Below are 226181 nucleotides of genomic sequence, written 5' to 3'. Positions count from 1 at the left end.
AAGCCCCTCGTCGTCACCTCGGGCACCCTGGTCATGCCCGCCGGCCGGGAGAGCACCGAGCAGGACGAGCCCGACGCCACCGGGATCGCCGCCTTCCGCCTCGCTGGGGAGCGCGCCTGCCTGGACTTCGCCACCCGCGAAGTACGCGCCGCCGTGGTGCGCCTGGCTCCCACCGTTCACGGTCCCGAAGATCATGGTTTCATCCCCATGCTCATCGCCACCGCGCGGAAGACCGGCGTATCCGCCTACGTGGGAGACGGCACCAACCGGTGGCCCGCAGTGCACCGGCTCGACGCGGCGGTCCTGTTCCGCCTGGCGGTGGAGCAGGCGCCCGCGGGCAGCGTGCTGCACGGGGTGGCCGAAAGCGGCGTCACCTTGCGGAGCATCGCCGAGATGATCGCCCGGGGCCTGGGGGTGCCTGCGGTCTCGCTGACACCCGCCGAGGCCGCCACGCACTTCGTCAGCCCGTTCATGGCCGTCGCGTACGGGTTCGACGGGCCTGTCTCCAGTTTCCGCACGCAGGAGCTGCTCGGCTGGTCACCCGTACACCCGACCCTGCTCGAAGACCTGGAGCACGGCGACTACCTGAGGTCCCCGCAACACTGAGGAAATCGCTGCGGCACTGCACCCGCTGGAACGGCGCCCGCGCGGTGTCATGGTCGCGCCACGGAACGGGCCGGCAGGCCAGGGCGTCGAGCCGGGCCTCGCGGCGGGGCCCGTGGACGATCCGGTCCAGGCAGTCGCGGAACAGGTCCTCGACGGTGCGGCCGTCCTGGAAGTACTCGGTCACGCCGGCCATCACCGTGGGGTACGCCGCGGCGTAGGCGGCCATGTCGAAGCCGTCCGGGGCGTCCGCGCCGGGGCGGCCCGCCTGTTCCTCCAGTAGGTACCCGCCTGTTCCTCCAGCACGTAGCCGACGGTGAAGCGCAGCACCGTCAACACGATCAGGCGGGCCCGCCACCGGGGGATGTCCCGCCCGGCCGGCGTGCTGCTCACCAGCTCGGACAGCGCGGCCATCTTGAGGGACGTCTGGGAGGCCGCGATGATCCGGGCTCCGTCGGGGTGGGCCGGCAGAGCCTGGCGCAGCCGTCTTCCCGCGGCGGGAGGCGCGGAAGCCACATCGGCGGGGACGAAGCCCGGCCAAGGCAGGACGCACAGCTGACCAGCGAGCCCCAGGCGATCGGCAGGTCCCCGTGCCCGGCCTGGATCAATGAACTCCGCATCCGCCGCCGTCAACGTGAAGAACCGGATCGACTCCTCACGGCTGATCTCCGGGAACGACCGCAGCCGCGCGAGCTCCTCATCGGTGAACACTCGGGTTGTCAACGCGCCTCACCCGCCCCAGGTCAGCCCCCGAACCAACGCAGCCCGAATCCGGCTGCAGATTTGGATGTTCGGCGGATGCCACGGCCACCCCATGTGTGGTGGCCAGGCGGCCTCCCGTGACGCGGAGAAGATCGAGCTTTCCGTCCTCGGCGCTTCCGGCCGCTGCCGTGTAGGTGACCATGCGCAGGTCGGCGCCGGGAACGATGAGGACGTCGCAGTCGAGCAGGATGTCGCCGACCTGAGGGTGTCGGATGGTCTTCGCGTCGGTCGTATGAGGGGCGCCGGTCGTCTGCGCAGCCCAGTGATGAGCGAAGGCGCCGGAGGTCTCGCGGAGTTCTCGTACGAGACGATCGAGCCGGGCGTCGCCGGGATAGCGGGAGACGGCGTCCTTGAGGTCGGCGACGATCGAGGCCGCGAAGGCGTCCGGCCCGCGTTCCGACCGGACGGGAAGCATCAAGGCGCTCGCGGCGCCGTTGCCGAAGAGCGCACGGGCAAGGTTGCGCTCGGCGGCCGGGAGGGCGGCGGGGTCGCCGTGCAGGGCGCTCCACATGGTGTTCCACCACACCAGGGTCCAGTCCGCGGCGAACACGCCGATCGGGACATCGCCAAGGCGCGAGACGAGCCGTTGGATGCCCGGCGGCACGTGGGTGTCGACGGTTCCGTCCTGCGGCGGCAGCAGTCCGGCGCTGCGGTAGAGCTGGTCGCGCTCGGCGCGGGCGAGCTGAAGGGCGCGCGAGAGCGCCGACCACCTGGGCCGACGGGTTCTTGGCGCGGGCCTGTTCCAGGCGCAGAACGTAGTCGACCGACAGCCCCGCCAGCTGGGCCAGTTCCTCGCGGCGCAGCCCCGGCGCGCGACGGCCGCCCGTCGCCGTGAAGCCGGCGTCAGCCGGGGAGAGGCGGTCACGCCAGGCGCGCAAGAGCGCGCCGAAATGCGAGCGGGAGGCAGCCATGGGCCCATTCTCGCCGCACGGCGACGAACGAGCCTGGGTACTGCCGGTCCTAGTGACGGCCGGTGCACTGGCTGACGGCGACACTTGGGACGAACGTGGACCTGTGCCCGAGGCGGGCGCCACCGGTGCGACAGCGAAGGAACCTGGCATGCAGCACACCATTGTGATGACGGGCGCGAGTCGCGGCATCGGCCGCGTCGCCGCCCGGCACATCCTGCGCCGGTCACCGAAGGCACATCTCCTCGTCGTCGCCCGCCCGTCCTCCGGCGCGCGGCTCGCCGCGGAGCTCTCCTCGGGCGGGCACCCGGTCTCGCACGTCCAGGCGGACCTCGGCTCGCTGGACAGCGTCCGCGCGGCCGCCATCGAGATCCGCGACCGGCTCGACCGCGGTGACCTGCCACCACTGCGCGGCTTCGTGGGGAACGCCGGCATTCAGCACGTCAACGCGCTGACCGAGGGTCCGGAGGGGCTGGAGTCGACCTTCACGGTCAACGTGCTCGCCAACCATCTGTTCATACGCCTGCTCCAGGACCGTTTCGCTGCCCCCGCCCGGATCGTGATCACGTCGAGTGACACCCACTTCGGCGACCTCAGGCACAACCTGGGCATGGTGCCGGGGCCGGTCTGGAGGTCCCCGGACGTTCTGGCCCGTACGGGCGCGTTCGCCAAGCCGCACACCGCGGCCGGCGGGCGCACCGCGTACTCGACGAGCAAGCTGGCCGCGATCTACCTGGTGCACGAGTACCCGCGCCGCCTGCCGTCCGGGATCGACGTCGTGGCCCACAACCCGGGGTTCGTGCCCGGCACCGGCCTGGCCCGCAACGCCGATCCTCTCTCCCGGTTCGCGATGCGGCGCATCATGCCCCTGATGATCCTCACCCCCCTTCGCCACGAGCCCCGACGCCGCCGGCCGCCACCTCGCTGACGTCGTCCTCGGCACGCTACGGGCGCCGACCGGTTCCTACGTCGACCGCAACCGCGTGGTCCGACCGGTTGCCGGGCGCTGGCGGGCAGGCCCGCAAGCGCGAGAGCCAGGCTGGCGGCCGCGATCAGCAGGCGGGTGAGGCGATCGCGCGGACGCGGGGATCGCGCGGCTGGGGACAAGTGCATGGCTCCTCCTTCACGCGCCATCCCGTCCCGGCTTGGTTGCCGAGAGCATGCAGGATGCCGCCGCGGACAAAGGCGAAGGTCACGTCCGTCCGGCGCAGGCGTACGCGGGAGGACCGGGCAACCAGATGGTGCGTGAAAGCGCCCGCCGCACGATGAGGGCATGCCCGCCTTGGGTGGCAGGCGTGATTGGGGTGGGCTTCGGCTGATGTCACCGTCTGGGCTGTCGGCTCGCCCGCCAGCGATGATGCGCCCGAGTCAGGGGCGCGGCAAGGGGGCGGAGGTGGCCTGATGTGGCCAGCGCGATCCGGCTCAGGCGCCCGGGGCGCCGGCACCCCGTGATGCCGGTACTTCGCACCGCCGGGGCAGGCTGTTGGCCGTATCCGGATGGGGCTGGGGCATTGTCACTCCTCATCGCCGGCCCCGTCCGCGTTGTTGGTTCCGCCCCTGTCGCCGTCAACGGCTGTGCAGGCGGACGGACCGCCGGACGAGACCCCGGCTGAAGCTCCGCCACCACCGCGCCGGAAATGCGGCATTCGGCCATAAACTTCCACTCGGCATCCCCGTATGGGACAATAGGGCAGGTCAGGCTGCTTCATCCTTCCCCCTCGAGCAGAACGGTGGAGAGGGACGGCTATGGAGATCAAGCCGAAGGCGGTCGCCATCCCCAAGGAGACCGACCACCTGGAGCAGGGCAGGTACGGCCCTATCTATCCGCGGACCCCGGCGTGTTACGGGTTCACCATCATCGCTGACATCAAGCCTGGCCGGGCGGAGACGATCCGTGACCACGGCCACGTGCTGGCCAGGGCGCTGGAGGATGACCCGCACCTGCTCGCGCCGTTGAAACTGCATTATCTGCGCTGGGTGCTCTTCGATGACGACACCCGCTTCATGTACCAGGGGATCTTCGACACCGACTTCGACAAGTACACCGAGGACGCCGTCGCGCTGTTCAGCAAGGTGGGGGTGAGCACGGTCTTCGAGAACCTCGTGGGGTTCCCCGAGGACTGGAAGAGCAACCCCGAGGCGTTCGTCAGGTACGTGCGCGAGCACCAGTGCCCGAGCTTCATCGAGTACGGCGAGTACCCCTACGTCAGCGCCGACGAGATCAAGAAGGCCCTGCGGGTCAAGAGCGCCCTGTCGGAGATGCTCGACCAGTTGCAGTGACATCGACCAGCGCCTTGCGGAGTTCGACATGAGCCAGTCCATGACCGCGCGAACCTACAACCAGAACCATGTGCCGCGACCGTACACCCCTGGCCGGCGCCGGTTGAGCATCTACGTCGCATGGAGCTATCCCGCCGAGGCCGGCGCGGACGTGACCCGGCTGGACGACCGGTTCTCCACGATGACCGAAGTGCGGCGCGTGCAGTGGCCCGCGTATGAGGATCCGCAGTGGTCGGATCCGCTGCGCTTCCAGCAGGGCATCGCGGGCGGGCTGGAGCTGTTCTTCTGGGGCTGGCTGCCCTTCCAGCAGTTCGTCGAGGACAGGACCGGATTCCAGGTCCCCGTGTACCAGCGCGTCGATCAGGCGGGCTTCCACACCCCGCTGGACGAGCGGGTGCTGGCCGACACCGACACCCTGTTCGTGTGGGGGCTGGACCACATGATCACCGGGCAGGACGCCACGCCCGCGGAGGTCGAGGCGCTGCGTGACTGGCTCACCCGTGAAGGGACCTGCCTGGCCCTGGGGCCGCATCATGACGTCGGCGCGTCGGGCGACATGGCGGTCCGCGACATGGAGTATCACCATCACGGCGACGAGCTGGTGCCCCGCCGGCAACGCTTCGGCAGGTACACCCGATCGCTGATAGAAGGGCTCGGGATACCGGTCGAGAACCGTTACGGCCTGCGTCCCGCCGTGACGGGCGCGGGCAAGAGCGCCCCGCTGTCGATCGCCGGGGACCTGGACACCAAGGGGTGGCTGAGAGGGGTGTCCAGCTTCAACTTCCACATGCACCTGCCCCACTACGCCGTGACCACCGACGACCCGGACGTCATCCATGTGCTGGGCAGGCAGCCGATCGACATGTCCAGGCCGCCGCACCCGTTCACCGAGGCGGGCAACACCGAGTTCAACATGTTCCTGTGGATGCCGCCCGCCGGCGATCGGGCGGGGGACGTCATCTTCGCCGACACCACGATCTTCAGCTCGCTGTTCGGGGTCGACGAGAGCCTGCGCACCTTCTGGAACAACCTCCTGTCGGCGAAGTAGTGCAACGGGAAGGCGGATTCCGGTGAGCGAGCGCACCCACGCCCAGGTCGAGCTCGACCTCGACGACATCCAGCGCGGGGTTCTCAGCCCCAGGCCGACGCCGTACGCGGCGACCTACATCCTGTTCCGCATCGACGACCGCGACCACGGGCGGGAGCTGATGCGGCGCGTGAGCGCCGTGGTGACCTCGGCCGCCGACGCGGTCAGTCCGCTGGGCGAGACCTGGGTCAGCGTCGCGCTCACCTACCACGGTCTCAGGGCGCTCGGCCTTCGGCAGGAGTGGCTGGACACCTTCGCCTGGGAGTTCCGGCAGGGCATGGCGGCACGGGCCGGCGCGCTGGGCGATGTCGGCGAGAGCAGTCCCGAGAACTGGGAGTCCCCGCTCGGCACGTCTGACGTCCACGTGGTCCTGGTGGCGCTCGCACCCGACAGCGCGCAGCTGGAGGCCGCCGTCGATCGCGCCCGAACCGCCTACGACGCGCTTCCCGGTGTGACGGCGATCTGGCGGCAGAACTGCCACGCGCTGCCCACCGAGACCGAACCCTTCGGCTACCGCGACGGCATCAGCCACCCCGCCATCGAGGGCAGCGGCACGGCCGGGTCCAACACGCTGGAGACGCCGCTCAAGGCCGGCGAGTTCGTGCTCGGCCACCCCGACGAGCTCGGCGGCATCCAGACCACTCAGCCCGAGGTGCTGGGACGCAACGGCAGCTACGTGGCCTTCCGCAAGCTCCACCAGCGCGTCGGCGCCTTCCGGCGCTACCTCAGGGACAACGCCACCGGCCCCGAGGACGAGGAACTGCTGGCAGCGAAGATCATGGGCCGCTGGCGCAGCGGCGCGCCCCTGGCCCTCAGCCCGGCGCACGACGATCCCCGCCTCGACGCCGACCCGTACCGCAACAGCTTCCTCTACCAGCAGGACGACCCGGCGGGACTCATCACTCCCCGCGGCAGCCACATCCGCCGCGGCAACCCCCGGGACGCGGAGGTGGCCGGGGTGCCCAGGCTGCACCGGATGATCAGGCGAGGCACCGTGTACGGCCCGCCGCTGCCCGAGGGCGTGCTGGAGGACGACGGTGCTGACCGGGGGTTGATGTTCGCCTTCGTCGGGGCCCATCTGGGGCGGCAGTTCGAGTTCGTCCAGTCCGAATGGATGAACGACGGCGTCTTCTTCGGCGCGGGGGACGCGAAGGACCCCGTCGTCGGCTCCGCCGACGGCTCCGGGGATTTCACCATCCCCCAGCGTCCCGTACGGCGGCGCCTGTGCTCGCTGCCGCGTTTCGTCGTCACGCGCGGTGGCGAATACTGCTTCATGCCCGGATTGACCGCGCTGCGCTGGCTCGGCGACCTCTCAGACTGACCGGACCGACGCCAGGAGCCGACATGAACGCGCTGCACCTGCTGTTCAACGCCATCACGATCGTCTTCATCGCGGCCACCATGTTCGCCGCCGGACTCGGGACGACGCTGCCGGCCCTGCGCGCCGTCCTGACGAACGTCGTGCTGCTCGTGCTCGTGCTCCTGACCAACCTGGTGGTCGTCCCGCTCCTCGGCTGGGGCGTAGCCGCGCTGTTCGGCCTGCCGGCGGCGGCCTCCGTCGCGCTGCTCCTGATCGCGTCCTCACCCGGCGGGCCGTTCGGCGCGAAACTCGGCATGGTGCAAAACGGCGACGTGGTCGCGGGCGCGGCCATGCAGGTGCTGCTGGCCGCCATCGGCAGCATCACCTTCGGGCCGACCGCGAACGTCCTGCTCAAGGCGGCGGCTGCGGGCGGCGGAGTCGCGCTCGACGTCCCGACGTTGATGCTGACCGTGGCGGTGCTCCAGCTCGTGCCGTTCGCCGTCGGGCTGATCGTCCGCCACTACGCGCCGTCCACAGCGCTGTCCTGGCATCCGGTGGCCGCCGGGACGTCGAACGTGACCTTCCTCATCGTGCTGGTGGGCATGCTCGCCGGCAACTGGCGCGATGTCGTCGCGCTGATCGGCTCACTGAGCCTGCTGGCCGGCTTCGTCTTCTCCGCCGTCGCCTTCGCGCTGGGCGCGGCCCTCGCCACCGGCGCACGGGCACACCGCACCACCATGGGCTCGGTCGCGGCGGTGCGCAACGCGGGACCGGCACTCGCCGCCGCGGGTCTCGCCTTCGGCAACGAGCCGGCCATCCTCGGAGCGCTGGCCGCCGTACTGCTGAGCGGCCTGGCCGCAGCCGTACCCATCGCGGCGGTCCTGAGCCGGCGCCGCGCCGCGCACCTGCGTGAAGACGTGTAGCCAGGCAGAACCGTGAGGAGGCCGTACGTGTTCATTGAGCCGACGGTCCGTGACGCGTATCGGAGGAACCCGGTCAGGGGTGGGTGCGGGGCCGCCGCAGCACTGTGGCCACCAGGAGTGCGCCCGCCGCTGCCAGTGCCGCGCAGACGACGGCCGCGATACGGGTCTCGTGTGCGAAGGCGGCGAAGGCGCTGTCGCGCACGGCCGCCGCGATCGAGAGCGGGAGATCCGCAGCGAGGGCGACGGCTCCGCCCAGGGTGGCAGCTGCCGCCTCCAGTTGTTGCGGGTCGAGTGAGCCGGGGGCGGTCGCCGTGATGTCGGCCCGGTAGAGGGCGGCGCCGATGCTGCCGAGGATCGCGATGCCGAGGGCCCCGCCGAACTCGGCGGAGGTTTCGGCCATCGCCGAGGCGGCTCCGGCCCGTTCGGGCGGAGCGGCGGAGACGATCACCTCGGTGACGAGGGCGGAGACGGCGGCGATGCCGATCGAGACGATCCCCATGCCTGTGACGATGTGCAGGGAGCCGCTGTGTGCGCCGGTGAAGGCGAGCTGGATGAACCCTGCGACGGCGATGGTCAGTCCGGCGGTGATCACCCGGTCTTTTCCGAGGCGTGGAGCGGCCATGGTGGCAAGTGCGATGCCGACCGGCATGACGAGGAAGGTGGGCAGTGTCCACAGGGCTGCCGTGAACGGCTCCATGCCGAGGACCAGTTGCAGGAACTGCCAGCTGAACAGGGAGAAGCCGACCATGCCGAAGGTGGCGAGTGCGTCGATGCCGAGAGCCACGCTGAAGCGGCGCTCGCGGAAGAGCCCCAGGTCGAGCATCGGGTGGGGACTCCGGCGCTGGTGGCGCATGAAGACGTAACCGAAGGCGAGCCCGGCGGCCAGGGACAGCAGTGCCGGAGCGCCGAAGCCGTGTTCCGCACCCGACTTGATGCCGTAGATCACGCCCAGGACCGCAAGGAGGGAGAGGATGGCGCCGGCGAGGTCGAAGCGGCCGGGAGCGGGGACGCGGAACTCGGGCAGCAGAAGCGGGCCGAGGGCGAGCAGCAGTGCCATCACGGGGGTGTTCACCAGGAATACCGAGCCCCACCAGAAGTGCTCCAGGAGAAGGCCGCCGATGATCGGGCCGAGTACCGCGCCGCCGGCGAAGCCGGCCGTCCACACGCCGACGGCGGTGGTGCGCTGCTCCTCATCGTTGAACATGGCGCGGATCAGGGAGAGGGTGGACGGGGCCAGCGTGGCACCCGCGACGCCGAGCAGCATCCGGGCGACGATGAGCGTCTGCGGGGTGGTGGAGAACGCGGCGAGGGCGGAGGCGAGACCGAATGCCACTGCTCCGCCGAGCAGGACGCGGCGGCGGCCGAAGCGGTCACCGAGGGTGCCCATGGTGATCAGCAGGCCGGCCAGCATGAAGCCGTAGCCGTCCATGATCCAGAGCAGTTCGGAGCTGCTCGGCCGGAGGTCGGCGGTCAGGGTCGGAAGCGTGGTGAACATGATGGACATGTCCATCGACACGAGCACGCAGGGCAGGACGAGGACGGCCAGGCCCGCCCACTGTCTGCGTCCGGCCCGCGCGGGCACGCGGTCCCTCACTGTCCCGTTCATCAGTTCTGCCTCGTTCTCTCTGCTCATGGATCTGTGCGTCGGCCGTGATTCACCGCACGCGAAGGGCTCACTCCCAACCAGTGAGTACAGCATACGCATGAGTGTGGAAAATCAAAAACGGCTTTAAAGTGCCGAGACAGGAACTATGAATCCCGTTGCGCTAGAATTTCGTCACGGTCCGACGGTGTGACGAAAAGGGAGGTCGGGATGGCGGCGGAAGGAGGCGGCGGCAGCGGCACCGAGGGCGGTGCGCGGTGCGCTTGCTGCGGCACGTCGTTCGAACACGCGGGGCGGGGACGTCCGCGCCAGTACTGCTCACGTGCCTGCCAGGCCCGCGCGTACCGGGCCCGCCGCGCGGGACACGATGAACCGGACGGGCCGGACGCTGGCCCGCCCCCTCATACCGAGTCCCCCCTCTCCGTGGACCGGATCGTGAGCGCCGGGATCGAGATCGCGGACACCGAGGGGCTGGACGCGCTGTCAATGCGCCGGGTGGCAGAGGCTCTGGGGGCAGCGACCATGTCCCTCTACCGGCACGTCCCGTCCAAGGACGAACTGCTCGCACGCATGGTGGAGGCCGCACAGAACGAGGCGCCTCCGCCGCAGACCCCGGCGGACGGCTGGCGGGAAGGGCTGAGGCGGGCAGCCCGGCGCGACTGGGAGCTCTACCTCCGCCACCCCTGGATCCTGCCGCAGGTCATGATCTCCACCCATGGGCGGCTCGGTCGGGCAGTGGCCGCCGAAAGCGAGAGCGCGCTCGCCTCCTTCGACGGACTCGGCCTGGAACCGGCGGAAGCTTTCCGCCACATGTTCACCTTCGCCTCCTACGTACAGGGTGTGGCACTCACTCTGGTCGCGGGTAAAGCCCCCACCGGGCCCGCCACATCCCTTGGCCCTCCGGACGACTTCTCCGACTTCCCCCGCCTCGCCCGGGCCATGGCCGCAGGTACCCAGCCCTGGGATCTGGAGGCCCAGTTCACCGCGGGCCTGGAAACCGTCCTGGACGGCATTGCCGCCGCCCTGGCGCGCAGAGGCGGGCACGGCGATTCCTGACCGGCTTCTGCCATGACGCCGAGCGGGCCGGCGCCGGTCACCGGCTCAGCGTTTAACCGCCGTACTGGTGTTCCACATGGCCAGAGTCACGAGAACCGCGTCACGCTCTTCCCGGCACCACAGCCGGACCATGGTCGATCTCAGCGCCAACGGCTGTACCGGTGTTCCCCAAAGCCGACCATCTTGCCGTACGCGCTTCCGTCTCCTGAGAGACCGGAGCTCGCGTACTTGGCGTGCGAGTAGGAGCGGTACGGCGAACCGGGGTTACTGTCACATCTGTTGACGGGGGCCAGACCAAGTACGAGAGAAAGGGGCAGTGCCCCCTCCCACCTCGGAGAAGTTGCTGATCAGTGAGTACGGCGACGCGGTGCCAGGGCCTCGGTGACCTTGGCGATGGCTTCAGCGCCGGGTTTGACGTAGCGCATGGCGGTGCGGGGGTTCTTGTGCCGGGTCTTGCCCATGATGAGCTGCAGCGGGATCTCGGCGTCGCCGAGGTGGGTGGCCGCGGAGTGGCGCAGTTGGTGCAGGTCGAGGCCGGCGTACTTCTCTAGCAGGACGCGGGCGCGGTCGTAGCCGAGGCGGGCGCGGCCGGTGTGCGGGCAGATGTCGGCGGCTTCAGGGCGGCGGGCCGGGACGGGGCGACGTTCGGACAGGAACAGCGGGCCGTGGGTGCGAGTGCTGCCGTCCGGGAGCCGGAGCAGGCGGGGCAGCAGGTGGGCGGTGCCGCGCTCCCAGTACACCCACTCGATCGCGCCGCCCTTGGACCGGACCGGCGCCCGCCGATGCTCCAGGTCGAGGTCCTCGACGTTCAGCGCCAGGATCTCCGCCGCTCTGGCAGCTGTTTCGTAGAGCATGCGCCACAGCGTTCGCTCCCGAAGCGGGATGTCCCGGCGGGACAGCAGCCGGTGGATGGTGGTCTTGGCGACGGCGCGGGTCTCATCCGCGGTTTCCTTGCGGCGTTCGGCGTCGGCCGGCACTGACGGGGCGGCCCAGTGCTTCTTGGCCTGACACCAGGTCAGCCAGGAGGTGACGGCGGCGCGGTTGCGGTTCCAGGTCGCCGGCGCGCGTCCGCCCCACAGCTCGACGAGCGCCTGGCCGACTTCGGCGTCGGTGACGTCGGCGAGCGGCCGGTCGCGGCCGAGCAGGGCGATGGTGCGGTCGAGCTGTGATCGCTTATGTACGTGATAATAGACAAGCATCACGTACATGAGCGATCTGGACTGGATAGCGACGTTCGGTGTGCCCGTGCTGCTGGCTACGTTCCTGCTCTGGCTGTGCCGGCTCGTTTGCTGTCTCGGATGACCGGGGCGCTTTCGATGTGCCGAACTCCCGGCAGGCTGCCGATGCCGCCCTCGAGGTAGCCGTAGAGCGCATCGGCGTCGCGGCAGGCGACGAACATCAGCAGGTTGGTCGGGCCGGTGGTGGCGGCGGCAAAAGCGACCTCAGGATGCGCGGCCACCGCCTGGGCCGTGCGGCGCAGGGCGGAGGGCTCGACGGTCAGCCAGAGGATCGCGACCATCTCGAAGCCCAGGAGCAGAGGGTCGATGTCCACGTCGAAGAACAGCACGCCGCAGTCGCGCAGGTGGCCCAGCCTGCGCTGGGCTGTTGCCGGAGACCATCCGGTGGCACGGGCGAGCTCCGGATATCCGGCGCGACCGTCCCGAGCCAGGACCCCCAGCAGATGCTCATCGCCTTCGTCCAAGACGACCCGCTCCTGCTGAGCCCCTGGTGCGTGCTGCGGGGCGAGCGTGGCGATCTGCTCGCACGTGAGCGAGTCGGCTCTGCCGTGCCAGCCGGTGGGGCCGCCAGCGAAGACCCGCAGCAGGCAGTGCGCCGTCACCCCGACCACCCGCGGTGTGCGGGGCAACTGGCCCAGCAGCAGCGCATCGCGCTCACGGAAGCTGCGTACCCGCACCACGCAGACGATCTGGGTGCCGCCGGAGGTGAGGCTGACCCATGAGGTGTCCGCTCGGCGGGCCAGCGCCTCGGCGATGGGGACGGCCGCGTCAGGTACGACCTGGATTCGGACGAACCACTCCGCCCAGCCCAGCCGTCGCGCCTGGACCTGACCGATCACCTTCAGCAGCCCTGCGGAGCGGAGCCGGTGGTAGCGGCGTGCCACTGTCTGGTCGGACACCTTCAGCACCGACGCGATACGGCTGAAGGGGGCGCGGCCGTCCACGTGCAGGGCGTGGACGATGGCGCGATCGAGCTTGTCCAGGACAGGGGCGATCACCGTGGTCAGGTCAGCGTGATGTGCTCGACGTGAGGGAAGGCGGGCCAGCCGGGCGAGCCGTCGTGGACGAAAGCCGTCCAGGCGTCTTGCACGTGCGCCACGAGCTGCTCAAGCTGCGCAGGTTCGGCGCCGGCCAGCATCGGGGAGGCATGCCAGGCGGGCAGATTGCCGAAGACGAACGGCAGTTCGATGCAGTGGCAGGCACCGAACGGGCTGCCTGGCGGTGACCAGTCGAACTGGTAGAGGTGGGCCGAGCGGGCTCGCCCGGCCAGGCGCAGGCTGCCGTCGCGGAACAGCCGCGCGGTGAGCTCGGCCTCAGCTTGAGGGAAGAAGGCCCGAGCCTCGTCCTGGGTGGTGCCGATCAGCATGGGCACCCCCTCCTGGGGACCGGCGAGCAGGTCGGCCGGCACGCCGTCGGCGGCGATCAGTTGGAAGGGCGGCGTCACCCCCGTGGGCTGCGCGATGCGGCGGGCGATCTGCTCCTGGCCGGCGAGCAGGTCGGCGAGCGGTAGGGTGCGCAGCCGTTCGGCGTCACCCGGGCGCAGATTGAGGACGTCCAGGAAAATCTGCCCGATCTTGGCGGCCTCGCCGATGCTGTACGGCCGTACGCCGGCCGGTGTGCTTTGCAGGATGACTTGCCGGAACAGGTCACGGCCCGCGGAATGACCGGGCAGGGCCAGCGCGGACAGCGCTCCGGCGGACTGGCCGGCCAGCGTGATGCGAGCCGGGTCACCGCCGAACGCCGAAATGTTCTCCCTCACCCAGCGCAGGGCGGCGATCTGGTCGAGCAGCCCGAGGTTGGCCGGGGCGAACTGCGGCGTCAGGTACAGGTAGCCCAGGACTCCCAGCCGGTAGGTGACGGTGACGACCACCATCCGGCCGCGTTCGGCCAGCAGCGCGCCGTCGTACCAGGCTTGGGCGCCGGAACCGGTCAGGAAGCCGCCACCGTGCAGCCACACCAGGACCGGCAACCCTCTGCCGCCCGGTGCCCACGCATTGAGTGACAGGCAGTCCTCACCCTGGCGAAGATCGCTGCCGGGGCCGAGGGCGCCTTCGAGCCGGGACGTGCGCGGCTGCGGGGCCGCCAGGCCCGGTTGGACGGCATCCAGCACGCCGTTCCACCGCGTCGGCCGCGGCGCGGCGAACCGCTCGGCGCGAGCATAGGGAATGCCGAGGAAAGCGGTGACCGCGCCGCCCGCGGGGACGCCGCGCAGCGTCCCGGCGGGTGCGTGGATCAGGTCACTCACCGGTCACATCTCCAGGAAGGCAAGCGCGGCGCCGCGGGCCTGGGCGGCACCGACGAAGAACCCGCCGGGCATGTCCCTTGTGGTGAACCCGTTGCCCTCCACCAGGTCGCGGGCCGCCCGCACGTCACGTACCGACACGGCTTGCCCGGCCATGTACGGCAATGCGGGCACCGGCTCGCCGGGCATCATCGCGCGGAAGGCGGACACCGCGACGACCTCCACCCGGCCCAGCGGCAGCGGCAGCACGTGCACTGGTCCCTCGGTCACCGGTTCGGTGTCCAGGATGAGGGCGTAGCGGGCGACGGTGGACTCCAGGTCGGCCTCGTCCACCACGAGCAGCACGCTGTACAGGCCGGTGGCGCCGTTAGCGTGCTCCAGGTAGCGCGGCTGGTGGATCAGTTCAGGGGTCAGGTGGTACGCGGCGTGGATCAGCCCTTCGGGTGTGAGCGCCCGGTCGAGGTGGACCGCCTGAAAGCGGGCGCTCTCCACACCGTCAGGGGTGTCCACATCCCGCTGCAGCGGCAGCACACCGGAGGAGGACAAGCCGACCGCTCGCAGGCGCTTTTCGGCGGTTTCGATGTCCGTGCAGCCGAAGGAGTACCCGTGCAGGCCCTCGTACTGGGCGATGAGCGGGCGGATGTTCCAGGGGTCGACCGAGCCGTCCCCGTACAGGCCGAGCAATTCCAGGTAGGTCCGGCCGAACAGGGCGCACCGGTTGCCGGCACCCATCGGCCTTCGCTCGCCGCCGGGGCGGTCGGAGCCCATGTGCAGGGACAGCGGGCTGAGCGTGAAGCCCAGCGCCTCGTAGGCCGCCGCGGTGGCGTCCATGTCGGTGGTGTAGAGGACGGAGTGGTCGATCCGGTCGATGTCACGAGCAATCATGGGCGACAGGCTGCCGCCCGGCGGCCACCGACTCCAGCCAACGGGGTGGGATCGACGTCTTTCGACATTCAAGGTCCTATCGTGATGGAATCCCACGCGCCAGCGCCAACCGCCGCTTCACGGGAGCAGCCTCGGATTCAGCGACATCACTGCGGACGATCAGCAATCCGCCCAGTGGCATTTGAGTGTGGCCGACTCGGCCGGCACCTGTGGGACCGGTGAGCTGGCCGGGCGATCAGGCGGCCAGGTCGACGTTTGTGAAGTCGACCTCCTTCAGCAGTGGGTCGAACGGGTCGGGTCGGCGGTGCAGGTCATCGGTGGCGTAGGCGCCGAAGCGGCTGATGTGGGAGCGCAGGTAAGGCGCGATCTGGCCGAGCTGGTCGGCGGTGATCTGCCGGCCTTCGGCGACCAGCTGCCGGACGATGTCGGAGATGTCCAGGGCGTTGTGGAAGACGACCAGGTTGGCCAGCAGGGTGTTGAATTTGATCAGTTTCTCCTGCTCTTCGGGGTCGTTGTCGGCCAGCACCCCGCCGAAGCCGAGCCACTTGGAGAAGCCGTTGTAGGACTCGACCTTGTTGGTCGCCGCGGTGACCCGCGCCCGTAGCACCGGGTCGGCCAGATACCGCAGCAGGGCGACGGTGCGTACGCTGCGGCCGACCTCGCGGAACGCCTTGTAGATGCGGTTCTTGCGGGAGTTGGACCGCAGCCGCCGCATCAGCGTGGCCGAGCTGAGGCGGCCCTCGCTGATGGAGATCGCCACCTGCATCAGGTCGATCCAGTGCTTGTCGATCAGCTTCCAGTCGATGACGTTGCGGCCGCTCTCGCCGAACAGCTGGTCGATGTGCGGGTAGGCGATCTCCTCCGAGGCGCGGAAGAAGATCAGGTCCTTGAAGTTGCGGATGCGCGGCATCAGGTCGAACCCGAACAACGTCGCCAGGGCGAAGACCGGGAAGTTCTGGCCCTGGGTGTCGGCGTGCACCGTGGAGGGCTGGATGTCGGAGTCATTCGCCAGCAGCCCCTCGATCAGGTGCACCGCCTCCCACACCCCGCACGGGATGAACCGGGAGAACAGCGCCACGTAGGTGTCGGAGATGTAGTGGTAGGCGATGCCGCCGAATCCTCCGTACCGGATGCTGGTCTCGGCCAGGAGATTATCGATGTAGGTGTCCACCTGGGTGCCGTCGGCGGCTACCGTCCTGCCGTCCCCCCAGGCCTTGACCACGTCCAGTTCGGCGAAGGCGTTGACCACATCGGCGATCGCGGCGTTCAGCTTCTTCAGGGTGATGTGCCGGTTGCGGACCATGGACAGCTCGCGGGCGGTGACGCCGGCGATGTGCTTGGCCGCCTCGTAGGGGCCGATGTTGATGCCGCCGGTGAACACCGCCAGCGAGTACCGCCCCAGCTTGTCCTTGATCTTGGGGTCGGAGCCGGAGGCCGGGCCGAAGTGACGATGCCAGGTGAGCCAGTGGGCGGTGCGCGCGACGATCGACAGCAGTGAGCGTTCGGGCATGCGCCGCTCGATCTCGGCCGCCAGCCGTTCGGCCTCGGCATCGCTGCCCTTGCCGCGGCGGCGCTTGAGGGTGGGCACCCCGCCTTCGTCGATGACCAGGTCGGCGTTGTCGAGGTAGCCGGCGTCCAGCTGCGCGGCCGCGCTCAGGTGGGCGTCCTTGAGGCGGGCGACGAAGCCGGCGGGGGTGTCGGGCAGCCCGACCTTCTCGCAGAACGCCGCCAGCTTCGGCTGGCACTCCTCCCAGGGCAGCAGATGGGCGCCCCAGTCGGCGTACTCGTTCGAGCCGAGCACGGCCACGTCCCCGGTGCGCAGTTCCTCGGCCAGGTAGCAGAACACCATCGCCTCGAAGTGCCGCCGCGCCACCATGCCGGGCCGCCTGCGGTCGGTCACTGCGCGCCGCCAGTTACCCGAGGCGAACGCGATACCCGACTCCGGCTCATCCTCCTGCACCGGTGGCGGCAGCGAGATGAAGTCGCGCTGCTTGGGTGAGTGCTCGCGGGCGTGCGCCAGCGCAGCCAGCACCGAATCGTCGCTGGAGGTGGCCTTCAGCCGCAGCTTGCCCGCCAGCTCGAACAGCGCCCGGCCGGTCCTTCTTGAAGAACCGGTACACCAGCAGCTCGTGCGCGTCGCCGTGGAAGGCGGCGACCTCCTCGATGTCCGCCAACTGGGCGGCGAACCCACCAGCCTGCTCCACTGCCGTCCGCGCTGCCTGCACGCTGTGGGTCTGGACCACGAGCGCCGACAGCATCTCGCCGAGCGCCTGGACCTGCCCAGCGTTACCGGCGCACGAGGTCACCGCCTCGACGGCCCGCGCCACCGCCTCGCGTCCGGCGGCCGAGGTCTCGCTGCCGGGGTCGAGACGTTCCAGCACCTGACGGTAGGTGCCGATCAGCCGCTCGCTGGTCGCGCGCTGCCGGGCGCGGATCTCCTCCAGCTCCGCCTTGGCCCGTTTGACATGGGAGGCCATCCGCTTGCACAACATCTCGGCCAGGTCGTCGCGGGCCCGCATCCGAGCGGTGTGCGTCAGGCACGCCAGCAACGCCACCTGCTTGACCGGGTCGTAGCGCGACAAGGTGTCGGCGTCCTGCGCGTCGGCCTCACCCGCGAAGTCGGCGATCTTCGACGGCGCGATGCCCTCCAGCCAGGCGTCGGTGTCGCCGAGCGCGTCCACCTGATCCAGCCATCTCACCTGGTCACGAAATCGTGACCAGGTGGCCCGCTGGGCGGGCTTCTTGAGCCGGTTGAACGTCGATTTGCCGTCCGGCCCGACGACGAGCAGACCCTCCATCCGGGCCCGGCCGGCCTCGCCCATCCGCCGCAGGATCGTGGCGAAGAACGTCGCGTTCACCTCAGCGCGGATGCTGGTGGCCAGGTCCTCCAGCGTCGTGTACCCGAGCAGCTCCAGCCGGAGCCGGAGCAACTCCTCGATCGCCACGTTGATCAGGTCGCCGGATTGTTCTTGGCCTGCGCCGCCTTCCGGATCGCCACCGCGGCGATCGCCCGCGCCCGGCCCGCGTCGTACTTCACGCCCTGACGCTGGCGCACCAGCTTGCGATGCGCCTTCGCACTACGAGAGGAGCCGTGATCCGGCCAGACGTCCTCGGCCAACTCCAGACAGCGCCGAACGTGGTCGATCACCACCTCGGGGATCTCGTCCATGGACGGGAAACGCGCCATCTTCTGGAAGCACTTCAGGGCGTGGCAAGGGATCGCCGATGTGCGAGGAGGCCATCCATGGCGGTACCGGCGTTGACTCCTGAGCAGCGGGCCGTGGCCATGGTCAAGGCCGCCGAGGCGCGCAAGGCTCGCAGTGAGCTCTTGGCGGGGATCCGAGCCGGGACCGTCACGGTGGCCGAGGTGTTCGCTCGGGCGGAGGAGACTCTCGTCAAGAAGACGAGGGTCGTTCAGGTGCTGCGAGCGATGCCTGGTTATGGTCCGGCGCAGGTCGCCGCGTTGATGGCGATCTGCGGGGTCGAGGTGAAGTGCGGGGTCGGCGGCCTGGAGCAGGCACAGCGCGAGCGGCTGCTCACCGCGTTTGCGCGGTAGTTGCGGAGCCTGTGCCCGGGTCGTCCTGATGAGTGGTCTGCAGGACCTGGTCCTGCAGACGCTGTCGGAGCTCGGCTTGCTCAGGCGTGAGCGGATCGTCTGGGCGTTGGATGCGGGCTCGGCGGGGGCGGGGGAGGTCGGCGGCGCCGTGGAGGTCGGCGAAGTCGGCGTGCGCCTGGGCGACGGCCTCGGGGTAGGTCTCCTGCTTGGCGTGCTCGGCGAGCGCGCGGTAGATGCTCGCGACGCTGGGGGGCCGGCCCTTGCGTTTGCCGGTTGCGATGATCAGGTCGGGTTGGATCTGCTCGACCGACTCACCGTTCGCGCGGCGGCGGAGCACGGTGTGCAGCATGTCGTCGGTGATGAAGGGCGGGCGGCCGCCGTGTTTGCCCTTGCGGGCCGCCGCGTCGAGTCCTTCGAGAGTCGACTCGCGGATGTTCTCCCGCTCGGTCTCGGCTATCGCGGCGAAGAACGCGAACAGCAGGCGGCCGGGACCGCTGGGGTCGTACATCCCGGGCAGGGGCCCGGCGAGCATCTCCAGGACCAGGCCGTGGGCGGTGAGGTGGTCGGCCAGGGCGGTGAGTTCGGCGGCGTCGCGGCCCAGGCGCTTCATCTCATACACGGTGAAGATGACCCGGCAGTGCGGGGCGTGAGCCTTGATCTGGCGGGCCAGCGCGAGCGCGGCCTCGAACTGGGGCCGGACGCGTACTCGGGGTGCCGGGGCGCCACGGCTGGCCGGGCCGGCGGTCGGCGGGGGTGGGCACGCGCAGGAGCTTGGCGAACCGGGGCACCTGGGTGTAGCGGCCGGTGTGGTAGGTGCCGGCGACCGCGCCGGAGCGCGCGCGGCATGGCGAGCCGGGTTCGGCCGTGCAACGTGGGCAGGCGTGGCGCTCGACAGCGTCGGCATCGCGGCCGTCGTCGCTCGGGGATGCCTCTTGAGGGACCGTCGTGCCTTCGGATGCTGTCACAAACGATTCTCAGAAGTAGCCCGATCCCGTCTTTGAGTGAGAACGGGTCCTGCGAACCAAAACGAGGCTTCGGGGCCGGAGCGAAGATCGACTCGCGTGGACCAAGACAGTCCGAGGAGATCCTCGATTCCCTCGCTCAATATTGCCGACGAATTTCAGGCGGATGACACTAGCCCCAGCTCAGGGCGGTATCCGACGGTAATCCCGCCAGTGCGGGACCCCGGAGGACCTCGCGGGCGCCGCCGTCGTCCTGGCCTCGGCGGAGTCGGTCTGGGTGACGGGCGGTGACCTGGTCGTGGACGGTGGCGACGCGGTGGTGTGAGAGCATCCGCACCGGCAGGCCGCGCTATCCGGTGGGCGGGTTCCCGGTTACCTGGCGGGCGGTGACCAGGCCTGATTCGTAGGCCGCGATGACCGCCTGGGCGCGGTCGCGCACGGAGAGCTTGTCGAAGATGCTGGTGATGTAGTTCTTGACGGTAGAGAGGCTGAGGCCGAGGGCGCGGGAGATCTCGGTGTTGTCGAGGCCCGTGGCCATCAGCCGCCATACCTCGACCTCGCGGGGTGTGAGTTCGTCCAGGCCCGTGGGTGTCGGCCGGGTGCCGTGAGGCGCCCGTACGTAGGTGGAGATCAGCCGGGTGAGCAGGCGTGGCGCGACGGCGGCGTCGCCGGCGTGGACGGTGCGGATCGCCGCGCTCAGGTCCTCAGGTGAGCTGTCCTTGGGCAGGAACCCGTAGGCTCCGGCGCGCAGGGCGCCCACGAGGTACTCGTCCATGTCGAAGGTGCTGAGGGCCAGGACCCGGCTGCCGGGCACGGTGGAGGCGAGTTCCCTGGTCGCGCCGACCCCGTCGAGGACGGGCATCCTGATGTCCATCACCACGACGTCGGGGCGTAGTTGGCGGGCAAGGGTGACGGCCTGCGCGCCATTCTCGGCCTCTCCCACGACCTCGAAGGACGGGTCGGGGGAAAGGATCAGCGACAGGCCGCGCCGTACCAGCGACTGATCGTCCACGATCAGCACCCTGATCGGCGACGCGGTCATCGATGGGCCCCTTCGTGCTGGACGGCCTCGTCCGTGGTCAGCGGCAGGTCGGCGACCACGGCGAACCCGCCGTCGGCCTGGGGGCCCGCGGTGAGGGTGCCGCCGTGCAGGGCGACGCGTTCGCGCATGCCGATCAGGCCGTATCCGCCCGCGCGCGCCCCCTCCTGCGGCGAGCCGTCCCCACCGTCGTCGCGCACTTCGACGACGACTCGATCCTGACGGTAGGTCAGCTCCACGGACGCGTGGGCGGCCCCCGCGTGCTTGCGGGTGTTGGTGAGGGCCTCCTGAGTGATCCTGAACACCGTGAGAGCGACGGTCGGCGGCAACGGTCGCCGCTGCCCTTGGACGCTGAACTCGGTCGGCACTCCGGCGGAGCGGGATTCGGCCACCAGACGGTCGAGGTCGTCGATGCCGGGCTGGGGCCGGGACGGCGCGACCGCGGGTTCGTCGCCGTCCCGCAGTACGTCCAGGAGCTGGCGCATCTCGCGCAACGCGAGCCGCCCGGAGGACTCCAGGGTGACCAGGGCTTCCTTGACCACCTCCGGTTCCGCGAGGTTGGCCCGCGCGCCGCCGGCCATCAGCTGCATGGTGGTGATGTGGTGAGCCACGATGTCGTGCAACTCCCGTGCGATGCGGCGGCGTTCGTCGGCCACCGCACGGTCGGCGAGGAGCCTGCGGTTGGCGTCCACCTCCCGCTGCCAGCGGTTCATCGCCATGGCGGCGCCGACGACGATCAGGGTGGTGAGCGGCGGGGTGATCGCGTCCTGCCAAGGCGGAATGCGGCCGTCGCTCTGGCTCAGCAGCGTCACCGCCACCGTGACGACGGCCGCGAGCGCCGTCACGCGGCCGGGGCAGGCCCTGGCCGCCGAGTACAGGGCGACCACCAGAACGGCGCCGAAGTGCCGGGGCAGCGGCACGGTCAGGGTGGCCGTCGCGTCGAGTGCCAGGACGGCGGCGAGCACCGCCACCGGGTGGCGGCGCCGGGCCAGCAGCGGCAGTGCCGTCACCGCGACGAAGAGGAACCCGGTCACGCTCACGGTGTGCGGGCCGTCGGAGGCGTTGAAGAACACGTAACTGAGCAGGTTCATCACGCAGGCGCCGCCGGTCACGAGGGCGTCGTTACGGCTCCACGGCAGCTCCCGGGCATCGCCGGACCCGACGTACCGGCTCCTGGACATGTCTGACTTCCCCCTGTATCAGGCCTCTTGGCCCCCGGACCAGGGTTGCACAGCGGTCGCGATGCTCTCACCACGCGGACCTGGACCAGGACCACGGTCCTGCTCGCGGCCTTGGGGAGGGCCCCAGGGCCCCGGTCAGGATCATCCGCTGCCAGGAGGTTTGCCGCTCTTCTGACTGATGGTCTGGATACCGGCCGGGAACCCCCGGCACCAGGTGCATCTGCCAGGAGGCAAGAATGAGTGTTGGCCGGCGTCGATTTTCTGCGGTCATGGTGACAGCGGCCGTGGCCGTGTCGGCCGGTGTGCTGGTGATGAGCCCGGCGCACGCGTCTTCCCCCGGTTACGACCGGGCGGCCCTGCAAGCGGACCTGGACGCGATCCGCGACGCCGGCACGCTGGGCGTGCAGGCTCGGGTGCGCTCGCCCCGCGCCGATCTGGCCGCGTCCAGCGGTACGGCGGTGCTGGGCCGTCAGGTGCCGGTCCCGAGCGCCGGGCATTTCCGGATGGGCAGCAACACCAAGACCTTTGTCGCCGCCGTGATTCTGCAGCTTGAGGCGGAGGGGCGGCTCTCCGTCGGCGACAGCGTCGAGCGGTGGCTTCCCGGGCTGGTGCGTGGCAACGGCAACGACGGACGCGCGATCACCGTCAGGCACCTGCTCCAGCACACCAGCGGCCTGCACGACTCCGTGGGCGACATCGAGAAGAAGATGCACACGGAGCGCGGTTACCGCACCTACCGATTCCTGCGCATGAGTCCGCGGCGGCTGGTGACGCTCAGCGTCGGCCATCGACCGCTGTTCGCGCCCGGCTCCCGCTGGAGCTATTCCAACATCAACTACACCTTGGCCGGGATGATCATCGAGAAGGCCGCCGGCAACTCCTGGCGCGAGGAGGTGACACGCCGGATCATCAAGCCGCTGAAGCTGCGGAACACGACCCTGCCCGGCGACTCCCCGCTCCTGCCCGAGCCGCACGCGCAGTCCTACACCGAGGACGCCGGAACCGCGCGCCCGTTCCGCTCCACCCTGCTCAGCCTTGGCTGGGCCGGCCCGGCGGGCGAGGCCGTCACCACCACAGAAGACCTGGCCAGGTTCTGGCGTGCGCTGCTGGGCGGGCAGGTGCTGTCACAGCAACAGCTGAAGAAGATGATGACCACGGTCCCCGTCGGCGTGCCCGGCAGGGAGTTCGGTCTGGGTATGGCCAAGCAGCGACTGAGCTGCGGAGTCACGGCCTGGTCGCACCCCGGCGGCACCCCGGGTTTCATCACCGACAACGCCGTCACCCAGGACGGTCGAACCAGCGTGATCGTCTCCCGGACCACCTACCCCGGCACGCGAGAGCAGGGCCAGGCCACCGCCCGCCTGATCGACAACGCACTCTGCGCCGCCACAGTCCGCCGGAGCACGTCGTGATCCGCGCCCTGACCGGATACTCCACCAGACACCCATGGAAGGTCATCGCCCTCTGGGCGGTGCTGGGCGTCGCGTTGAGCGCCCTGACCCCGACCCTGTTCGACCGGGTCACCCAGAACCAGACCGGGGACTTCCTGCCCCGCAGCTACGACTCGGCCGCCGCCCTGAACATCGCCCAGGAGCGGTTCGGGGTGAATCCCGACGCGACCACGGTGACGGTGCTGGTCGCCCGCTCCGACGGCAAGGCCCTCAGCGCCGCCGACCAGGAGCGGATCGAGGCCGAGGCGGCGAAGCTGGCCAAGCGCCGGGTGGTCATGCCAAGGGAGGACGACGGTCCGCAGCATTACCTGGTCCCCGACCGCTCCCAGACCCCCACGGTCGCCCCGGCGATGACGGCGCCCGACCGGAGTTTCGAGCTGCTCTCCGTCGAGCTGATCGGCAATCGTGCGGACAAGGGCGTCCAGGGTGTCTACCGGACCTTCAGGGACGCCGCCCGGACGCAGTTCTCAGAAGCGGGCATGCGTACCGGTTTCACCGGACCTCTCGCCGACGCAGTCGACACCGTCGATTCCCGCAAGACCGCCACGACGGTCGGGGGCGGGCTCATCATGGGGCTCATCATCCTCCTCAATGTGCTGGTGTTCCGTAGCGTCCTGGCGGCCCTGCTGCCGCTGCTCGCGGTCGCCCTGATCGGCTTCGTGGCCGCGGGCGCCGTCGCGGGCGCCGCGATGATCACCGGGCTCAAGCTCGACGCGAGCACCCCCGGACTGATCAACGTGGTCCTGTTCGGCATCGGCATCGACTACCTGTTGTTCCTGCTGTTCCGCTTCCGCGAGGCACTGCGGGCAAGGCCCGAGCAGTCAGCGCGCGAGGTGGCCGGGCAGGTCTCCGGCCGGGTGGGCACCGCGATCACCTCGGCGGCGCTGACCATCGTGGCCGCCTTCGCCACGCTGGGACTGGCGACCTTCGGGCAGTTCCGTTCGATGGGCCCGGCGATCGCCGTCGCGATCCTGGTGATGCTGCTCGGCAGCCTCACCCTGCTGCCGGCGCTGCTCGCGGCCACCGGCCGCAAGATGTTCTGGCCCTCCCGCACGGCCTTGCACCGCGGGACGCGCGAGGGCCGTGCCGCCCGCCTTGGTGAGCTGGTCACGCGACGCCCGCTGATGATGCTGACCGCCTCTGTCGCCCTGCTCGCCGCCCTGGCCACCGGGCTGATCGGCATCCGCATGGACTACGGCCAGGGCAGCCCCGGCACCCGGACCCCCGCCGCGGCCACCGCGGCCGAGATCTCCCGTACGCTGCCGGCCGGCGTGTCGGACCCGACGAGCGTCTTCGTTACCTCCAAGAACGGCGGCGCCCTCACCGCAGACCGGCTGGACGGTCTGTTGCGAGCGCTTACCCAGGTCAAGGGTGTGGGCCAGGTCGCGAAGACCGTCCTGAACAAGGACCACCGCGCCGCCAGGATCGACCTCTATCCGACCGCGGACCCGCAGAGCCGGCAGGCCCGCGACCTGGCCTCCGGACCGATCAGGGCCGCGGTCGCCCAGCACACGCCCGCCGGGACGACGGCACACGTGGGCGGGACCCCGGCGATCATCGCCGACATCTCGACGGCCGTCGAGCACGACCTCACGATCGTGTTCCCGGTCGCGGCCGCGCTGATCGCGCTGATCCTCCTGCTGCTCCTGCGCAGCCTGCTCGCGCCGGTGATCCTGATGCTCTCCGTCGGGCTCGGCTTCGCCGCCACCCTCGGCGCCGCCACCCTGTTGTTCCAGCACATCCTCGGCAAGCCGGGCGTCAGCTTCACCCTCCCGCTCGTGTTGTTCCTGTTCGTCGTCGCCCTGGGCACCGACTACAACATTCTGATCACCGACCGGATCCGGGAGGAGATGCGGCGACCAGGTCCGGCCCGCGCCGCCGTGGCCCGTGCCGTACGGAACACGACACCGGCCATCACGACGGCCAGCGTGGTGCTAGCCGCTTCTTTCGCCAGCCTCGCCACATCCTCGGGCAACGAACAGATCGCCTTCGCGATGACGCTGGGCATCATGGTTTCCGCGCTTGTGGTGTCGCTGGTGCTGGTCCCCGCACTCGCCGCACTGCTCGGTCGGGCCGTCTGGTGGCCGGTCCGCCCTCGACCTACCACGAACCCGCAGGACCGTGCGCCCGAACCCGCCCTGGCACCCGACCGGGCCCCAGCCTCTTGGGGCTCGCCATAGCCGCCGCCCCTGACGGCATGGAAGGGTACGGCCGGAGTACGCCGCGTGGTGCAGGTATCTCGCCTGGTGTCAGCAGCCGTGTCGTCGTGCTCGGAGGTGATGCGGGCAGGGGTCTCCCGCCGAGACTGTTCCGACCCGGGGGAAAGCGCTTACGGTACAAACGGTTCCGGTGCAGGTTCACCCCCGATTACCGCTGACCGGGGGTGCGCAGCGGCCGGAAGTTGCCCTCGCGCACAGCCTCGGGCAGGGAGAAGTTGTAGCGACCCAGAAAGTTGAGCCACTCATAGCCGAGCGGGGACAGGCGGGCGATGTCGGCAGTGGCGATCTTCTTGCCCTCAGCCCGGATCTGCTCCAGCGCCCGGGCCGTGTAGACCGTGTTCCACAAAATGCAGACATTGGCCATCAACCCCAAAGCTCCTAGTTGATCTTCCTGCCCTTCCTTGTACCTCTGCCGCAGCTCGCCTTTCTGCCCGTGGAGGATCTTGCGGGCCAGGGTGTGGCGGGCTTCTTGCCGGTTCAGCTGGGTGTTGATCCGCCGGCGCAGCAGTTCGTCGTTGAAGTAGGAGGCCAGGTAGACCGAGCGATCCAGCTTGCCCAGCTCCATCAGAGCGCGGCCGATCGGGGTGGGGGTGCCGCCGCCGGTCAGGTAGCGAAACAGCTGGGCCGGGCGGACCGCACCGGTGTGCAGGGAGCCGGCCACGCGCAGCAGGTCGTCCCAGTGATCGTTGATGAGGCCGACGTTCACCCGGGTCTTGATCATGGCGTTGAGACGACCGTAGAAAGCGGCCGCATCGGCCCGGTACAAGGCGGCGCTGCCGACATCGGCCAGGCGCGGGGAGAACTGCCAGCCCAGCAGCCGGAAGACGCCGAAGGCCAGCTCGGAAGCGCCGGCGGTGTCGGAGACGATCTCGGTGGGCCGCAGCGAGGTCTCCTGTTCCAGCAGACCCTCCAGGATGTAGTACCAGTCCTTGGGGGTACCGGGGATGACGATGCCGTGAAAGCCGGTGAACTGATCAGACGTGGAGTTGTAGAAGGTGACGCCGCGCGCGCCCTTGCCCTTGCCGAAGTACTTGGTGTTCGGTCCGGCGTTGATGGTCTTGACCGGGACGACGAAGCGCGGCCCATCAGCTGAGGTCGGCTCGCCGCCGCCCCAGGTCTGCACGATCTCCTGCTGAGCGTGGTAGTCGACCAGGGTGGCGTTGGCGGCCGTCAGCGTGGCGGCGCGGATGTAGTTCTGCTCGGCCCAAAACAGCCGGTCCACGGCGAGCGCGGGTTCATGCTCACTGGCCATGGGCCGCATCCCGACGTTCATGGCCTGGGCGACCAAGACGGCGGCGATCGACTTGATCATGTCCTCTCGTCTGGACGGCATCTCGCCGGACACGTGGGCGAAGGCGTCCAGGCAGCCGGTCCACGAGTGCACTTCCAGCAGCACTTCGGGCAGGTCGACGATGGGCATGCGGGCCTCGACGTCGGCGCGCAGCGCGGTCAGTGTGGCGGGTTCGTCCAGCGCCTCCGGGCCGGTCAGGACCAGGTGGTCCTTGCCCTCGGGGGACTTCTCGATGCGCAGCCACTCGTTGCGGACACCCTCTTCACCCGACAGGCCCGCGGCCAGCTGCTGTAGGCGAAATCCAGGGTGCGCGCCCACCGCTGCGTGTCGGCGCCCGGCTCGGCCGACAGGCCCACGTCGCGGCACACCTTGGCGCGGGCCCGCTCCCACACCGATCGGGCCAGCAGGATCTCCGGGGTAGTCGCCCATCCCGAGACTTGCTCGGGTGTGAGAGTACGGGTGCGAGATCCGCTGGTGTGCGCAGTGCTGTTGCGCCTCCGGACGGCGAAAGTCATTCGCTCGTGCGGCTGGTGCTGCCAGTCGCCCGTTTCGTAGGGGGCGCTCGGCAGGATCGCCGTACGCCGCCGTGCTGGAGGAACTGGAGCTCCCGCAGAGGCGACCGGGGGAGGAGCTGTCCGTGTTGATGTGTCTTCCATGTCCATGGATGAGAAGGCTGCTGCTGATCCTCACGTCGTGGCGTCAGGGCGCGGTTCCGCGGGTGTGGTGGACAGCAGGGGTGTGACGGTGGGGACGCGGAGGCGTTCGACGGCGTCGCGGGCCTCTTCGTCGGGGCGCACGTCGTAGCGGAGGGTGGTGCTGGGGCTGGCGTGGCCGGCCAGGCGGGCGGTCATGATCGCGTCGGCCTGTGGCAGGAGGTTGGAGATGAAGGTGCGGCGCAGGTCGTGTGGCCGTACCGGCGTGGTGGCGGCCTGTTCGGTGCGTTTGGCGAGGATGTCGCGTACCGCTTGGGGGTTCATCTGCCAGGGGCGGCCGTCGGGGGCGGTGCGTACCGTCCCACCGCGGGTGAGACGAGGAAACAGCGGGCCGCGGTGGGTGCCGCGGGAGGCGAGCCATGCCTCCAGGCGGCGGGCGGCGAAGGAGTTGACGGGGATGCGGCGCTGTTTGTCGCCCTTGCCGATGACGGTGAGCATGCGGCGGGCCCGATCGTAGTCGGCGTACTGGAGGGAGACCAGTTCGGCGCGGCGCAGGCCGCAGGCGTCCAGGACGGCGATGATGGCCGCGTCACGGAGCCCCGCGCTGGTGATGGCGCCGGCGGAGGAGCGGTCGGCGTCGCAGGCGGCGATGAGGGCGCCGATGACGGTGTCGGGCAGGTGCTGACCGGCCGGCTCCCGATGGCCGGTGAACGGGGCCAGGGCGACGGCGCGCTGATGGTCGTCAGTGCTGAGCAGGCCCAGTTTCCAGGCTTCCTTGAGGACGCCGCGTAGGGCGGCCAAGTGCTTGTTCCGATAGGCGGGTGACCAGTCCATCTCATCGATCTGCTCGCGGATCCAGGCGGTGTGTTCGTAGCGCAGGTGGTGCCAGGGCTGACCTTGGCCGGTCACCGCGGGGTTGTCGAGATGGTCGCCGGTGAGCATACGAGCTATGTGGTCCAGGCAGATCCGCATCACGCGCCGGGAGTCGGCACTGCCCAGGCGCCCCAGATAGAGCAGGTACGGGTCCCGTGCGGGGGCGGCCGGCACCAGCCCGGCGGCAGGGGGAGGGAACGCGGCGGCGGGGAGCGGGCGGGAAGCCGTCCTGGAGGCCATCTCGGGTTCGGTCACGCGCCTCACTCTAGCAGAGATGATCTTTGAGAACTTCACTTCTCAGTGATCATAATTGAATCGCAGAGGCGTAATGCTGAATCCGGATTGATAGAGCATATGCTGATGCTAAATTGATGGCGTGACGGAGATCAGCGTAGATCCGGGCGAGCCGCCCACCCGCGGCCAGGACCACTCCCATCCGGCGGCGCCGGCCCAGGAGCCAGCGCCCCAGGAGCCAGCGCCTCAGGAGCCGGGTGTCGATGAGCGCGTGCGAGGCGGGCGTGGCCACACTCGCGACTGTCTGGCGCTGGCCACCGACGATGTGCTGCGACAGTGTGCCCGGCCGGGCTGCGGGCGGGCCAAGCCTGAGCGGGAGCCCGGCAAGGGCGGTCGCCCCAGCAAGTACTGCTGCAAGCTGTGCGGCAACGAGGCCAGCCGCGCCGCCGACAGTGCCCCTGCCGCGCTGGCCACGCACACGGCGGTCAGCCTCTTCGCGTCTGAGGCCGACCAGATCCGCCTCGCTCTGCACCAGCGCGACGCCCAGCTGGCCGCCGAGCTGGAGGACCTGCGTCGGCTGGACCAGCGCCTGGGGCAGGTGGGGGAGGCCATCGCCACCCAGCTGGCCCAGGCCGAGACGCGCGTGCAGCAGGCCGAAGCCGACGCCGAGCAGGCCCGCACCTCGATGCGCGCCGCTCAGGCCGACCGCCAGACGGCCGAACAGGAACGCGATGCGGCCCTGCACGCGCAGCAGGAAGCCATCGACGCTCAGCGCGTGGCCGAGGAGCATCGCGACCGCATCCACAGCGAAGCCCGCGCCAACGCCGAGCGCCTGGGCATCCAGATCGGTCAGCTCGCCACCCAGCTGCACGACGAGCAGAGCCTGACCTCGCGCCAAGCCGAGCAACTGCGCGCCCTGGAGGCGGATCTCGCCCGCGTCACCGACCTGGCCGAACAACGCAGCGCCGCCCTGACCGAGCGCGACGGTCAACTGCATCAGGCCCGTGCCGACCTGCACCGCCTGAACGAACAGCTGGAACAGACCGGGGAACACCTGGCCACCGCCCGGCAACAGTTCGATCAGGCCACGATGGCCGCCGAACAGGCCCGCGCCGAGACCCGCGCCGTACGGGAGGACCTGGACAGCCAACAGCGCCGCTTCGAGGACGAACGCGAACGGCTGCAGGCTCAACGTGACCAGGCGCGGCTGGAGCAGGCCATCGCCGGAACCCGGCTGGAGATGGCCGAACGCGAGCTGCAGACGCTGCGCCACCAGCTCGCCGCCGCCCAGGCGGCCACGGGCATGGTGGTGCCGTCACTGACCGATGTCAACGGCCGGCCCGGCGTATGGCTGCCCGAGGGCGCCTTCGACGCCGTCACACTTGGGGAAGGCGTGGTAACGCTGCACCGCGGCGACGAGGCCATCGCACTCGGTGAGGCCGCTCAGTCGCCGGCGCAGGCGCGCGCCCTGAGCGCCGCCCTGCAGGCCGTTACCGCTCCGCCCCCTGGCTGAGGGCGTGACCCTGGCAACGCACGATCACCAAGGCGCAGCTCCAATACCCGAGCGGAGGCGAGGCAGGCCGCGGAGACTTAGAGGGGGGCCGGGGCTCTCGGCGGGTGGAGGGTGGGCGCTGTCAGGAGGCGTCGACGAGGTCTGCGTGTTGGAGCCGATCGAGGGCGATGCCGACGTCGGCTTGCCGGAAGAGGCGGTGCCGCCGGGCAAGCGCGCCGACGCGCTGGACTGCAGCCCCGATCACCGCACCCGTTATCATCGCGAGCGCGTCGCGGCCCGCCACAGCGGGCAGGTGCGCCTGGAGCAGGCCCAGGCGGTGCTCGGTCCGCTGGCCGACCAGATCGCCGCTGTGGCGGCCGGGCTGCGCGCCGACCTGGAGCAAGCCGTCGCCGACACGCTCGCGCAGGCCCAGGCCGCCCGCGCAGGCGCGCCGCGAGAAGAACGAGGCCAGCACCCGTGCCGAGCTGGCCGACCGCCGGGCCCATGCCGCCCGGGAGAACCGGGAGGCTGCTGAGCGGGAGCAGCGCCACGCTCAGCGGGAGGCAGCAGCAAGGTCGACGCGGCCAAGGAGGATGCTCGCGACTCCTGGGCTCAGGTAGCCAAGCACGAGCGCGCCCGCGGCGCGGCCGAGCAAGCCCGCGACGACGCCCTGCGCGAGCGGGAGCAGGCCCATGCCGAGCAGCAAAAGGACGGCCGCCCTGCTGGAGGAGGCCCGGCGCGAGCTCGATCGGCTGCGCGCCTCGCCGGACGAACACGCCCGGCACGCCGAAACCCTGCGGGCTGCGGCCGCCGACCTCGCCCGCGAGCGCGCCCTGGCCGCCGGCCTGCTCGCCCTCTCCTCACGTACATGACATGGAAGAACGCTCGATGGACGCGAGTAGCGAGACTCCACCCGGTGGTCCGGACAGGGTCTGGGCCGCGATGGGAGAGCTGGCCGCCGCGATCTTTGCGGCTGTGCGCAGTGGGGCCTCGCCCGCCGCGCCGTCGGCGTGGCCATCACCAACGCAGTGCCACGGCCGGCCACCATACCCAAGCCGCCCACTGTCGCTTCCGCCGCCCGCATCGCCGCGCCGTATGCCCTACTCGATCTCCGCCCGAGCCGGAACCAGCGGACGGGTGTGACGAGGTATTGAACGGCCACCGCCGAAATCCGCTGTTGTTGGGCTGTCGGAACGCGCTGCGGCGTCGGCGCCGCGCTGGTGAGAGGCCTGTTGCTGTCCGCTAGTTGGTGCCGTCGTTGATGTGATGGTCAGTTCTCTTGAGGTAGAGGATGAGGCCGTAGTCGTAGCCGAGCCACTGGGACGAGTCGCCGTCGAGGGCTATGAATGACACGCTCGGGCCCTGGAAGCCGTTGACGGTGACGTGAACGCGTTCGACGTGCCAGGGGTCTTCGTACTCGCTCACGCGGACGTTCATGCGGACGTAGACGTTGTGGATGTTGTCGAGGACGTCGCCGATGCTGAGTTGGGGGTCGGTGGGGTCGTTGTACTTGGCGTCGCTGGTGTTGCCGCCGATGCCGAATATGAAGTGGTCGTCGTCGCCGGGCTCCAGCCAGTGGTCGTTGTCGAAGCTGAGCCGGAACTCGCGTCCGGCGATGCCGAGGTAGACGTCGGCGTCGGTGCCGCCGCCGTTGGTGTCGTCATCGTCGCCGGTGAAGATGTGGGCGTCGATGCTGCGGATGAGGTCGCTGTTGGAGAAGAGCGCCATTAAGGATTCCTTATTAATTATTTGATTAACTACATAGAGTTATTCTCATAATCAAGACATGGCACACCCTGAATGTTTGCGCGATGAGTAAACACCTGCCAAAACGGCCCTCACAGACGGTCCGGAGCACGCCGGAAACACACCGCCCGGTGGGGGATGCCTGGCCTCAGCGCTTGCCCCGTCGAGCGGCGAGGTCGTGCTCCGGCGGTGATGCGGCGGAGGTTTCCTCGCCGAGGCGGACGTAGGGGGCGAGGCTGGCTTGGCCTCGAGTTCGCGGCGGCCAGATGGGGCAGCGCATAACGCCGGAGCTGATGCCGGGGCCAGCCGTCGGGCGCGAGCCGAGTTCGGCGGCGGCGCGCCGTCGCCCACGCCATCGAGGCGCGTGTGCTCATCACCGCCCCGGCCCGGCAACGACTACGCGGTTACAACAGCATCGGCGCGGCCATCCTGCCTGGCTTGCTCCGCCGTCGGTGCGCACCGCGCCGACGGCACCATGTCGGCTTATCAGCCTTCGCCTGCTGCGATCTTGGCTGCGTGTCGTCCACCCGCCCGGGGAGGACATGGCAGTGGCGTCCGTCCTTGACGCTGCGGATCTGGCCGGATGACATCAGAAACATGGCCTTGGTCAACCCGGCCCGGACCATTCAGTGAGCCTGGTCGTGCTGGGCCCAAGCAGCCCCAGCGCGACCTGCTGAGTGAAGGGGACCAGTCGCAGCCCTGTAGCTTGTCTCACTCCTCCCATCACATCTGGGAGAGCATGGTCTGACGGCATGGGCAAAGTCGCGCGGAACTCTGCACCGGCAAGGCGCGCTTCGCCGTGATGGCAGGCGCTGCTGTGTTTGTCATGGTCGATCGGGTCTGAGGTTTCTGCGTGCGTGTTGGAGGCCCTGGGCGGCTCCAGGGACAATTGATAACATTAGGGAGCGTACTGACTGCGTTCGGTGACAGAACGGGGGGTTGATGGGTGTCGGTCAGAAGCTCCGATTCGGGTTGCTCGTAGCCGCCGCCGTCAGCCCCACCTGGTACCTCGATACCAACGCTGAATCAGGATCCGGGGCAGCAGACTCGACCGGGGTATTCTTCGACGACTTCTCCTACTCCGGCGCATTGGATCCGCTGCTCGCCATGCATGGCTGGACCGTCCGCTCCGGCCTGGGCGGACCCGGCGTGCCAGGTGTGAGCTGGTCGCCGTCGGCCGTCAGCTTCCCCGACGGGCTGCTGACGCTCGACTCTGTCACGGATGGGACCGCCTCCGGTACCGTGCAGGCTGCCCTTTTCACCACGCGTCAACGCTTTCGCGAGGGCACGTACGCCTCCAGAGTCCGCTTTGGCGACACCCCCTTAAGCGGCCTTGACGGCGCGCACGTGGTCCAGACTTTCTTCACCATCACCCCGCTCCGAAAGGACAACGACCTCGACTACAGCGAACTGGACTTCGAGTACTTGCCGAACGGGGGATGGGGCGCGCCGGACACGAGACTGTACGCCACGAGTTGGGAGACCTACCAGGCCGAACCCTGGCATGCGGTTAGAACCCTCACCACAGAACGGGCCAGCTTCGCCGGTTGGCACGACTTGGTCATTCACGTCTCCGATGGACGCATGACGTACTACGTAGATGGCCGCCTCTTCGCCGATCACGGTGGCATCTACTATCCGGAGCAGCTCATGCGCATCCAGTTCAACCAGTGGTTCGCGGATCTGGAAGGCGGATCGAGCCCGCGAACCTACCGGGAGCAGGTGGACTGGATCTATCACAGCAAGGGCGAGACGGTCACCCCCACCGACGTACGCCACAGGGTTGCTGGCCTTCGTGCCGCGGGGATCGATTACCGCGACACCATTCCCCCTCCGTCCAAGTCGGCAGCTCCGGTACCGACAGGCCCGCGCTGAGCGCCACACGCTAGCCGTGGGCCACTGCGCGCAAGTGGGATCAAAGCCCGCAGTCAGAAGGCACCGACATACATCACGACCTGGTCAGATGTTGACGGAAACGGGGCACTTCCTCTCCAGTGCGTTTGTTGACGGTCGCACGCCCGAATGAGGATGCTCGACACTGCGACCAGGCAACTTCTTCCTCGCGGCAACACGGGGTCCCCCTCAAGCCAAGCTGGCGTGTGATGCCCGTCATCACTGGAGCGCTGTGGTGCCAGACACCGGTCGGTAACTGACCGTCGCAGTCACCGACAGCATCCTGATCGACAAGCTCGGCAGTCGAGGTCTCTCGGCGTTGAGACGATTCCAAGCCGTGTCATGCGGCGACGACAGGAGGCGATGATGCCGACCCCGTCCTATCCAGGTGTTTATCTGCAAGAGACACCCAGCGGAGTCCGGCCTCTCGAGGTTGCCGGCACCTCGACCGCGGCCTTCGTTGGACTGGCCGAGATGGGCCCAGCCGAAGCTACCCGCGTCACCAGCTGGATGGAGTTCCAACGCCGCTACGGAACCTTCATCACCGGCGGATTTCTGGCACACAGCGTGCTCCAGTATTTCAACAACGGTGGCCGCCAGTGCTACATCGTGCGCGTCGTCCCCGACGACGCCGTCGCAGCCAGCGTCACCTTGCGCAACAGGGTCGCTTCCCAACCCCGCCAGGACGCCGAAGCTCAGGACCAGTCCGCCGACCAGCAGGAGACGTCACCTGCGCAGAAGAGCACGTCCTCCGTCCAGGAGGCCGCCGGTAAGTCGGGTGTGCGGTTCTGGGGCAAGAGCAAGGGCATCTGGGGCAACTCGCTGCTCCTGCAGATCCAGGACGGCACCCTGGACCCGGGCAACGAATTCAAGCTGACCGTCCGCCGCCAGGTCGACCCCGCCCTGATCCTCGAGGATGTCAGCGACCTGGCGCCGTTGGAGACGTTCGACAACCTCAGCGTCGACCCCGAGGCCCCCAACTACGTGACCACTGTGCTGGACAGGAACTCGGCACTCATCCGCGCCAAAGTTCTGGCGGGGGAATTGGACGTGCAACGGGGGACGCACTACGGCGGCGGCAAACCGACGCTCCCGCTGAAGGCGAACCTCAACTTCGAGATCGACATCGACAATGACGGTTTCCAACTGGTGCAGCTTCCCGAGGAGGTCGCCGACCTCACCGACGTGACCACGGTGGCCGAGAAAATCCAGCAGGCCGTGAGCTTCCTGCACCGCACCAGGCGAAAGAACAGTACGCCGATCGAGGCCTTTGCCGATTTCGAGTGCAAGGTCGGTGAGGACGGAGAACTCGTCCTCCTGTCGGGTACCACCTCGGCGACCTCGTCGGTACGTGTTCAGCCCGCCAAGGAGTCGTCGGCTACCACCGCTCTCCAACTCGGCCCAGGTAACAAGGGCAGGTCCGAGAGCGGCATTTCGGTACGCCGACCGGTCACAGTGGCCGCGGCACAGGTGGGCGACGCTGCGAAGGACGACACGGTTCTCGAGGCAACGCCGGGCACCGACGGTACGAAGCCCACCGAGCAGAGTTTCATCACCGCGTTCGGTCAGCTCGACTCTGTCACGGATTTCAGCCTGCTCGCCGTGCCGGGTGAGGGCAGTACCACGATGGTCAGTGGAGGAATGGGCTACTGCGCCAACCGGCCGCTGCAGGACGTCTTCTTCCTGGGCGAGACCGACCGGGAGACACTTGACGCGGAAAAGGCCGCTGACTTCCGCAACAACCTGACCGTCGCCAATTCCTATGGAGCGCTGTATTTCCCGTGGGTCAAGGCGCTGGACCCTACCGGAAAATCACGAGAGCCGATCCTGCTGCCGCCCAGCGGTTACATCGCGGGACTCTATGCCCGCGTCGACGCCGCGCGAGGGGTCTGGCGGGCCCCCGCCGGGACCGACGCCGGACTCAACGGGGTCGTCGGCTTGGGCGTCGAGATCAACGATGTCAAGCACGGCACCCTGAACCCCATCGGAGTGAACGTCATCCGCCGATTCCCCGGCACCGGCGTGGTCGCCTTCGGCGCACGTACGGTCACCACGGACTCCTCCTGGCGTTACGTGCCGGTGCGGCGCACCGCGATCATGCTGCGGGTCAGTATCTACAACGGGATCCAATGGGCAGTGTTCGAGCCCAACGACGAGCCGTTGTGGTCGCAACTCCGGCTCAGCATCGGCTCCTTCATGACCACTCTCTTCCGGCAGGGCGCCTTTCAGGGCGCCACCCTCTCCGAGGGCTTCTTCGTCAAGTGTGACGGGGAGACGACCACCCAGGCGGACATCGACGCGGGCGTGGTCAACGTGCTGGTCGGTTTCGCGCCGCTGAAGCCGGCGGAATTCGTCATCGTGAAGATCAGTCAGAAGGCGGGAATGGCGTCGGGATAAGCTCCGGCTCCGGTAGAAGGTGGGCACATGGCTAGGTTTACCGTCAACTCCACGCGGTTCGATCCTTATCTTGGTTACAAATTCAAAATCAAGTGGGACGGCCAGTACGTGGCCGCGCTCAACAAATGCAGCGCCCTGAAACGCACGACAGAGGTCACCACGTGGCACGAGGCGGGCGACGCCAGCGGCCCGCGGCAGATCCCGGGCAAATCCAAGTACGACGCGATCACCCTGGAATCAGGGGTCACGCACGACACGGCCTTCGAGGACTGGGCGAACAAGGTCAACAACTTTCAGGGTGATCCAGCGATGTCGCTGGCGACCTTCCGCAAGGACATCACCATCGAGATCTACAACCACCAGGGGGCGAAGGTCCTCGCCTACAACGTGTTCCGCTGCTGGGTCTCTGAATACCAGGCACTGCCGCAACTGGACGCGAGCACCAGCGCCGTAATGATCTCCACCATCAAGCTGGAGAACGAAGGCTGGGTGCGAGACACCGCCGTGGCCGAGCCCAAGGAGACCTGACGTGGACCTCCTTCCGGGAGGCTACTGGGACACCGGCGGACGGTTGCACCGCGACTTCGAGTTGACGGCGCTGACCGGGCATGAGGAGGAACTGCTCTCCGGGCCGGGGCAGAGCGCCAGGCTGGTGACCGAGGTGCTCAGCCGTTGCGTGCGGCGGCTGGGCGGCCTCGGTCCGGTGACACCGGCGATCGCCCGGGGACTGCTGGTGGCCGACCGGCACTACCTGCTGCTCCAGCTGCGCCGGCGGACCTTCGGCGACCTGGTCAGAGCGGACCTCGTCTGCCCGTGGCCGGACTGCGGTCAGCGGGTGTCCCTCACGTTCTCCCTGGACCAGGTGCCGGTGGAGGAAGCTCGGGAGCAAGCCGCGACATTCACCATGTGGCTCGGCGAGACGGAGGTGACGTTCCGGCTGCCGAACGGCGGGGACCAGGAGGAACTGGCGGAGCTGCTGGCGCACGACGAGGCGGAGGCGACGACCCTGCTCCTCACACGCTGCCTGCTGCGGCTGGGCACGGATGGCCCCCCCGACCGGGCGCGGGTCTCGGCGCTCCCCGCGGCGGACCGGGCCGCGATCGAGGCATGGATGGCCGAACTGGCGCCCCGGGTGGAGCAGACCATGCAGGCCGAGTGCGCAGAGTGCCGGCGGACCTTTCTCGCGCCGTTCGACATCCAGCGCTTCTTCCTCGGCGACCTGCGCATCGAGGGCGAGCAGCTCTATCACGAGGTGCACTACCTCGCCTACCACTACCACTGGAGCGAGCGGGAGATCATGGAGATGACGCGTGAGCGGAGGCGCACCTACATCGACGTGCTCTCCGAGACGATCGAGGTGCTGAACTGTGGCACCTGAGAAATACCTCCGGGACACGTTGGCCGGCGGGGCACGCCGTTTCCCGCATCGCGCCGCCGTCCGCCTGCTGCTCGGTCAGCCTGAGCACGCCGGGCTACGGGTCACCTTCGCACCCGCCACTCCCGGCCTCGTCTTCAACTACCTGCGACCGCTACCAGGACGCCCTCTGGCCGCGGCTCCACAGAGGTCCCCTCTCCCCTTGTCCTTCGGCATCGCGGGACGATCCACGCCATCCGTGCAAGCCGCCCTTCGCCGTCCTGTGCCATCTGACATGAGGGCGATCGAGCCTCACCCCTCTGAGCGCGCGACCACCGGCGAGGCGCCGCTGCCGAAACTCGCCCATGAGCATGTCGGCAGCTCTGCGGAACGACCCACGCCCGTGTCCGTCCCGGCGCTCTCCGCCGAACCACACCCGGCCGTTCCTGCTCCGGAACTCCGGCCATCCAGCACCCCCATTACGCGGGAAGGCCGGACAATCGGATCGCCCGATCCCTCCCCACCGGCGGAGCGGCCTGTGAACGCTCCGGCGACGGTTTCGGCCCCCGGCCTTACGGACGCCTCGACTCCAGAAGCCCAGAACGAACCGGTTCTCGGTGTCACGCTGGCTGGGCCGGTGAGCCATGCCGTGCTGGAGGCCTATGGAACTCGTGCGAGGACTCCACCGGAGCTGACCGCGGACGCCGCCGGCGATCGTGCGGGATCGTCTGCCCCCTTGTCGGGGCAGCGGGTGGCCGGCCCTGCCGGGTCGGTGCTGGAGTTCACCTCACCGCACGCGGTCATGCCCGGTGGGTCCGTCCTCATGCAGGACGGGCGGAGGGAGGCGAGCCGATCGGCTGAGCCGGCGTCAGCAGCCGGGCGGTTTTCCCATGGCCAGCCGGCCGGGCCTGCGGATGTCGTGCCGGACCGTTTCGGAGCCGGTATGGCGGTGCCGTCGGCGGTGGTCGCCGATGCGGCGGGCGATCGTGCGGGATCGTCTGCTCTTCTGTCGGGCCGGCGGGTGACCGCTCCCGGTGGGGTGGTGGCGGAGGTTCCCCCGTCGCACGCGGCCACCGCCGGTGGGCCTGTTCTGATGCGTGCGGGACGGGGGGAAGAGGACCGATCGGGTGAGCCGGTGTCACCGGCCGGGCCGGTGGGCGTGGGCGGTGTCGTGGACGGGCGGGTTTCTCATCGCATGCCGGGCGGGTCCGCTGGTGATGCAGTGCCGGAGCGTCCGGGCGCGGGTGGGGAGGTGCCGTCGGCGGTGGTCGCCGATGCGGCGGGCGATCGTGCGGGATCGTCTGCTCTTCTGTCGGGCCGGCGGGTGACCGCTCCCGGTGGGGTGGTGGCGGAGGTTCCCCCGTCGCACGCGGCCACCGCCGGTGGGCCTGTTCTGATGCGTGCGGGACGGGGGGAAGAGGACCGATCGGGTGAGCCGGTGTCACCGGCCGGGCCGGTGGGGGTGGGCGGTGTCGTGGACGGGCGGGTTTCTCATCGCGTGCCGGGCGGGTCCGCTGGTGATGCAGTGCCGGAGCGTCCGGGCGCGGGTGGGGAGGTGCCGTCGGCGGTGGTCGCCGATGCGGCGGGCGATTGCCCGGGATCGTCTGCTGTTTCGTCGGGCCAGCGGGTGGCTGGTGCCACTGAGGTGGTGCCGGAGGTTCCCCCTTCGCACGTGGTCGTTCCCGGTGGGCCTGTCCTGAGGCGTGCCGGCGGGAGGGCGGCGAGCCGTTCGGAGGAGTTGGTGAGGCTACCCGATGTCGTGGACTCGCGGGTTTCCCATCGCATGCCGGGCGGGTCAGCTGGTGATGCAGTGCCGGAGCGTCCGGGAGCCGGTGTCGGGGTGCCATCCGCGCTGGTCGCCGGAGCGGCTGCCGGGGTGGTGCCGGAGGGCGTCTCACCACGTACGACCATCCTCGACCCGGCATCGGCTGAGTCTGCCGCAGCGGGGCGGACCGTCCTGGTGATCCCCGGCCGTCGCCTGCCGACGCGCTCTGACGAGACCAACGTCAGCCCCAAGCCGGCATCCGAGGAACGGACCGCAGTCACCGGCAGGGTCCCGCGGGAAGGCGCCAAGGCGTCCGTCACAGCGACGAGGGAGGCGCCGCCCGACCCGCTGAACAGGGCCGTACCTGCCACCGCAGGGCGGGCCGCGCCGGCGGTCTCCCTGACCGAGCGGGCGTCCATGCCGGCCACCACCATGTCCGTCCCGACCTACACACCCCCTCCCATGCCGCAGCAACGCGCGGACGCCGGACCGGTCGCCCCACCTCGTACGGTCCCCGACCGGCCAGCTGAGCCTGCGTCCACAGGGGGCACGATCGCGTTCTGGGAGCGGAGGTACGTGGGCCGACTTCGCATGGGGATCCTCCGGTGAGCGACTCCACGGCCATCGGCATGGTCAGTGCCTCCCTCCGCAAGCTGCTGCTTGAGGAGTTCCGGCTCTGTCCGGCCCCCAAGGTCACCATCCTCGCCCCGGACGAGCAGGGCCCCGACCGGCGCCTGAACCTGTTCCTGTACAAGCTCGTCGAGAACCCGTTCCTCAAGAACCAGGACTGGACCGCGCACGAAGGCGGGATCGTACCGCCGCCACTGTCCCTGAGCCTGTTCTACATGCTGACCGCCTACGCTCCCAATGACGATCAGTTGGGCAACGTCACCGCGCAGCAGTTGCTCGGCGAAGCCATGCGCATCTTCTCCCAGCACGCGGCGATTCCCGCCCGTTATCTGGAATCCGGCCTGCATGCCGCCCGCGAGCGCCTGAACATCGTCAGCGACGACTCCGGCCTGGAGGAGCTGACCAACTTGTGGAGCGCCTTCTCCCAGCCGTTCCGCCTGTCTGTGCCATATCGGGTCTCCACCCTGCAGATCGATCAATCGCCGGGTGACCCGCACCCGGTGCCCAAGCGGGTCCGCCGGATCGGGGTCCCTGAACCCAGGGTCTCGTTCAAGCCGCCTGTGGTCACGGAGATGACCGGGAGCGGCACGGAGTTGTCCTTCGCGGGCACCCACCTGACCGGGTGGCAGGTCAGCATCTGGCTCGGGGGGATCCCCTTGGTCGCGGGACGACCGCTGACCGGCGACACCTTTACAAGCCCGCTGCCGCCAGGTCTCGCTCCCGGCCTGTATGAGGTCCGCGTCGAGATCTCCGGCATGTTCCGCCGCACGTTCCTGTACGAGGCGGCACCATGACACGCCCGTACGCCGACAACTTCGAGCACCTGGCCGACGAACTCGACCACCTGGACCAGCTCATCCGCGTCCGGCTCGAGGCCGGGCGCCCGGGGCTGGACGACGCCGCCCGCCGGGAGGCCGATGCGCTGCTGGGCCAGCCGAAGGGAGAGGGAACGGATGGGGACGGGCCGCTGGACGGGCGGATAGTGGCCAGGGTGGAACGCAGCCTCGCTGACGGAGTGTGGCTGGCGCTGCCCGCCCTGAGCAGTCTGTTCGGGCTGTCGGCCCTGGAGACGCGGGCCGTGGTGATCTGCCTGGCCCCCGAGCTGCGCCGCAAGTACGACCGCCTGTACGCCTTCCTGCAGGACGACGTCACCCGCCGGCGGCCCAGCGTGGACCTGATCCTGCATCTGCTGTGCCCGTCCGAACACCGCAGGTGGGCCGCCCGAAGCTGCTTCTCGGAGAATGCGCCGCTGCTGCGGACCGGCATCCTGCAACCGGTGGCAGACCCCGCCAGCCCGTCGGGATCCTCGGGGCTGGCCCAGTTCATGAAGGTCGACCCCAGGATCTGCCACTTCCTCATGGGCCTGAACGAGCTCGACGCCGCCCTGGTGGGCAGGCTGCGGCAGCACGACGGACAGGACGCCGGCCACGAGCTCGCGGACGGCGTCCTGCGTCTGATCGAGCACCACTGGTCGGGTGAGGGCCGCCCCATCGTCTTCTACCTGCACAGCCCGGCGGGATCGGGCAAACTCGACCTGGCCGCCCAGGTGTGCCGCCATCTGGAGATCCCGCTGCTCAGCGCGGACGCCGGTGCGCTGGACACGGCCGCACTGCTACGGACCTGCCTGCGCGAGGGGGTGCTGCATCAGGCGGGCATCCACCTCCCGGCCGCCGACACGCTGCCGCCCGCTCTCCTCGGAGCTCTGAAGGCGGCCGTGGCCGACTTCGGCCGGCTGACCTTCCTGGCAGGCGAACATCCATGGGACGGCGGGGACTTTCCCGGCGCGCTGTTCCACTCGATCGCCATGCCGGCGCCCGACCCACGACGAGCCGTGGCCGCCTGGCGGGAACGCCTGACGGGGCACACCGAGGACGCACAGGAGTGGGCCGAGCAACTGGTCTCCAGATTCCGGCTGCCGCCGGGACGGATCGGCGCCGCGCTCGCCCTGGCCGACAACCAGCGGCTCATGGAGCCGACCGCGAGGCCGCTGGCCCTCGCCGACGTGGCGGCCGCCTGCCGGAAGCACCTGGGAGGCAGGCTCGACGGTCTGGCTGTACGGATCGACCCCGCCCGCGACTGGCGGGACCTGGTGCTGCCGGAGGATCGGGCGAGCCAGCTGCGTGCCATCGGCGACCAGGTCAGACACCACTTCCGGGTGCACGGCGAGTGGGGATTCCGCCGAGGCGGCGGGCTGACCGTGCTGTTCAGCGGACCACCCGGCACCGGCAAGACGATGGCCGCCGAGGTCCTCGCCCACGACCTCGACCTGGACCTGTACAAGGTGGACCTGTCAGGAGTGGTCAGCAAGTATGTCGGCGAGACCGAGAAGAACCTGGCACGCGTGTTCCACGAAGCCTGGGCGGCCCACGCGATCCTCTTCTTCGACGAGGCGGACGCCCTGTTCGGCAAGCGTACGCAGGTGTCGGACGCCCATGACAGGTACGCCAACATCGAGACCAGCTACCTGCTGCAGAAACTGGACGACCACGACGGCGTGGTCATCCTCGCCACCAACCTGCGGCAGAACCTCGACGAGGCGTTCACCAGACGCCTGCGGTTCATCGTGGAATTCCCCTTTCCCGAAATCGACTCCAGATCGCGCATCTGGCGAACGTTGATTCCGCCGCATGCCCCCGTGGCCTCCGACGTCGACTTCGACGCGCTGGCCCGGCAGTTCCCGCTGAGCGGCGGAAACATCACGAACGTGGTACTCAACGCGGCCTTTCTGGCCGCCACCGACGGCGGCGCCATCGAACGGCGGCACATCCTCCTGGGCGCCCGCAGCGAGTTCGAGAAGATCGGAAAACTCTGGCCGGGGGACGAGCAGTGAGTGACGGATTTCCAGGCAAGCCGAAGATTCTGCGTGGCGCTCTCATGGAGTTCGGGCTGAGCCTTCCGCCGCTGTTCGTGGTGTTCCAGTTCAACCCGGAGCAGCTCACTCGTAACCGGTCGCTCGACTACACCCTGCCGAAGGGCACGACCGCGGCCACCCAGCGAGCCTTCCACCGGCAGAACTCCGATCTCCTGGCCCTGCAGAAGGAGCAGGTGGTCACGGTGGAGGAACAGACGATCGGCATCGATCTGCGGCTGGACGCCACGGACAGGCTCGACGAGCGCGACACCATCGCAGAGCAGTTCGGTATCGCGCCGCAACTTGCGACGCTGGAGCTGATGGTGCAGCCGAAGGAGGAGAGCCTGCTCGCAGGCGCCGCCGAGCTGCTGCTCGGCAAGGCGGCACAGGGGTTCAGCTTCACCCGCTCGGCCAATCCGCCGCTGCTCCTGTTCATCTTCGGCCGCAAAAGGATCCTGCCGGTGAACATCAACTCCATGAACATCACCGAGACCGAGTTCAGCACGGACCTGAACCCGATCAGAGCCACGGTGGCCATCAGCATGACCGTGATCGAGGGCAAGAACGTGCCCTACACGTATACGAAGGCCATGACGGAGGCGATGTCCGTGCTCAACCTGGCCAACATCGCCGACCTCCAGCACGTCGTCATCCCGGGGTGAGCCAGTGTTCAGCAACCTGTCGCGCTACCGTGCGGTCCCCGAAGAGGTGGTGGCGGACGTGCGAGGAGAGGCAGCGGTCGCGGCAGGCCTGCGGCCCCTGCCCGAGGCCCCCGCCGTGCTCACCCACGTGATCAAGGCGGGTGACAGGCTCGACCAGCTCGCCTTCGCCTACTACGGTCAGCCGCTGCAGTACTGGCGCATCTGCGACGCCAATCCCGATTACCTCTCCCCGCTCGCCCTGCTGGGCAGGGAACCGCTGATCACCACCTTTTTCCCCGTCTCCGAGCCGCGTACCGGCCCGCCCTGGGGACGAACGTTGCAGCTGCTCGCGGACACCGTGGGCGTGGTGGACGTCGTCGTGGTCGACGAGCTCGGACCTCCGCGGAACACGGCCCTGCTCGTCAAGCACAACCAGCTCGACGTCGACGCGGAAGGGATCGCCGAGGTGATCGGTGCGGTCGGATTCACCGTCGGGATCCCCGCCGAACGGACCAGGGTTGGCGCGTCCATCTTCATCCCGGCGGCGGCCGAGCCGGCAGCGAGAGGCGGTGGCTCATGAGCCGTCGCCCGGCAACAGGCTGCGGGTGCCGATGAAGCACGACAGCCTCCGCGTCGAATTCGACGGCGCGGAGATCGAGACTCTCTACCAGGACCTGATCAGCCTGGAGGTCGAGCTGGACGACCGGCTGGCGGCGATGTTCCGCCTGACGCTGGGGCTGCCGCCGCGTCCAGATGGCACCTGGCCCCACCTGGACGACGACCGCCTCGCGTTGTGGCGCAAGGTCGTCATCACCGCCGGGCTCGAGGACGACGCGCGGCGGCTGATCTCGGGCTACATCACGCATCTTCGCCCTTCCTTCGGGGCCGAGCTGAACGACTGCCGCCTGGAGGTGTGGGGGATGGACGCGAGCGTGCTCATGGACCGCGGCGACCGGCTCCGCGCCTGGCCCAACAAACGCGACAGCGACATCGCCACCGAGGTCTTCGGCGAGTACGGGCTCACTCCACGGGTCACCCGCACCGACGTGGTGCACGAGGAGGAGATCTCGACCATCGTCCAGCGGGAGAGCGACATCCGGCTGCTCCGGCGACTGGCGCTGCGCAACGGATTCGACTGCTATGTGGACGGCGACGTGGGCCATTTCGGGCCGCCGGCGACCGATGCGCCTCCGCAGCCGGTGCTCGCCGCGCACTTCGGACCGGAGACCAACCTCAGCACCTTGAGACTGCAGGCTCAGGCGCTCGCTCCCACCGGGGTGAGCATGAACCAGGTCGACCGTTTCAGCGGCGACATCCTCGAGGCCAAGGCCCAGCCCGGCCATATGCCGGCCTTGGGCGCCAGACGTGTCACCGACCGGCCCGGCGTGCTCCACGTCGGGCACGTGGTGACCACCGGCTTGCAGGAGATGACGGCACTGTGCCAGAGCCTGCAGGACGAGGCGGAATGGTTCGTCACGGGAGAGGGCGAGGTCATGGCCAACTGTTACGGCAGCGTGCTCCTCCCGCGGGGGACTGTGACGATCAAGGGCATCGGTGAGGCCCACAGCGGCGTCTACTACGTCACGCACGTCACTCACAGCTTCACGGGTGACGGCTACGTGCAAACCTTCAGGGTCAGGCGCAACGGCCTAAAAGTAACTGGCAAGGAACAGTTCACAACGGGCGGCGGGATGGCCGCCCTGATCGGGGGGACAAGATGACGGAAACCGAGATGAAGAACATCGTGGCGGACCTGGTGGAACAGGCCGAGCGCCGCTTCTACGGCAAGTACCGGGCCATCGTGGTGGACAACGAGGACCCGGCAGGACTCGGCCGCCTCAAGCTCAAGGTGCCCAGCGTCCTCGGCCCGGACATCGTCACCGGCTGGGCCACTCCCTGCCTGCCCTACGGGGGAGCGGCCGACCAGGGCATCGTGTTCGTACCGGAGCGAGAAGCCCACGTGTGGGTGGAGTTCGAGGAAGGCGACCTCGAATTTCCGATCTGGGTCGGCGTCTACTGGAACAAAGGCGACATCCCAGAACCGGCCACAGTGGGACCTCGCCCGACCCGGAAGATCATCACCACGGTCAAGGGCCACACTCTCGAGTTTGAGGACGCCGACGGCAAGGAGTCGGTCATCCTGCGCGAGGGTGCGAAGGGCCACACGATCACGATGGACGGCGACGGCATAACGATCACCGACGCGAAGGGCAACGCCGTCGAGCTGACCTCCGACGCGATGAATCTCGTCGCGAAGACCCCCCTCACCATCAACGCCAAGGGACAGCCGGTGAAGATCATCTGTTCGGCCCTCGACGTGGCGCGGAATTGAGCCGATGGGCAGGCCAGTCGTCGTCAAGAACGACCCGGTGCGCGGCACCGACCAGCACAACGTGACGGGCCCCCCGGCCAACCCGTATCTCGGTGTCGGCACATTCGACTACATCGGTGCGATCACCGACCAGGTCAGCGACTTCGTCACCATCGACGGCGTCCCCGTCGCCCTGGTGACCAGTCGCAGCACGCTGGACCCGGGACAGACCACCCCGGTGGGCCGGCACGCGGGCCCGCAGGGCACCGCGTTCGTGCCGCCGGCGCCGCCGTCCGTCCTGGCCACGCTCACCATCAGCGATGTTCCCCTGGGCGGCGGGGTGCCCAACGCTGCCGCCGGCAGCGCTCTGCTGACCATCGGCGGTGTCAAGGTCCTGCTCGACGGCGACCTGATCGACACGTGCAGCGGGATCGGGGCACCGGCGGGGTCGAAGGTGAGCGCCCGCGGTCAGTCCTGCCTCACGTGTTCGGACTGACGGCAGGGGAGGAACCCGTGAGCCTACCGCTGGGCAGCCTCGCGCCAACATTCGATGATGATGCCGACCTGCGGACAAAGATCGTACAAGTGCTGTTCACCGCACCAGGGGAGCGGGTAAATCAGCCAGAGTTCGGCTGCGGTCTGTTCAACCTCGTCTTCGATCCCAACGACCCGATCACGTCGGCCGCTGTGGAGTTCACCATCGGTCAGGCCCTTATCCGGTGGCTGGGTGACGAACTCATGGTGTCGGCGGTGGACGTGCAGAGGCAGGAGGAGACGCTGCGCGTGGAAATCGACTACGTTCGCCGCAAAGATCTGAGCCGGCGAGCTGTCCAGGTCCACTTCAGCTGATCTGGAGGGACGGGTAGGCGCACATGGCCACCATCAGGCAGGCAGGCGGCAGGCCCGCCGTCGACTATCTGGCACGGGACTACGAGTCCCTGCTGTTGTCCATGCGCGCCCTCATCCCGGAGCGCCTGCACCAGTGGAAGGACTTCGCCAACGAGGCCGATCTCGGCAACGTGCTGCTGGAGCTGTTCGCCCACATGGGCGACATCCTCAGCTACTACCAGGACCGGGTGGCCAACGAGAGTTTCCTGAGCACCGCGCGTACCCGGCGCAGCATCATCGACCACCTGCGCCTGATCGGGTACGAGCTGGGCACCGCCGCTCCCGCGGCGGCCGTGCTCAGCGTCAGCGTGCCGGGGACGGTCGAGGACACGGTCACGCTCTCCAGAGGCGACGCCTTCGCCACCCGCAGCCGCGGCGACCGGCCCAGCCTTCGCTTCGAATACACGCGTCAAGCCCCACTGATCATCGACTTCGGAGCCATCCGGCCTGACCGGCGCGCCCTGCGCAAGGTGTTCGTCGGTGTCCCGGTCGAAGAGGGCCGGCTCATCTCCGAGGAGCACCTCGGCACCTCCGACGGCACGGCGAACCAGCACTTCCCGCTGGCCCATCCGAGGCTGATCAGGCGCCCGCAGGCGGCGGGAGACCTGCTGATCCAGACAAGGCTGGGAGGCAGAACAGAGCAGTGGACCGCGCGCGAGACCCTGGCCTTCAGCCAAGCCGACCAGCCTGACTACGTCGTGGAGATCGACGCCGAGGACCGGACCACCGTGCTGTTCGGTGACGGCCTGCTCGGCAGGGTCCCGCCCGCCGGAGCGGTCGTGCTAGCCACCTATCGCATCGGAGGCGGCCTCGCGGGCAACGTGAGCGCCGGTGAGATCGACACCATCGTCGCGGCGCCGCAGCTGGACGCTCTGGGAGCGAAGGTCGCCAATCCGCAGCCCGCCGGAGGAGGGGCGGAACGCGAGGGCATCGAGCACGCCGTCCGTCACGCACCCGCCGTCTTCCGCTCGCTGGGGCGCGCGGTGACCGTCGGCGATTACAAGGCGCTCGCGCTGCGGTTCAAGGGCGTGGCCAAGGTTCGAGCCGTGCCGGCCGGCTCGAACCGGGTCACGCTGTGCGTGGCGCCCGAGGGCGGCGGCAAGGTCAGTGACGTGCTGGAAGAAGGGCTGCTCGGTTACCTGGAGGACAAGCGCATGGTCAACCAGATCGTCGAGGTGGTCGACGTCGACTACGTCCCCATTTACGTGAGCGCCGACATCGGCGTCGACAGCTCGTACGCCGGCGCGGAGGTTCTCGAACGGGTACGTCAGACTGCCGCCCAGCTGCTCGCCTTCGAGAACGTCGACTTCGCCCAGCCCCTCTACCTCAGCAGGTTCTACGAGGAGATCCAGAACACCGCCGGAGTGCTCTACGTCAGCATCACCGAGTTCACGCGCGCTGGTCCGCGGGCGCAGAGCGGTGAGGCCGCCGACACGATCGAGACCTTCGGCAAGATCGAACTGGGGCCCAACGAGATCCCGGTCATTCCCTCCGATCCCGCCTATGCCAAGGGGATCAACATCAAGGCCGTCGCGCGGGGAAGGCCCTGACGATGCGGCTGCTCGACCTCACCGCCACCCCGCACTCCAGCGGCAACCGCATCGATCTGGCCTGGCGCACCCCGGAGCCCGACCGCCTGGCGGGAGTGCGGGTGATGCGCCGCCGCGACACCCATCCGACGAGCCCTTCCGACGGGGAGCTCGTGGCCGAGGGACTCGGCCTGACGGCCGTTACGGACTGCGGTCTGCACGGGGAGACCGTCTACTACTACACGTTGTTCCCCTTCAGCGAAGACCCCAGAGCTTACGAGCCGGACCCGGGCAACCGGATCTCCGCGATGGCCCTGTCCCGCTACGACTTCGCGCAGCAGCTGTACGACCTGCTGCCCGCCCTCTACCACCGCTACGACGCCGAGCACCGGTACCTGCGGCACTTCCTCGAACTGCCGGGCAGCGAGCTAGACCGGCTCTACAGCCTCACCACCTCCATGTTGTCGCTGAAGGACCCGCGAAGGGTGGATGGGGTCCTGCTCCCGCTGCTGGCGCAGTGGATCGGGTGGCCGACCGACCGGAGCGCGCCGGTGGCCACCCAACGCAACGAGGTCCGCCAGGCGGCCCACCTCTACCGGACGATCGGCACCATCGCGGCGCTCGACGCCACGGTAGCCCGGGTGAGCGGCTGGGCGGGGCGTACCAAGGAGTTCACCCACAACGTGGCGCGCACCAACCAGCCGGAGCGGCTGAATGTGTGGTCGCTGCGGCGGGATGGCGCGGGCCAGTGGCATGAGCCCGCGCTGACGTCGGTCAACTTCGCCTACGACGGCCGCCCGGCGGCCGTGCGCGAGCCCGACGGCTCGCTGCTGATCTTCTACCACACGCATCGGCGGCATGGCTGGGATCTGTGGGCCAAGCGTCTGCGCGACGGCCAGTGGGAGGCGAGCGCGCCGGTGGTGGACCGGCATGGCATCGATCAGCACCCGACGGCCGCATGGCAGCGAGCGACCCTGTGGTTGTTCTGGGAAAGTTACGATCCGGTCCACCGCCGCCGGTACCTGTCGTTCAGCACGCGCGCCGATGACACATGGTCTCCACCTCAGGCGTTCATGGACCAGCAGACGGACCGCTGGCGCCCGGCGGCGGTGAGCGACGCGGCTGACGGCGTGTTGCTGTTCTGGCTGGAGCAGGACGTGATTCGGTTCAACAGGCACGACGGCGCAGACTGGGAACTGACCAAGCCGGGCTCCCTGCCCGCCGGACACGGCCTGGACGACCTCTTCGCGCTCATGACGGACGATCGCGTGTGGTTGTTCTGGACGTTCCGGGACACCGGCGCAGACGAGCAGACCTGGTCGAGCGTGGCATACCGTAGCCGCGCCCTGAGCAGCGGCGACTGGTCGCCGGTGTACAACCTGCCCAAGAGCGGCCACTACCATGATCGCCAGCCTGCCGCGCGGGCGATCGAGGGAGGCGTCGAGCTGTTCTGGAGCACGACCCGCTACGGCGGCTGGTCGATCAGCCACAACACTCTGACCACCGACTGGGGCGAGGCCGAACAGGTCGGGTCGAGCCCGGCGACGCGGCGCGCCCCCTTGCCGGTGGACCTCGGCGCCGACGGCACGCTCCTGCTCTACCGCTCCAACCAGAGCCTGGAACGCTCCAGCGCCGTCTACGCCGCGACCCGCACCCTGGACCACCGCTACGCGGGCACGACCACCGTCGACACCACGGCGAAGGCCAAACTCGCCCTGCAGGGCAGCTTCGCCGACTTCCAGACCTACCTCTACGACAACGGGCGAGCCGACAAGGACCGGATCGCCGACGACACCATCGGGGTGTTCCTCACACCGCCCCGCGCCGTCGATCCCGACCAGGCCGCCGAGATCGTCACCCGGCTGGGCAGGGTGCTTGCCGACTTCGTGCCGGTGACCACCCGGCCGGTCTTCATCTGGACGGAGTAGCGACATGTTCACTTACGTCACCAGAGTCAGACGGTGCACCGACGGGCCGGAACCCGTCGATGAGAAGTGCGGCTGTAGCAGCGGCTTCGACGTGCGTAGGTACGCCGACGGCGGGCTGCTCGCCGCGCCCGAGAAGTGGACCGTCAGCAAGCCCTACGACGCCGACGAAGTGGCGGCCGACCTGGCGGCCGAGCGGGTGATGGCCGGCCAAGACGGGAAGCGCGCCAACGACCTGGCAGGCTTCGGCCGGGCCTTCGGCCACGACTTCGCCGGCGTAAGGCTGCACACCGACGGCGCCGCCGCCGGCTTCGCCAGGACGATGCACGCGCAGGCCGTCACGGTCGGACGGCAGATTTTCTTCCGCGAGGGCGCCTACCAGCCGCACACCCCCAAGGGCCGGCGGCTGCTGGCACATGAACTGGCCCATGTCGTCCAGAACGACCGCGACCACCAGCCGCGGGTACGCCGCTACCACTGCCCCACCCAGGACCCGCCGAGCATCAATCCCATGACCGGGATCGCCGTGCACCAAGCCATCCAGAAGCTCTTCGCCCTGACCGTGAAGGGAGCACTCAGCATCGGCATCCCCGGCGCGTCCGACAGGCCCAGACGCACGGAAGGGTTGTGCGGTGCGCCGAAAACAGTGATACCGCCTCAGCCTCTCGGCGGCCGAGCCGGAATGGGTTTCCCCGACCTGGCCGTGATCCGGAACAGGGTGCTGTCCATCGCTGAGATCAAACCGGCTTCCAAGGCGTGCCTGGTCGATGGCGAGTTCCAGCTCAGCAACTACCTGGGTCAGGCCACCGCCATGGATGACAAGCAAGTCGCCTGGCGTAAGGGGATAGGCGTCGACGTCGTCGGTGGTATTGACGCGTCCATCTTCCCCGGCCGCGTCATGCTCGCAGGGCCCGTCGCCATCTGGTTCGACTGGTGCCTTCCCGGGCTGCTCGGCTACCACCTCTACAGGCTGGAGCCGCTGCCCATAACGGTTACCCAGGACGCTCGAGACAAGGAGCGCGAGAACCTCAGACAGGAGGCCAGACGACGGCGGCTGGTTCTCGCGGGGGCCGCTGCGGCGGGCGTCACCGCAACCGTGAGGGTGATCGCGGGCAAGGCGGTTTGGCGGCATTTCTGGGCCGTGGTGATCGCACGGTTCGCGGTACGCGCGGCCGCGGCGGCGGCGCTCGCGCTGGCCGACGGGCCGCTGCCCTTCGGTGAACTGCTCGACCTGGGGCTCGCAGCGGTCACCGTCGTGCAGATCGGCATCGAGTGGAACGACCTGTGGCGGCAGGCCGACGAGTTGGCCGCACAGGAGGGCGCATGATCGGTGCGGCCCGGAGCGCGATTTGCGAGCTCTTTGTGTGATCTTGCTGAATCAGCAGCGTGCGGTCGCTATGCCGGTGCCCGCCGGCGGATAGATATGGAAGAGGCGGTTCGGCGAGAAGATGGCCTTCACCTCGGGGATCGACCGTCCACGTGATCTAGCATTCACCGGGGTGAGCGATGGCTGACTTTTCCCGGCCACCGTCTGAGGTTCTGGGGCAGAGCCTCAGCAAAGGCTACGTCGGGGCGCACATCGAGCAGGGTGTTCCCGTCCTCGACCGCGATCTGAACCTGCAGCACGACCTCATCTCGTCCACGGTGCGTTCGATCGCCTCCAATTGTGTTGGGGACGGCATCTCGGTCGGATCGAAGGTTTTCGAGATCCGCTCGATCACGCCGGAGGCGGAGCAGCCGGCATCGGAGTCGGACAACGACTTCTGGATTCTCGCCGGCAAGTCGGTGTCGGACGTGTGCCTCGTGGGCGGCGTCGAGGTGAGGAACTTCACCAAGCTCAAATACAGCTCCCAGAAGCTTCCCGACCTGACGCCCCCGGATCGCCAACAGGGCCCGGTCCGCGAGGACGTCGTCTACCTGGACGTGTCGATGAGCACGGTGGACGGCTCGACGGACAAGGACCTGCTGAACTGCGGCGACATCGGCATGCAGACGTCTGTACGGCTTCGCCCTTCCTGGGTGGTGCGGGTCGCCGAGGGGAAGACGGAGCCTCCCGCACCGGCTGAGCCCGGGCACATCCACTTTCCGTTGGCGCTGCTGCGGCGCAAGTCGGGCAATCCCGCGATTGAATCCCAAATGATCACGGATCTCCGCCAGCTCATCCTGCCTCTCACCGAAGTCCAACGCCAGCTTGACCTGATGGAAAGGCTCCTGCTGAGGCCGTATTTCGACCCCGACTCGGCCAACCAGATCAAGCCGGTATTCGGCGCCCTCAACGCAGACGTGACGTTGCACGGACGCAACTTCAATGTCTATGCGGAGGACATGGTCAAGGTCTTCTTCGGCCCAGATCCTGTGACGGTCCTCTCGACCCATGCGACAACCATCAAGATTCACATTGGGAAGCCACTCCAACAACGACCAACGCACGTGACCATCCAGACGGCCGGCGGTTCGGTGACCAGCGACGCGGTCTTCACCTTCGAAGAAGGCGGCGAGCGCCCGAAGTTTGCGGCCGGTGCGATCGAGTTCACCCCGCGATCTGGCGGCAAGGATGTCGAGATCACCCTGTACGGCACGAACTTCGACGCCACATCAGCGGTGTGGTTCGGAACGAACACGATGGCGGAGATCGTCCGAGTCATACCAGAGGGCCTGGTGGTGAAGGTCCCCGACGGTCTGCTCGGACAAGTGCCCATCAACGTCGCCACGGCCGGTGGTGTCGCCACCACGAGGGAGCCCTTCAACGCAGGAACGGCTCCAGAGTTCGCCGCCTCCGGTGCCCAGTTCACTCCTGACACGGGCAGGGCGGGCGACCGCGTGTACCTGTCGGGAAGGCACTTCGACGCGCCACCCGTCTCGGTGTTCTTCGGCATGTTGGCCGCAGAGGTAGTCAGCGTCGACGACGAGCTCATCGTTGCTACGGTGCCACCCCAAGCCGTGGGAGCCCAACGAATCCGTGTCATCACCCGCGTCGGCTCCGCAGTGAGTGACGACATCTTCACCGTCGTGTCCCACTGAGGAGGATGACATGTTCGAAATCTATCCCAAGGGACAAGCGGCCCCGGAACATCTGGAGGCGGGGGCGGCAACCTCGCTGCTGGAGTTCACCGAACAGTCTGCGGCTGGTACGGCGGAGGGGCAGAGGGACATGTGGATCAGGATCGTCAAGGTGGGCGACGGTTGTGGTCCTTCGGGGCCACCGCACCCGACAGTCCGACTGAAGGCCGACACCGGGGCGGTCGTGGACGTGCCGATCTCCCCAACGCCGGTCGTGATCCCCAACGGGTCAAATTCGGAACAGGCGGCGAACGCGAGGATGACCGCGGAGGCCGATGACGTCTACCTGGTCCACGTCACCATCCTCGTCCATATTGCCAAATGGCAGCTCCAGCTGGTCAACAACGAGACGGCACCACGAGGCTTCGTCTGGGTGGTCGCCGACCAGAAGGACGACAGCCGGCAGCCGTGGATCGACCTGCCGCTCGCGCTCGACTTCGCGGCCGACGTCGGGCAGGAGGTCACGCGGAGCGTCCAGGTCGTCAATCGTGGCACCGGCACTCTCACGATCGGAGACAGCGAGGGTTTCCAGCCGGGCCCGGGTCTCGTCCTCACCAGCGTGCCGACGAGCCTCAAACCCAACGCCTGCGCCAACTTGGACATCACCTTCACCGGTGCGCCCGGACCCGCCACTGTTCACGCCGTCTACGACGTCACGAGCAACGACACGAAGGCGAAGACGACCACCGGGCACAATCACCGGCTCGCGCTGACGGCTGTCACCCGGCTGCCCCCCGGCACGATCCTGCTCGCCGACCGAGACACCGCCGGAGTGGACGGGGAGTCCGCGGGCGGGGTCATCAGGGTGGACCCGACGACGGGACAGCAGGGGAGGTTGTTCGGCGGCCGGCACATCGCCGGACCCTCCGGCGTGGCCATCGAGGCGGAGGGGACGATTCTGGTCGTCCGCGAGAACGAGCTCGTCCGGCTGGATCTATTGACGGGGCAGCCCTCGGTCGTGGCCTCCGGCGACCCACTGGGCAGATTCCACGTGGGGCTGGCCATCGAGGACGACGGCCAGATTCTCCTCACCCACACCGGACGCAGGGGCCACGGCAAGGGCGAGCTCGTCAGAGTCCGTCCGGACACCGGCGAGAGCACTGTACTGACCGAGAGCAGATGTGATTTCGCCGGACTGGCGCTGGAGGCTGACGGCACGATTCTCGTCGTGGAACAGGGCATGTCACCTGACAAGCCGCGCGACCTCCTCAGGGTCGATCGGCATACCGGGCACCCGACGGTCCTGACCACTTTCGATCCGCCCTGCAGGCCGGTCGGGCTGGCCGTGGAGCCCGACGGCCAAATCCTGATCACCGACGCCCTCTCCGCCGACGGAACGGGCAGCTTGATCCGGTTCAATCCCACGACCATGAACAAGACGGTGCTGTCCACCGGTCAGCTCTTCCGCGCTCCGTGGGGGATCGCCGTCGAATCCACAGGTTCGATTCTGGTCTCCGACCACGAGGCGTTCGGCCACAAGGGCGGGGTGATCCGCGTCCATCCGCAGACCGGAGACCAGACGACGGTGAGCGCCGGGGGGCTTCTGGTCAGTCCGCTCATGATCACACTGGTGCCACCCGGCGATCGCCGGGCCCGTGCCCTCTCGCCGGTCATGAGCGGCGCGACCGTCACTCGCTGACATCGGTTCGGCCGGTGTCCCGTTCCTCTCTACGCCGCGATGGGAATTCATGGACGAGAACACGTTGAAGCGGAGCGAGTACTGGGATCACGACCTGTACACGCCTCGCCTCGGCGCCACCGGTAACGCCCAGAGTTACACCGACATGCAGCGATATCTGCTGCCCATGGACCAGATCCGCAACACCGCCTGTCTCACCTGGGGCGTGGCCGTCGGGCTGGCCGTACAGGCGCCCGGAGGCCCGGGAGGGGTGAGGATCAGTCCGGGCACGGCGATCGACGGGGAAGGCCACGTGATCGTCCTGCGGGCGGGTGGCGCGGCCGTCGTCGACCCGGCCGCGGACCCGGATCAGATCGACGACATTCTGACCGTGCCCGTCGCCGACGACGGAGTGGTGCTCGGAACGGCCAAGGTGTCCGGTGACTGCCTCCTGACCGTCACCTGGCTCGAAGTGCTGCAGCAGGAAAGCCCCGAGAACCCGCACGTCCTCGTGCATGCGCCATGGATCCGTCTGATCGACGCGAAGGACTTCGACGACGACGGCACGCAGGTGGTGCTGGCGCTGCTCACGCTGGACGACGGCAGGGTCGTGACCTTGTCCGGGAGCAGGCGCCGTCTCGCGGGCCTGCCCACCGGCCGCCTGGAACTACGTGCCGTCACGGAGACCGCCGGAGGCGCACCTCGGGTCAGACAACGTGTGATGGCCGAGTTCGCGGCTGACCCGGAAGGCTCCGTCGTCCTCACCCTGACTTCGGGGGGCCACCTCCGTCACCCGCTTGCCATCGAGGGCACCACGGGCGACCTGGTGGTCCACTCGACGCTTCGCGCTCAGGGCAACGCCGAAATCACCGGCACTCTGACCGCCCAGGCCACCACCGAGGCCATAGGGGCGCTGAACGTCCGTGGTCCCCTGAACACGTACGGCGCGGTGAACGCGCAGGCGCATGTGACTGCCCGTGGCGGATTGGAGGCATACGGTCTGCTGGCGCGCGGGTTCACACAAGTGCGGCAGGACGGGATCGCCAATGCGGGTGTCTCGTTCTTCCAGGACGGCCCCAACGCCGATCGTGCTTTCGTGGGCATGGCCGATGACAACACGGTAGGTGTCTGGTGTCAGGTGATGTACGGGTGGCCGTTGCGCATCAATGTGGCAAACGGTGAGACCCGTCTTGACGGCAGTCAGGTCATCGTGGGGAACAAGCTGGATGCCAGGGGTCCTCTGAATGTTCAGGGCGTACTTGATGCTCAGGGCGTCTTGAATGCTCATAAAACTTTCAACGCGCTTGGTGTGCTGAACGCGCAGGCGGCTGTGAATGCGAATGCCGGGTTGAATGCGCATGGTCTGGACGTCTTCCGGCGCATGCGGGTACGGCAGGCCGGGGACGCCTCGGCCGGACTCTGGTTCTTCCAGGACGGCCCCAACATCGACCGTGCCTTCATCGGCATGTACGACGACAACGCATGGGGCCTGTACAGCGGCCCCACCGGCCAATGGCCGCTGGTCATCGACCTCAACACCGGTGAAGCCGCCTTCGCCAGCGGCGGGGAGGTGTTCATCACAGGGAATCTCGACGTCCGCGGCCTCAAGGCCTATTTCCAGAACAACATTCAAGTCGAGGGAGGCGCCTACATCGCCGACGGCATTGACGTCCGCGGTTCGTTGGCCTATTTCGGTTCTGATGACGTGCGGGTTCATGGGTCCAGGCTGTACGTCCAGAACACGCTCCGGGTGGTGGGGGCCTCAAGTCTCGAGGGCGGGCTCACGGTCCGGGGGCCCGTGGACAAGCCTGGTGGCACCTTCACCATCGACCATCCGCTCGACCCGGGCGGCAAGTACCTGTCGCATTCATTCGTCGAGTCACCCGACATGCTCAACGTGTACTCCGGCGTCGCCGTCACCGACGACCAAGGCGTGGTCACCGTCCCCCTGCCTGACTTCTTCGAGACGCTCAATCGCGATCATCGTTTCCAGGTCACCCCGATCGGCCGGCTCGCCTTGGTCGCCGTGGACGACGGGGTGCGGAACAACGCCTTCACGATACGCACCGATCAGCCGAACGTCAGGGTGTCGTGGCAGGTGACCGGCGTACGGCAGGATCCGTGGGCTCTGGCCCATCCTGTCGTTGTGGAAAGGGTGAAGCCGGAGGGAGAGCGGGGATTGTTCCTCTATCCGGAGGAATACGGATATGCGGCGAGCATGAGAATCACAGATCCGGTGGACGCCGCCAGGTAATTCAGAAAGGAAATCGACGTGATAGACCAGTTGCGGGAACGGCTGGGGGAGCTAACCCGGGAATACCAGCTCGGCGAGGCGCAGTTGCGCGATGTGGTTCGGCAGGACGCGCTTCTTCGGGAGACGCTCCTGCGCATCAGCGGCGCCATGCAGGTGCTGGAGGAACTGTGCCAGGCGGAGGAGGCGCGGGAAGTCCCGCAGCCTTAGTTCAGGTCGAAAACGTAGACCCTTCGAAGGAGGAAAAATGACAGCACTTCACGGAAGCGCCTCCGCAGCCGGCGAAGCCGGAGTCACCGGCGACAGCGCACAGTTCTACGGTGTCCTTGGGATGGCCGGGCAATCCGGGGTCTCGGGCGTCGCCGGGGTCAACGAGAACGGTGGCGACGGCGTGTCCGGCCAAGGCCACAACGGGGTGAGTGGCAGAAGCCGGACCGACGATGGCGCGGGAGTGATGGGGCATAGCTCCGGCGTGACGGGCTCCGGCGTGCTCGGTGTCGGCGAAAGCGGACACGGAGTCCTGGGGGTGGGGAAAGGTGGCGCCGCGGGGGTCAAGGGCATCAACGAGAATCCCAGTGCCCCCGGGGTGTTCGGCCAAGGACACATCGGTGTCTGGGGCCAGAGCCTCAATGAGCACGGCTTCGGGGTTTTCGCAGTCGGCGGAGAAGCCGGAGTGCTCGGCTTTTCAAACGTCCCGAGCGGGCACGGCGTCGACGCGATAAGCAACCAGGGTCCTGGCATTTACGCTCAAGGATCCCCTGCCGGCATGTTCCAGGGCGATGTCCGAGTCAACGGAGCCCTGAACGTGCAGAACATCGACGTCCTGGGCCGGATCTCCGCCGTGGAACAGGCTCTCACCAGTGCGGCCCAGCAACAGATGGCTGATCTGAAGCAACAACATGCCGCGGACGTCCAGCGTCTGACCGAGGCGATCGCCGCCCTCACGGCGCGGGTGGCCGCGCTGGAGAGCTGAGCCTCCCGAGCCTGGTCTCTTCGAGCAGGGGAATGAGGGGTTGAACCGGTCCACGGTGCAGCGGGTGCTAAGCATCCTTCGCACCTGCTGCGGGATGTGGCGCGACCCGATCCTGGGGCACGACGACGATGACATCGGGGGTGTGGAGGGGTACATGCGGCGCTGCTCACTGTGAAGAGGACACCTTCGATCAGGAGGGGCAGTTCCTGTCGGGCAGCAAGGGCATCGACGGCGTCAACGCCTGGTGGGCCATGGTCCCCGACCCGGTGCGCCGACAGATCGAGCTCGGCCGGAAGCCGGTGTTCATCTACGGCGACGCAAGCAGAACCAGCACGTCCGAACGCAATGCCGTGATCGCCGCGCAACGCCTGGAGGACGTGCGCAGGAAACCGGTCATGCTCGCCGGACGCCAGTGTTCTCGTGGCCGAGAACACTGGCTCGGTCCAGGACGAGCGCAGCGTCCTCATCGAGCGAGGTCGCCGCAGCGCTCGCGCCGGCCGACGGAACGCTGTCCTTCGGTGAGCTGCTCGATCTGGGGCTCGCCGCCCACCATCGTGCGGATCGGCATCGAGTGGACCGAGCTGTGGCGAGAGGCCGACCGGCTCGTCGCGCGGAAGGGCTCGTGATCCGGGCGGGATGGAACGCGATCTACGAGCTCTTTGTGTGACCTTGCTGAATCTGCAACGGCGGTCGCTGTTCTGGGCTGCGCCAGCGGATAGATATCGAAGAGGCGGTTCGGCGAGAAGATGGCCTTCACCTCGGGGATCGACTGTTCACGTGACCTAGTATTCACCGGGGTGGGCAATGGCTGACGTTTCCCGGCCGCCGTCCGAGGTTCTGGAGCAGAGCCTCGGTAAACGTTATATCGGGGCGCATGTTGAGCAGGGTGTCCCTGTCCGTGATCGCGATCTGAGTCTGCAACACGACCTCGCCTCGTCCACGCTGCGTTCGATAGTCTCCAATTGTGTCGGTGACGGCATCTCATTCGGGTCGAAGGTCTTCGAGATACGCTCGATCCCGCCGGAGTCGGAGCAGCCGGCATCGGCGTGGGACAACGACTTCTGGATTCTCGCCGGCAAATCCGCATTGGACGTGTGCCTCGTGGGCGGCGTCGTGGTGCGGAACTTCACCAAGCTCAAATACAGCTCCCAGAAGCTTCTCGACCTGACGGCCCCCGAGCGCGAACAGGGCCCGATCCGCGGGGACGTCGTCTACCTGGACGTATCGATGAGCACGGTGGACGGCTCGACGGACAAGGACCTGCTGAACCGCGGCGACATCGGCATGCAGACGTCTGTGCATCTTCGCCCTTCCTGGGGGTGCGGGTCGCCGAGGGCGAGTCTGGAGCCTCCCGCACAGGCTCTGTCCGCGCACACCTATCTTCCGTCGGCGCTGCTGGGGTCAAGGCAAGGGCCAGCTCATCAGAGACCGTCCGGACACCGGCAAGAAGACCGTGCTGACCGACAGCGACTGTGATTTCGCCGAGCTGGCGCTGAAGGCCGACGGCATGATGCTCGTGGTGGAGCAGGGCATGTCTCCCGACAAACCGCGCAATCTCCTTCGGATCAATCGACAAATCGGACGGCCGACCGTCCTGACCACCTTCGATCCGCCCTGCAGGCCGGTCGGGCTGGCCGTGGAGTCCGACGGCCGGGAGCAAGACGGTGGTGTCCACCGGTCGATTCTTCTGCTTGCCATGGGGGATCGCCGTCGAACCGGGGGGTTCCATCCTGGTGTCCGACCACGAAGCCTTCGGTCACAAAGGCGGCGGGATCCATGTCCATCCGCAGACGAGGAAGCACATGACGGTGACTTTGCCCAGTCCACTCATGGTCGCGCTCGTGCCGCACGACCAACGCCGGATCCGTCCCCTCTCGCCGGCCATGAGCGGCGGAGTCGTCGCACGCTGACATCGGTTGGGCCGGTGTCCTGTTCATCTGTACGCCGCGGGGAGAATTCATGGACAACAACACGTTGAAACGAAGCGAGTACTGGGACCACGACCTATACAGCCCGCGCGTCGCGGCCACCGGCAGCGCCCAGAGTTACACGGACGTGCAGCAGTATCTGCTGCCCATGGAGCAGGCCCGCAACACTGCCTGCCTCACCTGGGGCGTGGCCGGAGGGCTGGTCGTAGAGGCGGCCGCAGTCCCGGATGAGGTGCGGGTCAGCCCGGGCACGGCGATCGACGCGGAAGGGCGCTTGATCGTCGTGCGTCCGGGTGGCGCGGCCGTCGTCGACCCGGCCGCGGACCCGGATCAGATCGACGACATCCTGACCGTGCCCGTCGCCGACGACGGAGTGATGCTCGGGATGGCCGAAGTGACCGGCGACTACCTCTTGACCGCCACCTGGCTCGAAGTGCTGCAGCAGCAACAAGACCCCGAGGATCCCCCTGTCCTCGTGCATGCTCCGTGGTTGCGCCTGATCCCGGTGAACGCCGACGACGGCCGGCAGGTGGTGCTGGCTCGGCTCACGCTGGATGACGGCGATATCACCGCCTTGTCCGTCGGCACGCGTCGCCTCGTGGGCCTGCCCACCGGACGTCTGGAACTGCGGGCCGTCACGGAAACCGCCGAAGGCGCACCTCAGGTCGGGCAACGTGTGATGGCTGAGTTCGCGGCTGACCAGAAAGGTGATGCCACCCTCACTGTGACCTCAGATGGCAGTCCCCGCCGATCGCTCAGCGTCGAAGGCGCGACAGGCAACGTGTCGGTCCATTCAACGCTGTTCGCCCGTGGCGACGCCGACATCGCGGGCAAACTAACCACCCACGCCACTGTCGAGGCCACCGGGGGCATGAACGTCGATGGCTTCCTGAACGCGCTGGGGGGACTGAAGGTCCAAGGCACTCTCCATGCGCAGAGCCTTCTCCAGGCCGATGCGGGACTGATTCTACGCGGCGACCTGGGTGCCTCGGCTGGCATCTGGTGCTACCGGGATGCCAGTGACGCTGGTAGTGCCTTTATCGGCAGGGTGAACGACCTTGTCGGCATCTATAGCAAGCCGATGCAGAGTTGGTTGCTGAGCGTAAACATCACAACCGGCGAAACGGGATTCAGTGCCGGCATGGTTTCCCTCGCTGGTCGACTCGAGGTCAAGGGCACTCTGAAAGCGCTAGGCGCCATGTACGCCCAAGGACCTTTTTCCGCACATGACACCTTCGACGCCATGGCTGGTCTGAACGTACGCGGCGGAGACCTGGACGTGCGAGTGCCAAAGGCATCTCTCGATTGTGAATTCATTGTCAAGGGTGATGCCAACTTTTGGGAGGACGTCTACGTCTTCGGTAGCCAGATCTGTGTGGACAACGATCTCAGGGTGGTGGGGTTTTCGAGACTTGAGGGCGGGTGTAAAATCCTTGGCTCCCTCAGCAAACCTGGCGGAGGTTTCCTCATCGACCATCCGATCGATCCGGCCGGTAAATACCTTTCGCACTCATTTGTCGAATCGCCGGAGATGCTGAATGTGTACTCCGGAGTCGCCGTCACCGACGACCATGGCGAGGTTACCGTCACCCTCCCGGACTTCTTCGAAGCGCTGAACCGCGAACACCGTTTCCAGGTGACCCCGATCGGACAGCTCGCATTGGCCGCCGTGGACGGGAGCGTGCGGGACAACAAATTCACCATACGTACCGACCAGCCGAACGTCACAGTTTCGTGGCAGGCGACCGGCGTCCGTCAGGATCCTTGGGCCATGGCTCATCCCGTCGAGGTGGAAATAGAGAAGCCGGAGGAAGAGCGTGGATCGCTCCTCTACCCGGAGGAGCACGGGTATCCGGCAACCAGGGGAATCAGGAACTATGGATGCGCAGAAGCCGAGAGGAAAAGGATGACCAAATGATGGATCAATTGCGGGAGCGACTCGCGAACCTGACTCAGGAATACCAACTCGGCGAGGCGCAGCTGCGCGACGTGGTTCGGCAGGACGCCCTTCTTCGGGGAGACGCTTCTGCGTATCAGGGGCGCCATACAGGTGCTGGAAGAACCGTGTAAGGCGAAGGATATACGGCAGGCGCCTCCACCCACGCCGGGCGCGTCCTGGACCATCCCCTGATCCGGCCGTGGATGTCCGAAGAGGGGCTCCTGCAGGCCCTCAGCCCACGACTGGTCACACCCGCCGAGACCCCGGTGACCAACATGCGCGAGGTCAAACCCGGCCACACCGTCCTCGTGCGGGACGGGCACGTCACGGAACGCTGCTACTGGCGGCTGGAGAGCGGCCCGCGCACCGACTCCCCGACCAGACCGTGGCGCACCTGGCCCTCGACCCCGGCGCGGGCGTGATGATGTCCGGCGGCATGGACTCCACCGCCGTCGTCGGCCTGGCCGCCATCCTGGGCGACCGCGGGGACGCGCTGCGGACGTACTTGCTGGACCTGGAGGGCGACGACACCGACTTCAGGCCGTCGGCCCTGCGCCCCGCGCCCGGCGGCCCTACGCCAGGCTCGCCGCCGAGGCGCTCGGCACCGACCACCACCCCGTCCGCCTGCCCGGCGGGCGCGTCGGACGGGACAGCCGCGTGCCCGGGGTGGGCCCGTCGCTCAGCTACGCCGGCGTCCGCGATGGCCCCGCCCACGTCCTCGCTCCGCTGGAGCTGTGGCGTCAGGGCTCCGGATCGGTGACGGACGTCGACAGGCGCGGCGGCCGGCGGATGCGCGCCCTGCGGTGGTCGCGGCGGCCCGAGCGCGGCGACCTGCTCCTCCTCGGGCTGTACGCCGACGAGGTGGCCCGCCACGGCCTCGGCGGGCATCAGGTGGCGCCGCTGCGCGTCCACCATCTGATCGAGCTGGACACGTCCCCCGAGACGTACCTGGCCCGCTTCGGCCGCAAGGGCCGCGAGAACATCCGCCGCGGCCTGCGCCGGCACTGGCCCGCCGGTACCGCGTCCGACGTGTCGCCCTGCCGATAATCCGTTACGCCGCGAACCGCCGGTGTCGCCTGATACGGTCTGCCCGTCGCCCGTCCTAAGCGGAGGAGGACCATGCCTGACATCGTGCAGATGCCCGTCGACGGTGCAGAGCCGATCCTGGTCGAGATCGATCGCCGCACCACCCGGGTCGGGCGGGTGCAGGACCAGTTCGACACGGCGGGGGAGAGCCTTCAGCGCAGCCTGTCGCGGGTCCAGGAGATCGCCGGGCACGTCTTCGACAAGCTCTCCGCGCTGCCCCGCAAGCCGGAACGCATCCGCGTGGAGTTCGGCGTGAAGCTGACGGCCGACGCCAACGTCATCCTGACCCGTACGGGCGGCGAGGCCCACTTCCTGATCGAGATGGAGTGGGAGGGCGACCGGACGGGCGGCGATGCCCGCGCCTGACTTCAGCGGGGCCGTCGCCCGCGTCTGGGGGATGGGCGCGGAGCCGGTCGGGTCGGCGTTCCTCGTGGGCCCCCGCACCCTGCTGACCTGCACGCACGTGCTGGCGCACACGCGTGGCAGCCGCAGGAGGCGTCCCAGCCTGCCACGCGCAGGGTGGGAGGTCGAGGTCGACTTCCCACAGTCAGGCGGTGACCGCCTGTGGGCGTGCGCCGTCGTCGTCGAGCCCGCCGACGGGCTGCACGGCGACATCTCTGTCCTGGAGCTGGCCGACGAGCCGCCGCCGGGCCTCGGCAGGCTTGTCCTGCATCCCCTCGACGACCTGCAAGGCCGCGACTGCCGTACGTTCGGATACCCCGCGGACTTCCCCGACGGCGCCTCGGCGCAGGGGCGGCTGCGCGGGGTGGTCGGCGACGGCTGGCTGGAGATGATCACCGAGGAGGTCGAGCGCGGCTTCAGCGGCGGGCCCGTCTGGGTGGAGGACCTCAGCGGCGTCGTCGGGATGGTCGTCGCCAGGCATGGCACCGGACGCGCCTACGCCGTTCCGGTCCGAAGCCTGTTCGAGGCCCACCCGCCGCTGCGCGAGATGGCCCTGCCGCCCTCGCCCTTCCGCGGGCTGCGCCCCTTCGAGCAGCAGGACGCGCCGGTGTTCGCCGGGCGTGACGAGCTCGCCGACGATCTCGCCGGCGTGGTCCGTCGTCACTCCCTGACGGTCGTGTCCGGCGTCTCGGGCGTGGGAAAGACGTCGCTCGTGCGCGGCGGGGTGCTGCCCAGGCTGTCCGCGCTCGGCTACGCGACCTCCGCCGTACGTCTCCACCCCCGCGTCGACCTCGCGGCCGAGATCGCCCGTGGCCTGCTGATCGGCGGCGAACCGGCCCCCAACCGGGTGCGCGACGAGGTGGCCAGGTCGCCTGCCGCCGAGGCCATGGCCGTCCTGACGCGGAGCTGCGGGGCGGCCCGCCTGGCGCTGGCGCTCGACCAGCTCGACGAGGTGCTCGCCGCCGACCCGCGGGCCGCCGCCGAGATCGACGCGTTCGTCCGCGAGCTGACCGGCGACAGGCCGCCCGCCGTGAGCGTCGTGGTGACCGTACGGGAGACGTTCCGTGGCCTGGCCGCCGCCCACACCCCGGCGATCTACGAGGCGTGGGACGCGCGCGGCCGGGTGGTGGACCAGCCGAATGAGCGCCAGCTGGAGCTGATGATCCGCGAACCGTTGCGCACGGTCGGGTGCGCCGTCGACGAGGCCCTGGTCAACCAGCTCATCACCGACGTCCGGGACAGCTCGTCGGCGCTGCCGCTGGCCGAGGAGACCCTCTCGACCCTGTACCAGCGCCAGCGGGCCGGACGGCTCGTCATCGACGAGTACCAGAACGTCGGCGGGGTCACCGGAGCCCTGCGAAAACGCGCCGACGAGGTCGTCGCCCGCTCCCAGAGCCTCGGGTACGACCCCCGCGGCCTGCTGGTCCAGCTCGTACGCCCGGACGACCCCGCCGGAGGGCGCAAGCCGCAGGACGTCCGCCGCGTCGCGGACCGCGAGGACCTGGACGAGCGGCAGTGGGCGACGGCCGAGCACCTGGCCGAGGCGCGGCTGGTCGTCACCACCGGCGCCGATCCGGCGGGCCCGGGCACGGCCGAGCTGGCCCACCAGGTGCTCATCGACAAGTGGCCCCAGCTGCGTGACTGGGTGGACGAGACGCGCGCGTTCCGGGTGTGGCAGGAGGGCCTGCGCACCGCGCTGCACCGGTGGCGTACCGCCGAGCCGGGCCGTGAGCGCCGCCTGGCACTGCTGAGCGGCACCGAACTGCGCCATGCGGTGCGCTGGTCCCGGCTCAAGGGCGAGGAGCTGCCGCCGCACGAGCGCGCGTTCGTCAAGCGTCCGTGAGCCACCGGGCAGCGCGCAGACGACGGCTGGTCGCGGCGATCGGCGTCGTCGCCGCCGTCCTCGCGGCCGTCACCGTCGTCCTGCTCGACAGGAACGCCCGGCTGAACGAGCGGCGGGAGGTCGCGGCGGCCGGCAGCCAGTTGCTGGCCAGGGCGCAACGGGAGACCAGCCCGCTCCAGGTCCTGCGCCTGGGCGCGGCGGCGCTGGCCCTGCGGCCCGACACCGCCTCCAGGTCCGCGCTGGTCTCGGCGCTGACCACCACGCACTACGCCGCCGGCCTGCCCGGCACCGCCTCGCGCATCTCCGCCCTGGCCTACGCGCCGGGCGGGCGGACGCTGGCCACCGGCGGCTCCGACGGTTCGCTGATCCTGTGGGACGTCGCCGACACGCGGGCCGCCCGGCGCCTGTCCACGATGACCGGCTGCGACCCGGGCACGGAGACCAGGTCCGTGGCGTTCGGCAGGGACGGGCACGTCCTCGCCCAGCTCACCCGCCAGTCGTCGGCGTGCCTGTGGGACGTTCGGGACCCGGCGAACCCCCGGCTGCTGAGCCGCGTGCCCACCGACGCGCTGGTCCTCACCTTCAGCCCGGACGGCGGCACGCTCGCGCTGGGCGACTACAAGACGGTCAAGCTGATGGATGTCGAGGACCCGGCCAGGCCGGTCACCCTGTCGGCCTCCGAAGGGCACCACGACGTCGTCGTCCATCTCGCGTACAGCGCGAACGGCAGGCTCCTGGCCAGCGCCCGCGACGGCGTGATCCTGTGGGACGTGTCCCGCCCCCGCCGCCCGGTACGCCTGGCCACCATCGCCAGGCCGCTCTACCTCGACGCGCTGGCCATGAGCCCCAAGGGGGGATCGCCTGGTCGCCGCCGAGAACAACGGCAACCTCATCGCCTGGGACCTCCGCGACCCCCGCCACCCCCGGGTGACCGCGCGCTGGACCGGCCACCACGCATCCGTCTACTCCCTGGCCTACTCCCCGGATGGCACGACCGTGGCCAGCGCGGGCCAGGACCACGCCGCCGTCCTGTGGGACGTAACCCCGGCCACCCCGGTCAGGCGGACGACGTTCGCCACCACCGGATCGCCCGGCGCCGTCGCGTTCAACCCGGCCGGCACCCAGATCGCGGCCGGCGAGGACACCGGGGTGACGACCCTGTGGAACGTGCACGCTCCCGCCGAGCCGCGCGCCGTGGCCACCATCGCCACCGGCACGGCCGCCACCGCCGGACATGGCCGCCTGATGGCCGTGGCGGGCGAGCCGAGCCTCCTGTACGACCTGACCGACCCCGCCCGGCCCAGGGTCGTCGGCCGCCTGCCCGCCGGTCCTGCGGACACCGCGGTCGCCGTCAGCCCAGACGGGAGCACGGTCGCGACGGCCTCGCGGAAGGGGGCGGTGTCGCTGTGGGACGTCGCCGACGTCTCCCGCCCGCGCCTGCTGAGCACGATCCCCGGCCGTACCGGGCGACTGGTGTTCGGCCCCGACGGGCGCACGCTGGCCGTGAACGTGGGCGTCGGGTCCGGGTTCGAGCTGTGGACGGTCGCCGACCGCCGCGCGCCCGCCCGCCTCGGCGTCGTCACGGACCCCGCTGGGCAGGGGATCGCGACGATGGCCTTCGGCCCGGACGGCAGGTCCCTGGCGGTCGGCGGCATGTACGACGTGAGCGCCCTGTGGGACGTCGGCGACCCCGCCCGCCCGGTACGGACGTCCCCCATCCCTCCCGATCCCGCCGTGCCGCCTTCCACCATCGGCCCTCCGCGCCAGGTGGCCGTGGCCTTCAGCCCCGGCAGGCGGCTCGTCGCCGCCGGGGAGAGGAACGGCACCATCCTGCTGTGGGATACGACCGACCTGGCCCGTCCCGCGCTCGTCACGAGGATCACCGATCAGACGGGCGAGATCCTCTCGATCGACTTCAGCCCCGACGGGCGCATGCTCGCCGCGGGCAGCCACGACAGGACGCTGATGGTCTGGGACGTCAGCGACGTCACTGCGGCGCAGCGCCTGACCTCCGTGACCGCGTACGACAACGACTTCTCCCGGCTCGCCTTTGGCCCGGACGCCGGCACGCTCGTCACCGTGAACGACCGGAACACCGCCACCGTCCGGGACGTCAGCGCCCTGCGTGACGCCGTACGCGACCCCCGTGGCCTGGCCTGCGGCCTGGTGGGCGAGCTCATCCCGACGGCGTGGGCGCGGATGGTGCCGGCCGTGCCGTTCCGGCACACATGTAACTCATGACGGCCATGAAACAGTGATTCGGTCCGGCATTTAAGCGAGAGGCGAAACAGTTCGCGGCCTTTCGCGAAAGCAGGGTTGACGCCCAAGCGACCCAGGAGCCGCTCGATGAGCATTCGTGCCCGGATCATGGCCGTTGTCGCTTTATGCCTTCCCTTTCTGGTCGTGTCGCCGCCCGCGGCGCACGCCGGCGATCCGTCCCAGATCTGCGCGGTCTGGTTCACCGTCGGCACCGGCAAAGACGGCCTGCGCAGCGACTCCAGAGAGGTCATCAGCCTGGCCGGGCAGGACTTCGTCTTCGCCGACTCCAACGGCGACGGAGAGCCGGACAGCAACCCGTACCACCAGGGCGGCACGGGTGACAGCGGCTACGACCAATTCGTCTGGGACGCCAAACTTCCCACCTGTGTGCCGAGATCGGCCCTAGGGGACGGCTTCACGATCCGGCACATCACCGAGTCCGAGTGGGCCGACAACTGGGACCTGCGCACGTTCGAAGTCGCCGACGCCCTCACTGGGCACGTGTTCTTCCGTGCCGGTCACGCGGGAAGGCGGCTGCACCGCTTCTACAAGAACCAGTTCCAGGTCTGGAACTCGAACCTGGCGAACCCCGTCGAGGAGAAGGCCACGGCCGACATCTGCCGGCTGACGTTCGCCGTCACCACCGGTTTCGAGGACGGGATCCGCGACGACTCCACCGAGATCATCCGCCTGGCCGGGCGCCGCGTCGTCTTCGACGACTCCAACGGCGACGGAGAGCCCGACGCCCATCCGTTCCACCTGGGCGGAACCGGCGATCTCGGCCGCGCCACGTTCGAGTGGAACGGCACCCTCACGCCCTGCGTGCCCCGGCGCGACCTGGTGCAGGGCTTCGAGTTCGAGCACATCTCCCGGGACAACAACTACGAGATCGACGCCGACAACTGGGATCTGGCCGGACTGGTCGTCCTCGACCGGGACTCCGGCAGGACGTACTTCGCCTCCCCGCCGGGACGCGACCAGAACCTCAACCGCTTCGACCTGCACGCCAACCGCGTCTGGAACACCAACCAGGCCCGCAGCACCTCCGACGCCGACACCGACGGGGACGGCCTGAAGGACGACTGGGAGATCCACGGCCGCGACAGCGACGGCGACCACGACGTCGACGTCAACCTGCCCGAGATGGGCGCCGACCCCCGGCACAAGGACATCTACCTCGAACTCGACTGGGAGCAGGGCCAGGCGCCCTCCCACGCCGGGATCGCCGCGGTCAAGAAGGCCTTCGCGCTCGCGCCCGCCGACGCGGGACACGACGCCAACGCGATCCCGACGGACGGGACACCCCGGGGCAAGTCCGCCCCACCCAACCCCGACGGGCGTCCCGGCATCACCCTGCACGTGGACGCGGGCAACCGCATCGACCCTTCGGCGAGCGAAGGCGTACTGGCCTTCACCTGCGCGGACGGTCTCGACAACGGGACGGACGGCTTCGTCGACGGCTCCGACCTCGACTGCGTGAGCGAGGACACGTACGTGGAGGACCCGCCGAGCCCACCCACCTGCGGCAACGGCCGTGACGACGACCGCGACGGGCGCGCCGACGCCGATGACGACGACTGCCTGATCGGCGACCGGCTGCACCCGGACGACCAGCGCGGCGGCCAGGTGTTACCCACGGTCGCCGCCTGCAACCTGGGCAGCAACTACATTGCCGCCGCGGGCGCGAACTTCGACTCCAGCCGCGGCAGGCTCTTCCACTACGGGATCCTGGCGGCGCCCCCACCGGGCTGCCTGAACGGGGGACAAGCCGAGACGGGCGGCCACTACATGCTCATGCTGAGCCCGCACCCCGCGGTGCTCATGCACGAACTGGGCCACAACCTGAACCTCCGCCACGGCGGCGCCGACGACGTCAACTGCAAACCCAACTACGTCAGCGTGATGAACTACGACAACAGCGCCGGAATCCGGCGCGTCAGCGGCGGCACCATCATCGACTACTCGCCGCCGCGTCTCGCCTTCGACGGCCTGCGACGCGGCCAGGCCCCGCTGCCGATCCTGCACGAGGACGCCCTGAGCGAGACGGCCGTCCAGGACCCGACGGACGACGCCAACCGGTTCATGTTCGTCGACTCCACCGGCCACAAGATCCCGAACGACCTGGACGCGCCCGCCGAGTGGGACCCGTCCGACACCGTGCCGATGCCCCACGTCAACGTCAACACCGCCGACCTCGTCACCGGCGAGCCCCGCGACTGCGCGGGGAACATCTCCAGGACCGACGAACTGCGCGGTCACGACGACTGGGCCCGCATCTCACTGCCGTTCGCGCACTTCATCGGGCGGACCGGGGAAGCGGCGACCGAGCCGGAGCTCTCGCCGACCACCGAGGAGATGGACCGGGCCCGGCAGGCGGACGCCATCACCGACCTCGGAGTGACCCTCGCCGCCGACCACGATCCGGTCATCTCGGGCACTCACCTGCTCTACACGGCCACCCTCACCAACCACGGCCGCAACCCGGCTATGTCGGCAATCCTCACCGGCACGCTGCCCGCCGAGGTCACCTTCGTGCGCGCCGACCCGTCCTGCTCGGTCGCTGGCCGCACGGTGACGTGCCGCGTCGGACTGGTACGCGCGGGCGCCTCCCGGACCGTGAACCTGACGGTACGCGTGAACCCCGGCACGACCGCCCCGCTCACCGCCCGGGTCCTGGTGGACGACCTCAAGGGGGCCGATCCCGTCGGCGTCGACGACGAGGCCACGCTGACCACCCGCGTGGTGGCGCCGACGGTCGCTCATCCCATCACGATCGATCCGACCCGGTTGTCCTACACCGACTTCGGCGTCCCCGGCCACGGCTGGCACGACGGCCGTGCCGTGACGAAGCTGTCGCTGCTGCCCGGGGAGTACACCTACCTGGTCCCGGTCGGAGGCGACGGCGCGAGGTTCCGGGTGACGGCCGAAGGCACGGTCGACTACGACGATCCGCGACTGCTGGCCGGTCAGGGCACCTCGACGCTGACGGCACGCGGTTTCGCGGTGGACTTCGACGGCACCGGCCTGTCCTACGCCGACCTCGGCGTCTCCGGGACGGGCTGGTGGGACACCCGGCAGGTGCGGACGTTGTGCCTGTTCCCCGGCCCGCACAGCTACCTGGCCGCCGGGGTGACCAGCGTGCCGTTCCGCATCAGCGGCGGCGGCCTGATCGACTACGACACCGCCTACGACAGAGTGATCTCGGGCGCCGGCACCCGCACGCTGACCGCGCACGGCCGGCCCGTCACCGTCGACGGCACCGGTCTGTCCTATGCCAGTTTCGGTGTCACCGCGACGGGTTACCACGACGCCCGCCAGCCCCGCGTCCTGAGTCTGCTCCCCGGCCCGCACGCCTACCTCGCGCCCGGAGTGTCCGCGCCGAGCCCGCAGTTCCGCGTCGGCGCCGACGGCCGGGTCACCGTGGACGCCGAGTGGTCGGCGCAGCTCACCGGGACGGGCACGACGACGCTGACCGCAACCGGCCTGCCCGTCACGGTCGACGCCACGGCGGTGACCTACCCGCAGTTCGGCGTCTCGGGGGCGGGCTGGAGGGAGACCCGCGTGGCCCAGCCACTGCGCCTGTTCCCGGGCGGGCACACGTACCTGACGGCCTCGAACGCGGCGACGCCGTTCACGGTGCGGAGCCCGGGACTCGTCGACTACGCTCCGCAGTACGACACGGTGTTCGACGGCCGCGGCACGGGCACCCTCCGGACGCTCGACCCGGCCGCGCCTCCTCGGTGATCAGCCGCCCTGTCAGCGTTCGCCGGTGTGCGACGGTCGTGGCGAGCCTCAAGATCAGCAGCGAAGGCAGCGGCGCCGCGAGTGGATGCTCCTCATTGTCGGCCTCGTCGCCGGGGGGCTCCTCTCCATCCCGATCGGCATCTGGATCAACCTGATCACCTGAAAGCCCCTCACCCGGCTCCCACCTTCGACGACCAAGCCGGGAATCCTCCAGCACTTCGCGGCCTACTCTCTGCCCTCAGCCGCGCCGAGGCGAAGACCAGCGGGGAGAACCTCGGCATGGCACAACGGCGGGAGAGCTGATCGAGCCCGCGGTCGGCATCTCAAGCTACGTGGATGCGCAGGTCCGATGACGAGTCGAGGAGTTGTGCGACACCTTGGCCTGGCCCCATGCCACGGGTCCGGTCGTCACGGCCTGATTCGATGGCGGTCGGAGGACTCCAGAGACACACCGCATGGCGTGGCCACCTAGCCAGGGCCTGCCGGAGTTGTGATCAATGGTGTCGGGTTCGGGCCGGTAAGGGGCTGTGGGCTGGGAGAGCACCCGGCGGGGTGCGACGCGCTGTCATGCCGCCCGCAGGCGCCGCACAGCCTGCCGAATCGCCGTCGGCAGGAACCCCGCACCGACGCTGACCGCGGCCGCCGCGACGGCCAGCAGGGTCGACCGCCAGGGCCAGGCCGCCCCGGTGAGCGTCAGGTGGGCGGAGGGGTACTCCGAGAACTTCGCCGTGACCCGGGCCGTGGAGCGGTCGCTGTGGCGGGCGAGGTCACGCAGGACCGGATCAAAGCCGAACTCACCGGCATGCCGTCCCCCGCCGGGCAGTTCGACGGCCAGGTTGTTGCGGTGCGCCCAGGTGCGCAGCGACGTGTCGACGGCCGACACATCCGCGACGCCCGGCACCACGAAGCGGTCCACTCCGTGGGAGCTGGAACCTGTCGGCTGGGCGATCAGGACGAGGCCGTGACGAGTGGTGACTGTGCCACGGCTGCCGAGGACCACCGTACGTGCGCTGAAGGACACCCCGCCGTACGCTTCGAAGGCGGCTGCGGCGTCGATCTCATCGACGCCGTCGACCAGGCCGATCCCCACCGTGGAGCGCCGCCAGGGGAACGCGGCGTTCAGCGGGTACGGCAGGTCGCCGAGTGTGAGGTGGTTGGCCGGGATCGTGGTCGGCCCGTCCAGAGTCCAGCCCGGATACGACAGCCCCTTCCCGATTCGGGCGGCTTCGCCGTTGCCTGCCAGTTCCTCCACGACCCGTAGGGCTCCGACCGTACCGGAGGTGACGCCGGCGGTGGTGGTGACCCGGCCGTCCTGCACATACCGCTGGCCGCGCTTCCAGTGCACCCGGGGGTAATCGCGCTTCAGGGAGCCGATGTTGGACCAGAAGGAGGTCGCGTCCCGGCCGTCCAGCAGGCCGGAGGCCGCCAGCAGCTCCGAGCCCGCGCATACTCCCAGAACACGCGCGCCCTTGCGGTGCCGCTCCACGATCCACTCCCGCAGCCGCGCCTCCTTGGCGTCGGCCGGTTCGGTCACCGCGGGCACGACGACCACATCGGGCTCAGGGATCGCTCCCCGTCCCACCTCGGCCAACGTGTGGTCGGGCAGGAGATGGGCTCCGCCGGACAGCGGGGAGACGCGGCGCTGGGCTGCCACGGTGTAGACGAAGAACTTCTCCGACTCGGCGAACACCCGGTACGGCGCCATCACGTCGGTGGCCACGGACCCCTCGTTGCTGACCACCACGGCCACCGTGATCCGGCCGGTCGGCACGGCCCGCGCGGTCGGCCACGCACGCGCGTCCGATGCGGTCGGTGCGGGGGCGAAACTGTCCGCCATCGACATGCTGACCCCCGCGAAGGCGATCCCGGCGAACGACGCCACCGACAGCGCCGTGCCCATGAGCACCCAACCCGCACGGCGGACCACCCGACGCCCCCCATTCAATCTTGACACGACGTACCTCCATAGCGGTCGATCGATGGCGGTGCGGCACACGCAACCGCCCCCACGGGGAGAACAAGAAAGGAAGTGGCCGAGGGAAGGCGTCAGGAGCCGTTCCCGGCGGGCGTTTCAGCCGGCGGGGCGCAACTGCGCGCGGAGTCGGGACGGCGAAATGCCGAAGCTCGCGGTGACCAGGCGGCGCAACTGCCGTGCGTCACGGAAGCCGCAACGGGCAGCGATCGTCTCCACCGTCAGGTCGGTGTCCGTCAGCAGGGCACGGGCCCGTTCCAGGCGCAGCCGGCGCTGGTAGGCCAGCGGAGTGATCCCGGTGGCCGTGGTGAAGGCCCGCGTCAGACCACGCGGCGACAGATGGGCAACGGCGGCGAGCTCGTCGAGGGAGTGCGGGGCATCCAGGTTCTGAGCCAGGTGGTCCTGCACCCGGTGCACGGCGGGCTGCAGATGGTCGCGATAGCGCAGGAATGGGCTGATCTGGGCAGCATCGCCGTCCCGCCGTAGATAGAGCACCAGCTCACGGGCGACGGCAGCGGCCAGTTCCGGGCCGTGGTCGCGTTCGACGAGGGACAGTGCAAGGTCGATCCCGGAGGAGATGCCCGCGCTGGTACTGATGCGACCGTCGTGAACGTACAGGGCCGCCTCGCGGACCCGGGCTGCCGGATACCGCTCGCGCATCGCTCCGGTCAGCGACCAGTGCGTCGTGCACGCCCGGCCATCCAGCAGCCCCGCCTCCCCCAGGGCCGCGGCGCCGCTGCACACCGATGCCACCCGTGCCCCCGCGTCATAAGCCTCCCGCAGCCATCGCACTGCGGCGCTCGACACCAGTCGGTCGGATCCGGTCAGTCGTGGCCCCGGTACCAGCACCAGATCACCCGGTCCCGCCTGTGTCGCCGCGAGCGCCTGGAGCCCAGCGAGCTCCAGCCCCTGCGCCGAGCGCACCCCACCGGTCTCGGCGACGTACTCCAGCCGGTAGCAGCCGCCCAAGTGGGCTGCCGCACAGAAGACCTGGACCGGGCCGCCGAGATCCAACAGGTTCACCTCGGGCAGCACCAGCACGACCACCCGTCCCGTACGCCCGCTCGTCACGTCACTCACACGGACACAGTAGGCAAGCTCCACCGATGCCCACGAGGGCAACCAGCGCCGGAGACCGGACGGATCAGGCATTGCGAGGTCCGGGCCCGGCGGCCCGGCGAGGCCGCGCCTGACCTCGATGCTCTCGCCGTCGTGGCGGCAGACTGCGCCCTCGTCACGGAGCTGCCGTCCAGACCTGGGGTTGTCCCTGTGTGACCCGACCGGCGCCCAGCCCCTGGCGTAGAGCCGGACGTGGGACCCGAGCGGTGCGGCTGCGTCATGCCCGATGTACGACGTGCCGTCAGGGGCCGAGAGTGCTGAGGATGAGATCGGTCAGGGCGGTGACGGCGTCGTCGGTGGTGGCTCGGCCGCGGTTGATCTCGGCGGCAAGGGCCTCTGCGGCGCCGAGGGTGCCGACGCAGCGCAGCCGGAGGGCTTCGGCGGTGAGGCGGGAGTGGGGTCGCAGGGCGGTGGCCATCAGATTCGTGTAGTGGTCGAGCAGGTCGTGCTGGGTTGCCTCCAGGGCCGGGCTTCCCTTGAGGGCGGCGGAGATGGCGGTGAGTTCCGGCATGTCGGTGGCGCACGTGAAGTAGGCCTCGCTCATGACGCGGGCGACCTCGGGCGCGGTGGGATCGGCGTCCTGCAGGGCCTGGGCCAGCCTGGTCCGGTACTGGTCATCCAGGCGCAGGTAGAGGGCGAGCAGCAGGCCGTGGCGCGTGGCGAAGTGGTCGTAGACGATTGGCCGGCTGACCTGGGCGGCTTCGGCGAGGGTGGGCAGGGTGAGGTCGTCGGCGCCCCGGGTGCGCACGATCGAGGTGGCGGCGTCGAGCAGTTGCTCGCGTCTGGCCGCCTTGGACAGGCGGGTCGATGGGCTGGCCATGGTCCTCCCCTTTGCATGCGGGCTCCAGCTTAAGCTACAAAAGGTAGGCTACAAAATGTAGCTTGATCAGGAGGAGTCACACATGGGCAAGTCAGTGCTGATCATGGGTGGGTCGGGACAGGCGGGCAGGGGCACGGCCGTGCTCCTGCGGCGCTGGTATCCGGCGCTGCCGCTGACCATCGCCGCTCGCGATCTCGACCGTGCCCGGCGGGTCGCCGACGAACTGGGCAACGCCACGGCCCTCACCTTCGACCTGCGGCGTGGCGATCTCGGGCTCTCGGGAGAGCACGGCCATGCGGCGGTGGTCGCTGCCGTGCGTGATTCGCACCTCAACGGGTTGCGCTTCGCGCAGGATCGCGGCGTGCCGTACCTGAGCATCTCCAACGGTTTGGTGGACATCGCGCCGGAGGTCGTCGCGGGCGCCCAGCGGGCGGCGGCCGCACCGATCCTGGTGGCCAGCCACTACCTGGCCGGGCTCGTCGTACTGGCCGCGATGGAGTCGGCCCGGGAGTTCGAGCGGGTCGACACGGTACGGGTGGCGGCGGTGCTGGACGAACGCGATGGCGGCGGGCCTGCGGCCATCGCCGATCTGGAGCGGCTGATGGATGTCACCTCGGCGGGGCTGGTGCGCCGTGACGGCGATTTCATCTGGGTGGCCGGCGCCGATGCGCAGGTGGAGGTGTCCAGCACGGACGGGGTCGTGCTGCCCGGCCAGACGATCGCCACCTTGGACGTGCCCAGTCTCGCGCTCGCGACGGGCGCGCCGAATGTCCGCTTCGATTTCGCGGTCGGGGAATCGGCCAGTAGGCGGCGCGGCGCGGCGCCTACGACCGAGGTCCGCATCGAGCTGGAGGGAAGTGCGGCGGCGGGCACGCCGCTCAGCAGGAGCCAATGGCTGGTGCATCCTGAAGGCCAGCGTCCGCTGACCGCGCTCGGTATCGCTCTGGGAGTGGAACGACTGCTCGGCCTGCGCGGCCGCCCGGTGACGCCGGGCCTGTACACGCCCGAGGCGCTGGTCGACCCGGCCTACGCGGTCGAGCGCATGGCGGAGCTCGGCACGCTGCGGCTCTAGCCGGAGAACGACAGAACGGGCTGTGGAGTTCGAGTGGTGGCGGGGCGGCGGCGCAGGTGGTAGGCGCGGGCCAGGGTGAGCAATATCGGGCCCCACAGCGCCGTCGGGGTGATGGACACCATCGCCAGCGCCTGCCACCAGCCATTCTCGTACGCCACGCTGCCGGCGACTCCGACCCAGGAGAGCACCATCCAGACCGAGACCGCGGTCAAGAGCAGCCCACCGGGCGCTCAGCGACGAGAGACTGGCCCTCCCCATCCGGGTCTCGGTCTGGCTCATGCTCCTCTTCGCTCAGCCGATCACACGGGTCGTTCGCCGCACGCTCGACGACCTCATCTCGCTCGACGGCGAACTCCACGTGCGACTTGGAGATCCGCCCACACCAGTCCCCGAGCCCTTCGCAAGCCTTTTGCTCCAACCGGCCGACGAACGGCCCCATCTGAACACCGCCACCAGCCCCGCCGCCCGCTGGCTCTTTCCCGGCCGCCGAGCTGACCAACCCGCCAGCCCGGGGGCCGTTCACGGCTACTGGCGCCCGACACCGGCCATCGCTGACCGTCCGGCTTGCCGCGTTTGTCAAATGGGTGTCACCAGAGATGTACTGCCTTCCGGAAAGCTGATCATCCGATCAGGCACGAGGGAGGACCGGTGGACTTCGCGATCCTGGGCACCATTCGCCTCAATGGTCCCGGCGGCCGGATCCGTCTCAGCCGCAAGCAGCGGGCCGTGATCGCGGTCCTGCTGCTCCACCCGAACGCGACCGTTTCCACCGAACGCCTGATCGGCGCCCTCTGGGACGACCCGCCCCGCTCGGCACTGTCCAACGTCCAGACCTACGTCCATCAGCTCCGCCGCTCCCTGGAGGGCAGCGGCCTGTGGCTGGCGACCGAGGGGTCGGGGTACGCCTGCGAGGTCCCGCCGGAGCGTCTGGACCTGCTGGTGTTCGAGGAGGGCGTACGCCGGGCGCGCAGGGAACGGGCGAACGGCGACCTGGTGGCGGCCGAGCGGCAGTACGCGGCCGCGGTCGCCTTGTGGCGCGGAACCCCGGCCGAGGACGTACCGCTCAGCGGGGCCGTGGCGCCGCGGATCACCGAGCTGGAGGAGCAGCTGGCGGTGGCCAGATCGGAGTGGATCGACGTACGGCTCGCGCTCGGCCACGACGGCCTCGCCGCCGAACTGCGTACCCTCGTCGCCGCCCACCCGCTGCGTGAGCGGTTGCGCGAGCAGCTCGTGGTCGCCCTGCACCGCAGCGGGCGGCGGGACGAGGCCCTCGACGCCTTCCGCGAGGCGCGTGAGCTGCTGGTGGCCGAGCTGGGCATCGAGCCGGGCCCGGAACTGCGCCGCCTGCACGCCGCGCTGCTCTCCGGCGACGCCGATCGCCGTTCGCCGCTGCTCCCCGGCGAGACCGATCACCACTCGTCACCGGTCGGCGAGACCGGGCGCCACTCGCCGCCACCGAAGTCGAAAGGAGAGGGCGGCCGTCATTCGCCGCCGCCGACCGCGGACGCCGACCGGCACGGCAGACCGTCTTCCGCGGACGCCGACCGGCACGGCATGCCGCCTTTCGCGGACGTCGAAGCAAGCGCGCGGCCGATGGCGTTCCGGGGGCTGTGCCAGTTACCCGGCGACACCGCGGACTTCGTCGGGCGTGCGGGAGAGATCGCCGAGCTGCTGGAGCTGCTGCGGGCGGGCGCGGATCGGCTCGGTCCGCCCATCGTGGTCGTGTCCGGTCTGCCCGGCGTGGGCAAGACCACGCTCGCCGTACGACTGGCGCACCTGTTGCGAGCCGATTATCCCGACGGGCAGCTCTTCGTCCGGCTCGGACGGGACGCGCGCGGCCCCCGGGAGCCCGGCGAGCTGCTGGACGTGCTGCTGCGCTCGCTCGGCCTCGACGGCGCGCTCATCCCCGTCCCGGTCGAGGAACGCGCGGGACTGCTGCGTCAGCGGCTGGCCGACCGGGCGGTGCTCCTCGTGCTGGACGACGCCGTCGAGGAGGATCAGCTCCGCCACCTGCTGCCGGGCACCGCACGCGGCGCCGTCCTGGTGACCTCCCGTTCTCCGCTGCCCGCCCTGGAAGGTGCCGTACGGCTCACGCTCGACCTCCCTGACGAGAAGGACGCCAGGCTCCTGCTGGAACGCGTGGCGGGCCCGGACCGCATCGGTTCGGCGCCCGGCGCGGCCGAGCAGATCCTGCGTTCCTGCGGCCGGTTGCCGCTGGCCATCCGGGTCGCGGGAGCCCGCCTGGCGACCCGGCCGGTCTGGCCGGTCAGCGAGTTCGCCACCCGGTTGGCCGGACGAGGCCTGGACGAGCTGGTCGTCGGCGGGCTGGACGTGCGCGCGACGTTCGAGCCGAGCTACGCGGCGCTGCCGGACCCGGCCAGGCGCGTGTTCCGGCTGCTGGGCCTGGCCGGGCTGGACAGCGTGGCGGAGTGGTCGGTCGCGGCCCTCCTCAGACCACCCGCCACGGAAACGGCCGCGGCGCCCGCCAGCCCGCCTGCCTCGGACGCGGACGCGGACAAGCCGGGGCCGGCCCCGCCGGCGGCGGATGCGGACAAGCTCGCGCTGGAGGCCGATGCGGCGCTGGAGACGCTGGTCGCGCGGGGCATGCTCACCTCGACCGAGGTGGACGGGGCCGGACAGCCCCGCTACCGGCTGCACGACCTGCTGCGGGTGTACGCGCGGGAACGGGCGCAGGCGGAGGAGACCCCCGAGGGGCGGCGTGCGGCGCTCACCTGGCACGTGCTGGAATGCCTGCGGCGTACCCGGGCCGCCACGCGCCGCCTGCCGATCCTCCTCGCCCCGCCGTACGAGCGGGAGCCGGAGGAGGGACCGGCGCCTGACGTACGGGTGAGCGAGATGTGGCTGGCGGCCGAGCGGCGTACGCTGATGCTCGCCCTCAGCACCGCCGCCGAGCTGGGCCTGAACGACGTGGCGGCCGAGCTGGGGCACCACCTCACCAGCTATTTGATCATGGATCGGTTCCTGGCCGACGCCGAGCGGGTCCAGCGGATCGTGATCGGGCTGGGCGATGAGCGCGCCGCGCTGCGGGCCCGGCTGCTGCTGGCCACGGTGGAGATCGAATGGGGCCGGTTCCCATCGGCCGAGACCATGTGCGGCGTGCTGCTGGCGGAGTTCGGCCGAGCCGGCGACAGGCATGGAGCGGCGTACGCGCTGATCGTCAGGGCCGCCGCGCGGCACGGCATGGGCCGTCTGGACGAGGCGCTGGCCGACGCGTACGCCTGCCTCGACCTGATGGCGGCTCACGGCGACGCCGCAGGGCTGGCGTACGCGTGGACCTGGCCTGTCTGGATCCACGTCGAGCGCGGTGAGCACGGGCGGGCCGTGGAGATCGCCAGAGCGCGGCTGGAGGTGACCGACAAGGACGACTACGCCATCCGCGGCAACCTGCTGCGCGGCCTCGGCACCGCCCTCCACCAGCGGGGCGAGACGGCGGAGGCCGTCGTCCGCTACCGGGAGGGCCTGCTGGCGGCGCAGGCGCTCGGCGATCGCGCCGAGACGAGCAAGGCGCTGCGTCGGCTGGGGGAGGCACTGGGTGCGCTGGGCCGCTTCGACGAGGCGGCCGAGACACTGGCGGCGAGCCTGCGGCTGTTCGTGGTGAGCGGCGACACCCTGGGCGAGGCGCTGGCCGGGCACACGCTCGGCGTCGTGCGCCTGCGCCAGGGCGAGCCCCGCCGGGCGGTGGCGGACCTGCGGGCCGCGCTGGAACGGCTCGGCGGCGACGGGCCTCCGGTGTGGCGAGCCCGCGTCCTCAGGGAGCTGGGCCGGGCCTACGCCCTGCTGGGGCGGCACGAGGAGGCCGCGGCGGCGTGGCGCGGCTCCCTCGTCCTGTTCGGCGACGCGGCGGAGGGGCGGGAGGTGGCCGCGTTCCTGGCGCCCTGACCGACGCTATTCGCCGAGCCGCCACACGACCGGCACGCCCTGCGTTCCCGCCAGCCTGGCCTCCTTGCGCGCCAGCCCCGGTGTGGCGCCCTCGGCGACCAGCACGCCCTCGGGCGACAGGGCGGCCCACATCCCGGCGGGCGCGTCGGCCACCTCCAACGCCCGGTTCACCTCCAACGCCCGGTTCACCTCCAACGCCCGGTTCACCTCCGGCCGGGCCGGGGCGGGCGTCCGGCGGGCCCGCCACCGCCGCCAGTACAGCCACTGCACGACGATCAACGGCCCGAGCACGGTCAACAGCGGCAGCAACCGGCCATGGGACAGGACGAAGGCGATGGACAGAGCCAGCAGGACGGCCTCCAGGGCGGCGGCACACCACGCGGCCGCCTTCCCGTACGCCCGCAGCGCCACCACCGGCCAGATCGACAACATCAGGCAGTCGCCGAGCCCGATGAGGGCGGGATCGTCGCCATGGGAGGAGGCCAGCACGGGCGCGAACGGCAGCCCCTGCATCCGCTGGACGAAGTCGGCGGTGAGCGACGTCAGCCCGGTGGCCAGCGTGTCGTACAGGGTGAGGGCGGCGGCCAGCGCGGCCACCTGCGCGGGCGTGATCGCCGCCTGCACCCACATGTTCACCACGCCGACGACGAGCAGGATCAGCAGGGCGTCGTTGATCACAAGGAGCGCGGCCGGCCAGCCCAGCGCGAAGGCGGTGACGTCGGCGGCGCACAGGAGCAGGGCGGCGATCATGCCCCACCGGCCGCCCAGCACGGGGGCGAGGGTGAGCTGGGTCAACGTCAGGACCACGAGCCCGAAGATCGACACGACGACGCCCGTGGGCAGGTGCAGATACGCGAACGGCATCACGACCAGCGTCACCACCATGACCGCGATGTCCGCGCCCACCATCCGGCCGACCGGCGGTCTGGGCATGACGTAACGGCGCAGGTACGCGGCGGTGAGCGCGACGGCCGCAGCGACGAGGGCGTACAGGGCGAGCACGTACGAGGTCATCACAGTCCTCGCTCGAAGCTGATCTCCAGCAGGTCCGTGCGCAGCCGGCAGGGCGCGGGCAGGTCCTCGGCGGTCTCGACCAGAACGATGCCGGTCAGGGGCAGCCCGTGGGCGCGCTCCTCCAGCCGGCCGAGCAGGCCCTGCTCGGCCTTGCCCGCGACGACGTACAGGACGGTGTCCTCCAGGGCGTACCGGGTGGGCAGCGGCAGCGCGTGCTCGGCCTGCAGCAGGTCCAGCACGTCACGCGTGGTCAGCCCGCCGGGCGACCTGCGGCCGAGCACCCGCGAGGTGGCGGGCAGGGCGGCGAGGGCGCACGTCGGGGCCTCGGCCAGAACCTGGACGAGGTCGCCGGTGACGTACCTGAGCAGGAGCGTGGTGTCGCGAAACGCGGAGTACGGCGTCACGACGATCGTGCCGACCTCTCCGGGGGCGGCGGGGGCCAGGGTCTCGGGGTCGAGTATCTCGACCAGGCCCTGGTCGGCGGACAGGTGCAGATGACCGTCGGGGCAGACGCGGCCGGACACCGGGGCGATCTCGGTCATGCCGTACCCGTCGCGGACCTCGGCCCCGAACGCGTGCTCCGCCCGCTCGCGCAGCGCGTCGGTGAGGACCTCGCCGCCGGACCAGATGGTGGTCAGCGCGAAGTCGGCGGCCCGCCAGCCGCCCCGCTCGGCCTCCTGCACGAGCGCCGCGAGGTGGGAGGCCGGCACGTTGAGGTGGGACATCTGCGCGCGCTTGCCCGGTACGTGCAGCGGAGTGGCCAGCCGGTCGAGCGTGGCGGCCGGGTCGATGGTGCCCAGGTGGGCGAACACGGCCCCGGTACGGGTGACGGCCCGTTCGGTGAGGATCTGCGCGACGGACCGCGAGCTGCTCGCGTTGGCCCACACGTCGTCCGTGCGCACGTTCCCGGACATCATGAGCGAGAGCGCCGACAGGCACGACAGCAGCTCGATCTCGTAGGCGGAGAACCACACCAGCGTGGGCGTGCCCGTCGTGCCCGTCGTGTGCGCGAGCACGGATGGCTTGGCCAGGTCGGAGACGAACGCCGCCGGCCTGCCGCGCAGGTCCGCCTTGGAGGTGGGGGCGATCGAGGACAGGGTTTGCGGGGTGATCGAGGCCGGGTCCACGCCGTGCTCCGCGAACCAGCGCCGGTAGTAGGGGCTCTCCGCCGCCGCGTGGGCCACCGTGCGCCGCAGCCGCCGCCGGGTGAGGTCCTCCTGGAGCTCGGGGTCGTTGCCCGCGATCAGGTCGTCGGCGCCCTCGCCGGGCGAGCCGAACGTCTCCAGCGTCTCGCGCATGTCGTCGACCAGCGTGTAGACGTCCCGCAGCCGGAACCTGCGCCCCGACATCATCGACCAGGCGTAGCCGAGCTGGCGTACCGCGGTGCCGAACACGCCGCTTTCCTCCCGTCGTGGTGTCCCCCGGGAGAGAGCTCCCGGGGGATCACTCGCTGTTCGTCAGACCTGCAGCCCGAAGATGGCGCTGGACAGGGTGCTGACGGCGTACTTCGCGTAACGACGGGCGGTCTTGACCATGACGAACTCCCAGTTCCTCAGGGGGCGCACCGATCGCGCCCTCTGCGATCAAGAGTGGGAGCCGCTGCCAGAGATCCCCTACACAGTCGCTACAAACTCATTACAAACAGCTGGTCGCGCCCCTGTCCGCGCTACAACGCCCGCGGCCTACACCTGTCGGCGGGGTTGCGTTCGACGATGTCCAAGGCGATCCCCAGGCCGGCGCCATGAGCGACGACCGTGTTCCCGTGGGCTGAGGCCGCGAGCACGACGACCGCGCGCACGTCTACGGCCACTTGTCGGTGCCGCCGTCGCGCCCTTGGGCCCGCCGGCCGAGGGGTGCGCGGCCTTCCACGCCGCGAGGACCGGTAACACTACAAATCCACACGATCACATGACGACATCACGGATGGAGGCTCATGTAGGCACTCTCAGAGGCTCCAGGGCGGCCAGGACGAGGTCGAGGCCGAAGGTGAACTCCTCCGCCGGGTCGTAGCCGGCGGCGGCGAGCACCGCGGCGGACTCGTTGAGGTAGGGGAACTCGTCAGGAGGAAGCTGGGGCAGGAAGACGTCCTCGGTCATGTCCGCGAACTCATCGGCGGTGTCGAACGGCAGGCTGGCCTCCTGCAGGGCGAAACCGTAGACATAGCTGTCGAGCAACCAGTTGGCGTGCGTCGCCATCAAGACCGGGAAGCCGGCCCTCCGCAGGCAGGCGGTGACCGCTTCGCGGTGGCGGAGGTTCGCGGGCCCCGGCGATGTCCGCGACTCCATCAGGCTGATCGCCCACGGGTGACGTGCGAGAACCTGCCGGGCGGATACCGCCCGCCGTCGCATCGCGGACTGCCAGTCGGTCTCTTCGGGCGGGAGCTCGATCTCCTCGAACACGACGTCGATCATGGCGTCCAGCAACTCTTCCTTGTTCGCCACGTAGTAGTAAAGCGACATCGCGCCCGCGCCGAGCGCGCCGGCCAGCCGGCGCATGCTCAGCCCGTCGACCCCCTCGCGGTCGGCGAGCCGGACCGCCTCGACCACCACCCGTTGCCTGCTCAGCGCCGCGTCTGACGCCACCGGGCGTTGTTCCTTCGCAGACACGGGTCTCCTCTCGCTCGCTCGAACGGCTTGACAATCGTCCAGCGCACGGTCATGGTACAGCGTACTACCCGTAGTACGCTGTACGACGTACGGTGTACGAACCAGCCGGAGTCGTTGCTCGGACGTGAGGAGGCTTGTGGGAATCGAACAGCGGTCGAGTGCCGGAGCACGCCTGGCGCCGGGGCGAGTCCGGGCCGGGACAACGACGATGCGGGCCGCCGACCAGCACCGTTACGGCCTGCCCTCAGCGCTCGAGTCGTCCGAGGTCCGGGCTACCGCTGCCCGGTCGAGGCAATGTGCTCGTCCAGGTGGGCGCGGCCTCGGTACATCCCTGCCGCCACTCCGGCGGAGGGACCGCTCCTCTCGAAAGAAGAACCGATGACCACCCGAACGAAAACCCCGAACCTGCTCGACGACCGGCCGGTCCCCGTGCACGCCAAGCTCGCCGCCGCATGGACCAGCTTCATGTTCCTCTACATCTACGTCGACTACTTCCACCTGCACAAGCCCGGCGTCATCGACAACCTCCGCGCCGGCGTCGTCTTCGAGTTCGACGTCAGCCCGACGTTGTTGACCATGATGCTCGCGTCCGTGGCGATCCCGGCCCTGATGGTGATGCTCTCCATGACGCTGCCCGCCCGGGTGAACCGCGCCACGAACCTCGTCGTCGCATCGCTCTACATCCCTTACTCGGTGTTCAACGCGGTAGGGGAGTCCTGGGACTGGGCCCCCTTCTACGGCCTCTCCATCGGGATCGAAGTGCTGCTCCTGGCCTTCATCGTGCGCTCCGCCTGGACATGGCCCCGAACCCCCGCCGGCCCGGCCGGTCCCGCGATGACCGACCTTCGACAGTAGGTGTCCGTGTAGAGCCCTACGGCGTGAAGCCCGCCCGCGGACACCGGGCTGACCCCGCGCCCGTAGGCCGGACGGCGGCTGACCGACCAGCAGACCTCATCCATCAGTTGGACCAGTGGTTGGCGTTGAGCATTGACCGACGTCATGGACGCCGTTGACGGCGGGCGTTCCCGCCGGCTACCCGTGATTGTCCGCTTCGGCGTCGGCGAGGGCGCGGAATCCGGCGGGTGCAAGGTCTTCGGCCTCGCTGCCGCAGGCGTCCGTCTCGCTTGGCCTCTTGCGCGTCAGTCCGACAGCCAGTGCAGCTCGTGCGCCAGGGTTCTTGCGACGGCACGAATGCGGCGGTGAAGCGGCGACTGCTCGCGTGGGAGGACCAGGTGGATGGTCAGGCTGGGCGCGCCGCGCAGCGGTCGCCAGGTGAGACCGGCCGGTTGTGTCGTGACCGCGGCTCCCCCGGCCGGGGCGAGGGTGACCCCGTCGCGCAGGTCGCGTTGAGACATGTCGAAGGAGACTGCGGGCGTGTGGAATCGGGGGTGTGGTCGGGCGTCTCGGAACAGTGCGGACAGCTGATCGTGGATCACGGGGTTGGCCGCACGGTCCGGGAGCCGCAGCGGATACGCGGCCGCGACGGCGATCTCGATCTCCGGGTGTTCGGCCAGCGGATGGTGCTGCGCCAGCTGGACCCCGACGCGCATACGCCGCAGCAGGAACCGGCGCACGCCACGGCCCGGCTGTTCGCCGCGGGTGATCCCGGCCTCGATGCGGCCGTCGGCGACCGCGGGGGAGATCTCCGGTGTCGCCATCGGGACCGCGCTGACCGCGAGTCCGCTGTTGCCGCGAATCAGCCTGTCCACCAGGGCCGGTACCGTCTCGGCCCCGGCGCTGAGGCTGTAACCGATGCGCAGCGTGCCCAGTTCGCCGGCCGCCGCGCTCCGGGCGGTGTCCAAGGCCCGGTCCAGCGCCGCCAGCGCGGGCGGCGCGGACTCCGCCAAGGCGGCACCGGCCGTGGTCAACACGACGCTACGCGTGTTGCGGACCAGCAGGGCCGTGCCGAGTTCCGCCTCCAGTCGGCGCATCCGGGCGCTGAGTGCGGGCTGGGCGATACCGATCCGTGCGGCCGCGCGGGTGAAGTTCAACTCCTGCGCCAGCACCAGGAAGTACCGCAGGCTCACCGTGTCCGGCGCCACGTGCCCTCCCTGCCGATTGATAACGATCCGTTCTGAGTCTATCCAGAATCGGTCTTTCCCTCGGCCGTACATCGAGCCCTAACCTGCGCATATGACGATTCAAGCGGCCGCAGCACTCGTCGCCGGAATCGATCGATTTGAGGGTCGATTCGAAGTCGGACGTGTCCGGCCGAACACAGGAGGTTTCCATGGCTAAGGGCTACTGGGTCAGTGTCTACCCCGCCATTTCCGATCCTGAGGCCCTGACTGCCTACGACAAGCTGGCCGGTCCGGCTGTCCAGGCTGGGGGCGGGCGCAACCTGGCCCTCCTCCCATCCCGTGGCGGTCGAGTCGTCGCCCACGAGGCCGGGATCACGCAACGTGTCGTTCTGATCGAGTTCGACAGCTTTGAACAGGCCGTCGCGGCATACGAGAGCGAGGCTTACCAGAAGGCGCTGGTGGCATTCCCCGACGGCGTCCAGCGCGACTTCCGCATCATCGAAGGCATCGACTGACAGTGAGGTTCGCCGGGCGTGGCCCCACTGCCGGCGGGCAAGCTGTCAGCGCTGGCTCGCTACAGGCCGGTCTCCAAGGCGCCGACGTTGCGGGGATCTGGAAAGCGATCGGCAGGCGGCCACGCCGGCCACCGGCAGCGCCTGCGATCCCCAGGAGCCAACAGCCCTCAGCAGTCCCCGGCAGGCGGGTGTGTTTCCGGCTTCAGGTCAGCCCCTCCAGGTCTGGAGGGGCTGACCTTTTGGGGCTGGTCGGAGTCAGACGGTGGTGGCCAGCCAGCCGATGGTTTCGCGGGTGTGGTGTCCGTCGCTCTTGGTGGCGCCGGCGAGGATCTCGTTGATGCGGATCCGGAAGCCCTGCGGCGTCACGTCCGCGATTCTGAGGCCGGGGGTCTCGGGTCCGTTGAAGGTCTGGACGAAGGGGATGACGATCACGCGTGCCCCGGCGGGGAACGGGGTCGGGAACGTCACGTGGGTGAAGGTGGAGGTGTCGCCGCCGGTGGTGGCCACGGGGTGGGTGGAGTCCAGGTCGAGGACGCCGGTTTGGATCATGCTCATGCGGGGGCTCCTTGTGGTGAGAGTACGGCTCCGGGTTTCGCGCTATGTGATCAGAACCCTGATCTTGGCTACTGAATGTATATATTTGAACACTTTGAGTGATGTGTCGCGGCGGCGGGCGTTCGGAGGGAAGTCCGACGCTTCCCACTGCGATGACATGGCGGGGACGTTCGCCGCCGAGCAGTACGGTCCCCAGTCCTTTCGCCTGCGGGCGTCGGCGCTCAGACCGCGCTCACCCAGTGCGCCATGATTCCGGTCCGCCCATCGCCACCACTCTCGATGACGGCCTCGCCGGTCCCGATGCGGTAGGCGTGAAGTGTCACGACGTCTCCGGCGGCGAAGGTCTGCAGGAGCGTCTGCCCGGCGGTGGCTCGCAGCGTTGCATTGACGCCGGCCAGGCCGCTCTGCGCCTCACTGCCGGGCAGGGGCACGCCATTGATGAACAACGCTGTGTGGACATACAGGTGCGGCGACACCACAGCCACCGCGTGGAGGGCGTGATAGGAGACCTCCCACACACCGGGGAAGGGGATCTGCAGCTCCGGAACCTCAGAGACCTTCTCGTGGACACGGTCGGCACCCCTGAGCGGGTGGCCGAAGGCGAGCGGGCCCGTCTGGAGCCATACTTTCGAGGCTCCCTGCTGGGGAGACGCGGTGTTGGGTGCTGACATGTCTGGCACACCTTCCGGATGAGGGCCTTCCGCCCTTCGCTGGGGACGAGCCGCTGAACAGACGCGGGTCGTACTCGCATCGATGCGTCTCTTTGAGTATTCGTTCAACTCCGCTCTGTATTGAAGAGAGAGATTACTGTCCCTCTGGCCACATAAGCCCCACTACGGGTGCCCCACGAAACGTCTCTGCCGTCGTCATCGCGCCGGGCCGACCTGGACGTGGCCGTGTCGTGGCGGGCGGGGAACTACCGTCGCCTGCCACGAGGAGGTGCGGCAGGCACTGACCAGGTCGAGCAACTGGTTCCGCCGGACGGCGACGCGGCGGAAGCGGCGATGCGGGGCTTGCTTCCGGAACTGCCGAACGTCAGGGGCTGAGCACGATCTTGCCGTGGGTGTGTCGGCGTTCGAGTTCGGTGTAGGCCTGGCGGACCTGCGTCAGCGGGTAGACGTTGGCGATCGGGACTTCGAGGTGCCCGTCGGCGATCAGGGCGGCCAGTTCGGCGAGTACCTCAGCGGCCGGCCTGCCGTTGGTTCCGGGTTCGGTCTTGACCCCGTACCTCGCGGCCGCCGCGAAATCGGCGATGGTGTCGATGCGCTCGGCGGCGACGCCGAGGGCAAGGGCCATTTCGACGTACCCGCCGCCGTAGGCGTCGATGAAGGCGTCGATGCTGCTCGGTGCGGCGGTCTTGATCCGGTCGATGACGCCGTCACCGTAGGCGACCGGGATCACGCCGTGTGTTCGCAGCCACCCATGGTTGTGCTCGCTCGCCAGGCCGATGACCGTGGCTCCGGCGCGGCGCGCGAGCTGCACGGCGAGCGAGCCGACTCCTCCGGCTGCCGCGGAGACGACGACGGTCTCCCCGATGTCGAGTTGTACGGAATGCACTGCTCTCCACGCGGTCACTCCGGCGACGTACAGGCCGCCCGCCACCTCCCATGAGACGCTGTCCGGCTTGGGGGTGAGGTTGTCGACGTCGACCAGGACCAGCTCGGCCTGTGCTGCCCGCCGCTCGGAGAACCCGATCACCTCGTCGCCGACCGCGAATCGGTCGACTCCGGCGCCGACCTCGGCGACGATCCCGGCGAGGTCGCTGCCCTGCCCGGACGGAAGGGTCGAAGGAAAGACGTCGGCCATCGCGCCGGTGCGTATGGCCGCCTCACCGGGGTTGATGCCTGCGGCCTTGACCCGCACGAGGACCTGCCCGCTCCCGGGCACCGGCCGGTCGACCTCGTCGACCCGCAACACCTCGATTCCACCGAACTCGTCATATCTGACTGCCTTGGTCATTGTCTTGCTTCTCCTGTGGCGCGATGCGCGGCCGGCGTCGAGAACGGGAAGGTGTTACCAGGGCACGCTTCCGGCGTCGTCGAAGAATCCGCCGGTCGGTCCGTCGTCGGGCAGGGTCGCGAGGTGAATCGCGATGGCCGCGCCCTGTTGTGGCGTGCGGACGCCTTGGAAGCCGTTGAGGTCGGTGGCGGTGTAGCCGGGGCAGCCGGAGTTGATCAGGATGTTGGTGCCGCTCAGTTCCTTGACATATTGGACGGTGAGGGCGTTGAGGAAGGTCTTGGAGGCCAGATACGCGGCGGGAACCGGGCCCATGTCGATGCCCGGTGTGGTTTGCAGGGCGAGTGAGCCCACGCTGCTGGACATGTTGACGATCCGCGGTGCTGCCGAGTCGCGCAGCATCGGCAGCATCGCGTTGGTGACCCGGATGACGCCGATCACGTTGGTTTCCACGACGGCTCGCACGGTCGCGGGCTCGACCGTGGTCGGTGTCTGTGGCATTCCGCCGGTGATCGCGGCATTGTTGACCAGGACGTCGAGCCCTCCGGCATGGACGGCGATCAGCTCGGCCGCGGCGGCGACACTTTCGTCGTCGGTGACGTCGAGGGGCACGCCGAACGCATCGATCCCGGCCGCGCGCAGCTTCTCGACCGCGGTGTCGCGGCGATGTCCGTCCCTCGCGCCCACGCCGATTCGCCAGCCAAGGACCCCCAAGCCGGCGGCGATCTCGTATCCGATTCCCTTGTTCGCGCCGGTCACCAGCGCGATCGTCCGTTCGCTCATGCCGTCGATCATGTTGCGGACTCGGGTGGGGCGTCCAAGACCGGTCAGGTGGACGGCGATACCGCACGGGTATCGGCCGTGGTCAGCGCTGGATACGATGAGCCGGTGGAGACGCGGGAGTTGCGATACTTCGTCGCCGTGGCCGAGGAGTTGCACTTCGGACGGGCGGCACAACGGCTCTCGATGGCGCAACCACCACTGTCGCGGGCGATCCAGCAACTGGAACGGCGGCTCGGAGTCGTTCTGCTGCACCGCACCGCTCGCGCCGTCGCCCTGACCGAGGCCGGGTCGGTGCTGCTACGGGAAGCCCGGCTCGCGCTCGACGCGGTCGAAGCCGCCGAGCGCCGCACCCGCCGCGCCGCGGCTGACCAGCCCGGTGTGGTCCTGGCCACCAAGGCCGGAGCGTCCAAGGAACTGCTGGCGAAGCTTCTGCACGCCTACGCCGCTGAACCGGGCTCAGTGCCGGTCGAGGTGATGCTGTGCGGGCCGGGCGAGCCGGAGGGTCTGCTGCGCACCGGGCGCACCGACGTCGCTCTGCTCCACCGGCCTTACGACACGACGGCCGGACTCGACACCGAGGATCTGCACACCGAACAGCAGGTCGTGGTCCTGCCCAAGGGGCATCCGCTTGCCAACCGGGCGTATCTGTCGTCAGCCGAGGTCAAGGCCCAGACGGACCTGCCCCTGCCGCGCTGGCCCGGACGGGACGGCGGCCATCCGGACGGCCCCGGCCCGCAGGTGCGCGACCATACCCAACTGTTCCAACTGATCGCGCTCGGGCTGGCCTGCGCCGTCGTCCCCGAGTCGCTCCGAGACCAGCTGCGCGACGACTACGCCATCGTGCCGGTGCCGGACGCGCCGGCCGTCACGACCGTCATCGCCTGGCCGCCACACAGCAGATCCCGGGCCGTCGCCGACCTCGTCCGCACCGCGACACGCCTATGGTCGGCGGCCTAGTTCGAACGTCGCAATCCAAGCGGCGGGACGGACAGATCAAGAGGCCGACGCAATAACCGGAAATGGCCTCCGCCTCTCACGCAAGCGTTCGAGCGCGAGACTGCATGGAGCGAATGACGGCGACGTCGATGCCGATCTGCTCGGCGAACGCCCCGGTGTCCCAATATGAGCGCACCCGCGTGATCAGGCCTTCACAGTTGAAGGAGAAGAACGCGGCGATGTCCATCCTGTACGGCCGACCACGCGTCGGACCGGCGACAGAGGCGTCGGCCAACCCCGGCGGGACGGTGAGGGTGCCGGTCTCGACGAACTCGCATGCGACCGTTTCGCCCTCGACCACGGTCCTGACCACCTCCTCGTGGAGGTCCGGGGTCACCTTGCCGAAGAGCATCGACCACACCGGCCGGATGTTCTCCTTGCCCTGGATCGGCTCTGGGGTGGTGGGGAACTGGATGATCACGTCGTCCGACATGAGCGCGAGAACGGCATCCACATCGTGGCCGTTGTACGCCTCCCACTAGTGATTCATGACCTCTTCGAGGCTCATGGCCGTCTCCTCACGCTTGATCCTGTGCGGACGATCGCCGCACGCAGACGCTAATGGCAGATATGCCGTTATGGCAACTCTGCCATTTGGCAGATCTGTCACGCTGTGCTACGGTCTCGACCGTGACAGCCCGTGATGCCGAGTCCAACCTGCGAGAGCGCCGCAAGCGGCGTACTCAGAACGCGATCATCGACGCGGCCCTGCAGCTGTTCGAGGAGAAGGGGTACGACGCCGTCTCGGTGGAGGAGATCGCGGCGGCGGCCGACGTGTCGCCGCGGACCTTCTACCGCTACTTTCCCGCCAAAGAAGACGTTCTCGTGGTCGACCCTGAGGTGGAGGCCGCGATGCGGGCGGCCCTCGCCGAGCGCCGCCCCCACGAATCAGACGCGGACCTCGTGGCGCGGTCCATGATCACTGCACTGGCTGCCCGCCGCCCCGAACGCGCACGCAGCGCATATCACCTGCTCGACGCCACACCGGCGCTTCAAGCTCGCATCCACCAGTTGGTGTGGCGCGACCAGGAGCACGTTGTCGAAGCCCTGCTGGCGGGAGCGCCTCGGACTCCCGAGGCCGAGCTCCGCGCGCGTGTCATCACCCACGCCGTCACCGGGACGATCCGCGTGGCGGTGGTCGCCTGGATTCAGTCCGGCCAGCGCAGCACCGTCGTCGCACATTGCGAACAAGCTCTGACCTTCTTGCGCGAAGAGCTTGCTCACTGACGGGGTAATTCCGCAAGGAGCGCGACAATCACGAAGCAACTGCGGATGCGAACCATTCGGAGTCCGACGCTGCCCGTCCCCGCGCGGATCGCTCTGCGGTCGCGTCCCGTCGAGGCCCTCAGCGGCCGCGCCTGGGAGGGAGATCGACATGACCGAATCCTGCGTCGTGAGGGTGGCGTCCCGCGTGGGCGGGCCGTACTGCTCTTCTTAGCTGAACGCCGCGGCGTTGCGGGCCGCCCAGTCGGCGTAGGTGTGGGACTCGTCGCCGGTCAGTTCGCGCACGGCCGGTGACACGTCCGCGGCTCTGCCGACGAACGAGGCGAACAGCGTGAGCATCGAGTCCACGACCGGCGCGGGGGTATGCGCGATCATCTGCTCGCGCGCCTGCTCGGGAGACAGTTCCTCCAGACGCAGGTCGCGGCCCAGGACCTCGCCGAGGATCCGGACCCGCTCGGCCGTCGTCAGCGAGGCGGGCCCGCTCAGCTCGTACGCCTTGCCCGCGTGCCCGTAGTCGAGCAGCGTCCGCGCGGCCACCGCGGCGATGTCGCGTTCGTCGATCGGCGCGGTGGCGGCCTCGGCGAACGGAGCGCGCACCACGCCGCCGTTCTTGACGCCGGGCGCCCACCGCAGGTCGTTCGCCATGAACGCGCCGGGACGCAGGAACGTCCACGGCAGCCCCGACCCGGCCACGGCCCGCTCGTACTCGGCGTGGGCGCTGCCCAGCACGCCGGCCTGCTTCATGGTCACCGCCAGCGCGGACAGCAGCACCACGTGCCCGACGCCGGCCCTCGCGGCCTCGCGCAGGAAGCCGTCCACCTGGCCGGCGGCCGGGAGCAGGAACGCGCGGTCCGCTCCCCGCAACGCGACCCGCAGGTCCTCTGCCTGCGACATGTCGGCCTTGACCACCTCCACGCCGTCGGGCAGCCCGGCCCGCTCGGGGTTGCGGCTGATCGCCCGGACCTGCTCGCCCGCCCCGAGCAGCAGATCCACCAGCCGACGTCCGACGTTTCCCGTGGCGCCTGTCACCAGAATCACGTCTACCTCACTTCGGATATCCGAACTGTTTGGATATGGGCACTGTAACCTGTGACCGTGACGGACCCCGTTTCGCCCCCGCGACTGCCACGCCCCGAGGAGGTCAGGGAAGCCCTCGGCTTCGTCCCCCTGGTGGAGGCGTACTTCCGGCGAGCCCAGGCCGAGATGCCGGACCGGATGCGGGAGATCTTCCGCAGCCACGGGCTCACCGGGAGGCACGGCGCGGTCATCCCGCAGCTGACCGTCGAGTCGTCGCTCAGCGTGAGCGAGCTGGCCGACAGGATGGGCGTGTCGCTGCCTACCGCGAGCGAGCTGGTGGGCGACCTCAGCCGGGCCGGCCTGGTCGAACGCCGGGAGGATCCGGCCGACCGCCGCCGCACCCTGGTGTCGCTGGCCCCTGGCCATCGGGCCATGGTCGAGGGGTTCGTCGCCCTGCGCGCCGCGCCGCTGCTGCGCGTTCTGGACAACCTCTCGCCGTCGGACCGGCAGGGGTTCGTGGCGGGGCTGATCGCGTGGGCGCACGAGGTGCGCAACTGGTGACGCCGGGTCCGCGACGGGACCGGGCCCCGGCGCTATGACGGGGAGGGCGCGCAGCGGGTGGCGAGGCCGTCCAGGAGGCAGTCGAGGCCGAACGTGAAGCGGCGCTCGCTCTCGCGTTCGACGTCGATCTCGCCCGTGGCGGCCATCCGGCCGGCCAGCGTCGGGTGGCGTTCGGCGACCTGGCGCAGGTAATCGGCCGCCTGCTCGTCCCAGCCGGACCCGGTCCCGCTCATCCGGGCCAGCGTGTCGCGCCAGGCGACCTCCGCGATGACCGCGCCGACCACGTGGTCGTTGACGGCGGCCATGGCGGCGTCGAGGTCGGAGCCGGCGAACCCGGCGCTCTCCAGCAGGCGCAGCCCGGTCTCGGCCAGGGCGAGCGCGTTCGGGCCGAGGTTGGGCCGCACGGTCAGCTCGGACAGGGCCCACCGGTGGCGCAGCAGCATGGCGCGGTTGCTGCGGGCCAGCGCCGCCAGGCCGTCCCGCCAGCCGGACGTGCCGGGGCCGGCGCGCACCTCGCCCAGCACCCGGTCGAGGGCCAGCTCCAGCAGGTCGTCCTTGGTGTGGACGTACCAGTACAGCGACCCGGCGGTCACCCCCAGCTCGGTGGCGACGCGGCGCATCGACCCGCGATGACCCTCGGCGTCGAGGACGGCGACCGCCACCTCGACGATCCGCTCGCGGGTGAGCTGACGGTCGCGCGGCGGCCGCTCGGGACGCAGCCACACGGACCCGCCGGAGGACTCTGACGACGACACGCGATCACCCTACCCGCCTTGACGTCGTCTGCCATTCTATTATACAACGTTTAAGACTATTAAACACTGTTCAAGGAGGAGTCGGATGCCGGCCCTGATGTTCCGCCCGAACGGCCCGCTGCCGGGCGACGTGCACGTGACCGCGCTCGGCCCCGAGTCCGGGCCGCCGGTGATCTTCGTACACGGCTCCACGAGCTGGGGCGACGACCCGGTGTACGGATTCGCGGCGCAACGCCCGCTGGCCGGCCGGTTCCGGTTGCTGCTGATGGACCGCCGCGGCTACGGCGGCAGCCCGGACGCCGGGGACAGGTTCCCCGGCGACTACCTGGCCGACGCCGACGACATCGCCGAACTCCTCGGCGCGGGCGCGCACCTGGTCGGCCACTCCTACGGCGCCGTCGGAGCCATGATCGCGGCGGCGCGGCGGCCGGAGGCGGTGCGCTCGCTCACCTTGGTCGAGCCGGGCAGCTACCAGGCGGCCGCCGACCACCCCGCCGTGGCCGAGGCGCTGCGCGCCAACCGCGCCGCCTACGCCGACCTTCCCGACCTGACGCCCGAGGAGTGGCTGCGCGCCGCCGCCGGCTCGACCGGCATGCCCGAGCCCGGCACGGGCGAGCGGCGGTTGCGCGCGGCCGCCACGGCACTGCGCGAACGCGTCTGCTGGGAGGCGGGCCTCCCGCTGCCGGCGCTACGGGCGGCGTCCTTTCCCAAGCTGGTCGTCTCGGGCACCTGGGAGGGCGCGCCCGGGCCGTACCGGGAGCGCGGCGGCGTCCCTCTCATGGCCTGCGCACGGGTCACGGCCGAGCGGATCGGCGCCCGGCACGAGCAGGTGCCGGGCAGCGCCCACTACCCGCACGTCGAGGCGCCGGAGCGGCTGAACGCGCTGCTCACCGCCCTCTGGTCCGGCGCCTGACTGCCCCGGAAGGCGTCACGGGAGAGGCCCGTCAAGCCAGGAAGAACGTGGCCAGCGTGCGGGCGACCAGTGCGGGGTCGTTCTCCATGGGGATGTGGCCGGCCTCGGGGACCCGCACCAGCGTGGTGTTCGGCACCTCGTCGGCGAACCGCTGCGCGTAGCCGACCTGCTGGAAGGTGTCGTCCTCGCCCCACACCAGCAGCTTCGGCGCGTCGCAGGCGAGCAGGGCAGGCATCAGGTCGAGGGTGTAGCGGCTGTCGGCGGCGCCGGCCAGCGCCATCCAGGACCGCCCCACGCGTGGTTCGCGCCACGGGTCGAGGTAGTCGTCCAGCTCTCCTTCGGTGACAGGCCGGGCCAAGGCGGTGGTGACGGCCACGCGCCGGGCGGCGAGCAGGTCCTCCACGGTGGTGGCGGCGACCACGGCGGGGTCGCGGTAGCGCGCCACGCCGGGCACCGGCCAGGAGTCGTAGCTCACCGAGTTGACCAGCGCCAGCCGGGGAACCGCCGGCTCGCCGCCGGTCAGCAGCTGCTGGGCGACCGCGCCGCCGATGTCGTGCCCGGCCACGCCCGCGGGCGCGTCCATATCGAGCGCCGCCGCGAACCGCGTCACCCAGGCGGCCAGCGCGGGCACGGTGGCCGTCTCCAGCGTCAGCTCCCCTCCCGAGCGGCCCAGGCCGGGGAGGTCGACGGCGACCGGCCGCAACCCGGCCGCGGCCAGGTCGTCGAGCACCGGTAGCCAGACGCGGCTCCAATACGTGCCGTGGAGCAACAGGACCTGCGGGCCGTGCTCGCCCGCCGTCAGATAGCTGGCCGTACGGCCGTCGACGTCGATCGTCATGCGTGTGGACATGGCCATAACCATCAGGGAATGGATCGCCGCCGGTCAAATACCACTTAGGGTATGGCCCCATGACGTTGACGCAGCTCCGAGCGCTGATCGCGGTGGCCGAGCAAGGCGGGTTCACCGCGGCGGCGGACCTGCTCGGCATGTCCCAGCCCGCGGTCAGCCGCGCTGTCGCCGCTCTCGAACGCGAGCTCGGCGCACCCCTGTTCGTCCGTCACACCGACGGCATCGCCCTCACCGAGGCCGGGCGGCGCGCCCATCTTCGCGCCCGTGAGGCTCTTCGCCACTTCGACCTGATCCGCGCGGAGGTGGCGGCCGCCGCGGGTGAGGTCACCGGGCCGCTCCGGCTGGCCAGCCTGCCCAGCGCCACCGGCACCCTCATCGCCCACCGGTTGCGGACCTTCACCGATCGCCACCCTCAGGTCCAGGTACGCCTGTTCGAGGGGGCCGACGACGACGTCCGCGGCTGGCTGCAGGCGGGCGCGGCCGAGGTCGGCGTGGTCACGCTCCCTGCCCCCGGCCTGCACACGATCCCGCTCAGCACGCACGAGATGGTCGCCGTGGTGCCGGTCGGCCATCGCCTGGCGGGGCAGGAGACCGTCCACATCACCGACCTGGCCGGGCAGCCGTTCATCCTCACCACGGCGGGCTGCCGTCCGCTCATCACCGACGCGGCACGCCGGGCCGGCGTCCAGCTCGACGTCGCCTATGAGGCCGGCGGCCAATCGGCCATCCTCGAAATGGTGGCCGCGGGCCTGGGGGTCAGCATCGTGCCCACGCTCGGCCTGCCGGCCCAGTTCGGACCGGTCACGACCAGGCCGCTCGAACCGCGCCTCACCCGGACGCTCGCCCTGGCCGTCCTGTCGCCGAGCGACTGCGGACCCGCCGTACGGGCCTTCCTCGACCTGGCCGAACAATGATCTTTGGCAGGGTCGGGGCCTGACGGGCCATGGCCGGGGTTCTCGTCATCGTGATGCGACGATGGGGGTCAGGAAGTCGCCGATCAGCCGGACGCACAGCTCGGGCCTCTCGTGCAGCAGCAGGTGCGACGGGGAAGTGGCCGGCCCCGTCCGGCGACACCTCGGCGTAGGCGGAGACCAGTGGCGGCGGAGGCGGCGCGTCGGTGCTCGGCCGCAGGATCATCCCGTCCGGGTGGAAGCAGCCGCTGATCAGGACGACCCGTTCGACGAGGTGCGGGTGGCGCACGGCGGTCCACAGCGCCACCATCGCCCCGGCGCTCAGGGAGCAGCGGAAGGACAGACGCCATCGGCGGGAACGCCGGTCCAGGTCGTCGAGCGGTTGGGCGCCCGGGCCGCACCGGGTTCAGCGGCAGACCGTGCCGGGCGCGGGAAGCGTCCCGGAGATCAGGTACCGGTCGATGCTCCCGGTCGCGCAGGCGTTACGCAGGTATGAGGTGTGCCCGTCGCCGTCATAGGTCAGCACCTGCGCCCCCTTGATGCCCCTGGCCAGGCTCTTGGCCCAGGCGAGCGGCGTCGCGGGATCATGCGTGTTCCCGACCAGCAGAACGGGCGGCGCCTGGGTGATGTGCACCGGCCGCTGCGGATTGGACGGCGGGACGGGCCATCCCAGGCATCCGGTCGTCATGTCCCAGAACTCCGACGTCCCGCGCATGTGCGGGGCTCTCCGCGTGACGTCCCGAGCCCGTGCCCTGAGCTGCGGGAATCCGTTGATGTCAGGGTCGATGTCCTGGCAGAGGACCGCGCGGTAGGCCGAGGTCGTCGCAGGGTTGTCCAGCGCCTCGGCCCGCATCTGCCCGAAGAGCACCGCATCGCCCTGCTCCGCCTGGACGATGCCCCGAGCCAGACCGCCGTTGAAGTCGGGGGCCATCGTGAGCATCGCGTACGCGACGTAGCGCAGTTCGTCCGCCGTCAGCGGACGGCCGCCGGTGACCGGGATCGGCCGCTCCTCCGCCTTTCGCGCCAGCGCGTCCCACACCTGCGGTACGGACCGGCCGTGCAGCTCACATTCCTGGGTCCGCTCGCACCACCCGGCGAACCTGTCGAACCCGTCCTCCACCGCCGCCGCGGCATCGCGCACCATCCGGCGCGAGCTCATCCCGTGATCGACGATCCCGTCCAGCGCCATCGCCCGTACCCGGCCGGGGAACCGCCGCGCGTACTCGGTGCCGAGCAGGCTCCCGTAGGAGCGTCCCAGGTAGCTGATCTGCTCCTCGCCCAGCGCGGCCCGCACCGCGTCGAAGTCCCGTGCCACGCTCCCGGTGTCCATGTGCCGGATCAACGGCCCGCAACTCTCGCCCACGGCCCGGTTGTGCGCGACGAGCCGGTCATACTCCCGCCGCGTCTCGGGGAACTGCGTGACAGCCGGATCGTGCACGGCCTTCCCGCATGGGATCTGCTCGCTGCCGCCGACCCCGCGCGGATCGATCCCGACGATGTCGAACCGCTCGCGCAGCTCGTCGGAGAAGAAGTACGGCGCCCAGTCCCGCACCAGGTCGGCCGCACCCGTCCCTGGTCCGCCCGGGTTGTAGAACAGCGTCCCGATCCGTTGCCCGGTGGCCTTGCGTCGCGTCATGTTCAGCGAGACCCGCGGCCCGTCCGGCGTCGCCCAGTCCACCGGCACGGCGAGGGCGCCGCACTCGGCTCCGGGTTCCTTCCCGCAGGCTCGCCAGTCGATCGCGTCTGTACTGGTCACGTTCGCTGATGGGGTCGCAGCGGCCGGGGCCGCCGGGACCGCTGTCGCGATCAGCGCCAAGCCCGTGACGAGGGGGGTCCATTTCATGACCTGGATCGTCTCCCGCTCGCCAGCCTCCGTCATCGGCCTTTCGGCCTGCCGCATCGGCCGAACGGACGACAGTTCGTCCGAGGAGGCCGGGACCCGGCTCCCAGGCCTGATTTGCCAGTCGCTCAACTTATCTTTATATATAGATCACATGAGTCGAAGACCCATGCAGGAGCCGACGTTCCTGATCCTCACGGCGCTCGCAGCCGGGCCCCAGCACGGCTACGGCATCATCACGGACGTCGTGCAGATCTCAGGTGAACGGGTACGGCTGCAAGCCGGCACGCTGTACGCCGCGCTCGACCGTCTCCAGGGGGAAGGGCTGGTCGAGACCGACCGCGAGGAGGTCGTCGACGGCCGCGCGCGGCGTTACTACCGTCTCACCTCCGCGGGCGAGGCCCGGCTGGCAGCCGAAGCGGAGCACCTGCGTCGCAACGCCGACACCGCCTCCTCTCGCCTGCGCGCCAGACTCCGCTCGGCGTACAACATCAAGGTCGCGACGCCTGGCCGCGAGTTCCTCGGGAGTGCATCGTGAATCTGGAGGACCGTTACCGGCGGTTACTGGCGTGGTACCCGAAGGAGCACCGCGCGCTGCACGAGGAGGAAATGGTCGCGGTCCTCCTCACGACAGCCGCACCCGGCCGAGACCGACCGACCGTCCGCGAGACCTTCGACCTGCTGCGAGGAGCCTTCGCCATCCGGTTGTGGCGTGCCGTGGGGCCCGTCTCCCGCGGGCACTGGCGTGCCGCCTTCAACGTTGCGGCGCTTCTGGCGCCGATCTGGCTGCTCGTCCTCGAAGTCGGTCAAGCCGGCGCTCTCATGGAGATGTCGCTTCGGTCCGGAGTGGCGGGTCCGATGCTGACCTTGAGGCCACTGATGATCACCCTGCCGTACGGGTTGATCGTTTTCCTGGCATGGCGGAACTCGCGAAGGGTCGCGGCCGCCGTGGCATGGGGCTGGGCCGTACTGTACGCCGGGCTCGTCGCCAGTCCGCCCGATCTCGGCCTTTCTCCCGTCTACGTGGCGTGGGACGGCGTGCTCCTCGTGGGGGCGGGATTCGGCAGCGTGGTGCGGTTCGTCCTGCCCGCCTGCCTGGTCGCTGTGATGCTGACGTTCGCTCCCTCATCCGGTCCTGCTCCGTTGGGAGCCCGGCGGCTGGCCGGATGGGCCGCCGTCTCGCTCGTCGGCGCGGCGACGAGCAGTCGGCTTCCCCCCTCGCCGGCGGGGGACTACCTCCTCCTTCTCGTGCTCGCGGTGGCGGCGGTCATGGCGGTTCGCTCGCCTGTCGGGCGGCGGGCGGTGTTCATCGTGTTGCCGCTCATGACCGTCACCCTCAACTGGCTGCGTTGGGTGGGGGATCCGGCGAACCTTCCAGCGGTGGCTGCGACCACGGTGGCCCTGCTGGCCGTCACGGCGTGGCTGGCCAGAACCGGCGCTCCCGCCTCCGGACCAGCGAAGCGCCTGACAAGCGGTACGTGAGGTCGCCGGGCGGGCCTGCCAGCCGAGCCTCATACGGTGGCGGCCACGCTGCGGCGTCCCTCGGGAAGGTACGAGGCGGCCGGCAGGCAGGCAGGACCCTGCGCAGCGACCGGGTGGCGGAGATCGGGCGACACCGTCATCGGCGCGCACGGCGACCGCTCCGCCTGCGATCTCGCCCTCCATCGCCCACGTCATCCGCCGTAGGCGCCAGGCAGGCCCGTCTCAGCCCGTCGTCCAGTGACGGAGTTTCTCGGGGTTGCGCACGACCCAGATGCGCTTGATCCTGTCGCCTGCGACCTCGAACGCGAACACCGTCACGATGACGCCGTCCTGCTCGGCCACCACCCCGGGCCGCCCGTTGACGGTGCGTTCCAGGTACGTCATGTTGCCGGGCCGCCGGTGGGCGATCTCGATCCAGGCGTGCGCGATCTGTTCGCCGCCTTCGATGGGGTCCAGGAAGGTGATGGCGAGGCCGCCGCCGTCGCCGATCGCCACGGCGTCGGGGTCGAGCAGGCCGATCAGGGCGTTGATGTCCTTGGCCTCCCACGCCCGCTTGAAGTCCCGGACGATGCCGGCCTGCCGGGTCGCCGGGGCCATGGCGGGCTGGGCGGCGCGGATGCGGCGGCGGGCGGAGGAGGCCAGCTGGCGGCATGCCGCGGGGGTGCGGCCGACGATCTCGGCGACTTCGGCGAAGGAGTAGCGGAAGACGTCGTGCAGGACGAACGAGACGCGTTCGGCCGGGGTCATCGATTCGAGGACGACCAGGAAGGCCAGGTTGACCGATTCGTCCAGGGTGACCCGGTCGGCCGGATCGGAGACCGTACCGCCGTCCGCGGGTTCGGGCAGCGGCTCGGGGAGCCATTCGCCCACATAGGTCTCCCGCCGGACCCGTGCCGAGCCGAGCAGGTTCAGGCAGATGCGGCTGGCGACCGTCGTCAGCCAGGCGCCGGGCGACTCGATGGCCTCCTGCTGCCGCCGGGACATGGCGTACCAGCGGGTGTAGGTCTCCTGCACGGCGTCCTCGGCCTCGGCCAGCGAGCCCAGCAGCCGGTAGGCGAGGTTGATCAGGTGACGCCGCTCACTGATGACCACGTCCAGGCCCGGATCGAGCCACCCTCCTCCTGAACCAACGGCATCCGGCCTGTTCTGGCTGGTCATCGTGACGGCTCCCTCGGTCGTGTCTGCCTTCTTCCTGCTCGACAAGACAGCGTGCCGGAATGTGAGGCCGATGCCGTCACCTGACGTTTCCGGGGGCTGTGTTGTCGAACTGCACGCGGACGTCCTGGCCGCCGCGGGAGGGCGCACCAAGCCCCGCCGCCGCATACAGGTCAGCACGTCCGGCCCTCGTTCGACCACGCCGCGTCGTCGCGGCCCCACCTCAGGGGAGCCACTTTGAGTCTGTTCCGGCTTGACGCCAGCATCCGTCCCGGCACCTCGGCCGGCGCCGAACTCGCCGACATCGTGGAAGCCGAATGGACCGCCGCCCACCCGGACGAGCCGGTGGTGCGCCGGCACCTGGGCACCGATCCACTGCCGGCCGACGCCTGGGCCCAGGCCCACCTCGGCGCGTTGACGCCCGACCCCGACCGCTCGCCCGCCCAGCGCGAGGCGCTGGCGTTCGCCGCCTCGCTCGTCGCGGAACTGGCGGCCGCCGAGACGGTCGTCCTCGCCGTGCCGCTGTACAACTTCGGCGTCTCCCAGCACTTCAAGACCTGGGTCGATCTGGTCATCGCCGGGGCGCCCCTGGGCAGCCCGGTGCTCAAGGGCAAGCCGACCGTCCTGGCCACCGTGCGCGGCGGCGGTTACGCCCCCGGCACGCCGCGCGAGGGCTGGGACCACTCCACCCCGTACCTCAGGCGCGTCCTCGCCGACCTGTGGCAGGCCGATCTGACCATCGTCGAACGCGAGCTCACCCTCGCCGCCACCAGCCCAGGCATGGAACACCTGCGCGACCTCGCCGCCGGCCTCCACGCCCAGGCCCTGACCGCGGCCCGCGACGCCGGACGGGCGACCGCGGCCAGGCGCCTCCCGCGAACCGTTTCCCGCTGACCCGAACAGGAGCGACATGTCAATGGATCAGATGGCACGCAACAAGGCGGCGTTCGCCCGTCTGCACGACGCCCAGAGCAGCGGCGACGTCGAGGCCTTCGGCAAGGCGGTCGACGAGGTCGTGCACCCGGACGTGCTGATCCGCACTCCGTTGCCGATCGCCGCAACGGGGGCGGAAGCCCTCAAGCAGGTGGGCGCGATGCTCCTGCACGCGTTCCCCGACCTGCACATCGAGGTCGAGGACGTGATCGCTGAGGGCGACAAGGTCGTCCTCCGCAACACGGTCACCGGGACTCACCGGGGCGAGTACATGGGCGTCCCGCCCACCGGCAGATCCGTCACCTACAGAGAGATCATGATCGTCCGTTTCGCGGACGGCCGGATCGTCGAGACGTGGGGGATCGTCGACGTCCTGGCACAGCTGAGACAGCTCGGCCTGATCCCGTCGTGATCCGGCCATCATGTTGAACGTACGTACAAGTTGTACTAGCGTTCAACATGATGGAGAGCGAGGGGGACCCGATGACGCAGCGACAGTTCAAACGGGCGGGGGCGCGCCAGTGGGCGGGCCTGGGCCTGCTGGCCACGCCGACGGTGCTGCTGGGGCTGGACGTGACCGTCCTGTACCTGGTGGCGCCGAGCATGGCGGCCGACCTGTCACCGTCAGCCACCCAACTGCTGTGGATCATGGATGCCTACGGGTTCCTCGTCGCCGGGTTCCTCGTCACCATGGGCACGCTGGGCGACCGGATCGGACGGCGCCGGTTGCTGCGGGCCGGGATGATCGCCTTCGCGGCGGTCTCGGTGCTCGCCGCGTTCGCCCCCACGGCCGAGCTGCTGATCCTCGCACGAGCCCTGCTGGGGGTGGCCGGGGCGACGCTCATGCCCTCCACGCTGTCGCTGATCTCGAACATGTTCCCCGACGCGCGTCAGCGCGCGGTCGCGATCGGGGTCTGGGCCACGATGTTCGCGCTCGGCATGGCCGCCGGGCCGATCGTGGGCGGCGCCCTGGTGGACTCCTTCTGGTGGGGAGCGCCGTTCCTGGCGGCGGTGCCCGTCGCGTTCGTCGTCCTGGCCGGGGCGCGCGCCCTGCTTCCCGAGTACGCGGCCCCGTCCGGCGGCCGGCTCGACCTGGTCAGCGTGGGCCTGTCCCTGGCGGCGATCCTGCCGGTCATCTACGCCGTCAAGCACATCGCCTCCGAGGGGCCCGGCGGCCCGGCCCTCGCCTGCGCCGGAGCGGGCGTTCTGGCCGCGATCGTGTTCGTACGCCGCCAACGCCGCCTGCCCGACCCGCTGCTGGACGTGACGCTGTTCGGCAACCGGGCCTTCGTCGTGGCCCTGGGCGTGCTGCTCATCGGCCTGGCCGGGGTCGGGGGGTCGATGTACCTGGTCACGCAGTACCTCCAGCTCGTCGAAGGGATCACCCCCTTCGACGCGGGGCTCTGGATGGGACCGCCGGCGCTGGCCATGTTCGCCGCCGCCATCGGTGCTCCGCTGGTCGCCCGGCGCTTCCGTCCCGGCTCGGTCATGGGCGCCACCCTGGGGGCGTCCCTCGCCGGCTACGCGCTGCTCGCCACCGCGGGGCTCGACGACGCGGTCCCCGTGGCGGCCGGCTTCACGTTCGTCTACCTCGGGCTGGGCGCCCTCGCCGCCCTGGGCACCGACATGGTGGTGGGCGCGGTGCCGGCCGCGCGGTCCGGGTCGGCGGCGTCGCTCTCCGAGACGGTCCAGGAACTCGGCATCGCTATCGGCGTCGCCGTGCTCGGCAGCCTCACCACCGCCGTCTACCGCACCCAGGTGACGGTGCCCGAAGGTCTGACGCCGGAGAGCTCCGGCCCGCTCACCGACAGCCTGAACGCGACCGTGGCGATCACCGGCAGGCTTCCGCCCGGGACCGTCGAGGCGGCCCGGCACGCCTTCACCACCGGGCTCAACGTCGCCTCCCTGGTCGCGGGGGTCGCCATCGCCGCCGCCACGGCGCTGTGCCTGGCGATGCTGCGCCACGTGCCCCCGCTCGGGGCGGAGCGGCCTCGCGACACCGACGTTTGAACGATGGTCCGACTATCCTGGGGCTCGTGCCGAGGAGCAGCAAGGACGACACCGCCGACGACGGCGAGCACGTCGACGGACGCCGCGCACGTGGCGAGAAACGACGCGCGGAGATCATCGAGGCCACCCTCGCCGTGGTGACCCGCGACGGCGCGGCCGGCGTCACCCATCGCACGGTCGCCAAGCAGGCCGGCACCACGACGTCCCTGAGCACCTACTACTTCGCCACCCTCGACGACCTGCTCGTCGCCGCCCTCACGAGTGTCGCCGACGCCTACACCGCCCGCATCCGCGACATCATCGACACCCCCGGCGACAAGCTCAGCGGCCTGGCCCACCTCATCGCCGAGTCCGCCGGCTCCGGACGTGAACGCGCCCTGGCCGAACGCGAGCTGGCGACCCTGGCCGCCCGCCGCCCCGCCCTGCGCCCCGTGGCACGACGCTGGCGGCAGAACATCGCCGAACTCGCCACCACGCTGACCGACGACCCCGCCGCCGTCGCCGCCCTCGTCGCGGCGTCCGACGGCCTGTGCACCGCGATCCTCCTCGACAACGTGCCCGCCGACCCTGAGCACATCCAGGCCGTCCTGCAACGAGCCGTCCGCAACTGAGCGTCCAGGCATGCCCTGAAGGGACGCCGCCGCGGAAGGGCTTCACGTCATGCGGAGGATGACCTTGCCGGTGGTGCGGCGGGTGGTCAGGGCGGTGAGGGCGGCGGCTGCCTGGTCGAGCGGGTATTCGGCGCCCACCGTGGGGTGGACGCGTCCCGAGGCGGCCAGGGCGAGCAGGTCGTGCAGGGGCTCGGCGGCACGGCTGCCGGGGAGGCGCAGGTGGGCGCCCAGCCAGTAGCCGCCGACGGTGATGTTGCGCTCGCTCAGGATGCCGGGGTCGATGGGGGCGGCGTCGATCCCGCCGGAGGTGCCGTAGGCGATCAGGCGGCCGAAGGGGGCCAGCGCACAGGGGGCTGCCTCGAAGACGGGGCCGCCGACGGCGTCGAGGATCACGTCGGCCAGGGCGCCGTCGTTGGCTTCGCGGACGCGCTCGGCGTAGCCGTCGGCGTCGCCGGGGATCGCGGCGTCGGCGCCGAGCCGGCGGACCAGGGCGCGCTTGCCGGGGGTGGAGGCGGTGCCGACGACCCGTCCGGCGCCGAACTCCTTGGCCAGCTGGATCGCCAGGTGGCCGACGCCTCCGGCTGCGGCGTTGACGACGACGGTTTCGCCGGGGCGGACCCGCGCGGCCGTACGCAGCAGGTGCCAGGCGGTCAATCCCTGGACCAGGAGGGCGAGCGCGGCGCCCGCGGAAAAGTCCTCGGGAATCTCGACCGGATCCTGCACCAGCGCCTTGGTGGCGAACGCGCCACTGGCGAAGGCAAGCATGCGGCGACCGTCCGCGGCCCGGCCGACGACCTCGCCGCCCGGGATGAACGGCAGTTGCGGCGGCAGGTAGGTGCCGCGCAGGCGTTCGGCGTCGGCGAAGTTGAGACCGGCGGCCTCGATGTCAAGGAGGATCTGGCCGGGGCCCGGCGTCGGGTCGGGAAGGTCGGCGGGGGTCAGGACATCGGGTTCGCCGAGGCGTTCCGCAACCATTGCTCTCATGCCGTCAACGCTAGGAGCCGGGCGGTTGCGCAGGTAGCGGGCGGGATTTGTGGATGATGCGGAATGCATGAAGAGTCTTCATGCATTCCGGCGGCGGCGTCACCCGGGCAGGGGCTCGGTCGCCGGCAGTGCTCGTGCGGGTGGGTTGTCGGGGGCCGGCCCGGGGTTCACACATGGCTCCTTCGCTCGCCGGTTCCACAGCGCGACGGACCGGATCAGGCGAGCAACCGGTCGACCAGCCCGTCGAGGTAGTCAGGGGTGAGCGGCCCCGCGTTGAACAGGACGCGCATGTAGATCGGCGCCAGGAGATGGTCCAGCACCTCCAGCACGTCGGGCGGGTTCTCGCCGCGGGCGCGGGCGCGATCGAGCACGGCCTGCAGCTGGCTGGTGCGGTCGGCCAGAAGCTCGTCGCGCGCCTGCAGGCCCTGCTGGCCCTCGCCGGACAGCGCGAGGGTCAGCCGCACCAGCGCCAGGCCGTCGGGACCGGTGACCTCGCGGGCCACGTTGGCGGCGTGGGTGCGCAGGTCGCCGGCCAGGCTGCCGGTGTCGGGCATCGGCGACTGCGCGTTGAGCCGGGTCAGCAGCACATCGCTGAGCAGGGCCTGGAGGTTGCCCCACCGGCGGTAGAGGCTGGTGTCGGCCACGCCCGCGCGGGCCGCGATGTCGCCGATCGTGAAATGTCCGTAGCCGCGCTCCCTGACCAGCTCGGTCACGGCTTGATGCACTGCCGCGCGGACCCGGGCGCTGCGCCCGCCGGGCCGCTTGGCCCGCCCCTGCTCATCCATGCGTCCCACCTTAACGCAGTTGGGACTTGCGTTAGAGCCTGAGAGGGTTTACGTTAACGCAGTCACTAACTGCTTTTAGGAGAGATGCACATGAGAGCGTTGCTCACCCTGACCTGCGCAGGTCAGTTCATGGTGCTGCTCGACAACACGATCGTCGGCGCCGCCCTCCCTGACATGCAGCAGCGGCTGCACATCGAGCTGACCGGTCTGCAGTGGATCGTCGATGCCTACGTGCTGCTGGTGGCCATGCTGTTGCTGTCGGGCGGCGTCTTCGCCGACCGGTTCGGCCGCCGGCGGGTGTTCCTGGCCGGGGTGGTGGTGTTCACGGCCGCCTCGGTGGTGTGCGCGCTCGCGCCCTCGATCGGCTGGCTGATCGCCGGACGGGTGCTGCAGGGCGTCGGGGCCGCGGCGCTGAGCCCCGCCTCACTGGCGCTGCTCACCGCCGCGTATCCCGCCCCGAAGGAGCGCGTCAGGGCGATCGGATTGTGGGCCGGATTCAGCGGCCTCGGCCTGGCCGCCGGACCGCTGGCGGGCGGGATCCTGGTGGAGTCCTTCGGCTGGCCCGCCATCTTCCTGGTCAACGTGCCCATCGGGGCGGTCCTGCTGCTGGCCGGGCTGCGCGCGCTGGGGGAGTCCCGCAACCCGAGCGCGCCGCCGATCGACGTCCCCGGCACGGTCCTGTCCGCCGCGGGCGTGGGCGCTGTGACCTACGGCCTGATCGAGGGCGGCTCCCGAGGCTGGACCTCGCCGATGATCCTGGGCAGCTTCGCCGCCGGGCTGGCGCTCCTGGCCGCGTTCGTCGTGGTCGAGGGTCGGGTGGCGACGCCGATGCTGCCGCTGCGGCTGTTCCGTCAGCGGCTGTTCACGGTGTCGAACACGGCGATGGTCGTGGTCGGGTTCGCGCTGATGGGGTCGTCGTTCTTCTTCTCCCAGTTCTTCGTGTACGTCCAGGGCACTTCGATCCTGGTCGCCGGGCTGCAGACCCTGCCCGTCTCGCTGGCCATGGTGATCGTCAGCCCGTACGCGGGCCGGCTCGCGGCCAGGTACGGCTTCCGCGTCTTCGCCGGCATCGGCCTGGCGCTGGCCGGGCTGGGGCTGCTGGCGCTGGGGTTCGTCCACGCCGATACCGGCTACGGGAACGTGTGGTGGCGGCTGGCGGTCGTCGGCATCGGGTTCGCTCTCACCATGTCACCGCTGACCGGGGCTGCCATCCAGGCGGTCAGCCCGCAGGAGGGCGGCCTCGCCTCGGGCGTCGCCAGCACCACCCGGCAGATCGGCGCGGTGCTCGGCGTGGCGGTGCTCGGGGCGATCGTGCACACGCGGGAGGTTGGCGGAGCCTCGTTCGAGTCCGGCCTCAACAGCGCCTTCCTCGTGGCGGGTGCCGTGACGCTGGCCTGCGCCGTCTTCACCGGCCTGTGGCTGGCCGCGGCCCGGACGCCGAGCGGCGTCCGGGCGAACAGTCAGGAGGCCAAGCAGTCAGCGAGCGTCCGCTGACGGCTCGTCCCGGCCGTCGACCTTCTCCGGCGGCAGGGGGGCCGCTCCACCCCGGTAAGGATTGTCAGTGGCGTCTGCGACCGTGTGCCGCGTGGGTGAGCTGGTCGAGCGGGTGGATGAACAGGACCGCGTGCTGGAGGTCGTGGAGCGCGCAGAGGCGGTGCGCCGGCGGTGGATGCATCGGATCGCGACGACGATCTGCCGCGATCCGACGGGGCGGATCCTTGTGCTGCGCCGGGCCGAGGAGCATGTTCGCTTTCCCGGCCACTATGACGTGCTGGTCGGGGGCGCCGTGGGCGTGGGCGAATCGTATGAGGACGCGGCGGCCCGGGAACTGGTCGAGGAACTGAGCGTCGGCGTTCCGGTCCGTTTTCTGTTCCGGTTCCTGTGCCGGGCCGGGATCAGCCCTGTCTGGTTCGGGGTGCACGAGGCCCTGGTCGCCGAGCCGTTGGCTCCGGACCCGTCCGAGATCGCTTGGCATGCCTGGGTCACGGAGCCCGAACTGCGGAAGGTGGTCGATCGAGGGCCTTTCGTCCCAGCCGGACGACAAGCCCTGCACCGATATCTCGGCTGCCTTCTCGACGGCATCGCCATCCGCCTCGGCACCTGAGCTGCTGCGGTTCGCGACGCCGCTCAGCGGCAGGCGCTTGGGCCACGTCCAGCCGCACCTCGCCGTGAGGCTGGACGTGCTGCCAGAACAGCGGGGTCAGCCCGCGCCGGTCGGCGGATGTCCGGGGGCTTGAAAGCGCGTTGCAGGCGGTCAGCCGCTCAATGGTGCTCAAGTCCCCATACAACAGGAGGTTCCGATGAACCGCAGCTTGCGCGCCCTGTTCGGCCTCACCGCCACCGCCGCGACCATCGCCCTGACCGTCCCGGCCATGAGCAGCGCCGCGAACGCGTCGCCGGCCTCGCCTTCCGACCTCGACAACACCAGCCACGCCCGGGATCTCGCGCAGGCGCGTTCCTTCCTGTTCACCTACACCTTCAACAACCACCTCAAGGTCGCCGGCGGCAATTTCACCGTCGACCACCGCGTCTTCGTGACCGTCAAGTTCAACAACGGCGTCACGAAGTTCTCCAGGTGGGTGATCGCCCGCACCCACCCCGTCACCCCCGGCGGCGCCGTCTACGTGGAGACGACCATCGCCGCCCCCTGCTCCGGCAGCAAGAACGGCTACGCTCAGGCCTACGACGAGGCCACCCGCACCTGGTCGGCGCGTCTGCCGGTGACGATCTGCCAGCGCATCGACTGACGGCCGGCCGCACAGCCATCGTGTTCGAGCGGCTCGGCACGGACACGCCCCGCGAGCCCTACAGTCTGGCAACATGCCTGGCGGCCAGGGGTGTCTCGGGTGGTCAGAGGGTCGTTACGGCATGCCAGGTGGTTCAAGAGGCGCTGGCGCACGCTTGCGACGCCGCGTACGGCGCGAAGGCCCGCGTACACGTCAGCTTCGATTGACGTCCGACGCCTGCCGTCTCGGTACTGTGGCTTCGCATGACCGACACCGAGATCGAGATCACCGCTGACCTGGTCCGTGACTTGCTGCGGGAGCAACATCCAGACCTCGCCGGGATGGCCGTCCGGGAGGTGGCGGGGGGTTGGGGCAACCAGATGTGGCGCCTCGGGGACGAGTTGGCCGTGCGCATGCAGCGCATGGACCCCACCCCGGAGCTCCAGCTCAAGGAGCGGCGGTGGCTACCCGTGCTGGCCCCGCGTCTGCCGCTGCCGGTGCCGACCCCTGTGCGGTTCGGCGAACCGTCCGGGCGCTTCCCCAAGCACTGGACCGTGATGACGTGGGTCGCCGGTGAGCCGCTGGACCACGGCTCGATCAGCAGGGCCGCCCACGCGGCCGACACGCTGGCGGGCTTCCTGCGGGCGCTTCATGTGGAGGCGCCCGCCGAGGCCCCCGCCAGTGCGGACCTCGGCGCTCACCCCAAGAGGTGCACGAGCGGCTTCGAACACTTCTTGCAGGCCGTCGACCCCGGCGCCGTCGGCGATGTCGGCGCCGTCCGTGACGTGTGGGCCGATGCGGTCGCCGCCCCCGAGTGGGCGGGCCCGCCGGTTTGGGTGCACGGCGACCTGCATCCCGCGAACGTCGTCGTCTCGGACGGAACGCTCGCGGGCATTGTCGACTTCGGTTCCTTGTTCGCCGGCGATCCGGCGTGGGACCTGGCCGCCGCATGGGTGCTGCTCCCCGCGGGCGCGGCCGCACGCTTCTTCGACGCGTACGGACACGCGGACGAGGCGGCGATCCGGCGCGCCCGCGGGCTGGCCGCCTTGAAGAGTCTCTTCCTGCTGCTCATGGGGCAGAACGGAGATCGCGGCCTGCCCGGCGGCAAGCCGCACTGGGGGCCTGCGGGACGGGCGGCGCTCGATCGGGTGCTGAAGGGCGTGTGAGACACGCCACGGCCTGCGCCGGGACGGTTCCGTCACCGGAAGACGTGGACGTTCTCGCGAACCCAGTCGTGGAGGGTCAGCGGAGCCCGGCCGGTGAGCCTTTCGACGGTGTCGAAGACCTTCCGGTCCCGGGCCGCCGATTGGCGCTTGAGCTCCAGCAGCGCCTCCAGACGGGGCCCCGACCAGCCGAGGCGGTCGAACTCCGCCCGGGTCTCGGCTGCACTGCGTTCGACGAGCTTGATCGGCCGGTCCAGGATCTGCCCGATGACGTCGGCCTGGTCACGCGGTGAGAGGGCCTGGCCGCCGGTGAGGGTGTAGGCCCGGCCGTCGTGGCCGGGCGTGGTCAGGACGTGCGCGGCGACGGCGGCGATGTCCCGTGGATGGATCATCGCGGAGACGGGGTCGCCTTCGGTGACGTACATGGTGTGCTCGGCGGCGATGGTCGGCGCGTAGCCGTGCAGGTAGGCCATGAAGGTGCCGGGGCGCAACATCGTCCACGGCAGGCCGGAGTCCATGACGACCTGTTCGCCGAACCGATGGCCGGTGCTGATGGGATCGGTGGCGTCGAAGGTGACGCCGCTGGTGGACAGCTTGACCAGATGGGAGACCCCGGCCCGGGCCGCCGCGGCGACCAGGTCGCGTTCCTGGACGGGGCCGTCCGGGCCGTACCCGGGCGGCAGGACGAATGCCGGGGTGGTGCAACTCGACCGGTGACGCCTACGCCACGTCCGGTCCGCGCAGCCGGGCCGGGTCGGCTGCGCGCGCGGCCGTCTTGCCGTCCAGGCGCCGGCCTTGCCCGTACGCCGCGGCGAAGGCGGCCTCGCCCAGCGCGGCCCGCCCTCGGCGGCTGAGTTCGCCGACCTGCCGATCGGTGCGGTCATGAGCGCCGCGCAGCCGGGACGCGGCGCCGAGCAGGACGGCCGAGTCGTGATGCCGTCCGTGCGCCTCGGCGAGCGCGGCGGCGTTCACCGCCACCAGCGACAGGATCGGCAGGTCCCCGGTCCGCGAAGCCGCCGCGTACGCCTTCTCCAGCGCCTTCTCCGCGCCGGCCGGGTCGCCGGTCTCCAGGCAGAGCCAGGCCCGCGCGCTGCCGACCAGCGTGCGCACGTGGTCACCGGCGAACGTGGCGTCGCCGTCGAGGTCACCGGCGAACGTGGCGTCGCCGTCGAGGTCCCGTTCGGCGTCGTCCAGCAGTGCGCGCGCCCGGTCCAGGTCGCCGAGCCGCACCCGGAAGCCGGCCTCCCACGCGTCGAACAGGGCCCGCAGCTCCGTCGAGGCCGCCCGCCGCACCCGCTCGCGGGCCGACTCGATCATCGCGATCGCCAGGACGGTGTCGCCGCGCCGCAGGTGCAGGTCGATCCGGCGCAGGTCGCTGAAGACCTGGTCGCCGAGGTTGAGCGAGCCGAACTCGGCGGCCAGCGACCGGGCGTCGCGCAGGTCGGCCAGCGCGCCGTCGAGGTCGCCGTCGTACTGCCGCAGCTGGGCGCGCATCGGTGACCGAGGCGAGATCGACCATCCGGACGTCGTCGCCGTACTCGTCGAGGTGCCGGCGGGCGGCCTCGACGGCTAGCCGCGTCTTGCCGGCGCCACCGGGACCGAGCACGGTCACCAGGCGCCCGGCGGCGAGCAGCGCGTCGATCCGGGCGAGGTCGTCGTCGCGCCCGATGAAGCCGGTCAGCGGCGCGGGCAGGTTGCTCGGCCGGCCCCGTGCGGCCCCGGCCACCGAGGCGGGCCGCTCGGCGCGCAGCAGCCGCAGGTGGCGCTCGCGCAGCGCGGCGCCCGGATCGGCGCCGAGCACGCCGGCCAGGGTTTCGCGGACCCGCTCGTACCGGACGAGGGCCTCGGCCTGGCGACCCTGGGCGGTGAGCGCGTCCATGAGCAGCGCGGCGGCCCGTTCGTGGACGGGGTGCTCGGCGAGCAGGGCGGTCAGGCGGTCGGCGGCCGCGTCGGCGCGGCCCAGCGTCAGCTCGGCGTCGGCGAGGTCGGCGACGGCTTCGATCGAGGCGTGGGCCAGCTGGGCCGCGGCGGCGGGCGCCACCGCGGCGACCGCCGGGGGCTCGGCGCCGGGACGGTCGCCCCACAGCGCCACGGCCTCGGCGAGCAGGGCCGCCGCGGCGTTCGTGGCGCCGGCGCGCACGCGGTCGCGGCCGGCGGCGGCGAGCTGCTCGAACCGCAGCGCGTCCACGTCGGCCGCGTCGATGTCGAGCCGGTAGCCGCCGGTGACCTGCGTGACGGCGCCGGCCGAGCCGAGGGCCCGGCGCAGCCGCGAGACCAGGGCCTGCAGGGCGTGGGCGGGGCCGGCGGGCAGGCCCTCGGCCCAGATCGCGTCGAGCAGGACGCCCTGCTCGACCACCCGCCCGCCGGCGAGCGCCAGCCGGGCGAGCAGGCCCTGCAGCCGGGCGCCCGGAACGGGCAGGGCGGCCTCGCCGCGGCACGCCTGGAAGGCGCCGAGCAGCGTGACGCGAAGCGGCGCATACCCGTCCATCCGCCAATCTTCGCGTGCACCGCCTCAAGTGCCCAAATCACGGCAGGACGGGGGCGCCCCCGCCGTGTGAGCGCCGTGTGCGCCCCGTGTGAGCGGCCCGCGTCAGTCTTCAGGCTCGGAAAGGAGTTCTGATGCATGACGTAGTGATCGTGGGCGCGGGCCCGGTCGGTCTTTTCCTCGCCTGCGAGCTCGGCCTCGCGGGCTGCTCCGTCCTGGTGCTTGAGCGGGAGGCGGAGGCCGGTTCCCCGTGGAAGGCGGATCCGCTCGGGATGCGGGGTCTGTCCGCCGCGTCGGTCGAGGCGTTTCACCGGCGGGGGATGGTGCAGCCGCTGCTGAAGGCGTCGGGCGTCGGTGATCGTCCCGGCGCGGAAGGGCCGGCGCGTCCCCGTGGTGCCGGGCACTTCGCCGGGATGATGCTGGATCCGGCCAAGGTGGATGTCGCCGCCCTGCCGTTCCGGGTTCCCGGCCCGGCGGCGGAGGGCGTGATGACCAGCCTCGAAGCGGTCGAGACGGTGTTGTCCGAGCGGGCCTCCACGCTCGGCGTGGAGGTCAGGCGCGGCGTCGCGGTCTCCGCCATCGCGCAGGACGAGGACGGCGTGGCCGTGCGCGCCGGCGGGCACGAGTACGCGGCGCGCTGGGTCGTCGGCTGCGACGGCGGACGCAGCACGGTGCGCGGGCTCGCGGGCTTCGCGTTCGTCGGCACCGAGCCGCAGTTCACCGGCTACGTCGTGCTCGCCACCGTCGCCGATCCCGGGAAGCTGCGCCCCGGGTTCAACCTGACGCCGACAGGCATGTACCTCCGGACGCCCGCCGAGGGGTACGTCGGCATGCTGGAGTTCGACGGCGGAGCGTTCGACCGCTCACAGCGGCCGACGCGCGACCATCTCCAGGCGGTCCTGCGCCGGGTCTCCGGCACCGACGTGACGCTGACCGACGTACATCTCGCCTCAAGCTTCACCGATCGGGCGAAGCAAGCGACGACCTACCGGCGGGGGCGCGTCCTGCTCGCGGGCGACGCCGCGCACATCCACTCTCCCCTCGGGGCGCAGGGGCTCAACCTCGGCATCGGCGACGCCATGAACCTGGGCTGGAAGCTCGCGGCGACCGTGCACGGGCACGCGCCGGACGGGCTTCTCGACACCTACACCGCCGAGCGCCGTCCGATCGGCGCCCGGGCGCTCGACTGGACGCGCGCCCAGACGGCGGTCATGCGACCGGACGCGCACGGCCAGGCGATCCAAGGTGTCGTTCGCGACCTGATCGGGACCCGTGACGGAACGACGTACGTGTTCGAGCGGGCATCGGGATCGTCGATCCGCTACGACCTCGGCGGCGACCACCCGCTGACCGGCCGCAACGCCCCTGACGTCCGTCTTGAGGACGGCACTCGCCTCGGCGACCTGATGCGGGACGGACGAGGCGTGGCACTCGACTTCGGCGTCGACCGGCGTCTGCGCGATCCGGCGACGGGCTGGGAGAGCCGGATCCGGTACGCGGCCGGGGCGGCGAGAGACGACCTCGGAGCGGCCGCGGTGCTCGTCCGGCCGGACGGCGTGGTCGCCTGGGCGGGCGACCCTGATCGTGCAGCGTTCGAGCGGGCCGCGAGCCGCTGGTTCGGCCGTCCGATGAGCGGTGACTGCGGGCGGCGGGACAGCGACGAGGGCCTCGGGTCCGGCTACCCGCTGCGCATCGCGGGGGAGTGATCCAGGCCGTGCGCCGGCTCGCCCGCGAGCACGGCGCGCACCTGCTCGCCGCGGACGGCATGTTCGCCGAGCCGGCCGCGACGACCGGGCCTTAGTACTGGGCCGTGGACCGGGCCTGAGTGCTGGGCCGTGGACCGGGCCTGAGTGCTGGGCCGTGGACGGCGTGCACCCGACTCCGGCCGGTCACGCCGCGCTCGCGGCGGCCTGGTTGCGCCTGGTCGCGTGACCGGGGCCTGTGGGCGTCAGGCGGTCGGGGTCACGGGGATGCACACGGCGTAGACCGTGCAGGTGTGCGTCCCATTGCGTCCTCCGTGGACCGTTCGCCTCCTGGCGCTCGACGCACGTCACGTGCCAGGAAGAGAGCTTGGGCAAGGCGAATCCCCCAAAAAGGCCGCATCGTGGATGCGCTCAGGCCGTAGGCGCGGTCGCGCGCACGAAGTCCGTCACCGGAGTCGGTGTGATCTGCGGGTACCGGTCGTTGTCGAGGGCGGCGAACTTCCCCTTCCCCGTCACCATGCACCACTGGTACTGGAGAGCGACGTAGTCGAACGGGTTCCGGGTTCGGGCGGCTTGGCGTTCGATCTCCGCGCGCAGCTCGTCGGCGGTGCCGAGGTGCCGCAGCTCCAGAGTGCGGCCCGAGCCGCGCTGGACGGCCTCGTGGAACTGCCGCATGGACAGCACGTCACCGGCGAAACGCAGCGTGCCGATGGCCTGCCGGTCCAGGGCGACGGCGGCGGTGTAGGCGGCGGTGTCGGACACCGAGGTCAGGTCTAGCGGCTGATCGGGGTCGCCCCAGTGCGACAAAGTGCCCCGCTGCCAGTCGACCAGGCCCATGAAACCGACCATCACCTCGTAGAACGCGCCGTTGAGCACGGAGATCACCTCAAGGCCGGCGTCGGCGTACGCGGCGGCGGCACGGCGACGCCAGTCGGTCATGACGTTGTCGCCGTCGTCGAGCTTGGTCAGGTCGATGGCGAAGTCGGAGGGGACGAACCGGCGGGCGCCGGCCTTCGCGGCGGCGCGCGCCAGGTTGGCCTGGCCGTCCACGATCACGTCGGGGCCGCCTTGCACGACCGAGACGACGGTGACGGCGTCGCCGACGGCCTCGGCCAGCACCTCGGCCGGGTCGGTGACGTCGCCTTCCGTCACCTCCACGCCGCGCGACCGCAGCGCTGCGAGCGCGGCCCGCTTGCTCGCGTCGGCGCCGGGCCGGACCAGGGCGCGGACGGCGGCGCCCTGGTCGAGAAGGGAGCTGACGATCTGACGGCCGAGCAGTCCGGTGGCGCCGGCCACGAAGACCTTCGAGGCAGTGGGCACGATCACTGGCTCCTTTCGAGAGCGAATCGGTGTTTCGCCCAGGCCGGTAACGGCTCTTGGGGCGTCATGGCGTCCGTGCTGGACCCAGGAGGGAGAAGGAGCTTGCCGGCTGATGGCGCGAATTTCCGCAGCGCGGCAGCGAGCCTGGTGCTGTGTTTTCGTTCTATCCGCGACGCGGGGTCATGCGCCCTTTTTGATCGCCTCGGCGAAGGCGGCGAGACCGTCGGCCAGATGCTCGATGTCGGACGGTTCCCAGCCCTCCATGAGCGCGGCGACGGCGGTCGTCCGGGCCTTCCAGAGTTCGCGGATGGCGAGCTTGCCCTCGCGCGTGACGCTCACCAGCCTGGCCCGGGCGTCGTCCGGGTCGGGCTGCCGCTCGATGAACCCGCGCGACTCCAGGCGTTTGGCGGGGGGCGAGAGCGTGGACTTGTCCACCTCCATCAGTTCGGCCAGCACCGACAACCGCACGGGGGCGTGCAGGGAGATCTGCGCGAGCAGGGTGTAGTCGCCCAGCGACAACTCCAGCCCGGAGGCGGCCATGATCCGTCGCCGCGTCGTCGGGGCGAACATCCAGTTGCCCACGGTGGCCAGCGCCGCCGCCACCCGATCGGTGGCCTCGCGCAGCCGGACGTCGCCGTTCTCCGTCGTTCCTGACACCCCGGCCTCCTCCCGCCATTAGTTGGTTGGCTCAAACCAACTATAGGGAAGGGTGGCGGTTCATGCAAGTGCATTCACCGTGCCGGTCGAGGCGAGAATCGTGGTGACGGCCACCGGCGCGGCGACCGTGCACGACCTGGTCAACGGCAGGAGTTTCCCGTGATGGACGACGTCAACCAGGGTCCTGTGTGTTCTCGGGATCGCCGAGGACTGTTTCGAGGCGCCCAGGCCCTGCGCGTCCCCGGGATGGCGAGGACTTTACGGCTGGCGGTCGCGCAGAGCACGGTGGCCGAGGACCCCACCGATCCCGGCGCGCTGCGGGCGAGTGGCGCGCAGGTGCGCGACCTGATGCGGTGCTGCACGAGGAGGCCGAGTCGATCGCCGACCTGGCAGGACGACTCGGGCTCTGGGTGGCCTTCGGCTCGATCCACCCGCTGACCCCGCCGAACCGGCCGCACAACAGCCTGTACGTGCTCTCCGACCAGGGCCGGCTGGTCACGCGCTACGACAAGCGGTTCTTGTCGAACACCGAGGTGTCGTTCCTGTACGCGCCCGGTTCGTCCCCGGTCGTCTTCGAGATCGACGGCATCCGGTTCGGGTGCGCACTGTGCATCGAGGCCGAGTTCCCCGAGGTGTTCGCCGAGTACGAGCGCCTGGACGTGGACTGCGTGCTGCTGTCGGTGATGGTCGACGACGCGGCGCGAGCGGTCGTCGCGCAGGCGTACGGAAGGCTGTACGGCTACTGGCTCGGGTACTCCGTCCCGGCGCAGTTCAGCGCGACCGTCCCGTCAGGGGTCGTCGCGCCGGGCGGCCGCTGGCTCGCGCGCTGTCCGGCAGACGGCCGACCGGCCCTGGCCGTGGCAGATCTCGACCTGGACGCGACGGACGCCGACACCGACGTGTCGGTCCGCCTGGCCCGGCCCTGGCGACGCCTGGCACGCGCCGGACTCTATGACGATCACCTGGTGCCGGAAGATCCCCGCAGCGGGACCCGCACGGCATTCTGACCGTCGTCACGCGCCACCCGGCGACCCGAATGTGCGGCTGTCACCGCGACCCGGGGGACGATCTGTCGACGGCGTGGAGAAACCGGGCGCCCCAGTCTCTGAGATGATCGACGAACTCCGGTGATTCCAGCACCTCGAACTCCGCGCCGATGTTGCCCAGGGCCTGCGTGGGCCAGTCCAGGCTGGTGGAGGTCATCGTGAGCCGGCATCGATCGGGGGCGACCGGTTCGATCGCGCCCCATTGGCCGGCCGTCCGGCGTACCTGTTCCGCCGGTGCGTGAACCAGCGCGACGACGGTCCTGGCGGCGGGAACCTGGGCCGCGGTGCGGACGAACGCGGCGGCGTCCCCGCCGGGCAGCGGCCGTGGCAGGAAGGAGGCGCCGGTGTTGCGTGGCTGGGCCAGCCGGTCGAGGCGGAAGCTGCGCCAGTCGTGCCTGGTCAGGTCGTAGGCCACCAGATACCAGCGGCCCCCGAGCGCGACGAGGCGATGGGGCTCCACTACGCGTTCGGTGCGCGCGCCGGCGCGTGCGACGTAGTCGAAGCGCAGCCTTTCCTGGTCCCGACACGACTGCGCGATCATCGTCAGCACCTCCGCCGGGATCACCGGCCCGGCCGAGGCCGCCGAGACGGTCATCGCGCGCAGCGCGTTCACCCGAGCCCGCAGGCGGGGCGGCAGGACCTGCACCACCTTGGTCAGCGCGCGCACCGCCGCCTCCTCCAGCCCTGCGATGCCGCTCTGCGCCGCGTCTCCCATGCCGACCGCCAGCGCGACCCCTTCTTCGTCGTCGAGCAGCAACGGCGGCAGGACGGCCCCGGGCGCCAGCTGGTAGCCGCCGTCGGTGCCCCGGGAGGCGTGCACGGGATAGCCCAGCTCGCGCAGGCGATCGACATCGCGGCGAAGTGTGCGTTCCGACACGCCGAGCCGCTCGGCCAGATCCGCGCCCGGCCAGTGGCGGTGCGTCTGCAGCAACGACAGCAGGGTGAGGGTGCGGGAACTGGTGTTGGCCATATCGCCATTATCCGCATACTTCCGGTCAGAAACTGGCCGGAAGCCTTCCTAGAGTGGTCTCCGTGATCACTCAAGAGGTTCAGTTGACCGCCCAGATCGCCGCCGTACCGGGCCCCGAGCACTTCACCGTCGCTCCCGCCGAGATCGAGGGGGAGGTCGTGGTCCGTACCGACTATCTGGGGCTGGCCGCCACCTTTCTCGAACTCATGCGCGCCGACTGCCACCTTCCGATCCCGGCCTGGCAGCCCGGCCGGCGGGTGGGCGTCATGGCGATCGGCACCGTGCTGCGCTCGGCGAGCCCTGACCTGCGGGAGGGCGACCTGGTCCAGTCGATGAGCGGCTGGAGCACGCACTCGGCGGGACCGGCGGCCTCCTACGTCAAGCTCGACCCGGACGCCTATCCCGACCCGACCTACCACCTGGCCCAGGGCCCGACCGCCTACCACGGCGTCGCGGACGTGGCCAAGGTCGGCGAGGGCGACGTCGTCTTCGTCTCCGGCGCGGCCGGCGGTGTCGGCTCGCTGGCCGGGCAGATCGCCCGCAACCTGGGCGCCAGGAAGGTGATCGGCAGCGCGGGCAGCCAGGCCAAGGCCGACTACCTCGTGGACGAACTCGGCTTCGACGCCGCCTTCGACTACCACCACGACCCGGTCGCCGCGCTCAAGGAACTGGCCCCGGAGGGCATCACCGTCTTCTTCGACACCGTCGGCGGCGCGTTGTACGACGCCGCGCTCGAAGTCGCCGCGCCGGGCGCCAGGTTCGCCCTGTGCGGATCGTTGTCCACCCAGCTCGGCGCCGCCGCCGACCGTTTCCCCGCGCCCGACCGCGACGCCGCCCTGGCCAGGGACGTCGAGCTGCTGCCGTTCTCCTGCCACCACACCCCCGACCAGATCGCCGCCTGGCACCGCCACTTCCGCACAGCGCTCGACCAGGGCCGGTTCGTCTACCCGCGGACCGTCGTCGAGACCGGCATCGACGGCGTGCCCGGCGCGTTCCTGGCCCTGCTGCGCGGCGAGTACCGCGGCAACGTCTCGGTGCGGCTGGTATGACCGTCCTGTCCCGCCGGGCGCTCAACCGGGCCCTGCTCCAGCGGCAGCTCCTGCTGGAGCGGACCGACCTGACTCCGGTCCGGTTTCCTGCGCAGCACGATGCACCTCGCCGCAGCCGACGACTTCCGTCGGCTGCGGCCGGTGCTGCAGCCCGTCCTGAACCGCACCGCCGACTCGGCGCACTTCCGGCGCAACAACGCCGGGCTCGACCCCGACACGCTGGTGGCCGAGGGACGCGCCCTGCTGCGGACCGGGCCGCTGCCCAGGAAGGAGCTCGCCGGGCGCCTCGCGTCCCTCCATCCGGGCCGCGACGGCCGGGTCCTGGCAGGTGAGGTCGAGCTGCGCACCCCGCTCGTCCACGATCCGGCCACCGCATCCTGGGGCGGGTGGGGGACCCGCTCATCGATCACCGTCAGCGCCGCCCCGGTCGAGGCTCCGCAGCCCGCCGCGCTCCGCGACCTGGTCCGCCGCTACCTGGCCGCCTTCGGGCCCGCCACCGTGGCGGACGTCCAGGCGTGGTGCGGGCTGACCCGGCTGGACCAGATCGTCTCGGACATGGGCTCGGACCTGCGCCACTACACCGGCCCCGACGGCCGGCGCCTGTTCGACCTGCCCGACGTCCCGCTCCCTGACCCCGACACCCCCGCGCCGGTGCGGCTGCTGCCCGCCTACGACAACGTCCTCCTGGGCCACGCCGACCGCAGCCGCATCATCGCCGACGCCGACCGCGGGCACGTCACCCCCGGACAGGCCAGGGTCCTGCCGACCGTGCTCGTCGACGGTTACGTCCGCGGCACCTGGTCCTTCACCGCAGGCGACGTACGACTGGCGCCGTTCGGCAGCCTCTCCCGGGACGAACAGCAGGCAGTGGACGACGAGATCAGCCGACTGCTGCCGTTCCTGTCGCGCCGCTGAACGCGACGACCAAGAACGGGTGTCACAGGACGGTCAGGTGGCCGTACCTGGACAGGGTCGCGGCGAGGTCGCCGGAGGTGCCGCGGAGTGTGGCGTCCAGGAAGGCGACGGTGGCGGCCGCGGTGATGCGCGGCCCCGCGGTCCGGCCGAGAGAGCCGATGAGCGCGGGCAGGGGCGGCATGAAGAGCGGCGCGTCGGTGAAGGTGAGGTGCGCCGTGCCGGGGACGGTGAGCCGGTAGCCGGTCGCCGTGCTGAGCTGGAGCACCCGCGTGAGGCGCGGGATGTAGTCCGGCGTCTCGCCCGGTTCGACGTCGTGGGTGAGCGCGAGCACGGGCTGGTGGAAGGGGCGCGCGGCGGGGTCGCGGGGGAAGCCGTCCAGGTCGATGACGGCCGCGAAGCGGGGGTCCTGGCGGGCGGCCTGCAGGGCGGCGGCGCCCCCGAGGGAGTGACCGGTCGCCGCGGCGCGGCGGACGTCGAGGCGTCCGCTCAGGAGGCCCGGGATCTCTCCACGGTCCAGGCGGCCGAGCTGGGTGAGGACGAAGCTGAGGTCGGCGGCTCTGACCGCCGTCCATCCGGCCGCGCGTCTGTTGTCCTCCGCCTGGTCGCCGGTGGCCGCGACGTGGGTGCGGACCGCTCGGCCGTCGGCGAGGGTGACGACGGCCGAGTCGTACGGGTGGTCGAGTGCGGCCACGACGTACCCGCGGCCGGCCAGTTCCTCGGCCCAGGCGGTGTTCTGGGTGCGCACACCTCCGAGGCCGGGCGAGAACAGCACCAAGGGGAACCGGCCCCCGCCGGCCACCGGCGCGTCGGGCACCGAACGCGTGCGGGCGCGTGCCGGCTCGTCCAGCACGAAGGCGGGAAGGCCCAGGTACTCGGCCTGGCCACGGGCGACGACCTGTGCTTCGCGTGCCGTGCGGCCGAGGTACCGCGCCCGCTCGGCGTCCGGGGGGACGTCCTGCGCGGGATACCAGAGCTGGACGACCACCACCCGCTTGTCATCGGTCCTGGACGTGGCGGCTTCCGCCCGATCAGCGTCGCTCCACTGGACGACGGTGGTGCCGACGGCGTAGGCGCCCGACGGCTCGGGGAACACCGGCAGGGGCAGCGCCCACGCCGCCGTCGCGCCCGCGACGACCAGCGCCAGGCATGCCGCCGACCCCGGCAGCGCCAGCCACCATCGAGCCCGCCGCCCGGCACGCCACCCCAGCAGTGACGGCGCGGCGAAGGCCAGCGCGATGCCCCCGCCTGCGAGGACGGGGAGGAGTTGCCAGCGGATCCCGAGCACGGCCAGCACGCTCGCGGACACCACGAGGGCCGCCGCACCGGCCAGCATCGACGGCCGGCGCGCTCCGGACGGCAGCCATCGGGCCAGCACCAGCACGACGGCGGCTGCCAGGGCCAGGAGCTCCACGAGGGACAGGCCGAACACGGTCACGTTCATGTGATCACGGTGTCGCAATGACCTCGGCCGGACATCGGGCCCGAGGCCGAGAGCCGCATGCGACCCCGGTATGACCGCCGCGACCTGTCTGCGACCGGAGTCGCAAGCGGCCGCGCCGCGGCGATCAAGCGTGCCGGCCGAGGAACGCCGCCCGGTTCTCCTCGGCCCAGGAGGCGAACGTCCGCGCGGGCGTGCCGGTCAGCTCCTCCACCACCGGCGTGAGCTCGATCGGACGGCCGTCGCAGCTCTGCCAGTAGTCCAGCAGGGCGTCCGCGAAGGCCGCGTTCATGTACTGCGCCATTTCGGCCGTCCACTCCTGCCTGGTGACGGGCCTGATCGCGATGTCCCGCCCGGTGACGCGGGAGAGGATCTCGATCTGGTCGGTGAACGTGAGCGACTGGGGCCCGGTCAGTGTGTACGCTCTGCCGCCGAGCGCGGGGTCGGCCAGAACGGCGGCCGCGACCGCCGCGATGTCCGCCTCGTGGATGGCGTCGACGTGCGCGTGCGGGTAGGGCAGGTTGATCGGCGTCCCCGACTTGACGGCCCATGACCACGCCATCGCGTTGCCGCAGAAGGTGCCGGGCCGCAGGACGGTGCTCGGCACGGGCGAGGCGGCCAGGGCGCGTTCCGGGACGAGATGCGTGGCGGCCAAGGGGTTGCTGTCGGGATCGGGCATGAGCACGGCGGCGGAGGACAGCAGCACGACATGCTCGACCCCGGCCGCCTCGGCCGCCGCGGCGAACTCCTGCGCGTGCGACGGCTCGGCGTACAGGAACACCGAGGTCACGCCTGCGAGCGCACGGTCAAAGGTGGACGGATCGCCCAGGTCGCACCTGACGACGGACGGGTCGGCGGGGGCCTTGGACGCCGGTCGTACAGACAAGCCCTGCTCGCGCAGGAGGCCGATGAGAGCGGTCGCGACGGCGCCGCGAGCGCCGGTGACAAGAGTGGTCATGTCGGTGCAGATCCCTTCGCAGACTCTTCGCGACGTGAGCGCGACGCCTGTCGATAGAATGAAAGCGCGACACAGAATTTGTGTCATGCAATGATTGCGTGACGAACATTATGAGGAGTACGGAGCCGCACGTGTCAAATCGAGCCGAGATGCTCAAGCGCATCAGCGACGAGAGTCAGCGCCACTACGCGGCCTACACGCTGTTCAACCAGGCCATGGCCGACCGGCTCGGCCTCCACCCCACCGACCTGCAATGCGTGGCCCTGCTCGACCTGGAGCAGGGGCCGATCAGCACCGGCGAGATCGCCCGCCTGGCCGGACTCACCCCCGGCTCGGCCACCCGCCTGGTCGACCGCCTGGACAAGGCGGGTCTCGTCGTGCGGCACGCCGACCCGGCCGACCGCAGGCGCGCCCTGGTCGCCCTGACCCCGGAGGCCCGTGCCCGGATCGGTGCAGCTTGGGACGTTCCCGGCAGGGCGTTCGTCGAGATGCTCGACCATTACGACGACGACGCGCTCGCCCTGATCGCCGACTACCTGGAGCGGGCCGCCTCGGTGGGCCGCGCACAGGCGCAGCGCCTCACGACGTCCGCCTAGAGCCTGGTGCGGAGGCGGCCGGGCCGGCCGGTTCGGAGCATGTCCGATCCGTACAAGCCCGATGCCGAGCTCGCTGAATATCGTCACGGCTGTGCGCCTCGGCGGGCGCATGAGGACGGCCGGAAATGGGCCGTCCGGATCGTTGTGCCCCAGTGAGATCTGGTTGAGACGGAGTGCTCGTGAATATTGGAATCGGTCTGCCGATCGCCGTTCCCGGACGTCCTGCGCGGGAGGTCAAGCAGTGGGCGGAGGACAGTGAGCGCCTCGGCTTCCACTCCCTGGGATCCATCGACCGCCTGGTCTACGACATCCTGGACCCGCTGGTCTCCCTCGGCGTCGCCGCGGCGGTGACCGAGCGCGTCCAGCTGTTCACCAGCGTGCTGAACGTCGGATGGCGGGGCAACCCGATCCTGTTCGCCAAGCAGCTCGCCACCGTCGACCTGATCTCGCAGGGCCGGCTCACGGCGGGCCTGGGCATCGGGGGCTGGCCGGACGACTTCACCCTCAGCGGCGCTCCCGGCAAGGGCCACGGCAAGATCTTCGACGACACCCTGACCGAGATGCGCCGCGTCTGGGACGGTGAGGTCACCAGCATCTCCGGCCCGCCCCCGCTGCCCGGCGAGGGCCGTCCCAAGCTGCTCATCGGTGGCCTGATCCCCGCGGGCCATGCCCGCGCCGCCCGCTTCGGCGACGGCTGGGTGGCGCCGACGCTGAGCCTGGACCTGCTGGTGAACGGCGTCCAAGGCGTCACCGAGGCATGGGCCACGGCTGGGCGGCCCGGCAGGCCGCACATCCTCACCGGCCGCTACTTCTGCTGCGGTCCCGAGGCCGTCCGGCTCACCGACGAGTACGTGGCCCACTACTACGGCTCCAAGGAGTCGCCCTACTACGAGTCGGTCCGCGCCGACTCGCTCGACTCCGACGAGCGCCTGCTCAAGGAGCTGATCGCTCTGTCGGACGCGGGCGTCGACGACCTGGTGCTCTACCCGGTCAGCAGTTCCCTGGACCAGGTCCACCTGCTGGCCGAGGCGCTGGAGCGGGTGGGGGTCCGGCGGAACCCGACCTTCGACTTCACCACGGGCTGACCTGGACCGAGCCACCTGAATGACGACACGTGAGGACATGCCAGTGATCGAGCAAATCCCGCCGACGGGTGGCCCCGCTCTGACCGCCGGGGCGGTGATGGGACTCGCCGGCAGCGTCAAGGGCCCGGTCTTCCTCCCCGGCGCCCCGGGGTACACCGAGGAGGCGGAGGGCTTCGACCGCTCCGTCGTACATCACCCGGCCGTCATCGTCGGCGCGGCCGGCGCCGACGACGTGGTGGCCGCGGTGCGCTTCGCCCGCGACCATGGGCTGGGCGTCGCCGTACAGGCCACCGGCCACGGTGTGGGGCCACCCGCCGACGGGGCCTTGCTCATCTCCACGCGGCGCATGGACGGGCACCGGGTCGACCCCGAGCGCCGCACCGTGCGGCTGGAGGCGGGCGTGCTGTGGCGGGAGGTCATCCAGTCCGCCGCCCGCCACGGCCTGGCCCCGCTGAACGGCTCGGCGCCGTTCGTCGGCGCCGTCTCCTACACGCTGGGCGGCGGCATCGGCGTGCTGTCCCGCCGCTACGGTTACGCCGCCGACCACGTACGCTCCATCGAGGTCGTCACCGCCGACGGCGAACCGCGCACCGCCTCGCAGGAGGAGAACACCGACCTGTTCTGGGCGCTGCGCGGCGGCAAGGGCAACTTCGGGGTGGTCACCTCACTTGAGGTGGAACTGGTGGAGGTGTCGCGGATCTACGGCGGCGGCCTGTTCTTCGCGGCCGAGTCGATCCGTGACGTGCTGCACTTCTACCGCACATGGGTCACCGAGGTGCCCGACGAGCTCAGCTCCTCCTTCCTGATGATGCCCTGGCCCGATGCGCCCGAGGTCCCAGGGGAGTTGCGCGGGCGTTTCGTCCTGCACCTGCGCCTGAGCTACCTCGGCTCGCCGCAGGACGGCGCCCGGCTGGTCAAGCCGCTGCGCGAGATCGCCACGCCGCTGCTCGACACGGTCACCGACCTCCCGTACACCGAGGTCGGCACCATCCACAACGATCCGCCGACGCCCGGCTCGTACCACATCGACAACTTCCAGCTCACCCACCTCGACCATGACGCCGTCGAGGCGATCCTGGCGCTGGTGGGCCCCGGGTCGAACAGCGCGGTCGGCATCGAGATCCGCCATCTCGGCGGCGCCCTCGCCCGGCCGCCGCGCCTGCCGAACGCGGTCGCGCGCACCGCCGCCCAGTTCCAGCTGTACTCCGCCGGTGTCCTCGGCATCGGCGAGGACGAGGCCGTATATGCCGGGCACGACCGGGTCGTCCAGACCCTCGCCCCATGGAACAGCGGGACGCGCACGCTCAACTTCATGGCGGGCGTCGCCCACACCGATCCGGAGGACGTGCGGCAGGCGTTCACACCGCAGGCGTACGAGCGGCTGGTCGCCGTCAAGACGGCCCACGACCCCGGCAACGTGTTCCGCTTCAACCACAACATCCCGCCGGCGCCGACGTCTGGCTGAAACAGTCTGTTGAGGTCCTTCCGGAGGCTGCGGCCGAGCCCGCGGTCGGCGAACGGGGGTGCGCCGGAGTTTGCCGCGGCGACGGTGATCGTCCTCCTGCCGGAACAGCAGTGATATCCACTCGGCTATCGCCCGGCGTCCCATACCAGTATTGGACGCCACAAGATCTGTTCTGATCTGCTGGACCGGCATCGACGTCACTCCGGGCCGATCTGATCAGGATCTGTGCCCGTGAAAGAGCAGGTGTTCGACCATGTCCCTCGGGCAGTCCGTCCCATCCCGCCGTGCGTTGCTGGCCGCCGCGGCCCTCCTGCCGCTGGCCGGCCGCCCGGTCGAAGCCGCGGCCGCCACCGCCCCCAGGCGTGCTCGCCGCTACTACGACCGCGCGGCCGCGCTGGCGGGGGACGACCCGGTGCTGCGGGCCCTGGTCAAAGCGCTCGCGCCCGACCTCACGATGCCGGAGCCGAAGCCCCTCCGCCCGTTGCGCGTCTTCGACGACGTGGCGGTGGTGGGCACCACCTTCGTGCAGGCCACGGCGCTGTTCACGTCCGGGGGCATCGTCCTCGTCGACGCGATGGGATCCCCGGACGACGCCGAGAAGATCATCGTGCCGGGGCTGCGCGCCGTGGGCGCGGACCCCGCACAGATCAAGTACGTGGTGGTCGCCCACGGCCACGCCGATCACTTCGGCGGCGCCCAGTTCCTCGCCGACCGCTACGGCGCCCGCGTCATGATGAGCCGGAACGACTGGGACCTCATCGCCGCCGAACGTCCCGCGAACGCGCCCGAACGCGACCTGGAGATCGCCGACGGCCAGAACCTCACCGTCGGCGGCACCACCATCGCCTTCCACCACACGCCCGGGCACACGCCCGGCACCGTATCGTCGATCTTCCCCGTGCACTGGAGGGGACGGCGGCACACCGCGATGTTCTGGGGCGGCACCAACCCGCCCGCCGCGACCGCCGGCAAGCGCACCACCCTGGCCTCCGTGCTCGCCTTCGCCGCCACGATGCGGCGGGCGGGGGTGGAGGTCGAGCTGACCAACCACGGCGGCGTGGACGACGGCCTGACCCGCATCGAGCAGCTGCGCGCCGGAACGACCGGCGCGGCCAACCCGTTCGTCATCGGCCGGGCCAGGACACAGCGCTTCATGAAGGTCATGGAGGTCATGATGCGCGGCCGCATCGCCCAGGACGAGGAGACGTCCGCCGCACGCGGCCGACGGACCCTCGCCTGCTGCTGACCAGGCGGGCGCTGCTCACCGAAGCCGGCATCCGGACCCTTCCGGTCATTTACGCCCTCGGCGACTGGGGCCTCGACTGGCGTCCGGGCAGCGACGACCTCCGCAGCCGGCAGCAGGCCATGCGGGACGAGGGCCCGGCGTTCATCGAGGAGCTGATGGACGAGCTGCGCGTCCGCCACCTCGGCGCCCCGCCGAAGCCGCACGACGGCCCCGGCCCGTTCGAACGCCTCGACGCCGCCCGCGCCGCGGCCGCCCCCCAAGAACACGTCGATCAACGGTGACGGCTGCGAGCTGGTGGCGGCGGCCGAACGGCGACAACGGGCGACGCCTTCCCCGGCCTGCCCTCGGCGTCACGTCGTAACGGCTCCGCGGTGGATATCGAGTGGCCGGTCTCGCGGTGAACCGGGACAATCGCCTGTCGTGATGGGCATCTCCGGCTTCGAGCCGACCTTTCTCGTCGGACTCGAAGCCGTCCGCGAGCACCACGGGCCGCGCCTGGCCGCGCTTGCCGGTCGGCGGCTGAGTGGCTTCGCGCTCGTACGTTTCGTCGAGGACGGGGACTGGTATGCCGACTGCCCCGTCGTCCTGGACTTCGACGGCGTCCAGGTGGAGCTCTGCCACTGGAAGTTCGATGAGCTGTCGATCGGCTGGAACGCCATCGACACGACGGCCCCGGTCACCGGCTGGGAGGAGGACGAGCTCACTCCGGCGTGGTCCAGCGCCGACGAACGGCTGGAGTCGTTCGTCGGCCGGGAACTGCGCGAGGTTGCCCTGCTCGAGTGGCGGCCTTCACGTCCCGACGTGGCGGCCGGCACCCTCGCGGTGGAGTTCGCCTTCGGCACGGGACGCTTCCACGTCGCCAACGCCCTCGACGAGAACAGCATCGAGGTCGGCGACGCCCATCCGGAATGGGTGCGGCACCCGCTGGGCCCCGCAAGCCGTATCTCCCGAAGCCGACCGGCCCGCACCGGGTCGGCACGACGTCCCTGCACCTGACCGACGCCTCCCGTCCCGACCCGTGGGTCCCCGCGGCCAGGACGAGGGAGCTCATGGTCTCCCTGTGGTACCCGACGGCGGCGCAGGCCGCACGGCGGGCGCCGTACGTCACCCCCAAGGAGTCGGAGCTGCTCCTGAAGAGATCGGGGATCAAGGAACTGGAGAACATTCCGCCGGACGGGCTGAGCCGCACCCGTACGAACGCCCTCGAAGACGCCGAGCCCTCGGGACGCCGGCGCGGCCTGCCGCTCGTGGTGCTGTCGCCCGGCTTCACCTGGCCGCGCAGTTCCCTCACGGGTCTGGCCGAGGACCTGGCGAGCAGGGGGTACGTGGTGGCCGGCATCGACCACACCTACGAGAACTTCGCCACCACCTTCCCTGACGGGCGGATCGCCACCTGCGCCGCCTGCGCGAACGTCGACGACGACTTCGGCCAGAGGGTGATCAGAAGCCGGGCGATCGACACGCGCTTCGTGCTCGACCGGCTGACCGGGTCGCGGCCCGCGTGGAAGGGCGGCGCCCTGATCGATCCGGGCCGGATCGCGATGGCGGGCCAGTCCATCGGCGGCGCCGCCGTCCCGGAGACCATGCTGCAGGACGCCCGGGTACGCGCGGGGATCAACATGGACGGCAGCCTGTTCCTCCCGATCCCCGACGGCGGACTGGCGCGGCCGTTCATGCTGAGGGGCGCCCCCTCGAACGACGGCACCTGGAGACGCGACTGGGAACGCCTGACCGGGTGGAAACGCTGGCTGGTGGTGAAGGGGGCGCTGCACCCGTCGTTCACCGCCCGGCCATCCCGGCGCGGTCATACTGCGATTCGTGACTCTTGAACAGGTACGTGTCCACCACCGCACCGGGCAATGGTGCTCCGGCGTCCGAACCGGCGACAACATCGTGGCCTACGACGTCGAGATCCTTCCCCCTTGGCGGGTTCCCGGCCGTCCCACGACCGATCGCTGCTTCGTGATCGCCGACGAAGGGGTGCAGATCCGGAGGCCGGTCACCTTCGTGGACGCACTCGAAGGCGGGTGGTACATCGACCTGGTCGAGGTGGAGGAGGCGAGCCCGAAACGGCTGAGGGTCCGCGACCTCTACGTGGACATCGTCGTGCCCCCGGCCGGCCACCGCTACGAGGTCCTGGACCTCGACGAGCTCGCCGACGCGCTGCGGGACGGCGTCATCGACGCCGCCACCACGGTCGGGGTGCTGCGCAACACCCAGCGCTTCATCGACAGGCATCTGCGCAACCTGAACCAGGACCCGCCGAACTCGTGGCCGGACTTCCCGCCCGCAGCCGTGCTGGACCTGGCCGACCTGCCGCCCTTCGACGTCACACGGGGCTGAACCGAGGCGTCCTCGGCCCCGAAGCGACCGCGCCGCCACGGAGGAACCCCGCCGGCCGGCCGGTACGGCCATGGTCTACCGTGATCGCCATGAAGGCGGCTGCTCGGTATTTGTGCTGGTTGGCGTGGGCGCAGAAGGGCCGGGTCGCTTCAGGCGCGACCCTTGGCACCCTGTGGACGGTGGGCCTCACGCTCCCGCCGTACCTGCTGTCGAGGGCGATCGACGACGACCTGGCGCCCGGCTGGGTGCTGGCGCTGCTCGGCGCCGGCCTGGTCAACGCCTGGCTGGCGATGATGCGGCACCGTACGATGACCAAGATCCGGATGGACGCCAACTTCCGCACGGTGCGCGCCCTGGTGGAGCAGATCAACACGCTCGGCGCGGACCTGAACAGGCGCACCTCGGCAGGCGAGGTCGTGACGATCGGCATCGGCGACGTCATCACGATCGCCGCCGCGCTGACGGTGACCGGCCCCGGGGTGGGCGCGGTGATCAGCTACGGGGTGGTGGCGGCGCTGCTGCTGCAGGTCTCCGTGGTGCTGGCCGTGGTGGTGCTGCTCGGCGTGCCGGTGCTGGGGATCGTGCTCGGGCCGCTGCTCGGGCGGTTGATGAAGGTGCAGAACGGCTACCGCGAGAGCCAGGGCAGGCTGACCGCCCGGCTGGTGGACCTGATCGAGGGGCTGCGGGTGCTCAACGCGTTCGGCGGCAAGGGCGCCTACGCCGAGCGTCACCTCGCCGACTCGGCGCGCCTGCGCGAGCAGGGGTACCGGGTGGCGTCGCTGACGAGCTGGATCGGCGCGCTGGGCGTCGGGCTGCCGGCTCTGTTCCTGGCCGCGGTGACCTGGCTGGGCGCCAGGCTGGCCGCGGAAGGCGCGATCACGGTGGGCGAGCTGGTCGGCGTGTACGGATACATCGCCATGCTGGTGGTCCCGGTGTCCTTCTTCATCGAGGGCAGCTTCCAGATCAGCCACGGCCTGGTCTCCGCCCGGCGGGTCACCCGCTTCCTCGCGCTGCGGCCCGGCGGCCGGCCCCGCTCCACCGAACCGGAGATCACGCCGGGCAGCTTCGTGGGGCTGGTCAGCGCCCGTCCGGAGGAGAGCGTGGCGCTGCTGGAGAGCCTCGGCGGGTTCGACGGCACGTCGTTGATCGCCGACCACGACGCCGCGCTGTTCACCGGTACGCTGCGCGAGGTCCTGCAGGGCCGGGGCGAGGCCGACGACGAGACCATCCGTCGCGCGGTCGCCGTCGCCGCCGCCCAGGACGTGGTCGCCGGGCTGCGCCACGGCCTGGACTCCGTGATCGAGCCGGGCGGCCGCAACCTGTCGGGCGGCCAGCGCCAGCGGGTGCGCCTGGCCAGGGCGCTGGTGGCCGATCCCGAGCTGCTGCTCGCGGTGGACCCCACCTCCGCGCTGGACGCGCACACCGAATCCCTGCTCGCCCAGCGCCTTCGTACGGCGCGCGCCGGCCGCACGACGGTCGTCGCCACCACGTCGCCGCTGCTGCTCGCCCAGGCCGACGAAGTCCTCCTGATCGAGGACGGCCGGGTGGCCGCCACCGGCACCCACCGCGACCTGCTGGACTCCAGCGACGCGTACCGGACGGTGGTGTCGTGACCCGCGACCTCCCCGTCGCCGACCGCAGGCGCGTACGGCAGGCGGCCCTGCGCCTGATCCGCCGTGACGTCCCCGGGTTCACCGCCACCCTGCTCCTCAACGGCCTGGCGGCGGCCGCTGCCCTGGTCAGCCCGTGGCTGCTGGGCCGCATCATCGACACCATCTCCGCCGGCGGGGCGATCGACCTGCTCGCCGCGGTCGCCGTGGGCGGGGCGCTGCTGCAGCTCGTCCTGTCCCGATACGCCGAGCGGACCGGCGCCCGCTTCAGCGAACGCGTCCAGGAGCACATCCGCCAGGAGTTCCTCGACCGCGTGCTCGCCCTGCCCGCCGCCACCGTCGAGCACGTCCGCACCGGAGACCTGACCGCCCGCGGCACCACGGACGTCAGCGTGGTCGGGTACACCCTGCGCAACGCCGCCCCGGCCGTGCTGATCTCCTCCCTGCAGGCGCTCTTCCTCGTCGCGGCCGTCTTCCTGGTCGACCCGCTGCTGGGAGCCTGCGGCCTGGTCACGCTCGCCGGCGTCGCGGCCGCCTCCCGCTGGTACCTGCGCCGCGCCCGCGACGCCTACCTGGAGGAGGGGGCCGCCCGCTCGGAACTGGCCGAACACCTGGCCGCGGGCGCCGCCGGCGCCCGCACGATCGAAGCCCTCGGCCTGCAGGACCGGCGCACCCGCGCCGCCGAGCGGGTGATCGAGCGCGGCCGGGTGGCCCAGCTGCGCACCCTCTTCCTGCGCGGCGTCCTCTGGCCGTCGGTGGAGGTCTCCGCCCTCCTCCCGCCGGTGCTGGTCCTGCTGCTCGGCGGCATGCTGCTGGACGGCGGCCAGGTCACCCTCGGCGCCGTCGTCTCGTGCGTGCTCTACCTGCGCCAGCTCCAGCAGCCCATCGAGACCGTCCTCATGTGGATGGAACAGCTGCAGAGCAGCGGCGCCGCCTTCGCCCGGATCGAAGGGCTCCGACTCCCGGCGGCGCAGACCGGCGTGGCCGCCCCCGAACCCCGGGACGACCACATCGTGGCGGCCGGCGTGCACTTCGCCTACGAATCGACCGGCGACGTCGTCACCGGCGTGGACCTGACCGTGCGGCCCGGCGAGCGCCTGGCCGTCGTCGGCCCCTCGGGAGCCGGCAAGTCCACGCTCGGCAAGCTGCTGGCCGGCATCGACCGGCCCCGCCTCGGCACGGTCACCGTCGGCTCGGTCCCGGTCGCCGACCTGTCTCCCGCCCAGCTGCGCAAGCACGTCGTGCTGGTCACCCAGGAGCAGCACCTGTTCCTCGGCACCGTCCGCGACAACCTCCGGCTGGCCGACCCCACGGCCGACGACAACCGGATGGAGAAGGCCCTCGCGGCGGTCGGCGCCGACTGGGTGGCCTCGCTGGACGACGAGCTCGGCCCGCATTCCTCCGGCGGCGAACTCGGCCCAGACCGGGTGCAGCAGCTCGCCCTGGCCCGGGTCATCCTGGCCGACCCGCACACCGTCATCCTCGACGAGGCCACCGCCATGCTCGACCCGCGTACGGCCCGGCGCGCCGAACGGTCGCTGGCGGCGGTGCTGGACGGGCGCACGGTGATCGCGATCGCGCACCGGCTGCACACGGCGCGGGACGCGGATCGGGTGGTGGTGATGGAGGGCGGCCGCGTCGTGGAGGTCGGCGCGCACGACGAGCTGGTCGCGGCCGGCGGGGTCTATCAGGGGTTGTGGAACTCCTGGCACGGCTCGCGCCCCTAGCGGGCGGCCTGCCGGGCGTGCCGGTCCGCCGGGGGGAGGACCGGTCCGGCCGGCCGGCCGTGGCCGCGGCGCCCGCGCAGGACTGACGCCCCCCGGCGGCCGTCACGCGTGGCTGGCCACCCGGCCCTCGCCGGTGCTCATCTCGGGCCAGAACTCCCGGTACCGGCCGGAGTGGAAGACCAGCGGCTCGCCCCCGGCCCGCTGGAAGCGTTCCACCGCTCCGACGAGGATGTGGTGGTCGCCGCCGTCGTGGACGCGCTCGGTGCGGCAGACGAAGCTGGCCAGCGTCCCGGCGAGGATCGGCAGCGGCGTGCCGAGCAGCTCCACCCCGGCGAACTTGTCGGCCGCGGGGGTGGCGAAGCGGCTGGACAGGTGGCCCTGGTCGGCGGCCAGGACGTTGACGGCGAACCGCCCGGCCCGCAGGAAGAGCGGCGCGCTGGGCGCCCGGTTCGACAGGCACCACAGCAGCAGCGCCGGATCGAGCGAGACCGAGGTGAGGGAGTTGACGGTCACGCCGGCCCGCTCCCCGTCGGCGGTCACCGTCGTGATCACCGCCACCCCGGTCGCGAACTGCCCGAAGGCGTCACGGAGCGATCTCATGCCGTCACCCTGCCCAGATAGGTCTCGGCACGGCCGGCGTCCATGAACCACTCGGCGTAGTCGGCCGGGTCGTCGAAGCCGTTGACGAAGCGGGAGGCGATCTCCGGGCGCTGACCGGCGGCGCCCAGCAGCGCCAGATGGTGCGGCTCGGCCGGCGCGAGCAGGGCGTTGGTCCAGTTCGTGACGTGCTGGGCCTGCGCCCAGAACAGGTCGAAGGTCTGCCGCATCCAGTCGGCGTCGAACGGCCGGTCGCCGCGTTCCACGATGGCCCGCAGGTAGGTGGCGGCGCACTTGGCGGCGTTGTTGCTGCCCTGCCCGGTGATCGGGTCGTTGAGCACCACGACGTCGGCGACGCCGAGCACCGGAGCGCCGGAGGGCAGCACGGCCACCGGACGCCGGACGGTGGGGGCGAAGCGGCCGGTCAGCACCGCGTTGGCGTCGGTGAGCTCGATGCCGGCGCAGCGCTCGGCCTCCCACGGGAAGAAGGTCTCCAGGATCCGGCGGCTGCGGGCCAGGTGCTCGGCGGGGCCGCGGACGTCGCCCCAGCAGTCCATGGGGCCGTCCGGGACGCCCTCGAACACCATGATCTCGCAGGGGCCGGTGTGCGTGAGCGCGGGGAAGACGAAGTACTCGCCCACGCCGGGCAGCAGGTTGAAGCAGACCGCCGAGTGACCGGGACGCGGGGCGAGGCCGTTGACGTAGGTGACGGCCAGCGCGCGCTGCGGGGTGGCGTAGGGGGAGCGGGCGGGGTCGCGTTCGAAGAGCGAGGCGATCTGGCCCTTGCCCGCGGCGACCAGGACCAGGTCGTACCGGGCCGCGTAGCTCTCCAGGTCGTCGGGGGTGGCGTCGTGCAGGACGAGCTTGCCGCCGAGCCGCTCGAACTCGCCCAGCCAGGCCGGCATCTTCAGCCGCTGGTCGACCGAGCGGGCGGGGACGTCCAGCCGCGCCGCCCAGTCGAGGGCCTTGCCGCCCTCCGGGCTCGGGACCGTGAGCGCGATGCCCTCGATGGGCGGGCAGACGTCGGCCCACCAGTCGAGGCCGAGCTCGCGCTCGTGGGCCTGCGCGGTGCCGAACATGGCCTGGCCGGACATCACCCGGCCGTCGCGGATGGACTCGGGGGTGCGGTTGGAGACCACGGTCACGTCGTAGCCGTGCTGGAGCAGGCCGATGGCCAGGTGGAGACCGGCCTGGCCGGCGCCGACGATGAGGATGTCGCGCATGGTGGTGTCCTTCTGGTGTGGTGTGGAGGATCAGATCGGCGCCTGACAAGAACGGTACGGGCGGCGCGTGCGCCCGTGCCATCCGCTGAGCGCGGATCTCATCCGCCTGACGCGGGACCTCTGCGCAACGTCTCCGACGGCGGCTGCCCGTACCTCTCGCGGTACTGGGCGGCGAATCGTCCCTGGTGCAGGAATCCCCATCGGGCGGCCACCGTGGTCACCGTGGCCCTGGCCGGGTCGGCCGTCCTGAGCTCGTCGTGCACGCGCGTCAGCCGCACCTGCCTGAGGTGTGCCATCGGGGACAGCCCGAGATGCGCGCGGAAACCCTCCTGGAGGGAGCGGCTGCTGACCGCGACGGCGCCGGCGATGTCCGTGGTGCTCAGCGGCAGGTGGGCGTGCCCTTCGATGAACTCCATCGCCCGGCGCACCACCTTCGGCAGCGCGGGCGGCCTGGGCGCGGTCAGCCGGTCCAGGTAGTTGGAGGGCTGCATGGTCAGCAGCAGGGTGATCAGGGCGTTCTCCAGATGGGCGACGGCCAGCGGGTGGCCGGCCAGCCCGTCGTCCCGCTCGGCCTCCCTGACCAGCAGGTCGGCCATGTCGCGCCAGGAGCGGGTCCAGCCGGTCGTCAGGTCCATGCCGAGGTCGAAGACGACCGGGCCGTCGAGCGGCTCGCCGAGCATCTGCTCCAGCGCGCGTTCGATCGCCGTGCGCTCGAACTTGACCAGCAACTGCGGGCAGCCGGCGGCCCAGCGCATGTCGAGGTGCCGGGTCGGCGAGGGCAGCGAGGCCAGGGACGGGGAGGAGACGACCTCCTCGTCGCCGGCGCGGATCAGGCTGCGTCCGGCGAGCGGGATCATGACCAGGAAGAACGTGTCGAGGTCGCCCGGCTCGATGTGCACGTCGGCCCCGTAGTCGAGGTAGCTGACGCGGACCGCGCCGAGCTGCACGGAGTTGAACCGGGCCGACAGCAGGTCCGCGTCCCCGGCCAGGTCCAGCCGGTGCGGGCAGAACACCTTGGCGACCTCGCCGCGGACCTCGTCGAGGTCGGAGCTGGCGAAGACGGCACGGTTGCTGAGGAGCACACCAGATGATCGGGCGTCCGCCCCTCGGCGTTCCAGGTAAAAGTACGTACAAGAGATCCGCCGCCTTGACCCCATTGGAGACGATCTGCACATGCAATACCTGATCTCGGTGATCGACGACAGGACCAATTCGGCCACCCCGGAGGAGCGCGCGGCGATCGACGTGTTCAACGAGCGCCTCCGGACCCAGGGCCACTGGGTCTTCGCCGGCGGCCTCGCCGCGCCCGCCACGGCCACCGTCATCGACAACCGGGGCGCGGAGGCGATGGTCACCGACGGGCCCTTTCTGGAGTCCAAGGAGTACCTCGCCGGCTTCTGGATCATCGAGGCCCCCGACCTCGACGTGGCGCTCCGGCTCGCCGCGGACGGGTCGAAGCACTGCAACCGCAAGGTCGAGGTGCGACCGTTCCTGTGACCGACGTCCGCGAGGCGGTCGCTCGCGCCCACCACGAGGAGTGGGCCCGGGTGGTCGCCGCCCTGACCAGGCGCTTCGGTGACCTCGACATCGCCGAGGAGGGGGCCGCCGAGGCGTTCGCGACCGCCGTCGAGCGGTGGCCGGCCGACGGCGTGCCGCCCAACCCGGGCGCCTGGCTGACCACCACCGCCAACCGCAAGGCCATCGATCGGATCCGGCGCGAGAGCAAGCGCGACGACAAGCACAGGAAGGCTCAGATGTCCCACGACGCCCCGCCCGAGCCTGCCGGCGCCATCGACGACGACCGGCTCCGGCTGATCTTCACCTGCTGTCATCCGGCGCTGGCGATGGAGACCCGCGTGGCGCTTACGCTGCGCCTGGTCGCCGGCCTGACCATGCCCGAGATCGCCCGCGCCTTCCTGGCCCAGGAGAGCGCCGTGGGGCAGCGGATCACCCGCGCGAAGGCCAAGATCAAGGCGGCGCGCATCCCCTACCGGGTGCCGTCCGCCGAGGATCTCCCGGCGCGCGTCTCCGGCGTGCTCGCCGTGCTGTTCCTGGTCTTCAACGAGGGCTACCTGGCCACCGGCTCCGGCACCGATCCCGTACGGCACGAGCTGACCGCCGAGGCGATCCGGCTCACCCGCCTGATCCGCGCCCTCCTGCCGGACGACGGCGAGGTGACCGGGCTGCTGGCGCTGATGCTGCTCATCGAGGCCCGCCGCCCCGCCCGGGTCTCGGCCGGCGGCGAGCTGGTCGCGCTCGACGAGCAGGACCGCGGGGCCTGGGACGCGGCGCTGATCGCCGAGGGCCACCGGCTGGTGCGCGAGCGCCTGGCCGCGGCCGCCGCCGGGGTGGCGCCGGGCCGCTACCAGATCCTCGCGGCGATCAACGCCGTGCACACCTCCGCCCGCGACATGCGCGACACCGACTGGTCGCAGGTCCTCGCCCTGTACGACCAGCTCGTCCGCCTGGACCCCTCGCCGATCGTCGCGCTCAACCGGGCCGTCGCGGTCGCCGAGCTCGACGGGCCCGAGGTGGCGCTGGCGGCCGTCGACCGTCTCGGGGACAGGCTGGCCGGGTACCACGCCTACCACGCCACCCGCGCCGACCTGCTGCGCCGGCTGGGCCGCGGTCAGGAGGCGCGCGCCGCCTACGACAGGGCCATCGACCTGGCCGGCAACACCGCCGAGACCGCCTCGCTGACCCGCCGCCGCGACCGGCTGCTGCCGGGGTGATCAGGCGGCCTCGCCGCGGGCGATGTAGAGCTTCATGTCGGTGAAGTCGAGGGTGAGGTTGTAGGGCTTGAAGAAGCAGTGGGCGAAGTGGCCGATCCCGTCGAAGCCCGACCCGTAGGGCCAGGGCACGTTGACCGGCATGTTCGGGTCCGCCTCGCAGTAGACCCGCTGGGCGACGGCGTCGCCGAGCCGGAGCTCCTCCGGATAGCAGGGGTGGGTGACGGTCGGGTGGCTGTGGGCGAACGTCTCGATCGGGCGGTCGAGGTCGACCCGGACCCCCAGACGTCTGGCCACCTCTCCCGGCATGCCCGCGGCGATCTCGCCGACCCCGCCGAGGTTCACGCCCACCACCCGCGGGCCGGACCCCGCGATGCTGCCCACGCTGTGCACGTCGTGGTCACGGGACAGCCACATCGGCAGCGGCTCGGCGCCCGCCCGCGCGGCGGCGGCGCGTGCCTCCCTGGCCGTCTCGGGGGTGCGGCGGCGCAGGATGAGGTGCCGGCCCGCGTAGTCGAACGTGGTCAGCAGGTGGTAGAAGACCCACGTGCCGATCAGGCCGTCGCCGTCGCTGCCGACGTCGGCGCCCGACTCCGTCGACGACCAGCCGACGGGGACGTTGCGCAGTTCGATGCCGCCCAGCCTGAAGGAGTCCAGCACCCCGTAGTGCACCCAGATGGGCGTGCCCTCGAAGTCGGTCTTCTGGCTGACGACGGCCTTCAGCCCCGCCTCCTTGGCCGCCGACGCGGTCAGGCTCAGGTTCGGGGCGCCGGTGTAGAACGTGAAGCGCTTCGCCGGTCCGCCGTTGACCGAGGCCTCCACCAGCGGCCGCGGGTCCATCTGCAGGAACCGCACCCGGCCGACGTCACCCTTGATCTGGTACGCCTCCCCGCTGATCGCCGCGAACCATTTGGCGTAGTCATCCGCGCCGGCCGCCTTCCAGCACGGAACGGAGAGGGCGAACTTGTCCTGCCGGATGTAGCAGTCGCCCAGGAGCTCGTTGGCCTCCTTGTCGCCGGGCGCCAGGCGGACGGCCGTCTTGAGGTATTTCTCGGCTTCGGGGAACCGGTTGGACAGCAGCCCGACATGGCCGCGCCGGCGGGCCGCGTGCAGGTTCCCGGGGTCCTTCTTCAGGATCTCCTCGTACGCGCGGCCGGCCTGCTCGAACTTCCCGGCCTTGAACAGCGCGTCGGCGTCGCCGCCGTCGGCCAGCGCCGTGGCCGCCCCGTCCAGCAGCGGCGCCGTCGCGGCGGCGCCGGCCAGCACGGCGGCCCCCCGGAACAACGAACGCCGGTCCCATCTCCCGTCATCGGCCGAAGCCTTCTCCCTTTCCATGACCCCCAGTCAAGGGGGACGGCTGTTGCCGTGAGGTATGCGTTTTTCGATACGCCCGCGATACACCCGGTCGCGGCGGCCGGTCCTGCCACAATCGTCGGATGCGTTTGTGGACGGTGCAGCACCGGGCGGTCCTGGCCACGCTGGAGGCCGGCGGCGAACTGGCCGGCGACTGGGCCCGCCTGTCGATCCCGTCGTACCGGCCGGTGTACGAGGCGATGGTGGAGGAGATGGCCAGGCGGGGCCTCGACTGCCGGGGCCGTCCGCCGGTGTGGGCGTGGCCCGGCCCGGACACCCGCGACGCCACGGTGGCCGTGACGGCCGAGTCCCTGCTCTGCCCGCAGACCGAGGAGGAGTACGCCCGTTACGTCGTCCTGGACCTGGACGTGCCGGACGACCTGGTCCTGCTCAGCTCGTACGGACGCTGGAACGACTTCATGGAGGCGGTCCTGCTGGGCGCGGGCCCGGCCGCCATGGACTGGTCGATCGGTGAGGAGGAGGTCGCCGGTGTGCAGGCGTGCCTGCCGTACGTGCCGGCCGGGTGCGTGCTCGGCGCCCGCCCTCTGGAACCGTTCGACGAGTCCCTGGAACCCACTGCCTGACGCGACGCCCCGGCGGGACGGCTCGCCGCCGCCGGTCAGATCACCAGACCGCCGGAGACGCGCAGGTTCTGGCCGGTGATCCATTGGGCGTCGGGCCCGGCCAGGAAGGCGACGACGTTGGCGATGTCCTCCGGACGTCCCAGCCGTTGCAGCGGCGTCAGGGCCACGGTGTGCTCGATGGCCTGCTCCAGGTGCTCACCGGCGGCGGCACGCATCATGTCCGTGTCGGTGGCGCCGGGGGAGACGCTGTTGACCGTGATGCCCCTGGGGCCGAACTCGCGGGCCGCGACCGCGGTGATCGACTCCAGTGCCGCCTTGCTGGCGAAGTACAGGGCCAGGCCCGCCGCCGCGCCGCTGGAGGTGATGTTGACGATCCGTCCGCCGTCACCGAGCCTTTCCGCGGCGGCCTGCATGACGAAGAACGGGCCCTTGGTGTTGACCGCCATCACCTCGTCGAAGTCGCTCTCGACGGCGTCGCGGATGTCTCCCATCGGGTTGATCGCCGCGTTGTTGACGACCACGTCCAGACCGCCCAGGCACCGGTCGACCTCGCCGAAGAGGTGCTTGAGGTCTTCCAGGCGCCCCTGGTCCGCCCGTACGGCGATCGCCCGCCCGCCGAAGGCCGTCACCTCGGCCACCACCGCCTCGGCCGCCGCCTGGTCGCGGTGGTAGGTGAACAGCACCGCCGCGCCCTCGCGGGCCAGCCGCACCACGATCGCCCGCCCGATTCCCCGCGACCCGCCGGTCACCAGGGCGTTCTTGTTCTCCAGCGTCCCCATGTCGACTCCTTGCCGTCGGCGGCTCCCCTGCTGGAAGCCGGTCACAGCGGAGTCGGAGCGGCGGCGCCGGTCTCGACATCCGTGCCGAAGAGAATTTCCGGCCTGCTCGGCCGTACGGCCCCCAGCCGTGCTGGGGGCCGTACGCCGCGTGCGAGAAGCGGGGGATCAGACGCCGAACGCCGCCGCGTAGCGGATGACGCCGTTCGGGACCGGCCGCTCGGGGTCGAGGGCGAGCGCCATCATGTACTTGTCCTCGACCTCGAACGGCGGCCGGATGCCGAACCCGGAGGCCGGGGTGAAGCCGAACCGCGGGTAGTACTCGGCGTGACCGAGCACGACCACCAGGTTCTCGCCCTGCTCACGGGCCGCGCGCAGGGCGGCGCGGATGGCGGCGGAACCCGCCCCCTGTCGCTGGCGTCCGGGCCGGACGGCGCACGGGCCCAAGGCGACGGCGGGGGAGTCGCCGACGTGGCAGCGGGTGAGCAGCGCGTATCCGGCGAGCTCGCCGCCGGGAGCCTCGGCCAGCCAGGCCAGGCCGGGCAGCCACGCCTGCGGGTCGGCCCGCAGCGCCTCGACGAGGTCGGCCTCGTGCGGGCCGGGGAAGGCCGACAGGTTGATCTCGCGGACGGCGGCGGCGTCGGCGGCGTTCTCGGGACGGGTGATCCAGGAAGAGGTCATGATCGGGTTCGTCTCCTTGTCCTTCTGCGGATGCGGGACCTGGCCGGTGTTGGTGGCGGACGGAACGGACGGGCGGCGGATGCGGCCGGTCATGACTGCCGGTCCCGGAACCTGTAGGTGGCGCGCAGGTGACCGGTGATGGCCTTCTTGTGGTTGACGCGCTCGTCGCGCAGCCGGGCGTCGGTCCGCGAGGCCGCCCAGGCGTTCTCCCGTTGCAGCTTCCGGTAGCTGCGCAGGCGGCGTCCGGACAGCTCACCCGACTGGATGGCGGCCTGGACCGCGCATCCCGGCTCGGTGTCGTGGGCGCAGTCGGCGAAACGGCAGAACGCGGCGAGCTCTTCGATCTCGGCGAAGACCTGCTCCAGGCCGTCGGCGGCGTCGTGCAGGCTGATCCCGCGCAGGCCGGGCGTGTCGATGAGGACCCCGCCGCCCGGCAGGGGCAGCAGCTCGCGGCGGACGGTGGTGTGGCGGCCCTTGCCGTCCTGCGCCCGCACCGTGCCGGTGGCCAGCAGGTCCGCGCCGAGCAGCGCGTTGCCGAGGCTGGACTTGCCCGCGCCCGAGGGGCCGAGCAGCACGGTGGTGCCGCGCACCAGCGTGGCCAGCACGTCGATGTCGCGACCGGTGGCGACGCTGGTGACGAGGACGTCCACGCCGGGCGCCAGCGCCTCGACCTCGTCGTGGACGGCCCCGGCGTCGTGGGCCAGGTCCGCCTTGGTCAGGACGATCACCGGCTGCGCCCCGCTCTCCCAGGCCAGGGCGAGCAGCCGTTCCAGCTTGGCCGCGTCCAGGGGCGTGGCCAGGGACAGGGCGATGAGCACCGTGTCGACGTTGGCGGCGAGCACCTGTCCATGGGAGGACCTGGACGCCGACGAACGCACGATCGCGCTGTGCCGCGGCAGCAGCGCCACCAGATGCGGCTCGGCGCCGGGGCGCAGCGCGGCCCAGTCGCCGGTGCACGGCGTCAGGAGCGGGTCGGGCGGGTGCGGCGCGGCGAACGTGGCCCGCGTCGGGCCCTCGGCGGTGACCGCCGTGCACAGGCCGCGGTCGACCCGGGAGATCCGGGCCGGGACGAGGCCCGCTTCGTAGTGTTCGGTGAAGGTTCGGTCGAGTGTGCCGGTCCACCCGTACCGGGACAGGCCGGATGGATCGGTGTACGTGTGTGACAACGTGAGACCCTTGCGGAGAAGGGGCCCCGACGAGACGTGGACGTCACCCCGCCTGATTCATGGCAGGGAGAGGAAGTGGGTCAGACCGGGGCCCGGGACGTGAGGTCGGTCCGGGCGCTGCACGGGGCAGCGGTCTTCACCGCGGTCATCGAACCTCACCTCCCTTCCACACAGATCCAGTACCGAACGAACGGCAGCCTAGCAGCTGTCCGGACAGCGGGACTCACTCTTCCTGGCGGAAGATGATCGCGGTGCCCGACGCGGCCTCGGCGGGCACGAAGATCTCCTGGCGACCGGTCACGCGTACCGGTACGTCGTTGTCGCGCAGGTGCTGTCGCGTGGCGGTGATGTCCCGCACCGACACCGTGCAGGCGACGAACGCGGGCAGGGCCGCGGGCTGCTCACCAGGCAGCAGGTCGCCGAGCGTCGAGGCGGTGACGACGGTGACGTCCGCCCGGTCGAAGACGTGCGGCCGACCGTCGCACGCCTGCCCGAAATAGGCGGCATAACGCCGCATCAGCGCGGGGAGCGCCTCGTCGGCGACGCACAGCACACATTCGACCAGCCCGGTGGCGCCGTTGGGGTGGACGGCGTGCGGCTGGATGCCGCGCGGTCGGGCCGGCGCGTTCTCGGCGAATCCGATCCTGCCTTCCGGCACGCGCCCGGCGGGCAGGCCGGGCGCGGAGATCTCCAGGTATCGGACCGGTTCCATCGTGGTGCCGGTACGGGTCTCGACGGGGCGCTGCACGGCGTGCACGCCGGCATGGTCCACGCCGGCCGCGGTCAGTCCCGCGGCGATGACGTCGATGTCCGGCGTGTCGGCGATCATGATGTGCAGGCCCTGGAACCGCTGCAGGAACGATGCGATGTTGGCGGTGGTGGCGCCGACGGCGGCCAGAAGTCCGGGCAGCCTGTCGTCGGGCACCCGCAGCGGGATCGGCCGGGCCTCGCCGGGCAGGTGGCCGGCGTCGTCGATCACGGCCACCAGCTCGATGAAGTTGCGCGGGAACTGCACGTGCGCGTTGGCCACGCCGAACGGCTCGGCGGCTCCTCCGGCGACCCGCGGCAGCATGGGGTAGGTGGGTGCGGCAACGGTGAAACCGAGTCGGCGGTAGGTGTTCATGGCCTGGGTCATGTCGTGCACGATGTGGCCCACGTGGTGCAGGCCGGTGATGTCGTCGCCCATGGTGAAGAGCCTCCATGCGTGCGGTCCTGGGGCGTGTTCCCCCGATCGAACTTTTTGAGAGTACACTATCATTTGATAGTGATCTCTCGTCATTGCTTCGATAGAGTGTCCCGCATGGGAGAGGGCGGGCTGCGCGAACGCAAGAAGGCCAGGACACGGGAGACGATCCTGCGCGAGGCGTTCAGGCTCTTTCGTGAGCGGGGCTACCACGCCACCACCACCGAAATGATCGCCGAGGCCGCCGAAGTCTCTCCGGCCACCTTCTTCCGCTACTTCCCGACCAAGGAGCATCTGGTCGTCCTCGACCGCTTCCCGCCTCTCACCGAGGCGTTGGCCGCTCAGCCGCCGAACGCCCCCGTCCCCCTGCTACGGGGTGCCTTCCGCGCCGCCTTCGCGTCTCTGTCGCCGGAGGAGATCGCCGCCGGGCGCGCCCGGGAGGTGTTCGCGGTCACGGTGCCCGAACTGCTGGCCGCCAACGTGCGCAGGAGTCCCGGCCTGATCGCGGAGGTCCGCCGGCTCGTGGCGGACAAGTCCGGCTGCGCTCCTGACGACCCGCGCGTACGCGACGCGGTCGGCGCGGTCTTCGGGATCGTGGCCATGGTCTGGATGCAGTGGGCCCACGATCCCGGCCTGGACGGCCCGGCTGAGATCGACACAGCGCTGGCACACCTGGAAGCCGGCCTGAACCGCGCCTAGATCGGCTGCCTGCTTCGTGCGGTGGAGTCGGCGCCGGGCATGCTGGGCCGACGAGACTACGCGGGACGCCGGCGCGGCGGCCCGGAGCGCAGCTGGGTGACGATCTCGGCGGCCAGGTGGCGGGCGTTGTGGCCGGCGCCGATGAGGGTGTCGGAGGCGGGGCCGGTCCAGTCGCCGTAGCCGTGCAGGTGCAGGCGGGGCTCGGCCAGGACGCGGGTGCCCGCGGTGGCGATCGCGCCGCCGGGGCCGCGCAGCTGCAGCGGGGCCAGGTGGCGGAGAGCGGGACGGAAACCGGTGCCCCACACGATGGCGTCGAAGGCCGCCGCGCTGCCGTCGGACCACGTCACCCCGTCGGGGGTGATCCGGCTGAACATGGGCTCGGCCTTGAGCACACCCCGGTCACGGGCCTCGCGCACGGGCGGGACGGCGATGATGTCGCCCAGGTCGGGGATGTCACCGGGGTCCCGCCCGGCCAGGACGGCCCGGTAGCGGCGGGCGGTCAGGGCGAACACGGCGCGGCCGTCCAGCTCGTCGGGCATCAGCCGGGGCGGGCGCGACGTCGCCCAGGCGACCTCGGTGACCCGCGACAGGTCGGCGAGGATCTGCGCGGCGGAGTTGCCGCCGCCGACGACCAGCACCCGGCGGCCGCGGAAGGGCTCGGGGCCGCGGTAGCCGGCGGTGTGCAACTGCTCGCCGCGGAAGTCGCGGATGCCGGGATAGTACGGCACGTACGGCCGCCACCAGGTACCCGTGGCGCTGACGACGATGCGGGCGTGCCAGAGCCCGGCGGCGCTCTCCACGGCGAGGCGGTCGTCGGCCCGCCGCACGGCTCGCACCGCGGCGGGCCGGACGATCGGCAGCCGGTAACGCCGCTCGTAGTCGGTGAAGTAGGAGACGACGTGGGGGGCGTCCGGGTAGCCGTCGCCGGGAGGAGTCGGCATCATGCGGCCGGGCAGCGAGCTGTGCCGGGCGAGGGTGAACAGGCGCAGCGACGGCCAGACGTGCCGCCACGCGCCGCCGGGGGCCTCCTGGGCGTCCAGGATGACGAAGTCGGCGCCGGCCCGGCGCAGGTGGTATCCGACTCCCAGTCCGGCCTGGCCGGCACCGATGACCACGACGTCGGCCAGCTGCGGGGTCCCGGTCATTCGACACTGTCGGGGGCGGCCATGACACGGCTCCTTAATTCGATATCAGTCGAAATTATAGATCGTCGCAGAAGGTGTGAATCTCGGTCATCGGCGCGGTGACTATCGTTGCGGGAACCGGCACCCTCGCCGTTAGCGTCGGCGCAGCGGTCGGCGGCCTCATCGCCGATCCCTGTCGAACGGAGCATCCGTGATGAACGTCGATGTGATCGTCGTGGGAGCCGGGCCGACCGGGCTCATGCTCGCCGCCGAGCTGGGCCTCGCAGGGGTGGCGGCCGTGGTCGTCGAACGGCTTCCCCGGCGCAGCGGGCAGTCCAAGGCGCTCGGCATCCAGCCCCGCTCCGCGGAGGCGCTGGAGTCACGCGGTCTCCTCGAACCCCTCATGGACCGGGCGATCCAGCGGGTGCCCGGCGGGCATTTCGCCGGGCTCCGACTGGACTACACCGCCTGGGACACCCGGCATCCGTACTCGATCGGCATCCCCCAAGGGCGCGTCGAGGCGTTGCTGGAGGAGCGGCTCGGCGAGCTGGGCGTCCAGGTCCTGCGCGGGCACGAGGTGACCGCGCTGTCGCAGGACGCCGACGGGGTCGAGGCGACCCTGCTCGGGCCCGCGGGCGGCGGGTCGCGGGTCACCGCGCGTTACCTGGTGGGCTGCGACGGCGGCCGCAGCACCGTCCGCGAGCTGCTGGGCGTCGGCTTTCCCGGCCTGGACGGCAGGCTGCTCTCGGTGGTCGCCGACATCACGATCGCCGACCCGGACGGCGCCGTGCCGGAGACCTGGACGCTGCCCGTCATGACGCCCGACAAGACCGGCAAGGGCTACATCGCGCCCATCGGCGATGGCGTGCACCGGTTCCTGTTCTACGGGGCCGAGCAGCAGGCGCTGTCCCGCGACACCCCGATCACCGAGGAGGAGGTGCAGCGGGCGCTGCGCAACGAGTTCGGCCCGGGGGTCCGCCTGACGGGCGTCCGGTGGGCGTCCCGGTTCACCGACGCCTCGCGGCAGGTCGAACGGTACCGGCACGGCCGGGTCCTGCTCGCCGGTGACGCCGCGCACATCCACTCGCCCATGGGCGGGCAGGGGCTCAACCTCGGGCTGCAGGACGCGTTCAACCTGGGCTGGAAACTGGCGGCCGAGATCGGCGGATGGGCACACGAGGAGCTGCTCGACAGCTACCACTCCGAACGGCATCCGGTCGCCGCGCGCGTGCTGGCCAACACCCGGGCGCAGGCGGTGCTGATCGTGCCCGAGGAGGAGAACCTGGCCCTGCGCGACATCGTCGAGCAGCTCGTACGGGTGCCCGAGGCCAACCGGATCGTCGCCGGCATGATCTCAGGGCTGGACGTCCGCTACGACCTGCCCGGCCGCCGCCATCACCTGCTGGGACGCCGCGTCCCCGACCTCGACCTGGTGACGTCGTCCGGGCCCGGCCGGGTGGCGCGGCTGCTGCGCGACGGCCGCGGCCTGCTCTTGACGACCGCCGACGAGGCGGCGTTCGCGCGGGCCGCCGGGCCGTGGTCGGCCAGGATCGGCCGGGTGCACGCGCAGGCGGAGCTCGGGGCGGACGCCGTCCTGGTAAGGCCCGACGGCTACGTCTGCTGGGCCGGTTCCGCCACCGACGTCTCCGGCCTCGCCGACGCCCTGACGCGGTGGGCGGGCGCTCCCGCCGGTGAACGTCCCTGAACGATCACCGGTCGCGCGCGGCCTTGACGGCCACCGGCACGATGGCCAGCGCCAGAACGCCGCCGCCGACGGCGAGGAGCGGGTAACCGGCGACGGCGACGACGAGGCCCGAGGCCATGCCGCCGGCGGCGCCGGCGATCGCGATGGAGACGTCGACCCAGCCCTGCGTTCTGGCCCGGGTGGCCGGCGGGGCGGCGTCGGTGATGATCGCGGTGCCGGCGACGAGGCCGAGGTTCCAGCCCAGCCCCAGCAGCGCGAGGGCCACGGCGTACCCGGCGACGGAGTCGTCGGGGGCGACGGCGGCGAGCGTTCCGGCGGCCAGCAGGACCAGCCCGGAGGCGGCGGCGACCGCGAGCGGGCCGTGGCGGTCCACGAGCCGGCCGGTCAGCGGCGAGGGCAGGTACATCGCGCCGATGTGGATCGCGATGACCAGGCCGGACGCGGCGGCGCCGGAGCCGCTGTCGTGCATGTGGACCGGCGTCATGGTCATGATCGCGACCATGACGACCTGGGTGAGCACCATGACCAGCGCACCGGCCGGCACGCCGGGGCGGCGCCTCGCGGCGTCCGGACGCGGCCGGCCGGCGGCGTCCACCGGCGCGGCGGTGAGGTCGGCTTCGAGTGCGCGGGCCAGCAGGAGCGGGTCGGGACGCAGCCAGACGGCCAGGACCAGGGCGGCCAGCGCGTAGGCGACACCGGCGAGCAGGAACGGCCCGGCCAGGTACGGGATGCCGAGGGCGGCCGCGAGGCTGCCGGTGGGCGCGGCGAGGTTGGGCCCTGCCACGCCGCCCAACGTGGTGGCGACCAGCACGGTGGACACCGCGGCCGCCCGGCGTGCGGAGGCGGCCAGGTCGGCTCCGGCGTAGCGGGCCTGGAGGTTCGTGGCGGTGCCGGCGCCGTACAGGAAGAGGGAGAGGAACAGCAGGCCGGGATGGCCGGCGACGGCGGCGACGATGACGCCGCCGCTGCCGACGGCGCCGGCGAGATACCCCAGGGCGAGGCCGGGGCGGCGGCCGCGGGCCTGGGAGAGGCGCCCGACGGCGACGGCCGCCAGGGCGGAGCCGGCGGTGCCCACGGCGCTGGGCAGCCCGGCCAGGCCGGTGGAGCCGAGCATGTCCTGGGCGAGCAGGGCGCCGACGGTCACGCCGGCCGCCAGCCCGACGCCGCTGAGGACCTGGGCGATGACCAGGACGATCAGGGAGCGGCGCTGCGCCTCGACGCGCGGGACGTCGTCTGCCCGGACGGGCACGTTGGTCGTCACGAGAGAGCTCTTTCGAAGAGGGGTTGCATCGACGGCGTGGCCCAGGCCCGCAGGCGGGGTCAGGCTCGGTCGCCCAGGTCCAGGCGGTCGAGCAGGCCGCCGGCGGTGAAGGCGGCCACCAGGTCGTCGCGGCCCTCGGTGAAGTGGGCCCAGCTGTCGTAGTGCACGGGCACCACCCGGCGGGCGCCGAGGATCCCTGCCGCCTCCACGGCCTGCGCGCTGTCGAGCACGATCAGCCGCCCGTCGAACAGGACGGAGAACCGGGGCCCACCGGCGAAGAGCACGGCGGTGTCCACCGGGCCGAACCGGCCGGCGATCTGCCGGACCGCGTCCAGCGAGGCGTTGTCGCCGCTGACGTAGACCGTGGGCAGGCCCTCCCCGGTCAGGACGAACCCGACGACCTGACCGGTGATCGGTTCGACCTCCTCGCGCGGGCCGGGGCCGTGCACGGCGGGCACGCCGGTGACGGTGATCGTGCCGCCGCCGCGGCGGTCCAGCTCGATCGACTCCCAGTCGGCCAGGCCCCTGGCCGTGCCGCCCAGCCGCCGCCCGCCCCCGGGCGTGGTGAGCGTGAGCGGGACGTCGGCCAGCAGCGCGCGGCCCGCGTGGTCCAGGTTGTCGGGGTGCTCGTCGTGGGAGAGCAGGACCACGTCGATGCGGCCGAGGTCGGCGGGCGTGGCGGACGGGGGAGCCGTCTTGGTCAGCCGGCCGCCCGGCACGTGGTAGTCGCCGGGGGCGTCGAAGGTCGGGTCGGTCAGGAAGCGCAGGCCGCCGTACTCGAACAGGGCGGTGGGACCGCCCAGGACGCGGACGGGGATCTGCTCGACGGGCGCGCCGAAAATGGCCATGCGAATTCCTCACGGATGGGGAGCGGTTTATCCGTGATGACGGTAACGGTGTCTCACGGACGAGCGCAAGCCGTACCATGAGACACATGAGCGAGACGCCGACCGCCGAGTCCGTGCCGCCGCCCGCGCCGGGGGCGGCGGACTACCTCGCCCTCGACTTCGTCAACAGCGCCATCGCGCTGCCCGGCGGGCAGTTCGTCGACCTGCTCGGCACGCCCGCGGCGACGAATCGCTGGCTCACCGAACGCGGCCTCGCGCCGGCCGACGCCGGGGTGCAGGAGATGTGCGCGACGCAGCTGCGCTCGCTGCGCGAGCACGTCAGGGCGTTGTTCAGCGCGCGGGTCGCGGGGCTGCCCGTCCTGCCCACGGCTCTGTCCGCCGTCAACGACGCGCTGAGCAAGGCCCCCACCGCCGCCCTGCTGTACTGGGACGAGAAGAACGGCCCCTACCGCGCGACGCCGTGCCCCACCAACGAGATCCTCGACCGCGCCCTCGCCACCTTGGCCGCCAACACGGCCGACCTGCTCACCGGCCCCGACGCCGACCGCCTCACCGGCTGCGGATCTCCGCCCTGCAACCGCTACCTGCTGCGGCACGGCCGCCGCCACTGGTGCTCCACGCGGTGCGGCGACCGCGCCCGCGCCGCCCGCGCCTACGCCCGGCGCACCCAGCCCACTCCCGACTGACGGCCCGCGCCGGTGTGGCGCACGTCACATGTTCAGCTGTCACAGGACGCGGGTCGACGGTGTTCACCGACGCCGAGCGGGCCGCCCTGGGCTGGCCGAGCAGGGCATCCGCATCGCCGACGGCGCCTGCCGGCCCGCCGCCCGCTGAACGACCCCGGCGACGCCCCGCGCCCGCTACCGCCGGCCGGGGGCGTTGTCGGCGGTCTGGGTGCGGTCGATGATGTCCAGGACGGCGTTCCTCGTCTCGCGGAAGGCGGCGGCAGTGTCGTCGGCGGCCGCGGTGACGGCCTGGCCGGTGGGGACGACCGCCGGTTCGAGCAGCAGGGCCACGGCGTCGGCGAGGACGTCCGCGGGGTCGCCGGCGCTGGGCGGCGCGGAGTCCGGGACGGACATGGCGGTGCCGAAGCCGGTGAGCAGGGCGTGCATGGCGTAGGACTGGTCGGCCAGCGGGCGGTCCTGGCGGAGCAGCCCGTGCCGGCGCAGGACCGGCATGACCGCCTGGCACATCGCGCTGGGCCGGGTGCGGTCGAACAGGTCACGGTCGCCCGTCTGCTCGGTGAGCAGCCGCACCGGGTCGGCGTCCTTGGTGGCGAGGCGGCGGGCCAGCGGGGAGCTCAGCCCGGTGCGGACCAGCAGCGGAGCCAGGTGGCGCGGCAGCACGGCGGCGGGGTCGGCGGTGATGCGGGCGATGACCGCCTCCAGGAAGGTCAGCAGCTCCCGGGCGAACAGGCCGAGGACGAGGTCCTCCTTGGTGGGCCAGTACAGGTAGACGGTGCCCTTGCCGACCCCTGCCGCCGCGGCGATCTCGCTGACGGTGACCTTCCGCACGCCGTGGTCGGCCACCAGCTCGCGCGCGCTGTCCAGAATGCGGGCGGCCTTGTGCGAGTGGTGTTCGATCAGGCGGCTCACTGCGCTGTCCTCCGGGTCGTGGGGCAGGATGTTCGGTTGTGCGTCAGAGGGCGGCGACGTCGAGGTTCTTGGCCCGCATGTCCTTGTTGTTGAGCATTCTCCTGCCCATGGCCCTGCCGACGCCCGGCATCCGCATCAGGCGCATCATCCCAGCTCTCAGCAACTGCTCCTTACGGTCGTGCGGGGTGAAGATGCGCCGTCCGGGCAGCGCGCTCTCCTGCTGCAGGTGGACGAACGGCCGCATCCGCGCCTCCCAGGCCCGCAACGCCCCCGGCAGGTCGCCGGGGTGGCGTTGCAGCATGGTGCCCAGCAGCTCGCCGCCGGCCAGGCCGCTGGAGGCGCCCATGCCCGCGTACAGGGTGACGCACCAGGCGGCGTCGCCGACCAGGACGACCCGGCCACGGCGCCAGCGCGGCATCCTGACCTGCTGCACCGAGTCGAACAGCGCGTCGGGCGCCCGCTCGTAGCGGGTCAGCAGCCCCTCCAGCAGGGGGCCGGTGGGTTCGGGGCCGAAGGCGGCGCGGATGGAGGCGACCGGCGGGCGGCGGAACTGGGCGTCGACGTCGGCGGTTCGGTAGGAGAACAGCAGGCTCGGGGCGTGGTCGGCGAACGGGAAGGCCCACACCGAGCGGCCGGGCTCGGCCAGGACCAGCCCCTCGTGCAGGCCGAAGCCGTCGACCGGGCCGTCGAGCACGGTGGCGCCGACCATGTAGCCCATCGGGTGCAGGTACTCCTCGTCGGGGCCGAAGACGAGCCGGCGCACCGTCGAGCGCAGGCCGTCCGTGCCGATCACCAGGTCGAAGCGCTCGGTCACGGTGGCGCCGGACGCGGTGTCGTGCAGCGTCACCTCCGCCGCCGCGTCGTCCTGGGCGATGCGGTCGGGGACGGTGGAGTAGCGGATCTCCACGTCGTCCGGCAGCGCCGCGAACAGGCCGCGCTCCACGTCGCCGCGCAGCAGCGGCCGGGGCCCGCCGGGGAGGAGGGAGGGGTTCATCCCGGGACGCCGGCGCCCCGCCCGGTCCACCTCGTAGCTGGTGACATGGGGGCCGCTGCGGTCGCCGATGGCCTCCAGCACGCCCAACCGCCCGGCCGAGGCGATGCCGGCGCCGAACAGCATGATGAAGTAGCCGCCGGAGCGGCGGGCAGGCGCCCGTTCCACCACCACCGGCTCCCAGCCGATCTGGCGCAGCCGCAACGCGGTGGCGATGCCGGCGATCCCCAGCCCGACCACCAGCGCCCGGCCGGTCGTCCTGCCCGCATTCGTCATGGCGCACTCCTTTCATGAGCTTCCCTGGGCATGCTAGCGAACAAACTGACCGAAATGGTTCTGTTGGTCAGTTCGTACGGGCGGGCCTGGGAGGCGGAGGAGCGCGGCGCGGGCGCGTCAGGCGACCGCGGTGCCCTCCAGCTCGACCATCAAGGTGGGGATCGCCAGCCTCGTCACGCCGAGCATCGTGGTGGCCGGCGCCGCCCCGGCGGCACCCAGCCTCGCTGCCAGCACGCCGTAGTGCTGGAAGAGCAGATCCACGTCCGTGGTGTAGACGTTGAGCCGGACGAGGTCCGTCAACGACATGCCGGCCTTCCCCAGGACGGCCTCCAGGTTGTCGAGGCTCAACGCCAGCTGCGCCGCCAGGTCGCCGTCATGCCGGGGCGTGCCGTCGTCGCCCGTCGCGGTCTGCCCCGAGCAGTACAGGGTGCGGGTCTGCCCGGAGACCAGCTCGCCCTGGTTGAACCCCATCTCGACCGACCAGGTGACCGGGTTGATCGCCGTTCGTTCCAGTGTCATGTCAGCTCCGTTCGATGTCACGTTCTTCGACGTCATGGTGATCAGCCTCCCAACGAATCACGACATCCTGTGTCGTGTATCTCGATAGGGTTTTCGCATGCGTGCCGACCGGCTGGTCTCCCTGGTGCTGCTGCTGCGGCAGCACGGACGGCTGTCGGCGACCACCCTCGCCCGCGAGCTGGAGGTGTCCACCCGCACGGTGCTGCGCGACATCGAGGCGCTGTCCGCGGCGGGCGTCCCGGTCTATGCCGAACGCGGCCGGCACGGCGGTTTCGTGTTGCTGCCCGGCTTCCGGACCGAGCTCACCGGCCTCAACCCCGACGAGGCGCTCGCCCTGCTGGTCGCCGGGTCGCGGCGCGGCGCGCAGGCGTTCGGCCTCGGCTCGGCGCTCGCCTCGGCGATGCTCAAGGTGGTCGACGCGCTGCCCGACAGCTACCGGGACACCGCGGCCGGCGCGGCCGAGCGGCTGCTCATCGACCCGGAGACCGACCTGCTGTCCCGTCGGCTAGCGGCCGAGGAGGTGCCCGACGACGTGGCGGCCGAGGTCCTGCGCGCGGTCTTCGCCGGACGCAAGCTGGAGATCCACTACGCGCCCTTCGGCGGGGCGCCCGAGTGGCGGACGGTCGACCCGATCGGCCTGGTCACCATCCGCGACCGCGGCTACCTGCTGGCCACGAGGTCCGGGGCCGACCGCACCTACCGGCTGTCGCGCGTCCAGGCCGCCAGGGCGCTTCCCGAACCCGCGCAGCGGCCCGACCGGGTCGACCTGGACCGGGCCTGGCAGGAGCGCAGCACCCGGTTCCGCACCGGCGGCGACCAGGTCACCGTGCTGGTGCGGATGGCCCCGAGGCGGCGGGAGGAGCTGCTGGGCACCGCGCTGGCCGTCCTCGCCGAGGAGGCCGACGCCGACGGCCTGCTGCGGCTGGAGGTGACGTTCCAGGACGACAGGCACGCCGTCTGGGCGTTGTGGCAGCTCGGCACGGACGCCGAGGCCCTGTCCCCGCAGTGGTTGCGCGACTCCCTGCACACCCGCGCGACCGCGCTCGCCACCCGCTACCGGGCGCCGTCCTGAGAACCGGCCGCCTGCCGCGCGGAGCCTGCCTGAAAACCTGTTGGCGGGCCGCGGGGGTCGCTGTTAGTTTGCCGGTGGCCGTGCGAGAGATCGAGGAGGTGGTACCCGTGGACACAGCAACGACATGGGTGCTCCCCTCAGGGGTCACGGTCGGCGACTGAGGCAGGTGTCGCCGGGAGCGCCGCGCCAGCAGGCACTCCCGAAAGGCAACAACCATGCATTCTCCGCAGCCCACCGCAGCGCCCCTCGACTACGACGTGGTCATCGCCGGGTGCGGGCCGACCGGCGCGATGCTCGCCGCCGAACTGCGTCTGCACGACGTACGGGTCCTCGTCCTGGAGAAGGAGACCGAGCCCAAGTCGTTCGTCCGCATCGTCGGTCTGCACGTGCGCAGCCTCGAGCTGATGGCGATGCGCGGCCTGCTGGAGCGTGTGCTCCAGCACGGACGACGGCGTCCGGCCGCCGGTTTCTTCGCCGCCATCGACAAGCCCGCGCCCAAGGGCCTGGATTCCGCGCACGCCTACATGGTGGGCATCCCGCAGCCGGTCATCGAGCGGCTGCTCGAAGAGCACGCGCTCGACCTGGGCGCGCACGTCCGGCGCGGTCACGAGGTGACCGGTCTCGACCAGGACGACGAGGGCGTGACCGTCGAACTGGCCGACGGGGAACGGGTGCGCGCCCGCTACCTCGTCGGCTGCGACGGCGGGCGCAGCACGGTGCGCAAACTGCTCGGCGTCGGCTTCCCGGGCGAACCCTCGCGGAACGGGACGCTGATGGGCGAGATGGAGGCGGGCGTACCGCAGGAGGAGATCGCCGCCACGGTGGCCGGGATGCGCGAGAAGCCCCAGCCGTTCTGGCTCCGGCCCTTCGGCCAGGGGATCTACAGCGTCGTCGTGCCCGCGGCCGAGGCCGGCGACCGTGCGGAACCGCCCACCCTCGACGACTTCAGGCGACAGCTGCGCGCCGTCGCCGGAACCGACTTCGGCGTGCACTCCCCGCGCTGGTTGTCCCGCTTCGGGGACGCCACCCGCCTGGCCGAGCGGTACCGGGTCGGGCGGGTGCTGCTGGCCGGCGACGCGGCGCACATCCACCCGCCCATCGGCGGACAGGGCCTGAACCTGGGCGTTCAGGACGCCGTCAACCTCGGCTGGAAGCTGGCCGCGCAGCTCCGCGGCTGGGCGCCCGACCCGCTCCTGGACACCTACCAGGCCGAACGCCGGCCGGTCGCGGCCGACGTGCTGGACAACACCCGCGCCCAGACGGAGCTGCTGTCCGCCGGACCGGGCCCGCGGGCCGTGCGCAGGCTGCTCACCGAGCTGATGGACTTCGACGAGGTGAACCGCCACCTGATCGAGAAGATCACCGCGATCGGCGTCCGCTACGACTTCGGCGAGGGCCCCGACCTGGTCGGCCGCCGCCTGCGCGACATCGACGTGAAACACGGCCGCCTCTACGACCTGCTGCGCCGCGGCCGCGGCCTGCTGCTGGACCGCACCGAACGCCTGACCCCCGGCGGCTGGTCGGACCGGGTCGACCACCTCGCGGATCCCACCGCGGCCCTCGACGTCCCGTGCGTCCTGCTGCGTCCGGACGGCCACGTCGCCTGGATCGGCGACGACCAGCGGGACCTGGACGGCCACCTGTCCCGCTGGTTCGGCAGCCCCGCCTGACCGGGGTCAAGTGGCGAGGGAGGCCGCCCGGTGGTTCGGTCCGGGTCAGCGGGCATCGGCTGCCTCCCGCGTGCCGAGGACGGCGGGCCTGAGCGTGTGCGCGCACCACTGAGCGAACCCGGTGGCCGGCGCCGCCTGCGGCGCGCGGTGGACGCCCGCGTCCAGGCCCTCGTCCTTGGCGCGCTTCATGGCGACCACGGCCTCGACGAACGCCTCGTCGAGGCCGTGGCCGAGCAGGGCGGACCGCAGTTCGCCGAGCGGCTGACGCCGGTAGCGGACCGGACGCCCCAGCTCCTCGGTCATGATGCGGGCCAGGTCGTCGGGCGACAGGTCCTGCGGGCCGAGCACCGGAACACTGCCGACGCCGGTCCAGGAGCGGTCCAGCAGCAGCCCGGCCGCCGTCGCGGCGATGTCGGCGACGGCCACCATCGGGGCCGGGCGGTCGGCGGCGGCGGTGTCGGTGAAGACGCCGTCCGCGCGGATCGAGCCGGCCTCCTCCAGCAGGTTCTCGTAGAAGGACGGGCAGGCCAGGGCGCGGTAGGCGACGCCGGAGGCGGCGATCAGGTCGTCCATGGCCAGGGAGGCGGTGACCAGCCCGGCCCGGGCGGCCTGCGGGGTGGCGCGGCCGAGCGCCGAGACGCCGACGACATGGCCGACGCCGCAGGCGGCGAACGCCCGCGCGGCCGGTCGGGTGAAGCCGCTGAACCCTTCCTCGGGCGTGACCGAGGCGTCCGGCGGCACCAGCCAGAAGACAGCGTCGGCCCCGGCGAAGGCGTGCTCGACGGTCGCGGCGTCGCCGTGCGAGCCGGTGACCACCTCGACCCGCCCGCGGACGCTCTCGGGGAGCCGGGCGGGGTCGCGGACCACGACGCGCAGCTCCTCTCCACCGGCGGGCGCGGCCTCGACCAGCAGGGACAGCAGCCGCCGGCCGATGTTCCCGGTGGGGGCGGTGATGACAATCATGAAAAACCTCGCGGTTCGTGTCGGATCGGTACAGCGCTTTCATCGTGGAGATCCGGCCCTTATTGCCACAATGGGAACTTCAGCATGCAATCCTTGCCGGAATTGGAATGACACCGTTGACCAGCACAGCCGCGAACCTCGACGCCAACCTCGCCGTCGCCCTCGACGCCCTGCTGACCGAGCAGAGCGTTACCCGTGCCGCCGCCCGGCTGGGCACGTCACCCGCGGCGATGAGCCGCACCCTGGCCCGGCTGCGCCGGGTGCTGCAGGACCCGCTGCTGGTGCGGGCGGGGCAGGCGATGGTGCCCACGCCCCGCGCCGAGGCGCTGCGGGACGAGGCCGCCGCGGTGGTGCGCAGCCTGGCGGCGCTGCTCACCCCGAGCGGCGGGATCGATCCGGCCGCGATGCGGCGCACCTTCACCGTCCAGGCGTCGGACCTGGTGGGCGCGGCGCTGGCGCCGGGCCTGCTCGACCTGGCCCGGCGCGGGGCGCCGGGCGTCTCGCTGCGGGTGCTGGCCGAGGAGTGGGAGGCGGGCCCCGCGCTGCGCGAGGGCCGGATCGACCTGGAGATCGGGGCGATCGACCACGTCGACCCGGAGACCCGGGTCGAGGAGCTGGTCACGCTGCGGATGGCGGCCGGGGTGCGGGACGGGCACCCGCTCGCCCGGCAGCCCCTGACGCCCGCCGGGCTGGCCGCCGCCGAGCACGTGGCGGTCAGCCGCCGGGGACGTTTCACCGGCCCACTGGACGCGGCCCTGGCCGAGCAGGGGCTCAGCCGGCGGGTCAGCGCCGTCCTGCCCGGACATCTGGCGGCGATGGCGCTGGCCGCGGCCGGTGACGCGGTCTGCCTGGTGCCGGCCGAGCCGCCGGGGGAGCCCTCTTCGCCGCTCGGCGACGCGGCGCGCGCGCTCGGGCTGCGCCTGCTGGAGATCCCGCTGGCGCTGCCGCCGCTGACCATCGGCATGGCCTGGCACCCGCGCCACACCGCCGACGGGGCCCACCGGTGGTTGCGTGACGCGGTGCGCCGGGTGCTCCGTCCAGGCCGTCAGGGGTAGGTCACCGGTGGCCGGAAAAATATTCGCGGGCGGATGTCGAGAACCCTCCGGCGGCTCCGTCCCAGGGGCGGAAGACGAAGACGACCCCGAAGGGACGACCATGCGAACGAACGAGATCACCGAGATCCTGAACCGGCCGATCAGCCGGGAGCTGCTGGCCCGCGACCTGACCCGGCTGGCGTACGTGGCCAAGGACGGCACGCCGCGCAACGTCCCGATCTCGTTCACCTGGAACGGTTCCGAGATCGTCATGTGCACCACGAAGAACGCCCCCAAGCTGGCGGCCCTGCGCGCGAACCCCATGGTCGCCCTGACGATCGACACCGAGGTGCACCCGCCCAAGATCCTGCTGATCCGCGGCCGCGCCGAACTGGACGTCGTGGACGGCATCCCGGAGGAGTTCCTCCAGATGAACGGCTCGTACGAGATGACGGCCGAGCAGCGGGTCGAGTGGGAGGCCGAGGTCCGCTCGCTCTACGACGGCATGGTCCGGATCATCGTCACCCCGACGTGGGTGAAGCTGATCGACTTCGAGACGACGCTGCCGAGCGCGGTCGAGGAGCTGATCAGGCAGCGGGCCGAGCGGGAGAGCGCCGCGACCCGGTAGAAGGCCCCGCACGAACCGGCGGCCCGGGCGCTTTGGCCCCGGGCACAAGGTCTCAGACGCTATTCGTCGTCCACGATGAAGAGGACGGCGGCGACCTGGCCTAGCGTTCGGTCATGCGCCGCCTCTCCCTCGACGACCTGTACGGCCTGGCCGTACCCGGTGATCCACAGCTGCGTCCGGACGGCTCCGCCGTCGCCTACACCCTGACGACCGCGGACCGCGAGTCCGACGCCAACGTGACCGAGATCTGGCTGGCCACCCCGGGCGCCGCCCCGCGCAGGCTGGCGACCGGCGCGGCCCCCCGCTGGTCGCCCGACGGCCGCACCCTCGCCTTCCTGCGCCCGGCCGGCGGGCCGCCGCAGATCCATCTGCTGCCCATGGACGGCGGCGAGCCGCGCGTCCTCACCTCGGCGCCGCTGGGCGCCGGCGTGCCCGTCTGGTCGCCCGACGGCACCCGCATCGCCTACGCCGGGCCGTCCGGCGAGGTGGACCCGAACGCGCCGATCGTCATCGACACACTGGAGTACAAGGCCGACGGCGCCGGGCTGCTGTGCGGCCTGACCACGCACCTGTTCGTCGTCGACGTCGAGGACGGCGCCTCGGTGCAGGTGACCTCGGGCGACTTCCACGCCGGCGCGCCCGCCTGGGCCCCGGACGGCGGCCTGCTGGCCTTCACCGCCGGCCTGGACCCCGACCGCGACCTGGACATCTGCGGCGGCCTCTACCTGGTCGAGCCCAAGCAGGACGGCGCGCTCGAACGCGCGGGCGGCGACGGCGTGATCTGCATGGGCGTCTGGTGGCTGGGCGGTCGCTGGATCGTGGCCGGTTACCGCGGCGTGCCCGAGGGCCACACCCGCCTGTTCGCCCTGGAAGGGGATGACTTCGCCGAGATCGAGATCGGCCTCGACCGCAACGTGATGATCGGCGCGCCCGGCTACCCGGGGGCGACGCCCGCGATGAACGGCGACGACCTGCTGTTCTGCGTCCGTGACCGCGGATTCACCCACCTGTACCGGCTGACGCCCGGCGGCGTCGCCGAGCGCATCGTGGACGAAGACCGGAACGTGGCCGGCGTCAGCGTCGCCGCCGGACGGGTGGCCTACGTCGCCTCCACGCCGCGCAGCTCCGGTGACGTCTACCTCGACGGCGAGGCCCTCACTGACCACGCCCCCGAGGGCGTCGAGCTGTTCCAGGCGCGCAGCCGGACCTTCACCGCCCCCGACGGCACGGCGGTCGAGGCGTTCGTGCTGCGCGACGAGACGCTGACCGAGCCGGGCCCGCTGCTGCTGGACATCCACGGCGGCCCGCACAACGCCTGGGCGCCCGTCTTCGACGGCGTGCACCTCTACCACCAGGCGCTCGCCGCCCAGGGCTGGACCGTGCTGCTGGTGAACCCGCGGGCCAGCGACGGGTACGGCGAGGCGTTCTACACCGCCACGGCCGGCGCCTGGGGCCTGTCGGACGAGGACGACTTCCTCACCCCGCTCGACGTCCTGGTCGAGGAGGGCGTCGCCGACCCCGCCCGGCTGGCGGTCACCGGCTACAGCTACGGCGGCTACATGACCTGCTGGCTCACCGGCAGGACCGGGCGCTTCGCCGCCGCCGTCCCCGGCGGGGTCGTGGTCGACCTGCGCAGCATGGCCGGCACCGCCGACCTCGGCTACTTCCTGGCCAAGCACGAGGTCAGGGACGAGTTCGTCGAGCAGTCGCCGATCACCTACGCCGGCGACGTCGTCACCCCGACGCTGATCCTGCACGGCGGGTCGGACGACCGCTGCCCGATCGGCCAGGCCGAGCAGTGGTTCGAGGCGCTGCGCGAGCGCCGGGTGCCGGTCCGTCTGGTCCGGTATCCCGGTGGTTCACACCTTTTCATCCTCAACGGACGGCCTTCACACCGCTTCGACTACAACGAAAGGATCCTCGCGTGGCTGGATCAATGGGTCAGCGTCTCGCCGAACTGATCGAGAAGTACGAGGTCCCGGGCGCGGCGCTCGCCTACCTGCACAACGGGGAGCTGCACGAGTTCGCCGCGGGCGTGCTCAACGTCGACACCGGCGTGGAGGCGACCCCCGACTCCCTGTTCCAGATCGGCTCGGTCTCCAAGGTCTGGACCGCCACCCTGCTCATGCAGCAGGTCGAGCGTGGCCGGCTGACCCTGGACACCCCGGTCGCCGAGCTGCTGCCCGGCTTCCGGGTCGCCGACGCCGAGGTGACCAAGACCGTCACGGTCCGGCACCTGCTGTCGCACACCAGCGGCATCGACGGCGACCTGTTCCTCGACACCGGCCGCGGCGACGACTGCATCGAGAAGTACGTCGAGGCCTGCGCCGACCTGGCGCAGAACCACCCGCTCGGGGCCACCCAGTCCTACTGCAACTCCGGCTTCGTCATCGCCGGGCGCATCCTGGAGGTGCTGGAGGGCAAGACCTGGGACGAGGTGCTGCGCGAGAACATCTGCGAGCCGCTCGGCCTGACCCACACCTGGACGCTGCCGGAGGACGTGCTGCGCTTCCGCGCCGCGCACGGCCACGTCGAGGACGGCAAGGCGGCCCCGGTGTGGGGCCTCATGCGCTCGTGCGGTCCGGCCGGCCTCATCTGCGCCCGTCCGCGTGACGTGGTCGCCTTCGGCCGCGCCCACCTGGAGGGCAGCCTGCTGGACGACCCGCGGGCGATGTGGGAGCCGCAGGTCGACATCCCCAACCCGCACACCCTGGGCAGGCAGTGGGGCATCGGCTGGATCCTCGACGAGTGGTCCGGCCACCGCGTCATCTCGCACGGCGGCAACACCATCGGCCAGCACGCCATGCTCTGGGTCGTGCCCGACACCGGCACCGTCGTGTGCGTGACCACCAACGGCGGCCACAGCGGCGCCCTCACCCACGCCGTGGCCACCGAGCTGTTCGCCGAGCTCGACGGCCTGGCCGTGCCGCCGGTGCTCGGCCCGCCGGAGACCCCCGTGCAGGTGGACGTCGAGCGGTACGCCGGCGTCTACGAGCGGGTCGGCGCGCGCATGACCGCCAGCGTGCACGACGGCGCGCTCAGGTTGCGCGTCGAGTCGACGGGCGCGCTCGCCGCCCTGCAGGAGCCGTTCGACCTCGACCTCGTCGCCGTCGACGACGTCACCTTCGTCGGCCGCCGCGAGGGCGACCCCGACTGGGTCTCGGGCGTGTTCTACCAGCTCGACGACGGCTCGCCCTACTTCCACCTCGGCGTCCGCGCCACCCCCAAGATCGCCTGAGGAGACCCCATGGATCTGCAGAAACGCCTCGACGAAGCGGCCGCGGCTCACGACGTGCCGGGCGCGGCCATCGCCGTGTGGACCGGCGGCCAGTTGCATGAGGCGGCCACGGGCGTGGTCAACCGCAACACCGGCGTCGAGACCACCACCGACAGCGTCTTCCAGGTCGGCTCGACCACCAAGGTGTGGACGGCCGCCCTGATCATGCAGCTCGCCGAGGAGGGCCTGCTCGACCTGGACGAGGAGGTCGGGCACTACCTGCCCGAGTTCGCCCTGTCCTACGACGCCGTCATCACCGTCAGACAGCTCCTGACGCACACCGGCGGCTTCGACGGCGACCTGTTCGAGGACACCGGGCGCGGCGACGACAGCCTCGAGAAGTTCGTGGCCTACCTGCACGGCGCGGGCAAGGTGCACGAGCCGGGCGAGCTGTTCTCGTACTGCAACGCCGGCTACTGCGTGCTCGGCGCCATCGTGGCCCGGCTGCGCGGCACGACCTGGGAGCAGGCCATGCGGGAGCACCTGCTGAAGCCGCTCGGCGCCACCCACGCGGCGCTGCTGGCCGAGGAGGCCGTGCTGTTCCGCGCGGCGGCCGGGCACATCGGGCCGGGCAACGACGTCTACGCCCAGTGGCAGATGCCCCGCTCCAACGCGCCCGCCGGGGCCACCCTGTGCCTGGCCCCGCGCGAGCTGGTGCGCTTCGGCCGCATGTTCGCCGCGGACGGCCTGGCCGAGGACGGCACCCGGGTGCTGTCGGCGGAGAGCGTCGCCGCGATGCGCACCCCGCAGGTCGCGGTGCCGGGCGTGCCCGGCCTGATGGCCGCCAACTGGGGGCTCGGCTTCGAGCTGTTCACCTGGGGCGCCTACGGCCACGACGGCGGGACCCCGGGCCAGAGCACGTTCTGGCGGGTGGCCGACGACGGCTCGTACGCGATCGCGATGAGCATCAACGGCGGCAACTTCATCGGCGTCATGAACGACCTGCTGCTGCCGCTGCTCAGGGAGGGCGGGCTGGCGGCCCCCGACCTGCCCGCCCCGCCGGAGCAGCCGCGCGCCGTGGACCCCGCGCCGTACACCGGCCGGTACGAGGGGCCGCAGCTGGCCTACGAGGTCTCGGCGGCGGGCGGCGGCGTCGAGGTCACCCTGATCCCCGGCGCGCTCATGGCCAGCATGGGCCAGCAGGGCACCACCGCCAGGTACGTCCACCTCGCCGAGGACACCTTCATCGCCGAGCAGCCCGAGGAGGGCAGGCACGACACCGTCACGTTCGTCCTGCGGGACGGGGTCGCCACGCACCTGCACAACGGCCGGGCGGTCCCGCGTGTTTGAGCGGGACGCGCAGAGGGTCTTCGCGGCGGCGGGCGTGCGCGGCTTCGTGCACGCCCGCGACGTGGACGGCGCGGCCGAGATCGGCCTCGACCCGGACGCCCCGGTCGTCCTGGCCTCGGTGTTCAAGCTGCCGATCCTGCTGGAGTACGCCAGGCAGGCCGCGGCGGGCGAGGTGGACCGCACCGAACGGCTCACCGTCACCGCGGCGGACAAGGACGGCGGCATCGGCACCTCGGGCTGCGCCGACGACGTGTCGCTGACGCTGCGCGACCTGGCCCACTTCATGATGTCGATGAGCGACAACGCGGCCACCGACGTGCTGCTGCGCCGGGTGGGCCTCGACCGCGTCAACGCCACGCTGGAGGGCCTCGGGCTCAGGCGCACCCGTCTGATCGGCGGCTGCGCGACGCTGTTCGAGTCCGTGGTCGAGGAGCTGGGCACCATCGACGTGGCCGGCATCCCCGAGGAGCGCATCAGGGCCCTGGCCGTGCGCGATCCGGAACGGACCACCGCGGGCACGCCCCGCGAGATCACCACCCTGCTCGGTTCCGTCTGGCGCGACGAGGCGGGCACCGCCGAGGCGTGCGCGGAGGTGCGCGACATCATGAGCAGGCAGATCTGGCCGCACCGCCTCTCCTCGGGCTTCCCGGACGAGGTGCGGGTGTCGGCCAAGACCGGCACCCTGTGGGGCGTGCGCAACGAGGCGGGCGTCGTGGAGTACCCCGACGGCGGCCGGTACGCCGTCGCGGTGTTCCTGCACGGCGACGACCTGGCCTTCCGCATCCCGGCCGCGGACGCCGCCATCGGCCAGGCCGCCCGTCTCGCCGTCGAGCACCTGCGCGGCTGATGACGGTCTACGTCGACTATCGTGAGCGGATGAACAGCCGTCCGCGTGCCAGCCTTGAGCGGATTCTGTTCGACCTCGGCAGCACGGTCCTCGACGTGGCCGCCTCGCCCGGTGATCTCGACACCGAGGTCACCGGGGTGCACATCTACGACCCGCTCGACGAGCTGTACGTGCCGCCGGGCGGGCTGCTGCTGGCCGTCGGCGTGCAGGGCGCCACCGCCATCTGCGGCCTGCTCGACGCCGCCCGCGAGGCCAGCGGCATCGTCGTCAAGCTGCCGGTCGACGTCGACGAGCAGGTGCGCAGCAAGGTCCTGGAGACCGGCGTCGCCGTGCTCGGGCTGACCAGGGCCGCGTCCTGGTCGCAGGTCGCCGCGCTGCTGCGCTCGCTGCTGGCCGAGGGCGACCTGGCCATGCCGGAGAAGGGGCCGCAGGGCGATCTGTTCGCGCTGGCCAACGCCGTCTGCGCGTTGCTCGACGCGCCCGTCACCATCGAGGACCGGTCGACCCGCGTCCTGGCCTTCTCCGGCAGACAGGACGAAGCCGACCCCGGCCGGGTCGAGACCGTGCTCGGCCGCCAGGTGCCCGAGCGGTTCCAGCGCATGCTCGACGAGCGCGGCTTCTTCAAGAAGCTCTACCAGAGCCGCGACCCGATCTACATCGAGCTCGACGGCGACAGCATCAACCGGGCGGCCGTGGCCGTCCGGATCGGCGACGAGATCCTCGGCTCCATCTGGGTCGCCGTGCGCGAGCCGCTCACCCCGCAGCGCGAACGCGCCCTGGCCGACGCGGCCAAGATCGTCGCGCTGCAGCTGCTGCGCGAGCGCGCCGGCGCCGACACCCAGCGGCGGCTGCGCGCCGACCTGCTGTCCACGGTCCTGGCCGGCGGTTCCGACGCGGCCGACGCCGCGGGCCGCCTCGGCATCGCCACCGAGCGCCTGTGCGTGCTCGCCGCCCAGCTCGCCGACGGCGACGCGGCCGACCCGGCGCGCGGCGAGAGCGACCGGCAACGTTTCTGCGACGCCCTGGCGCTGCACGTCGGCGCCATCCATCCCAAGGCGGCCGCCGCGATGATCGGCTCGGTCGCCTACGCCGTCCTGCCGCTGAGCTCGGGCGGCGACGAGGAGACGCGGGCCGTGCGCGTCGCCGAGTCCTTCCTGGCCAGGGTCGGGCCGCGGCACGCGGCCAACATCGGGGTCGGCCGGCTGGCCGCCAACCTCTCCCAGGTCGCGCGGGCCCGCGCCGACGCCGACCGGGCGCTGCGCGTGCTGCGCGCCCGCGGGCTGGCCGGCCAGGTCGCCGGTTACACGGCCGTGCACTTCGAGTCGCTGCTGCTCCAGGTCTCCGACGTGGTCGCCGCCGAGGAGCAGGTGCCCACCGGCCCGTACGAGCGGCTGCTGGCGCACGACGCCGAGCACGGCAGCGAGCTGGTGGCCACCCTGCGGGCGTATCTCGACGCGTTCGGCGACGTCAACGCCGCCTGCGCGCAGGTCCACGTGCACGCCAACACCTTCCGCTACCGGCTCAAACGGCTCACCGAGATCAGCGGGCTCGACCTGTCCGACCCCGACGCGCGACTCACCGTGATGCTGCAGATGCGGATCTTCGGACGCTAGCACGAGGTCGTCCGCGCTTTTTGTGAAGGGCGACGAAGAAGGTCGGGCCGCGAGGGACGAAGGTGGGTCACCACCCCACGCTCTCCTGGAGTCGCCATGAAGAAGACAGCGGTGCTCACCGCGTTGGCCCTGCTAGCGGCCGCGTGCGGCAGCGGCGGAGGTACGGCGGGCAGTACGGGCAAGCCTGTCACGGGCGGCACGTTCACCGCCGCCATCAGCGCGGACCCCGGGGTGCTCGACCCCGCCACGGGCGTGCTCTCGGTCACCAACGAGGTCCTGTCGGTGGCCTACGACACCCTGGTGTCCGTCTCGGCGGACGGCAAGACCGTGCCCGCCCTGGCCGAGAAGTGGGACGTCAAGCCCGACAGGGTGACCTTCACCCTGCGCAAGAACGTCACCTGCTCCGACGGCTCCAAGCTCACCCCGGCCGACGTCGCCGAGAACATCAACCACATCGCCGACCCCGCCGTCAAGTCGCCCATCTACGGGGTGCTCGTACCGGCCGGCATGAAGGCCGAGGCCGACGAGTCCGCCGGCACCGTGACGCTGTCGACGCCCGAGCCGTTCAGCTTCATCCTGGAGAGCTCACGGCTGCTGTTCATCGTCTGCGGCAAGGCCGTCAAGGACCGTTCGCTCATCGCGCGGGCCACCTCCGGGACCGGCCCGTACCAGCTCACCGAGGCCGTCCCCGGCGACCACTACACCTTCAAGGTGCGCCGGGAGTATGCCTGGGGCCCCGAGGGCGGCACCGCCAAGGACCTCCCCGAGACGCTCGTGCTCAAGGTGGTGCCGAACGAGCAGACCGCGGCCAACCTGCTCCTCGCCGGCTCGCTCAACTCGGCCACCTTCTTCGGCCCCGACCGGACCCGCCTGGAGGCCAACCCCGCGCTCGGCAAGATGATCGAGCCGCAGGGCAACGGCCAGTTCTTCTACCACCAGGGCGAGGACAGGCCCGGCCACGATCCCGCCGTGCGCAAGGCGCTGACCCAGGCCCTCGACATGAAGGAGCTGGGCGGCATCGCCACGGGCGGCACCGGCAAGCCGGCCACCGCACTCGTGCCGCCGCCCCGCCCGTGCCAGGGCGACACCGTCACCGGCCACGTGCCCGCCTTCGACACGGCGGCCGCCACCACGGCACTGGACGCGGCCGGCTGGAAGGCCGGGGCCGACGGCGTCAGGGAGAAGGACGGCAAGAAGCTCTCCCTGCGCCTGTTGTACGCCACCACCAAGGGCCCCAGCATGGTGGCCGCCGCCGAGTACATGGCGGCGGTGTGGAAGAAGATCGGGGTGGACGTGAAGCTCAACGGCGTCATCGACACCAAGCTGTCGGAGTCGCTCAACGCCACCCAGGACTGGGACGTCGTGTGGCTGCCCATCGGCGTCACGCTGCCCTCGCAGCTGGTCGGCTTCCTGTCCGGCCCCGCCGCCCCCAAGGGCGCCAACTTCGCCCACCTGAAGAACGCCGAGTACGAGCGGCTGGTTGCCGAGGCCGCCAAGCTGACCGGCCCCGAGGGCTGCGCCAAGTGGCTGGCGTCGGAGTCGGCCCTGTTCGACAACGCCGACCTGGTGCCCGTGGTGGAGATGAACACGCTGACCGCCACCAAGGGCGCCACCTTCCGGACGATGGCCGGCCTGTTCCTGCCCTCGACGATCCGCCTCACCCAGGGAGGCTGAGTGACCGTACGGCGCCTCGTGCGCTTCGTCGTGTCGCTGGCGGTGCTGCTCGTGGCGTCGTTCGCGATGATCCACCTCATCCCCGGCGACCCGGTGCGGGCCTCGCTCGGCCCGGCCGCGCCGGTCGAGCTGGTCAAGGCCCGCGAGCAGCTGCTCGGGCTGGACAAGTCGCTGCCCGAGCAGTTCGCCGCCTACGTCGGGCACATCCTCACCGGCGACTTCGGCACCTCGTTCCTGACGGGCGAACCGGTCGGCCAGGTCATCGCCACCCGGCTGCCCAACACGCTGGGCCTGGCGCTGCTGGCCACCGTGGTGGCGCTGCTGCTGGCCGTGCCGCTGGGCATGTGGGCGGCCATCCGCACGGAGAACGGCCGGAACCGGGGCACCGAGATCACCTTCAGCTCGGTCACCGGCACCGCCGTCGCCGTCCCGGAGTTCCTCTACTCCATCGCGCTGGTGGCGGTCCTGTCGATCGGGCTGGGCCTGTTCCCGCCGGCCGGCAAGGAGGGGGCGATGTCGTACGTCCTGCCGGTGGCCGCCCTGGCGATCGGCCCGGTCGCGATGATCGCCCGCATCTCGCGCGTGGAGACCCTGCGCGAGCTCGGCACCGACTACGTGCGGCTGGCCCGGTCGAAACGGCTGCCCGCCGCCCGCCTGCACCTGCGGCACGTGCTGCCCAACACGCTGACCGCGACGCTCACCGTGGGCGGGCTGCTGCTCACCTCGCTGATCGCCGGCAGCGTGCTGGTGGAGTACGTCTTCGCCTGGCCGGGGCTCGGCCTGAAGATCGTCGAGTCGATCACGCAGAAGGACTATCCCGTCGCCCAGGCCGTCATCCTCGTCTACGGCGCGATCGTGCTGGTCGTGAACCTCGCCGTCGATCTGATCCTGGGCGCGCTCGACCCCACCTCCAAGATCAAGGAAAACTGATGCGTTTGCGCACCCCGGCCGCCGTCGCCGGAGCCGTGCTGGTCACGCTCATGGTGGTCCTGGCCGTCGTCGGGCCGCCGATCTGGGGCGCGGCGGCGGAGAAGATCGACGCGGGCGCCATCCTGCAGGGCTCTTCGGCCGCCCATCCGCTCGGCACCGACAACCTCGGCCGCGACCTGCTGGCCAGGGTCCTGGTCGCGGGCCGGTTCTCCCTCCTGCTCGCGCTGGCGGCCACGCTCTTCGGCGCGGCCATCGGCACCGTGCTCGGCGCGCTGCCCTCGGTGCTGCCGCCGCGCGGCGCCCGCTTCGTCACCGGCGCCGTCAACGCGCTCGTCGCCTTCCCCGGCCTGCTGCTGGCCATGTTCACCGCGGTGGTCGCCGGGCTCGGGGCCAAGGGTGCGGTGCTCGGCATCGGCGTGGCCATCGCCCCGAGCTTCGCCCGGCTCACCCAGACGCTGGCCGCGACCATCGCGGGCGCCGACTACGTCGCGGCCGCCCGGATGCTCGGCGTGCCGCGCATGCGCGTCCTGACCAGGCACGTGCTGCCCAACATCGCCGAGCCGCTCATCCTCAACCTCACCCAGGCGCTCGGCGGCGCGCTGCTGGGCCTGGCCGGGATGTCGTTCCTGGGCCTCGGCGTGCAGCCGCCCGCCTTCGACTGGGGGCGGCTGCTGTTCGACGGGTTCGGCCGCATCTACGTCACGCCCGAGGTGGCGCTGGGGCCCGCCCTGGCGGTCGCGCTGGCCGGCATCGGCTTCAACCTGCTGGGGGACGCGCTGGCCAAGGCCGCCGCCCGCACCGCCGTGCACACGCGCGAGGCCAGGCCCGCCGCGCCGCCCGCCCCCGGCGAGCCGGACCCCGAGGCGGTGCTGGAGGTCAAGGACCTGACGGTGACCTTCCCCGGCGGCGTCACGCCGGTGCGCGGGGTGTCGCTGACCGTCGCGCCCGGGCAGATCGCCGGGCTGGTCGGGGAGTCGGGCAGCGGCAAGAGCCTCACCGCCGCCGCGATCGGCGGGCTGGTGCCGTACCCGGGCGTGGTGACGGCGGGCAGGCTGGCGCTGGCCGGCCAGGAGATCTCCGAGATGTCGCCCAAGGAGCTCGGAACCGCGCTCGCCATGGTCTTCCAGGACCCGATGGCCTCGCTCAACCCCGCGCTGAAGGTCGGCGGCCAGCTGGCCGAGGTCGCGATCGTGCACCAGGGTGCCGGCAAGGCCGAGGCCCACCGGCGCGCCGTCGACCGGCTCGGCCACGTGCACCTGCCCGCGCCCGATCGGGTGGCCCGCCGGCACCCGCACGAGCTGTCCGGCGGCATGCGGCAGCGCGCCGTCATCGCCATGGGCCTCATGGGCACCCCCAGGCTGCTCATCGCCGACGAGCCCACCACCGCGCTGGACGTGACGGTGCAGCGGCAGATACTCAAGCTGCTGCGCGAGGTCACCGACGAGACCGGCGCGGCGGCGTTGTTCATCTCCCACGACATCGCCGTCGTCGGCGAGCTGTGCGACGTGGTCGTCGTCATGTACGCCGGCCGCGTCGTCGAGCAACTCCCGGTCGAACTGCTGGCCACCGGCGCCGCGCACCCCTACACGCGGGCGCTCATCGACTCGCTGCCCGACATGGACACCGACAGGTCGCTGCCGCTGGCCAGCATCCCCGGCCGTCAGCCCGCCCCCTCCGACGTGGGCGACGGCTGCGCCTTCGCCGCCCGCTGCGAGCTCGCCACGGCCCGCTGCGCCGGCGAGCGTCCCCCTTTGACGTCGTACGGCAAGGCGCACCAGGTCGCCTGCTGGGAGGTCTGATGATCATCGAGAACCTGACGGTGCGGTTCGGCTCGTTCACCGCCGTCGACGACATCACCCTGGAGGTGCCGAGCGGGTCCATCGTCGGGCTGGTCGGCGAGTCGGGGTCGGGCAAGTCGTCGGTGGCCAGGGCGGTGAGCGGCCTGGTGCCGCACACCGGCACCATCACCGGCGCCAGCCGCGTCCAGATGGTCTTCCAGGACCCCTACGCCTCGCTCGACCCCCGGATGAAGGTCGGGGCGTCCATCGCCGAGGGCTGCGGCAAGGGCTCGGTCGAGAGGCTGCTGTCGCTGGTCTCCCTGCCGCCCGAGGTGGCCACGCGCTACCCGCGCGAGCTGTCAGGCGGCATGCGTCAGCGCGTGGCCATCGCCAGGGCGCTGGGCGCCGAGCCCGACCTGCTGGTCGCCGACGAGATCACCAGCGCCCTGGACGTGTCCGTCCAGGGCTCGGTGCTGAACCTTGTGCGCAGGCTCCGCGACGAGCTGGGCCTGTCGATGTTGTTCATCTCGCACAACCTGGCCGTGGTGCGCTACGTCTCCGACGTGGTCGCGGTGCTGCACCAGGGGCGCATCGTGGAGCTGGGGCCGACCGAGGAAGTGGTCGGCGCCCCCGCCCACGACTACACCCGGTCGCTGCTGGAGGCCGTGCCCAGGCTGGGCCGCTCCACCACGTAGAACGCCTTGTCGTGGAAGGCGGTCACCACGCCGCCTTCCACGAGCAGGCCGCCCAGGACCTCGCGGACGGCCAGCCGCCACGCCTTGGCGGCTCCGGGGTCCGTGACGCGCAGCGCCTCGATGTCCTCCGGCAGCGCCACGAGCACGGTGGCGGCGTCGCTGTCGCGCGTCACCGGCCGTCCGTCCTCGTCGGCCAGCACGATCGCGGCGTCCGCCGGGAGGGGCCGCCGGCCGGGCTCGCCCCGTACGAGGGCCGCCACGTGCGGCGCGGACAACGACCAGGAGGCCAGCACGCGGTCGGAGTCGCTGCCCTGGTTGATGGCGTCGGTCATGACGCCGTAGAAGCTCGGCAGGTACTCCTCGGGACGGGCGCCCAGCTTGGCCAGGTTGAAGTGGGCGTTCCTGCGCACCAGCGGATCGTAGGTCCAGGTGATGCGGTCGATGCCGCGCTCCAGGGCCCAGCGGCGCTGGTGCAGCTTCAGCTCGAAGCCGATGCCGTGGCCGCCGGCCGCGCCGGTGATGTGGGAGTGCAACGTGTTGCCCGCCCCGAAGAAGCCGACGGAGGCGCCCAGCAGGCGGCCCGCGTCGTCGTACGCGCCGGCCACGTAGTTGCCCGCGTGCGACATCGCCCGCATCAGCTCGACCGTGATCGGCCGGCTGTCCGGGTCGAAGTGCCAGATCCCGTCGAACAGCTCACTGACCTGCTCGAACTCCGCGATCCCATGGAGTTCCCTGATCGCGATCAACGTGCCGGCCCTCCGAATGCTCAAGTGTCACGGTGACGCTACGGCACTGTGCGGCGGGACCGAATCGTGCGGGACACCAAAGAGCACCCCGGGCTTCGTGGGATCAGACAGCGGCCGGACGCCTTCAGTGGGCGGTCCAGCCTCCGTCGACCGGCAGCACGGCGCCGGTGAGGTAGGAGGCCGCCGGACCGGCCAGCAGGACCGCCGCGCCGACGAGTTCGCCCGGGTCGGCCCAGCGCCTCATGGGGACCTGGTGGTCGAGGAACTCCCGCACGTGCGGGTCGTCCTCGACGCCCTCGTTCAGCGGGGTGCGGAAGGGGCCGGGGGCCAGGGCGTTGACGCAGACGCCGGTGCCCGCCAGCTCGACGGCGAGGCTGCGGGTGAGCTGGACGACCGCGCCCTTGCTGGCCGCGTAGCCCGCCCGGCCCGCGGCGCCGACGAGCCCGAGAGCGCTGGCCAGGGTGACGATGCGGCCGTACCCGGCTTCGCGCATCACCGGCACGGCGGCCTGGCAGGCCAGGAAGGTGCCGACGACGTTGACGTCGAGGCAGCGGCGCAGCGTGGCGGCGTCGAGGGTCTCCAGCTCGCCGCGGGCCTGGATCCCGGCGCTGGTCACGAGCACGTCCAGGCGGCCGTGCGCGGCGACGACGTCCCGCACGAGAGCCTGGACCGCGTCCTCGTCGGTGACGTCGCAGGCCATGCCTGAGGCGGTGACGCCGGTCGCGGCGGTGATCTGGGCCGCCGCCTCCCGGCACGCCGCCAACCGCCGGCCGGCGGCCACCACCGTGCAGCCGGCGGACGCCAGTCCCTGCGCGATGGCCCGGCCGAGCCCCGCCGAGCCGCCCGTGACGATCGCCACCTGCCCGGCCAGGGGCGCCTGCGGACCGGCGGACCCCGCGTGCACGGGCCGGCCGGGAGCGGCCGTGTCTTCCTGGGACGTCATGTGGCTCCTCTTCGCAGAAAGCGTTCCGTTCGCGGAACATTAGCGCGAGCCGCCCGGATGAACCGCGACCGGCTGCCGGCCCGCGACCGTCCATGATGACGCGGCCCGTGCACGAGCGGCTGGACCGGGCCTGACGTGCGGAAGGCCGCTTCCCGCGCGCTGCGCGGGAAGCGGCCGCCGGGCCTGCTGCTAGCTGCGGAAACGGCCCTCTCGGGAGTAGAGGCAGGTGAAGCAGGCCGGGTCGGCGTTCCAGCCGTCGTCGTAGGAGACCCCGCGGTGCCGCTTGATCTTGCCCTTCTTCGTCACGGCCTGGGCGTACCCCGGCGGCACGATGCCCTCGAAATGCTTCACGAAGTTGCCGAGGGCGTTCCGGTAGTAGACCCGGTGCCGGGCCCAGAGGTTGGTCGTCGAGCCGGGCGGGGTGCAGTTGGCGACGTAGCTCTCGGCGATCTTCTGCTTGAAGCCGCCGAAGTCGAACGTGCTGTACGACTTGGCCGGCAGGCCGGGCACACCGTCGTCGTGCCAGAGCGTCCAGCCGAAGATCGACCAGGTGCAGCTCGCCGTGCCGGAGCGGACCGCGCTCGCCGGGGCGGTCAGGCCGCCCGCCGTGACCGGCTCGCTGGTGATCCTGCGCCGCTGCAGTTCGGCGGGCGGGTCGGCGCCGTGGTCCTCGACGAGACGCTGGGGGACCGCGACGTCGGGCGGGGTGACCTTCAGGTAGGTCTCCAGAAGGGTGTCGTCGTCGTCACTGACGATGAGGGGGGCGCGACCGATCATTCCGGTCTGGACCATCCCGACCTCGTCGGACGGGACGCTGTCGGTGAAGGTCACCGACAGCCCGGTCGTGTAGTCGAGCTGAGCCAGGACGATCTCGCGGTCGGACTCCTCGGCGGCAGGGGCCGCGGCCTTGGCCGTGGCCGTGGCAGGGGAGGGCGCGAGGAGCATGGCGGCGGCGACGGCCGCCAGGAACGGGCTGAATCTCATGCGGGCCACGCTAGGAAACGATCTTTCAGTTGCCTTAAAGGCGAGCTCAACGCATGGTCATTCCGACCTACGTGGTCCCTGTCGCTGCCCGCGCCGGGGCGCGGAGGGCCGGGCGCTCCCGTCCTCCGCCCCCGATCCACTCCGGCAGCTCCGCGGCCTGCCGCCGGCACGAGGGCTCGCAGGGCGTCCGCGAGCCGTTCCGTGGGCGTCGGCCGTACCGGGCGCGAGAAACGTCCTGAAATCGACGGACGGAATGTCCCTATTGCCCGATTCCCTGATCACGGCAATATTGCCAATTCGGGCTATGTCCGCAGTTCGCGGCTCAGCCGCCGGCGCCGGTCGGCGAGCGCCGGCCCCCCGCTGATCTACCACGACGTCCTGCGACGTCATACCGCCGCCATGGCCCGGCAAAGATCTTCATCGCTACCTGAACGGCGAACCGGGACAAATAGCAGAGCTCGCGACACCCGAAAATTCGCAATCTTTGTGGGACGCCATCCCGTCCACACGGCCGTACCCGTGAACGCTCCAAGTAAGTTGGTCGCTGCCCGCGAATCGGGGCGATTATCGGAATGGAGGCCAAAGATGAGCGAATTTTCGCGATAAGTAAGACAGCCATATCCACCCCCTGTTCGTGGATATCACGCTCTGAATTGATCGCCGTTGTTTTTCGCAGTGGAGCAGATATGGTCACACCCCTTCGGGAAGAGGAACCCTTCCCGCACTCCCCGTCCAAGGGCATGCTGCTGTCGCAGCGAGGCGCCCCCCGCCACGCCCCCGGCCGGCGGCGTCCGGTGACATGCTGGACCATCTGCTCCTTCGCCGACGCGAGCGTCGACGCCGCCGCGCTGGCCGCGCCCGTGCTCGACGCCGGGTACGGCGCGCTGCTCGCCGGCCTGGCGGCGGGGCTGCTCGTCCTGCTGAACCTGGCGGGCGGCACGTACCGGATCCGGCTGTCGCCGTCCGTGATGGACGGGTGGATGTGGCGCGGCGGATGCGCCACCGCCATCACCGGCGCGCTGACCGTCGCCGCCCTCGACCATCAGACGACGCTGGCCGTCTGGACGGGCGAGTCGGCCCGGATCGTCGCCGTCTACCTCGGGCTGACGCTGGTGGGGCGGGGGCTGGTCTGCGCGGTGCTGCGCCAGGCCCGCCGCCGCGGCGCACGCGTGCCCACGCTGGTCGTCGGGTCCGGCGCGCACGCCAGGAACCTCGCGCTGACCCTGGTGCGGCACACCGAGTACGGCCTGCTGCCCGTCGGCGGCGCCTGCGACGTGCTGGGCCAGGCCCCGTACGAGCCGATCGTGGACGATCCGGAGACCCTGCTCACCATGGCCCGGCGGCACCGCGCCCGCGTGGTGGTCCTGGCCCCGCCGCCGGGCGGCGAGGAGCAGACCCACCGGCTGGCGCAACAGGCCCGGCAGGCGGGGTACCCGGTGTACCTGGCGCCGCAACCCGGCGGCGTGCTGGTCGACTTCGTCCCCGACGGCGAGCACGTCCGGGGGTTCCCGATGCTGCGCATGCGGCCGTTGCCGCAGCGGCGCGCGTCCTGGCCGCTCAAGCGCGCCCTGGATGTCGTGCTGGCGACGGCCGGGCTGGTCGTCAGCGCTCCGGTGCTGGCCGCCTGCATGCTGCTGCTGCGCGGGCAAGGAGGGCCCGGCGTGCTGTTCCGCCAGGTCCGGGTGGGGATGGCCGGGACGCCCATCGAGATCATCAAGCTCCGCACGTTCGCCCCGCTGCGCGCCGGCGAGTCCGACACCCGCTGGAGCATCGACGACGACCCCCGCCTGACCCGCGCGGCCCGGCTGCTGCGCTCCTGCTCCGTGGACGAGCTGCCGCAGCTGTGGAACGTGCTGCGCGGCGACATGAGCCTGGTCGGCCCCAGGCCCGAGCGGCCGCACTTCGTAGAGCTGTTCTCCCGCGGCGACCACCACTACGGGCGCCGCCACCGGTTGCCCGTCGGCCTCACCGGCTGGGCCCAGACCCACGGCCTGCGCGGCGACACCTCGATCGAGGACCGGGCGCGGCTGGACAACCACTACATCGACACCTGGTCCCTGCGCCGCGACATCAAGATCTTGATCCGGACGGTCGGTTGCCTGCTGTGGCCGGGACGATCGTGATCAGGGCGTTCCTGTCGTCCCTGTGCCGCCTGCCGGGCCGTCCCAGTGTGTGGGCCGCGCTGACCGTGATCGCCGTGTGCGTGCCCGCCGGACCGCAGGCCGCCGACGTCGTCCAGCCGCGGGTCGCCGACCTGATGTCGCTGGGGTTGCTGGCGTCCGTCGCGGTGAGCCTGGCGCGCGGCGGCGCGCGTCCGGGCCGGTGGGCCCTGCTCGCCGCGCCCGCGGCGCTCGCGGCGACGGCGGCCGCCCTCGCGGCGCCCGACTTCCTGCTGGCGCTGCCCGGCCTGGCCCGGTTCCTCCAGGTGTTCGTCCTGGTCCCCGTCGCTGTGACGGTGGCGGTGCGGCAGCGGTCCGACCTGCTGCTGGTGGGCGGAGCCGTCGCGGCCTTGGCGATCGTCCAGGCCGGGCTCGGCTGCTGGCAGGCGCTCACGGGCAGCGGCGCCTCCTACGCGGGCCTGCCGATCCGCGCGGTCGGCACGTTCGGCGCCGGCGAGGTCATGGCGCTGGCCAGCGTGGTCAGCTTCGGGCTGATCATCGCCCTGGCGGTCGCGCTCACCGGCGGACCGGCCCGGCGCGCCGCCGCCCTGGTCGCGGCGGCGGCGCTGTGCCCGCCGCTGGTCATGTCGCTCAGCCGCGGCACCTGGCTCGCGGTGGCCTGCGCCGTCGCGGTGATGCTGGTGCTGCGCGGCGCGCGGCTGGCCGCGCGGGCCGCCGTGGCCGCCGTGGCCGCCGCCGTGCTCCTGACGCTCCTGGTCGGGCCCGGCGGCGGGGTCATCGCCGAGCGCGTCGCCTCCATCACCTCCTCGGTGGACCAGCCCGACCGGTCGGTGGCCGACCGGTACCAGCTCTGGCAGGCGGCGGCCGGCATGTGGCGGGACCACCCGGTGACCGGCGTCGGCCCCAAGGGGTTCGCCGCCTGGCGGGACACCTACGCGCCGCTGGCCCTGTCCTCCGGCAGCGACGTGGAGGACCCGGCCGGCGGATACCGCCGCCAGCCGCTGCTGTCCCCGCACAACATGTACCTGCTGGTGCTCAGCGAGCAGGGGCTCCTCGGCCTGGCGGCCTTCGCGCTGCTCGTGGGCGGGGCCCTCGTGCGCACCCTGACCCGGCCCGGCCGCTCCGGCCCGGCGGGGCTGGCCGCCGCGGGCTTCGTGACGTGGCTGGCGGTGGACTTCGCCTACGCCGACATCGGCGGCGCGACCAGCCTGGTCATGTCGGTCATGCTGGGCCTGGCGACGGGATGGACCGGCGCCGCCGCGTCCCCGTCGCGGCGGCCCGCGTGCTGAGCCGGGGCGCGGCCGACCTGCGCGCCGCGGCCCTCACCGCGATGCTCGTCGGCGCCGGCTCGGCGCTCGGCTACGTCCGCGACCTGCTGATGGCCGCGCTGTTCGGCGCCAACGCCGACACCGACGCCTTCCTGGTCGCCTGGACCGTGCCCGAGACCGCGGCGCCGCTGCTCATCGAGGGGGCGATGGCCCTGTGGCTGGTGCCGCTGTTCAGCACGGCGTCCGGGGCGCGGCAGCGGGCGGCGCTGGTGGAGCGGACGTTGCCCGCCCTGGCCGCCGCGCTCGCCGCCGTCGCCGTCTGCGCCGCGGCCGGGGCGCCCTGGCTGGTGGCGGCGCTGGCCCCCGGTCTGCCCCAGGGCGGGCTGGCCGTCCAGTGCTGGCGGATCTGCTGCGGCTGCATCCTGCCGTTCGCGCTGGCGGGGTACGCCAGCGCGGCCCTGCGCGCCCACCACGTCTTCGGCCCGCCCGCGGCCACCGGCCTGGCCTACAACCTGGCGCTCGTCGGCTGCCTGGCGACCTGGCACGACGCGCTCGGCGTGCGGGCCGCCGCGTGGGGCGTCGCCGCCGGCGCCGTCCTCATGGTGGCCATGCAGGCGCCGGCGTACCTGCGGCGGGTCGGCCTGCCCCGGCGGCTGCCCCGGCGCCTGGTGCTGCCGGTCGCCGCGCTGCTGCCCATCATCGCCTTCACGCTGCTGCGGCAGGGCCAGGTGCTGGTCGAGCGCGTGCTCGCCGCCGACCTGCCCGCGGGCGCGATCTCCCATCTCAACTACGCCCAGAAGATCGCCCAGGTGCCGATGGTGGTCTCGCTGATGCTGGCCACCGTCACCTATCCGCACCTGGCCCGCAGCATCGCCGCGGGCGACACCCGCCGGGCCTGGCGGCTGCTGGCCCGCGACCTGGCGACGGCGGCGGCCGTCACGGTCACCGCCGCCGCGCTGCTGGTCGCCTTCGCGCCCGCGATCGTGGGCGTGCTGCTGCACCGCGGCGCCTTCGACGACGCCGCCGCCACCGCCACCGAGCACGTCCTGCGGCTCTACGCGATCGGCCTGCTGGGCCACACCGTCGTGGGCGTGGTCTGCCGGGCCTACTTCTGCGCCGGAGGGTGGCGCGGGTTGTGGTACCCGGCCCTGTCGATGGCCGCCGGGCTGGCCCTCACCGCGACGCTGGCCGCGGCGCTCGTTCCCGGCATGGCACAGGGCGGCATCGCGCTGGCCAACGCCGCCGGGATCACCGTGACCGCCGCCCTCATGCTGGCCGGTCTCCAACGCCTCGGCCTGTCGCCGCTGCGGAGGGCCGTCACGACCGTCAGGGAAGGAGAGCGCGTATGAGCACGCGCACCGGCGCGCTGCCGCTCATCTGGATGTACCACTCCGTCGCCGAGCGCGGCGAGGACCCCTTCGACATCGTCGTCACCCCCGAGCGCTTCGCCACGCACATACGCTGGCTGGCCCGGCGCGGGCTGCGCGGCGTGTCGGTGCGCGAACTGCTGAACCATCCCGGCGACCGGCGCGGGCTCGTCGGGCTCACCTTCGACGACGGCTACGCCGACTTCGCCACCGACGTCGTCCCGGTGCTGGCCGGATACGGCTTCACCGCGACCGTGTACGTCGTCGCCGGCCGGATCGGCGGCCACAACGCCTGGGACCGCGGCGTCAGCCCCCGCCCCCTGATGGACGCCGGCACGCTGCGCCGGGTGGCCGCCGCCGGCATGGAAGTCGGCTCCCACACCCGCAGCCACCCCCACCTGCCGTCCGCCGGCCCCGGCGAGCTGGCCGACGAGCTCACCACGAGCAAACTCCTCCTCCAGGACGTGCTCGGCGCCCCCGTCACCGGCTTCGCCTACCCCTACGGCGAGCTGACCGCCCGCGAGGTCGCCGCCGTCCGGCAGGCCGGCTACGAGCACGCCTGCGCCGTCCGCCCCGGCCGGCTCGCCGGGACGCACGCCCTGCCCCGCCGCTACGTCGGCGACCGCGACACCGCCGCCCGGCTGCTCGCCAAGACCGCCTGCCACCGGCTGCGCTGGGGGCGGCCCCGATGAAGGTCCTGCACGTCATCACCGGGCTGGCCGCCGGCGGGGCCGAGCAGCAACTGCGCACGCTCCTGCCGCACATGGACTGCGCCAGCGAGGTCGCCGTCCTGACCCGGCCCGGCGCCCTGGCCGACGCCATCCGCGCCGCCGGGACGCCCGTACGCGCCGTCGGCATGGGCGGCAACCGGGACCTGCGGGCGCTGCCCCGGCTCACCGCCCTCATGCGCGCCGGCCGCTACCAGGTCGTGCACGCGCACCTGTACCGCGCCTGCGTCTACGCGCCGCTGGCCGCCCGGCTGGCCGCCGTGCCGGTCGTCGTCAGCACCGAGCACTCGGCGGGGGCCCGGCACATCGAGGGACGGCCGGTCACGGCGCCCGTCCGTGCGCTGTACCGGGCGAGCGCCCGGCTGACGCACGCCGTCGTCGCCGTCTCGCCCACCGTGGCCGACCGGCTGCACGGCTGGGGCCTGCCGCCCTCGCGCGTCGTCACCATCCCCAACGGCGTGGACCTGGCCGCCTTCCGCCACGATCCGCGCGCGGCGGGCCAGGCCCGGCTGAGCCTGGGCATCCCGCCGGAGACGTTCGTCGTCGGCGGAGTCGGCCGCCTGGTGGCGGGCAAGAACTTCCACCTGCTGGTCGAGGCGCTGCCGCGGCTGGACGGCGCGGTGCTGCTGCTCGTCGGCGCCGGGCCGGAACAACCCCGGCTGCGCTCGCTGGCCGAGCGGCTCGGCGTCGGGCGACGCGTCGTCTTCGCCGGGGAGAGCGTGCACGTGCCCGCCCTGCTGTCGGCCATGGACGTGCTGGCCGCCCCCTCGCAGGAGGAGACCTTCGGCCTGGCCGTCGTCGAGGCGCTCGCCGCCGGGCTGCCCGTGCTGTACGGCGCCTGCCCGGCGATCGACGACCTGCCCCCCGGGACGGTGCCCTGCGCCCGCCGGGTGCCGCCCCACCGGCTGGCCGCCGAGCTGGCCGCGCTCCGCGACGGACCGCGCACCCGCCTGCCGCCGCCCCCGGCGCTCGACCGCTACGACGTGCGCCGGCAAGCCCGGCGCCTGCACGACCTCTACGACCGCCTGCTCACCAGGCGCCACCAGGAAAGGCTGTCATGACTCACCCGGTCCAGCGCGCCGCCGGCGCGCTCCGCACCTGGTCCCTGCTCGCGCTCCCGCTGATCGGCATGGGGGCGGGGCTGGCGTACTCGCTGACCCAGGAGCCCGTCTACACCGCCGACGCCTACGCGGTCGTCAGCTCGGTACGGCAGGGCGTGCCCACCCAGGAAGCCGAATTCGCGCAGGCCTACGCCAGGGTGACCGTCCACCCCGGCCTGCTCGCCGGGACCGGCGACGCCTACCTGGCCGACGGCGAGCTGCTGCGGACCACGCTGCAGGCGTCGGCCTCGCCGGACGCGCCGCTGATCCGGCTGGCCGCCCTCGCCGGCACCCCTGACGAGGCCGCCCGGCGGGCCAACAGCGCCACGGCCGCGCTCACCGCCTACGCCAACCGGCACAGCGCCGACACCGGCGTCCGGCTGTCCAGCTTCGCGCCCGCCGTGCCGCCCGCCACGCCCAGCTCGCCGCGGCCCCTGCTCGCCACCGCCGTCAGCACGGCCGGCGGCCTGCTGCTGGCCGCCCTGATCTGGCTGGCGGCCCCCGCCGGGCCACGGCAGGACGACCGGCGGGACGACCGGCAGGCCCCGCCCGCGCGCCGGCCGGCCGAGACGGCGTCGGCATGACCACCGCGATCCGCCAGGCCCCGGACCTGGCCACCGAGGTCGTGACCGGTGCGGCACGCCTGCACGCCCTGGCGGGGGAGTGGGCCGGCCTGCACGACCGCTCCCCGGCGGCGACGCCGTTCCAGTCGCACGCCTGGCTGTCGTCCTGGTGGGAGACCTACGGCGAGGACCCGGGCCTGAACGTGGTCCTGCTGCGCCGGCGGGGACGGCTGGTCGCCGCGGCCCCCGTCATGACCGTCCGCCGCGCGGGGCTGCGCGTCCTGCGACCGCTCGGCGGCGACCAGTCCGACTACACGGACGTGCTGATCGAGGACGGCGACCCCGACCTGGCGGCGGCGCTCGGCCGGGCCCTGGCCGAGCTGCCCGGATGGGACGTGCTCGACCTGCCGGAGGTACGCCCGGGGGCCGACGCCGAACGGCTCGCGGCGGCCTGGCCGGGCCGCTCCTGGCGGCTGCCCGCCTCGACCTGCGTCGAACTGCCCGGCGTCCCCCTCCACGAGCTGCTCGCCGGGCTGCCCGGCAAGCACGGCACCAAGCTGCGCCGCGAGCTCAGACGCGTGGACGACGCCCCCATCCAGGTCCGGGACGTGCCGGCCGACGAGGCGGAGCACGCCGTCGCGCGCCTGCTCGACCTGCACGCCCTCCAGTGGCAGGGCCGCGGCATCAACGTCGAGCACACCAGGCCGCGCTTCCACGCCCACCTGGCCCGGGCCGCCCGGCGGCTGCTGACCGACCGGCAGGCCAAGCTGACCGAATACCACCTGGACGGCCGGGTCGTCGCGGTGGACCTGCTGGTCGTGGGCAAGGACTTCGTCGGCGGCTACCTCTACGGCACCCACCCCGACCTGCGCGGCCAGATCGACGTCGTGACCATGCTGCTGCGCACCGACCTCGGGCTCGCGCACCGGCTGGGCCGGCCGACGATGTCGCTGCTGCGCGGGGCCGAGTCCCACAAGACCAAGTGGGGCGGCCGGCCGGCGGTCAGCAACCGGCTCCTGCTGGCCAGGACGCCGGCCGCGACGCTCTACGCCCTCGCCGCCCGCGCCCGGGTGGGCGGCCGGGCGCTCCGGGGCCGCTGGGCGGCGCTCGACCGGACCCTGCGCAGGCCGCGATGACGACCTTCACCCCGCGCGTGCTGCACGTCACCCAGCCCACCGAGGGCGGCGTCGCGGCCTACGTCGAGAGCGCCTGCGCCGACCAGCGCCGGCGGGGCTGGACGGTCGCCGTCGCCGCGCCGCCGCGCGGACCGCTCGGCGAGCGGCTGGCCGCCCTCGGGCTGCCGCATCTGCCCTGGCCCGCCGTACGGGCGCCGCATCCGGCCGATCTGGCCGCCGCCGTCGTCCTGGGCCGCATCGTGCGCCGGTTCCGTCCCGACGTGGTGCATCTGCACTCCTCCAAGGCCGGGCTGGTCGGCCGGGTGGTGTTGCGTGGCCGCGTGCCGACGCTGTTCCAGCCGCACGGCTGGTCCTGGCTGGCCGGCCGGGGCACGCTCGCCGCCGCGGCCGCCTCCTGGGAACGGGCCGCCACCCGGTGGACGCATCTCGTGCTCTGCGTCGGCCAGGGGGAGCACCGGCAGGCCGGGGACGCGGGCGTGGGTGGCCCGCTGGCCGTCGTCCGCAACGGCGTTGACCTGGCCCGGTTCCGTCCCGTCACGCCGGACGAGCGCGTCGCCGCCCGCCGGGGCCTCGGCCTGTCCCCGCACGGGCCGCTGGTCGTCTGCGTCGGCCGGATCACCCGCCAGAAGGGCCAGGACCTGCTGGTGGAGTCCTGGCGGCAGGTCGCGGCCCGGGTGCCGGACGCCTGCCTGGCACTCGTCGGCGACGGGGACGACTTCGCCCGCCTGCGCCGCGACGCGCCGCCCGGCGTCCTCATGCCGGGTGCCAGCGCCGATCCGCGGCCCTGGTACGCCGCCGCCGACCTGGTCGTGCTGCCCTCCCGCTGGGAAGGGCTGCCGCTGACCGTGCTGGAGGCCATGGCCAGCGGGCGGTCCGTGGTGGCGGCCGCCGTCCCCGGCCTCACGGAGGTGGTCACCCCGGCCACCGGAGCGCTCGTCGAGCCGCAGGACCCGCGGGCGGTGGCCGCGGCGATCGTGGCCCTGCTGACCGATCCGGCCGTGCGGCGCGCGGCGGAACGGGCGGCGCCGTCGCGGGCGGCCGAGTTCGACCTCGGCGTCACCCTCGACCGGCTGGCGGCGCACACGCTGCGCCTGGCCCGGCCGGGTCAGGCCGCGGCCGGTGCCGCCGCGGGCGCGTCGGTGACGGCCGGGCGGGGCTGAGACCCCGGCGACCCGCTCCCGCTCGGCTCAGGCGCGGGCGCGGGCGGGGACGTCGGGGCGGGTGACGTGGCGGGCGGGGTGGTCGGCGGCGCCGACGGACCGCGCCGGAAGCCGGGGTCGCGCATGAGCTGCCGGAACACCCGCGACGAGCGCGGGTTGGCCGGGCACTGCCAGACGCCGTGCGGGCAGTAGTCCACGATCGAGTGGTAGGCCACGTCGTGCCGGGCGATCCAGTCGAGCATGTCGCGCACGAACTCCGGCCGGTCCCCGTATCGGAACAGCCCCCACTCGGGGAAGGAGATCGGCTTGCGGTGCGCGGCGGCGAAGTCGGCCTGCGCCTCCAGCCCGTACGGCTGGTCGACGTAGTCGGCGAACCGGTGGCCGGGGGCCTGGTCGTAGCTGTCCATGCCGATGATGTCCACCACGTCGTCGCCGGGGTAGCACTCGGTCCAGCCGATGGCGTCCGGGCCTCGGTTGGGGCTGAAGTCGAAGCGGAACCGCTGTCCGGGCACCGCCCGCATCACGGCGACGATCCGCCGCCAGTACGCCTGCCACGCCGGCGGGTCGGCCGAGCAGCGGCTGGAGTAGGTCAGGCCGTTCATCTCCCAGCCAGGGACGATCACCGTGTCCGGCGCGCGCCCGGCCACCAGCGTCCGGGCCAGCCGGTCGAAGTACGGGTCGAACGCGCCGTCCGCGCCGGCGTTCAGCAGCACCGACACCGCCTCGTCCGGCAGGTCGCCCTCGTTCGGCATGACCATCGGCACGTTGAGCACGAGCATGCGCCCCGGCTTGGCCGCCCGCCACCGCATCCACGGCTGCAGGACGAAGTCCGGCCCGCCGAGCGCGTTCCACGCCTCGCCCGGCACGTACGTCCGCCCCACCCGGACCTCCGCCCCCAGCCACGACTCGAACGCGCCCAGCAGGTGCGGCCCGCGCCAGTCGGAGGCGAGGAACACCCCGAACGGCACGGACGACAGGTCGGCGCGGGCGGCGGCGGACGGCTCCTTGGCGCGCTTCGCGCTCAGCGCCGGTGGGACCACCGCGGCGACCACGGCCAGCAGCGCGCAGACCCATGCCATCCTCACGGTCATCGCCCGCCCCCTCCCTTACAGGGTGTATCAGCTCACGTACCCGGAGAGAGAACGATGGTGATCAAGCCACTGCAAAGTGATCGCCGCGGATGCCGGGGCCGCACGTCGCCGGGGGCCGTTAAGCACTGGAGGGCGGCGGCCGGCGGCCGGTAGGGTGCCGATCATGGCTTGCCGCATCTCCGAACTGATCGTGCCCGCCCGAGACGCCCACGGCCTGGCCGCCTTCTGGTGCGAGGTGCTCGACTTCGTCGTGCTCGACACCCCGGACGACGGCTCGGTGGAGATCGGCCCGCGGGAGGGGTTCGGCGGGTTGCAGCCGACCCTGGTCTTCGACCCCACCACCGAGCCCAAGGCAGGCCCGCTGCGGCTGCACTTCGACGTCAACGCCACCGACCGCGACCAGGCCGCCGAGCTCGACCGCCTGCTCAAGCTCGGGGCGCGTCTGGCCGACGTCGGCCAGACCGGCGAGGAGCCGTGGCACGTCCTGGCCGATCCCGAGGGCAACGAGTTCTGCCTGCTGCGCGCCCGTCTGAGCTGAGCGCCGCCCCCTGACCCACCCCTGAGTGAGGACATCGCGCGCATGACGCCGCCTGCTCTCTAGACCTGACACCTTCCCGCGCATCGGTCGCCGACGGACGCCGTCGGCTCTGTTTTCCGTGCTCTTCGTCAGGTCTTCAGAGAGATCATGTCTTCACATCCTCATATCGTGCTGCCCTGGGTGGTGCGGCGCACCCGCCTGCCCCTGCTCGTCCTGCGGTGCGTGGCCTGTCCGTCCGGGCGGGCCACCGTCGGTGACGGCCGGTTCCGCGTCAACGCCAACGGCAAGCTGCTCGACGTCTGGCTCCTGGTCAACTGCGTGGCCTGTGACCGGACCGGCAAGCTCACCGTCCACGACCGGGTTCCGGTCCGCTCGCTGGACGCCGGCCTGCTGGCCGGGTACTCGGGCAACTCGCCGTCCCTCGTGGCGCGGGCCCTGCTCGACCCGGCGACCGCCCGCCGGAACCGGTACACGCTCGACTGGGACGGGTGCTGGGAGCTCGACGCGCCGCCCGTTCCGGAGAGTCCGTGGCCCGTCCGGATCACGGTCGCCTTCGACGATCCCGTCCCACTGCGTCCCGAGCGGCTGATCAGCCTCGGTCTGGGCGTCGGCCGGGACGAGGTCGCCCGCCGCATCAAGATCGACATCCCACCGAATCGGAGGACGAAACAGGACTTCTCCTTTCTTCTGATGTAGGTCCAGGCTGCCGGCCCGGCGGGCGGTCGTCCGCCCGCCGGGAGCGGGACAGCAGACGCCCGACGAGGGCCGCGGCGAGGCCGGCCAGACCGGCGGCCGCGAAGCCGCCACCTGGCAGTGCGGCGTCGATCGCCAGCCCGGCGATGGGCGAGCCGAGCGCGAAGCCCGCGCTCGCCGCCGACGCCTGCAGGCCCGTGGCCTCGCCCCGTACGCCGGCCGGCGCCAGCCGGCTCACCGCGTCGGCCACCGTGGACAGGGTCGGCGCGGTGAGCAGCCCGGCGCCGACGACGGCCAGGCACAACCAGCGCCAGTCGTGGGCCAGCCCGGCGGGGATCGTCAGCAGCCCGAGCAGGCCGAGCAGCAGCCACGTCGGCATCGGACGGCGCAGCGTGCCGTAGACCAGGCCGCCGGCGACGGAGGTCACGCCGAACACGGCCACGACCGCGGCGGCCCAGGACACCTGCCCCGCCTCCTTGAGCGTGGCCACGATGGCCAGGTCGATGCCGCTGAGCAGGGCCGTGGCGCCGAACCCCATCGCCAGCATGGCGACCATGCGGCGGTCCAGCCACTCCCGGCGCGCCGGACGGGCGGGCGAGCCGGTCTCCACCTCGCCCTCGGCCCGCAGCGGCGGATCCAGCAGGGCGATCCCGACCCCGCCGGTCACGATCACCGCCCCGAGCCCCCACGCCACGGCCTGGGGAGACAGCTCCGCCGCGCAGAGGATCACCACCGCCGGCCCCACCATGTACGCCAGCTCGCCCTGCACCGACTCCAGCGCGAACGCGGCCCGCCGCTGCCCCGGCGTCGTCATCGCGGCGATCGCCTGCCGGGTCACCGCCTGGACCGGCACCATCAGCAGCCCCGCCGCGAAGGAGGCGCCCAGCAGCACCGCGTACGGCAGGACGGGGACGCTCGCCCAGAACACCGCCTGCGACACGACGGTGATCGTGAGCACGGCGCGCAGCCCCCGCCGGTCCGTCATGCGGCCCAGCAGCGGCCCGCCCAGCGCCACCCCGGCGGTCAGGGCGGCCGCGACCCCGCCCGCCGCCACGTAGCCCAGGTCCAGGCGCAGCACGACGTACATGGTCAGCGCGGTCACGTCGGCGGTGATCGCGGCACGGGCGAGCAGCGAGACGCCCAGCAGCGCCGCCATCCCCCGCACGGCGAGAACCTGTCGGTATCCGGTCACCCGGGCGACGCTAGGTCATCCCGCAGGCCATAGGAAGACGTTTTCTCGTTGGACCCGGCATAATGGATGCTTATGGCCAGAGACCTGGACACGTCGTTGCTGCGGTCGTTCGTCACGGCTGTGCGGGCGGGCAGCATCAGCCGCGCCGCCACCGCGCTCGGGCACACCCAGCCCGCGCTCAGCCAGCAGTTGCGCAAGCTGGAGAGCGCGGTCGGCCGCCCGCTGCTCCATCGGTCGCCGTCCGGCGTGTCGCTGACGCGGGCGGGGGAGGAGCTGCTGCCCTACGCCGAGCGCATCCTGTCGCTCTCCGCGCAGGCGCTCACCGCGACCGGGCGCGCGCTCACCGGCCGCTGCGGCGTCGGCCTGCTGGAGGACCTGGCCGCGGCGCAGTTGCCGCAGGCCCTCGCCGACCTGGCCCGGCTGCACCCCGGCGCGACGCTGGAGGTGCTGAGCCTCTCCGGGGTCACGATCCGGGAGGCCTACCACGCGGGCCGCGTGCAACTCGTGCTCGACGAGGCGACCGACCTCCCGGCGCCGCCGCGCTGGACCGTGCGGCGCCCGCTGGTGTGGGCGGTCGGCCAGGGCGTCGACCCGGCCGCCGATCCGCTGCCGGTGGTGCTGTTCACCGGGACGTGCGCGTGGCGCACGTCGGTGGTGGAGACGCTCGACCGCACCGGCCGGCGGTGGCGGCCGGTGTTCGAGAGCAACAGCCTGGCCGGGGTGCTCGCGGCGCTGCGGGCCGGGCTCGGGGTCGCCGCGCTCATGCCCGGCAACCTCGAACCCGACATGGCCTGCCACGACCCGGACGCCCTGCCCGCCCTGCCCGACGTCGAGCTCGGCCTGGCCCGGCACCCGCAGACCGAGGGAGATGCGCTGATCGACGCCGTGGAGACCGCGCTGCGCCGGATGATCTGAGCGCCGCCGGGCTCAGAGCACCAGGGCGATCTTGCCGCTCAGCCGGCCGCGCCGGAAGTGCTCGTGGGCCGCACCGACGTCCTGCAGGCCGTACTGGGCCTCGACCCGGGCCCTGACCTGGCCCGCGTCGACGGCCTTGGCCAGTTCGGCGAGGCCGGGGCCGTCCTCGCGCACCTGGTTCACGGTGGTGCGGACCGATCGATGGGACAGGTCGGGCACCGGCCCGGCCTGGGTGGCGACGGAGGCGTAGCGGCCTCCGTCGGCCACGGCCTCGACGGCGAAGGCCCCGAAGGTGTCGAAGACGGCGTCGTAGGCCCCCACCGGAAGGGCGGCGGGGTCGGTCGTGACCCGTTCGGCCCCCAGCTCCGTGGCCGCCTCGACCTGCGCCGGCCTGGAGACCAGCGCGTCCACCCGGGCGCCGCGCGCCCGCGCCAGCTGCACGGCCAGCCCGCCCACCGCGCCGGCCGCGCCCGCCACCAGCAGCCGCTCGCCCGCCCGGACGTCCAGCCAGTCGAGCGTCTGCAGGGCGGTGAGCCCCGGCAACGGCAGCGTCGCCGCCTCCACCAGGCTGACCGCCGACGGCGCCACGGCCAGCGAGCCGACGGGCATGGCCACGAGGTCGGCCCACGTCCCCCGGCCAGTGCCGAGCTGGTGGGACATGCCGAAGACCCGTTCACCCACGGGCAGCGCATCGTCCCGGCTGTCCACGACGATGCCCGCCAATTCCCATCCCAGGGTCGTCGGCAGGGGAGGGGCGCCCTCTCCGATGGCCCCTTCACGGGTCTTGTCGTCAACCGGGTTCAAGGCGGAGGCGACGACCCTCACCAGCACCTCGCCGTCCGAGGCCCGGGGCGGCGGCGCCTCGGCGACCGTCAGGACGTCCGGGCCGCCGAAGCGGGTGATCCGCACAGCACGCATGTTCAACTCCTCGATATTCGAAACAAGGGGAATGGCGGGGTCACCGGTCGAGCAGGCCCAGGGCCGGCAGCGCCGCGGCCAGCCGAGGGTCGGCCTGGGCGGCTTCCTCCAGGGCGGTCCTCAGCGTCGCCTCGTAGGTGACGTTCGCCTCGGCGTAGCGGGCCCGGCCCGCGTCGGTGATGACGGTGTAGACCCCGCGCTTGTCGTCCGGGCACAGGTCCCGGTACGTGAGCTCCGCCGTGTTCAGCCGGGTCACCAGGCGGGTCACGGAGCTCTGGTTGAGCCCGATCCTGTCGGCCAGCTCCTGCATGCGCAGCTCGCCGGCGTCCGAGGTGGCGAGATGGCCCAGCGCCCGGTACTCCGACAGGCCGATGCCGTGCCGCCGCTGGAGGGCGGTGGCCAGGGCGTTCTCCACGCGGGCGTGCAGCAGCAGGACGTCGTTCCAGGAGCTGGACACCGCCGAGGGCGCCGGGGCCGGGTGTGGAGTGGGTGCCGTCGGAGCCATGGAAGCCTCCTCCTTCTCTGAGGACCCCGTCTCTCGGACGCGGGATTGACAAAAGCATACATGCACATGCAAGCAAAGTGAGCTCGCCTCGTTCGCCGCGATCATCGGCGGCGTGGTGCTTCTCAAGATCGCCGCCCGCGTGTGACCGGCGGCACGGGCAGCGCCGGCGAGGCGGGCGGGACGGGCGGACCCTGGCCGCGGAGCCGGTCCATCTGCCGCCACTCTGGCCGCAGCCCCGTCAGGCTCGTGGTGAGGGCGTAGACCGCCCCGCCGGCGAGCAGCACCGGCGTCAGCCCCGCGACCGCCACCAGCGCCCCGCCCACCAGCCCGCCGAGCGGGATGCCGGCCCAGGCGAGGGAGTCCTTCAGCGCGTTGACCCGGCCCAGCAGGCTCCGGGGCACCCGCTCGTAGGAGATCGCCCCGAGGATCGGGTTGAGGAACCCGCCGGCGAACCCGCCCACCGCGAACACCGCCGCCATGGCCCACAACGGCGGATCCACCGCCAGGACGAGGAACCGGGTCGGCCCGGCGAGCAGGAACGCCACGAAGAACACGGGCCTGCGCCGCATCCGGTGCGCCACGGCGGCCGCGACCAGGCTGCCGCCGACCGCCGTCAACCCCATGACGCTGCTGTTCAGGCCCACCACGGCGGCGCCGTGACCGGACTCGCCGGCCCACACGAACACCAGCACCTGGCTGAAGGCCGCGTCGAGCAGGTTCGTGACGCCGACCATGACGACCACGGACAGCAGCAGCGGTTCGCCGCGCAGGAACGTGAAACCCTGGCCGAACCGCCGCCAGTAGCCCTGCTTCGCCTCCAGAGCCTCCTCCGCCGGAGCGCGGTGTCCCATGCCGCGCGGCAGCGCCCACGTCACGATCACCGAGCCGAGCGCGAAGCAGGTGACGCTGATGCCCAGGCCGGCCAGCGGTCCGAGCAGCGCCACCGCCGCCCCGCCCGCCGCGGGCCCCACCGTCTGGGCCAGCCGCTCGGTCACGCCCATCAGCCCGGTGGCGCGCTCCAGTGGCACCCGCCCGCGCTCGGCCGCCTCCGGAATCATGATCTCCTTGGCCAGATCGCCCGGACCGCGGGCCGCGCCGACCACCGCGACGAGGGCGATCAGCGCGCCCAGCGGCAGCAGGTCCAGGGCGTGCAGGAGGAGGACCGCCCCGGCCGCCGCGGCGCTCACCACGTCCCCGATCCAGGAGATCCGGCGCGGCCCGACCCGGTCGGCCAGCGGCCCGGCCAGCGCCTTGACCAGCACGTACGGGGCCATCTCGGCGAACGCCACCATCCCGGTCCGCGCCGGGCTCCCGGTCGTCGTCAGGACGAACCAGGGCAAGGCGATGGCCGACACCCGCGTCGCGGTCAGCGACACCGTCATGGCCGCGAGCAGGCCGGCCATCGGGCGTAACGACTCGCGCGCCCCCATCACGCACCCTCGGGCGACTCGGGCGACTCGGGGGGCTCTGGCGCTTCGGCCAGCTCGGCCGACTCGGGCATCCCGGTCGTTTCGGGCAGCTCGGTTGTTTCGGGCAGCTCCGGCAGGAGCTGGGTGATCAGCGAGACCCGGGCGGCCCCTTCGGGCGCCGGCTGGCCGGGCGTGTCGCGCCGGTAGCGGTCGACGACCTCCGCCAGTTCCTCGCGCAGCCGAAGCCCCTCCTCCGGCGTGATCCGCAGCGCGATGGAGCTGAGGTCGAGCACCTGCCGCCACTCCGCCGGCATGGTAGGCAGCTCGTTCAGCGTCCGCTGGGTGCGCAGGCCGTACAGGGCGGCGATCGACTGCATGTAGGCGAGCACCGCCTCGGGCTCCCGCTCCGACAGCTCGTCATCGGTGAGCCGGGTGACGTGGTGGACCGAGCGCCACCAGCGTTCGCGGGCGTTGCCGCGCTCGGTGTCCTCCGCGACGAATCCGGCGGCGCCGAGCCTGCGCAGGTGGTAGCTGGCGGTGCCCGAGTTCACCCCCAGGCGTTCGGCCAGACGGGTGGCGGTGGACGGGCCGTGTTTGCGCAGCAGGTCCACGAGTTGCACCCGTACCGGGTGGGCCAGTGCCCGCAGGCCCTTGGCGTCGAGGACGACCACGCTCTCGGAGGGTTCGGTCATGTCCGGCAGCGTAGACCGCAAACAGTCCTTCGCAAAGACTTGTTCGCGAAGAGATGTTTGCAATCGGGAGGCCGGCGCGCCGAACCGCTCGGTGAAGGCGTCGCGCCTGACGTCAGCGGTTGAGCCGCCGAGCCGCGGGGTTCCCTTGGACGGGACCTCGGCCCGCGTCACCGCGTCCGCGGCCGGCCAGTGGCGCGACTGTCATCGGCCGGCCCGGCGGATGGCACGGACGTCAGTGACGCGCTTCATCATGACTCTCATGACTGATGATCGATACTCCCGTCTCGCCGCCGAGCATCTGCCCGCCGACCTCGCCGACCGGTGGACCGCACTGCTGCGTCCATGCGTACGTCTGCGCCGGGCAGCGGACGGCGAGCAGGCCGTCGCCACCCTCAGCGGGGAGCCGGAGCTGCCCGCCGGGGCCGTCTGGCCCGAGTGGCCGGGGCACGGCCCGCTGTCCTTCATCGCATCGGTGCGGTGCTCGGCGCTCCCTCACGCCGGGCTGCCGGCGGCCTTCCCACAGGACGGGACGTTGCTGTTCTTCTGCTTCGACGGCCACGACGACATGGACGACGGCGGCTCGTCCGGCTCCCTCGACGCCCCCGAGACGTGGGACGGGGCCCAGGTGCTGTACGTCCCGGGAGGCACGCCGGTTCTGCGGGCGGAAACACCCCAGGAGCTGGAACCGCACCCGTACGTGGAACTGGCCGCAGGCGTCGAGGAGAGCGCCCCCGACCTGTGGCTGCCTCAGGCCCGGGAAGCCCTGCTCGGCGACGGCAGGCACTGGCCCGGCCCTCGTGAGACCCCCGCCCCGCTCCGGCCGTTCGTCCAGGCCTTCCGGCGGCTGCGCACCCGCATCGGCCACCAGATCGGCGGCCACGCCGCACCGGTGCAGGGCCCGGTGGAGTACGAGGTCGCGAACGCGGCGCTCGGCGGCGCTCACTCTTGGGGCACCCCCGCCCTGGACCGGGAAGCCGAACGCTGGATCCTGCTCGCCCAGTTCGACAGTGACAGCGACGCGAAGATGACGTGGGGTGACACCGGCACCCTCTACTGGCTGATCCGCCCCGAACACCTGGCCACCCACCGCTTCGACCAGGCCCGGCTCACCATGCAGTGCTAGCTGGTTGGGTGGCAGACCAAGTACGGGAGAAAGGGATAGTGGGGTGTTGAGGTGCTGCTCGGAGGGTTCGTTTGTCGGGTGATGTGACCCTCCGCTTGGGTTGGTTGCGGTGTGCTGAACACGGCCGTTCGCGCGCTGGTGCTGGCGTTGAAGTGTTTTCAGAAGGTGGCGCGTTTCCCGTTCCCGGATGAGATTCCCGAGGTGGTGATCGACCACGTTCGGCGCTGTCTGGAGTTGGCCGAGGACGTCTGGCCGGACCATTCGGCGCGTACGCCACCGACGAGCTGCGCCCGGCATGCTGCTGGAGGGCGACCAGCGGTTCGTCGCCGGCGCGCCGGAGCATCCCAACCAGGACGGCGCCCGCCGCGCCGAGACCGCGCCGGAATTTCCAGGCCATTGACCACCGGGACTCACAACCTGGCTGCTGCCGGCGCGCTCCAGGTTCGGCATGGCCGGGAAGGTGTCCGCCGAGTCGCATGCGGTGCGCGAGCTCATCCGGCCTCGTGCTTGTGAGGCTGGATGAGCCGGTGATATCGAGTGATTACCGGGATCTCGGCGGGCACATCTCGGCTTCCATTTCCTTGGTGAGGATGCTGATCGGGTTGCCCCAGTCGCCGTTGATGTTGGTGACGACCATGTGCCTGCCGTCCCGGGTGCCCATCGCGTACGTCCAGGAGCCATGGATCCTGCCACCGTTGCCCCAGACCGTCACGCCGCAGGACAGCTTCTGGGAGAAGATTCCGAGTCCGTAGGCGGTGTTGTCGATCCACGGCACGCCCTTGGTGGAGACGGTGCTGCCGGCTGACCTGGCTCAGGAGGGGTTCATGTCGGTGAGGTCGTAGGGGGTTGTGGTGTCCTCGCCGACCAGGAACTTGACGTAGTGTCGTGCGTGCGGCTCGCGCAAGCTCGGCCAGCCGTTCACCCGCTGGTCCAACCGCAAGCTCCTGCACCATCTGCGCCGCCTGCCCGACCGGGCCATCACCCTCGGCCGGGAGGCGTTACCTACCCTCCTGCACCGGCACGGGATCACCTTCCAGCGCACCTTCGCCTTCGACGAGTTGGCGATGACCTGCTGTGGGGCGTCAACCGGGCGCGCAAGGGCATCGACCACACCTGGGCCGCCCTGAAATCGATCCGGGCCGCCCGTCCCGATGGCGCACCGATCGACGTGACCCTGGACAACCTGTCGGCGCACAAGAACTGGCGCATCCGCACCTGGGCCACCAAGCACAAGGTCAGGCTGCTGTGCACGCCGCCCTACGCCTCCTGGGCCAACCCGATCGAGGCCCACTTCGGCCCACTTCGGCCCGCTACGCCAGTTCACCCTGGCCAATTCCGATCACCCGAACCACACCGTCCAAACCCGGGCCCCGCACGCCCATCCGCGCCGGCGCAACGCTCACGCCCGCCATCCCGCCGTACTGGCCGCTCAACGCCGCGAACGCGCCCGGATCCGCAGTGAGAAGGGCATCCGCTGGGGCGGTCGGCCCGCATCGGCAGCCTGAACCCCTTACCCAACCCGGTGATCGTTTCCGGTCAGCACTAACGGGACTTTCGTTCCGATGCTCGTCATGCCCCGTTCCCAGCCCGTCATCCTTGACCAGTTCTTCGGAGAGAACGGCCACCCCCTGGCGTTGGATGTCCCCTCCCCAGGGGTCGTCGTTGCCTTCGCCGTCCCCGTCGTAGTCGAACATGATGCCCCGGTTGCCGTCGAGGTGACGGGTGGCGCGCGGATCGGTGCCAGTGAGGTAGTGGGCGCCGATTTGGTGCCCGCCACGGCGTCGACCTCCCGGTCGATGGTGCGCAGGAACGGGGAGACGTAGGCGCAGGTGCAGGTGGTGGCGTCTGCCCCGTCGTCCGCGCTGCGGGTGAAGGTGGCGGTGCCGCCGGGGGAGCTTGTCCCCCTGCACCGAGATCTTGGGCGTCTGGGTGGAGTTGGCGAAGGTCGCGGTGCCGGAGACGGTCGCGGGCAGCGTGACGGACTGGCCGCCCCTCAGGATAAACCGCCCCTGTTGCGTCGTGAGGAAGGCCACAGTCGAATCCTGTCCGATCGGTCAGAGCTGACCGATCGGACAGTTATGGTTGAGGGCATGGCACGTCCCGCTTCCGCCCTGCGCGGCCACATCCTGGACTCGGCGTTGAGTCTGTTCGCCACGCGTGGATACAAGGGCACCTCGCTGCACGACATCGCTCAGGTAGTCGGCTGTTCGAAGGCGTCCTTGCTCTACTACTTCGTCAGCAAGGAGGCGATCCTCGCCGAGTTGCTGACCCCCGCCGGTGAAGGGCTGGGAGAGCTGGACGCCCGGCTTTCCGGACTGGAGGGAGACCAGGCGGCGGTCGCGGCCGTCACCGGCTTCGTCGATCTGGCCATGCGGTTCCGGCGCGAGGTCAAGGTCCTGTTCCAGGACATTCCCGTGCTGGCCGGCCATCCGGCTTTGGGGGCCGTGCCGGCCGTCGTGGGGCGGCTGATGACCGCGATGGTGGACGGCTCGACCGAGTCCCGGGCCCTGGTCACCGCCTACATGGTCGTCGGTGCGGTATCGGTGACCTGCGCCAGTGACGTGCCGGTGCCGGACGAGGACCTGCGTGCCGAGCTGATCGACGGCGCCCTGCGCACGCTCGGCCGCGCCCCCCGTTGAACTTCGAGGAAAGACACCCTTCATGGCTTCTGTGCTGTATCGGCTCGGCCGGTTCTCCTTCCGCCGCCGAGGGCGTGTGCTGGCCGTCTGGCTGCTTCTGCTCGCCTTGCTGAGCGGGGCGGCCGCCGCCTTCATGGGTCCCACCACTGACAACTTCTCGATCCCCGGCACGGAGTCCCAGCGGGCGCTCGACTCCCTGCGGGTGCAGTTCCCGCAGGCCGGTGGGGTGACCGGAACCATCGTCCTCGCCGCGCCCGAAGGACGAGAACTGGACAAAGCAGCGGTCGCGGCGGTCGTGCGGGAGGCCGGTGGAGTCCCCGGTGTGATCGCCGCCATCGATCCCTTCACGGCCGGTTCGGTCACTCCGGACGGCCGCTACGCGTTGGTCCAGGTCCAGTTCGACACCCCGGCCGACGAGGTCAGCGCGGCGCAGCGTACCGCGTACCAGCAGGTCGGCGCCTCCGCGCGCGGGCTCCGGGCGGAGCACGGCGGCGAGATCATGAAGGCGGGAGGGGAGATCGGCTCCACTGAGGCGCTCGGTGTCCTGGTCGCCGCGGTGGTCCTCCTCATCACCTTCGGTTCTCTGGTGGCCGCCGGCATGACGCTGCTGAACGCGCTGATCGGCGTCGCGGCCGGGATGGCCGGGCTGTTCGCCCTCAGCGGGGTGCTGGAACTGACCGGCACCGCGCCCATCCTGGCGTTGATGCTGGGGCTGGCCGTGGGCATCGACTACTCGCTGTTCATCACCTTCCGCTACCGGCAGTACCTCACCGAGGGTGAGGTTGCGGAGGAGGCCGCCGGGCGTGCGATCGGCACCGCGGGTTCCGCTGTGGTCTTCGCCGGCGCCACCGTCGTCATCGCCCTGGCCGGCCTCTCCGTGGTCGGCATTCCCTTCCTGAGCGTCATGGGGCTGGCCGCGGCCGGCACCATCACCCTGGCGGTGCTGGTCGCCCTCACCCTGCTCCCCGCGATGCTCGGCTTCGCCGACGCCCGCGTCCTGCCTCGTGGGCAGCGTGGCGGGCGGATGCCCGCCCCCGGGCCCGAGGGCTTCGGGTACGCCTGGGGCCGGCTCGTCACCCGGCTGCGGATCCCGATCCTGCTGGTCGGCGTCGCCGGACTGGGCGCGCTGGCCCTGCCCGCCCAGGACATGCGCCTGGCCCTGCCCGACGCCGGCACCGCGGCTTCCGGTTCGGCGGCCCGCGAGGCCTACGACCTGATCAGCGAGGGATTCGGGCCCGGCTTCAACGGGAGGCTGATCGCCGTTGTCTCCGGCGCCGACACCCAGGCCACCAGCATGGCCGCCGAGCAGGCCGCGCGGCTGATCGAGTCCACGGACGGTGTGCTCCACGTCTCCCCGCCGCAGCCCAACCAGCAGGGCACCACCGTACTGATGACCATCATCCCCAAGGCCGGGCCGACCGACGCGGCCACAGAGCGGACCGTGCACTCCATCCGGGAGCGCGTGGCCGCCGTCCAGGGCGCCACCATCGCCCTGACCGGCGCCACCGCCATCGGCATCGACGTGTCGGCGAAACTCGCCGAGGCGATGCCCGTCTACCTGCTGCTCGTCGCCGGGCTGTCGATCCTGTTGCTGATGCTGGTCTTCCGCTCGGTGCTGGTGCCGCTCAAAGCGGCGCTGGGCTTCCTACTCACCGTCGGCGCCACGTTCGGCATCACCGTGGCCATCTTCCAGCAGGGGCGCTTGGCCGACCTGCTCGGCATCGACGTCCCCGGGCCGCTGGTGAGCTTCCTGCCGATCCTGCTCATCGGGATCCTGTTCGGCCTGGCCATGGACTACGAGGTCTTCCTCGTCTCCCGGATGCGCGAGGACTTCGTGCACGGCGACAGCCCGCGGCAGGCCACCGTCAACGGCCTGGGTCACAACGCCCGCGTCGTCACCGCCGCCGCGCTGATCATGGCGGCCGTGTTCGGCGGTTTCGTGTTCATGGACGATCCGATCATCAAGTCCATCGGATTCGCGCTGGCCGTCGGCGTGCTCGTCGACGCGTTCATCGTCCGCCTGACCCTGGTGCCGGCCGCGATGTCGCTGCTCGGCCGTGCGGCCTGGTGGCTGCCCCGGCCCCTCGACCGGGTCCTGCCGAATCTCGACATCGAAGGCGAGAGCCTGCGCGGGACCGAGGCCGACCGGCAGCATACCGACTCCACGAACGCCGTCAAGGTCTGACACCCGATCAAGTGGGCGAGGCCCGCACGGGCTTCGCCCACGGTTCCGGCCAGGGCGGCGCTAGCCCTCGATGATCAGGTCGCGGCGCAGGATCCGGATGAAGGCACCCATCGCCGCGACCATGTCGAAGGACTCGTCGAGCAGCCACTGCTCCTCAAGGCCGGTGATGGTGCCGATGATGAGCGACGCCACCGCAGGGGGGTCGGCATCGGCGCGTACGTGCCCGGTAGCGACGCCTTCCTTGACCACGGCGGCCAGATGAGCACGGAACGTGCGGACACGCTCCCGCGCCCATTCCAGCGCGATCTCCGGGAGGTCGTTCGAGCCGAAGGCGCCGAGATGCCCCATGCGGGTGAGCTCGCGGTTCTGCCGGCTCCGCCTGACCATGTCGTCCACGATCTCCAGGGCGCGGACCATGGCCGGCCCCTCGTACTCGCGGCCGACCTCGACCGCGTCGAAGGTCTGCCGGTCGCGTTCGGCAAGCACCTCGGCCAGCAGAGCTTCCTTGGTCGGGAAGTGATGCAGCAGGCCGGACTGGGTGATCCCGGCCTGCTTGGCGATGGCCGCGAGGGAGGTCCCCCGGTAGCCCTGTACCGCGAACAGCGTGAGGGCGGCGCTCACGATCTTGGCGCGCCGGGCGGCACCGGCTCGCTCGGCGTCATGCGTCTTCGCCATCCGTCGTTCCTGTCGTCCGGGTGCCTCGCTCGACGCAGGCGGACATGGTTGCGCAAGGCCCAATTTCTTCCGCGCCAGCCTACCGTTCACCCGCGTGGCCGGCCGCTCGGGAGGGCGCCTTGCCCCGTCAGCGCACTGTCTTGATCGGAAGAACCGCCAGAGCGCCCGCGCCCGCGACGATCGCCACCACGGGATACAACGCCGCGTACCCTCCGAAGATCGTGACGATGCCGCCGGCGGCGACGGGCGCGATCGTGTTCGGCAGGGTCGCGGCGATGTTGATCACGCCCAGATCCTTGGCGTGGTCGTCCTCACTGGGCAGGACCTCCGAGACGAGGGCCTGGTCCACCGAGATGAAGACACCGAAGCCGATGGTCAGGACGACCGTCGAGATCATCAGACCGGCCACAGTCGGCAAGATCAGCAGGAACAGCGCCGATGCGGCGATGATGAGCCCGCCGACCAGGACGATCGGCTTGCGCCGGCCCACACGGTCCGACAGGAGCCCGGACACCGCGATGGCGATGATGAACCCGGGCAGGCCCATCAGTCCGATCAGGGGAACCAGCCGCGCGGCCTCGGTGAGGCTCAGGCCGATGTACTCCTGGGCGATGTAGATGTTGAAGGTCTGCACCATGTAGTAGCCGCCGAAGATGAGCACGCGGCCCAGGAACGCCCAGAAGAAATCGGGATGGCGCAGGGGATTGACCCAGAACGCCTTGAGGAAGGCCCGGATGGAGAACGCCGGCCGTGCCACACCGCGGTTGTCGGTGTCGGGATTGACCACGACGAACACCACGATGATCAGCAGGATGACGCCCGCGAAGCCGGCGTAGCCGACGGGGATGCGGGTGGCGAAGGCGGAGGCGAGGACCGGGCCCGCGATCGCCGCGGCGATCGCGCCGAGCCCGGTGAGCGTCGAGTACCGTCCGCGCAGCCGGGAGGGCACGCGGTCTGGCAGGATCGCCGCGAGCGGACCCTGGAGGGCATTGAAGCCGAGTTGTACGGCCATCATGACCACGACCAACTGAGTCACGGTCGTCGACAGTCCCGCGGTGATCAGCCCGACGGCGCCGAAGAGGGCTCCGGCCAGCATCCATGGCGCACGTGCACCGAAGCGCGTACGGGTGCGATCGGACAGGACGCCGACGAGCGGCTGGATGATCATCGCGGCGAGCGCGCTCATGGCGTTGACGATGGTCAGGTTCTCGACCTTGGCCGTGGTGTCGATGGCCTGCACCTGAAGCGCCAGGAAGTAGGCCGAGACGGCGTAGCCCAGTGGTGCGGCGGCGCTGACGAACGGCACGGTGACGAACAGCCGCCGCAGACCGCTGTCCTCCCGGTGCCGATCGCCGGGTCCGGACGACTCAGGAGGCGCGGGCGCGGTCGAAGAGACGCCGGCCGCGTGAGTCTGCGGCGGGGACTGGGGCGGGAGCCGCTCGTCCATCGAGATGTCCCTACGGCTCGACGCTGTCGTTCAGGGCATCACCCGCGAGCCGCCACAGCTCCTCGACCTGGGACCGGAACCGGTCGTGGTCGTGCGCGGGAAGCGAGAAGACGAAGGGGGCGCCGCGCAGCATGCCTTCGACAGCGTCGCGCGCGACCTCACCGGGTTCGATGGCCATCGGGACGCCGCCTGTTCCGAACAACTCGGCCGCCGGGGGGCCGAACACGTCGGGCCGGTTGCGCTGGGAGTCGAGGATGCGGGTCGCCACCTGGCCGGGACACAGAATCGTGACGCCGATGCCGTCGGGCTCGAGTTCAGCCCGCAGCCCGAGCGAGAGGCCGACGATGGCGTGTTTTGTGGCGCTGTAGAGGGACGTGCCCTGCGGGTCGGGCAGGAAGGCATGGGTCGACGCGGTGTTCATCACGTGGCGCCACCCGGTCCGCTCGCGCATCCTCGGCAGGAAGGCACGCAGGCAGTTGAGCATGCCCTCGATGTTCACCGACGAGAGCCAGCGCCAGTCACCGAGCGACGATTCGGCGACCGTGCCGAAGGCGAGCACTCCCGCGTTGTTGCAGAGCACCTCGACGGAGCCGAACTCGGCGTAACTGGCCTGCACGAGGGCGTCGACCGACTCGGGGTCGGAGACGTCGACGCGAATGCCGAGCGCGGGAATCCCGCTCTCACCCAGTTCGCGGGCGAGGCGCCGGGCGTCGGCGCCGTCTATGTCGGCCACGACGACCGACATCCCGCGCGCGCCGAGTTCGGCCGAGAGCGCGGCCCCGATGCCGCTGGCCCCACCGGTGATGACCGCCGTACGGCCGGCGAGTTGATCAGATCCAGGCATCGCGGTATCCCTTGCTCGAAGCCGCCATGGATTTCGTCGGCGAGCCTACTGACTGATCAGTCGGTTTGCTAGCTCCGAGAATGCCGCGTGATCGCCTCGATACTCGTCCGTGATGGACGCCGCTCTCGTTGCCCGGCCGCGTGTCTACAACCTGTTCTCGTTTGCCGCTAGGGGTTGATCCTGGAGATCGCGGACTCGGCGAAGCGCTCCAGCTTCTCGATCTTCCTGGCCTGCGGCTTGGCCCGCAGGGCGGCCTGCCTGGCCAGCGGCGCGTCCAGCTTGTGACCACGGCACCCCCATCGCCGCGAAGTCCTCGGGCCATGGGCTGAGCCACACGCCGAGGTCCAGCCGGTTGCTGGTCGGGCAGGCGATCGAACTCGCCTGGTGGGCGACCAGCACCGGCGGGCGAATCGGTAGCTTGAGCACAAACGTCGTGAACCGGATAATCGAGGTCGCCGCTCCCATGGCCGCGGCCAGGACGAACGTCTCGATATAGCTCTTGTCCTTCAGGAACTCCCAGTAGCCGCGCAGGGCGTACGGGTAGCTCGCGTCGGACTCCTTCGGGGGACGATCGAGTCCGCCCCGCTGACGCTCGCGCATCCCACCACCTCGGCGGCCTGGGTCGGCGGGACGCAGTACGACGGGTCGGTCATGGACTCGGCATAGGCGAACCGCATAGCAGCGGAGCGCAATAGAACCCGTTCCACTTGAGAAGCGGCTCTCGCCCATCCGGGCGTGGAACAGATTCACGAACAGCAGGTCACACTCGGCCGCCTCACCCTCCATCGGCCCCAGGGCAAGCTTGGGAGCCCGTCGAGGCATGGGCACGACGTGCCAGACCTACCTGGTGTCGTGAGCCGCCCGCGGTCATACTGCAGGCTCGCCAGGCTCAACGCAGGGTGAGCCCGCTGCCCTCGTGGACGGCGCGGAGACCGCGGTCGACCGTTTCGTCGTTCTCGCCGACCGGGGCGACGTAGTCGAGGACCGCGCGGGCGGCGTCCTCGCCGAGGGTGCGGGTGATCACCCAGGTGGCCAGGTACTGGGACGCCAGGCACCCGCCCGCCGTCGCGATGTTCCCCTCCGCGTGGAAGGGCGCGTCCAGCACGGTGACGCCGCAGGCTTCGACGAACGGCCGGCTGGTTCTGTCCGCGCAGGCCGGCATGTGCTCCAGCAGGCCCAGACGAGCCAGCACCAGCGCTCCCGAACACTGCGAACCGATCAACTGCCGGGCGGGGTCGAGCGGCAACATGGACAGCAGCCGGTCGTCGGCGACCACGTCGCGGGTCTTCACCCCGCTCCCGATGAGCACGACCTCGGCTTCGCTCACGAACTCGATCGGACGCTGCCCGGTCACCGGGACGCCGTTCATCGACGTGACCACCGGTGTAGGCGTCGTGATGAACGCTTCCAGCCCGTCGGCCCGGCATCGGTTGATCAGCGCCGAGGCGATGAAGCTGTCGAGCTCGTTGAACCCGTCGAACGTGACCACCGCTACCTGCATGACATCTCCTTCGGACAAAGTCGTACGCCATCCGCGACCCGATCGAGCGTGCCCGCAGGACGGCCTTCGGGGATCGAGGGGACAGGCGCTGCACACGTTCAGGGTCCTGTGGCCCACGCCAGGCTGAACCCATTCTGTCCCATCGGTCTTCGAGGAGGCTGAGCGCAGAGATCAGCGGTACGCCTGTCGCCGCGCTCCGGGCGGGAGAGGAGGGTTTGCCGTCTGCGCAGCGTGCCGTGAGAGGGAGGAGGGCAGGCCACTGTCGGGACATCGGCCCGCGGAGGTGACCGCACCCCGTTGGCCGGTTGCGGACAATTCCCGTCTCCGCCTACCCGAGGGGTGTAATCGACCCTTTGCGGTACGTAACGTCAATGCCGGGCCGGTCTGTGCGGGACCGGCCGTGATGGAGGTAGCACATGCCATATCCCACGCGCGCGGAGCGGCTGGAACGCGTACGGGCCACCCTGCAGGGCCGCCCGGCCACCGAACGCCTCGCCCGCCGGGCAACGCCGCCGCCGGCCGTCTTCTTGCTGGTCGGGGTGATGCTGCGCGGCGCCGCGCGCCTGGAGGCCGGGCTGGAGCTGACCGAGCTCGAACAAGAACTCGTCGACCTGCTCCGGCCGCTGGCGGACGACGACGAGGAGGTCCGTGCGTTCGGCCGCGCCTTCACCGAGGAGAACACGGCCGGCACCCGCCAGACACTCTCCGCCACCGTGGCCGATCGTCCCCTCACCGAGGGCTACACACAAGACGACCTGGCCAAGGACATCGCCGCCCTGGGCGAGGAACTCCGCGCCCTGCCCAACGTGAACTTCGTGAACATCGACGCCCTCGCCGAGGACGAGCCCCTCGACAGCGAGGACTTCCTCCAGGCCATGGCCGACTACGGCTACGGCGTCACCGTCGTCGGCACCTCCCGCTCTGACACCGCGACCCCGGTCTCGCCCCCGCCGATAGACCTGAGGCTGGACCTGCAACGGTTCGAATGCCGGCGCAGTACCGGAGACACCGTGTTCGGCCCTCAAGACGAGATCTACTGGGCCTACGCCTCAGCCAACGAGACCGCCAGGAACAAGTGGAACAAGACGCGGGAGTACGGCGACGTCCAGACCGGTTCGGTGCGCGTGTTCGACGCGGGCACCACCCTGTTCAACGGCCGGGTCGGCAACAGCCTGCCCATCCACATCCAGTGCTGGGAAGCCGACGACAGCCCCTCCTCCTGGCACAACAAGCTCGTCGAAGACCTGAAGAAGATCGGCGACAAGCTGCAGCAGATCGCCTACCAGTTCAAGGACAATCCCGCCTGGTACTGGGAGGGCGGCGGATCGGACATCGGGGACTACCTCACTGTCATCACCGCGCTCGTCCAAGCGCTGATCGAGTGGTTCCGCAACGACGACGACCTGGTGCAGAATCGCACCATCGTCTTCAGTCGGCCCGCGCTTGCCGCGCTGGCCAACCGCCCGGGCGCCATCGACCACTGGGGCTTCAACGGCATCGGCCGTTTCGATCTCCACCTCCGCCTCACCCTGCCTGACGAGGAACGGCTGCGCCTGACCACTTCCTCCAACGCCGGCACCTGGAGCCAGGGCACGCTGCTGCCCACCGCTACCGCTCGCACGGGCGCCGCGCTGGCTGTCTTCGACAACAAGCTGTACTGCGCGCACACCAGCGGCGACTTCCAGCAAATGTGGTGGTGCCACTACGACGGCACCAACTGGAGCGCCGACACCCTCTTCCCCGGCCCCCTCAGCAATGCCGCGCCCGCACTGGCCGCCTACGACAACAAGCTGTACTGCGTCCACCGTGGCAGTAACGACAACGAGCAGCTGTACTGGTCGACCTTCGACGGCACCGGCTGGAGCGCCGACACGCCGATCGGCGGCCACGCCAGCCCCTCCGCGCCGGCGCTGGCGGTTCTCGGGAACACCCTGTACTGCGTCTACCGTGGCCAGGGCAACGGCCATCTGCACACGGTGTACTACAACGGCAACGGCTGGTACCACGGCAACGCCTGGGACCAGAGAAGCGCGGACGGTCCGGCACTCGCCGTGTTCCAGAACAAGCTGTACTGCGTCTTCCGCGGCCCAGGCTCCGACGAAAGACTCTACTGGGCACGCCGCAACACCATGGGCGGCGGCAGCTGGAGCAGCCCCGTCACCTTGGGCACCCACAACAGTGCCGTCTCACCATCCCTGACGGTCTTCAACGACGGCACCGGCGCCAAGCTGTATGTCGTCCACCGCGGCAGCTACACCAACCGCAACACCAAGCTCTACTGGTCCAGCTTCAACGGCACCAGCTGGAGCACCGACACCTCCTTCAGCCCCGCTGCCACCTCCGTCGAACGCCCTGCCGTCGCGGCGTACGACGGCAAACTCCACGTCGTCCACCGCGGCGGCGGCCTGCTGTAACCAGGGACTGTAAGAACAACGGCTCTGGCCAGGCCAGGCCAGGCCAGCCGTCGCGCGGTCTCCCGATCCGGACGGATCACTTGTGCCAGGTGATCGTGTAGCCGCTGTTGGCCTGGCTGGGGTTGACGGATTCCGACACGGAGAGGTTCTTCGTGATCACTGTGTTGGCCGGGAGCGTGACCTGGGGGCCGACCGCCTTGGCGAGCGTCTTGCCCGTCTGCTGGTCGATCAGCAGGACGGACTTCGTCTGCGCGATCACCGGGCCCCCGGTGTCGTTCCTGAAGACCTGAACGCTGAAGTTGCTCTGGATCAGGCTGTTCGGGCGGTGGATCAGGGAGTAGTTCCTGCGGAAGGGAACGTCCGCGGGAATCGGGTCCTTCGCCAGGACGAAGTCCGGCGCGCAGGTGATGGTCTGGGTCTTGAAGATCGTGCATAAGCGCAGCGTGACCTGAAGGTCTTCACCGGCCGCCTGTGCCGGCCCGGCCGAACCGGCCAGGACGGCACAGGCGGCGATGGTCGCTGCGGCGCCCGCGGTCGCCAGACGCTTCACAATCATCGGTCGGCGGGATCTGAGGGACATGGCTATTCTCCGTTCGAGGAGTTCGGTTCGATGTCCTCGACGGTAGGGGCGTCCAGGATTTCGCTCGGCGTAGAAGTACGCACAGCGCAGGTGACGTCCGTCACCGCCCGTCTGTCCAGCCTGACCGGGCGAATCGCACGTTGACCTCTGGTTGACAACTCATGCGAGGGGCGTATTCGAGGCGCCGTCCCAGCGGCAGGGCCTCCGGCTGCCCGTCGCCCGCGGCCCGCGTCCCTGCCTGCGCTGGGCGGCCACGGCCCGCCGGGCCGCGGACCGAGCCACACACCAAGCCCGTCCAGCCCTTCGCGCTGCCCGCCCCGACCGGAACCCGGGCCGTGGGGACGGTCAGCCTGCATCTGGTCTCGCTGTGGTACCCCGCCGGAGAGGCCGCCGACCGGCCCGCGCCCTACATGACGGACGAGGAAGCCGCCGCCATGCTCAAGGGACAGAAGGTCACGGACGTCCCGAGCAAGGCGGTCAGCGGCATCATGACCCACTCGGTGACCGGCGCCCGCCCGGCCGGCCGGAACGGGACGCTGCCGCTGGTGGTGTTCTCGCCCGGGTTCACGATGACGCGCTCGTCGCTGACCGGCCTCGCCGAGGAACTGGCCAGCCGGGGCTACGTCGTCGTCGGCGTCGACCACGTCCACGAGTCGTACGGGACCACGCTCCCCGGAGGCCGTCTGGCCGCCTGCGCAGCCTGCCCGGAACAGGAGGCCGACGCCCGGGCCTTCTCCCTGGGCGGATCGAGCACGTCGTGGACCATGGTCAAGGACTCGCGCGTACGCGCCGGGGTCGACATGGACGGCACGTTCTTCGTGCCCCTTCCCGGCGAGGGGTTGTCCCGGCCGTTCATTCTGATGGGCGCCGGCGAGGTGCACGATCCAGGGCGGCGACCACGCCTCGTTCACCGACTACACGGTGCTGACCAAGCGATCGGCCAGAGATCTGGAGATCACGCGGGCGTACGTGGCCGCCTTCATGGACCGGCACCTGCGCGGCCGCGGCCGGCCTCTCCTGGACGGTCCCTCCGGCGCCTTTCCCGAGACCAAGTTCTGGAAATGACCCGCCGGACCAGCCGGTCCTGGCGCCGACCCGGGCGCGCACACCGCGACGTTCGTCGACGTGCGGTGGGGGGATCGGCCCGCTCTTGGCGGTTGTTGCTGCCCACCCGGCTTCCGGGTTTGCGGAGATCGCTTGGATCCTCCAAATTCGCCCTTGTGTGACCTGATAGGCGGCTTTAGCGCAGAAAAGGCAGCAACGCTAGAAGCGTGAAGTGAGTAATGCTTCGCCTGCGAAGACAGCGGTTAGTGCGCGGACGGGTGACTGTCGCGCCCACATGATCGATGAGAGTTTCACCGTGACGTGGCGTTGAACTGTTCTGTTCGGTGATGAAAGTCGGGGTTCGGGGACACCGGGCAGGTGCGCGCCGCCGTGTCTGGGCGCCCGGCTGTGCAGCGCGGTCCGAAAGGGATCGGGCGGTCGAGGCGGCGAAGCCGAAGGGAAGTCCTTCCTCATGCCCTCGACCACGAACATCTCCCTGCGCGGGCGCAGCCCACAGGGCCGTCTGACCAGGCTGGCCCTGCGGGGCACCCTGGCCCTGGCCCTGGCCGCCGGCGGCCTGGCCGCGGTGGCCCCGGCGGCCCAGGCCGCCACGACGGTGACGTTCTCCTACACCGGTGGCCCGCAGACGTTCACCGTGCCGGATGGCGTGACCTCGATCGAGGTGGACGCGTTCGGCGCCCAGGGCCAGGCCGGGCCCGGCGAAACCCCGGGTGGCGCGGGCGGCCTGGGCGGGGAGGTCAAGGCCACCCTGGCCGTCACCCCCGGGCAGGAGCTCCAGATCATCGTCGGAGGGACCGGCGGCTACGGCGGCGGAGGCCCCGGCGGCAAGGGCGGGAACATCTTCGGGTACCTCGACGGCGGCGCGGGCGGCGGCGCCTCAGACGTGCGCACCGGCCCCGGCTACGGCCTGGACGACCGAGTGCTGGTGGCCGGCGGCGGTGGCGGCGGTGGCAACTACACCCGCGTCGCCGCGGGCGCCGGAGGGGACGGAGGCGGTGCCGCCGGCGCCCCCGGCGGCAGCTCGAGCCTCGGGTCCAACCCCGGCGGCGGGGGGACATCCTCGGCCGGTGGGAGCGGCGGCGCCGGCAGCTACGGAGCGGACGCCGGAGCCGACGGCACAGCCGGTACGGGCGGCGCGGGCGGCGCGGAGGTGCCCGGTGGGCCCTCCGGCGCAGGCGGAGGCGGCGGCGGAGGCGGCTGGTACGGCGGCGGTGGGGGCGGCGGAGGCGAATACGCCGGCGCTCCCATCTACGCCAGGGCCTCGGCGGGCGGTGGCGGAGGCAGCGGCCACGGCCCGGCCGGGACCGTCTTCCAGACCGGCGTGCGATCCGGCAACGGCCTGATCACCATCACCTACACCCCGCCCGGGGCCGACCTGGCCGTCACCGTCACCGACTCGGCCGACCCGGTCACCCCCGGCACGCCCGTCACCTACTCCGTGACCGTCACCAACAACGGGCCCCGTTCGGCCACCGGCGTCTCCGCGGTCACCACCTTGTCCGGTGTGGCCCGCACGATCGGATCGGCGACACCGTCGCAAGGCTCGTGCGCGATCGCCGCGCCGACCGTCACCTGCCCGCTCGGTACCCTCGCCGCCGGCGCCAGCGCGACGATCGCCATCACCGTCACCCCCACCGCGGTCGGCACCCTGACCGCCACCACGAACGTCTCCGGCGCCGAACCCGACACTGACCCGGCCAACAACAGCGACGCCGGGAACACCACAGTGGCCGCAGCCGACATCGACGTGAACCTGGGCACCCAGCCCCATCTCGGCATCCTGGTCCCCTACCTGCAATACACCCTGACAGCCGACAACACCGGCCCCAGCCCGCTCGCCTCCGCCACCCTGACCGCGACCCTGCCGACCGGCGCGTCGGCGACCAACCTGTCGACCGGCTGCACCAGCGCTGGAACCACCGTCACCTGCACCTACGGCGCCATCGCCAGCGGAGCGTCGGTGGACAAGACCTTCCGGATCCCGCTGTCGCTGCTGTCGCTGGGCCAGGTCACCGTCACCGGAGTCCGCACCACCAGCGCCCCCGCCGACCCCAACCCGGCCAATGACAGCGCCTCGGCCACCTGCACCGTCATCTCAGTCGTCCTGGTCACCTGCCCCTGACCCCTTCGCTTGATCCTGCAATCGACCCGGCCGTGCGCTGAGCGTGGTGAGCAGAAGCCCGGCCGGGCGGCGGATGCCGTCGCCCGGCCACCGCGCTTTCGCCGACACCTCTCGCTGGCCGGCACCCTCATTTCCGAGGATCTATCCGGATACGACATCCCGAAATACCGTCCGGTCGTCGTGTACCAGACCGCCGCTTCGCCGGACCTCTCCAGGCGGGCGCACGAGGGACGAGCCGAGGCACCGAGAAGGCCTCGGTGGTATCCAGGCAAGACGTCGCCAAGGAGGTCAAGGCGACCGCCGAGATCATCGGCCCGTTCCAGTCCGACGTCTTCGGCTCCAAAGGCAGCGAAGGTGGCATCGCGACAGGGACGACCGGCCTCGTCGTCTACGGCCTCGGCGACGAGGGTACGGCGCTCAAAATCTCGTGGGTGGTCCCGTTCATCGGCGGCAACGAGACCAGAGCCGGGGTGACAGGGCCGAACGCCGGCTTCCACGTGTGCCGGGCGAGATCGCCGGAGGCAAGGGCTCGTGCTCGACAGGCACCGCCTGCAGGCCTCGCGGGACGGGCGGCACCTGTCGCTCAAGGAGTTCGCCGTCCTGGAGGCGCTGGTGAGGGCGGGCGGCGCGGTCGTGAGCTCCGAACGGCTGCTGGAGGAGGCATGGGACGAGAACGCCGACCCGTTCACCAGGGTGCGGGTCCTGATCAGCTTCCTGCGGGCCAAGCTGGGCGACCCGCCGTGCATCCAGACCGTTCCCGGCGTGGGGGATGCCGATCCCGCGGCCCATCCTCCTGGCCGACCAGCAGCAACGCGGGCAGGTGAGCCATCGCGCCGGTCACGGGGTGAAGCGGCCGGGACGCCTCCCGCCCGTCCGCGATCAAACTTGCCACTTGTCGCACGACACCACTTCGAACCCCCGGCTCGGGAAGACGGCGTCCACGAAGAAGTCGTGCAGCGCCGGATCGCCGTCGCCGCAGCCGTCGCTCAGCACCGTCACCTGGTAGCCGCGGTCGGCCGCGTCGTAGCAGGTCGCGGCCACCATCGCGCTGGTGGCGACCCCGGCGACCGCCACAGTGGTGACGCCCCGCGCGCGGAGCACGAGGTCGAGGTCGGTCCCGGCGAACGCGCTGGCGCGGCGCTTCAGCACGACGACGTCCTCGTCGGCGACCGGCAGGGCGAGCTCGGTTCCGGCCGACCCCTCGTGGAAGGCGTCGCCGGCCTCGAAGAACGACTTCATCAGCGCGCTGCCGGGCGGCACGTCCGCCCCGTTGGCCCGGAACGCGAAGTGCACGAACACCACCAGGACGCCGGCCGCCCTGGCGCGCGGCAGCAGTTCGGTGAGCGGCGGCACGACCTGCTGGGCGAACGGGTAACCGCCCGTGATGCCCCGCTGGAGGTCGCCGATGATGAGTGCAGTGGTCACGACATTGCTCCGTCCAGTGTTTCCGGCGGGCGCGACGGCCCGCGCCCCCTCCGGTCAAACTGGGATCACAGTAGGCAAGAGTTGAGATATCAGCAACCGGAGCGCGACGGCGACGGTCTTCCGGCGCGCCGGAACTGCGCCGATCACGGGGTTACGTCACCTGCCATGGAGATCCGCCCAGCGGAAACGCCTGTCATGCGCGATCGGCGTCCGGGGCTCATCCTGCGATCGTGAGGGGCAGGCCGGACAGCAGGCGGTCGCGCAGGACGTCGCCGCGGACGCCGATCTCGGGCAGGTCGTCGGGGCCGGGGGCGCCGCCGATCAGCAGTTCCGGCACGAGGAGGCGGCTGAGCGGGACGTCGGGCGACGGGTCGGCCAGGGCGCCGACGTCGGCGTCGGACAGGTCGAGGTAGGCCGGCGTGAGGGCCCTGCCGTGCAGGGTGCCGGCGACCAGGTCGGGGCAGAACTCGTTCCAGAAGATCGAGACGGTGGTGCGCAGGTCGCCATGGATCATCACCAGCTTGTCGGTCATGTCGCCGACGAACGTCTCGGCCGTCACGTGGCCGCGCACGACCAGCTTGGCGTCACCGGCCAGGTAGACGTTCCGCGCCCGCAGGTCGCCCAGGACGATCAGCGCGGCGGAGCCGTCGTCCACGTCGGTGACGTTCCCGTCGACGACCAGGTCGCCGTCCACGATGTAGCCGGTCGCGGCGTCGGGGGCGTCCTCGCGCCACGGCGTGCGCTCGTGCTCGTCGAGGGGCAGTTCGCCGGTCACCGTGGCGGGACCGGGCACGAGGATGTACTCCTCCTCGTACAGGTTCCCGTACGTCTCCTTCGGCAGGCCGCGCCGCTCGAACAGGTCAACCGCATCGTCCCAGGCGAGATAAGTCGATCGCATGCGCGTGACCCTAGCAATCAGGCCGGGTGGTGTTCGCCGGGCGTGGACCCGGCCGCCGAGATCACCCGCGGCGCGGGGCTCGTACGATGGCGGGGTGCGGTCAGTTGTGCCGGTTCGCGGTCATGTGCCCGGATGGGAGATCACCGTCCCGTCGCGGCCCGGCGGCCTGCCCGGGGTCGTCATGGCGGGGTTCAGCGACCGGGCCAACGAGTTCCGCGACCTCGCCCTGGTCCCGCACCCCGCGGTCACCCTGCTCTTCGACCTCGGCGACGAGCCGTTCGTCATCGAGGACGACCACGGCTCCCGGCAGCTCGGACGCGTCGTCGCCGGCCTCGCGCCCCGGCAGGTGCGAGGGAGCGGTCTGACCCGCCGGATGGAGTGCCTGCAGATCCGGTTGTCGCCGATGGCGGCGCACGCCGTCCTGGGCGCGTCCGCCGAGCTGAGCGGCACGGTGGTCGCGCTCGACGACCTCTGGGGGCGCGAGGCCGAACGCGTCCAGGAGCGGCTGCGGGCCGCCCGGTCGTGGGAGGACCGGTTCGCGATCGCGCGGGACGCGCTGGCCAGGCGGGCCGACGAGGGCCGGGCCGCCGATCCGGAGGTCGCCTTCTCGTGGCGGCGGATGGCGGCCAGCGGCGGGCGGGTGCCCGTCGAGCGGCTCGCCGCCGAGGCCGGCTGGAGCCGCAAGCGCCTGTGGGCCCGGTTCCGCGCCCAGGTCGGCCTCACGCCCAAGCGGGTCGCCCGGCTCATCCGCTTCGACCAGGCGGCCCACCGTCTGGCCGCCGGTGAGCGGGCCGCCCTGGTGGCGGCCGAGAGCGGTTACGCCGACCAGTCGCACCTGCACAGGGACGTCATGACCTTCGCGGGGGTGACGCCGGCCGCGGTCGCGCTCTCGCCGTTCCTCGCGGTGGACGACGTCGCCTGGCCGTCCGGGCCTCCCCGCGACCTCGCCTAGCGGCTCAGGTCCGGCCGCCGGCGATCTCCTCCGCGGCGGCACGACGTCGTGGGGGGGGGCGTCGTTCGCGGGCCGATGGGCCCGGGACACGGTGAGGTCGAGCAGCAGGGGATGGCGGCGCAGGACCGCCAGCCGGCGTCTACGGCAGGCGCGGGTGAGGTGACGGCTCCTCGTGGGCGGCTCTGGTGATCTCGTGCACCGCGACCGGCCGTCCGTGGCCCGGGACCACCGTCTCGAACGCGAACCGCAGGCCGAGCTTGTCCATCACCCGGCGGGACCGCTGGTTGTCCACGTGACGGATGCTGACGATCCGGTCGAGGTCGCACTCGGCGAACCCGAACCGCAGCAGCCGTCCGGCCGCCTCGGTGGCGTAGCCGTTGCCCCAGTACGCTCGTCCGAGCCGCCAGCCGATCTCCACGGCGGGCAGGATCTCGGGGAGGAACGCGGGCACCGTCAGGGTGACCCAGCCGGCCGTCAGCCCGGTCTCGCGCACGACGACGGAGAGCAGGCCGTGCCCGCTTGCCTGCCATTCCCGCCGGGCGCGCGCGATCCACGCCGCCGTGCGGTCCGGGTCCGGCGGCAGGACGGAACCGTCGCCGATGTACCGCATGACCTCGGGATCGGCGTTCATGGCGGTGAAGGGGGCGAGGTCGTCGTCGTCCGGCAGGCGCAGCAGCAGCCGGTCGGTCGTCATGGGGATCATCCGGCGATGATGCCAGAACCGGGTGGCGCGGACGGTACCGGCGCGGCCCCGCGGCGCAGGGCCCACCACGTCGCGACCGCCGCGTACGCGCCCAGCACATCACCCGCGCGCCGGTGAGCAGCGGCAACGGTTGCGCCGGCACGCCGTTCCCCTTCATGATCGCGATGCCCACCGGCAGGACCACCCCCGCGGCGACCAGCCCGGTCACGAAGGCGGCCACCCCTGCGACGGCGGCGCGCGCGGCGACCACCCGCCGCGGGACCGCCTCCCGGGCGGTGCGCGAGCCGAGGCGGGCCGCCACCACGAGCACGACGGCGAGCGCGATCACCAGCCCGGCCAGGAGGTTCTCGACGACGCGCGGGCTGTCCTCGCCGAGGGGGCCGATGTCGCCGGTGCCGCTGACCGTGACGACCTCACCCTTCCGCACGGCTCCGGAGGGATTGTGGTACTTCTCCCAGTCGGTCTGGTTCATCTGACCGACGGGTTCACTGACCCAGTCGCCGTCGCCGCCCTCGACGGTGACGTGGTCGAAGACGCCGAGGTGATGGTGTCGCCGGAGCGGGTCAGGCGCAGCCAGCGGGGGAGCCGGTCGCGGCTGCCCGCCACGTCGTGGCGGTAGTCGTACTGGAAGCGCACGCCGTGGGCGCCGGTCATGGCCAGGCCGCGTAGCGGGAGCCCTGGCGCGGGCCGTCCTTGACGATGATCCCGGCCTTCGCCCAGGGCACCAGACCGGCGACGATGCTGTCGTGGTTCGGCGGGGGGTAGGTGATCGCCCCGGTCATGGACGTCATCCGGACCGTGATGGCGCCCTGGCGGCCCGGGCCGCGGTGCAGGAACCAGAACGTGTCGCCGACGGCGGAGCCGTCGGCGGCCACGGGGGTGGCGGGGCTGGCGGGGCAGGGGCCGTCGCAGGAGGAGTGGCTCCCGGACGCCGACGACAGGCCCAGCCCGATGACGGCGAGGACCGCGACGGCAAGGGCGGTCAGGCGGCCGGGACGGCGGAACGCGGCCCATTCCCGGCGGAGGAGGTCGGTGATCGACATGCCAACGGTCATAGGGATCGACGCCTAACACCCCCAGAACGACGCCTGTCACCCCGCTGTCACCAGGCTGCCTCGCTGTCGCGGCGGCCCTTCAGCGGGTCGGGGATGCTTCAGAATCCGGGGGGCGACGGACGGCGTGGCGGTTCTTCAGGGGGTGCGGGGGCGGCGCAGGGTGAGGGCGATGAGCGGGCCGGCCGCGAGCAGGAGTGCGAGGGCGGCGTAACCGTAGGTGAGCGAGGCCAGGGTGGCGACGCCGGCCACGAGCAGCGGGCCGCCGGCGTCGCCCAGCTCCCGGCCCAGTTCGGCGGCGCCCATGGTCTGGCCCATGCGTTCGGCCGGGGTGCGGGCGGCGAGGGCGGCGAAACCGAGCGGGGTGATGAGCCCCGTCCCGGCACCGATCAGCACGGCGGCCGACAGGATGCCGGCCAGGCCGGGCAGCATGGCGCAGGCCAGCCCCGCCGCGGTGACCAGCAGCCCGCCCAGCAGGCCGGTACGGATCGACAGACGCTCTTCGTCGAGGGCCCGCCCGGCCCTGGGCTGGACCACCGCCGCGCACGCCGCCAGGACGGACACCGCCGCGCCGGTCGCGACCGTGCCCAGCTCGGAGGCCCGGCCGGACACGGGCAGGAAGCCCACGCCGACCGACAGCGCGGCGGTGGCCCCGGCCAGCGCGGCGGTCGGCGCGAGGAAGGCCGGATCGGCCAGGCGCCGCGCCAGGTCCAGCACCGTCTGGCGGACCTTGGGCAGCGGCGGCACCGCGGGCACGGCCAGCGCGGCCCACACGGCGACCGCCACGCCCAGCACGGTCAGGACCGCGAACAGCAGCCGCAGGCCGCCGGCCCACACCAGCACACCGCCCAGCAGCGGGCCCAGGGTGTAGCCGATCGACTTCCAGAAGCCGTAACCGCCGAAGGCCCGGCCGAGCTTGGCGGCGGGATTCAGCCTGGCCACCAGCGCCGAGGCCGACGGTGAGAACGCCGAGGCCGCCGCTCCCTGGCCCAGGCGGGCGGCCCACAACCAGCCGGGGCTGTCGGCGACGACGTACAGGCCGGAGGCGACCGCGAACGCCACCAGCCCGCCCACCAGCACCGGACGGGCGCCTATGCGGTCGGCGAGGCTGCCGAACAGGGGCTTGAGCAGCACCTCGGCGCCGTCGTACAGGGCCAGCAGCCCACCGAGGACGAGCAGCGAGGTGACCGCGTCCGTGGAGAACCCGCCGAGGTTGGCGGCGATGCCGTGCGCGCCGAACGCGGTGGTGAACCCGGCCGCGTACAGCGGCCACATCCGCCGGCCCGCCGCCGCGGGCGCCGCCGCGGCGGAACCGGAAGGCGGCACAGGGGGCGGTGTGGCGGGCGGCCCGGAAGGCGGCGCGGGGGGCGTCACGCCGGCGGCCGGTCGAGTCTGGCGGCCACGGCGTCGAGGACCCACTCCAGGCCGGTCGCGAAGGACTCCTCGGCGGCCACCTCCGTGCCGTCGTGCACGAACTTGGCCAGCGTGGGGTAGCGGCCCGTGGCCAGCATCCGGCTCACGTGCGGGCCGTAGGCGCGCTGCCAGTCGAGCTTGGACAGGCCCGTGGCGCGCTCGGCCCGCAGCTGCGCGATCTCGCGCCTGATCGCGCCGGTCAGGTACGCGCCGACGGTCTGCACGGCGTGCATGACGGTGTCGAGGTCGGCGAGGCCGTCGAGGGCGGCCAGCGTGCGTTCGGTCACGGCGAGGGCGTTCGGGCCCAGGCTCGGACGGCCGCCGAGCAGGTCGGCCAGCCATTCGTGACGGAGGGCGGCCTGCCTGGTGCGGACCGCGTGGCCGCGCAGCGCCTCCCGCCAGTCGCCGGGCGGCCCGTCGGGCAGGATCTCGGCGTGGACCTCGTCCACCATGAGGTCGAACAGCTCCTCCTTGGTGGAGATGTATCCGTACAGCCGCATCGGGCCGACGTCGAGCCGGGCGGCGACCTTGCGCAACGACACCGCCTCCAGCCCGCCCTCGTCGGCCAGCGCGACGGCCGCGGCGACGATCCGCTGCCGGTCGAGCGGCGCGGGGCGGGTCGGCGGCTCCGGACGGTCCCACACAGTCATGGATACATCGTACTGTTGCGATACAGCGTCTCGCGGCAATACAGTGTATCGACATGAGACAACGTATCGCCGTGGTGGGAGGCGGCCCCGCGGGCCTCACCTTCGCCCGCGTCCTGCACCGTCACGGCCACCCCGTCACCGTCTTCGAACGCGATGCCGCGCCCGACGCCCGTCCTCCGGGCGGCACGATCGACCTGCACGAGGGGATGGGCCAGCGCGCGCTGGACAAGGCGGGGCTGCTGGCCGAGTTCCAGGCGCTGTCCCGTCCCGAGGGGCAGGCCATGCGCATCCTGGCCCCCGACGGGACCGTGCTGCGCGACTGGCGGCCCCGTCCGGACGACCGGGCCAATCCGGAGATCGACCGCGGGCAGCTTCGCGACCTGCTGCTCGGCCCCCTGGACGTCCGATGGGGGCACGCCGTGACGGAGGTGACGCCCGGAACGCGGGACGGCGTGCTGCTCCGCTTCGCCGACGGGCGGCAGGAGACGTTCGACCTCGTGGTCGGCGCGGACGGGGCCTGGTCCCGGGTCCGCCCGGCGCTCTCCGCCGCGACGCCGCAGTACACCGGCGTCACCGCGGTCGAGACCTCCCTCGACGACGTCGACACCCGCCACCCGGACCTCGCCCGGCTGATCGGCGACGGTTCCCTGGCCGTCTACGGCGTGAACCGCGCCCTCGTCGCCCAGCGCAACAGCGGCGGCCACGTCAAGGTGTACGCCCAGTTCCGCGCGCCGCTGGACCGGCACGCGGGCACCGACACGGGCCCGGACGGCGCCGAGGCCGTGCGGTCCCGCCTGCTGGCGCTGTTCGAGGGCTGGGCCGACCCCGTGCTCGACCTCCTGCGCCGCGGCACCGCGTTCGCCGACCGCCCCCTTTACGTCCTGCCCGTCTCCCACACCTGGGCCCACGTCCCCGGGGTGACGCTCCTGGGGGACGCCGCCCACCTCATGCCGCCCTTGGGGGTGGGCGCGAACCTGGCGATGCTGGAGGGCGCTGAGCTCGCCGAGGCCCTGGCCGCCGGCCCCGGCGATCCGGACGAGGCCGTCCGCGCCTTCGAGGAACGGATGTGGGAACGGGCCGGCAGGTGGGCGAAGATGACGGCGGACGGCCTGGAACGTCTCGTCGGCCCGGATCCTGCCACGGCCATCGCCGTCTTCGACGAGGTCCAGGCGTCCTGACCGGCTTGCCGCCCGCCGGCCGCGTGCCCGACCTCACGGGACGGAACCGCTAGCCGACCGGCTCTCCCGCGCCGGTCCGCGGCAGCCGGTCGTACGGAACGGCGTGACGGGTCCGGCCGCGGACGCCGGTGGTGGTCGTCGCGGTGAACAGCGAGTTGAGCAGCGCCTCCTCCACCGCGTCCATGACCGCGGCGAACAGCGGGTTCAGACCGGCGTCGGGCAGGCGCGGGAGCTCCGGCGACGCGGTGCTGAAGGCGATGGCGTAGTCGCCGCTCCCGTTGGAGTACGACGCCCCGACGCGGCCCATGGCGAAGATCGCCCGGCGGGCCAGGCGGGCGAGCTGACGCGCGTCGAGCGGCGCGTCGGTGGCCACCACGATCATGCAGGAGTTGCCGACGGGCTCCTCGCCGGTGGCCCCCGGGACGAGCTCCTCGACCGGCATCGGGACGCCCCCCACGGTCAGCACGCCGCCGAAGTTCGCCTGGACGAGCGCCCCGACCGTCACCGCGGCCCCCTCGGCCACCGGCCGCCGGGACGAGGTGCCGATGCCCGCCTTGTAGCCCAGCGCCGTCGTCCCGGTGCCCGCTCCCACGCACCCTTCGGCGGGCAGCCCGCCGGACGCACCCTCCAGCGCGTCGAGCACGTGCCGCTCGGTGATCGGGCGGCGCCGGATGTCGGACAGGTAGCCGTCGTTGGTCTCGCCCACGACCGGGTTGAAGGAGATGCCCTCCGGGCTGCGGTCCATCAGGTAGGTGAGCAGCGCGTCCGCCGCCCGGAACGCCGACAGCGTGGCGGTCAGCACGACGGGCGACTCCAGCACGCCGAGCTCGTCGATCTGGGTGGAGCCGACCAGTTTGCCGTATCCGTTGCCGGCGTACACGGCCGCGGGCAGCGCCCGCCCTTCGGCGGTGAGCTGACGGGGGACGACGGCGGTGACCCCGGTGTGCAGGTCGGCGCCGTCGTCGAGGGTGGTGTGGCCGACCAGGACGCCTTCGACGTCGGTGATCGCGTTCAACGGCCCGGTCGGCAGTGCGCCGACGACGACGCCCAGTTCGCGCGCCCGCGCGCGTCCCCTCGTGGCTGCGGTGAGGTGATTGTCCATAATGTTCCCATTGTCGGGGCTCCGCTCCGCCGACGCGTGCCCCCTCGGCGACCGATAGGCTCGGAGCCCTTCCGTCCCCTCGCGGGAGACCTGGTCGGAGGGCCACCCGCCCGCCGGCCGCACGGGACCGGAAGGGGCGCGACGGGCAGATGACGGCCGGCCGATGCACGCACGACCTCGAATTCCATGACGACGTCGTGATCAAGCGGTACGCCTCGTGGGGTCGGGGAGAGCCGCGCCGGGAATGGCAGGCGCTCACCCCGCTCGCCGAACACGCCCCCGGCCTCGGCCCTGTCCCCGTGCGGGCCGCGCCCGACGGCCTCGCCACCGATCCCCGTCCGCCCGTTCTCGGGATGGCCGACGGCAACCGCGCGAACTACCTGTGGGACGAGCACGACCGCCGCGTCCGGCTCATCGACCGGGAGGACTCCGGCCGCAACGATCGCGCCTTCGAGCTGGGCGAGCTGTGCGAGCACATCTCCCGCCTCGACGGCGTCCTGGACGCGCGGCGACTGCGCCCTGGTCGACCTCACCCCGGCGGAGGCCCGGCGCGTGCGGGACTTCCGTCTCCTGATCGCACTGGGCTGGTTCCTCCAGCTCGGCCCCGGTGGCCCGGCGGCGCCGCACAACCCGCCGGGCACGCTGGCGGTCCAGGCCTCGCGGGTGCTGCGGCTGCTCGGGTAGGGGCTGCCCGGGGCGCGCCGTCAGAGCAGGGTGCCGCCTGAGGCGTCCAACCAGTGGCCGGTCACCCAGCGGCTGTCGTCGCCGGCCAGGAAGGCCACCGCGTCGGCCACGTCCGCGGGGGTCCCCACGCGGCCCATGGGGGACAGCGACGACAACCAGGTCAGCGCCTCCCCGACGAGTCTGCCCTGGTGCATGTCGGTGTCGATGACGCCGGGCGCCACGGTGTTGACGGTGATCCCGCGCGGCCCGAGCTGCTTGGCCAGCGTCGAGGTGAGCACGTCGAGCGCGCTCTTGGACATGGCGTAGCTGATCGCCGTCGGCATCGCCGAGCCGCGGGTCAGCATCGTGGAGACGTTGACGATCCGGCCGCCGTCACGCAGGCGGGGGAGTGCGAGCTGGGTGACGAAGAACGGGGCGGTGGCGTTGACCGCGAAGAGCCGTTCGAACTGCCGTCTGGTGACGTGCTCGATGCCGGGCTCGTCGTTCAGGATGCCGGCGTTGTTGACCAGGATGTCCAGCCCGTCGGCGCGGGCGTCGAAGGCGGCCCACAGGCGGTCGGCGTCGCCGGGCGTGCCCAGCTCGGCTCGCAGGGCGAACGCCTGCCCGCCCGCCGCCTCGACCGCGGCGACGGTCTGCGCGGCGGCCTGGTCGTTGCCGCCGTAGTGGACCGCGACGCGCGCGCCGTCCGCGGCCAGGCGCTGGGCGATGGCCCGGCCGATCCCTCTGCTCGCGCCGGTGACGAGCGCGGTCTTGCCATGGAGGTTGCTCATGATGTGTTCCTGTCGATCGGGGATGAGTCACCCGAAGGCCGCGGGCGGCGGCAGGCGTGCCGCTCGACGCCCGCAGGGCGATCAAGGGGACTGGAGGAAGTCCAGGGTGGCCAGCTCGTTCACGGTCGTCTGCAGCTGGTCGATGCGGGCCCGGCCGATCCGGACCAGCTCCTCGCCCGCGGCGATCCACTGGCCGAGGTCGCGGGACAGGGGCGGGATGCCGGAGAGGATGTCGGCGCTCTCCTTGAGGGTGATGCCGACCCGCTGCGCGGCGAGGGCGAGCTTGATCCGGCAGACCGCGTCGACGGTGAAGCGGCGGGCGTTGCCGCTGTTGCGGTGGCCGGTGATCACGCCGTAGCGCTCGTAGAAGCGGACGGCGTTGGGCGTCACCCCGGCGGCCCTGGCCACCTGCCCGACCGTGAGCGAGGCCGGGATCGTCTCGGATCCGGGACGGTCGGTGACGGTCATGGCGCGCCCACCGTCCTCTCAGCCGACTCCCGCCGGCCCGGTGTCGCCGAGTGCCGGGCCGGAGAGCGCAATCGTACGACGAGGGCCAGCGACATCACGACGAGGGCCGCCGCCTGGGTCAGCCGCAGGGCGTCGGTGACGGTGACCGCCTGCGCCGCCCTGTCCGCCGCGTCCATGGCGGCCAGGGCCGCGAGCGACGCGCCGCCGGTCATCGCGGCGGTCAGCGCCGTGAACAGCGCGCCGACCGCCACGGTGCCCATGCCGTTGGCGACCGTGCTCACCAGCGACAACAGCGCGGAACCCGAGGCCAGGTCGGGGCCGTGGAGATCCCGGCTGGAACCGGACATCGTCGGCATCATGATCGCGCCGGTGCCCGCTCCCTGGAGCAGCGCGAACAGCCCGAGCACCGGGTACGGGGTGTCCGGCGCGAGGATGATCACCTGGACCACGCCGGACGCGATCACGAGCCCGAGCCCGGCGCCGACGACCCGCCGGGGGCCGAGCCGTTCCAGCAGCCGGGCCGCGACCTGCAGGCTGAGGCCCATGCCGACCGCGCCGGGGACCATCAGCGCCGCCGTGACCGAGGCGCTGTCGAGACGCAGCGTCTGGACGTAGGTGGGCATCAGCAGAGCCGAGCCGAAGTAGGGGGCGGCGTACAGGGCGAGCACCGCGGCGCCCCGGCCGAACGTCGGATCGCCGAGCAGCCGGATCCGCAGCAGCGGCTCCGGACGGCTCAGCGCCCGGGCGCAGAAGGCCGCGACCAGCACCGCGCCGGCGGCTACCGCGGCGATCCGCGTCCAGGCCGGGCTGTCCTGGGCGCTGATGCCGTACGCCACCGCGACGATGCCGGGCACCAGCAGGATCGCCCCCACCAGGTCCGGCCGGACCCGCCGGCCGCCCGCGGGGCCGGCCGGCAACCAGGCCGGCGCGCCCGCGGCGGTCAGCAGCGCCAGCGGCACGGTGACGTAGAACAGCGCGCGCCAGGACCCGGCGCCCAGGAGCGCCGCGCCGAGCAGCGGACCCAGGATCGGCCCGACCAGCATCGGCACCCCGGTGACCGCCGTCATCCGGCTGCGGCGTTCGGGCGCGACCGCGCCGAACCCGATCGCCATCCCCAGCGGCGCCAGCAGGCCGCCGCTGAGGCCCTGCGCCGCCCGCGCGGCGATCAGCCCGTCCAGGCCGCCGGCCGCGCCGGCGGCGGCGGAGGCGACCGCGAAGCCGACCAGTGCCGCCAGGTACACGCGCCGCGCGCCCCAGCGCGCGGCGAGCCCGGCGGCCAGCGGCATCGTCGCCACCATCCCGAGCGCGTACGCGGTGATGACCCATTGCACGGAGCTCAGCGACGCCCCGAACGCCGCCATCAGCGCGGGCAGCGCCACCACGACGATCGTGGCGTCCAGCACCGCGAGCAGCCCGCCGGCCATCAGGACGACCGCGGTGCGCAGCTCCGGCCCGGTCAGCCTGCTCACCGCCGACCTGCCAGGTCCGGGACGCGGACGGACCGCAGTGCCCGCGCCCACGTGCGCAGCTCGCCCATCGTCGTGTGCAGCGCCTGCGTCGTGCCCGGCGGGGGGACGAAACGGCCGTCGGCGTCCAGGTGCTCCCACGCCATCGGGATCAGCACCGACTCGCGGACCGTGGCGGCCCGCAGTTCGGGGAAGACCATGCGCAGCTGCGCCACGGCTCTGATGCCGCCGGAGGCGCCGTACCCGACGAACGCGACCGGCTTGTACGCCCACTCGGTGAAGTGCCAGTCGATCGCGTTCTTCACGGCGGCGGGGAAACTGTGGTTGTACTCCGGGACGAGGAACACGAACCCGTCGGCGCCGGCGAGCGCGTCGCCGATCGGGGACGCGGCCCCTCCGCCGGGCTGCAGCTCGTGCATCGGCAGCGAGACCGCGGCCAGGTCGATCATGTCGAGGTCGAGCCAGTCGATGGTGCTGAGCTCGCGCTCCAGCCAGGCGGCGAGCGGGTCGGCCATTCTGGGCCTGCGCACGCTTCCGATCACCACGGCGATCCGGAGGCGGCTGTCGGCGTTGGTTTCCGTCATGGGGCCGACGCTAGGAGTTCGCCTATGGGCGAACTCAAGTCGCCGAATTTTCGGCCTTTCCGGCGTCCGGCATAGTTCCGGGACGCCTGCTCGTCCTTGATGGGTGACATGAGGAGGAGGACGGGTGGATCCAGGCTTCGAGGCGGTTCTGCGGCAGTTCGTCATCGACCGGTCGGGGGCGCTGTTCCGCACGGCGTACCTGCTGACCGGCGACCGGCACGCCGCCGAGGACCTCGTCCAGTCGGCCCTGGCGAAGACGGCCGCGCGGTCGCGCGGCCTGCGCGACCCCGAGGCCGTCGAGGGGTACGTCCGCCGCACCATGTACCACGAGCAGGTGAGCCGGTGGCGCCGCCGGTCGCGGGTCGTGGAGGTGAGCACGGACGAGCGGCTCGACCGGCCCGGCGACGGGCACGCCGACGCGGCCGACCTGCGCCTGACGATGCGGGCGGCGCTGTCCCGGCTGACGCCCCGGCAGCGGACCATGCTCGTCCTGCGCTACTTCGAGGACAAGTCGGAGACCGAGATCGCGGACCTGCTGGGCGTGCGCGTGGGCTCGGTCCGCAGCCAGATCTACCGATCGCTGGAGCGGCTGAAGAAGACCGCCCCCGAGCTGAGCGCCGTGAGGGAGTTCCGTTGAACATCGAGAACCTGCTGCGTGAGACCCTCGCCCACATGGCGGACGAGCAGACGCCACCGCCTCCCGCCCGGTTCCTCCCGCAACGTCCCGCCCGGTTCCTGCGGCATCGTCCTGCCCGCCGGAGGGGCGTCGCGCTGGCGGCGGCGGCCGCCGTCGTCGTCCTGGCCGCCGGGGGCACGGTCGCCGTCCGGGCGCTCGCGCCGGAGCCGGGCCGCCCGGAGCCGTCCGCGGCCGCGCGGCCCGGTCCGGGACGGGCTCAGGTGGAGGTCGTCAACGACGGCGAGCGGGTCTCCGGCCTGTTCGACGAGCTCGCCCGCGTGACCGGCAGGCCCGCGGAGTCGTTCGCCAAGGCCGCCGGGGACGGCCGGGCGCTCGGCCTGCCTCCGTACGCGAAGGGCGGGCTGGAGGGCTTCGCCTTCCCCGGCACGTACCGGTTCGCCGGCTCCGCCGCCCCGGCCGAGATCCTGGGCGAGATGGTGGCCCGCTTCCGCGCGACGGCGGACGAACTCGGCCTGGCCGCCCGGCCCGACGCCCTGGACGTGGTCATCGTGGCCAGTCTCGTCCAGGCCGAGTCGCCCACCGAGGCCGACATGCCGAAGGTGGCCCGCGTCCTGCGCAACCGGCTGGCCCGCGGCATGTCGCTGCAGGTCGACAGCTCGGTCCGCTACGCGCTCGGCAGGCGTCGCGGGCCCGTCACGGTCGAGGACGTGCGGGTGCGTTCGCCGTACAACACCTACCGTCACCAGGGCCTGCCTCCTGGGCCCGTCGCCAACCCCGGCGCGGCCGCGCTCAGGGCCGCCCTCCACCCGGCCGCGGGCTCCTGGCTGTATTTCGTGCTCACCGACCCCAAGCGCGGCACCCTGGCCTTCGCCACGACCGAAAAGGAGTACACCGAACTGACCGAACGCGCCCGGAAACCCGGCTACCGAGAATGAGCGCCCGTTCGTCTAGTGTGCGTCGTCGGGGGACGCGGCGCGCATCAGCAGGTGGCCGCGGCGGAAGCGTTCGTCCTCCAGCGGCTCGCGGAGCATCCGGCCCACCTCGACGAACCCCTCCTTGCGGGCCAGGTCGGCCAGTTCGTCGATCGGCAACCGGTAGGCCGGCGTGACCTTGTGGTCGAACTCCGTGACCGGCCCGCCCTCGGACTCGAAGAAGCCGACCAGGAAGTGGCCGCCGGGGGCCAGCACCCGGCGGAACTCGGCGAGGTACGGCGGCAGTTCCGCCGGCGGCACGTGGATCATGGAATACCAGGAGATCAGACCGCCCAGCTCGCCGTCGGCCACGTCGAGGGCGTCCATCGAGCCGAGTTCGAAACGCAGGCCGGGATAGTCCCTGCGGGCGATGTCGAGCAGCGCGGGGGACAGGTCGACGCCGAACGCGTCCAGGCCGAGGTCGCGCAGGTGGGCCGTCATGTACCCGGGGCCGCACCCGGCCTCGACCACGGGCCGGGGCCCGGCGGCCCGGACGAGTTCGGCGAACGCCGCGACCAGCGCGCGGTCCAGCGGCAGACGGTCGAGCGAGTCGCGGGCGAGGTCGGCGTACAGGTCGGCGACGGCGTCGTAGGCGCGCGCCGTCGCCGTGAGGTAGGAGGAGTCGGCCATGGCGGACGACTGTAGCCCATCGGCTCGGGTGCCGCAGAGCCGTCGACGCCGCGACGGGCCGCCCCTTCTCGCGTATTCTGTGAACAAAAATCCAAACTGTTCATACAGATACAGCCCGGCCGGCGCGGCCACGGAAGGGATCCCCCATGCTGAACGACCTGCCGTACCTGTCGGCCGGCGAAGGGCCGCTCCTGATCGTCCTGATCCACACCCCGCAGGCGGCCAACCCCACGGGCATGACGCGCTGGTCCACGATGCGGCTGGTCCGGCCGTTCACCCGGGACTTCACCGTGTACGTCGTCAACCGCCCGCCCGGACTGCCGTCCACCACGACGATGGGCGACCTCGCCGCGATCTTCGCCCGGGCGATCAGGGCCACGTTCGACGGACCGGTCAACGTCCTGGCCCTGTCCACCGGCGGATCCATCGCCCTGCAACTGGCCGCCGACCATCCCGGCCTGGTCGACCGGCTCGTCCTGGCGGGCACGGCCTGCACCCTCGGCCCGGTCGGCCGGCGGGCCCAGCGCGGCTACATCGAACGGGTGCGCCAGGGCAGGCGGCCGAGCCCCGCGCTGGCCGAGATCGTCACCGCGTCGGCCCTCGGCCGCGCCCTGCTCAGGGGCCTGCTATGGCTGTCGGACGGCGGGCGCGCCGACCACGCCGACGCCGTCACCGTGCTCAACGCCGAGGATGGCTTCGACCTGCGCGGCCGGCTGTCCGAGATCAAGGCGGCCACCCTGCTGATCCAGGGCGGCGACGACCTGGTCTATCCCCTGGACCTGGCCCGGCAGACGGTCGAGGGCATCCCGGACGCCCAGCTCGTCGTCTACCCCGGCCGCAGCCACAGCGGCACCTTCACCGACAGGAGATTCGCCCCCGACGCCCTCGCCTTCCTGACCGACGGCTGAGGACCCGCCCCTCAGTGGCCGACCGGCCGCGGGGCGTCCCGGACCCGCCCCTCAGTGGCCGACCGGCCGCAGGGCGTCCCGCGCCCGCAGCAGGGCGACGACGCCGAGCACCACGTGCAGGACCCCGGCCACCGCCGCGGCCACGTGCAGCCCGGCGACGAACGCCGCCTCGGCCTGCGCGGCCGCCGCCGGCACGAGGGCGGGCAGCTGGAGGGTCTCGTCCAGGGTGGGGGCCAGGTCCGGCCCACGGAGCCGGAAGACCAGGGCGGCGAGCGAGCCGAGCAGCGCGATCCCGAGGGCGTTGCCGATCTCGTTGCTCGTCTCGGCCAGCGCCCCCGCCGCTCCGGCCCGTTCCGGCGGTACGGCCCCGACCGCGGTGTCGGCGACGACGCTGAACGAGATGCCGTACCCGACGCCCGCGACGACCGTGGACGCGACGTACCAGCCGGCACCGCCCGTGACGGCCGTCGGGAGCAGGAGCAGCAGCCCCGCCGCGACGGAGAAGTGGCAGACGGCGAGCGCGGCCCGCCGGCCGACGCGGTCGACCACGAACGGCGTGACGACGCAGGTGACGGTGAGCACCACCGCGCCGGGCAGCGCGAGCAGCGCCGCGTGCAGCACGGGCAGGCCGAGAACGGACTGGAGGTAGACGCCCGACAGGTACGCCGTCGCCGACCACGCCGCCAGCGGCAACAGCCCGGTGACGATCGCCACGGTGAACACCCGGTCGCGGAACAGCGAGAACTCGATCAGCGGCTGCGCCAGGCCGCGCTGCCTGCGGACGAACCACGCCAGCAGCCCCGCCCCGGCCGCCCCCGCGACGACCGGGACGGCCGACAGCCCGTCGGCGGCGGCGTGCTTGAGCGCGTAGATCGCGAACAGCAGCCCGGCCGCGGACGTCACGACGCTGGGCACGTCCACACGCCCGGCGCGGGTCGGCCGCACCTCGCGCAGCAGGATCGGCGCGAAGACCAGGAACAGGGCGAGGACGGGCAGGTTGACCAGGAAGACCGACCCCCACCAGAACCGTTCCAGCAGCACGCCGCCCACGATCGGCCCGGCGGCGAACCCGGCCGCGAACGCCGCGGCGAACACGCCGATGGCCTGCGCCCGGCGCCGCGGGTCGGCGAACAGCTCGCTCAGCACGGCCAGCGCCGACGGCAGCAGGGTCGCGCCCGCCACGCCCATCAGCGCGCGGGCCGCGATCAGCAACTCGGCGCTGGGCGCGAACGCCGCCGCCGTGGAGCCGGCGCCGAAGACCGCGGCGCCGGTCATGAGCAGCCGCAGCCGCCCGTACCGGTCGCCGAGGTTGCCGAACGCGATCAGCAGGGAGCCGACGGCGAAGCCGTAGACGTCGAGGATCCACAGGGCCTGGCCCGCGGTGGGGGTGAGGGCCTGGCTGATCCGGGGCATCGCCAGGAACAGGATCGAGCCGTCCATGGAGACCAGCAGGACGGGCCCGAGGATCACCAGGAGACCGAGCCAGGCCCGCAGGCCCGGGGAAGTGCGCGTGTGCTGTCGATACATGGCGCCGACACTCGGGCAGGACGCGCCCGGCAGCCATCCCCTTGGCGTGGGTGCACCCAGCAGGTGTACCCACGCGGCCCGCCGGTCGGCCTAGGCTCGGTGGCGTGGAAAGTCTCGGAGCGTTTCTGAAGAGCCGTCGTGACCGGGTCACGCCCGCCGCGATCGGGCTGCGCACGTTCGGGACGGCCCGCCGGGTCCCGGGGTTGCGGCGCGAGGAGCTGGCGCAGCTCGCGGGGGTGAGCGCCGGGTACTACACGCGTCTGGAGCAGGGGCAGGCGGAGACCGCCTCGGAGCAGGTGCTCGACGCTCTGGCGCGGGTGCTGCGGCTCGACCGGATCGAGACCGTCCACCTGCACAATCTCGCCCGGCAACCGGCCCGGTCCCGGTTGTCCCGGCCGCCCGTGGAGGAGCCTCATCCGCGGGTGCTCGCGCTGCTGGAGTCGCTGAAGGCCACGACGCCGGCGGTCGTGCTCGGCCGGCGTGGGGACGTGCTCGCGTGGAACCGTACGGGTCATGCGCTGATGGGGGAGCATCTGCCGTTCGAGGCGCCGGGGGATCCGGCGGACCGCCCGTCCGTCCCGAGGATGTTCTTCCTGGATCCGCTCTTCCGCGACCTGCACCGCAACTGGGACGAGCTGGCCCGCATCCATGTCGCCTACCTCCGGCTCACCGCCGGCCGCTTCCCCTCGGACGCCCGCCTGGCGGAGCTGATCGGGGAGCTGACGATGCACAGCGCCGAATTTGCGGCGTTGTGGGCGGTGGGCGAGGTCGCCGACTGCACGGTGGGCACGATGCGCCTGCGGCATCCCACGGTCGGCGCGGTCGACGTCGACTACCAGGTCTGGCTCCAGCCCGACAGCCCCGACCACCGGGTCGAGATCTACACCCCGGCCGACCCGTCCTCCGCCGACGCCCTTCGCATCCTGACCCAGCAGAGCGGCCGGACGTCCTGAGACGTCCGGCCCTCGGGGGCCCGCCGGTCGCAGAGCTGTGGGGCCTTGGCAGCTGCTGCGGCGCGCGTCGCGCCCGGCGGGCACCCCGGCGGGTACCCGGGTTACGTCAGACGGTGCCGTTGAAGCGGCTGTAGTACGCGCCCACCTCGTTGCGGTGGACGTCGTCGTTGTACACGGCGTCCTCGTCGAACTTCGGCGAGTCCTTGATCTCCTGCTTGGTCCGCGCGAGGTGGACCTTGCGCTCCTGCGGGTCGATCCGCGTGACGGTGCCGGCCGGCAGCACGACCTTCTTGCCGAAGATCCACGGACCGGTGTCGACCACCAGGTAGCTGTCGCCGACGGTGTGGCTCGCCTCGTCCACCGAGCCGATCGAACCGTCGGTGGCCTCGACGTCGAAGCCGACCACGTCGAGAGTCTTGTCGCCGTAGACGTCGGAACCGTAGCTCCACATGTCCTGAGACAAGGGGTTTCCTCCTGATGATCTAGAGAACGTTGCCCACCCACTCTTCCCGGCTCAGCCGCGCCAAACATCGGGCCGCGGTCACTTTGCCGCGCGGGCGGCGTATGCGGCGAGGCCGTCGGCCATGCCCTGCATGAAACGGGTCAGGTACCACCGCCAGAAGCCACCCGAGAGCGGCATCCTCGGCTCGAAGGCGGCGGACCAGGTGATGTCGGTGCCGCCGTCGGCGGCCGGCGCGAGCTCGACCGTCCCGCGGTAGGAGCGGAACGGACCGCCCAGGTTGTCGTAGACGAACCGCCGGTCGGGGACGAGCTCGACGACGCGCTCGCGCGAGACGTTGCGCCCGGTGCGGAAGACCCTGGTGTCGCCCGCCTGCTGCCGGGCCGCCGGATCGCCGCCCTCGACGTCGGCGGAGTCGATCGGCGACCACGACGGCCAGGTGGCGGCGTGCGTGAGGGCCGCGAAGACGGCCTCGGGGGCGGCCTGCGAGCGGGCGGTCACGGCGAAGGAGTACGGCATGAGCCCCAACGTAGGCACCGGCCCGTCCGGGGGCCATGCGCACGATTGCCGTCG

Annotated in this window: 213 protein-coding genes and 6 pseudogenes (1 of these 219 only partly in view); 123 read left to right on the top strand and 96 right to left on the bottom strand. The window is 71.4% G+C overall.

Annotated elements, in window-relative coordinates; genetic code table 11:
• Positions 1-606, top strand: the 3' portion of a protein-coding gene (locus ACIBQ6_RS13560; protein WP_397212023.1) for an SDR family oxidoreductase. Its footprint begins 306 nt before the window's first position; 606 of the gene's 912 nt are visible here — the last part of the coding sequence; the start codon falls outside the window, past its left edge; its stop codon occupies positions 604-606.
• A 192-nt stretch (positions 607-798) separates the two neighbouring features.
• Here the strand turns inward: ACIBQ6_RS13560 and ACIBQ6_RS13555 are convergent, their stop codons facing one another.
• The 3 genes and pseudogenes from ACIBQ6_RS13555 to ACIBQ6_RS13545 all read right to left on the bottom strand — a co-directional run.
• Positions 799-1314: a DUF4158 domain-containing protein gene (locus ACIBQ6_RS13555; protein WP_397212021.1), complete on the bottom strand. Its 516-nt coding sequence runs from the start codon at positions 1312-1314 to the stop codon at positions 799-801.
• The gene (locus ACIBQ6_RS13550) at positions 1301-1969 is read right to left on the bottom strand and encodes a hypothetical protein (protein WP_397212019.1); all 669 of its coding nucleotides are present in this window, start codon (positions 1967-1969) and stop codon (positions 1301-1303) included. Before ACIBQ6_RS13550 ends, ACIBQ6_RS13555 begins: the two co-directional genes overlap by 14 nt.
• A 64-nt stretch (positions 1970-2033) precedes the next feature.
• Positions 2034-2276: pseudogene (locus tag ACIBQ6_RS13545) on the bottom strand (helix-turn-helix domain-containing protein); the annotation flags it as partial.
• Positions 2277-2424: 148 nt separating this feature from the next.
• Between ACIBQ6_RS13545 and ACIBQ6_RS13540 the strand changes: the two are divergent.
• The 5 genes from ACIBQ6_RS13540 (at position 2425) to ACIBQ6_RS13520 (ending at position 7863) form a co-directional block, all read left to right on the top strand.
• Positions 2425-3201 carry an SDR family NAD(P)-dependent oxidoreductase gene (locus tag ACIBQ6_RS13540; RefSeq protein ID WP_397212017.1) on the top strand — a complete coding sequence of 259 codons (777 nt, stop codon included), beginning with the start codon at positions 2425-2427 and terminating at the stop codon, positions 3199-3201.
• A gap of 818 nt (positions 3202-4019) precedes the next feature.
• The gene (locus ACIBQ6_RS13535) at positions 4020-4553 is read left to right on the top strand and encodes a hypothetical protein (protein WP_397212015.1); all 534 of its coding nucleotides are present in this window, start codon (positions 4020-4022) and stop codon (positions 4551-4553) included.
• A 40-nt stretch (positions 4554-4593) separates the two neighbouring features.
• Positions 4594-5601 carry a hypothetical protein gene (locus ACIBQ6_RS13530; protein ID WP_397212013.1) on the top strand — a complete coding sequence of 336 codons (1008 nt, stop codon included), beginning with the start codon at positions 4594-4596 and terminating at the stop codon, positions 5599-5601.
• 22 nt (positions 5602-5623) lie between these two features.
• A complete protein-coding gene (locus ACIBQ6_RS13525; protein ID WP_397212011.1) occupies positions 5624-6961 on the top strand; it encodes a Dyp-type peroxidase in 1338 nt (445 codons plus the stop codon).
• 23 nt (positions 6962-6984) lie between these two features.
• On the top strand, positions 6985-7863 hold the full coding sequence (locus ACIBQ6_RS13520) for a bile acid:sodium symporter (RefSeq protein ID WP_397212009.1): 879 nt from the start codon (positions 6985-6987) through the stop codon (positions 7861-7863).
• Between the two features lie 73 nt (positions 7864-7936).
• On the opposite strand, the gene ACIBQ6_RS13515 is transcribed toward ACIBQ6_RS13520, so the two are convergent.
• On the bottom strand, positions 7937-9469 hold the full coding sequence (locus tag ACIBQ6_RS13515) for an MFS transporter (RefSeq protein ID WP_397212007.1): 1533 nt from the start codon (positions 9467-9469) through the stop codon (positions 7937-7939).
• A 432-nt stretch (positions 9470-9901) separates the two neighbouring features.
• On the opposite strand from ACIBQ6_RS13515, the gene ACIBQ6_RS13510 reads away from it, so the two are divergent.
• A complete protein-coding gene (locus ACIBQ6_RS13510; RefSeq protein ID WP_397212005.1) occupies positions 9902-10522 on the top strand; it encodes a TetR/AcrR family transcriptional regulator in 621 nt (206 codons plus the stop codon).
• 347 nt (positions 10523-10869) lie between these two features.
• Here the strand turns inward: ACIBQ6_RS13510 and ACIBQ6_RS13505 are convergent, their stop codons facing one another.
• The 7 genes from ACIBQ6_RS13505 to ACIBQ6_RS13475 form a co-directional block, all read right to left on the bottom strand.
• On the bottom strand, positions 10870-11721 hold the full coding sequence (locus tag ACIBQ6_RS13505) for a tyrosine-type recombinase/integrase (RefSeq protein ID WP_397212003.1): 852 nt from the start codon (positions 11719-11721) through the stop codon (positions 10870-10872).
• 56 nt (positions 11722-11777) lie between these two features.
• Entirely contained in the window at positions 11778-12758 is a 981-nt protein-coding gene (locus ACIBQ6_RS13500) for an Lrp/AsnC family transcriptional regulator (protein WP_397212001.1), read from the bottom strand.
• Positions 12759-12763: 5 nt separating this feature from the next.
• Positions 12764-14005: a carboxylesterase/lipase family protein gene (locus tag ACIBQ6_RS13495; RefSeq protein ID WP_397211999.1), complete on the bottom strand. Its 1242-nt coding sequence runs from the start codon at positions 14003-14005 to the stop codon at positions 12764-12766.
• 3 nt (positions 14006-14008) lie between these two features.
• A complete protein-coding gene (locus tag ACIBQ6_RS13490; protein ID WP_397211997.1) occupies positions 14009-14887 on the bottom strand; it encodes a VOC family protein in 879 nt (292 codons plus the stop codon).
• Between the two features lie 235 nt (positions 14888-15122).
• On the bottom strand, positions 15123-16919 hold the full coding sequence (locus tag ACIBQ6_RS13485; RefSeq protein ID WP_397211995.1) for a transposase: 1797 nt from the start codon (positions 16917-16919) through the stop codon (positions 15123-15125).
• The gene (locus ACIBQ6_RS13480; protein WP_397211993.1) at positions 16834-17832 is read right to left on the bottom strand and encodes a hypothetical protein; all 999 of its coding nucleotides are present in this window, start codon (positions 17830-17832) and stop codon (positions 16834-16836) included. The genes ACIBQ6_RS13485 and ACIBQ6_RS13480 overlap by 86 nt, the downstream gene beginning before the upstream one ends.
• 5 nt (positions 17833-17837) lie before the next feature.
• A complete protein-coding gene (locus ACIBQ6_RS13475) occupies positions 17838-18056 on the bottom strand; it encodes a hypothetical protein (RefSeq protein WP_397211991.1) in 219 nt (72 codons plus the stop codon).
• Between the two features lie 75 nt (positions 18057-18131).
• On the opposite strand from ACIBQ6_RS13475, the gene mihF reads away from it, so the two are divergent.
• Complete coding sequence (mihF, locus tag ACIBQ6_RS13470) at positions 18132-18443, top strand: integration host factor, actinobacterial type (protein ID WP_397211989.1); 312 nt, start codon at positions 18132-18134, stop codon at positions 18441-18443.
• On the opposite strand, the gene ACIBQ6_RS13465 is transcribed toward mihF, so the two are convergent.
• Positions 18424-19347, bottom strand: a complete 924-nt coding sequence (locus ACIBQ6_RS13465) for a recombinase family protein (protein WP_397211987.1) — start codon at positions 19345-19347, stop codon at positions 18424-18426. The two genes, mihF and ACIBQ6_RS13465, sit on opposite strands and share 20 nt — an antisense overlap.
• Before the next feature lie 281 nt (positions 19348-19628).
• On the opposite strand from ACIBQ6_RS13465, the pseudogene ACIBQ6_RS13460 reads away from it, so the two are divergent.
• A pseudogene (locus ACIBQ6_RS13460) lies at positions 19629-19730 on the top strand (3-oxoacyl-ACP reductase); the annotation flags it as partial.
• Between the two features lie 24 nt (positions 19731-19754).
• Here the strand turns inward: ACIBQ6_RS13460 and ACIBQ6_RS13455 are convergent.
• Entirely contained in the window at positions 19755-20447 is a 693-nt protein-coding gene (locus ACIBQ6_RS13455; RefSeq protein WP_397211985.1) for a response regulator, read from the bottom strand.
• A complete protein-coding gene (locus ACIBQ6_RS13450; protein WP_397211983.1) occupies positions 20444-21625 on the bottom strand; it encodes a sensor histidine kinase in 1182 nt (393 codons plus the stop codon). The genes ACIBQ6_RS13455 and ACIBQ6_RS13450 overlap by 4 nt, the downstream gene beginning before the upstream one ends.
• 269 nt (positions 21626-21894) lie before the next feature.
• On the opposite strand from ACIBQ6_RS13450, the gene ACIBQ6_RS13445 reads away from it, so the two are divergent.
• The gene (locus tag ACIBQ6_RS13445; RefSeq protein WP_397211981.1) at positions 21895-23037 is read left to right on the top strand and encodes a serine hydrolase domain-containing protein; all 1143 of its coding nucleotides are present in this window, start codon (positions 21895-21897) and stop codon (positions 23035-23037) included.
• Positions 23034-25256 (top strand): MMPL family transporter, encoded by a 2223-nt coding sequence (locus ACIBQ6_RS13440; RefSeq protein WP_397211979.1) that lies wholly within the window; start codon positions 23034-23036, stop codon positions 25254-25256. Before ACIBQ6_RS13445 ends, ACIBQ6_RS13440 begins: the two co-directional genes overlap by 4 nt.
• 187 nt (positions 25257-25443) lie before the next feature.
• Here ACIBQ6_RS13440 and ACIBQ6_RS13435 read toward each other — a convergent pair whose 3' ends face one another.
• Complete coding sequence (locus tag ACIBQ6_RS13435) at positions 25444-26904, bottom strand: transposase (RefSeq protein ID WP_397211977.1); 1461 nt, start codon at positions 26902-26904, stop codon at positions 25444-25446.
• Between the two features lie 368 nt (positions 26905-27272).
• The gene (locus tag ACIBQ6_RS13430) at positions 27273-28367 is read right to left on the bottom strand and encodes a tyrosine-type recombinase/integrase (RefSeq protein WP_397211975.1); all 1095 of its coding nucleotides are present in this window, start codon (positions 28365-28367) and stop codon (positions 27273-27275) included.
• Positions 28368-28488: 121 nt separating this feature from the next.
• On the opposite strand from ACIBQ6_RS13430, the gene ACIBQ6_RS13425 reads away from it, so the two are divergent.
• Complete coding sequence (locus ACIBQ6_RS13425) at positions 28489-29859, top strand: hypothetical protein (RefSeq protein WP_397211973.1); 1371 nt, start codon at positions 28489-28491, stop codon at positions 29857-29859.
• Positions 29860-29980: 121 nt separating this feature from the next.
• Here ACIBQ6_RS13425 and ACIBQ6_RS13420 read toward each other — a convergent pair whose 3' ends face one another.
• Together ACIBQ6_RS13420 and ACIBQ6_RS13415 are read right to left on the bottom strand one after the other, a co-directional pair.
• Entirely contained in the window at positions 29981-30313 is a 333-nt protein-coding gene (locus ACIBQ6_RS13420; RefSeq protein ID WP_397211971.1) for a hypothetical protein, read from the bottom strand.
• Positions 30314-30391: 78 nt separating this feature from the next.
• Positions 30392-30532 (bottom strand): hypothetical protein, encoded by a 141-nt coding sequence (locus tag ACIBQ6_RS13415; protein ID WP_397211970.1) that lies wholly within the window; start codon positions 30530-30532, stop codon positions 30392-30394.
• Here ACIBQ6_RS13415 and ACIBQ6_RS13410 point away from each other — a divergent pair.
• The gene (locus tag ACIBQ6_RS13410) at positions 30531-30710 is read left to right on the top strand and encodes a hypothetical protein (RefSeq protein WP_397211968.1); all 180 of its coding nucleotides are present in this window, start codon (positions 30531-30533) and stop codon (positions 30708-30710) included. The genes ACIBQ6_RS13415 and ACIBQ6_RS13410 overlap by 2 nt on opposite strands.
• Before the next feature lie 370 nt (positions 30711-31080).
• On the opposite strand, the gene ACIBQ6_RS13405 is transcribed toward ACIBQ6_RS13410, so the two are convergent.
• Positions 31081-31566, bottom strand: a complete 486-nt coding sequence (locus tag ACIBQ6_RS13405; protein WP_397211966.1) for a hypothetical protein — start codon at positions 31564-31566, stop codon at positions 31081-31083.
• A 960-nt stretch (positions 31567-32526) separates the two neighbouring features.
• On the opposite strand from ACIBQ6_RS13405, the gene ACIBQ6_RS13400 reads away from it, so the two are divergent.
• The 28 genes from ACIBQ6_RS13400 to ACIBQ6_RS13265 all read left to right on the top strand — a co-directional run bounded on the left by ACIBQ6_RS13400 (position 32527) and on the right by ACIBQ6_RS13265 (position 64868).
• Positions 32527-33459: a glycoside hydrolase family 16 protein gene (locus ACIBQ6_RS13400; RefSeq protein ID WP_397211964.1), complete on the top strand. Its 933-nt coding sequence runs from the start codon at positions 32527-32529 to the stop codon at positions 33457-33459.
• A gap of 381 nt (positions 33460-33840) precedes the next feature.
• Positions 33841-35874, top strand: coding sequence for a phage tail sheath family protein (locus ACIBQ6_RS13395; protein WP_397211962.1), 2034 nt, complete (start codon positions 33841-33843; stop codon positions 35872-35874).
• Positions 35875-35901: 27 nt separating this feature from the next.
• Positions 35902-36402 (top strand): phage tail protein, encoded by a 501-nt coding sequence (locus ACIBQ6_RS13390; RefSeq protein ID WP_189650721.1) that lies wholly within the window; start codon positions 35902-35904, stop codon positions 36400-36402.
• 1 nt (position 36403) lies between these two features.
• The gene (locus tag ACIBQ6_RS13385) at positions 36404-37252 is read left to right on the top strand and encodes a hypothetical protein (RefSeq protein ID WP_397211960.1); all 849 of its coding nucleotides are present in this window, start codon (positions 36404-36406) and stop codon (positions 37250-37252) included.
• 2346 nt (positions 37253-39598) lie between these two features.
• Positions 39599-40417, top strand: coding sequence for a DUF4255 domain-containing protein (locus ACIBQ6_RS13380; protein WP_397211958.1), 819 nt, complete (start codon positions 39599-39601; stop codon positions 40415-40417).
• Positions 40414-42453 carry an ATP-binding protein gene (locus ACIBQ6_RS13375; protein ID WP_397211956.1) on the top strand — a complete coding sequence of 680 codons (2040 nt, stop codon included), beginning with the start codon at positions 40414-40416 and terminating at the stop codon, positions 42451-42453. Before ACIBQ6_RS13380 ends, ACIBQ6_RS13375 begins: the two co-directional genes overlap by 4 nt.
• Positions 42454-42497: 44 nt before the next feature.
• On the top strand, positions 42498-43136 hold the full coding sequence (locus ACIBQ6_RS13370) for a hypothetical protein (protein WP_397211954.1): 639 nt from the start codon (positions 42498-42500) through the stop codon (positions 43134-43136).
• A gap of 4 nt (positions 43137-43140) precedes the next feature.
• On the top strand, positions 43141-43695 hold the full coding sequence (locus ACIBQ6_RS13365) for a hypothetical protein (protein WP_397211952.1): 555 nt from the start codon (positions 43141-43143) through the stop codon (positions 43693-43695).
• Between the two features lie 31 nt (positions 43696-43726).
• Entirely contained in the window at positions 43727-44836 is a 1110-nt protein-coding gene (locus tag ACIBQ6_RS13360) for a phage late control D family protein (protein WP_397211950.1), read from the top strand.
• An 11-nt stretch (positions 44837-44847) separates the two neighbouring features.
• The gene (locus ACIBQ6_RS13355; protein ID WP_397211948.1) at positions 44848-45447 is read left to right on the top strand and encodes a phage baseplate assembly protein V; all 600 of its coding nucleotides are present in this window, start codon (positions 44848-44850) and stop codon (positions 45445-45447) included.
• 4 nt (positions 45448-45451) lie between these two features.
• On the top strand, positions 45452-45922 hold the full coding sequence (locus ACIBQ6_RS13350; protein ID WP_397211946.1) for a hypothetical protein: 471 nt from the start codon (positions 45452-45454) through the stop codon (positions 45920-45922).
• A 17-nt stretch (positions 45923-45939) separates the two neighbouring features.
• Positions 45940-46275 (top strand): GPW/gp25 family protein, encoded by a 336-nt coding sequence (locus ACIBQ6_RS13345; protein WP_397211944.1) that lies wholly within the window; start codon positions 45940-45942, stop codon positions 46273-46275.
• Between the two features lie 23 nt (positions 46276-46298).
• Positions 46299-47864 (top strand): baseplate J/gp47 family protein, encoded by a 1566-nt coding sequence (locus ACIBQ6_RS13340; RefSeq protein WP_397211942.1) that lies wholly within the window; start codon positions 46299-46301, stop codon positions 47862-47864.
• Positions 47865-47866: 2 nt separating this feature from the next.
• Positions 47867-49771 carry a phage tail protein gene (locus ACIBQ6_RS13335; RefSeq protein WP_397211940.1) on the top strand — a complete coding sequence of 635 codons (1905 nt, stop codon included), beginning with the start codon at positions 47867-47869 and terminating at the stop codon, positions 49769-49771.
• A 4-nt stretch (positions 49772-49775) separates the two neighbouring features.
• Entirely contained in the window at positions 49776-51095 is a 1320-nt protein-coding gene (locus ACIBQ6_RS13330; RefSeq protein ID WP_397211938.1) for a DUF4157 domain-containing protein, read from the top strand.
• Between the two features lie 179 nt (positions 51096-51274).
• Positions 51275-52789, top strand: a complete 1515-nt coding sequence (locus ACIBQ6_RS13325) for an IPT/TIG domain-containing protein (RefSeq protein ID WP_397211936.1) — start codon at positions 51275-51277, stop codon at positions 52787-52789.
• Between the two features lie 10 nt (positions 52790-52799).
• Positions 52800-54467, top strand: a complete 1668-nt coding sequence (locus tag ACIBQ6_RS13320) for a hypothetical protein (protein ID WP_397211934.1) — start codon at positions 52800-52802, stop codon at positions 54465-54467.
• Between the two features lie 49 nt (positions 54468-54516).
• On the top strand, positions 54517-56700 hold the full coding sequence (locus ACIBQ6_RS13315; RefSeq protein ID WP_397211932.1) for a hypothetical protein: 2184 nt from the start codon (positions 54517-54519) through the stop codon (positions 56698-56700).
• A gap of 18 nt (positions 56701-56718) precedes the next feature.
• On the top strand, positions 56719-56907 hold the full coding sequence (locus ACIBQ6_RS13310) for a hypothetical protein (protein ID WP_397211930.1): 189 nt from the start codon (positions 56719-56721) through the stop codon (positions 56905-56907).
• A gap of 37 nt (positions 56908-56944) precedes the next feature.
• A complete protein-coding gene (locus ACIBQ6_RS13305) occupies positions 56945-57670 on the top strand; it encodes a hypothetical protein (protein WP_397211928.1) in 726 nt (241 codons plus the stop codon).
• A 128-nt stretch (positions 57671-57798) separates the two neighbouring features.
• Positions 57799-58296, top strand: coding sequence for a hypothetical protein (locus ACIBQ6_RS13300; RefSeq protein ID WP_397211927.1), 498 nt, complete (start codon positions 57799-57801; stop codon positions 58294-58296).
• Positions 58297-58474: 178 nt separating this feature from the next.
• Positions 58475-59146: a hypothetical protein gene (locus ACIBQ6_RS13295; RefSeq protein WP_397211925.1), complete on the top strand. Its 672-nt coding sequence runs from the start codon at positions 58475-58477 to the stop codon at positions 59144-59146.
• Between the two features lie 188 nt (positions 59147-59334).
• Positions 59335-59580 (top strand): hypothetical protein, encoded by a 246-nt coding sequence (locus tag ACIBQ6_RS13290; RefSeq protein ID WP_397211923.1) that lies wholly within the window; start codon positions 59335-59337, stop codon positions 59578-59580.
• A gap of 49 nt (positions 59581-59629) precedes the next feature.
• Positions 59630-61516, top strand: a complete 1887-nt coding sequence (locus tag ACIBQ6_RS13285; protein WP_397211921.1) for a hypothetical protein — start codon at positions 59630-59632, stop codon at positions 61514-61516.
• Positions 61517-61740: 224 nt separating this feature from the next.
• On the top strand, positions 61741-61959 hold the full coding sequence (locus ACIBQ6_RS13280; RefSeq protein WP_397211919.1) for a hypothetical protein: 219 nt from the start codon (positions 61741-61743) through the stop codon (positions 61957-61959).
• A gap of 235 nt (positions 61960-62194) precedes the next feature.
• Positions 62195-62584, top strand: a complete 390-nt coding sequence (locus ACIBQ6_RS13275) for a hypothetical protein (protein ID WP_397211917.1) — start codon at positions 62195-62197, stop codon at positions 62582-62584.
• A gap of 72 nt (positions 62585-62656) precedes the next feature.
• Entirely contained in the window at positions 62657-62989 is a 333-nt protein-coding gene (locus tag ACIBQ6_RS13270) for a CU044_2847 family protein (RefSeq protein ID WP_352331082.1), read from the top strand.
• Positions 62976-64868: a trypsin-like peptidase domain-containing protein gene (locus ACIBQ6_RS13265; RefSeq protein ID WP_397211915.1), complete on the top strand. Its 1893-nt coding sequence runs from the start codon at positions 62976-62978 to the stop codon at positions 64866-64868. Before ACIBQ6_RS13270 ends, ACIBQ6_RS13265 begins: the two co-directional genes overlap by 14 nt.
• Here ACIBQ6_RS13265 and ACIBQ6_RS13260 read toward each other — a convergent pair.
• The gene (locus ACIBQ6_RS13260) at positions 64855-65130 is read right to left on the bottom strand and encodes a hypothetical protein (protein ID WP_397211913.1); all 276 of its coding nucleotides are present in this window, start codon (positions 65128-65130) and stop codon (positions 64855-64857) included. The genes ACIBQ6_RS13265 and ACIBQ6_RS13260 overlap by 14 nt on opposite strands.
• On the opposite strand from ACIBQ6_RS13260, the pseudogene ACIBQ6_RS13255 reads away from it, so the two are divergent.
• Positions 65072-65200: pseudogene (locus ACIBQ6_RS13255) on the top strand (hypothetical protein); the annotation flags it as partial. The gene ACIBQ6_RS13260 and the pseudogene ACIBQ6_RS13255 sit on opposite strands and share 59 nt — an antisense overlap.
• On the opposite strand, the gene ACIBQ6_RS13250 reads toward ACIBQ6_RS13255, so the two are convergent.
• The gene (locus tag ACIBQ6_RS13250) at positions 65182-65430 is read right to left on the bottom strand and encodes a hypothetical protein (RefSeq protein ID WP_397211911.1); all 249 of its coding nucleotides are present in this window, start codon (positions 65428-65430) and stop codon (positions 65182-65184) included. The pseudogene ACIBQ6_RS13255 and the gene ACIBQ6_RS13250 sit on opposite strands and share 19 nt — an antisense overlap.
• Positions 65431-65795: 365 nt before the next feature.
• Here ACIBQ6_RS13250 and ACIBQ6_RS13245 point away from each other — a divergent pair, with 365 nt between their 5' ends.
• Positions 65796-67109 carry a WD40 repeat domain-containing protein gene (locus ACIBQ6_RS13245; RefSeq protein WP_397211909.1) on the top strand — a complete coding sequence of 438 codons (1314 nt, stop codon included), beginning with the start codon at positions 65796-65798 and terminating at the stop codon, positions 67107-67109.
• A 105-nt stretch (positions 67110-67214) separates the two neighbouring features.
• On the top strand, positions 67215-70871 hold the full coding sequence (locus ACIBQ6_RS13240) for a hypothetical protein (protein ID WP_397211907.1): 3657 nt from the start codon (positions 67215-67217) through the stop codon (positions 70869-70871).
• 565 nt (positions 70872-71436) lie between these two features.
• Here the strand turns inward: ACIBQ6_RS13240 and ACIBQ6_RS13235 are convergent.
• The 3 genes from ACIBQ6_RS13235 to ACIBQ6_RS13225 form a co-directional block, all read right to left on the bottom strand.
• The gene (locus ACIBQ6_RS13235; RefSeq protein ID WP_397211905.1) at positions 71437-72798 is read right to left on the bottom strand and encodes a DJ-1/PfpI family protein; all 1362 of its coding nucleotides are present in this window, start codon (positions 72796-72798) and stop codon (positions 71437-71439) included.
• 144 nt (positions 72799-72942) lie between these two features.
• The gene (locus ACIBQ6_RS13230) at positions 72943-73923 is read right to left on the bottom strand and encodes a GlxA family transcriptional regulator (RefSeq protein ID WP_397211903.1); all 981 of its coding nucleotides are present in this window, start codon (positions 73921-73923) and stop codon (positions 72943-72945) included.
• A 280-nt stretch (positions 73924-74203) separates the two neighbouring features.
• Positions 74204-74782, bottom strand: a complete 579-nt coding sequence (locus tag ACIBQ6_RS13225; RefSeq protein WP_397211901.1) for a TetR/AcrR family transcriptional regulator — start codon at positions 74780-74782, stop codon at positions 74204-74206.
• Between the two features lie 82 nt (positions 74783-74864).
• On the opposite strand from ACIBQ6_RS13225, the gene ACIBQ6_RS13220 reads away from it, so the two are divergent.
• Positions 74865-75854 (top strand): hypothetical protein, encoded by a 990-nt coding sequence (locus tag ACIBQ6_RS13220; protein ID WP_397211899.1) that lies wholly within the window; start codon positions 74865-74867, stop codon positions 75852-75854.
• Here ACIBQ6_RS13220 and ACIBQ6_RS13215 read toward each other — a convergent pair.
• Complete coding sequence (locus ACIBQ6_RS13215; RefSeq protein ID WP_397211897.1) at positions 75851-76066, bottom strand: hypothetical protein; 216 nt, start codon at positions 76064-76066, stop codon at positions 75851-75853. The two genes, ACIBQ6_RS13220 and ACIBQ6_RS13215, sit on opposite strands and share 4 nt — an antisense overlap.
• 436 nt (positions 76067-76502) lie before the next feature.
• Between ACIBQ6_RS13215 and ACIBQ6_RS13210 the strand changes: the two genes are divergently transcribed.
• Positions 76503-79754 (top strand): AfsR/SARP family transcriptional regulator, encoded by a 3252-nt coding sequence (locus tag ACIBQ6_RS13210; protein WP_397211895.1) that lies wholly within the window; start codon positions 76503-76505, stop codon positions 79752-79754.
• A gap of 6 nt (positions 79755-79760) precedes the next feature.
• Here the strand turns inward: ACIBQ6_RS13210 and ACIBQ6_RS13205 are convergent, their stop codons facing one another.
• From ACIBQ6_RS13205 to ACIBQ6_RS13195, 3 genes are all read right to left on the bottom strand, one after another.
• The gene (locus ACIBQ6_RS13205) at positions 79761-80768 is read right to left on the bottom strand and encodes a hypothetical protein (RefSeq protein ID WP_397211893.1); all 1008 of its coding nucleotides are present in this window, start codon (positions 80766-80768) and stop codon (positions 79761-79763) included.
• Positions 80768-82162, bottom strand: a complete 1395-nt coding sequence (locus tag ACIBQ6_RS13200) for a phenylacetate--CoA ligase family protein (RefSeq protein ID WP_397211891.1) — start codon at positions 82160-82162, stop codon at positions 80768-80770. The genes ACIBQ6_RS13205 and ACIBQ6_RS13200 overlap by 1 nt, the downstream gene beginning before the upstream one ends.
• A 537-nt stretch (positions 82163-82699) precedes the next feature.
• The gene (locus ACIBQ6_RS13195) at positions 82700-83350 is read right to left on the bottom strand and encodes a TetR/AcrR family transcriptional regulator C-terminal domain-containing protein (RefSeq protein WP_397211889.1); all 651 of its coding nucleotides are present in this window, start codon (positions 83348-83350) and stop codon (positions 82700-82702) included.
• Positions 83351-83752: 402 nt separating this feature from the next.
• Here ACIBQ6_RS13195 and ACIBQ6_RS13190 point away from each other — a divergent pair, with 402 nt between their 5' ends.
• Positions 83753-84229, top strand: a complete 477-nt coding sequence (locus ACIBQ6_RS13190; protein ID WP_397211887.1) for a DUF6326 family protein — start codon at positions 83753-83755, stop codon at positions 84227-84229.
• 284 nt (positions 84230-84513) lie between these two features.
• On the opposite strand, the gene ACIBQ6_RS13185 is transcribed toward ACIBQ6_RS13190, so the two are convergent.
• On the bottom strand, positions 84514-85416 hold the full coding sequence (locus ACIBQ6_RS13185; protein ID WP_397211885.1) for a LysR family transcriptional regulator: 903 nt from the start codon (positions 85414-85416) through the stop codon (positions 84514-84516).
• A 188-nt stretch (positions 85417-85604) separates the two neighbouring features.
• Between ACIBQ6_RS13185 and ACIBQ6_RS13180 the strand changes: the two genes are divergently transcribed.
• Entirely contained in the window at positions 85605-85910 is a 306-nt protein-coding gene (locus tag ACIBQ6_RS13180) for a DUF1330 domain-containing protein (RefSeq protein WP_387674423.1), read from the top strand.
• Positions 85911-86165: 255 nt separating this feature from the next.
• Here ACIBQ6_RS13180 and ACIBQ6_RS13175 read toward each other — a convergent pair whose 3' ends face one another.
• The 4 genes from ACIBQ6_RS13175 to ACIBQ6_RS13160 form a co-directional block, all read right to left on the bottom strand.
• On the bottom strand, positions 86166-86465 hold the full coding sequence (locus tag ACIBQ6_RS13175; RefSeq protein WP_364344686.1) for a hypothetical protein: 300 nt from the start codon (positions 86463-86465) through the stop codon (positions 86166-86168).
• A 221-nt stretch (positions 86466-86686) separates the two neighbouring features.
• Positions 86687-87136, bottom strand: a complete 450-nt coding sequence (locus ACIBQ6_RS13170; RefSeq protein WP_397211883.1) for a hypothetical protein — start codon at positions 87134-87136, stop codon at positions 86687-86689.
• A gap of 364 nt (positions 87137-87500) precedes the next feature.
• The gene (locus ACIBQ6_RS13165) at positions 87501-88424 is read right to left on the bottom strand and encodes an NADP-dependent oxidoreductase (RefSeq protein ID WP_397211881.1); all 924 of its coding nucleotides are present in this window, start codon (positions 88422-88424) and stop codon (positions 87501-87503) included.
• A gap of 54 nt (positions 88425-88478) precedes the next feature.
• The gene (locus ACIBQ6_RS13160) at positions 88479-89216 is read right to left on the bottom strand and encodes an SDR family oxidoreductase (protein ID WP_397211879.1); all 738 of its coding nucleotides are present in this window, start codon (positions 89214-89216) and stop codon (positions 88479-88481) included.
• A 93-nt stretch (positions 89217-89309) separates the two neighbouring features.
• On the opposite strand from ACIBQ6_RS13160, the gene ACIBQ6_RS13155 reads away from it, so the two are divergent.
• Positions 89310-90161 carry a LysR family transcriptional regulator gene (locus ACIBQ6_RS13155; protein WP_397211877.1) on the top strand — a complete coding sequence of 284 codons (852 nt, stop codon included), beginning with the start codon at positions 89310-89312 and terminating at the stop codon, positions 90159-90161.
• 76 nt (positions 90162-90237) lie between these two features.
• On the opposite strand, the pseudogene ACIBQ6_RS13150 reads toward ACIBQ6_RS13155, so the two are convergent.
• Positions 90238-90663 (bottom strand): annotated as a pseudogene (locus tag ACIBQ6_RS13150) (nuclear transport factor 2 family protein); the annotation flags it as partial.
• Positions 90664-90830: 167 nt separating this feature from the next.
• On the opposite strand from ACIBQ6_RS13150, the gene ACIBQ6_RS13145 reads away from it, so the two are divergent.
• A complete protein-coding gene (locus ACIBQ6_RS13145; protein ID WP_397211875.1) occupies positions 90831-91427 on the top strand; it encodes a TetR family transcriptional regulator in 597 nt (198 codons plus the stop codon).
• 207 nt (positions 91428-91634) lie between these two features.
• On the opposite strand, the gene ACIBQ6_RS13140 is transcribed toward ACIBQ6_RS13145, so the two are convergent.
• A complete protein-coding gene (locus ACIBQ6_RS13140; RefSeq protein ID WP_397211873.1) occupies positions 91635-92462 on the bottom strand; it encodes an SDR family oxidoreductase in 828 nt (275 codons plus the stop codon).
• Between the two features lie 57 nt (positions 92463-92519).
• Between ACIBQ6_RS13140 and ACIBQ6_RS13135 the strand changes: the two genes are divergently transcribed.
• Positions 92520-93002 carry a MarR family winged helix-turn-helix transcriptional regulator gene (locus ACIBQ6_RS13135; protein ID WP_397211871.1) on the top strand — a complete coding sequence of 161 codons (483 nt, stop codon included), beginning with the start codon at positions 92520-92522 and terminating at the stop codon, positions 93000-93002.
• A 32-nt stretch (positions 93003-93034) separates the two neighbouring features.
• Here ACIBQ6_RS13135 and ACIBQ6_RS13130 read toward each other — a convergent pair whose 3' ends face one another.
• Positions 93035-93757, bottom strand: coding sequence for a TetR/AcrR family transcriptional regulator (locus ACIBQ6_RS13130; protein WP_397211869.1), 723 nt, complete (start codon positions 93755-93757; stop codon positions 93035-93037).
• An 85-nt stretch (positions 93758-93842) separates the two neighbouring features.
• Between ACIBQ6_RS13130 and ACIBQ6_RS13125 the strand changes: the two genes are divergently transcribed.
• The gene (locus ACIBQ6_RS13125) at positions 93843-94670 is read left to right on the top strand and encodes an alpha/beta fold hydrolase (RefSeq protein WP_397211867.1); all 828 of its coding nucleotides are present in this window, start codon (positions 93843-93845) and stop codon (positions 94668-94670) included.
• 31 nt (positions 94671-94701) lie between these two features.
• Here ACIBQ6_RS13125 and ACIBQ6_RS13120 read toward each other — a convergent pair whose 3' ends face one another.
• Positions 94702-95520, bottom strand: coding sequence for an alpha/beta fold hydrolase (locus ACIBQ6_RS13120; RefSeq protein WP_397211865.1), 819 nt, complete (start codon positions 95518-95520; stop codon positions 94702-94704).
• A 59-nt stretch (positions 95521-95579) separates the two neighbouring features.
• Between ACIBQ6_RS13120 and ACIBQ6_RS13115 the strand changes: the two genes are divergently transcribed.
• Positions 95580-96434, top strand: a complete 855-nt coding sequence (locus ACIBQ6_RS13115; RefSeq protein ID WP_397211863.1) for a LysR family transcriptional regulator — start codon at positions 95580-95582, stop codon at positions 96432-96434.
• A 403-nt stretch (positions 96435-96837) separates the two neighbouring features.
• Here the strand turns inward: ACIBQ6_RS13115 and ACIBQ6_RS13110 are convergent, their stop codons facing one another.
• The gene (locus ACIBQ6_RS13110; RefSeq protein WP_397211861.1) at positions 96838-98187 is read right to left on the bottom strand and encodes an alpha/beta hydrolase; all 1350 of its coding nucleotides are present in this window, start codon (positions 98185-98187) and stop codon (positions 96838-96840) included.
• A gap of 85 nt (positions 98188-98272) precedes the next feature.
• On the opposite strand from ACIBQ6_RS13110, the gene ACIBQ6_RS13105 reads away from it, so the two are divergent.
• Both ACIBQ6_RS13105 and ACIBQ6_RS13100 read left to right on the top strand, forming a co-directional pair.
• Positions 98273-98809: a PadR family transcriptional regulator gene (locus ACIBQ6_RS13105; RefSeq protein WP_397211859.1), complete on the top strand. Its 537-nt coding sequence runs from the start codon at positions 98273-98275 to the stop codon at positions 98807-98809.
• A complete protein-coding gene (locus ACIBQ6_RS13100; RefSeq protein WP_397211857.1) occupies positions 98806-99753 on the top strand; it encodes a hypothetical protein in 948 nt (315 codons plus the stop codon). The genes ACIBQ6_RS13105 and ACIBQ6_RS13100 overlap by 4 nt, the downstream gene beginning before the upstream one ends.
• A gap of 222 nt (positions 99754-99975) precedes the next feature.
• Here ACIBQ6_RS13100 and sigJ read toward each other — a convergent pair whose 3' ends face one another.
• Positions 99976-100911, bottom strand: a complete 936-nt coding sequence (gene sigJ / locus ACIBQ6_RS13095; protein WP_397211855.1) for an RNA polymerase sigma factor SigJ — start codon at positions 100909-100911, stop codon at positions 99976-99978.
• 234 nt (positions 100912-101145) lie between these two features.
• Here sigJ and ACIBQ6_RS13090 point away from each other — a divergent pair, with 234 nt between their 5' ends.
• From ACIBQ6_RS13090 to ACIBQ6_RS13075, 4 genes are all read left to right on the top strand, one after another.
• On the top strand, positions 101146-101802 hold the full coding sequence (locus ACIBQ6_RS13090) for an FMN-dependent NADH-azoreductase (protein WP_397211853.1): 657 nt from the start codon (positions 101146-101148) through the stop codon (positions 101800-101802).
• A gap of 22 nt (positions 101803-101824) precedes the next feature.
• On the top strand, positions 101825-102253 hold the full coding sequence (locus ACIBQ6_RS13085; RefSeq protein WP_397211851.1) for an ester cyclase: 429 nt from the start codon (positions 101825-101827) through the stop codon (positions 102251-102253).
• 71 nt (positions 102254-102324) lie between these two features.
• Positions 102325-103851: an MFS transporter gene (locus ACIBQ6_RS13080; RefSeq protein WP_397211849.1), complete on the top strand. Its 1527-nt coding sequence runs from the start codon at positions 102325-102327 to the stop codon at positions 103849-103851.
• A 26-nt stretch (positions 103852-103877) separates the two neighbouring features.
• Complete coding sequence (locus ACIBQ6_RS13075) at positions 103878-104462, top strand: TetR/AcrR family transcriptional regulator (RefSeq protein WP_397211847.1); 585 nt, start codon at positions 103878-103880, stop codon at positions 104460-104462.
• A gap of 42 nt (positions 104463-104504) precedes the next feature.
• On the opposite strand, the gene ACIBQ6_RS13070 is transcribed toward ACIBQ6_RS13075, so the two are convergent.
• Together ACIBQ6_RS13070 and ACIBQ6_RS13065 are read right to left on the bottom strand one after the other, a co-directional pair.
• Positions 104505-105446 carry a zinc-binding alcohol dehydrogenase family protein gene (locus ACIBQ6_RS13070; RefSeq protein WP_397211845.1) on the bottom strand — a complete coding sequence of 314 codons (942 nt, stop codon included), beginning with the start codon at positions 105444-105446 and terminating at the stop codon, positions 104505-104507.
• Between the two features lie 215 nt (positions 105447-105661).
• Positions 105662-106231 (bottom strand): TetR/AcrR family transcriptional regulator, encoded by a 570-nt coding sequence (locus ACIBQ6_RS13065; protein WP_358287252.1) that lies wholly within the window; start codon positions 106229-106231, stop codon positions 105662-105664.
• 90 nt (positions 106232-106321) lie between these two features.
• Here ACIBQ6_RS13065 and ACIBQ6_RS13060 point away from each other — a divergent pair, with 90 nt between their 5' ends.
• The 4 genes from ACIBQ6_RS13060 (at position 106322) to ACIBQ6_RS13045 (ending at position 110123) form a co-directional block, all read left to right on the top strand.
• On the top strand, positions 106322-107725 hold the full coding sequence (locus tag ACIBQ6_RS13060; protein WP_397211843.1) for an MFS transporter: 1404 nt from the start codon (positions 106322-106324) through the stop codon (positions 107723-107725).
• A gap of 91 nt (positions 107726-107816) precedes the next feature.
• The gene (locus tag ACIBQ6_RS13055; RefSeq protein ID WP_397211841.1) at positions 107817-108335 is read left to right on the top strand and encodes an NUDIX hydrolase; all 519 of its coding nucleotides are present in this window, start codon (positions 107817-107819) and stop codon (positions 108333-108335) included.
• 196 nt (positions 108336-108531) lie between these two features.
• Positions 108532-108978 (top strand): hypothetical protein, encoded by a 447-nt coding sequence (locus ACIBQ6_RS13050; protein WP_358287247.1) that lies wholly within the window; start codon positions 108532-108534, stop codon positions 108976-108978.
• A gap of 242 nt (positions 108979-109220) precedes the next feature.
• Entirely contained in the window at positions 109221-110123 is a 903-nt protein-coding gene (locus ACIBQ6_RS13045) for an aminoglycoside phosphotransferase family protein (protein ID WP_397211839.1), read from the top strand.
• Between the two features lie 32 nt (positions 110124-110155).
• Here the strand turns inward: ACIBQ6_RS13045 and ACIBQ6_RS13040 are convergent, their stop codons facing one another.
• Both ACIBQ6_RS13040 and ACIBQ6_RS13035 read right to left on the bottom strand, forming a co-directional pair.
• Entirely contained in the window at positions 110156-111004 is an 849-nt protein-coding gene (locus ACIBQ6_RS13040) for an NAD(P)H-binding protein (RefSeq protein ID WP_397211837.1), read from the bottom strand.
• Positions 111005-111264: 260 nt separating this feature from the next.
• Positions 111265-112608 (bottom strand): BTAD domain-containing putative transcriptional regulator, encoded by a 1344-nt coding sequence (locus ACIBQ6_RS13035; RefSeq protein WP_397211835.1) that lies wholly within the window; start codon positions 112606-112608, stop codon positions 111265-111267.
• A gap of 131 nt (positions 112609-112739) precedes the next feature.
• On the opposite strand from ACIBQ6_RS13035, the gene ACIBQ6_RS13030 reads away from it, so the two are divergent.
• The gene (locus ACIBQ6_RS13030; RefSeq protein ID WP_397211833.1) at positions 112740-114311 is read left to right on the top strand and encodes an FAD-dependent monooxygenase; all 1572 of its coding nucleotides are present in this window, start codon (positions 112740-112742) and stop codon (positions 114309-114311) included.
• A gap of 408 nt (positions 114312-114719) precedes the next feature.
• Here the strand turns inward: ACIBQ6_RS13030 and ACIBQ6_RS13025 are convergent, their stop codons facing one another.
• Together ACIBQ6_RS13025 and ACIBQ6_RS13020 are read right to left on the bottom strand one after the other, a co-directional pair.
• Complete coding sequence (locus ACIBQ6_RS13025) at positions 114720-115628, bottom strand: NmrA family NAD(P)-binding protein (protein ID WP_397211831.1); 909 nt, start codon at positions 115626-115628, stop codon at positions 114720-114722.
• 180 nt (positions 115629-115808) lie between these two features.
• Entirely contained in the window at positions 115809-116285 is a 477-nt protein-coding gene (locus ACIBQ6_RS13020) for a MarR family winged helix-turn-helix transcriptional regulator (RefSeq protein ID WP_397211829.1), read from the bottom strand.
• 188 nt (positions 116286-116473) lie between these two features.
• Here ACIBQ6_RS13020 and ACIBQ6_RS13015 point away from each other — a divergent pair, with 188 nt between their 5' ends.
• On the top strand, positions 116474-117292 hold the full coding sequence (locus ACIBQ6_RS13015; protein WP_397211827.1) for a carbon-nitrogen hydrolase family protein: 819 nt from the start codon (positions 116474-116476) through the stop codon (positions 117290-117292).
• 40 nt (positions 117293-117332) lie between these two features.
• Here ACIBQ6_RS13015 and ACIBQ6_RS13010 read toward each other — a convergent pair whose 3' ends face one another.
• A complete protein-coding gene (locus ACIBQ6_RS13010; RefSeq protein ID WP_397211825.1) occupies positions 117333-118301 on the bottom strand; it encodes a helix-turn-helix transcriptional regulator in 969 nt (322 codons plus the stop codon).
• A 62-nt stretch (positions 118302-118363) separates the two neighbouring features.
• Between ACIBQ6_RS13010 and ACIBQ6_RS13005 the strand changes: the two genes are divergently transcribed.
• Positions 118364-119350 (top strand): zinc-binding dehydrogenase, encoded by a 987-nt coding sequence (locus tag ACIBQ6_RS13005; protein WP_397211823.1) that lies wholly within the window; start codon positions 118364-118366, stop codon positions 119348-119350.
• A 99-nt stretch (positions 119351-119449) separates the two neighbouring features.
• On the top strand, positions 119450-120265 hold the full coding sequence (locus tag ACIBQ6_RS13000; protein ID WP_397211821.1) for a winged helix DNA-binding domain-containing protein: 816 nt from the start codon (positions 119450-119452) through the stop codon (positions 120263-120265).
• Between the two features lie 22 nt (positions 120266-120287).
• Here the strand turns inward: ACIBQ6_RS13000 and ACIBQ6_RS12995 are convergent, their stop codons facing one another.
• The gene (locus ACIBQ6_RS12995; protein ID WP_397211819.1) at positions 120288-121706 is read right to left on the bottom strand and encodes an alpha/beta hydrolase family protein; all 1419 of its coding nucleotides are present in this window, start codon (positions 121704-121706) and stop codon (positions 120288-120290) included.
• Between the two features lie 124 nt (positions 121707-121830).
• Positions 121831-122661 carry an NAD(P)H-binding protein gene (locus ACIBQ6_RS12990; protein ID WP_397211818.1) on the bottom strand — a complete coding sequence of 277 codons (831 nt, stop codon included), beginning with the start codon at positions 122659-122661 and terminating at the stop codon, positions 121831-121833.
• Between the two features lie 131 nt (positions 122662-122792).
• On the opposite strand from ACIBQ6_RS12990, the gene ACIBQ6_RS12985 reads away from it, so the two are divergent.
• From ACIBQ6_RS12985 to ACIBQ6_RS12940, 10 genes are all read left to right on the top strand, one after another.
• On the top strand, positions 122793-123257 hold the full coding sequence (locus tag ACIBQ6_RS12985; protein ID WP_358287222.1) for a MarR family transcriptional regulator: 465 nt from the start codon (positions 122793-122795) through the stop codon (positions 123255-123257).
• Positions 123258-123436: 179 nt separating this feature from the next.
• Positions 123437-124342, top strand: a complete 906-nt coding sequence (locus ACIBQ6_RS12980) for an LLM class flavin-dependent oxidoreductase (RefSeq protein ID WP_397211817.1) — start codon at positions 123437-123439, stop codon at positions 124340-124342.
• Between the two features lie 43 nt (positions 124343-124385).
• Positions 124386-125807 (top strand): FAD-binding oxidoreductase, encoded by a 1422-nt coding sequence (locus tag ACIBQ6_RS12975; protein WP_397211815.1) that lies wholly within the window; start codon positions 124386-124388, stop codon positions 125805-125807.
• A 253-nt stretch (positions 125808-126060) separates the two neighbouring features.
• Positions 126061-127053 (top strand): MBL fold metallo-hydrolase, encoded by a 993-nt coding sequence (locus ACIBQ6_RS12970; RefSeq protein WP_397211813.1) that lies wholly within the window; start codon positions 126061-126063, stop codon positions 127051-127053.
• 119 nt (positions 127054-127172) lie between these two features.
• Positions 127173-127334, top strand: coding sequence for a hypothetical protein (locus tag ACIBQ6_RS12965; RefSeq protein ID WP_358287214.1), 162 nt, complete (start codon positions 127173-127175; stop codon positions 127332-127334).
• A gap of 139 nt (positions 127335-127473) precedes the next feature.
• Positions 127474-128049, top strand: a complete 576-nt coding sequence (locus ACIBQ6_RS12960; RefSeq protein WP_358287213.1) for a hypothetical protein — start codon at positions 127474-127476, stop codon at positions 128047-128049.
• Positions 127962-128882 carry an alpha/beta hydrolase family protein gene (locus ACIBQ6_RS12955; protein WP_397211810.1) on the top strand — a complete coding sequence of 307 codons (921 nt, stop codon included), beginning with the start codon at positions 127962-127964 and terminating at the stop codon, positions 128880-128882. Before ACIBQ6_RS12960 ends, ACIBQ6_RS12955 begins: the two co-directional genes overlap by 88 nt.
• A complete protein-coding gene (locus ACIBQ6_RS12950) occupies positions 128872-129396 on the top strand; it encodes a DUF402 domain-containing protein (protein WP_397211808.1) in 525 nt (174 codons plus the stop codon). Before ACIBQ6_RS12955 ends, ACIBQ6_RS12950 begins: the two co-directional genes overlap by 11 nt.
• 179 nt (positions 129397-129575) lie before the next feature.
• A complete protein-coding gene (locus ACIBQ6_RS12945; protein ID WP_397211806.1) occupies positions 129576-131009 on the top strand; it encodes an ABC transporter transmembrane domain-containing protein in 1434 nt (477 codons plus the stop codon).
• Positions 131006-132733 carry an ABC transporter ATP-binding protein gene (locus ACIBQ6_RS12940; RefSeq protein ID WP_397211805.1) on the top strand — a complete coding sequence of 576 codons (1728 nt, stop codon included), beginning with the start codon at positions 131006-131008 and terminating at the stop codon, positions 132731-132733. The genes ACIBQ6_RS12945 and ACIBQ6_RS12940 overlap by 4 nt, the downstream gene beginning before the upstream one ends.
• 102 nt (positions 132734-132835) lie before the next feature.
• On the opposite strand, the gene ACIBQ6_RS12935 is transcribed toward ACIBQ6_RS12940, so the two are convergent.
• The 3 genes from ACIBQ6_RS12935 to ACIBQ6_RS12925 all read right to left on the bottom strand — a co-directional run bounded on the left by ACIBQ6_RS12935 (position 132836) and on the right by ACIBQ6_RS12925 (position 135635).
• Entirely contained in the window at positions 132836-133333 is a 498-nt protein-coding gene (locus tag ACIBQ6_RS12935; RefSeq protein ID WP_397211803.1) for a flavin reductase family protein, read from the bottom strand.
• Entirely contained in the window at positions 133330-134553 is a 1224-nt protein-coding gene (locus tag ACIBQ6_RS12930) for a styrene monooxygenase/indole monooxygenase family protein (protein WP_397211801.1), read from the bottom strand. Before ACIBQ6_RS12930 ends, ACIBQ6_RS12935 begins: the two co-directional genes overlap by 4 nt.
• 98 nt (positions 134554-134651) lie before the next feature.
• Positions 134652-135635: an AraC family transcriptional regulator gene (locus ACIBQ6_RS12925; RefSeq protein WP_387674544.1), complete on the bottom strand. Its 984-nt coding sequence runs from the start codon at positions 135633-135635 to the stop codon at positions 134652-134654.
• Between the two features lie 91 nt (positions 135636-135726).
• On the opposite strand from ACIBQ6_RS12925, the gene ACIBQ6_RS12920 reads away from it, so the two are divergent.
• Positions 135727-136050 (top strand): YciI family protein, encoded by a 324-nt coding sequence (locus tag ACIBQ6_RS12920; protein WP_397211799.1) that lies wholly within the window; start codon positions 135727-135729, stop codon positions 136048-136050.
• A complete protein-coding gene (locus ACIBQ6_RS12915; RefSeq protein ID WP_397211797.1) occupies positions 136047-137285 on the top strand; it encodes an RNA polymerase sigma factor in 1239 nt (412 codons plus the stop codon). The genes ACIBQ6_RS12920 and ACIBQ6_RS12915 overlap by 4 nt, the downstream gene beginning before the upstream one ends.
• Here ACIBQ6_RS12915 and ACIBQ6_RS12910 read toward each other — a convergent pair whose 3' ends face one another.
• Entirely contained in the window at positions 137286-138617 is a 1332-nt protein-coding gene (locus tag ACIBQ6_RS12910; RefSeq protein ID WP_397211795.1) for a tetratricopeptide repeat protein, read from the bottom strand.
• A 101-nt stretch (positions 138618-138718) separates the two neighbouring features.
• Here ACIBQ6_RS12910 and ACIBQ6_RS12905 point away from each other — a divergent pair, with 101 nt between their 5' ends.
• Positions 138719-139219 carry a hypothetical protein gene (locus tag ACIBQ6_RS12905; RefSeq protein ID WP_397211793.1) on the top strand — a complete coding sequence of 167 codons (501 nt, stop codon included), beginning with the start codon at positions 138719-138721 and terminating at the stop codon, positions 139217-139219.
• 35 nt (positions 139220-139254) lie between these two features.
• Here ACIBQ6_RS12905 and ACIBQ6_RS12900 read toward each other — a convergent pair whose 3' ends face one another.
• The 4 genes from ACIBQ6_RS12900 to ACIBQ6_RS12885 form a co-directional block, all read right to left on the bottom strand.
• Positions 139255-139998 (bottom strand): SDR family oxidoreductase, encoded by a 744-nt coding sequence (locus ACIBQ6_RS12900; RefSeq protein ID WP_358287191.1) that lies wholly within the window; start codon positions 139996-139998, stop codon positions 139255-139257.
• Between the two features lie 165 nt (positions 139999-140163).
• Positions 140164-140676: an N-acetyltransferase gene (locus ACIBQ6_RS12895; RefSeq protein ID WP_358287577.1), complete on the bottom strand. Its 513-nt coding sequence runs from the start codon at positions 140674-140676 to the stop codon at positions 140164-140166.
• An 89-nt stretch (positions 140677-140765) separates the two neighbouring features.
• A complete protein-coding gene (rsgA, locus tag ACIBQ6_RS12890) occupies positions 140766-141842 on the bottom strand; it encodes a ribosome small subunit-dependent GTPase A (RefSeq protein ID WP_397211791.1) in 1077 nt (358 codons plus the stop codon).
• Between the two features lie 223 nt (positions 141843-142065).
• Positions 142066-143028, bottom strand: a complete 963-nt coding sequence (locus ACIBQ6_RS12885) for a VOC family protein (protein ID WP_397211790.1) — start codon at positions 143026-143028, stop codon at positions 142066-142068.
• Between the two features lie 114 nt (positions 143029-143142).
• Between ACIBQ6_RS12885 and ACIBQ6_RS12880 the strand changes: the two genes are divergently transcribed.
• Positions 143143-143724, top strand: a complete 582-nt coding sequence (locus tag ACIBQ6_RS12880; protein ID WP_397211788.1) for a TetR family transcriptional regulator — start codon at positions 143143-143145, stop codon at positions 143722-143724.
• Positions 143725-143780: 56 nt separating this feature from the next.
• Here the strand turns inward: ACIBQ6_RS12880 and ACIBQ6_RS12875 are convergent, their stop codons facing one another.
• Positions 143781-144869 (bottom strand): ArsO family NAD(P)H-dependent flavin-containing monooxygenase, encoded by a 1089-nt coding sequence (locus ACIBQ6_RS12875; RefSeq protein WP_397211786.1) that lies wholly within the window; start codon positions 144867-144869, stop codon positions 143781-143783.
• A 193-nt stretch (positions 144870-145062) separates the two neighbouring features.
• Between ACIBQ6_RS12875 and ACIBQ6_RS12870 the strand changes: the two genes are divergently transcribed.
• Positions 145063-146553: an FAD-dependent monooxygenase gene (locus ACIBQ6_RS12870; protein ID WP_397211784.1), complete on the top strand. Its 1491-nt coding sequence runs from the start codon at positions 145063-145065 to the stop codon at positions 146551-146553.
• A 4-nt stretch (positions 146554-146557) separates the two neighbouring features.
• Here ACIBQ6_RS12870 and ACIBQ6_RS12865 read toward each other — a convergent pair whose 3' ends face one another.
• A complete protein-coding gene (locus tag ACIBQ6_RS12865) occupies positions 146558-147814 on the bottom strand; it encodes an MFS transporter (RefSeq protein WP_397211782.1) in 1257 nt (418 codons plus the stop codon).
• Positions 147815-147873: 59 nt separating this feature from the next.
• Positions 147874-148662: an MBL fold metallo-hydrolase gene (locus ACIBQ6_RS12860; protein ID WP_397211780.1), complete on the bottom strand. Its 789-nt coding sequence runs from the start codon at positions 148660-148662 to the stop codon at positions 147874-147876.
• 86 nt (positions 148663-148748) lie between these two features.
• Between ACIBQ6_RS12860 and ACIBQ6_RS12855 the strand changes: the two genes are divergently transcribed.
• Positions 148749-149348, top strand: a complete 600-nt coding sequence (locus ACIBQ6_RS12855; RefSeq protein ID WP_397211778.1) for a CGNR zinc finger domain-containing protein — start codon at positions 148749-148751, stop codon at positions 149346-149348.
• 174 nt (positions 149349-149522) lie between these two features.
• Here ACIBQ6_RS12855 and ACIBQ6_RS12850 read toward each other — a convergent pair whose 3' ends face one another.
• The 3 genes from ACIBQ6_RS12850 to ACIBQ6_RS12840 form a co-directional block, all read right to left on the bottom strand.
• Positions 149523-150257, bottom strand: a complete 735-nt coding sequence (locus ACIBQ6_RS12850) for a TetR/AcrR family transcriptional regulator (protein WP_397211776.1) — start codon at positions 150255-150257, stop codon at positions 149523-149525.
• 43 nt (positions 150258-150300) lie between these two features.
• Positions 150301-151524 (bottom strand): FAD-dependent monooxygenase, encoded by a 1224-nt coding sequence (locus tag ACIBQ6_RS12845; protein WP_397211774.1) that lies wholly within the window; start codon positions 151522-151524, stop codon positions 150301-150303.
• A gap of 117 nt (positions 151525-151641) precedes the next feature.
• A complete protein-coding gene (locus tag ACIBQ6_RS12840; protein WP_352362696.1) occupies positions 151642-152037 on the bottom strand; it encodes a RidA family protein in 396 nt (131 codons plus the stop codon).
• Positions 152038-152140: 103 nt separating this feature from the next.
• Here ACIBQ6_RS12840 and ACIBQ6_RS12835 point away from each other — a divergent pair, with 103 nt between their 5' ends.
• Together ACIBQ6_RS12835 and rox are read left to right on the top strand one after the other, a co-directional pair.
• Positions 152141-153115 carry a helix-turn-helix transcriptional regulator gene (locus ACIBQ6_RS12835; RefSeq protein WP_397211772.1) on the top strand — a complete coding sequence of 325 codons (975 nt, stop codon included), beginning with the start codon at positions 152141-152143 and terminating at the stop codon, positions 153113-153115.
• Between the two features lie 215 nt (positions 153116-153330).
• Positions 153331-154785 (top strand): rifampin monooxygenase, encoded by a 1455-nt coding sequence (gene rox, locus ACIBQ6_RS12830; protein WP_397211770.1) that lies wholly within the window; start codon positions 153331-153333, stop codon positions 154783-154785.
• A 45-nt stretch (positions 154786-154830) separates the two neighbouring features.
• Here the strand turns inward: rox and ACIBQ6_RS12825 are convergent, their stop codons facing one another.
• Positions 154831-155748, bottom strand: coding sequence for an NAD(P)H-binding protein (locus ACIBQ6_RS12825; RefSeq protein WP_397211768.1), 918 nt, complete (start codon positions 155746-155748; stop codon positions 154831-154833).
• A 116-nt stretch (positions 155749-155864) separates the two neighbouring features.
• On the opposite strand from ACIBQ6_RS12825, the gene ACIBQ6_RS12820 reads away from it, so the two are divergent.
• The 11 genes from ACIBQ6_RS12820 to ACIBQ6_RS12770 all read left to right on the top strand — a co-directional run bounded on the left by ACIBQ6_RS12820 (position 155865) and on the right by ACIBQ6_RS12770 (position 169514).
• Complete coding sequence (locus ACIBQ6_RS12820) at positions 155865-156803, top strand: LysR family transcriptional regulator (protein WP_358287167.1); 939 nt, start codon at positions 155865-155867, stop codon at positions 156801-156803.
• 100 nt (positions 156804-156903) lie between these two features.
• Entirely contained in the window at positions 156904-157410 is a 507-nt protein-coding gene (locus ACIBQ6_RS12815; RefSeq protein WP_397211766.1) for a pyridoxamine 5'-phosphate oxidase family protein, read from the top strand.
• Positions 157411-157523: 113 nt separating this feature from the next.
• Positions 157524-159371 carry a S9 family peptidase gene (locus ACIBQ6_RS12810; protein ID WP_397211764.1) on the top strand — a complete coding sequence of 616 codons (1848 nt, stop codon included), beginning with the start codon at positions 157524-157526 and terminating at the stop codon, positions 159369-159371.
• A complete protein-coding gene (locus ACIBQ6_RS12805) occupies positions 159335-160648 on the top strand; it encodes a serine hydrolase domain-containing protein (RefSeq protein ID WP_397211762.1) in 1314 nt (437 codons plus the stop codon). Before ACIBQ6_RS12810 ends, ACIBQ6_RS12805 begins: the two co-directional genes overlap by 37 nt.
• Before the next feature lie 9 nt (positions 160649-160657).
• Complete coding sequence (locus tag ACIBQ6_RS12800; protein WP_397211760.1) at positions 160658-161977, top strand: serine hydrolase domain-containing protein; 1320 nt, start codon at positions 160658-160660, stop codon at positions 161975-161977.
• Positions 161970-162824, top strand: coding sequence for a serine hydrolase (locus ACIBQ6_RS12795; protein WP_358287159.1), 855 nt, complete (start codon positions 161970-161972; stop codon positions 162822-162824). Before ACIBQ6_RS12800 ends, ACIBQ6_RS12795 begins: the two co-directional genes overlap by 8 nt.
• Before the next feature lie 29 nt (positions 162825-162853).
• On the top strand, positions 162854-164437 hold the full coding sequence (locus ACIBQ6_RS12790; protein WP_358287157.1) for a helix-turn-helix domain-containing protein: 1584 nt from the start codon (positions 162854-162856) through the stop codon (positions 164435-164437).
• A gap of 96 nt (positions 164438-164533) precedes the next feature.
• On the top strand, positions 164534-166111 hold the full coding sequence (locus tag ACIBQ6_RS12785; protein ID WP_397211758.1) for an ABC transporter substrate-binding protein: 1578 nt from the start codon (positions 164534-164536) through the stop codon (positions 166109-166111).
• A complete protein-coding gene (locus tag ACIBQ6_RS12780; protein WP_387674617.1) occupies positions 166112-167041 on the top strand; it encodes an ABC transporter permease in 930 nt (309 codons plus the stop codon).
• Complete coding sequence (locus tag ACIBQ6_RS12775) at positions 167041-168840, top strand: dipeptide/oligopeptide/nickel ABC transporter permease/ATP-binding protein (RefSeq protein WP_397211756.1); 1800 nt, start codon at positions 167041-167043, stop codon at positions 168838-168840. Before ACIBQ6_RS12780 ends, ACIBQ6_RS12775 begins: the two co-directional genes overlap by 1 nt.
• Entirely contained in the window at positions 168840-169514 is a 675-nt protein-coding gene (locus tag ACIBQ6_RS12770) for an ATP-binding cassette domain-containing protein (protein ID WP_352362680.1), read from the top strand. Before ACIBQ6_RS12775 ends, ACIBQ6_RS12770 begins: the two co-directional genes overlap by 1 nt.
• On the opposite strand, the gene ACIBQ6_RS12765 is transcribed toward ACIBQ6_RS12770, so the two are convergent.
• The 3 genes from ACIBQ6_RS12765 to ACIBQ6_RS12755 form a co-directional block, all read right to left on the bottom strand.
• Positions 169460-170284 carry a GNAT family N-acetyltransferase gene (locus ACIBQ6_RS12765; RefSeq protein ID WP_358287149.1) on the bottom strand — a complete coding sequence of 275 codons (825 nt, stop codon included), beginning with the start codon at positions 170282-170284 and terminating at the stop codon, positions 169460-169462. The two genes, ACIBQ6_RS12770 and ACIBQ6_RS12765, sit on opposite strands and share 55 nt — an antisense overlap.
• 100 nt (positions 170285-170384) lie before the next feature.
• The gene (locus ACIBQ6_RS12760; RefSeq protein WP_358287147.1) at positions 170385-171203 is read right to left on the bottom strand and encodes an SDR family oxidoreductase; all 819 of its coding nucleotides are present in this window, start codon (positions 171201-171203) and stop codon (positions 170385-170387) included.
• Positions 171204-171392: 189 nt separating this feature from the next.
• A complete protein-coding gene (locus tag ACIBQ6_RS12755; protein ID WP_358287145.1) occupies positions 171393-172187 on the bottom strand; it encodes a hypothetical protein in 795 nt (264 codons plus the stop codon).
• 686 nt (positions 172188-172873) lie between these two features.
• Between ACIBQ6_RS12755 and ACIBQ6_RS12750 the strand changes: the two genes are divergently transcribed.
• Genes ACIBQ6_RS12750 through ACIBQ6_RS12715 form a run of 8 tightly spaced genes read left to right on the top strand, consistent with a single transcriptional unit; the run spans position 172874 to position 181629 of the window.
• Positions 172874-174310 (top strand): exopolysaccharide biosynthesis polyprenyl glycosylphosphotransferase, encoded by a 1437-nt coding sequence (locus ACIBQ6_RS12750; RefSeq protein WP_358287143.1) that lies wholly within the window; start codon positions 172874-172876, stop codon positions 174308-174310.
• On the top strand, positions 174292-175596 hold the full coding sequence (locus tag ACIBQ6_RS12745; protein WP_397211753.1) for an O-antigen ligase family protein: 1305 nt from the start codon (positions 174292-174294) through the stop codon (positions 175594-175596). Before ACIBQ6_RS12750 ends, ACIBQ6_RS12745 begins: the two co-directional genes overlap by 19 nt.
• A complete protein-coding gene (gene murJ, locus ACIBQ6_RS12740; RefSeq protein ID WP_397211751.1) occupies positions 175551-176924 on the top strand; it encodes a murein biosynthesis integral membrane protein MurJ in 1374 nt (457 codons plus the stop codon). Before ACIBQ6_RS12745 ends, murJ begins: the two co-directional genes overlap by 46 nt.
• Positions 176921-177634 (top strand): polysaccharide deacetylase family protein, encoded by a 714-nt coding sequence (locus ACIBQ6_RS12735; RefSeq protein WP_358287137.1) that lies wholly within the window; start codon positions 176921-176923, stop codon positions 177632-177634. The genes murJ and ACIBQ6_RS12735 overlap by 4 nt, the downstream gene beginning before the upstream one ends.
• Positions 177631-178731 carry a glycosyltransferase gene (locus tag ACIBQ6_RS12730; protein WP_397211749.1) on the top strand — a complete coding sequence of 367 codons (1101 nt, stop codon included), beginning with the start codon at positions 177631-177633 and terminating at the stop codon, positions 178729-178731. The genes ACIBQ6_RS12735 and ACIBQ6_RS12730 overlap by 4 nt, the downstream gene beginning before the upstream one ends.
• Positions 178728-179354, top strand: a complete 627-nt coding sequence (locus ACIBQ6_RS12725) for a hypothetical protein (RefSeq protein WP_397211747.1) — start codon at positions 178728-178730, stop codon at positions 179352-179354. Before ACIBQ6_RS12730 ends, ACIBQ6_RS12725 begins: the two co-directional genes overlap by 4 nt.
• Positions 179351-180469 carry a GNAT family N-acetyltransferase gene (locus ACIBQ6_RS12720; protein WP_397211745.1) on the top strand — a complete coding sequence of 373 codons (1119 nt, stop codon included), beginning with the start codon at positions 179351-179353 and terminating at the stop codon, positions 180467-180469. The genes ACIBQ6_RS12725 and ACIBQ6_RS12720 overlap by 4 nt, the downstream gene beginning before the upstream one ends.
• Positions 180466-181629 (top strand): glycosyltransferase, encoded by a 1164-nt coding sequence (locus ACIBQ6_RS12715; RefSeq protein WP_397211743.1) that lies wholly within the window; start codon positions 180466-180468, stop codon positions 181627-181629. Before ACIBQ6_RS12720 ends, ACIBQ6_RS12715 begins: the two co-directional genes overlap by 4 nt.
• Here the strand turns inward: ACIBQ6_RS12715 and ACIBQ6_RS12710 are convergent.
• Positions 181575-182720, bottom strand: a complete 1146-nt coding sequence (locus tag ACIBQ6_RS12710; RefSeq protein ID WP_397211741.1) for a glycoside hydrolase family 26 protein — start codon at positions 182718-182720, stop codon at positions 181575-181577. The two genes, ACIBQ6_RS12715 and ACIBQ6_RS12710, sit on opposite strands and share 55 nt — an antisense overlap.
• Before the next feature lie 163 nt (positions 182721-182883).
• On the opposite strand from ACIBQ6_RS12710, the gene ACIBQ6_RS12705 reads away from it, so the two are divergent.
• Positions 182884-183258 carry a VOC family protein gene (locus ACIBQ6_RS12705; RefSeq protein WP_397211739.1) on the top strand — a complete coding sequence of 125 codons (375 nt, stop codon included), beginning with the start codon at positions 182884-182886 and terminating at the stop codon, positions 183256-183258.
• Positions 183259-183426: 168 nt separating this feature from the next.
• A complete protein-coding gene (locus ACIBQ6_RS12700; protein ID WP_358287125.1) occupies positions 183427-183954 on the top strand; it encodes a DUF1062 domain-containing protein in 528 nt (175 codons plus the stop codon).
• Here ACIBQ6_RS12700 and ACIBQ6_RS12695 read toward each other — a convergent pair.
• Positions 183893-185143: an MFS transporter gene (locus tag ACIBQ6_RS12695; RefSeq protein WP_397211737.1), complete on the bottom strand. Its 1251-nt coding sequence runs from the start codon at positions 185141-185143 to the stop codon at positions 183893-183895. The genes ACIBQ6_RS12700 and ACIBQ6_RS12695 overlap by 62 nt on opposite strands.
• A gap of 72 nt (positions 185144-185215) precedes the next feature.
• Here ACIBQ6_RS12695 and ACIBQ6_RS12690 point away from each other — a divergent pair, with 72 nt between their 5' ends.
• Complete coding sequence (locus tag ACIBQ6_RS12690; protein WP_358287121.1) at positions 185216-186058, top strand: LysR family transcriptional regulator; 843 nt, start codon at positions 185216-185218, stop codon at positions 186056-186058.
• 12 nt (positions 186059-186070) lie between these two features.
• On the opposite strand, the gene ACIBQ6_RS12685 is transcribed toward ACIBQ6_RS12690, so the two are convergent.
• The 4 genes from ACIBQ6_RS12685 to ACIBQ6_RS12670 form a co-directional block, all read right to left on the bottom strand.
• Positions 186071-186976 carry an NADP-dependent oxidoreductase gene (locus ACIBQ6_RS12685; RefSeq protein ID WP_397211735.1) on the bottom strand — a complete coding sequence of 302 codons (906 nt, stop codon included), beginning with the start codon at positions 186974-186976 and terminating at the stop codon, positions 186071-186073.
• A 40-nt stretch (positions 186977-187016) separates the two neighbouring features.
• A complete protein-coding gene (locus tag ACIBQ6_RS12680; RefSeq protein ID WP_387674671.1) occupies positions 187017-187481 on the bottom strand; it encodes a MarR family winged helix-turn-helix transcriptional regulator in 465 nt (154 codons plus the stop codon).
• A gap of 122 nt (positions 187482-187603) precedes the next feature.
• On the bottom strand, positions 187604-188911 hold the full coding sequence (locus ACIBQ6_RS12675; RefSeq protein ID WP_397211732.1) for an MFS transporter: 1308 nt from the start codon (positions 188909-188911) through the stop codon (positions 187604-187606).
• Positions 188911-189582 carry an ArsR/SmtB family transcription factor gene (locus ACIBQ6_RS12670; RefSeq protein WP_397211730.1) on the bottom strand — a complete coding sequence of 224 codons (672 nt, stop codon included), beginning with the start codon at positions 189580-189582 and terminating at the stop codon, positions 188911-188913. The genes ACIBQ6_RS12675 and ACIBQ6_RS12670 overlap by 1 nt, the downstream gene beginning before the upstream one ends.
• 259 nt (positions 189583-189841) lie before the next feature.
• Here ACIBQ6_RS12670 and ACIBQ6_RS12665 point away from each other — a divergent pair, with 259 nt between their 5' ends.
• Positions 189842-190705, top strand: a complete 864-nt coding sequence (locus ACIBQ6_RS12665) for a YwqG family protein (protein WP_397211728.1) — start codon at positions 189842-189844, stop codon at positions 190703-190705.
• A gap of 541 nt (positions 190706-191246) precedes the next feature.
• Here ACIBQ6_RS12665 and ACIBQ6_RS12660 read toward each other — a convergent pair.
• Entirely contained in the window at positions 191247-191480 is a 234-nt protein-coding gene (locus ACIBQ6_RS12660) for a hypothetical protein (protein WP_397211726.1), read from the bottom strand.
• A gap of 36 nt (positions 191481-191516) precedes the next feature.
• Positions 191517-191645 (bottom strand): hypothetical protein, encoded by a 129-nt coding sequence (locus ACIBQ6_RS12655; RefSeq protein WP_397211724.1) that lies wholly within the window; start codon positions 191643-191645, stop codon positions 191517-191519.
• Between ACIBQ6_RS12655 and ACIBQ6_RS12650 the strand changes: the two are divergent.
• The 3 genes and pseudogenes from ACIBQ6_RS12650 to ACIBQ6_RS12640 form a co-directional block, all read left to right on the top strand.
• Positions 191608-192210 (top strand): annotated as a pseudogene (locus ACIBQ6_RS12650) (transposase); the annotation flags it as partial. The gene ACIBQ6_RS12655 and the pseudogene ACIBQ6_RS12650 overlap by 38 nt on opposite strands.
• A 585-nt stretch (positions 192211-192795) precedes the next feature.
• Entirely contained in the window at positions 192796-193344 is a 549-nt protein-coding gene (locus tag ACIBQ6_RS12645) for a TetR/AcrR family transcriptional regulator (protein WP_397211722.1), read from the top strand.
• Between the two features lie 22 nt (positions 193345-193366).
• A complete protein-coding gene (locus tag ACIBQ6_RS12640) occupies positions 193367-195529 on the top strand; it encodes an MMPL family transporter (RefSeq protein ID WP_397211720.1) in 2163 nt (720 codons plus the stop codon).
• Positions 195530-195589: 60 nt separating this feature from the next.
• On the opposite strand, the gene ACIBQ6_RS12635 is transcribed toward ACIBQ6_RS12640, so the two are convergent.
• The 5 genes from ACIBQ6_RS12635 to ACIBQ6_RS12615 all read right to left on the bottom strand — a co-directional run bounded on the left by ACIBQ6_RS12635 (position 195590) and on the right by ACIBQ6_RS12615 (position 199996).
• The gene (locus ACIBQ6_RS12635; protein WP_397211718.1) at positions 195590-196204 is read right to left on the bottom strand and encodes a TetR/AcrR family transcriptional regulator; all 615 of its coding nucleotides are present in this window, start codon (positions 196202-196204) and stop codon (positions 195590-195592) included.
• Between the two features lie 127 nt (positions 196205-196331).
• On the bottom strand, positions 196332-197651 hold the full coding sequence (locus ACIBQ6_RS12630; RefSeq protein WP_397211716.1) for an MFS transporter: 1320 nt from the start codon (positions 197649-197651) through the stop codon (positions 196332-196334).
• A gap of 10 nt (positions 197652-197661) precedes the next feature.
• Positions 197662-198495, bottom strand: a complete 834-nt coding sequence (locus tag ACIBQ6_RS12625; protein ID WP_397211714.1) for an SDR family NAD(P)-dependent oxidoreductase — start codon at positions 198493-198495, stop codon at positions 197662-197664.
• A 144-nt stretch (positions 198496-198639) separates the two neighbouring features.
• Positions 198640-199095 carry an LLM class flavin-dependent oxidoreductase gene (locus ACIBQ6_RS12620; RefSeq protein ID WP_397211712.1) on the bottom strand — a complete coding sequence of 152 codons (456 nt, stop codon included), beginning with the start codon at positions 199093-199095 and terminating at the stop codon, positions 198640-198642.
• Between the two features lie 289 nt (positions 199096-199384).
• Complete coding sequence (locus ACIBQ6_RS12615; protein ID WP_397211710.1) at positions 199385-199996, bottom strand: hypothetical protein; 612 nt, start codon at positions 199994-199996, stop codon at positions 199385-199387.
• A gap of 416 nt (positions 199997-200412) precedes the next feature.
• On the opposite strand from ACIBQ6_RS12615, the gene ACIBQ6_RS12610 reads away from it, so the two are divergent.
• Positions 200413-202410: a hypothetical protein gene (locus ACIBQ6_RS12610; RefSeq protein ID WP_397211708.1), complete on the top strand. Its 1998-nt coding sequence runs from the start codon at positions 200413-200415 to the stop codon at positions 202408-202410.
• 76 nt (positions 202411-202486) lie between these two features.
• Here ACIBQ6_RS12610 and ACIBQ6_RS12605 read toward each other — a convergent pair whose 3' ends face one another.
• Positions 202487-202966, bottom strand: a complete 480-nt coding sequence (locus ACIBQ6_RS12605; RefSeq protein WP_397211706.1) for a hypothetical protein — start codon at positions 202964-202966, stop codon at positions 202487-202489.
• Positions 202967-203325: 359 nt separating this feature from the next.
• On the opposite strand from ACIBQ6_RS12605, the gene ACIBQ6_RS12600 reads away from it, so the two are divergent.
• From ACIBQ6_RS12600 to ACIBQ6_RS12590, 3 genes and pseudogenes are all read left to right on the top strand, one after another.
• Positions 203326-204216 carry a hypothetical protein gene (locus tag ACIBQ6_RS12600; RefSeq protein WP_397211704.1) on the top strand — a complete coding sequence of 297 codons (891 nt, stop codon included), beginning with the start codon at positions 203326-203328 and terminating at the stop codon, positions 204214-204216.
• Positions 204217-204506: 290 nt separating this feature from the next.
• Positions 204507-206177: a CARDB domain-containing protein gene (locus ACIBQ6_RS12595; RefSeq protein ID WP_397211702.1), complete on the top strand. Its 1671-nt coding sequence runs from the start codon at positions 204507-204509 to the stop codon at positions 206175-206177.
• A 519-nt stretch (positions 206178-206696) separates the two neighbouring features.
• A pseudogene (locus ACIBQ6_RS12590) lies at positions 206697-206945 on the top strand (winged helix-turn-helix domain-containing protein); the annotation flags it as partial.
• 111 nt (positions 206946-207056) lie between these two features.
• Here ACIBQ6_RS12590 and ACIBQ6_RS12585 read toward each other — a convergent pair.
• Positions 207057-207602, bottom strand: coding sequence for an isochorismatase family cysteine hydrolase (locus ACIBQ6_RS12585; RefSeq protein WP_358287058.1), 546 nt, complete (start codon positions 207600-207602; stop codon positions 207057-207059).
• Positions 207603-207819: 217 nt separating this feature from the next.
• Positions 207820-208500, bottom strand: a complete 681-nt coding sequence (locus ACIBQ6_RS12580) for a polymer-forming cytoskeletal protein (RefSeq protein WP_397211700.1) — start codon at positions 208498-208500, stop codon at positions 207820-207822.
• A gap of 94 nt (positions 208501-208594) precedes the next feature.
• On the opposite strand from ACIBQ6_RS12580, the gene ACIBQ6_RS12575 reads away from it, so the two are divergent.
• Positions 208595-209452: a helix-turn-helix domain-containing protein gene (locus tag ACIBQ6_RS12575; protein ID WP_397211698.1), complete on the top strand. Its 858-nt coding sequence runs from the start codon at positions 208595-208597 to the stop codon at positions 209450-209452.
• 139 nt (positions 209453-209591) lie between these two features.
• Here ACIBQ6_RS12575 and ACIBQ6_RS12570 read toward each other — a convergent pair whose 3' ends face one another.
• A complete protein-coding gene (locus ACIBQ6_RS12570) occupies positions 209592-210155 on the bottom strand; it encodes a GNAT family N-acetyltransferase (RefSeq protein WP_397211696.1) in 564 nt (187 codons plus the stop codon).
• A 113-nt stretch (positions 210156-210268) separates the two neighbouring features.
• On the opposite strand from ACIBQ6_RS12570, the gene ACIBQ6_RS12565 reads away from it, so the two are divergent.
• Positions 210269-210631, top strand: coding sequence for a hypothetical protein (locus ACIBQ6_RS12565; protein WP_397211694.1), 363 nt, complete (start codon positions 210269-210271; stop codon positions 210629-210631).
• On the opposite strand, the gene ACIBQ6_RS12560 is transcribed toward ACIBQ6_RS12565, so the two are convergent.
• From ACIBQ6_RS12560 to ACIBQ6_RS12545, 4 genes are all read right to left on the bottom strand, one after another.
• Positions 210624-210809 (bottom strand): hypothetical protein, encoded by a 186-nt coding sequence (locus ACIBQ6_RS12560; RefSeq protein WP_397211692.1) that lies wholly within the window; start codon positions 210807-210809, stop codon positions 210624-210626. The two genes, ACIBQ6_RS12565 and ACIBQ6_RS12560, sit on opposite strands and share 8 nt — an antisense overlap.
• On the bottom strand, positions 210806-211198 hold the full coding sequence (locus ACIBQ6_RS12555; RefSeq protein WP_397211690.1) for a hypothetical protein: 393 nt from the start codon (positions 211196-211198) through the stop codon (positions 210806-210808). The genes ACIBQ6_RS12560 and ACIBQ6_RS12555 overlap by 4 nt, the downstream gene beginning before the upstream one ends.
• Positions 211199-211345: 147 nt before the next feature.
• Positions 211346-212533 (bottom strand): MFS transporter, encoded by a 1188-nt coding sequence (locus ACIBQ6_RS12550; RefSeq protein ID WP_397211688.1) that lies wholly within the window; start codon positions 212531-212533, stop codon positions 211346-211348.
• A 44-nt stretch (positions 212534-212577) separates the two neighbouring features.
• Positions 212578-213270 (bottom strand): TetR/AcrR family transcriptional regulator, encoded by a 693-nt coding sequence (locus tag ACIBQ6_RS12545; protein ID WP_397211686.1) that lies wholly within the window; start codon positions 213268-213270, stop codon positions 212578-212580.
• A 53-nt stretch (positions 213271-213323) separates the two neighbouring features.
• Between ACIBQ6_RS12545 and ACIBQ6_RS12540 the strand changes: the two genes are divergently transcribed.
• Positions 213324-214448, top strand: a complete 1125-nt coding sequence (locus ACIBQ6_RS12540) for an FAD-dependent oxidoreductase (protein WP_397211684.1) — start codon at positions 213324-213326, stop codon at positions 214446-214448.
• A 49-nt stretch (positions 214449-214497) separates the two neighbouring features.
• Here ACIBQ6_RS12540 and ACIBQ6_RS12535 read toward each other — a convergent pair whose 3' ends face one another.
• Positions 214498-215550 carry a P1 family peptidase gene (locus tag ACIBQ6_RS12535; protein WP_397211682.1) on the bottom strand — a complete coding sequence of 351 codons (1053 nt, stop codon included), beginning with the start codon at positions 215548-215550 and terminating at the stop codon, positions 214498-214500.
• Positions 215551-216102: 552 nt separating this feature from the next.
• Here ACIBQ6_RS12535 and ACIBQ6_RS12530 point away from each other — a divergent pair.
• Positions 216103-216234: a hypothetical protein gene (locus tag ACIBQ6_RS12530; RefSeq protein WP_397211680.1), complete on the top strand. Its 132-nt coding sequence runs from the start codon at positions 216103-216105 to the stop codon at positions 216232-216234.
• Positions 216235-216254: 20 nt separating this feature from the next.
• Here the strand turns inward: ACIBQ6_RS12530 and ACIBQ6_RS12525 are convergent, their stop codons facing one another.
• The 4 genes from ACIBQ6_RS12525 to ACIBQ6_RS12510 form a co-directional block, all read right to left on the bottom strand.
• A complete protein-coding gene (locus tag ACIBQ6_RS12525) occupies positions 216255-217004 on the bottom strand; it encodes an SDR family oxidoreductase (protein WP_358287034.1) in 750 nt (249 codons plus the stop codon).
• Between the two features lie 81 nt (positions 217005-217085).
• The gene (locus ACIBQ6_RS12520; RefSeq protein WP_358287032.1) at positions 217086-217472 is read right to left on the bottom strand and encodes a MerR family transcriptional regulator; all 387 of its coding nucleotides are present in this window, start codon (positions 217470-217472) and stop codon (positions 217086-217088) included.
• Positions 217469-218941, bottom strand: a complete 1473-nt coding sequence (locus ACIBQ6_RS12515; protein WP_397211678.1) for a DHA2 family efflux MFS transporter permease subunit — start codon at positions 218939-218941, stop codon at positions 217469-217471. Before ACIBQ6_RS12515 ends, ACIBQ6_RS12520 begins: the two co-directional genes overlap by 4 nt.
• Positions 218938-219522, bottom strand: coding sequence for an NADPH-dependent FMN reductase (locus ACIBQ6_RS12510; RefSeq protein ID WP_397211676.1), 585 nt, complete (start codon positions 219520-219522; stop codon positions 218938-218940). The genes ACIBQ6_RS12515 and ACIBQ6_RS12510 overlap by 4 nt, the downstream gene beginning before the upstream one ends.
• 124 nt (positions 219523-219646) lie before the next feature.
• Here ACIBQ6_RS12510 and ACIBQ6_RS12505 point away from each other — a divergent pair, with 124 nt between their 5' ends.
• On the top strand, positions 219647-220159 hold the full coding sequence (locus ACIBQ6_RS12505) for a SigE family RNA polymerase sigma factor (RefSeq protein ID WP_397211674.1): 513 nt from the start codon (positions 219647-219649) through the stop codon (positions 220157-220159).
• Positions 220156-221094, top strand: coding sequence for an endolytic transglycosylase MltG (gene mltG, locus ACIBQ6_RS12500; protein ID WP_397211672.1), 939 nt, complete (start codon positions 220156-220158; stop codon positions 221092-221094). Before ACIBQ6_RS12505 ends, mltG begins: the two co-directional genes overlap by 4 nt.
• Before the next feature lie 12 nt (positions 221095-221106).
• On the opposite strand, the gene ACIBQ6_RS12495 is transcribed toward mltG, so the two are convergent.
• Positions 221107-221760 carry a class I SAM-dependent DNA methyltransferase gene (locus ACIBQ6_RS12495; RefSeq protein ID WP_397211670.1) on the bottom strand — a complete coding sequence of 218 codons (654 nt, stop codon included), beginning with the start codon at positions 221758-221760 and terminating at the stop codon, positions 221107-221109.
• Positions 221761-221906: 146 nt separating this feature from the next.
• Between ACIBQ6_RS12495 and ACIBQ6_RS12490 the strand changes: the two genes are divergently transcribed.
• Entirely contained in the window at positions 221907-222668 is a 762-nt protein-coding gene (locus ACIBQ6_RS12490) for an alpha/beta fold hydrolase (RefSeq protein WP_397211668.1), read from the top strand.
• 51 nt (positions 222669-222719) lie between these two features.
• On the opposite strand, the gene ACIBQ6_RS12485 is transcribed toward ACIBQ6_RS12490, so the two are convergent.
• Entirely contained in the window at positions 222720-224195 is a 1476-nt protein-coding gene (locus ACIBQ6_RS12485; protein ID WP_397211666.1) for an MFS transporter, read from the bottom strand.
• Between the two features lie 104 nt (positions 224196-224299).
• On the opposite strand from ACIBQ6_RS12485, the gene ACIBQ6_RS12480 reads away from it, so the two are divergent.
• Positions 224300-225148: a helix-turn-helix transcriptional regulator gene (locus ACIBQ6_RS12480; protein ID WP_397211664.1), complete on the top strand. Its 849-nt coding sequence runs from the start codon at positions 224300-224302 to the stop codon at positions 225146-225148.
• 106 nt (positions 225149-225254) lie between these two features.
• Here the strand turns inward: ACIBQ6_RS12480 and ACIBQ6_RS12475 are convergent, their stop codons facing one another.
• Together ACIBQ6_RS12475 and ACIBQ6_RS12470 are read right to left on the bottom strand one after the other, a co-directional pair.
• On the bottom strand, positions 225255-225611 hold the full coding sequence (locus ACIBQ6_RS12475; protein WP_352356660.1) for a PRC-barrel domain containing protein: 357 nt from the start codon (positions 225609-225611) through the stop codon (positions 225255-225257).
• A gap of 78 nt (positions 225612-225689) precedes the next feature.
• On the bottom strand, positions 225690-226127 hold the full coding sequence (locus tag ACIBQ6_RS12470; RefSeq protein WP_358287015.1) for an SRPBCC family protein: 438 nt from the start codon (positions 226125-226127) through the stop codon (positions 225690-225692).
• Between the last annotated feature and the right edge of the window lie 54 nt (positions 226128-226181).

It is taken from the genome of Nonomuraea sp. NPDC049655 (assembly GCF_044465465.1).
Lineage (GTDB): Bacteria > Actinomycetota > Actinomycetes > Streptosporangiales > Streptosporangiaceae > Nonomuraea.
This window is presented reverse-complemented; position numbering and strand designations above follow the sequence as displayed.

Bases quoted from the DNA above. Each gene is read 5' to 3' on its own strand.
- ACIBQ6_RS13540 (WP_397212017.1), top strand. From the start codon at position 2,425: ATGCAGCACACCATTGTGATGACGGGCGCGAGTCGCGGCATCGGCCGC.
- ACIBQ6_RS13535 (WP_397212015.1), top strand. From the start codon at position 4,020: ATGGAGATCAAGCCGAAGGCGGTCGCCATCCCCAAGGAGACCGACCAC.
- ACIBQ6_RS13530 (WP_397212013.1), top strand. From the start codon at position 4,594: ATGACCGCGCGAACCTACAACCAGAACCATGTGCCGCGACCGTACACC.
- ACIBQ6_RS13520 (WP_397212009.1), top strand. From the start codon at position 6,985: ATGAACGCGCTGCACCTGCTGTTCAACGCCATCACGATCGTCTTCATC.
- ACIBQ6_RS13515 (WP_397212007.1), bottom strand. From the start codon at position 9,469: ATGAACGGGACAGTGAGGGACCGCGTGCCCGCGCGGGCCGGACGCAGA.
- ACIBQ6_RS13505 (WP_397212003.1), bottom strand. From the start codon at position 11,721: ATGCTTGTCTATTATCACGTACATAAGCGATCACAGCTCGACCGCACC.
- ACIBQ6_RS13490 (WP_397211997.1), bottom strand. From the start codon at position 14,887: ATGATTGCTCGTGACATCGACCGGATCGACCACTCCGTCCTCTACACC.
- ACIBQ6_RS13475 (WP_397211991.1), bottom strand. From the start codon at position 18,056: ATGGACGAGATCCCCGAGGTGGTGATCGACCACGTTCGGCGCTGTCTG.
- mihF (WP_397211989.1), top strand. From the start codon at position 18,132: ATGGCGGTACCGGCGTTGACTCCTGAGCAGCGGGCCGTGGCCATGGTC.
- ACIBQ6_RS13465 (WP_397211987.1), bottom strand. From the start codon at position 19,347: ATGCCGACGCTGTCGAGCGCCACGCCTGCCCACGTTGCACGGCCGAAC.
- ACIBQ6_RS13455 (WP_397211985.1), bottom strand. From the start codon at position 20,447: ATGACCGCGTCGCCGATCAGGGTGCTGATCGTGGACGATCAGTCGCTG.
- ACIBQ6_RS13450 (WP_397211983.1), bottom strand. From the start codon at position 21,625: ATGTCCAGGAGCCGGTACGTCGGGTCCGGCGATGCCCGGGAGCTGCCG.
- ACIBQ6_RS13445 (WP_397211981.1), top strand. From the start codon at position 21,895: ATGGTGACAGCGGCCGTGGCCGTGTCGGCCGGTGTGCTGGTGATGAGC.
- ACIBQ6_RS13410 (WP_397211968.1), top strand. From the start codon at position 30,531: ATGCCGAGCAGCAAAAGGACGGCCGCCCTGCTGGAGGAGGCCCGGCGC.
- ACIBQ6_RS13415 (WP_397211970.1), bottom strand. From the start codon at position 30,532: ATGGGCCTGCTCCCGCTCGCGCAGGGCGTCGTCGCGGGCTTGCTCGGC.
- ACIBQ6_RS13405 (WP_397211966.1), bottom strand. From the start codon at position 31,566: ATGGCGCTCTTCTCCAACAGCGACCTCATCCGCAGCATCGACGCCCAC.
- ACIBQ6_RS13400 (WP_397211964.1), top strand. From the start codon at position 32,527: ATGGGTGTCGGTCAGAAGCTCCGATTCGGGTTGCTCGTAGCCGCCGCC.
- ACIBQ6_RS13395 (WP_397211962.1), top strand. From the start codon at position 33,841: ATGATGCCGACCCCGTCCTATCCAGGTGTTTATCTGCAAGAGACACCC.
- ACIBQ6_RS13390 (WP_189650721.1), top strand. From the start codon at position 35,902: ATGGCTAGGTTTACCGTCAACTCCACGCGGTTCGATCCTTATCTTGGT.
- ACIBQ6_RS13375 (WP_397211956.1), top strand. From the start codon at position 40,414: ATGACACGCCCGTACGCCGACAACTTCGAGCACCTGGCCGACGAACTC.
- ACIBQ6_RS13370 (WP_397211954.1), top strand. From the start codon at position 42,498: ATGGAGTTCGGGCTGAGCCTTCCGCCGCTGTTCGTGGTGTTCCAGTTC.
- ACIBQ6_RS13360 (WP_397211950.1), top strand. From the start codon at position 43,727: ATGAAGCACGACAGCCTCCGCGTCGAATTCGACGGCGCGGAGATCGAG.
- ACIBQ6_RS13355 (WP_397211948.1), top strand. From the start codon at position 44,848: ATGAAGAACATCGTGGCGGACCTGGTGGAACAGGCCGAGCGCCGCTTC.
- ACIBQ6_RS13350 (WP_397211946.1), top strand. From the start codon at position 45,452: ATGGGCAGGCCAGTCGTCGTCAAGAACGACCCGGTGCGCGGCACCGAC.
- ACIBQ6_RS13340 (WP_397211942.1), top strand. From the start codon at position 46,299: ATGGCCACCATCAGGCAGGCAGGCGGCAGGCCCGCCGTCGACTATCTG.
- ACIBQ6_RS13335 (WP_397211940.1), top strand. From the start codon at position 47,867: ATGCGGCTGCTCGACCTCACCGCCACCCCGCACTCCAGCGGCAACCGC.
- ACIBQ6_RS13330 (WP_397211938.1), top strand. From the start codon at position 49,776: ATGTTCACTTACGTCACCAGAGTCAGACGGTGCACCGACGGGCCGGAA.
- ACIBQ6_RS13325 (WP_397211936.1), top strand. From the start codon at position 51,275: ATGGCTGACTTTTCCCGGCCACCGTCTGAGGTTCTGGGGCAGAGCCTC.
- ACIBQ6_RS13320 (WP_397211934.1), top strand. From the start codon at position 52,800: ATGTTCGAAATCTATCCCAAGGGACAAGCGGCCCCGGAACATCTGGAG.
- ACIBQ6_RS13315 (WP_397211932.1), top strand. From the start codon at position 54,517: ATGGACGAGAACACGTTGAAGCGGAGCGAGTACTGGGATCACGACCTG.
- ACIBQ6_RS13305 (WP_397211928.1), top strand. From the start codon at position 56,945: ATGACAGCACTTCACGGAAGCGCCTCCGCAGCCGGCGAAGCCGGAGTC.
- ACIBQ6_RS13300 (WP_397211927.1), top strand. From the start codon at position 57,799: ATGACATCGGGGGTGTGGAGGGGTACATGCGGCGCTGCTCACTGTGAA.
- ACIBQ6_RS13295 (WP_397211925.1), top strand. From the start codon at position 58,475: ATGGCTGACGTTTCCCGGCCGCCGTCCGAGGTTCTGGAGCAGAGCCTC.
- ACIBQ6_RS13285 (WP_397211921.1), top strand. From the start codon at position 59,630: ATGGACAACAACACGTTGAAACGAAGCGAGTACTGGGACCACGACCTA.
- ACIBQ6_RS13280 (WP_397211919.1), top strand. From the start codon at position 61,741: ATGTCCGAAGAGGGGCTCCTGCAGGCCCTCAGCCCACGACTGGTCACA.
- ACIBQ6_RS13270 (WP_352331082.1), top strand. From the start codon at position 62,657: ATGCCTGACATCGTGCAGATGCCCGTCGACGGTGCAGAGCCGATCCTG.
- ACIBQ6_RS13265 (WP_397211915.1), top strand. From the start codon at position 62,976: ATGCCCGCGCCTGACTTCAGCGGGGCCGTCGCCCGCGTCTGGGGGATG.
- ACIBQ6_RS13240 (WP_397211907.1), top strand. From the start codon at position 67,215: ATGAGCATTCGTGCCCGGATCATGGCCGTTGTCGCTTTATGCCTTCCC.
- ACIBQ6_RS13225 (WP_397211901.1), bottom strand. From the start codon at position 74,782: ATGGCCAGCCCATCGACCCGCCTGTCCAAGGCGGCCAGACGCGAGCAA.
- ACIBQ6_RS13220 (WP_397211899.1), top strand. From the start codon at position 74,865: ATGGGCAAGTCAGTGCTGATCATGGGTGGGTCGGGACAGGCGGGCAGG.
- ACIBQ6_RS13205 (WP_397211893.1), bottom strand. From the start codon at position 80,768: ATGACCTCGTACGTGCTCGCCCTGTACGCCCTCGTCGCTGCGGCCGTC.
- ACIBQ6_RS13190 (WP_397211887.1), top strand. From the start codon at position 83,753: ATGACCACCCGAACGAAAACCCCGAACCTGCTCGACGACCGGCCGGTC.
- ACIBQ6_RS13180 (WP_387674423.1), top strand. From the start codon at position 85,605: ATGGCTAAGGGCTACTGGGTCAGTGTCTACCCCGCCATTTCCGATCCT.
- ACIBQ6_RS13175 (WP_364344686.1), bottom strand. From the start codon at position 86,465: ATGAGCATGATCCAAACCGGCGTCCTCGACCTGGACTCCACCCACCCC.
- ACIBQ6_RS13170 (WP_397211883.1), bottom strand. From the start codon at position 87,136: ATGTCAGCACCCAACACCGCGTCTCCCCAGCAGGGAGCCTCGAAAGTA.
- ACIBQ6_RS13165 (WP_397211881.1), bottom strand. From the start codon at position 88,424: ATGACCAAGGCAGTCAGATATGACGAGTTCGGTGGAATCGAGGTGTTG.
- ACIBQ6_RS13160 (WP_397211879.1), bottom strand. From the start codon at position 89,216: ATGATCGACGGCATGAGCGAACGGACGATCGCGCTGGTGACCGGCGCG.
- ACIBQ6_RS13125 (WP_397211867.1), top strand. From the start codon at position 93,843: ATGCCGGCCCTGATGTTCCGCCCGAACGGCCCGCTGCCGGGCGACGTG.
- ACIBQ6_RS13120 (WP_397211865.1), bottom strand. From the start codon at position 95,520: ATGTCCACACGCATGACGATCGACGTCGACGGCCGTACGGCCAGCTAT.
- ACIBQ6_RS13115 (WP_397211863.1), top strand. From the start codon at position 95,580: ATGACGTTGACGCAGCTCCGAGCGCTGATCGCGGTGGCCGAGCAAGGC.
- ACIBQ6_RS13105 (WP_397211859.1), top strand. From the start codon at position 98,273: ATGACCTGGATCGTCTCCCGCTCGCCAGCCTCCGTCATCGGCCTTTCG.
- sigJ (WP_397211855.1), bottom strand. From the start codon at position 100,911: ATGACCAGCCAGAACAGGCCGGATGCCGTTGGTTCAGGAGGAGGGTGG.
- ACIBQ6_RS13085 (WP_397211851.1), top strand. From the start codon at position 101,825: ATGGATCAGATGGCACGCAACAAGGCGGCGTTCGCCCGTCTGCACGAC.
- ACIBQ6_RS13080 (WP_397211849.1), top strand. From the start codon at position 102,325: ATGACGCAGCGACAGTTCAAACGGGCGGGGGCGCGCCAGTGGGCGGGC.
- ACIBQ6_RS13070 (WP_397211845.1), bottom strand. From the start codon at position 105,446: ATGAGAGCAATGGTTGCGGAACGCCTCGGCGAACCCGATGTCCTGACC.
- ACIBQ6_RS13065 (WP_358287252.1), bottom strand. From the start codon at position 106,231: ATGGATGAGCAGGGGCGGGCCAAGCGGCCCGGCGGGCGCAGCGCCCGG.
- ACIBQ6_RS13060 (WP_397211843.1), top strand. From the start codon at position 106,322: ATGAGAGCGTTGCTCACCCTGACCTGCGCAGGTCAGTTCATGGTGCTG.
- ACIBQ6_RS13050 (WP_358287247.1), top strand. From the start codon at position 108,532: ATGAACCGCAGCTTGCGCGCCCTGTTCGGCCTCACCGCCACCGCCGCG.
- ACIBQ6_RS13045 (WP_397211839.1), top strand. From the start codon at position 109,221: ATGACCGACACCGAGATCGAGATCACCGCTGACCTGGTCCGTGACTTG.
- ACIBQ6_RS13040 (WP_397211837.1), bottom strand. From the start codon at position 111,004: ATGACCGCACCGATCGGCAGGTCGGCGAACTCAGCCGCCGAGGGCGGG.
- ACIBQ6_RS13035 (WP_397211835.1), bottom strand. From the start codon at position 112,608: ATGGACGGGTATGCGCCGCTTCGCGTCACGCTGCTCGGCGCCTTCCAG.
- ACIBQ6_RS13030 (WP_397211833.1), top strand. From the start codon at position 112,740: ATGCATGACGTAGTGATCGTGGGCGCGGGCCCGGTCGGTCTTTTCCTC.
- ACIBQ6_RS13010 (WP_397211825.1), bottom strand. From the start codon at position 118,301: ATGGCCAACACCAGTTCCCGCACCCTCACCCTGCTGTCGTTGCTGCAG.
- ACIBQ6_RS13000 (WP_397211821.1), top strand. From the start codon at position 119,450: ATGCACCTCGCCGCAGCCGACGACTTCCGTCGGCTGCGGCCGGTGCTG.
- ACIBQ6_RS12995 (WP_397211819.1), bottom strand. From the start codon at position 121,706: ATGAACGTGACCGTGTTCGGCCTGTCCCTCGTGGAGCTCCTGGCCCTG.
- ACIBQ6_RS12990 (WP_397211818.1), bottom strand. From the start codon at position 122,661: ATGACCACTCTTGTCACCGGCGCTCGCGGCGCCGTCGCGACCGCTCTC.
- ACIBQ6_RS12970 (WP_397211813.1), top strand. From the start codon at position 126,061: ATGTCCCTCGGGCAGTCCGTCCCATCCCGCCGTGCGTTGCTGGCCGCC.
- ACIBQ6_RS12965 (WP_358287214.1), top strand. From the start codon at position 127,173: ATGCGGGACGAGGGCCCGGCGTTCATCGAGGAGCTGATGGACGAGCTG.
- ACIBQ6_RS12955 (WP_397211810.1), top strand. From the start codon at position 127,962: ATGGGTGCGGCACCCGCTGGGCCCCGCAAGCCGTATCTCCCGAAGCCG.
- ACIBQ6_RS12935 (WP_397211803.1), bottom strand. From the start codon at position 133,333: ATGAGATCGCTCCGTGACGCCTTCGGGCAGTTCGCGACCGGGGTGGCG.
- ACIBQ6_RS12930 (WP_397211801.1), bottom strand. From the start codon at position 134,553: ATGCGCGACATCCTCATCGTCGGCGCCGGCCAGGCCGGTCTCCACCTG.
- ACIBQ6_RS12920 (WP_397211799.1), top strand. From the start codon at position 135,727: ATGCAATACCTGATCTCGGTGATCGACGACAGGACCAATTCGGCCACC.
- ACIBQ6_RS12910 (WP_397211795.1), bottom strand. From the start codon at position 138,617: ATGGAAAGGGAGAAGGCTTCGGCCGATGACGGGAGATGGGACCGGCGT.
- ACIBQ6_RS12905 (WP_397211793.1), top strand. From the start codon at position 138,719: ATGCGTTTGTGGACGGTGCAGCACCGGGCGGTCCTGGCCACGCTGGAG.
- ACIBQ6_RS12900 (WP_358287191.1), bottom strand. From the start codon at position 139,998: ATGGGGACGCTGGAGAACAAGAACGCCCTGGTGACCGGCGGGTCGCGG.
- ACIBQ6_RS12895 (WP_358287577.1), bottom strand. From the start codon at position 140,676: ATGACCTCTTCCTGGATCACCCGTCCCGAGAACGCCGCCGACGCCGCC.
- ACIBQ6_RS12885 (WP_397211790.1), bottom strand. From the start codon at position 143,028: ATGGGCGACGACATCACCGGCCTGCACCACGTGGGCCACATCGTGCAC.
- ACIBQ6_RS12880 (WP_397211788.1), top strand. From the start codon at position 143,143: ATGGGAGAGGGCGGGCTGCGCGAACGCAAGAAGGCCAGGACACGGGAG.
- ACIBQ6_RS12875 (WP_397211786.1), bottom strand. From the start codon at position 144,869: ATGACCGGGACCCCGCAGCTGGCCGACGTCGTGGTCATCGGTGCCGGC.
- ACIBQ6_RS12870 (WP_397211784.1), top strand. From the start codon at position 145,063: ATGAACGTCGATGTGATCGTCGTGGGAGCCGGGCCGACCGGGCTCATG.
- ACIBQ6_RS12860 (WP_397211780.1), bottom strand. From the start codon at position 148,662: ATGGCCATTTTCGGCGCGCCCGTCGAGCAGATCCCCGTCCGCGTCCTG.
- ACIBQ6_RS12855 (WP_397211778.1), top strand. From the start codon at position 148,749: ATGAGCGAGACGCCGACCGCCGAGTCCGTGCCGCCGCCCGCGCCGGGG.
- ACIBQ6_RS12845 (WP_397211774.1), bottom strand. From the start codon at position 151,524: ATGACGAATGCGGGCAGGACGACCGGCCGGGCGCTGGTGGTCGGGCTG.
- ACIBQ6_RS12835 (WP_397211772.1), top strand. From the start codon at position 152,141: ATGCGTGCCGACCGGCTGGTCTCCCTGGTGCTGCTGCTGCGGCAGCAC.
- rox (WP_397211770.1), top strand. From the start codon at position 153,331: ATGCATTCTCCGCAGCCCACCGCAGCGCCCCTCGACTACGACGTGGTC.
- ACIBQ6_RS12825 (WP_397211768.1), bottom strand. From the start codon at position 155,748: ATGATTGTCATCACCGCCCCCACCGGGAACATCGGCCGGCGGCTGCTG.
- ACIBQ6_RS12815 (WP_397211766.1), top strand. From the start codon at position 156,904: ATGCGAACGAACGAGATCACCGAGATCCTGAACCGGCCGATCAGCCGG.
- ACIBQ6_RS12810 (WP_397211764.1), top strand. From the start codon at position 157,524: ATGCGCCGCCTCTCCCTCGACGACCTGTACGGCCTGGCCGTACCCGGT.
- ACIBQ6_RS12800 (WP_397211760.1), top strand. From the start codon at position 160,658: ATGGATCTGCAGAAACGCCTCGACGAAGCGGCCGCGGCTCACGACGTG.
- ACIBQ6_RS12790 (WP_358287157.1), top strand. From the start codon at position 162,854: ATGAACAGCCGTCCGCGTGCCAGCCTTGAGCGGATTCTGTTCGACCTC.
- ACIBQ6_RS12785 (WP_397211758.1), top strand. From the start codon at position 164,534: ATGAAGAAGACAGCGGTGCTCACCGCGTTGGCCCTGCTAGCGGCCGCG.
- ACIBQ6_RS12775 (WP_397211756.1), top strand. From the start codon at position 167,041: ATGCGTTTGCGCACCCCGGCCGCCGTCGCCGGAGCCGTGCTGGTCACG.
- ACIBQ6_RS12770 (WP_352362680.1), top strand. From the start codon at position 168,840: ATGATCATCGAGAACCTGACGGTGCGGTTCGGCTCGTTCACCGCCGTC.
- ACIBQ6_RS12760 (WP_358287147.1), bottom strand. From the start codon at position 171,203: ATGACGTCCCAGGAAGACACGGCCGCTCCCGGCCGGCCCGTGCACGCG.
- ACIBQ6_RS12755 (WP_358287145.1), bottom strand. From the start codon at position 172,187: ATGAGATTCAGCCCGTTCCTGGCGGCCGTCGCCGCCGCCATGCTCCTC.
- ACIBQ6_RS12750 (WP_358287143.1), top strand. From the start codon at position 172,874: ATGGTCACACCCCTTCGGGAAGAGGAACCCTTCCCGCACTCCCCGTCC.
- murJ (WP_397211751.1), top strand. From the start codon at position 175,551: ATGGACCGGCGCCGCCGCGTCCCCGTCGCGGCGGCCCGCGTGCTGAGC.
- ACIBQ6_RS12735 (WP_358287137.1), top strand. From the start codon at position 176,921: ATGAGCACGCGCACCGGCGCGCTGCCGCTCATCTGGATGTACCACTCC.
- ACIBQ6_RS12730 (WP_397211749.1), top strand. From the start codon at position 177,631: ATGAAGGTCCTGCACGTCATCACCGGGCTGGCCGCCGGCGGGGCCGAG.
- ACIBQ6_RS12725 (WP_397211747.1), top strand. From the start codon at position 178,728: ATGACTCACCCGGTCCAGCGCGCCGCCGGCGCGCTCCGCACCTGGTCC.
- ACIBQ6_RS12720 (WP_397211745.1), top strand. From the start codon at position 179,351: ATGACCACCGCGATCCGCCAGGCCCCGGACCTGGCCACCGAGGTCGTG.
- ACIBQ6_RS12715 (WP_397211743.1), top strand. From the start codon at position 180,466: ATGACGACCTTCACCCCGCGCGTGCTGCACGTCACCCAGCCCACCGAG.
- ACIBQ6_RS12710 (WP_397211741.1), bottom strand. From the start codon at position 182,720: ATGACCGTGAGGATGGCATGGGTCTGCGCGCTGCTGGCCGTGGTCGCC.
- ACIBQ6_RS12705 (WP_397211739.1), top strand. From the start codon at position 182,884: ATGGCTTGCCGCATCTCCGAACTGATCGTGCCCGCCCGAGACGCCCAC.
- ACIBQ6_RS12690 (WP_358287121.1), top strand. From the start codon at position 185,216: ATGGCCAGAGACCTGGACACGTCGTTGCTGCGGTCGTTCGTCACGGCT.
- ACIBQ6_RS12685 (WP_397211735.1), bottom strand. From the start codon at position 186,976: ATGCGTGCTGTGCGGATCACCCGCTTCGGCGGCCCGGACGTCCTGACG.
- ACIBQ6_RS12680 (WP_387674671.1), bottom strand. From the start codon at position 187,481: ATGGCTCCGACGGCACCCACTCCACACCCGGCCCCGGCGCCCTCGGCG.
- ACIBQ6_RS12675 (WP_397211732.1), bottom strand. From the start codon at position 188,911: ATGGGGGCGCGCGAGTCGTTACGCCCGATGGCCGGCCTGCTCGCGGCC.
- ACIBQ6_RS12670 (WP_397211730.1), bottom strand. From the start codon at position 189,582: ATGACCGAACCCTCCGAGAGCGTGGTCGTCCTCGACGCCAAGGGCCTG.
- ACIBQ6_RS12665 (WP_397211728.1), top strand. From the start codon at position 189,842: ATGACTGATGATCGATACTCCCGTCTCGCCGCCGAGCATCTGCCCGCC.
- ACIBQ6_RS12645 (WP_397211722.1), top strand. From the start codon at position 192,796: ATGGCACGTCCCGCTTCCGCCCTGCGCGGCCACATCCTGGACTCGGCG.
- ACIBQ6_RS12640 (WP_397211720.1), top strand. From the start codon at position 193,367: ATGGCTTCTGTGCTGTATCGGCTCGGCCGGTTCTCCTTCCGCCGCCGA.
- ACIBQ6_RS12635 (WP_397211718.1), bottom strand. From the start codon at position 196,204: ATGGCGAAGACGCATGACGCCGAGCGAGCCGGTGCCGCCCGGCGCGCC.
- ACIBQ6_RS12630 (WP_397211716.1), bottom strand. From the start codon at position 197,651: ATGGACGAGCGGCTCCCGCCCCAGTCCCCGCCGCAGACTCACGCGGCC.
- ACIBQ6_RS12625 (WP_397211714.1), bottom strand. From the start codon at position 198,495: ATGCCTGGATCTGATCAACTCGCCGGCCGTACGGCGGTCATCACCGGT.
- ACIBQ6_RS12620 (WP_397211712.1), bottom strand. From the start codon at position 199,095: ATGCGCGAGCGTCAGCGGGGCGGACTCGATCGTCCCCCGAAGGAGTCC.
- ACIBQ6_RS12615 (WP_397211710.1), bottom strand. From the start codon at position 199,996: ATGCAGGTAGCGGTGGTCACGTTCGACGGGTTCAACGAGCTCGACAGC.
- ACIBQ6_RS12610 (WP_397211708.1), top strand. From the start codon at position 200,413: ATGCCATATCCCACGCGCGCGGAGCGGCTGGAACGCGTACGGGCCACC.
- ACIBQ6_RS12605 (WP_397211706.1), bottom strand. From the start codon at position 202,966: ATGATTGTGAAGCGTCTGGCGACCGCGGGCGCCGCAGCGACCATCGCC.
- ACIBQ6_RS12595 (WP_397211702.1), top strand. From the start codon at position 204,507: ATGCCCTCGACCACGAACATCTCCCTGCGCGGGCGCAGCCCACAGGGC.
- ACIBQ6_RS12580 (WP_397211700.1), bottom strand. From the start codon at position 208,500: ATGCGATCGACTTATCTCGCCTGGGACGATGCGGTTGACCTGTTCGAG.
- ACIBQ6_RS12570 (WP_397211696.1), bottom strand. From the start codon at position 210,155: ATGATCCCCATGACGACCGACCGGCTGCTGCTGCGCCTGCCGGACGAC.
- ACIBQ6_RS12560 (WP_397211692.1), bottom strand. From the start codon at position 210,809: ATGACCGGCGCCCACGGCGTGCGCTTCCAGTACGACTACCGCCACGAC.
- ACIBQ6_RS12555 (WP_397211690.1), bottom strand. From the start codon at position 211,198: ATGTCGATCACCGACCTCCTCCGCCGGGAATGGGCCGCGTTCCGCCGT.
- ACIBQ6_RS12545 (WP_397211686.1), bottom strand. From the start codon at position 213,270: ATGACTGTGTGGGACCGTCCGGAGCCGCCGACCCGCCCCGCGCCGCTC.
- ACIBQ6_RS12540 (WP_397211684.1), top strand. From the start codon at position 213,324: ATGAGACAACGTATCGCCGTGGTGGGAGGCGGCCCCGCGGGCCTCACC.
- ACIBQ6_RS12535 (WP_397211682.1), bottom strand. From the start codon at position 215,550: ATGGACAATCACCTCACCGCAGCCACGAGGGGACGCGCGCGGGCGCGC.
- ACIBQ6_RS12525 (WP_358287034.1), bottom strand. From the start codon at position 217,004: ATGAGCAACCTCCATGGCAAGACCGCGCTCGTCACCGGCGCGAGCAGA.
- ACIBQ6_RS12520 (WP_358287032.1), bottom strand. From the start codon at position 217,472: ATGACCGTCACCGACCGTCCCGGATCCGAGACGATCCCGGCCTCGCTC.
- ACIBQ6_RS12510 (WP_397211676.1), bottom strand. From the start codon at position 219,522: ATGACGGAAACCAACGCCGACAGCCGCCTCCGGATCGCCGTGGTGATC.
- ACIBQ6_RS12495 (WP_397211670.1), bottom strand. From the start codon at position 221,760: ATGGCCGACTCCTCCTACCTCACGGCGACGGCGCGCGCCTACGACGCC.
- ACIBQ6_RS12490 (WP_397211668.1), top strand. From the start codon at position 221,907: ATGCTGAACGACCTGCCGTACCTGTCGGCCGGCGAAGGGCCGCTCCTG.
- ACIBQ6_RS12485 (WP_397211666.1), bottom strand. From the start codon at position 224,195: ATGTATCGACAGCACACGCGCACTTCCCCGGGCCTGCGGGCCTGGCTC.
- ACIBQ6_RS12470 (WP_358287015.1), bottom strand. From the start codon at position 226,127: ATGCCGTACTCCTTCGCCGTGACCGCCCGCTCGCAGGCCGCCCCCGAG.